Origin of the sequence: Planococcus sp. SSTMD024, from assembly GCF_041320495.1 — a bacterium.
Lineage (GTDB): Bacteria > Bacillota > Bacilli > Bacillales_A > Planococcaceae > Planococcus.
This window is the reverse complement of record NZ_JBGGNS010000022.1, coordinates 344708-574188: the sequence shown is the minus strand read 5'-3', so window position 1 is coordinate 574188 and position 229481 is coordinate 344708. Positions and strand designations below refer to the sequence as shown.

Sequence of the window (229481 nt, the reverse complement as noted above, 5' to 3'; positions counted from 1 at the left end):
TCCAATAAACGTCCAATTTCCGTGCGTTCATTTCGCCCACTACTTCCTTGAGCACCGTTTCATCGCGCCCGGTAATGAGCACTTTCGCACCGGCATGGGCGAGCCCGGCTGCAATCGCCAGTCCGATGCCTTTGCTGCCTCCGGTAACGAGTGCTTTTTTCCCTGTCAGGTCGAAGCTTGGATAAGTAAATTCCTCCACTCTTATCTCCCTCTCTCCATTTATAAAAATATTCCGTTAATTAAACGGACAGCTATTCCATTTCAAAGCTTCCGACGAGCTTTCCTGTGCCGGAAGCATCTTTGATCTGCAGCTCACCGGAAGTATCTGTCGTCAATATCCCTTCAATGACGAATGCTTCACCTGCATGTGCCATGCTGACGAAGCGTACGGTGAATTTCCTCAGCTTCTTCTCCGGAAACCACTCCTCGATGGCCTCTGCAGCCCATCCCATCAATAACATGCCGTGGGCGATCGGTTCCTTGAACCCTTTGCTGCGAGCGACTTTCGGTACCGTATGGATTTCATTAAAATCGCCTGAAGCACCTGAATAGCGCACCATATCAATCGGTGTGAGTGTCCGTTTTTGGATGTCCGGCAATTTCTGCGCCATGCTGTTCCCGCCTTTCGATTAAAGTTGCCCGCCCAATGCGGACCACTTCATTTTCTTGATTGCGGTACGTCGTTTCAATCTGGTAAAAACGTTTGTCTTTTTTATCGAATCGGTCGGTCAGCACGGCCGTCGCTGAAATAACATCCCCGCTGATGATGTCTTTTTCGAATTCGAAACTTTGCTCACCGTGCAGAATATCGTTCGGGTCTAGTCCCCAAACCGAAAACAATTGATAGAAATCCCGTTCATTCCAAAAATCGATGACGGTCGTATATGTAGGTGGAGCCGGAATATCCCTGTATCCCGCATCCCATGCTGCTTCTTTGTTGAAATAAACCGGATTCCTTAAACCGAGGGCCAATGCGAACTCCCGGATCTTGCCTGCTTCTACGCGAAACGGCGCGTAGTGAAATTCCTGTTCCATTCCTGTTCCCCCTTATTTATTCCGGCTAGCTCGCTTCACTTCAACTAGCGAGAGCAAGCGCACAATTGCTTGTTATAATACTTCGCCCCTGCGCGTCCGGTTCGCCATATCGATCAGATTCGCGACCGCTTTATTCAAATGGCGGAAACGTTCATCTTCAATCTCCCCGTTTTTCCAGCGGTAATAGATTTGCTGCAAAATCCCGGCTAATTTATAAAACCCAAACGCCAGGTAATAGTTGATATTCGATACATCGCGACCGCTCTGTCTTGCATACTCTTCTACGAATTCCTTGCGGCTGTAAAAACCGGGCTGGCTCGAAATGATATTGATGCCGATATCTGCATCTTCCGTTTGCCCCCAGTACGCTAAAGTCGAGCCGACATCGCTGAGCGGGTCGCCGATTGTCGACAATTCCCAATCAAGAACACCCGTCGCAAGCCCCGGATTTTCTTCGTCAATCACCATATTGTTCAATTTGAAATCATTATGGACGATTGTCGTTTCTTCATTGACGGGAATATTCGCCGTTAGCCAGTGCTCCAACTCTTCAAGTCCTTCGATGTCATCGGTTTTGGAGTGATGATAGCGTTTAATCCAGCCTTTCACTTGGCGTTCCATGAATCCTTCCGGTTTGCCCATCTCGTCGAGCCCGGCTTCTTTGTAATCGATCGCCTGCAGCTGGACCAAAGTCGAAACGACATTTTTCGAAATGACCGGCCCTGCTTGTTCCGGGTTCCCGTACACTTCCGGAAGTTGTTCATCGATGACAAGCCCCCGTTTTTTCTCCATCACGTAAAAATGCTTGTCCATCACTTCGGGATCTTCGCAATATACATAGGGTTCGGGTGCAAGCGGAAACACCGGATGCACTTTTTCGAGCATCTTGAATTCACGTTCCATATCATGCGCTTTGGGCGGGGTCTCGCCAAAAGGCGGGCGTCTCAGTACGCCTTCCCAATCCCCGATCTGCAGCAAGTACGTGAGATTGGAATAACCTTCGGAAAATTGGCGGACGGTCATCTCGCCTTCCGGCAAATCCGGAAGCGCATTTCTCAGGAAGCGTTCGACTTTCTCCCAATCGACTTCCTGTGTTTTTTTCGTATTCGGTGTTGCCTTGCTCATATTGATGCCCTCCATGTCATTCGTATTTGAAGAATCCTTCTCCCGACTTTCTGCCGAGCTTGCCCGCACGCACGTATTGTTTCATCAAAGGCGCCGGCCTGTATTTCGAGTCTTTCGTTTCTTCGTAAAGTGTTTCGGCCACAAACAGCATCGTATCGAGACCGATCAAATCAGCCAAAGCGAGCGGGCCGATCGGATGGTTGGCACCTAACTCCATGCCTTTATCGATATCTTCAGCTGAAGCGATCCCTTCCATCAACACGAAGACCGCTTCGTTGATCATCGGCGTCAAGATCCGGTTTACCGCAAATAAAGGCGCTTCCTTGACGGAAATCGCGGTCTTGTTGAAGCGCTGCGCGATTTCATGCGCCCGCTCAAACGTTTCATCGCTCGTCTGTTCGGCCCGGATGATTTCCACCAGCTTCATGATCGGCACCGGGTTGAAGAAATGCATCCCGACGACTTGTGCGCTGCGGCCCGAGCTTTCGGCCATCTCCGTAATGCTCAAGCCCGAGGTGTTCGTCGCAAAGACTGTCTCCGCTCGGCAAATATCATTTAGCTGTGCGAATAATTTCTTTTTCGGCTCGAGTTTTTCGATGATCGCTTCGATGACGATATCCATCTCTTTTAAATCATCGATCTCCGTGCTGGGGCGAATCCGTTCCCATATGGTTTTTCGCTGTTCTTCGCTCATGCGCCCTTTTTCGACGTTGCGGCGCAGCGTTTTGTCGATGCGCTGCATTCCGCGTTCCAGTCCTGCCGGATCAAGATCATACAGTATGACTTTCATGCCGCCCTCTGCGCCCACTTGTGCAATCCCGTTCCCCATCGTGCCTGCGCCGATTACTGCCAATCGCTCCATCTGTTCATCCCCCTCATCATTTCCCACTAAAATTCGGTTGGCGCTTTTCATTGAAAGCTTGAACGCCTTCCTCCATATCTTCTGTGCCAACCAGCTTCGCGAACATCCGCGTTTCCAAAAACTGCGCTTCGGATAGAGGCAAATCGAAGCCTTCATCAATCGCTTCTTTGGCAAAGGCAACTGCAAGCGGCCCTTTCCCGGCGATTTGTTCTGCCAGGGCATATGCTTGTTCAAACGCTTGCCCTTCCGGCACTACCCGCTCGACGAGTTTCGCTTCGTAGGCTTCCTGACCGTTGAGCCAGATTCCTGAGAGAACGAGCTCCTTGGCTTTTCCAGGTCCGACCAGACGGGAAAGCCGCTGTGTTCCGCCATATCCTGGCAATATGCCAAGACCTGTTTCAGGCAACCCCAATTTCGCGTTTTGTTCGGCGATGCGTATGTCGCAGGCGAGTGCCAGTTCCAGCCCCGCACCGAGCGCTAAGCCATGGACTGCGCAGATGACAGGGGCTTTCCCTTCCGTCAGCTTGTCGAAAATCCGTTTTCCTTTTTCCACCAATTCGATGCTGCTCATTTTCGTCAGTTCCGGAAATTGGCGGATGTCTGCGCCGGCAGCAAATGCCTTGGCGCTTGCCGAGCGCAGCACGACCGCCCGCACCTCTGCTTCCTGCAATGCATCAATCACGCGGTCCAACTGCTCCAAAACCGCATCGCTAAGTACATTAAGCGGCTGGTGGTCGAGTGTCACCACACCGATGGAATCATTTATTTCCAGATGCACTGCATCCCGCTGCTTCGTCATAAGCTTCCTCCTTTATTCAGTATTTCTCACTTGATTGCGTTCGTTGACGATCATGCCGTCTTCATAGACCGGCACCACATCCAGCTTTTCATGATGGCGGATGACGAACTCCGCCGCTTCAGGAAAATTAAAGCGCTTAAGCAAATCCGCTGTCTCACTGTCCAGCATTTCGTTAAATCCTTCCGCACGGGAACTGCGGTACACTTTCCGGGCAAGCTTCGCAGCGTCCGATAGCTCATAGCCGCCCCAGTTGCCGAGATGTTCGACCAGCTGGCCGGCACCGATAAAGTCTTCCATCGAGAAACGATCGTCATTTCCCGAACAAACGAGCACAATCGATGAGCCGTCCTGCTCTTGATGGATACGTTCCGCTACACGATGCCCGTTCACCAATGAAGAGATGTATAACCGCTTCGCATTTTTCGCTTTTTCGATGGCAATCGTGCCGTTCGTCGAACAAATGATCGCTGCCTGCCGCTCCGTACTGTATTCCAATGCGCATGGATCAGGATAATCAAAGCCTTCGAGCCCTTCGCCTTTCGACTCACCGAGCAAAAGATGATCGGCCTCCTGCAGTCGCGACAATTCGAGCGCCTGCTCGCTTCCGCGCACCGCATGCACCGGTTCGTAATTGCGGTCCAACAAGAAGATAATCGTCGATGTCGCCAGGAACACATCGATCACTGCGGCTGTGCATCCCGCAAGCCGCTCTTCCCTCACCGCTTCCTTCTGGGTAATGACATGTATTTTTCTCATTCCATCAATTCCTTCAATCAGGATGTTTTCCTCAGCATTTTCATTAACAGATCGGCGTAGATCTCTTCCACGTCTTCAGGCGAATACTTGCCATCCGGCGAATACCACACCTGTATCCAGTTGGTCGCCCCCAAAATGATCATGCGGGCCATTTTTTTCTCCGGCACTTCAAATTCCCCCCGCTCGACGCCTTCGTCGATGATCCGGTCGAACAGCCCGGCGTATTCATCGCGCTTTTCGATGATTTCCGGGATATTGTCTTCAGAAAAGGTCGTTTCGGGTTTGACGATCAAGTTGAAGACTTCTTTTTCGCGGATCGCCACTTCAATGTGATGACGCAACGCCATGCGCATCTTTTCAGCAGACGGGATGTCCCTTTGCACAATCTCTTCCATCTTTTCTTTCGCTTCCGTCAAGATCAAGTCGTGGCAGCGGTACAATAATTCTTCCTTGTTCTTGAAGTAATAATAGAGGGCCCCTTTTGTCATCAATAATTCCGCGGCAATGTCTTCCATCGTTGCATTACGGTAACCCTGCCGTGAAATGACCAAACTGGCTGAACGAAGGATGTCCTCCCGTTTCTTCGCTGCTTTTCGTTCCCGTAGATTCATTCCACTCCCTCATTTGCTGTTTGATTAGAGATCCTCCACTGGCCCTTTCGGTTCTTCCATCAATAGGCTCGGTTTCTTCTCCAGTATGTTTCGAATCAGGATAAACAGGTTTTCGATGACAATCATCCCAAAAGCAATCGGGATCAAGAAGAAAAATGGATACAACGGATACAATGTTCCGGCCGCCGGGAACGCAATTTCCCTCTCAAGCCCGTCCATTGCGTAAGCCCAGCTGAACTGGACAATCAGCACCAGGACGAAAAGCTCCAGCAAAATCATCAGCAGGATGATTGCTTTTTGCACGCCGGCCCCGAAACGGTCCAGAAGTAAATCCATCTTCGGCAAGACGCCGGAAGAATAGACATAAGCGAGGCCGGGGAAAACCACCAGCGGCATCATATAATTCTGGATGATCTCAAACCCTCCGCGGATCGAACTCGAGAACATTGTCCGCATCATCACGTCGTAGACGATCAAAAGCATCATTGCCATGACGGCAATGCCGCTGATCCAAATGCCGATAAGCTTCAAATAGTGAAAAAGCCGATACGCTTTCCAGACACCTTTCATCATGCTTCCCTCCTTTTCCTACATTGAATTCGGCAGCCAAGTGGCAAGCCCCGGAAATGCGATCATCAATCCTGTCACGACTATCATCGCTACCAAAGCAAAAACCGTCGTCAGGCGGAAAATCGAACCGGAGTTGATACCGCTGACACCGGCGACTGCATAGACGCTTAGCCCGACCGGAGGCGTGATCAACCCGATTGTACAGATGACTGAGACAAATACACCGAACCATAATATATCGACTTGCAGCTCCTGAATGATCGGCAGGACAACCGGAATCGACATCAAAATGACCGCTGCGCCTTCGATGAACATGAACATAATGAACAAGACGATGGAAATGACGATCAGCACCAGAACCGGCGTGTCCATGATCGGTTCGATCAACTCAATTAAACGCCTTGGCAGCAATGACAAGGAAACAAAGCGCCCGAAAATCTGCGCGCCGATCATGATGATCATGACCATCCCTGTCAGCTTCACCGTTTCAATCAAAGAGGTTTTGAAGAACGCCAGATTGACTTTGCCTAATAGAAAGGCTGCAATCAAACCGACAAATGCCCCGACCGCACCCGCTTCGGTCGGCGTGAAGACGCCTGTGTAAATGCCCCCGAAAATGATGAACACAATCGCAACGGCAATGACGCTGGCGATGATCAAGCGAATGACCGGCACCTTTTCTGCCGTCACCGTCTCCTCGAGCGATTCTTCCTGTGCTGCCTGTTGCTTCTTTTTGCCCAATTGGAAATAGACGAGCATGACAGCGATAAACACCACCATCGTCAAAATCCCCGGGATGAAGGCGCCGACGAATAGACTTCCGACCGGCGTTTCAGTTGCGACCCCGTAAAGAATCAAGATGATACTCGGCGGGATGATTCCCGAGAGCGACCCGCCGGATGCCGCAACGGCCCCAGCGAGCGGCGCGCTATAGCCGTGCTTGCGAAGTTCCGGGATGGCGACTTGCCCAAGCGATGCGGAAGTGGCTGTGCCGGATCCCGACACGGCTCCCAATAATCCACCGATAATCAAGGTCAGCACGCCAAGTAAACTATTCTTTCCTTTCGATACTTTATGAACCATGTAAAAAATGTCCTGGACGAGCCCCGATTGCAAGATGAATTGTGCCATCAACACAAACAACGGGATGGTCGTCAAAGTATAACTGGCCACGCGGTTGAACGGTTCATTGCCGAGAAGACCGGGCAGAATGCCGAATCCTTCCAAAAGAATCAGCCCGATGATGCCGCTGGCCAGCAATACGGAGTGGATATACAGCCCCGCCAGCAACAAAATGATCATCATGGCCAAAATGATTCCAATAACCAGTAAATTGTCCATTCTCTGGCCTCCTTGCCCCCATTATGGAAAAAGAGGATAAGCGACACCTCAATGCGCTATCCTCTTCTTGCTTGCTTATTCCAAATTCATGACCGCTTCCGGCACTTCCCCGCCTTCTTCGATCAAGAGATCTCTCCACATTTTGACCACTTCATTACCCGGCAATCCATTATCTTCCAGAAGTTTCGCGTAATCTGTCCATGTATCTTCAATTCCAGTGTTAAAGTGGTCCTGCACTTCCTGGTCCAATTCACTGAATTCAACGAACTTCCCACCGTTTTCTTCATTTTCCGGGATGATCGCTTCTGCACGGTCCATCCATTCCTGGGCCCCGGCTTCGAAAATGTCTTCATTGGCTTGAGTCATCGCTTCCTGGACATTTTCCGGAAGTTCATCCCATCTGCTTTGGCTCATGCCGATAAACGCATTGAAATGGCCGAAGTTGATGCCGGTGACCGTATAGCGGAACAAATCCTGGAAGCCGTATCCGGTCCAGTCGGCGATGCTGTAGAATGCGCCTTCAAACGTGCCGCGGCTGAGGGCATCGTAGATTTCGACAGCTGGCATCGTCACGCTATTGATGCCGGTTTTTGCCGCATACATTTCATGGATGCGGGAAGGCGTACGAAGGGACGTGCCTTCGACATCGCTGACCGAATTGAATTCATGCCCTGTTGTGGAAATCGAATATTCCTGTGTCGTCGATACCGGGAATACTTTAAAATCGCCGAATTGCATCTCGGTGTAAGTTTGCCCGTCCGCCAGCTCTTCCTCGCTCTCCAACAGCTTTTTCCAGGCGTTTGAAGCGATCAAAGTATCGGAATGGTTGAGCGGCAGCATTGTTACTTCGGCCATCGGAAATTGGTCCGGCTGATAGATCGGCAACACCAAAGCGACGTCGACCGTCCCGCTTTGAAGGGCGTCGCCTTCATCCGGCACCGACACCAATTCTCCGCCAGTGAAAGTTTCAAATTGCACTTGCCCATCCGTCAATTCCTCCACCCGTTCCATCCAGGGAACCATCGAAGCTTCCCACCATGCGTGCTGCGCGCTTAAGCCCGTGGCTGCGCGAAGTGTGATTGTTTCCCCTTCCGAACCGCCGCCCTCAGAACCGCCGCCTCCTCCGCATCCTGCGAGTAAAAGCGTCATTGCTGCACCTGTTGCTAAAAAACGAGAACCGTGTTTTTTCATAGAAACTACCTCCATCCGGTTTGTGTGCCGTGGCCGCATCTAATGGTAACGCTTACATTATTCCCCTTTGAATTCAGGTTTGCGTTTCTCAAAGAAAGCCGCGACGCCTTCTTTATGGTCTTCTGTCTGGAGAAGCAGCGTCTGGATGAGATTTTCTTGCATGAATGCCGCTTCCTGCGGCAATTCGTCCAAATGGTTGACCAGGTATTTGACGTATTTATTGCTGATGGCTGGACCGACAGCGAGAAATTCCGCAAATTCCGTCGCAGCCTGGCCGATATCCCCGCTCGAGATGCGGTTGATTAAGCCATGATCTTGCGCTTCTTGTGCGCTGACCACTTTAGCGGAGGCGATCCATTCCTTGGCGAGCGGCGGGCTGATTCGTTTGCGGAGCGCTTTGATGAGCCCGAGGTCGGGAATGAGACCAATATTCGAGAAGCTCAAGGCGAATTTTGCGTCTTTGTCTGCCACAATGAAATCTGCGGCCAGCGCCAGGCTGAAACCGGCTCCTGCGGCATAGCCATGTACCGCGGCGATCACGGGTGTATCGCTGTCCATCAAGGCTTTCGATAAGCTAGAGACAAAATCAATCCATTCAGCAACTTCGTGGGCGCCTCCGAGTGATTTCATCGAGGCAATGTCGCCCCCTGCCGAAAACGCTTTTCCTTCCCCTGACAGCACAATCGCTTTGACAGCCGGATCCCCTTGCAATCGCTCGAGTGCTGCGAGCATTTCTTCGACCATCTCCCGCGATAAGGCGTTAAGTTTATCCGGCCGGTTCATATGGAGCCTTGCGATGGCTCCGTTCACTTCCGTGTGGACAAGATTTCCCATAAGTTTCCTCCTTTATGGCATAACAACGAGTTTCCCATAAGTTTTTCGGCTGCCGAGCTGGTCGAGTGCGTCCACGACTTCATCAAATGCGAATTCGTTATAGATGAGCGGCTTGATGGCCCCTTTCTTGTACAGTGCCATCAGCTCATGATGGGCTTTCATCACCTGGTCCGGCATCAAATTGCGGAACAAGCCGAAATGGACGCCGACAATCGAGTAGTTTTTGATCAAGGCATGGTTGGTCGGCGCATCGGCGATTCGCCCTCCGGCAAAACCGATAACCAAGATCCGCCCTTCAAAGGCGATGCATTTCCTTGATCGGTCGAACGTATCGCCGCCGACCGGATCGAAAATAACGTCTGCCCCTTTGCCCCCGGTCGCTTCTTTTACTTTCGGGACGAAATCCTCTTCGCGGTAATTGATGACGATATCCGCTCCAAGTTCTTTGCATACCGCAAGCTTGTCTGCGCTTCCGGCGGTCGCGATGACGGTCGCGCCTGCTGCTTTTCCGAGCTGGACCGCGGCTGAGCCGACACCACCCGATGCGGCATGGACGAGCAATACTTCGCCTTTTTTCAAATGGCCTGAACGGTGCAAAGCGAAATAGGCCGTTTGATACGTAATGAATAGCGCTGCCGCTTCCGCATAGGAAAGCTCCTCCGGAATCGGGAAAATCCCTTCCTGTTTGACGACTGCCCATTCGGCAAGGCCGCCACTTGGCAGCATCGGCGTCGCGAGAACCCGCTGGCCGATTTCACCTTGTGTGCCTTCGCCGAGCGCTTCGATCGTTCCGGCAATCTCTGCCCCTGGCGTAAAGGGGAGTTCCGGGCGTTCCTGGTATTTTCCTTGGCATTGCAGGATATCGAAGAAATTGAGCGCTGCCGCTTCCACTTTGATGAGCGCTTCCCCTTTGCCAGGCGTCGGCTTCGGCAACTCAGCGACCGTCAATGCTTGCTCCGGGTCACCCAGCTCTGTCACTTGCCATGCTTTCACTGTCATCACTCCCATCCGCTTTATTTGCAAACTGTTATTGCCGTACTTCATTCGCCTTCAATTGCTCACGCAGTTCGAGGCGCCCGACATCACGCAAATGGACTTGGTCCGGCCCGTCGACAAGACGGAGCGTGCGTGCGTTTGCGTAATGTTCCGCAAGCGGAAAATCTTCTGTCAGTCCCGCTCCGCCGAATACCTGCATCGCACGGTCGATGACATTGATCGATACGCGCGGTGCGGCGATCTTGATCATCGCAATTTCTTTGCGTGCAGCTTTTGCTCCGTGTTCATCAATTTTGTGTGCGGCATTCAAGGTCAACAAACGCGCCTGTTCGATTTCGATGCGGCTTTCAGCGATGATTTCCTTGATGACGTCTTTTTCCGCCAATGTCGAACCGAAAGCGACGCGGCTTTCTGCCCGTCTGCACAACAATTCCAGCGCCCGTTCGGCAGCCCCGATTGCACGCATGCAGTGATGGATGCGCCCTGGCCCGAGACGGCCTTGTGCGATCTCAAATCCTCGGCCTTCGCCAAGAAGCATATTGCTCGCCGGGACGCGGACATTGTCGTAATGCACTTCCGCATGTCCTTGCGGCGCATCGTCATAGCCGAATACGGTGAGCGGGCGGACGATTTTGACGCCCGGCGTATCGAATGGCACAAGGATCATCGATTGCTGCTTATGCTTTTCGGCGTCCGGGTCGGTTTTCCCCATGACAATCGCGATGCTGCATCGCGGGTCCATGGCGCCTGTCGTCCACCATTTCTTGGCGTTGATGACGTATTCATCGCCGTCGCGGACGATGCTGCTTTGGATATTGGTGGCGTCGGACGAAGCGACATCCGGCTCCGTCATGGAGAAGCATGAGCGGATTTCGCCGTTCAATAAAGGCTCGAGCCATTGTTTTTTCTGCTCATCCGTTCCGTATTTCACGAATACTTCCATATTTCCGGTATCCGGAGCGTTGCAGTTGAAGATTTCCGGAGCGATGAGTGAACGGCCCATAATCTCACATAAATGGGAATACTCGTAATTTGATAATCCTGCCCCGTATTCCGGATGGTCGAGGAAGAGGTTCCACAAGCCTTGCGCTTTCGCTTTTTGCTTCAGCTCTTCGATGATCGGCGGGATGGTCCAGCGGTCACTTGCCGTTTCCTTGTATTCTTTCACTGTCTGTTCAGCCGGATAGACATAGTCATCCATGAATTTCAGTAGTTCCTGGCGTAATTGTTCCGCTTTTGGCGATAATTCCTTAAGCATTTGATCTGCCCCCTGTTTCTTTTAATGTATTTTTCAATATCTTTCCTGACGCATTGCGTGGCAGGCTTTCCAATAGCACGAACTGTTCCGGCACCTTGAATTTTGCAAGCGTCTTTTTGCAATGCGCTTGTAATTCCGTAAAGTCTTCGGAATCGAGTTTCGGCCCGACAACAAACGCTTTCACTTTTTCGCCGAACACCGGGTCGGGCTCTCCGATGACCGCTGCTTCGACGACGTCCGGATGGCTTTTCAGTGCATCTTCCACTTCGATCGAGAAAATCTTCTCGCCGCCACGGTTGATCATGTCTTTTTTGCGGTCGCGGATATAGACATATCCGTCCTCATCCATAATGCCCAAATCTCCTGAATGCCAGTAGCCGTCGGTGAAACTCGACTGATTGGCAGCCGGGTTGTTCCAGTATTCCTTGATGATCATTGGCCCTTTGATATACAATTCGCCGGATTCCCCGGTCGGCACGGCGCGTCCTTCTGGGTCGACAATTTTGATATCCGCGACTTCGACCGGCAAACCGACCGACGTCACTTTCGATTCCGGATAACTCACTGGCATCAACGTGGCCGGTGATGTTGTTTCCGTCGCCCCGTATGCGTTATGGAGCTGTGCATTCGGGAATGCTTGTTTCAGCATTCGGAAGGTCTGCTGGTAGATCGGGGAACCTCCGAACGCCACTTTCTTCACAAATCCGAACGAATGCTTCTGGAATTCTTCGCTCGTCGACATCATGATGAAAATGGTCGGCACATTGAACAGGAAATTGATTTCATGCTTCAAAATCAGCTGGATATAAGTTTCATTCTGGTAGCGCTTCATGCTGTAGACCGTACCGCCGACATAAAACATATGAAGCAGCTGCCCGACGAGCCCTGTTACATGGAACATCGGGACAGCGACCATCGTTTTCATCGAATCGTCGGTCTCAAAGCGGCGTTTGTAATTCATCACGCTGTGCACCGCGTTGATATGTGCCAGCACCGCGCCTTTAGGGCGGCCGGTCGTTCCCGACGTATAGAGGATGAACGCGCCGTCCTGTTCATCGACATCCACCTGTTTAAACGCAGCCGACTCATCCAGCAATTGGCCGTAGGAATTTCCGTCCCCGATGATATAGAGTTCGGGTTGTTCAGCATCCTCGAGCCCATTGTTTCGATTGGCTTCTTTCACTTTCTCCGCGTATTCCGCTTCCACAATCATTAGCTTCGGCTTGGAATGCCCGATGATGTATTGAAGTTCTTCGACTTGCAATTTGACATTGATCGGCACCATGATCGCCCCGGCTTTTGCACAAGCGAAGACGACTACTGGAAACTCAGCGCAATTTCCGATCACCGCACCCACCCGGTCGCCTGATTGGATGCCGCGCTGCTGGAGATTGGCGGCAAGCGTGGTCGATTGCCTATCAAGCTCCTGGTAGCTTAAGGTCTGTTGTTCCGTGACGACTGCTGGTTTTTCTGCGTAGCGCTTGGTAGTATCAGTAAGCAATTGGCCGATTGTCGAAGGGCGTTGCGCAAACACTTTCACTTCCGCCCGCCCAAAAAGTTCCATCGTTTCAATAGCTGTCAAACGAAAGCCTCCTTTTAAAGAAAATGTAAACCCTTACATACAGTTTGAAAAAAATAAACTTTCCGGTCATTTATTAAACGTTGATTCAAAAAAAGTATACGTTTTAACATTTTGAATTACAAGTTAATTTTTAAATTATTTTAAATATTCTTTTTATTAATTATCGTAAAAAAACTTCTGCCCCTTGTTGGACAGAAGTTGAATAGTTTATACAATTTTCTATGCCAAGTCGACGTTGTGGTAGACCTGCTGGACGTCTTCGAGGTCTTCGATGGCATCGACCATCTTTTCGAATTGCGCCTGGTCTTCTTCTGACAGCGGCAGTTCGTTCTGTGGAAGCATCGTCAATTCAGCGACCGTGAAGTCCGTTACACCGTCTGCTTTGAACGCTTCCTGCACGAGGTGAAATTGATCCGGTTCTGCATAGACGATAACGGTGCCTTCTTCTTCGAGAATGTCGCGCACGTCAATATCCGCTTCCATCAATAGTTCCAGCGCTTCGTCGGCCGTCTTGCCTTCTACACCGATGACCGCCGTATGGTCGAACATATACGCTACCGATCCGCTGACGCCCATATTGCCGCCGTTTTTGCCGAACGCTGCGCGCACGTCGGAAGCGGTGCGGTTGACGTTGTTGGTCAGCGTGTCGACAATGACCATCGAGCCGTTCGGGCCGAAGCCTTCGTAGCGCAGCTCGTCGTAGTTCTCTTCCGATCCGCCTTTTGCTTTTTCGACGGCGCGGTCGATGATGGCTCTCGGCACGTTATAAGTCTTCGCGCGCTCCAACACGACTTTCAATGCCTGGTTCGATTCCGGGTCCGGTTCGCCTTGCTTGGCGGCTACATATATTTCACGGCCGAATTTCGCATAGATCCGGCTTGTGTTGGCATCTTTGGAAGCTTTTTTCTCTTTAATATTATTCCATTTGCGTCCCATTGTTATTCCTTCTTTCTCAAATTTCTTTCGATGAAGAACATCATTTCATTCTATTATAATACAATACCTTCCGCTCTATCGACCTTCAGCCTTAAAAAAGCTTCTTCTACACGCTTATTTTCCTTCCCCAAACTAAAAATCGCCTGGACTCTCCCGGCTGTGGATAGCTCCAGCGGGACGGTCAAGGCGATCGGGTTTTCATTTTCCATAAGGGGCTTGCTGGTAAAAATAATTCGGTTTGACAATATCGTTTTTGTACGGTTTGTGGAAAATATGCGTTGTTGCAGGCGACATCGGCGGGATGAGCCATGCCCAATTCCCGGTGACTTTGCGCCCTTCCCGTTCTTCGATTTTCTCGAAATTCTTGAACTGCTTGGCGGCCGTATGGTGGTCGACGATGGTCACGCCCGCCGCTGCAAATGACTCAAGCACCGCCACATTCAATTCGACGAGCGCTTTATCTTTCCATAGCGTCCGCTGCGAACTCGTGTCAATCCCCATCATTTCCGCCATTGCCGGCAACAGGTCATAGCGTTCTTCGTCCGCCAAATTGCGGGCGCCGATTTCCGTTCCCATATACCAGCCGTTAAAAGGCGCCATGCCGTATTCAATGCCCCCGATTTCAAGTTTCATATCGGATATGAGCGGCACGGCATACCATTTCACCCCGAGCTCAGCCATTGCTGGCCAATCAGGATGCCCGATCGCCACTTCAGGCTTGGCGTCGGCTGGCAGCTCGAACCATTTCGGCTGCTTGCCGGCTTCGCCGATGACCACCGGCAACAAGTCGAAATCGCTGCCCTCACCTCTCCATCCCAGCGCCTCGCATTGTTTGGTAAATGCAAGAGACGAGGAGTCGCCGGCGATCCGGCCGTCCCGCTCGTATCCTGCATAGCGCAATAATTGATGGTTCCAGATGCGCATCCGGCTTTGATCCGACTGTTTGAAAATCGTAATGGACGGGCGGATTTGCCCTCCGTTGAATGCAAAGCGCAAATGGCGGACGATGGCCGAAAATACTTGTTCTTCCGTTTCCGCTTCACGTTCATCAAAAATTTCCAAGGTCTGCCAAAATAAACGGCCGATACAGCGGTTGTTATTGCGCCAAGCCATGCGCGCCCCATGCTGTAATTCTTCTATTGTATGCATATAGCTTCCCGTAGACTCGATTTCCTGTTCAATCTCCGCTACACGGCTAAGGATTTCCTGTTCGCCTTTTCCCAGTTCTAAATAGCAAGTTTCAATGAAATGAGCTGCCTCTTCCAATAACAGAGGGCGTTGTGCAAGCTTTTCCATAGTTTCACTCCTTTCCGTACATCGTACCACCCGAACTGGCCGGCGGTCGCCAGATTTGTGACAACTCTTTGATTTTCAGCCGTGCTTTAGTACACTATAAAAAGCGAATTAAGTATTTTGAAAATTAAAAGAGAGCGATGCAGTCGCTTCAGGCGGACGCTTTCGGGCCCACAGGATGTGGGTCATGCAGCTGGCGCGACAGGACGTCGCGCTGCCAGCTGCCAGGGCATAGACTCCACCGCCTTCCACTCTTTTATAAGATCCATCTAATTGAGACATAATAAAATAGCAAGGGAGCGGTGCGATATGGTGAAAGCGATTTTCTTTGATTTGGACGATACTTTATTATGGGATCAGCAAAGCGTGAAAGAAGCTTTCCGCGAAACATGCGAATGGGCAGCGAAACAGGCAGGCGCTGATTGCGGCGGTTTGGAACAGGCGGTGCGGGAAGAAGCCCGCAAGCTGTATGCAGGCTATTCGACACATCCTTTTACGCAAATGATCGGCATCAACCCGTTCGAAGGACTGTGGGGGCGTTTCGATGATCCGTCTGATGATTTCCAACAACTGAAAGAAATCGCCCCAGGCTATCAGCAAGAGGCTTGGACGCTCGGGCTGAAACGCCTCGGCATCGACGATCCTGCCTTAGGGAAACAACTCGCCGAGTATTTCCCGGAAGCACGAAAGCGCAACCCCATTCTTTACGAAGACAGCTTGGAAGTGCTCGATCAATTGAAAGGCCGTTTCGATTTATTGCTGTTGACCAATGGTTCGCCAAGCCTGCAGCAGATCAAGCTCGATATCACACCCGAAATTGCGCCGTATTTCGACCACATCGTCATCTCCGGCGCATTCGGGCGCGGCAAGCCAGACGCCTCAATCTTTAAACACGCCTTGTCGAAGTTCGGCTATCGCCCGGAAGAGGTATTGATGGTCGGCGACAATCCGTTGACCGATATTCTCGGCGCTGAGCGTGCCGGCATCGCGTCCGTCTGGTTGAATCGCGAAAACAAGACGCCTCATGAAACGGTAGTTGCCACTCACGAAATTAAGGATCTGCGAGAGCTATTGCCCTTGCTCGAGCAGTTGTCAACTACATCTGCATAAGAAAAGCGCCCGCCCCGAATGTCTCTAAAGACATTCGGGGCGGGCGTTTTATTTCTATAGATCGATTGCCGTGACACTTTCGATTTCTTCGAGTTTCTTCAATTCTTCCAAGTCTTCCGGATCGGCGTGCTTATCGATCGAGAGCATCATGATCGCATCGCCGCCAATATTCGAACGTCCCACTTGCATCGTTGCAATATTGATATCTTCTGCGCCGAGCAATGTGCCGACGCGGCCGATGACTCCCGGACGGTCATTATGGCGGATGAACAACAGGTGGCCGTTCGGCAGGAAGTCGACGATGTAATCATCCACTTTAACGATGCGCGCGCCCTGGCCGTTCAATAGCGTGCCGGATGCTTTCCGCGTGCCGCTCTGTGTTTTCACTTCAACGGTGATGAGGTTGGTAAAGCCGCGGGATTCGGTCGATTTGTGTTCGTTGACATGAATGCCTTTTTGGTTGGCGATATACATCGCGTTGACGTCATTGACGTGCTTGCCGAGATGGCGTTTGAGCATCCCTTTGAGCATATTGCGCGTCAAGGGGCCAACTTCCAGGTTAGCGAGTTCGCCTGAATAATAGACATTCACTTCATCAGCCGTTTCACCTGTCAAATCAGTGAGGAACGTACCGATGCGTTCTGCCAAATCGAAATACGGCTCGATGCGTTTCATGATTTCTTTCGGCACAGACGGCAAGTTCACCGAATTGCGGACCGTGCCATATTTGACGAAGCTGACAACATCTTGGCTGACATCGACTGCGACGCTTTCCTGCGCTTCGAACGTGCTCGCCCCGAGGTGAGGCGTGGCGATGATTTCCGGCAATTCAAGCAAACGGAAATCGACCATCGGCTCTTGTTCGAAGACATCAAGTGCAGCACCGGCCACTTTGCCGGACTTCACCGCGTCGTACAAGGCGCTTTCGTCGATGATGCCGCCGCGTGCGCAATTAATGATCTGCACGCCGTCCTTCATCACTTTAAAAGCTTCCGCATTGATCAAATGCTTGGTTTCCTTGAGTAGCGGCGTGTGGACGGTAACAAAGTCAGCCGCTTTCAAGACATCTTCCACCGTTCCGAAATCGACGCCGAGTTTTTCCGCTTTTTCAGCGGTCAAAAATGGGTCGTAGGCAATGATGTTCATGCGCTGGCCCTTGGCGCGCGCCGCCACTTCCTGTCCGATGCGGCCGAATCCGACGACGCCGAGCGTTTTGTTTTTCAGTTCGACGCCGACATAGGATTTGCGGTCCCATTTGCCTTGTTTCAGGGAATTATAGGCTTGAGGGATTTTGCGCGCCATGCCCATGAGCATCGCCATCGTATGTTCTGCTGCTGAGTTGGTATTGCCGTCCGGTGCATTGACGACGATAATGCCGTGTTCGGTTGCTGCTTCCAAGTCGATGTTATCGACCCCGACGCCTGCACGCCCGATGATTTTCAAGTTGGAAGCTTTTTCGATGAGTTCACGCGTCACCTGTGTCTGGCTCCGGACAAGCAGCGCATCGAATCCGTCGATGCGTTCGGCAAGTTCAGCTTCAGATAAATTCGTCTCCATGACGATGTTGATGCCGTCGGTGTGGCGCAATGGATATACGCCTTCTTCTGATAGCGGGTCGCTGATCAACACATGAAATGTCATTAGTTATCCTTCCCTTCCAAAAAGACTTGCTGGGCGGCTGCGATGCCTGCGCCGAGCGTGATGTCCTGCCCAAGCTTTTTCAAGACGACCTCCGATGCAGCGAGCGCCTGCAACACTTCCGCCGGTGAGCAGTAGCCCATATGCCCGATGCGGAAGATGGTCTTCGCCAGGTGCTGCTGACCGCCGGCGAACTCAATGGCAAATTCCTCTTTCAGCACTTTGCGGAATTGTTCTGCGTCAAAATCTTCCGGATACACAGCGGTAACGGTCGGGGACGCATCCTCGTCGCTTGTCAGCAACCGGACGTTCAGCGCTTTGAATGCAGCGCGTGTCATGTCGCGCATCAAGCGGTGGCGGCGGTAAACGTTCTCCAGCCCTTCCTCTTCCAATAAATTCAGCACTTGCTGCAAGCCGTACAGAATGGAGATGGCTGGCGTGAACGGCGTCGTGTCTTTTTCGATATTGTCACGGTGCTTCACTAAGTCCAAATAGAAACGCGGCTGCGGATTCGCTTCGATTTTCTTCCAGGCCCGCTTGCTCGCAGCGATGAATGCGAGACCCGCCGGCAGCATAAATGCTTTTTGGGAACCGGTCACGACCACATCGACGCCCCATTTGTCCATTTCCGTCTCCGTTCCCGCTACACACGATACCCCGTCAACGACGATTAGCGCATCCGATACTTGTTTGACCGTTTCGGCAAGTTCTTTGACCGGGTTCAAGACGCCGGTCGAAGTTTCACAGAACGTGGAGAAAATGACGCGGATATCCGGATGCTCGCCGAGGAAATTTTTCACGGCTTCCGGATCCACTGCCTGCCCCCATTCGACATTGAAGACATGTGTCGTGATTCCATAGGCTTGGCAGATTTTAGCGAAACGTTCGCCGAAGGCACCGGTGACCAGCACCAGCACTTCGTCTCCTGGCGCCACCGTATTGACCACTGCGCTTTCCAGCGCGGAAGTTCCGCTGCCTGTCAAAATCATCACTTCTTCTTTTGTGCCAAATACTTTTTTCAATTTCGGGCGGATATCTCTGATCAATGAATACGTGCTTTCCCCTCGGTGCCCAATCATCGGTTGTGCCATGGCACGCCCTACGCTCGGCGGAATCGGTGTCGGTCCTGGAATTCGCAAAATTTGTTGGTCTGTCAGCATGATAATGTCCCCTTTCGATTTGAAAAAATTCAATCTGGAAATTTGTATACAAAAAAAGACTCCACGCCCCGCATCCAAGATGCAAGGGGCGAAGAGTCTTCCGTCGCGGTACCACCCTAATTCACTGCCCCATTTGCAGGCAGCCTCATTAATATCATGCGTAACGGGCATGAAGCGGATGGGCCTACTGCAGTTTCAGCACATCTATTCGGGAGTGCTGCCGGATGCAGGAACCGCTGATTCGCACCACCCATCAGCTCTCTTTGGATTCCTCTGCACACGGCCTATCTCCGTCGCAATAGTTAATCGATATAAGTGAATTGAGTCCATCATATATACGAAAAAAACCATTGTCAATATATAAAAAATATTAAGATTTCTTTGCAAGCGTTTCCAACGCTGCTGCCACTATAGGCATTGCAGCAAAAAAATATTTTTTCTCTACGCTTGTCCTTTCAGAGAATTCCGCATTCTGAGATAATTCAGCTGTGATGGCCCGCACATGCCAGTAAGCTCTATTTTGCGTATAATGAATAGAGCTTCCCTTTTCACTTATTGCATTTTCCAGGAATAATGTCCTGAAAAATGGGTAAATGGATTTTTGGGGAAGATTTTGAATGCCCATTGAAAGGAGAACACAATCATGAAGCTGATCTCTATTATTGTGCCGGCTTTCAACGAAGAAGCGAACATTGCTTCGATGTACAAGACTTTGGTGCAAGAACTTGAGCCGCTTCCTTATCTGTATGAAATCATGTTTATCAATGACGGCAGCAGTGACGGAACTTTAGATGAAATACTCAAACTCGCCAACGAACACGAAACCGTAAAATACATTTCCCTGACCCGCAATTTCGGGAAGGAATCCGCCATGTTCGCAGGGATGAAACGCATCAAAGGAGACGCCGCCATCCTGATGGACAGCGATATGCAGCACCCTCCCACACTCATCTGCGAAATGGTCCAAGGCTATGAAGACGGTTTTCACCAAGTCGTCGCCAAACGTTCTCGCAAGGGAGATTCGAAATTGCGCAGCGCCTTGTCTTCCCTGTACTATAAAGTGGTCAATTCCGTGACCGATGTCAGCTTCGAAGACGGCGAAGGCGATTTCCGCCTCCTGAGCCGCAAAGCGATCAATTCCATCCTGTCGCTGAGTGAAAGCAACCGCTTTTCCAAAGGCATTTACTCGTGGATCGGGCTCAGCAAAAAAACCATCAGCTACGAAAACGTCGTGCGCGCAGAAGGCGATTCGAAATGGTCTTTCGGCAGTCTCGTCAATTACGGCATCGACGGGATCATTTCATTCAATATGAAACCGCTGCGCATCTGTTTTTATACGGGATTCCTTGTGTTGTTCCTGTCCTTGCTTTATATCGCTTTTACGTTTTATCAAATCATGGTGCGGGGCGTCATCGCGCCGGGCTATTTCACGACCATCACCGCGATCTTGCTGCTCGGCGGCATCCAATTGATCAGCCTTGGCGTCATCGGCGAATATGTCGGGCGTATCTATAACGAGACGAAACAGCGGCCGCATTTCCTGGTTGAGATGAGCAATGTGGATGAATACGATGAGCCTTAAGCGCTTGAATACGGAGTTCACCCGCTTTGTTTTTGTTGGGGTCGTCAACACGCTCAGCTATTACTCCATTTACCTGTTTTTGCATAATGTGCTTGACTGGGCCTATATGCTGTCCCATATCATCGGCTTCTTGATCAGCTTGAATATCTCGTTTTTCTTGAACACTTACGTAACGTATCGTGTAAAACCGACCTTGAAGAAATATTTGTATTTTCCGTTGACGCAAGTCGTCAATATGTCGGTTTCCACATTCCTGATTTTCGTCTTCGTCGAATTTCTCCACATCAACAGCAATATCGCGCCGTTTGCCGCAGTGATTTTCACCATTCCCGTGACCTTTATCGTTTCCGGAAAAATCCTCAAAGCGCCGGCGCAATCCAAATAATCATAAAGACGGTGGCATTATGCGCTCTTTTCGTCCCTATCTTCTACTGACAGTTGCATTTCTAGCCATGGCCATTATCGGCCATGGCGTCTTTCTGTTTCAATGGACTCAAAACCAATTCATGGCCGGGCCTAACGACGGCCTCGCCCAAATGATGCCGTTCAAGCAATTGCTTTATGATCACTACACGCGGGGCGAGTTCTTCTATTCTTTCGATTTCGGGCTTGGTGCTGGCATATTCAGCGAACTGTCGTATTATTTTTCTACGTCTTTCGTTTATATCTCGACACTCGTGATCGTCTATTTGCTCGATTCCCTTCAATTGATCGGTGATCCGGATGTCCTGTTTTGGGCCAATGCGTCCGTGTTCATCAGCGTCGCCAGGTTGACGATTGTACTCATCGTCACCTACACCTTGTTCCGCTATATGCGCATCTCGCGCTTATCGGCAGTTGTCGGGGCAAGCATCTACGGAATTTCAGGGATGTACTTCCGGCATGCGGCTTTTTGGGAATTTTTTGCGGATGCATTCATCTGGCTGCCCCTGCTGATTTTTGGTGCCGAAAAGATCTTCCGCGAACAAAAACCCGGCTGGTTTATGTTCGCTATCGCAATTTCGATGATCGACAATTTCTATTTCGCCTATATCAACTTTCTGCTGGCGGGCATTTATATTTTGTTCCGCTTGTTCATTCCGCTTGAAAAAAAGGAAACAAACTGGAAGCAGTCCATTGTATTGTTCTTGATGGCCGGATTGATCGGCGCCGGCATCTCCATGGTGTCGTTTATTCCTTCTGTGTATGCCTTCTTGAATAACCACCGCCCTGCGTTCCAGCAGGATATTCTCTGGTTCGAAGAGACGGAGAACCTCCTTTTCATGAGCCGCTATATCCTGTTGCCGGCGATGTTTATACTGTTTTTATTCATCCCATCGCTGTACAAGCTTTCCCGTTTCCGTCTTTTTGCATTGATCGGCATGCTGACGATCGTTCTGTATCATAGCCCGATGGTGGGCAGTATTTTCAACGGCTTTTCAGCACCCCAGCACCGCTGGGAATATTTCATCTCGTTTGTGGCTGCAGGCGCCATTGCCAGTGGCTTGGATCATTTCCATAAATTGCGCTTGAAGGAAGTTGTTCCAGCGGCGATTTTGACCGCCCTCCTTTATGGATGGTTCGCTTGGCGAGATGAAGCGCTCGAATTCACTACGCTTTATCCCCGCCTCGCACTCACAGGCCTCGTTTTGACCTTGGCAGCCGCGTTGGCAGCTCCGGCCATTCGGCAGCGATTGCAAAAACCGCTGTTGGCTGCTGTGCTGCTCGCTTTGGTATTGGCAACTGCCAATGTCTACCAAAGCGAAAAATTACTGGACGATGCGAATATTGCGGACGTCGATGAAGCTTTGATTACCGGCGAAGATTACGATAACGCGGAAGTACGCACTTTGATCGACCAAATCCAAGAACGCGAAACCAGCGAGATCTACCGCATTGACTGGATGGAAGGCGTCCGCAACAATACGCCGATCGTCCAGGACTTCCAGGGGCTCAGCGCTTATTCCAGCATCTTGAACAAAAACTTGTTGTACTTCTATTTATACGATTTAGAGATCGATATGGGGCGGGAAAGCGTCAGCCGCTACGCAACACTCGGCAACCGCAGCAATCTACACAGTCTTTTGCAAGGAAATTACGCGATACGTGAACAGGACGATCCGAATGTGCCTTATGGCTTCCGCAAATTTGCCGCTACCGATAATTTCATCGCTTACCAAAACCGCTACCCGCTGCCTTTCGCGCGGCCGGCTTTCCAGGTGTATCAAGAGTCCCAGCTAGCGGATGAGCCGCCTTTGCTGCGCGAACACGCCATGCTCAGCGGCATCGTCTTGGATGAAACGGCTGAAACCGAACCGCTTCCCGACCGCTTCCCGGGAGAGGCAGATTATGAAATCGAAGAAATGTCTGCGAATTATGATGGGGGCGTGCTCGATATTTCCGGAGAAACCGGCGGAATCGATTTGCTGCTCGACGAAGTTCCGGAAGAAGGCGATTTGTATATCTCTTTCCATTTGGAGAATACAGCCGCAGACCAGGGCTTCCCACTGGAAATTAATGAATACCGGACGACCCGCAAGTCCAATCAGTCGATCTACAAGACCTTCGTTGACGACTTGACGATCCGCATCGAGGCTGCGGATCGAATCAAAATCCGCATGCCTGAAGGCACCTACAAATTGAGCGATATCGAAATCGTGAAAGAACCTTATGCGTTATTAAGAGAACAAAATGCTTTGGCAGACCGCACGAGCAATTTGAAAATCGACGGCAGCCAGGTTGACGTGACTTACGATAATCAAGATGGCGCTCCTTACCTCAATTTATCGATTCCGTATGAGAGAGGCTGGCAAGCATCCATCAACGATGAGCCAGTCGAGGTATTGAAAGCCAATTACGCATTTTTGGCCGTCCCGCTTGAAGACGGCATGAACGAGATTAAGCTGCACTACCGCCCGCCTTTCTTTTTGCCATCCCTGCTCATCAGTTTAACGGCGCTCGCCCTTGGCTTGTTCTGGCTGCGCCGCCGCAAAGGAAAAGCCCTTCGCAGGCATGAGCCAAAAGACACCATGACGAATTAATGGGTTTAACTGTCCTCTTACATGTGTAAGGAAAGGTAATAACATTTTTTAGGAGGAAGGAGAAAATGCGATGAAATCTTGGTTGATGACAATGCTTTTGGGCCTTTTACTGCTGCTGGCGGCATGTGGAAACGACACCTCGGAACCTCCGACGGAAACAGACGGAGCCGAACCGCAAGAAGAGGAAGTGGAAGAACAGGAAGGCGAGCCACAGGAGGGCTCAGAAGCCGATTCAGAAGAAGAGAGTGAAGTCCAATTATTGACGGTTGAATTCCTGAATGCAGACGGGGACGCGACCGGCACTGCCGAATTGACGGAAGAGGATAACGGAGTGATGGTCAAATTGGATGTCGAAGGGCTGGAACCTGGAATGCACGGAATCCATTTCCATGAAGAAGGAATGTGCGAAGCACCTGATTTCGAATCGGCAGGCGGGCATTTCAACCCGACCGGTGCGAGCCACGGACACGATAATCCGGACGGCCCTCATGCAGGCGACCTCCAGAATATTGAAGTGGCCGATGATGGCACTTCGACGGACGAACTGACCGCAGAAAACGTCACTTTGAAAATTGGCGAAGATAATTCCCTATTGAAAGAAGGCGGTACAGCGCTTGTGATCCACGCTTCGGAAGATGACGGGCAAACCGACCCTTCCGGCGATTCCGGTGAACGTGTTGCTTGTGGCGTTGTAACAGCTGAATAGACTCTCTAACAACAGCCTGGAAATATGTTCAGGCTGTTTTTTTATTACATCGTTTATCTTTGAGCCTTGGCTTAACATTCGGTTTGCGTTTAGCAGGAAATGGAACGGGAATAACTACCATATATTCAAATCGAGGAGGACGTTTAGATGTCAAAAGATAAATACGAAAAAATCCATGACCAAATCGACCCGCAGGAGCAAGACCACCAGCCGGGAATAGAAAGCGAAATGGCCCCGGAACCGATATATGATGACGAGAATTATAAAGGTGCGGGCAAGCTGGAAGGAAAAGTCGCCTTGATTACAGGCGGCGACAGCGGAATCGGCCGGGCCGTTGCGATTGCTTATGCGAAAGAAGGCGCAACTATCGCCATCGCTTACTTGGATGAACATGGAGATGCGGATAAAACCATCGAAGCCGTGAAAGCCTATGGTGCAGAAGCCCAGAAATTTACAACGGACGTGAGCCAAGTAGAAAACTGCCATCAATTAGTTGTTGATGTCATCGCCGAATTCGGCCAATTGAACATTCTCGTCAATAATGCAGGCAAGCAATTCCCGACAGAAGATTTCCTGGATATCAGCCCCGGACAATTGCACGAAACTTTCGAGACGAATATTTACAGCATGTTTTATTTGTCCCAAGCCGCGTTGCCGCATCTTTCTAAAGGCGATACCATCATCAATACATCGTCCGTGACGGCCTATCGCGGATCGCCGGCACTCATTGATTATTCATCCACAAAAGGCGCCATCACCAGCTTCACTCGCTCATTGGCTGCCAATGTCAGCGAGCAGGGCATCCGTGTCAATTCAGTCGCGCCGGGCCCGATTTGGACGCCGTTGATTCCTGCCACATTCGATGCTGAAAAATCCGGCAAGCAAGGGGAAGGCACACCGCTAGAACGGCGCGGGCAACCGGCCGAACTTGCTCCCGCATACGTTTACCTTGCCTCCACCGATTCCACCTACGTGACCGGCCAGGCAATCCATGTAAACGGTGGAGACTTTATCACTTCATAAGATTGCGGGTACTTCCTCAACAAAATAACTGATGTCTTGAAAATACCTTGCCTATTGAAACCTAGTCATTAAGGAGGGCGTAACAATGAAACATATCGAAGCGGTTTTGATGAAATTTGCAATGAGCTTTGCTGTGGTCTTCTTGATCTTGGGGCTAATTTATGGCGTTGCTGTATTTGATATTTTCGTGATCAGTTTAGCGATTACTGCAATTGGATATGTTGGCGATATGATGATATTCCCGCGTACATCCAATAAGGTCGCCACTGGTGGAGACTTGGTGCTCGCGTTCTTGGTTGTTTGGCTATTGGGAGAGTTCTTAATCGACAACCCAGATTTCTCCATACTTGCGGCATCAATTTACACAGCGATTTTGATTGCTGCCGGTGAGTGGTTTTACCATATTTATCTGAAGAAGCGTCTATGGGAACAAAAAGAAACTTCCCATACATTGAAACAGGAGCCGAACCGAAAATAACCACAACACGTAAAAGCCGATCATTAAATGATCGGCTTTTACGTATGCTCTTTAACAGGAGGATAAAACCGCGTTTTCTGCTCCGCAGAGAAATGGGCTAGCGGCTCTTCCATATTCCACCCACTAGGAAGAAAGCCAGCAAGCGAATTCTCGGCTATTTCTGTATGGACCTTCTGCAAGCGCCACGGCGCATGGTCAATCTCTACGCGGTAGAGGGCTGCTTTTGGCTTTGTCCATAAACAATAACGTTCCGTCAGCCATTTTTCCAATTCGGACGTCTTCAATATGTTATCCCCTGGCGTGAAGCCCACCCGGAAGTTCTCTCCACTTCCCGGTTTAGCGAGATGGCTCGCAAATGCATAACGCCTCCCTTTTTTCACTATTTTCATGCGGGCATACCGGTAAGGAAGAAAGCCCCCCGCACTCGCCGCTTTTACAGCTAATTGGCTATCGGCGTCCAGGCTGAAGAAGTAAACTCCAGACCGTCCTTTATATCTTACATATGTTCTTACATTCAACTCGCGATATGTCCCGGCAATGGGAAATGGCAACGAAAAGCGCATTCGCGTGTGAGCGGCAACGAACGGAACAACGCCGACCCATGCCTGGCCGTCGAATAAATCGATTTCCAGCTCTGCCGGTACAAATGGCCGCAATGCATCGGGTGCAATCGGCCAATGCAAAAACACCAAATCCCGCCATGTCTGCGCCATGATCCATGGCTTTTTCATCTAGACACCCCGCTTCAAAAATATCCGTAACGAAACGGGACGAAGAAAAATTCTCCGTCCCGTTTGCTGCTTCTATCTTTTTAACTTTTCTTCAGGCAATGTGTCGTGCGACTCGAGCGGCCCCGGTTTCAAGGTCGGCTTTTGGCCGAACGCTTGAGCCTGCTCGTATTTGAACGGATGGCCATCTGGTGCATTGCCATTCATCCATGGCAATGATGCGCTGTCTTCGCCTTCCGAGAAGTTATAGAGCGTATGGGAATACTCGGTCGCTTCCCATTCCGGCGGCACGGTAGAAGGAGCGATGATGCCGCCTTCTTTTTCTTCCAAATCACGTATTGCAGCTATCCACTGGTTTTGATGCATCGTATCACGCGCCAGCAGGAAGGACAGCAAATCTTTTACGCCTTTATCATCGGTCAGGCTGTACAGACGCGCCACTTGCAAGCGGCCTTGCGATTCTGCATTGACGTTGGCGCGGAAGTCGGCGAGCAAATTGCCGCTTGCGATGATATACCCTGCGCTCCACGGCACCCCGGCGCTGTTCTCTGGTGTTGCGCCGAGGCCTGAGACGATCGCGTGATGGGGGTTCATGCCGCCCATGATCGCCCCGATTACCGGGTCGCTCGCCGCTTTTTCCTGCTCGTACACTGGTGCCCCCTCCAGCAATTGGGCGACCATGGTAGCGAGCATTTCAATATGGCCGAGTTCTTCTGTTCCCGTATCCATCAGCAGGTCTTTGTACTTTTCATTTCCTCTTGTATTCCACCCTTGGAATAAATATTGCATGGCCACAGACATTTCGCCAAATTGACCGCCAATGACTTCTTGCAGCTGCTTGGCAAATATCGGATCCGGCTTGTCCGGCTTCGCTTCGAATTGCAGTTCTTTTCTATTGAAAAACATTTAATTTCCTCCTCTTAATTTTTTATCATTTATCGTCATCTATCCGTCCTTCGCTATCTTTCTTGGTGTCTTGAGGATGTCCGCCGTCATAGTCGGAATCGTTCCCTCCTGCATTGAACTCTTTCCTTTGCCGCTTTTCATCCTCCATCCCTTGGCGTTCATCCACTCTTCCTTCGCTTCCTGGAAAGCCGTCTTGGGGCTGGCCGCCGTCATAATCCGAGCTATTGCCCCCTGCATTGAATCTCTTCTGGTCCGTGTCTGAATTCACTTGATTCTCAGGTCCTTCACGCTGGTTCTGTTCTTTTCCCATCGTTACGCCTCCTTGGAAAATCTGGAATCTCCATTCCCTAGTTATGTACCCCGGAGTAATGAATTGAAACAAAATAGACTGTTTTTTCAATTAATTGACCACATAGTAGCAGAATCGTTCATCCTATAGTGCGTAAAGAATCAAATGAAAACTTTGTGGGGGATTTTTTGCAACAAAAAACCTCATTCCCACAGAATGAGGCCAAAATAAGATCTTATTCGTTTATATCAGCTAATGCCTTTTCGATGCTCGCATAGGTTTTCAGCATATTGTCCCGGTCGAGGTCGCGCACCAATTCAGTGGCTGCTTGGGGAGTGACACCGGTGATGTACAGGCGGCTCCCCATGATGCGGAGCGCTTCGAAAATTTGTGTGAACCAATGGAGCGGAGATTCCTCGTTCCATGTCAATCCTGTTATGTCGAGAAGTGCATGCTCAATCCGGTGCTCGCTGACGTATTCGCATAATTTCACTTTCAATGCTTCAAAACGCTGCAGGTTCATCGTCCCCACAAGCGCGACTGTCGCCACATTCGGCTGGATCGACAAAATCGGCAACATCAATTTCTCTATTTCGCTTTCATTTTTGTCAATCGCTTCCTGCTGCATTTTTTCAACTGTAATGTCCGTCTGGGTGCCGATGAAATAGAGCTTTTCTTCGACTGTTACCGGGGCGACGGCCAGCCGGTTCCAAAACGGTGTTCCGTCTTTTCGGTAATTGCGCAAAACCACGGTTGTTTTTTCTTGATCCTTAATGGCTTGCCGAATTTGGTCAACTGCATCAAGAGCGGTTTCCCGCCCTTGCAGGAAACGGCAGTTCCGTCCCAGCAGTTCTTCTTTGCCATAGCCGGTCATTTCCGTAAATGTGCGATTAGCATAAATGATCGGATTGTCTTCTTTTGCAGGATCCGTGACAATGGTGCCGACTTTGCTGCCGTCTAACATGGCTTCAAGCAGCTGAATCTGTGTATCCACTTCCATTTTTTCCATATAAATTAGTTCACCTCAAATTTTTACTCATATTATTTTAGCACAGCTTGGCATATAGCCAAAACCGGGAACTTCCGGAAGTTTCAGGAATCCGTCAAAGGGTAAATGTAGAAACAAGAGCTTTCTAAAGAAATGGAGAGGATACCCAAATGGCGAAAGTATTGGCAGTATTATCAAGCGGCTATTCGAATGAAGAACATAATTACGTCACCGGCTGGTGGGCAGAAGAATTATTCGAGCCTTTATCGGAACTTGAGAAAGCAGGCCATTCAGTAGGCCTCGCTTCCATTGACGGCGGCAAACCGGTCGTCGATCCCTTAAGTCTCGATAAAGCTTATGACCCTGAAGGCAAATACAAGAAATTATACGACTCCGGAATCGCAGATAAGACAACACCGGTCGTCGATGTCCGAGCCAGTGAGTACGATGCCATCATGATTGTCGGCGGCCACGGGGCGATGTTTGACTTGGCACATGACGAAAATCTTCATGCCATCATCAATATCGTCCACGAAACGGGCGGTATCGTTTCTGCTGTCTGCCACGGCCCCGCCCCGCTTGTCTTTACGAAAACAAAAAACGGCAAGCCTTTATTGCAAGGATTGAAAGTGACCGGCTATCCGAACGATATGGAACCGGAAGAAGTCGATGGGCTATTGCCGTTCAGCCTAGAAGATGAAATGGCGAAAGTGGCACAATACGACAAAGGCGAAGGGCAAGATGAATACATCGTTTGGGGCAGTGACCGCCTGCTGACTGGCCGTGACCCTGGCTCCTCACAAGCATTCGGCCGTGAGCTGGCGAAGAAGCTGTCCGAACTGGAAAAGCATCAACTCGACAAACATTTGGAGTGACGAATCGGTCGAAGCAGCCAGCCTGAAAAAAGCAAACATTAAAAGGAGGAGATCGAATGGATAACAAAAATAACCACAATGATAAAGACAGGGAACAGGAATATATGAAAACGAGTGAGCAGGAACTGGACCGCAAGCCACCGGCAGAAAAGGAAGGGCTTGAAGAGCCGAAGAAAACAGGCTATCCGCCGTTACAGCTTGGATTGATCATTTTTGCTATCGCCGTTTTGGTGATTGTCGGATTCGCCATCGGTTTTGACTGGTTTGGCCTATTCGGAAATTAAGGGCGTTCCCGACGCCATACAAAAAACGGCAGACAGGAAATCCTGTCTGCCGTTTTTTTGCATGTCCCTAAATTTGTTCGCTCAACTGTACTTCAAATGTTTTCAATTCGCCGTTGCGGTAGGCTTTGACCGTCACAGTCCCTTGTTCTTTCACTTCCGTGTAGAGATATTGGCGAAGTTCCAAAACAGAAGACACGGCTTGGCCATTCAATTCGACGATGGTGTCTTTCGCTTCGATTCCTGCTTTATCAGCGCCGGATCCTTCCTGTACCGATTGGACCACAATGCCGTCTTCTACTTTCCCTGGAAGGTTCAATTCCGCATTTCTGATTTCTGCAGGTATCTGTTCCAATTCAAGCAATGCGACACCTAGTGACGGGCGGGAGACTTTCCCTTCTCCTTCAAGTTCCGAGATGATCGGGATCGCGGAATTGATTGGGATGGCGAGCCCGATGCCTTCCACTGCATCCTGGGCGATTTTCATCGAGTTGATGCCAATGACTTGGCCTTGTGCATTCAATAATGCACCGCCACTGTTACCAGGATTGATCGCGGCATCGGTTTGAAGCACTTCCGACTGCCAGTCTTCCTGGCCGTCTTTATTGATGTCGATCGGGACAGCGCGTTCCGTACCCGAAATGACGCCTGTCGTCACCGACCCGGAAAATTGGAGGCCGAGCGGGTTGCCGATTGCAATGACCGGCTCTCCTGATTTCAATACCGATGAATCGCCGAACTCTGCGACCGTGTCAATCTGTGCCCCTGGGACTTTCAGGACAGCAAGGTCGGTCCAGACATCCGAACCGAGCACTTCCGCTGCGAGTTCTTCGCCGTTCGCCAAGGTCACGACCACTTCTTCAGCGCCTTCCACTACGTGATGGTTCGTGACCACGAATGCATCGTCCCCTTGTTTTTTATAGATGACGCCGGATCCTGCCCCTGCTTCTTGTGTAGACGTTTGGGCAAACGGGTTATTGCCAGCTTGCAGGTTGGAGACCCCGACCACTGCATCTGCCGTTGCTTCAACGGTTTCTGTGACATCTGTCGTGACGATTGCCGACTCACTCTGCAATTCGCTTGTTTGAACACCCGCTGTGGCGGATTCCGTTTCGCCCAGATCCGTTCCGGTAATCATTGTGCCCACCAGCAAGGCACCTGCCAATACGCCCCCGAAACTGGAAGCCATATAGCGTTTCCACGGATTTTTCTGATTATCTTGCCGTGTTGTATTGTAGTAGCCCATTAGTTTTCCATCCCCTTTAATGATTGGTTGTCGTTTGCCCTGTGGCTTTCGATACTCTTATCATACAAAGCAGATATGAAAAAATTATGACCAAACATGCAACAGAAATGTAAAGTTTTCAAAGTCATTAGACGCCAAAAAGCCTGCCGGGACAACCGGCAGGCTTTCAATAGTCCAGTTAATTATTTGTTTGTTTATGCGGCAGGCGGATTGTGAATTTTGTTCCTTTTCCTTTTTCGCTTTCCACCGAGATTTCCCCGTCGTGCAAATTGACCAATTGGCGGACAATGGAAAGGCCCAATCCGAACTGGCCGCTTCCGCGCGACATATCCGCTTTATAGAAACGGCGCCAAATGAGCTCCAGTTCATTGACTTCAATGCCGTGCCCGGTATCTTCCACCTCAAGCACCGTTGCGCCGGATTCCGCGCGGGCGCGCAGGAAAATGTCTCCGTTATCGGTAAATTGAATGCTGTTTTTGACGATGTTTACCAGGATTTGAATCAACCGGTCCATATCCCCATAAATCATCTTACCCGGCTCGGCTTCGATCAACAAGCGGTCGCCTTTTTCGGCTGCCTGCAATTGCAGCTGCTCTTGGATGATTTCCAACAGCTCGGACGCTTCGATCTCTTCTTTCATGAGCGTCACTTGATTCGACCGGATTTTCTCATAATCCAGGTTTTCATTGACGAGGCGCATGAGCCGCTTCGTCTCATCGCTCACCAGGCGAATGCCTTTTTCCCGTTGCTGTTCCTCGATCATGCCGCTCTTCAAACCTTCGATAATGCCGGCGATGGTCGTAAGCGGCGTCCTCATCTCATGTGAGACATCCGCCATGAAACGCCTCCTGCGGTTTTCGAGCTGTTCGATTTCTTCGTTGGAGCGCCGCAATTTATCCGCCATGACATTGAAGTCATGCGCCAAGTCGCCGAATTCGTCAAAATTCGATTCCGGCAAATTGACTTGGTAATGCCCTTCGCTGATCATCGACGTCGCTTTTCTCATGCGCTGCAGCCGCGTCACGTGAATTTTGGCCAGCAACAGGCTCAAAAGCAATGCGAACGGCAAGGAAATGGCGATCACTGCGACCAGCGTCCGGTTCAATTCCGTCACCATTTCCCGGATGCCGCTCACAGGCGAAGCCAATAACACCCCTCCTGCAAGCGTGCTGCCTTCGACATACGGCAGGGCGACGAACGTCATCGACCGCTCAAAGCGTTCGACATCCCGGTAAACGACCAAGGTTTCGCCGCGTTCGATGACATTCCACTCTTCTGGCGTCAGCTCGACCGACGGAAAATTGCCGTTGATCGGATAAAGGATCCGGCTTTGCTGGTCAAAGACGATGAAATTGATGTTCTGCGCTTCAAGCACCGTCACATAGGATTGCAGATCCGTCCCTGGGCGTGCTTGTTCAAGCTCCTGAAGGATTTGCTCGCCGTAGCGTTCCAATTCCTCTGCCTTGTCGGAATATGCCACCCGCTCGCCGTAAAAAATGAACAGCGTGCTTAAAATGGCCACCGCAAACACAAGGACGCCCATATGGCTGGCGATCAATTGATAGAAATACTTAACCCGCAAGTTCTTCAAATTTATAACCTACTCCCCACACCGTATGGAAGAGCTGGTCCCCTTCCGGAATTTTCTTGCGCAGCCGCTTGATGTGGACGTCTACCGTCCGTTCATCGCCATAGAACTGATAGCCCCATACTTGTTCGAGCAATTGCTCCCGGCTGAACACTTGCTTCGGATGCTGTAGGAAGAAAACCAGCAGATCAAATTCCTTCGGCGTTAGATTATCGATCGCTTGGCCGTCTTTGACGACTTCACGCGTTTCTTTTTTGACATGGAAATGGGATGTGCGGATGCCATCCTCGGCCGCTTCCCCTTTTCGCACCCTTCTGGTCACTGCTTTGATGCGCGCCATCAAGGTCAAGGGGCTGAACGGTTTGGTCACATAATCATCTGCCCCCATTTCAAATCCGATCACCTGGTCGGATTCGCTGTCTTTCGCCGTTAACATGATGATGGGCACTTCGCTTCCCGTCTCCCGGATTTTCCGGCATAAAGCGATGCCGTCCATTCCCGGAAGCATCCAATCCAGGATCAGCAGGTCAAAATCCCCTTCCTGGAATTTGCGGAAGCCTTCCAGTCCGTCTCCCGCAAATTCACCGTCGAGCCCTTCTTTTGAAAAAAACAATTCCAGCATCGAGCTGACGCTTGGATTGTCTTCCACTACCAAAATTTTCATCATTCCCACCTCCAGGTTTCCGGTTCAATGTCTGTGTCAAACCCAAAAAGCCGCCCAGAGAACGGGGACGGCCACATGGTTCAAGCATTTTTTTCTCGCTTTTTCAGCTTTTCATAAAGGCTGCCGATCATGTCATAATCAATGGCGATATTGTTTTCGTACGCATACTTCACGCCGTAACCGAGCGCAAGTGTCATGGAGCTCGCCACTGTCCCGCCGATAATCGAACCTGCCCCCGGGACAAACTTCAACGCCTGGCGGTACAGGGTATGGCCAATCGTCTGCGTGGCAGTGATGACGATCATGTCTTTCGCCGCTTTTTTCGTCAAAGGCTTATCGTACAGATTCGACAGTTTGACGATGAGTCCGACCTGCAGCGTCGTCAGCGGCAATACGTCCGATCCTGGAATCGGTGATGCGCCGATGATTCCCGCTGAGACCCCGGCCCCCACGATCCAACGCGTGGCAGCAGACGATTTCTCTTTCATGCTTTTGGCGAAGAGCAGGTCTTTCCCCTTCTTTTCCAGCAACAGCAAAATTTCCTTTTTCAGCAGATCCAAGTTCTCTCCCGTTTTTGAAGACACCGGGATCACTTTGTATTTATTGTTTGTGTGCCCTTTGATAAATCTGATGATCGACGGGATATCTTCGGCCGCATCGATTTTATTCAGGACGATGAGGATGTCTTTATTATGTTTTTCGATCTCGGCGAATTTTTGTTTTTCGCTATCTGAAAAGACCGTCCCGGCAGCGTTCAGGAAAAACAGCACGACATCCGATTGCTGGACGAACTCCAATGTTTTTTTGGGGTTTTCATCATTCGGGTCATTGAGCCCGGGCGTATCCATGAACTTGATGTTCTCCAAGCCGCGAATATTATAAGGATCCACGCTGACCGTTTCGCCAGGCATCGGGTTGGTGCTGGCAATGTCTTCACCGATGATTTTATTCACCGTTGTCGATTTCCCGGCATTGACCTCGCCGATCAATGAAATCAGCAAATCCTGCTCGAGCGTATCGCTCACTTTCTTCATCTCGTCTTCAAACACTTTGTCCATCGCACGCATGACTTCATCTTCGAATTCCTTAACCATTGGCCCGTCTCCTCCTTCAAGGTACTTATCCCTATTATAAAGGCTTCCGGCGTTCGCGACCATTTTCAGCTATCCCCTGCACTCGCCACCAGCTTCATTCCATAGTAGCATAGAAGAAATATGCCAATTCATAAGGAGTGTCTGTCCATGTGTGAACGCCCCCGTGTCCTCGGGCTCGATGTCGACCCCCAAACCCGCTGCCGCCATTACCATTCGGAAACCGATCGGATCGCCATCCGCTTTCATTGCTGCGGAGATTATTTCCCTTGCTACGAATGCCATGAAGCAGTCGGTTGCAACGACACATCCGTCTGGCCGAAAGAATGTTTCCACGAAAAAGCGATTTTATGCGGCGCATGCGGGACAGAGCTATCCATTCGCGACTATCTCGATTGTGCTTCTACCTGCCCGCATTGCGCAGCTGCCTTTAACCCTGGCTGCAGCCTCCACAAGCATCTTTATTTTGAAGTTTGAATTAATGGAAGAACATTAAAAAAAACCGCCCGAAAAGCTGGATTCCTTCAGCGTTTCGGGCGGTTTTGACATACTTATTTCACTTTCAGGCACATCGCGAATTGCTCGCCTTTTTTCCCCATTACTCTTCGGCCCGTATCTTCAAAGCCAGCTTTTTTATAGAGGTTCTGCGCAGCGATATTGCGCGCATTAACGCCGAGCACAATCTCATCAAAGCCCTCGAATTCTTTTTTCAGAAAAGCGGGCAAAGCTTCAAGAGAGCCGGTCGCAATTCCGCGCCCTTGATATTTCGGATTGACGGAATAGCCGCGCAGCAGCAAGGCTTTCGGGTTATCGGAATAGCGTTTCCGGTCCTCTGATTCATCCAGCTCGAAAAAACCGGCCACTTCGCCGCGCGCGCGGATGACGATCAGATGCTTCTCTGGATTCCCCGCGTCCCGCTTGATAAGCTCCTGTGGCATCATGGTGAATTCTTGCTGATCCGCCGGGAGATCATAGGAGACATCGGTTCTTTTGGTATAACAATGCAACGTCACTTCACTTTTTCTGATCACGAAAATCGGTCCCCCTACACTAATTATTCATTCCCTAACGTTACGACGACGACTTCGGGCAAATTGAAAACACGCAGCGGGAACCCGCTATTCCCAAGGCCCCGGCTCAAGACAAGCTGCGTCTCCCCTGATTCGAAGACACCTTCTGTCATGCCAGGGAACCAACCTTGCCCTGGGGCGATCAAGCCGCCAAGCCCTGGAATGCGGATCTGGCCGCCGTGTGCATGGCCGGCAAAGACAACATCGATGCCTTCGCTTGCGTAAGTCGCCAATTGTTCGGGCCGATGGGCAAGCAGCAAGGTAAACGCGTCATTAAGCCCGGCTTCCGCGATGCTGTTGCGCGTGAATTCCTCTTCGTGAAGGTATATGTCCATCAACGGATCGTCGATACCCGCAATTTGTATAGCTTCCCCGTCCTGTTCCCACATGACCGAGCGATTGCGCAGCACTTGAACACCGCGTTGTTCCAAAGCGGGAATGATTTCATCATCCAGCCGGTTCGACGACACTTCGTGGTTGCCGATCACGTAATACACTTCGCTCATCTCCACCAATCCGTCGACAGCCGCCAAACTTCTCTCCAGGTCGTAGCGGTCGCTGTCGATCAAATCTCCGGTAATGAAAATAACATCGGGATTTGCCGCTTCGACTTTATCCAATAGGGATTGCTGTTGGTCTCCAAATTCAGCGTTGTGAAGGTCCGATACTTGGACGATGCGCTTGCCGGCAAATGCATCCGGCACTTTTTCCGATTGGACCGAATATTCGGTCGTGACAATCCAGTTATTATTGATCCAGGCAAACCCCAGCAGGAGCAATGCCACAAAAACCAATGCAATCAGTTTCTTCATATTCCATTCCTCAATTCATTAGTATGGCCCGTGCGTCCATAGTATTGGCTACTGTGCACGAGTCCTGGTTTGGCGTGCATATTCTCCGCTGCAGCATGAAAGCTCTCCAGCGCTGCGCCAAATCCTGTTCTTATTCTACCAGCATTCGCCCAAAAGAAAAGCAATCAGCTACTCGCTGATTGCTTCTATACTTTCGTTTTTGCCCGGTTTCTTTTCGAGAACCAAATGCCCAGTGCCGCCAGTCCTATCAGGCACATAATGGAGATGGCAAGCGTCCAGATCAGCGCTGTAGCATCCGGTCCGATATCCAGGAAGGACGCCGCGTAATTCGGAAGCTTCAGCGGCGACCATTCCCAGCGGCTGCCGAACAGGCTGTCGATAAGCTGTAACACCAGCAATGAAGCAAGCGTCAATCCAGCCGCCAATCCGGCATTCGGCATAGCCGCACTTGCAAATAACACCAAGGTAACGACCAGCACCATCCATAAGCTATACGTTGCCGCAAATACCAGGAACTCCCCGAACGGCACCGCTGAAAACAGCACCGCCGTGTAATAATAACCCGCCAAAAAACCGGCCCATACGCTGATCAACGCCACGATAGAAGCCATCAGCCATTTGCTTAGAAAATAGGATACATACGATAAAGGCCGTACATATAAAAGAGTAGCCGTCCCGTTTCTGCGCTCGCCCGCAATGCTGCCCATATAGGCGAGAACGAGGACGAGCATGCCGATCAGCTGGAATTGGCCCATGACCGCGACCAGCAGTTGTTCGGGTTCAGGGTCCGGCAGTTCAATGACGGCACCATCTGGCAAACCGCCTGTTGCATCGAGAATCTGAGGAAGGTAATAATTCGATAAAGGTTCCGTGACGCCCAATAGAATAAAGACGACGGGAATCCAGAAAATCTTATAATTGCGCAAATTCTCACGCCATTCCTTCAACAGCAGTGTCGAAAATTGCTTCATTTCCCTGCCACCACCTTCAGGAAAATATCTTCCAGGCTAGCGGTCTCTTGCTCGACCCCGACCACTTGCAGGCTCTTGACCGACAAGAAACGGAACACATCCTGCATGATCGGCCCTTCCGCTTTTACAGCAATGATGGCTGCTGTGCCCTGAACAGCAGCTGGCCAAGGCGATTCGCGCACAAACCGTTCCGCAGCGTTAGTGTTCTCAAAACGGATCCGAATTTGCGGATCTGCATAGCGGCTGCGCACCTGACTGAGGGAACCGTGTTCCACCATGCGCCCATTCTGCAAAAACAATAGCTGGTCCGTCATTTCTTCGGCATCGTTCAAAATATGGGTGGAGTAAAGAATCGTCGTTTGCCCGAGCAGCGATTTCAATAGCTCCATCACTTCCCTTCGCCCGGTCGGGTCCAAGGAAGAAATCGGTTCGTCCAACAGCAGCAAGCTTGGCTGATGCACCATTGCCTGCGCAAGCCCGAGCCGCTGCTTCATGCCCCCTGAAAAACCGCCGATTTTCTTATTGGCTACTTGACCAAGTCCGACAAACCCCAATGTCCGCTCGGCCTGCTGGCGGGCTTTTCTCGGATCGACGCCGCTTAGCTTGGCGGCCATTTCCGTAAATTCCAAAGCGCTCAACCAAGGAAAAAACCGCGGATATTGCGGCAAAAAGCCAATCGACAAATTTTTCTTGCGCTGGATTTCTCCTCCACTCGCTTCCAAGAGCCCCGCAAGCATCGACAGCGTTGTCGTCTTTCCGGCCCCGTTTGGCCCAATCAATGCCGTCGCACTGCCTTCTGCAAGCTCAAAGCCCAATCCGTCCACTGCTTTTTCCGTGCCAAAGCGCTTTGTTAATGACCTAACTTCCAATACGTTCAATAATTCCGCCTCCCTATGACAAAGTAGAGAATCGGCCCGATAATGTTCAGCAAAACAATAATCGCTGCCCACATCCACTTCGGGCCGTTCGGATTCGGGTTTCTGATCAAATCCACCAATGCGAATATCATCAATGCGATCTGCAAAATTAAAATGGGCAGCACCAATAGAATTGTGCGTTCATCCAGCATGTCCACGTTCCCCCCTGCATCTTTTTTCCTCTATTGTTATTTCGCTACAGTTGCCCGCTCTCCCTGCATCTGCACAAAAAAAGGGCCGCCATCAGCGGTCTTTCCAGCATTTATCAAATCACCATTTCAAGTTGAGCAGTACTTGCCGAAGAACTTCCCGATGCTCTTTGGAAATTGGCCATTCGTTGATTTCTTCCAGCAATTGCTGCCGGCTGCCGAAACCTTTGACAAATCCGTTCAGCCGGGCAGCAAAAGTCGACTGCGTCAGCAGCTCCGCATCGGGATAAAGTACCGCCAATTGCTCCAGTGCTTTTGGATAGCGCTTCAAATAATATTTCTGATGTCGCTCCTCCGCTTCCGTAAAGCCATCTAATGGCCGAATTTCCGTTTCGACCGGCTCGTTCAGTTCCTGCTCTTTTTCCATCTTCAGTTTTTCAATGACGTCTTTTTGCTCTTCGGACTGCCAGAAGAGCAAGGAAATATACTGGCGCCCTTTATAAGCGTCACGGTTCGGGTAATGGCTGCGCCAAAATTCTCTCACAATGTCCTCGAAACGTATCTGCCCAGGATCGAACTCCACTTGAATGGTTTCTGTATGGTCCCCCATCTGCCGATATGTCGGATTAGCCGCAGTTCCGCCTGCATAACCGGTCCGTGTCCGGATTATGCCAGGCAACGAACCGAATTGTGCATCCGGCCCCCAAAAGCAGCCCATCCCGAATGTTGCGGTTTCGAGCTTCCTTGTACCGGGTAAGTTTTGTTCAAGCGCCAAGATCGTCGTGTTCTCCATATTCAGTTCCTCTCCTTAAGAGCCGCCCTTTGTGCTTCAGGCCATTTTTCCTTATGATAGTATCAAGGAGTCTATAAGACAAATCGAATGAAAGCAGGTGTATTTGCATGACGGCACGCAAACAGGACATCACCGCTTATTTCCGCTCCCTCGACCGCCGTTCATTCATGGATCGCCATCAGCAAGACGCAGAGCTCGATGAAGCGCTGCCGATTGGCTACGGCCAGACGATTTCGCAGCCTTCACTTGTTTTGGAAATGACGATTGCCCTTGGTCTCGAAGAACACCACAAAGTATTGGAGATCGGCACGGGATCCGGTTTCCAGACTGCGCTTCTTGCCGCCTTTTCAAAAGACGTCTATACTGTCGAAAAAATTCCTGAACTTTATAAGAGCGCCAAAAATCGGCTTGAAATGAAAGGATTTGAAAATATCCATTTCCTATTGGGCGATGGCAGCCTTGGATGGCCTGAACACGCTCCCTATGACCGGATTATCGTCACTGCTGCCGCTTCGGATATTCCGAAAGAATTGGTGGACCAATTGGCAAAGGGCGGCCGTATGATCATTCCGATCGGCCATCGGTACAGCCAGGACCTTCTTGCCATCGATAAATCCAACGATGGAAAATTGGAAAAGACAGCGCTCGAAGCTGTCCGGTTTGTCCCGTTAAAAGGAAAGTATGAATATTAAGGTGTGGTAAAATGAAGGGATTAATCGCCATCCTTTGAGGCGTTGCGCAAGACCGACCAGCCGAGCAAAAATAAAAAGGCCGCTATTCCAAGCCAAAGTGATTCGTAGAAAACAGGGTTGCCCGTGCCTCTGACGGTGTGGAGATTCAGCAGGAAACGGAACACCAGGCTGTCGAATAGCAGCAGCACGCCCCCTCCGATCAACGCGCTTCCCGAAAAGCGCGCTGGCCAAAAGGCTTTTCGCCTGGCCAAATCGGCAGCGATCCAGAGCGACAAAACCGTCAATGCCCAGCCAATGACCTGGTAAATCCCTTCCCCTATCAAAATTGCTTGCGGGCCATTGCCTTCGTAGAAATGATGCCATTGCAAGAAGAAATGGAAAATGCTTTGTTCGAGCACGGAAAACATCCCGGCTCCGAACCATAAGCCCGCCCAAAAATTCCGGGACGTGTGGACGCGCCGGTTCCTTGCTGTCGTAAGATCTGTCTTGCGTTCTGCCGAAACCATTCGCTCCACCCCTTTTGAATTCCGTCCATATCCATTTTCTATTTATACCCGCTCCACCAGTTGCTTAAGCGCGGCGAGACATTCGGTCCCTCGGGCGTGTACTCAACTAATCATTCATTCAGTACATCCAATATATTCAACAAGGAGGCGAACCAGTTGCAGAATTCCAAAACCATGCAAAGTGAAATCGGCGGATATATTTCAACCATCATCCGTGAACACTTTGGGAAAGGCCCAACATCTGTATTCGTTATTGTGAAACCGCCCTTTGTCGTCGTCCATCTCAGGGGATTCCTGAGCCCGACAGAAAAGATTCTGCTGCAGAAAAACGAGTTTAGGCGCGTGATTGAGATCCGCCACTTGCTGATCGACGAACTGAAGCCAGATATTTGCGAGGCCTTCTCCCGTGCTTCAGGGGAAAAAGTCGAATCGATCTATTCCGACTGGCATCTGGAAAACCAGACCGGTATACTCATCGGGGTCATGGAGAACCGGGATGCTGCAGCTGAATTTGACTGGCAGTCTGACGCGACGCAAGAAGCCCTGCACGAGTCGGTCGTGGAGGCCAGCCGGAAAGCCGAAAAGAAACCCGAAAGCACCGAGCTGTTCTGGTTGAACGACCGGACCTTATTAATCGAACGGACCGGCTTTTTGGTTGAAATCGAACGTGAACTGATCCGCAACGGCTTGGCAGAAGAATTAAAACAAGTAAAACGGCCTCTTGAAAAACGTTTGCTGCTGACGGAAACCCGTTTTCCGGAATTGCTCAACCGGGATATCCGCGAAATATTCCTCGACTGGGAATTGTCGAAAGATATCAGTTATATCCTGGTACTGCTTGAAGCAATGAAATCTTCCTGAAATGAAAAAGCCGCCAAGCAGGCGGCTTTTTTCAGGCTGTCGAGAAAGGTAAGAAGTCGTATTTTCCGAAGCTTATCGCACGACTCCGTGGGGCGGGAATCGAGCCTCCTCAGCCGCTATCGAAAACCCTTGTGCTCCTACATCTGCTCAACCCTCACGATGTTCGGGCATCACAAAAAAGATTTGCAGGCAGATGCGTCGCAAATGAATGTGCTCAGCATAGCTTCGCTCATTCATTGCCTGCGGGGTCTCTCAAACCCGTCGCTTCGCTGCTCCCACAGGAAAGATAAGGTCGAACTACGTGAGGCCTTATCTTTGCGAAGTAATGCGCAGCATTATTGAGCAGAAGGGTTTACGAGCAAATGCTTCTCCAAATACTAAGCTAGATTTTTGATTTTTAACTGTCAAAACGCAGTCACTTTTTTAAAAGTTTAGTAGATTTTAGACTTATTCAACACTCTGGAAAAAGCCGCCAAGCAGGCGGCTTTTTTTCAATTATTCAATTTAACCGACAGTGGACTGTGCAGTCTGGCAATGCGGGCAATATTCATATTCCGTTTCTGCCAAACCTTCCACATACTCCATTTTGTCTGTAAACTCCCTCTGTTCAATGGGTGTTTGCAAAAAGCCACAGCTATCCCCTGCAAACTGGCTATGATGGATTTTCTTCGTGCGATGATCTACAAAATAACCCATTACTGCTCCCCCCTATAAAAAAAGCCGAAAAGAATCTCCCATGTTGAGAGAAATCTTTTCGGCTTTGCCTTCGGCGCTATTGTCCGCGACATTTGACCTGTTATATACGGTTATTGCTTTATGATAATTCCCATTGTACATGAACACTCACCCTAGGGCAAGGAATCACTCGATGTGGAACCCCGCACTTTCAATCAGCCCGATGACATGGCTTTCCTTGATCTTTGTTTCATCCAGTTCCAGCTTGACTTCGCCATCTTCAACATCGACCAATGCCCGTTCGATTCCTGGTTCTTTCAACAGTAAATCCTCCAGTTCATGAATTGGCCGTTCCGATTTCGCGTCCGCTACATAAATCGTCATTTTTCTCATCGTCCGCACTCCTTCTTGTATATTTCCCGGGACATACTAAAACTTCATTGCCAATTTGCCCTCTTCCAATACAAGACTGGCATTGAATTTTTTACCGTTCTTTGACACGAAACCTTTAATGACCGGCGTTTTGCCTTTTGTGCATAAGTATTCGATGTGTTTTGCGGTTAACCGTTTTTTCAAAAATACCGATGGGAAAGATTGCTTGCAGCCATTGGCGTGTTCTGTGCAGCCGTAAGAGCCCCTGCGGGAGACAATCGAGCCTTTTCGGCAGCGCGGGCATATCGCAATTTCCGTTCCTTGCAAGGCAGGCATCTGTTCTGGCATGCCGTTGCTGCGCAATTGCTCGGGTACATCCTGCAGCAGCTTCTCGATGAATTTGCCGATGGTTGCAAGAAATACTTCCGACGACCCTTCGCCTTTGCCGATTTTCTTCAAATAACTTTCCCATTTTGCGGTCATTGACGGGCTCGACAGCAAATTGCCTTCAATCGCCTGGCACAGCATACGCCCTTTTTCAGTGACTGACACAATGTTTCTCTTTACCTCGATATAATTATGGCGCTTGATTGTTTCAATGATGCCACTGCGTGTCGCTTCCGTCCCAAGCCCTTCCACTTCCTTGAGGATTTCGCTATCGGCTACATCTTCCGCGAACTTTCCGCAAGTTTTCATCATGGCAATCAATTGCCCTTCCGTATACGGCTTTGGCGCGGTGGTCATTCCCTCAACGATGGCAATTGCGGCCGCCACTTGCTCATGTGCTGCCAGTTCAGGGAGCGGCGGCTCCTGTTTCGCTTCTTTGGAAGTCGGAAACAGCGACTTCCAGCCTTTATCGAGCTCTGTCCGGCCAGTTGTGTGAAACTCCAATCCATTTACATTGGTGACGACTTTCGTTTCGGCATAGCGGTAATCCCGGTGGAACATGCCGAGCGTCGTGCGCATCACTTCTTCGTATAAATTCCGTTCGTCCTGCGGCAAAGCTTCTATCCTTTTTGCAGTCGGCAAGCTTTTCGTCGGGATGATCGCATAGTGTTCCTGGACTTTCGAATTATCGACAAATCGCTTTTTCGGCGTTTTCGAAGCAATTGGAAACGGGGCATCGATGAGCTTTTGGTAACTTTCCACTTGGGCTGACAGATAGCCAAATTCCGCCGAGGTGATATGGCGCGAATCGGTCCGCGGATAGCTGACGAGTTTTTTCTCGTAGAGCTTCTGCATTGCAGACAGCACTTTTTGCGGGCTGTATTTCCATTTCCGGTTGGCAGCCGCCTGCAGGCTGGATAAGGAATGCAAGGGCTGCGGCGGGATATGTTTTTCCGCCGTCTTCAATTCTTTGATTTGGCCTTGCGCTTTGCCGTCCGTCAATTCATGGGCGGCCAGGAGCTCTTCCGCTTTTTTGCGCTCTTTCGCCTTCAGTTTCGCTTTTCCTTTATAGCTGCCTTTCGCGGCTTTGAACTTTCCTTCGATTTCATAGAACGGCTCCGGTTTGAACGCCTCGATTTCCTTTTGGCGCTGATAGATCAAAAATACGGTCGGCGTCTGAACGCGTCCAATCGCGAACACTTCGTGGATGCCGCGCTCTTGAAGCAGCAGCGAATAAAGCCTTGAGCCGTTCATGCCGACCAGCCAGTCACTGATTTGGCGTGCCCGCGCTTCTTCATAAAGGCGCAGGTCTTCCTTGTTGTCGCGTAAATTGCGGAAGCCTTCGCGCACTTCATCGACTTCGAGTGAGTTGATCCACAACCGCTTGATTTGTTTGCCGCGAACACCGGTCTGCCGATAGATGCTGTAGAAAATATTCGAGCCTTCGCGGTCCACATCGCAGGCGTTGATGACGGTATCGGTTTCTTTCAGGAGTTTCTTGATGATATTGAATTGCTTCGATTTGCCGCGCGCTACTTGGAATTGATATTCGACCGGCAGAATCGGCAAGGAAGCGAGCGACCATTTGCCCCATTTCGGGTCATAGGCTTTCGGCTCTTTCAGTTCGACGAGATGGCCAATGCCCCAGGTAATGAACGCACCTTCCGGAAAGATCGGATTTGGCGCCACTTCCATATAGCCTTCCCGCTTCACCGTCTTGAACGCATCGCCATACGCTTTCGCCTGGCTCGGCTTTTCGGCTACGATTACTGGTTTCATGCTGTTCTTCCTTTCCCATGTTCTTTGTTTCATTGTACTCTTTCCACTGAAAAATCCAAATGAAAGCCGATTTGTATTTCTGCAATTAACTGTTTTGTCGGGCGGGTTTTAAATGAAGCTGGCGAGGGGTTGATTGTGGAAGTGTTGTTGAAGTTGGTTCGGGCTTCATCTTGGGATTCGCCGCCCGGCTTTGGGTTGGCCTCCTGCCATAAGCCAAGAAGAACGCTTGTCTTATGGCGTCGGCTCACCCCGGGCGCTGGGCGGCTTGAAGACTTCATTGAATGGAGGTTGTTTAAGGAGGTCTGTTTCTGTATTCAGTTGCCGGCTAGTGGGGGAATTGCTTCTCGGGTCTAGCATATAACTTGGAAATGAAAGTTGATTGCGGCAATGTTTCGGGTGTTGGTTCGAGCTTCACCTTCGTAGTCGCCGCCCCGCTTTGGGTTGGCCTCCTGCCATAAGCCAAGAAGAACGCTTGTCTTATGGCACCGGCTCACCCTGGGCGCTGGGCGGCTTGAAGATTTCATTGGTTGGAGCTTGTTCAGGAGATCTGCTTCTGTATTCAGTTGCCGGCTAGGGGGGGGAATCACTTCTAGGGTCTAGTGTGAAACTGGAGAATTCGAGTTTTCCTGCGAATGCGTTTCTGGGGGTGAGCCGGGCTTCATCGTGGGATTCGCTTCCTGCAAAGCCTGAACAAAACCGCGTATGCTTAATTTCAAAGTGAAAAAAAACTTCCGGCAGCTGCCGGAAGCTTATCGTTCTTATAGGATATCGAGCCAGATTTTGATGGCTGTGCCTAGAATCAACAGCGACAAGATCCATTGCAATACTTTGGTGTTGGCTTTTTGGCCGACTTTCGCGCCGATTGGGGCGGCGATGATGCTCGCGACGATCATGACGGCTGCGGGCCCGTATAGGATTTGATCAGTGACGATCTTACCGACCGTTGAACCGATCGACGAGATGAATGTAATCGCCAGTGAAGTCGCGATTGTCATGCGTGTTGGAATCCGCAAGACGACCAGCATGATCGGCACCAGGATGAAGGCGCCTGCTGCACCGACAATCCCAGCCGCAATTCCGACGATGAACGCAAGGCTCGCGGCAATCCATTTATTGAAAGTCACTTGATCAGCCGGAATATCATCCAAGCCTTTTTTCGGGATAAACATCATGACGACTGCGATTGTCGCCAGGATGGCATAGACAATGTTGATGGCGGACTCAGACAAGAGTGTCGAACCGTAACCGCCGATAAAGCTCCCGACTAGAATGGCGCCGCCCATGTAGGCAATGAGGGATTTATTCAAATAACCGCTGCCCCGGTATGCCCATACCCCCGCGATCGTCGCGAAGAATACTTGGATGGCGCTGATACCTGATACTTCATGTGCCGAAAATGCCGTATACCCCAGCATGACCGGGATGTATAACAGCATCGGATACTTGATGATGGATCCGCCGATTCCGACCATTCCTGAGATGAAGGAACCGACAAAGCCAATCAAGAAAATAACAATCATAAAATCAATACTCATGAAAACTCACCTTTCTGAAAAAGCTTTTTGCTTTTTCCTGCCTCTATTTAATGTCACTTCCCATTATACCCCATGGGGTAAATTTGCGAAGTGATTTTGCTTAAAAAATGGAAACTTTACATTTCTGCAATCATTTTGGAATCCACCTGAAATATGAAAAAGTGCTTGAAATATAAGAAATCAGCTATCTTCTTTAGTAGAAAACCTGCTGATTTCTTATATTCCAAAAACTATTGGGGATAGATCTGTTCCAGTTTGCCGGTTTCCACATGAAAAATGCACCCTGAAATCTCAACGCCTTTCCCGTATTGCCGATAGACCGGATGCTTCTGTAATCGCTCCACTTGGATAAGTACGTTCAGTTTCGACAGCTCGTCAAGCGTGGGCTGATCGTCGCTAGTTTTCTCTGGCAAGCCCTTCCTGATATGCGTCAGCCATTTTTGCAGTTCAGGTTCTTCATTGCCTTCCCAAGCAGCTTTTACGCCGCCACAGCCTGTATGTCCTTTGATGACAAGTTTTTTGACGTTCAAATGGCGAATGGCATAGTACAAACTGGCAGAAAAACTTTTGTCTTCTTCCACAACTTGATTGGCAATGTTGCGGTGGACAAACATATGCCCAAGCGGCATCTGCATGATAATGGAAGGGCTGACGCGAGAATCACTGCAGGACAGCAAGAAGTATTCAGGCGTCTGCCCTTTTTTCAGCTCGTCGAAATACGAAGGGTTCTGAGCTTTGATTTTTTGGATGAACTCTTCGTTCTGCTTTTTCAGATTTGCACCTTTCACTGTCGCTCCCCCTTGCCTTTAATGGAAGATAAAGCATCTTCAATGCTCATATAATGGATGCTGTCGCCATATTTATGTTCCCAATCCGCACGTTTCAGAACATCCAATACCGTATTCTTGATGCCTGCAAAGACCATTTCCACTTTGCCGGACTGGCATTGCTCCATCAGGTCTTCTAGAGCATGCACTGCGACGGCGTCAATGGAGTTGACGCTGGAGAAATCGAAGACAACCCATTTTGTCTCGGGCTTTTCTGCGAGCCTCTTGCAAAGCTGCTCTTCCAAAAACGTCATATTGGCGAAATACAAGGATGCGTCCACGCGGAAAATCAATATGTCCGGATCCGTTTCGGCATCTGGATAACGGCTTGTATTGCGGTAGACTTTTTCTTTAGGCAGGTAACCAAGTTCGGCCACGTGCGGGTAAGCGCTGCGCCGGATAAAGACGAGCAAGGAAAACACCGCCCCTGCAATGATGCCCTGCTCGATGCCAATCAATAATGTCGCAAGGAATGTCAACAGCCATGTCAGGCCGTCTACCTTATTCACTTTGAACAGGTATTTCAGCTCTTTTGCATCGATCAAGCTGTAGACAGCGACCATGATGATCGCAGCCAGTACCGCATTCGGCAAATAATAGAACAAGCCTGTAAAGAACAGCAAGGTCAGGATAATCAGCATGGCCGTGATGATGGAAGCAAGCGGTGTGCGTGCCCCTGCCTGATAGTTGACAGCAGATCTTGAGAACCCTCCCGTTACGGGATAGCCGGCGAAAAATGAGCCCCCGACGTTGGCCAAGCCAAGCCCGACCAGTTCACGGTCGGGGTCGATCTTGTATTTTTCTTTTGCCGCAATCGCCTTAGCCATCGCAATCGATTCCATGTATCCGATAAATGAAATCGTCAAGGCAATCGGCATTAGCGCTATCAACGCATCCACCTGAAATGCAGGCAATGATAAGGACGGCAAGCCGGCCGGCACTTCCCCGACGATTTTGACTCCCAGCCCATTCAAATTGAAGAAGTAGACAGCCAAGATGCTCAATACAACGGCCACCAACGGGCCTGGTATTTTCTTGACGTATTTTTTCATAAGAATCAGCAAAGCGATGCTGCCCAAGCCAATGGCCAGTGTCGCAGGGTTGATTTCACCGGCACGCCGGACCGTCTCACCGATAATCAGGAAAATATTTTTATCGGCTTCCAGGCTGACGCCGATCAAATGCTTCAATTGGCTGAGCCCGATAATGATGGCCGCGGCGGACGTAAACCCACTGATGACCGCATGGGATAGGAAGTTGACGATGAACCCGAGCTTAAAGACGCCCAATAGCAACTGAATTACCCCAATCATCAGCATCAACAACAGGACCAAGGAGATGTATTTGTCTGTGCCCGGCTCCGCTAATAGCGAGACCCCCGATAGCACAAGCAAAGACACCATCGCCACAGGCCCTACAGCTAGCTGCCTCGAGGTCCCGAACAAAGCGTAGATGATGAGCGGGACCGTCGAGGCGTAAAGCCCGATCACCGGCGGCAATCCCGCGAGCATCGCATAAGCCATCCCCTGCGGAATGAGCATGATGGCGACGATCAAGCCGGCATTCACATCTCCGCTCAAATCTGATTTTTTGTAGCTGCCTAGCCACTCAAGAGCCGGAATCCATTTTTTCAACACAACTTTCCCCTCCTATCGAATAAGCAACGCTTGTAAAGCACGCCTATGCAATGGAATATAATTGCCCATTGCAAAAGCCTATTCTGCAGGAGGGACACATCCGCATCAGCTCCCGCCATTTCGGTCTTTTTTTATTTTGTGGACCTTTTCAGCTGAAAAACGGTAAAAAGAAAAGGACATCATTCGATGCCCTTCACTCTTCAGCCCTTTTTGATCCAGAACTTCAGCACGTCGCCATCGACTTGCTGTTCCAAGAGTTCGTGGCCGCCTGATTTAGCCCATGCAGTCAAATCCGCTGCAGCGCCTTTATCTGTTGCTTGGATTTCCAAGACTTGTCCGGAATCCAGGTCTTTCATTTCTTTTCTTGTTTTTACGATCGGCATTGGGCAAGCCAAGCCTTTTGCATCTAGTACTTTATCTGCGTTCATCAAAATCTCTCCTTTGGAATGTTTTGTTATAGTTCCTTGCTTTTGATCCAACTTAACGTACGGCACAGCGGTTCGGGCCGATTTCCATTTCACGCTGCATTTCTTCTTCAGGCGTGATTTTGCCCATATTGGTCTTGCGGATATCCTGGTAAGCATTCGGCTGTGGTGGCAAGTTCTTCGTCACCATGTCGCGGAACTCCTGCTCATCTTCGATATTCAAGCCGTGGTTTTCCTTGAACAAGTCGCCCAATTTCTTCGCGACGCTGCCGTCTTCGTTCAATTCTTCCATGATCATGAAGTGAGCCGGAAGAACGACCAATTCGTTTGCAAGCGCCTGGTAGCGGTTGTATAGGGATTCGCGCAAATCGCCAACCCAGTCTTCCGCCAGCCCTGCAAGGTCGGGGCGTCCGATGGAATCGATGAACAGGATATCACCTGTCATCAAGTATTGGTCATCGACAATGAATGAAGTCGAACCGATTGTGTGTCCTGGCGAATAGAGCGCTTCGACTTTCGAGCTGCCGAATGTCGCTTCAAAGCCGCCTTCAAGCGGTGTATAATCGAAGATTACTTCTTCAGCATCAGCTGGCGGCAAATAATACGTTGCGCCTGTCGTTTGTGCAATTTTGCGGCCTCCTGAGATGTGGTCCGCGTGAAGATGCGAGTCGAATACGTGCTTGATCGCTGCGCCTTTTTCCTGCGCGAAGTTCAAGAAGACATCCGTCATGCGAGTCGCGTCAATGATTGCCGCTTCCCCGCCGGAAATAGCCATGTAAGACAAGCAGCCTTTGCCGATGCGGACGAATTGGTAAAGTTCTCCGCCATCTTTCAAATCGCCGACTTTTACCGGCTCCAAGTGCTCGCTCCATGCTTTCATGCCGCCTGATAGATAAGCCGTTTCCACGCCTTCCTCTGCAAGCATATCTGCCACCATGATGGAAGATCCTTCTTTGGCGCAGACGACCAAAATATCACGGTCTTTCGGCAATTGATCGATGACTTCTTCAACGCCGTCCAATAAATCGAAATACGGAATGTTCAAGTACTGGATGTTGCCGCCTTCGATTTTCCAATCGGCGAATGCGTCGCCGTTGCGGACATCAAGGATGAACAATGGTTCGTTATCAATTACTTTGCGGGCTACTTGCGCCGCTGTCATTGCTTTTGCTGACATATATTAATTACCTCCCGGGGTATATTTTGCCTCAAAAAAAATTAAGGTGTCTATTTTTCATGATTGTTGAATAGAAACTTCCGGCTTGGAGCCTGGACTGGCCCGATTACTCGGTTTTGCCAGTCCAATCACGCATGCCCGGTACAACATTGTATAAGTTTTTAAAGCCTTTTTTCGCCATCATGTCGCCAGCAACTCCGCTTCTGCGGCCTGAATAGCAGATGATATAGATTTCTTGGTCTTGAGCCAACTCGTTCATGCGGTTCTCCACTTCACCGAGTGGAATGTGCTTGACGCCAGGGATGTGCGCTTCATCGTATTCTTCTTGCTCGCGGACATCCAAAATGTTCAATGAATCACCGTTTTCAACGCGTGCTTGGAAATCGGCAAGCGATACTTCAGGGATTTCAATCGACTCTTCCACTTCAGTTGCGCCGTCTTTGCGCAAGTAGTGAAGCAATACGTCCCCTTCTGTTTCCGTGCCGAGGTATTCATGGCCTGAGCTCTTCGCCCATGCCTGCAAATCGGCTGTTGACCCTTTATCGGTTGCCTGGACTTCCAGCACTTCACCGGAAGCCAAGTCTTTCATTGCTTTTTTCGTCTTTACGATCGGCATTGGGCATGCAAGCCCTTTAGCGTCCAATACTTTATCTGTTTGAACCATTGATCATTCTCCTCCTTTTATGAATCCGTGCCTGGGGCCCCTGTTACTCAGTGTCGCCTTCCCAGTTCATCATGCCGCCGTCCATATTGATGACATTGTAGCCGCGGTCTTCAAGAAAGCGGGTTGCCTGTCCACTGCGGTTGCCCGAACGGCAAATCATGATATGTTCTTTCGATTTGTCGATATCCTGCAAACGGAATTCCAACAAGCCTAACGGAATGTGCTCAGCCCCAGGGATTTTTCCGGTCGCGACTTCTTCCGTTTCGCGCACGTCGATCAGCGATGCCTCGGGGTTGTTCTTGATATATTCTTGAACTTCTTGTGTAGTCATGCTTTTCATGGTAAATTCCTCCTCTAATTATCCGCGGTAACTGCTCATTCCGCCTCTGATATTCACTACATTGGTAAAGCCGTTTTTCTTCAATAATTGGCTGGCTCTGCTGCTGCGCATGCCGCTTTGGCAAATGACCAGCGTTTCTTTGTCTTTCGACAATTCATTTACACGCTTCGGCAAATCATTCAATGGAATGTTCTTGAAGCCCTTAATGTGGTTTGCTTTGAACTCTGCAGGTGTACGGACGTCGATATACTGCTTATCCTTCTTGCCGAGTGCGGGTTTCAGTTCGTCAGTGGACATCGTCTTGATTCCTTTAGTTGGTGCAGTAAAACGGGAGATCGCGAAATAGGCAATGATCCCGACTGCAATCCAGAGCAACCATTCCATCTATACTTCATCCTTTCCACTTTTGGGAGTTAGATAAACAAGTTGACGTTGCCGTCTTCTGCGTCGCCAAGATAAGCAGCTACGCCGGCGTATTCAATTTCATCCAAGAGCTCTTCTTTTTGCAAGCCGAGAAGATCCATTGTCATCGTGCAGGCAACCAATTTAATGTCTTGCTCTTGCGCCATCTCGATCAGGTCCGGCAACGGCATTGCGTTGTGCTTTTTCATGACTTGCTTGATCAGTTTCGGGCCCATGCCCCCGAATTGCATATTGGAAAGCCCAAGTTTGTCGGCTCCGCGCGGCATCATTTTTGAGAACATCGCCTCAAGGCGCCCTTTTTTGATTGCTGGCGGATTTTCTTTGCGAAGTGCGTTCAATCCCCAGAATGTATGGAAAATGGTAACTTCGTGATCGTAAGCCGCCGCCCCGTTTGCAATGATGTAAGCGGCCATGGCTTTGTCATAGTCTCCGCTGAAAAGTACGATTGTTGTCTTCTTTTGTTCTGCCATTCTGTAAATTCCTCCATTAATTACCCCTGAGGGTATATTTTATTCCAAAAAAAAGAACGTTTTATAGTGGCGTCGCACTCTTTCCAATACCCTATAGGGTATACTAAAGCATCTATTCTACTATGTCAACAGGAAACTTCTTTTTTTTATTTTGTTCCGTTTTAACGGCTTTTTACGAGAAGTTCGACCGCTTCTTTCACGACATCTTCCGTATTTTCGCCTTTTTGTAAACTATCGCGTACACAAGATTGCAGATTTTCACTGACAATGACACCGATCGTACGGTCCACTGCGCTTCTCACTGCCGACAGCTGGGTCACCACATCACGGCATTCACCGTCTGCTTCGACCATTTTGATAACACCGCGCAATTGGCCTTCGATTCGCTTGAGGCGGTTTTCAATCTTTTTATCGTATTCCATCAGACAAGCCTCCTGTTCAATATATTGAAGTTGTTATATTCAATATATACCCCTTAGGGTATAAAGTCAAACGAAAAACTTACTCGCTATTTTTCGCTTTGCCTGAAGGTATTTTAACATGGAAAGCCCCCGCCAATACAGCGGGGACCCTTATACTGCCGGCGCTGCTTAGACTGCGCAGTTGTTCGGGCCGGTTTCCATTTCTTTTTGTTCATCTTCGGACGGGGTGATTTTCCCCATATTCGTTTTGCGGATATCTTCATATGCGTTCGGTTGCTCTTTCAAGTTTTCCGTCACGCGTTTGATGAAACGCTCTTCATCATCGATATTGAGCCCTTCGTTTTGCTTGTACAGCTCGCTGAGTTTTTTATGGACGCTGCCATCTTCGTTCATCTCTTTGATGTCTGCATAATGGGCAGGCAAAACAATCAAGTCTTTCGACAAGTCGTCGTAGCGCTCATAAAGCGTTTCGTGCAGGTCTTCTGCCCAATCCGTCGCTTTCCCGGCAAGGTCCGGGCGGCCGATTGATTCGATGAATAAAATATCGCCTGTCAGCAAATATTCATCGTCGACGATGAATGATGTGCTGCCGATCGTGTGGCCTGGCGAGTAGAACGCCTTGATCTTGGCTTTTCCGACTTCGACTGTTGTTCCGTCTTCGACCGCCTCATAGCCGAATACCACTTCGTCTGCATCTTCCGGCGGCAAGTGATACTGTGCGCCGAACTGCTCGGCCAGCTTCCGGCCGCCTGAGATGTGGTCGGCATGGAGATGGGTGTCGAGCACATGGGTGATCTTCGCTGAATGTTCTTTGGCAAAACTTTCATACGGCTCAATCATCCGTGCTGCATCGATCACCGCTGCTTCACCGTCCGACTCGACCAAGTAAGACAAGCAGCCTTTGCCAACACGGACAAATTGATAAATCGCGCCGCCAGTCTTCAAGTCGCCAATCTTCACAGGTTCCAATTGTTCGCTCCAGGCAGCCATGCCGCCTTCAATCGAAATAACGTTTTCAAATCCTTGATTCTGCAGGTACTCCGCTGCTTTTTTCGAAGTGTTGCCTTTCGCACACATCGTGTAAAGCGGTTTTTCCTTCGGCAGCTTGCTGATCTCTCCGCTGCTTTCTTTTATCTTATTGAACGGAATATTATGCAGTTCTACATGGCTGCCTTCTACATGCCAATTCTCCACATCTTCTTTACTGCGGACATCGAGAATGGCAACAGATTCGTTGTTCATCACTTTTTCTGCAATTTCTTCAGCAGATGTAAATTTGACTGTCATGAGAAATTCCCTCCATAATAATAGTTTTTGAAATTTAGGCGGTCCGGTCAATGCAGCCGATCAATCGGTTTTCGATATCCGCAGCCACTTCAGTCAATTTGCCGCCGTCTTCTGCCATGCCGATTAACGATGTCGGCTTCGGCATGCCGATTTTCGTTTCTTCGCCTTCTTTATATACGACAATTTTGCATGGCAGGAAATAGCCGACCATCAAGTTTTCAGAGAGTACCGTATTCGCTTCTTTTGGATTGCATACTTCCAAGATCTTGTATGGGGTATCGAAATCCTGTCCTTTTTCCTGGAGCTTTGCCGTCAGATCAAAATTCCATAAGACGCCGAACTGCTCTTCTTTCAAGTTTTCCTCGAGTGATGCAACTGCTTCCTCTACAGATTTGCTGGTTGTCACGGTATAATCGAACATTTTTTCTGCCTCCTCTTAGTTAAATCGCTTCTAGAATTACCCTACCCCCTATTTTTCCAGGTAAACATTAGCTTTATACACACCTAGCCATATACACATATAAAAAAAGCAAAAAGCCAGACCCTTAGATAGGTTTGGCTTTTTTTCTCCTACTATAAAAATGTACGCCGTTTCACCAAATGAAAATGGCAAAGACAATGGCAACAGAGGTAAGCACCATCCCCGAAAAGCCGCCAACCAGTAATTGTTCCCTTTGCGTGAATGCGCCTTTTTGGAATGCCAAAAAAGTTGTCGGTGAATGAATTGGCAAAATCGTCACTCCCCCCACGATCATGATCAATAGAAACGCCATTGCCAGAACCGGTAAATCAAGTTGCCCTGCAAAGCTCATGATGATCGGGAAAATCACAATCATGGAAGTGGAAGGAACTACAAACAAAAACCTTAACAGGAAAATGAGAATGGCCACAAAAATGATGTTGCCGGCATCTCCCATTCCAGCCGGCAAGAGACGGATCAATTGGCCGGCAAGGACACCCGCTGTCCCATTTTCTTCTATTAAATAACCGAGCGAAAATGACGCACCCAATAACAGGAAAGTTTCCCAGTCATACTCCCGGACCAGCTTGTCATCGACGAGCCCATTGATCGGCAATGCATAATAAGCCAGCAGAAGGAAGGGCGCAACGATAAGCGGGATCTGTTCCTGATCGATGACAATCCAACTGATGATCATTGCGATAAACGGCACGATCACCCACCAAAATCGCTCAGGCAGCCCTGCTTCAGGAGGAAACTCCATCTCCTCCATGTGCCGGACTTCCCCATTTTGCCGCTTGAAAAAGAACCAGACGCCGAAACTGACAATTGCCAGCGCTATCCATAGGGGCGGCGCAATGCGTAAAAACCAGCCGAGCCAGGAAATTTGCACGTCTCCGAAATCTCTGAGCAATTGGGCAGCGAGTATCGGGAAGCCGCCGCCGGTAAAGACAATCATCGTCGAGTTTTGATTCATCATCCCGATGACGTATAAGCTGAACTGCCGGAAAACGCTTCTTTCGCCCAGTTCGAAGCGGCTGTTCACTTGTTCGATAATCGGTTCAAGAATACGGAACCTCGCTACAGCGGAAGGCAGTAGAATCGGCAAAAAGGCGATCAGGAAAGGCAAACCGACGAGCAACCGCTGAACTTTGCCTTTGCTCAGCTTCAATAACATGCCGACAAACACTTGATCGGCTTTAGCTTTCACCAAGACTTTCGATACCAAGGTCAGCGCCAGGATAAAATAAAGGGCATCCGACAAAAAACCGGCAAAAGCCTGCTCCGGCTCTTCCGTCAAACGGAAAAGCAGCAGCAGGCCAAGCACCAGCAGGCTCGATGCGGCAAGCGGCATGACACTGACCGTCCATAGGCCGATGGCGATACCGAGCAGCAGCAAAGTCATTTTCTGGTCATCTGTATAGGCATCCAAAGCACCCGATATCCATAATAGAATAAAGCCTGCGAGCAGCAATGAAGTAAGAACACGCAGCATCAGCTTTGAGTTTCCCACGTTTCCACCCCTTACCGTTGTTTACGTGCAATCCTATTGCTTCTCCATTTCAAGAAAGCCGGAACCAAGAGGGACAGCAAAGAAATCAAGAGCAATGACAGCGGCAACGGGCTATTGACGAAGATGCCCAAGCTGCCATTGGAGATGGTCATGGACTGGCGGAATGCCTGTTCCATCATGCCCCCGAGGATAAACGCCAGAATGAATGGCGGCGCAGGAAACGAAAAGATCCGCATGGCAAATCCAAGCGCCCCGAAAAGCAATAGCATGTACAGGTCAAAAATGTTAAAACTGATGGAATAGACTCCGATTAAGCTGAACATGATTACGAGTGAAATGAGCAAAGGGCGGGGGATGCTCAAGATCTTCGCCAAATAAGGAATCAGCGGCAAGTTCAGGATCAACAGGAATACATTCCCTAAATACATGGAAGCGATGATACCCCAGAAGATTTCCGGGCGGTCCGACATGAGCAGCGGGCCCGGCTGTACGCCAAGGACCAAGAATGCGCCGAGCATGACAGCCGTCGTTCCGGAACCTGGGATGCCAAGGCTCAAGAGTGGCACGAATGCACCGCTCGTCGCCGCATTATTGGAACTTTCCGGTGCTGCAATCCCTTTGATGGACCCTTTCCCGAATTCTTCAGGATTTTTCGCTATGCGCTTTTCAAAGATATAGCTGATGAACGACGCGATGGTCGCGCCTGCCCCAGGCAGTACGCCGAGCAGGAAGCCGACAAAGGACTGCCTGCTGACAGGCCCGCTCATTTCCTTCAGGTCCCCTTTGGACAGCTTTAAGCTGCCGAGTTTCTGGTCATCGCTCAAGCTCCGGTTTTTCCGGTTCAATACGAGTATGCATACTTCCGCAACGGCAAAGAGGCCGAGGGCGATGATCAGAAAGTCGAAACCGTCGAACAGGTTGACGTTCCCGAACGTGAAACGCTGTGTACCGGTTTGCGGGTCGATGCCGATCGTTACCACCATAAAGCCGGCAACAGCAGAAATCATCGCTTTGATCGTCGAACCTTCCGATAAACTGGAGATGGCCGTTAAGCCCATGAACATCAAGGCAAAGTATGCCGGCGGGCCGAATGAAATCGCGACACTTGATAATGCCGGCGCCAACAGCATCAGCAAGACAACCGAAACGGTCCCCCCGACGAAGGAAGCGATCGCTGCGATAGCGAGCGCTTTGCCGGCTTGGCCATTTTGTGCCATTGGGTAACCGTCGAAAGACGTGGCGACTGTGCCGGAAATCCCTGGGGCGTTCAACAGGATCGAGGAAGTCGATCCACCAAAGACCGCCCCGTAATAAACCCCGGCCATCATGACGAGCGCGGGCGCCGGATCCATCCCATATGTAATCGGGATCATGATTGCAATGGCACTGATTGGGCCGAGCCCTGGCATCATGCCGATCAATGTGCCGACAATGACGCCGATCAGCACAAACATGATTCCTTCCAAACTTAAAGCAACTTGAAAACCGGTCAATAAACCTTGAAATGCATCCATAATGAAACTCCCTCCTTAAATCGGCAAGATGCCGCGCGGCAATACGATCCCCAGCGCGAAAACGAAGATGACATACATTACAATCGGGAACAGAAGGGAGACCAAAATGTTCGTCTTCCATGCTCTATAACCTAAAAACCATGAACAGAAGAAGATGAATAACGCCGTCATGATGATAAAGCCGATCGTTTCAAACAAAAAGATGTAAACAAAAATCATGGCGAAGACGGCACCAAGAACACCAAACTCTTTTTTGGGAATATCCCGCTTTTTCTTTTCCGCTTCCGTTTCTACCGCCCGGGAGAAAAACAACAGGACGGCCAGTATCAATAAAAGTATCCCGAGCCCTTTTGGGATGACATCCGCATCGACAGGGGCATATTGATAGTTGGGCAATTGGAAACTCAAATACAAGTAAACGGCTGCGATGACAAAAATAAGCAAGCCTAATCTACGGTTTATAGTTGCGAGCAAACGAAACCCCTCCTTTTAACTGAAAAGAGAGAAACCGAATGCCTAAGATCCGGTTTCACTTCTGTGAGTATTTTCCTGTTAGACTGCTTCGGCAATCGTAAATTCTTTATTGACCTAAGCCGATCTCCTCGAGCAATGCGGCAATTTCCTCTTTTTCTGTCGCAAGGAATTCGCTGTATTCTTCACTGCCCATGTACATTTCGTTCCAGCCGTATTTCTCGCGGACTTCCGCGAACTCTTCGGATTCACTCAATTCCTGGAATTTGGCTTCGTAGTAGTCGACCGCTGCTTGATCCATGCCCGGTGGCCCGAAGAATCCGCGCCAGTTGACGAAGCTCTCATCGATGCCCTGCTCGATCGCTGTCGGGAATTCAGAAAGCACGTCCCCTTCCATGCGCTCTTCCGCCGTCACACCCAGAACTTTGATATTGCCGGCACGCACTTGCTCGATCGTTTCGCCGACACCGGTGGAGAATACATCTACCGACCCGTTCAGAACCGCTGTCAATGCCCCGCCTTCTTGGTCAGAAACGTATTTGATCTTTGTCGGATCCACGCCTGCCGCTTTGGCGATGCGGACAAATTGCATATGGTCCATGCTTCCTGGGGCAGATGTTCCGATAACCGTGACGCTTGCCGGATCATCTTTCATCTGGTCGAACAGGTCGTTCAAATCTTCGAATTCGCTATCTTCACGCACAGCGAACGCGCCGTAGTCGGCAATCATATTGGCAAGCGGCGTAAAGTCTTCATGGCCATGTTCCGATTGGCCGTTGAGCGGCACGAACATGAGTGGCGGTGAAGCGACGAACATGCTGTGCGGATCGCCTTCTTTTGCATGGACATATGCCCAGCCGATTGCCCCGCCTCCGCCTTCTCGGTTGATGACGGTCATATTTTCATCGATGATTTCCGTTTCCCCGAAGACACGGGCCACTTCACGGGCCGTCGTATCCCAGCCGCCGCCTGACCCGGCCGGTGCCACCATTTCAATCGTCTTCGACGGTTCGAAGCTTCCGCCTTCTCCCCCTGTATTGGCCGCGTCGTCGGATCCGCATCCGGCGAACGCTAAAGCGCTTACAGTCAAGACACTGGCAAAAATCGTTTTCTTCATTTTATTTCCCCCTCAGTTTAAGTAGTTTTCTTATGTGTTGAAGTATAACTGCGAATTTTCAGAATGTAACCGTTTGCAAAATAAGCTGTATAAAGGATTTTGTGAACATTTTGTTCATAAAGTTTACGGGGAAGTTGCTATTTTACTGATATTTCATTTATAGGAAACAGAAGGGAATTGTGCTAGGGTATAGATAGAAGCGAATGGATATTAAGGAGGCCGAAAATGAAACGTATCTCAGCCATTACTCCGGGCATGGCGGCCATTGCGCTTGGCGTTGCATTATTTCTTGCCATCGGTACCGCCATCGCCGCTCAAAGCTATTTCAGCTATGTAGAAGTAACCGAAGCGGCTGATCGCTGTTACGAGTTGGGCGGATTTCCTGAAATCGAGAAAAGCGGTTGGCAAATGACCTACTTCGAATGCCACACCGATTGATTGCCGTAAATGAAACGGCAACTCAAAAAAGCAACTCCCCCGGTTTTGGGAAGTTGCTTTTTCATTTTTGAGAAACTCTGGAAAAGTTTGTCTCCCAGAGCGCACCCTTGGCTTTCATTTCATTTCACAAAGTATTTCCGTTCGGGCCTGCCGACAATGCCGTAGCCGAGCTCGGCGTAGCAATCGCCTGTTGACACCAAATATTCCAGGTAGCGCCTGGCGGTCGTGCGCGAAGCGCCCATTTCTTCGCCCATTTTTTCAGCCGTGATGCCCTCTTCGTACTGTTCCAATAACTTCTGGACTTTCTGCATCGTCAGCGGGTCGATGCCTTTGACCGCTGGCGCCTCTTTTTTGACTGCCTTGACCCCGAACAGTTCATCCAAATACTGCTGATCGATGGTTTCTTGGCTCGACAAGCTTTCCTTGTCTTGCCGGTATTTCTCGATGGTGGCCGTGAACTGGCCAAGTTCAGCAGGTTTTAAGATGATGCCTTTTACGCCTTTTCGCAGTGCCGTTTCGATATACTCCCGCTCGTTTGCCGCCGAGACGAGGATGATGTCGGTCTCCGGGCTTTCTTTCCTTAACTCATCAATCAACTCGATGCCGAGCCCATCCGGCATGTAATTGTCCAATAGCACCAAATCCGGCCGCTCTTGCTTGACCGCCGCCAGCGTTTCTGCGCAGTCTTTCGCTTTCGCCGCCAGTTCCACTTGTTTAATCTTTGCTAAAAACTTCTCGTGCACTTGTGCAACACGAAAATCATCTTCTGCAATCACTACCCGCAGCATTACGCCACCTCCATCGTTTTTTTCGGGATAAAGACGCTAAATACCGTCCCGCGCTGCGGCGTCGAATCCACTTCGATCCAGCCATTCAAGTCTTCAACCGCTTGTTTGACGATCGCCAAGCCGTAGCCCCTATCCGCTTTTTCCAGTTTCGTGGAGAATCCTTGCGTGAAAAATCGGTCGAGGTTTCCGGTTTCGATTCCGCGCCCGCTGTCCTGGACTTCGATGACCAAGTCATTGCCGATATCGGTAATGAAGAAAGACACTTCTTTGCGGTCGCATGCCTCGACTTCTTCAATGGCGTTGTCGATCAGATTCCCGACAATGTGAATGACTTTGGATATATCGACATGGGCAGGCAATTTGGCGAGCGAACTGTTTTCATCCACCAATAGCTCGACTTTCGCTTCGGATGCTTTTCCCATTTTGCCGAGCAGGATCGCCTGAACTTTTTTATCTTCGATATGATTCAGTGTATGCTTTGTCTGCTTTTCATGATGATTCGTTTCTTGCTGGATCAGCCGGACCGCTTCCTCAGTCTCCTCCAACTGGAGAAGCCCGGATATGGCATACAGTTTATTGGCGTATTCATGTGTTTGCGCCCGCAGGCTTTCTGAGTATTGACGGATTTCCGACAAAGTTTCCAGTACTTCCTGCACTTCCGTTTTTTCACGGAATGTTGAAACGGCGCCGGCCACTTCCCCTTCTGCCCAAATCGGCTTTTGGTTGACGATAAAAACGGTCCCGCCAATCAGGATTTCTTTGTTCTTCCATGAATTCCCTGTCGTTAAGGTTTCACCCATCCTCAGTTCCGGCAAGATATCATCGGATGGGGTGTGGAGAAAGCTTTGGTCCATGGCGAGCATCTTTTCTGCCGAACTGTTCAACTCGGTGATGCGGCCTTCCTTATCGATGGCGATGACCCCTTCGATAATTGATGACAGCAAAGCTTCCCGGTCCTGATACAAGCGGGCGATTTCCCTGGGTTCAAGACCGAGCGTATCTTTCCGGATATTCCTCGCGAGCAGGACACTGCCCAGGACGCCGATAACGAGCGTCAATAAAGCCAGCCCCATCACGTCCATAACATTGCCGAAAATGATTGCTTCAATATCTTCGATCATATAACCGACCGAAATGACACCGATGACGCGCCCGTCGCCGTCATAGATTGGCGCTTTGCCGCGCAGGCTTCTGCCGAGCGAGCCGAATGCTTCAGACACATAGACTTTGCCTTCTTGAAGGGCGCGTTCGTTATCGCCGCCGACCATTTTTTTGCCGATTTTGTCGGGATCCGGATGTGAATAACGGATGCTCTCCCTATTGCCGATAACGATAAACTCAGCGCCTACTTGCTTGCGCAGATACTCAGCGATCGGCTGGATTTGCAGCGCCGGTTCCTCGTCATCCATCGCTTCGACAATCGTCGGCATGGCCGAAATGCCGATCGCCGTTTCTTGCGCCCGCTGGCCGATGTTCTCTTTGATTTCCGCAATTTCCTGATAGCTCAAAATCCCGCCGAACACCGCCGTCGTCAACAGCACGAGCGATGTCGTCAACAGGATGATTTTGGTTTGCAGCGATAATTTTTTCATGACACCCGTCCCCTGTATAGACCGTTTTTCATTAAATGTAGTCTACCACATCCCGAAACGGCTGGAACAAAAAATTCTTAATCGTCTAAAAACATTATTGCTCAATAAAAAGCCCTGATTTCCCGCAAGCGGTCAACCAGGGATTTACTTTATGCTTTTATAATATCGGCTTCCAGTTCGACTGCGACATTTCCTTGAATGGCGCGCGTGATCATGCAGGAAGATTCCGCTTTTTCCGCAAGTTTGTGCGCCAGCTTGAATTCCTTTTCTTCTGCATCCGCCGACAAGACAACTTTCGGGCGGTGAATGATCTTTTTATAAGTTATGACGCCATTTTCGACTTCCACGATTCCTTCCGACTCCATCGTCAGCGACTCTTTCGGCAGTTTGCTGCGCTCCATCATCGCCGCAAGCGTGATGATATAGCAGGTCGCTGCCGCACCGAGCAGCATTTCGTCGGGATTCGTGCCGACCCCTGGGCCGTCCATTTCCGGGGGAATCGAGATTTGCGTCTTCAAATTCCCCGATTCGATTGTCCCGACATCGTTTCGGTTGCCGGGCCAGTCTGCTGTTAAATGAAAACTATGCAAAGCCATTGCTGTTTCCTCCTCTTCTATTCCCACTCTTCCATATCTTCGCTTCGCGGCATCGCTGTGATGGCTCCCGCCCGTGTTGCACAAAGAGCCCCCAGCTTATTGCCGAAGTCTGCGCAAGCAACCAGTTGTTGCTGATCTTCCGGCATGCCGTTGAAATGGACATGGCGGATGATGCCTGCCATGAACGCATCCCCGGCACCCGTCGTATCTACCGGCTTGACCGGCTCGACCGGCACATGGGTCGTCTCGTCTTTATATACCGCGTGCGTGCCATGCTCACCGTCCGTGACAAAAACGACAGGAAGCCCGTAAGCCTTCAGGCGCTCGATGCCCGCTTCCATTGAATCGGCTTCCATGAGGAACAATAATTCGTCAACCGTCAATTTCAAAATATCCACCTGCGGCAAAAAGCGCAGGACGGTCTGGCGGCACAGCTCCTCGCTTTCCCAGCGCAGCGGCCGGATATTGACATCGCATGAACAAATCACTTCTTGAGACTTGGCCAACTCCAATGCCTGGGTCGTTGTTTTACGCGCTTCCGGATGGAAAAGCGTTCCTGAGCAAAAATGGAACAGGCTCGCGGATTCGAACGCTTCGTCCGCCAGTTCGTCTGCTTTTACTTGCAAATCAGGCGTCTCATTGTCGTAAGAAGCGAAGACGCGATCGTTCGTTTCCGTTAAATGAATATAGACGCCGCTGATGCGTTTTTCTGGACGTTTAATTGAATGTGTCAAATCGACCCCTTCTGCTCGTAGCGCCTGGCAGAAAAAGTCCGAGATCTCATCATCGCCGGTGATTGTGATGAATGCTGAAGGAACCCCGAGGCGGCTAACGCCGGCAGAGACGTTGACGGTGGCGCCTCCGAGATACAGATCGAATAAATCATTGTTTTTGGTGGTTGCGATATAATCGACAAACGCGTCGCCGTAAGTCAGGACGTGCCTGTTAGCTTCCATAATCCTCTCCCTTTCTCCAAAGAACCCTCGTCCGATGCAGATACTGCCTGCATCGGCCTATTGAAATTCACTTTCCCTATTATTTCAACAGAAAACAAGCAGGGCAAGGAAAAAGCCTGTAAAGCGCGTCGCAATGGTATTTCACATAAAAAACAGCCGGAGAAAAAAACTCTCCGGCTGGCTTATGTCGTTATTCAGCCATCCACTCCGGTTTCCCGAAGCCTTCGAATTGCTCGTCGATGACTGCTTCAAATTCTTCCGACTCGACGATCTCGACCAAATCCGCCGCCAGTTCACTGTCTTCATTTTCCGCCGAAACAGCGACGACATTGCGGTACTGGTCCGGCATGTTCTCAAGCGCCAATGCATCAAGCAAATCCATGTCCGCCGCGAGTGCGAAGTTGCCTGGAACGGCAGCAAGGTCTGTGCCTTCAACCGCGCGCGGCAATTGCCCTGCTTCAATCGGCTGGAACACAAGGTTCTTCGGATTTTCCGTGACATCGCGCTCAGACGCCTGGAGCACTTCCGCTTCCGGGTCAAGTTCGACCAAACCTTCGTCCTGCAGCATCAATAATGCACGCGCGCCGTTGACTGGATCGTTCGGAATCGCGATGGTCGCCCCGTCGGATACCGCATTCAAGGAATCGAACTCATTGGAGTAGATGCCCATCGGCGCGGTCGGGACCGTAATCAAGGCACTCAAATCCATATCGTTTTCTGTTTCGAAATTCTCCAGGTAAACGGTGTGCTGGAACAAGTTGGCGTCGATCTCGCCGTTGTTCAACGCATTGTTCGGCTGGATATAATCGCTGAATTCGATTGTTTCCACTGTATAGCCTTTTTCTTCAAGCGCCGGCACGATCGCTGCGTTCAGCATATCGCTATAAGGGCCCGCTGTTGCGCCGAGCTTGATGTCTTTCGACGCTTCGCCGCCTTCTGTCGTTCCTGTGTCTGCTTCTTCTCCGCCGCATGCAGCCAGTGCGAGCGCGCTCGCTGCCAATATCCATGTGAGTTTCTTCATGTCATTCTCCCCTTATCGTTTATCCAGTTTTTTGGCGGTAAAGTCGCCGGCCTGTTGAATCAATTGGACGAGCACGATCAAAATGACGACCGTCACGATCATGATCGTATTATCATAGCGGTAATAACCGAAGCGGATCGCCAAATCACCGATGCCGCCGCCACCGACCACGCCTGCCATCGCGGAATAGGCGATGAGGCTGATGACCGTCAGCGTGATGCCTTGGATGAGGCTCGCTTTCGCTTCCGGCAAGAGCACATCTTTGATGATCATCCACGGCGTGGCGCCGACTGCGATGGCCGCTTCGATGACGCCTTTATCGATGTCACGGAGCGCCGTTTCCACGATGCGCGCAAAAAACGGAATCGCTGCCACCGACAAGGAAACGCTCGCTGCGACCGGCCCGATGGTCGTGCCGGTAATCAATTGCGTCAGCGGGATGAGTGCTACGAGCAAAATGATGAACGGAATCGACCGGACGATGTTGACGATAAATCCGATGACGGAATTGACCGGGCGATTTTCCCAGAACAAGCCGCGGTCTGTGATGAACAATAAAATGCCGAGCGGCAAGCCGATAACAAGCGCCACGCCAAGCGAGATGCCGATCATGATTAAAGTCTGGTAAAAGGCCACTTGGATTTCCGGCCATAATTCAATGATTCTTTCCCATTCAATTCCCATGATCCATCACCTCCACAATCGCTTCACGCTGCTCTAGGTAGTGAATCGCCTGACTCACATCTGCTTGAGCGCCTTTCAGTTCCATAACGAAAATGCCGAGTGGCAACTCCTGGATGTATTCAATCGCCCCGTGCAGGAAATTCCCTTTGACCGGATAGCTTTGCAGCATATCGGAAATAATGCCATCGCCGGCGACTTCGCCTTTGAACAAGACTTTGACGATCGTGCCGTCGCATTTTTTCAGGATTTCTTCCGGCACGTTGAACGATACGACGCTCGAGATGAATTCCTTTGTCAACGCGGTCTTTGGATCGGCGAAAATATCGTAGACACGGCCTTCTTCGATGACGCGTCCGCTTTGCATGACCGCCATGCGGTCGCAAATTTCCTTGACGACGTTCATCTCGTGCGTAATCAACACAATCGTGATATTGAGCTTGCGGTTGATGTCTTTCAATAAGCGCAGAATCGATAAAGTCGTATTCGGGTCGAGCGCGGATGTCGCTTCGTCGCATAACAGCACGGCCGGGTCATTGGCGAGTGCGCGGGCGATGCCGACGCGCTGCTTCTGTCCGCCGCTCAGCTGTGCCGGGTAGACCCCCCGCTTGTCAGACAAGCCGACCATTTCGAGCAGTTCATCGACGCGCGGTCCGATTTTCTTGCTCGGCGTTCCGGCTGCGCGAAGGGCGAACGAAATATTCTCAGCGACCGTCTTTTGGCTGATCAAGTAGAAATGCTGGAAGATCATGCCGATTTTGAGCCGTGCTTTCCGCAAGCCGTCGCCACGCAGCTTCGTTAAATCCTGGCCGCCGACTTTCACGGTGCCTGACGTTGGCCGTTCAAGCAAGTTGATGCAGCGGATGAGGGAACTTTTTCCGGCGCCGGAATAGCCGACGATGCCGAAGATTTCACCGGTCTTCACTTCCAAAGTGACATCATCGACGCCTTTGACCGTGCCGTGTTTCGTTTGATAAGTTTTGCTCAGTTGTTCGATTTGAATCATGCTGTCCACTCCCCCAGGCAAATAAAAAATGCCTCTTTTATCAAAAAGAGACATCGAAAATTAACATTTCGACTTATCTTTCAGAATGAAGTTCATTCTGCAGGACTTGGCACCTTCCCATGCTGGGGGTTGCCGGACGTCATAGGGCCTTACCCTCGGTCTCTCTTGATAAGCATGCGTATTTGGTTGTTTTCAATATTACCTGCACGGGCAACAGCTTGTCAATGCGATTTTTCAAACTTTTTGTACAATGGCACACGGCGGTCGTCGAATACCGGGATGCGGCCCCGCACTTCGTCGACTTCGGAAAGGTCGATATCGGTATAGCCGATGCCTTCCTCCTGGTCCATATCCATCCGCACTTCGCCCCAAGGCGCGATGACCATCGAATGGCCGCCGAACTCATTTTTCGGGTCGCTGCCGACCCGGTTTGCGGCGATGATAAAGCATTGGTTCTCAATCGCGCGCGCCTGCAGCAGGATGCGCCAATGATCGATGCGCGCTGCCGGCCATTCCGCAGGCACGAAAATCGCCTTCGCGCCGTTCAGCGCTTGTGCGCGCAGCCATTCCGGAAAGCGGATGTCGTAACAGATGACGCCGCCATAGGTCTCCCCGTCCAGCTCGAATGTGCCGAGCGACTGGCCTTCTTCAAGGTGGATATGCTCATCCATCAAGCCGAAGCGGTGCGCTTTGTCGTACTCTGAAACGAGTGCGCCCGTGCTGTCGACCACATACATCGTATTGTAGAAACCGTCCTCTTTCTTCGTGGAGACCGAGCCCCCGACGATATGAACCTTGTGCTCTTTGGCGAATCGCTTCAAGAAATCCGCAGTTCGGCCATTGCCGTCCGCAAGTTCATCAAGTTCGGTCAAGGCATAGCCGGTATTCCACATTTCAGGCAGGACGATAAGCTGTGCGCCGTTTTCTGCCGCTTTTTCCAAATAACCTTTCACGCGCTGAAAATTCGTTTCGGGGTCGCCGAAAGCGATATTCATCTGCACACAAGCGATCTTCATATACTCTCCCCCTGTAGACAGTTTAGATTAAACTCTATAAGATTTGAGGTAGATGTGCAATTATTTAGAAAACAAGGAGGATTCCATGGACTTTTCAAATCGCTTAAAAAATCTTCCGGATCAATTTTTCGCCACGCTTGTCGCGAAAGTTTCCAAAGCGGCCGACGAGGGGCGCGATGTCATCAATCTGGGTCAAGGCAATCCCGACCAGCCGACACCGCCGCACATTGTCAAGGCGTTGCAAGAAGCAGTAGCCGATCCGAAAACGCACCGCTACTCACCGTTTCGCGGGCTTGGCACTTTGCGCCAGGCCGCCGCAGATTTCTATAAACGGGAATACGGCGTCGACATCGACCCCGACCTTGAAGTCGCCATCATGTCCGGCACGAAAATTGGCTTTGTCGAATTGCCGGTTGCCTTGCTTAACCCCGGGGATTCGCTTTTATTGCCAGACCCGGGCTATCCGGATTATTTATCGGGCGCACCGCTCGCCGACATCGAACTCGATTTGATGAAGCTCGAGCAGGCAAATGGCTATTTGCCGAACTATGACGCAGTGTCAGAGTCGATTCGCAAACGCGCCAAACTCATGTATTTGAATTACCCAAACAACCCGACCGGCGCTACAGCCAACCAGCCTTTCTTTGACGAGACCGTGCAGTTCGCCAAAGACAACGATCTTGCGGTAGTGCATGATTTCGCTTACGGGGGCATCGGATTCGACGGCCAAAAACCGGTCAGCTTCCTGCAGTCCGAAGGGGCGAAAGATGTCGGCATTGAAATGTATACTTTATCGAAAACTTATAATATGGCCGGCTGGCGAATCGGTTTTGCAGTCGGCAACTCGAAGATGATCGAAGCCCTCAATTTAATCCAGGATCATTTGTTTGCGGGCATTTTCCCGGCCGTGCAGCTTGCTGCTGCTGAGGCACTTACTGCAAGCCAAGCATGCGTGGATGACTTGGTCGAACTGTACGAAAAAAGGCGCCAAGTGCTGGTTGACGAATGCCGCCGGATCGGCTGGGGCGTGGAAGCGCCGAAAGGCTCATTCTTTGCCTGGCTGCCGGTTCCAGAAGGCTTCACGAGCGTCGAGTTCTCGGATTATTTGCTAGAGAAAGCAGATATCGCCGTTGCAGCAGGCAGTGGATTCGGCTCCGCGGGCGAAGGCTTCGTGCGTGTCGGGCTATTGGTCGATGAACAACGCATCAGAGAAGCGATCCAGCGAATCGAGAAATTGGGCATTTTCACTAAATAGGCAAAAAAAAAAAAAAAAAAAAAAAGAAGGCATCGCGCCTTCTTTTTTTATTTTTTATTAACCACCATTTCCATGTCCCAATACAGGTCGGAACTGAAGCGATCGTCTTGATGCACCTGGGCAGCCAGCACATTTTCGCCGTCTTTCATCTGGGCAAGGGCCTCTTCGTCCAAGTAGATGCGCTCGATTCGGTCTTCTCTGCCGAAGTCTTCATCGCTCACCGCTTCCTGGTAGTCCTCAAAACCGAACTCGCCTGTCTCGGGCATATTGAAGCGCATGATTTCTTCTCCATTTAAATAGAGGATGACGGCATCATCGACACCGAATTCCACATAACCGAGATTGCCGATTTCTTCAGCATCTTCCACTTCAAATGCCGTCCTGAAATAAGTCAAGGCGTTTTTGTCGGTCTCGTCCCCGCCGTAACCGACGAGCGTTTCCACAGGACCGAATTCCGGCCGTTCCTCATCTTCCGGAAAGCCTAGAGGGCCAGTGCCTTGCGCCCAATCGCTGTCATCGAAACCAGCTTCAATCCAGTCTTTTTTCTGGTCGCTGCCATCATCGAGGTAGCGCCACTCACTTCCTCCTTCGAGCAGTTTGGTTTCTTCATGTTCCACCAATTCGAATTCAATCGCATTGCTTTCCCATATTTCGCCGCCAGCTTCCACTTCCGCATATACTTCCACTTTTCCAGGCTCCGCATCTTCTGCCGCCTGGACTTTTCCGTCTTTTATTTGGACATCATCCCGGCTCGTACGGTATGTGACCGATTCAGGCGAAATATCGTATTGGCCGCCTTCGACATTTTCTCCTGTCAGCTTCAATTCCGCTTCGGGATAGAAGGAATTCTCCTCGGTTGCCAGCACGGCGCTATTTGCTTCAAGTTCGACTTTTTCGAGCGCCGGCACGACCGTTTCGATGGACGGATCCTTGATGATCTCGTATTCATCGACCAGTTCTTCCGTATCCGTGCGGTAGGTCTCAAAGCGCAAACGCGTCGGTTCAACTTGGATAGTCATGTAAGTCGGCACGCCCCATTGTTCACGAACCGCTGAATACGGTTCGCGTTCGCTCTGCATGCCGTAGAACTTGCTGCCGCTCGCGGTACTGCCGGTAATATAGACGGTGCCTTCCGGATTGACCGGTGTATCGCCTTGCATCATGTGATTCTTCAACGGCTGGAAATTTTCCATTTGGTAGGTCCGGACATAGGAATGGTCATGCCCCATCAGCACCGCATCAAAATCAAGTTCGTCTATTGTCGGCACAAGCTGTTCGCGCAGCTCCAGCACTTTTTCGCTTTGCGAATGTGCAGCGGCGCTATAGATCGAATGATGGAAAACGAGTACCTTCCATTTCCACTCGCGCCCTGAAGTCGCTTCAGCTGTCTCCTTCATGAACTGGATGTGTTCTTCCGGATTTCGACTATTGGAATTCAAGTTCATGAACAAAGTATCTCCGTAAGAGAAATAATAATTGCCCCCGGAGTTGTCGTAATTGCCGAGTTCCCAATTTTCGTTCGGGACATTGAAGTGGTAGGCATAATGATAGGTGTCGTCGTGGTTGCCGATGGTGGTCGCTGTCGGATAATGGCGCAGCGGATCAGGCGCGAAATAAGCGGCATATTCTTTTTCGGAATAGCGGGCATCCACCTGATCGCCTGCCGACAGGATGAAACTTGCGTCGGGATTCTGGCCAATTGCTTGCCGCAAAGTCTTTTCCCAGCCTCTTTGGTCTTCAGCAATATTGCCTGATGCCCCGATTTGCGGATCGGCGATCATCACAAATTCATATGAAGACGGATCTTGTGTCTTGAAATGGAAAGCTTGCGTCCAATTGCCCCGGCCGTCTCCCAAACGGTACATATAATCCGTTTCATTTTCGAGTTGGGTGATCACCGCTTCGTGGGCAGAATAGCCGTACGTGGCATTTTTCAATGATGCATCGATGGTCAATGCGGCGTTTTCCGGAAAATCTTCAGAACCGGGAGAGACTTTCGCATATTGGACTTGGCCCGCACGTGAGGTGCTAGGTGAATACCAGGAAAAGTTCATCTGCGATTCATCGCTCCCCGGCGCGAATGCAATATGGGATGCAGGGTATGCACCGTCTTCCTCGCCATCCATAAAGGCCCTGTCCATGAACAGCAGCGAACTGGCAAGGTGCGATTGAAACGCCTGGCGTTGCCCTTCCATTAAATGCGCCGCCCCGATTTCAAGCACGCCTTCTGCCGCCGCCGTTTGCTCCCCGCCCAGTTGAAGAACCGCGCCGCCCGCAATAAACGCTATCAAAATATATCGTCCAGCATCCTGCCAAATTGTCTTCATTTCCCCACCCCTTCATAAACAATACGATCTATTATTTTTCAAATATTCAGTAATTAAATCTTATCATAATTCAATTGAACTAAAAAGAAATAAAATGTGAATATTTAGAACTATTTAAAGTGATTTGAAATTCTTTTTGTATATCCCTGGGTATTCCTTAAGCAATGCTTGGTTCCCATATACACCAAAAATAAAATCGCAGCCATACAAAAAGCCTTTTCCGAAGAGTACATGCTCAACGGCAAAAGCTTTTGCTAAAACTCATTATTCATTCCACGAATCCAAAATCCCTCAAAGGCGCAAAGCGGAATTTCACTTCACCAATCACATCTTGCTCCTGGATAAATCCCAGCACGCGTGAATCCGTGCTATTACCGCGGTTGTCTCCCAGAACATAATAGCAGTCTGGCGGAACGGAAAACTCACTGGTTATACCAGCCGGTGCGGTGATGCCAGTATTTCCGCCCTCATCCAAGTATGGTTCTTCCAGCGGCTGCCCGTTCAGTAGAATTTCCCCTCCTGCTATCTGGAGATGGTCTCCGGGAACGCCGATCACCCGTTTGATGAAGCGGCTGCCGTCCGGGGCGAAAAATACGATTGTATCGAAGTTGCCGATTGTTGTCGCTTTGCTCAACACTAATTTATCATTCTCGTGAAAGCTTGGCTGCATCGATCCGCCTTCGACGATAACCGGCTCGAACAGGAACTGGCGGACACCAAGGATGATGAATGCCGTCAAAAGCAGCATCTTCATCCACACGAGCATTTCTTTGACCGGATCTTCATACACAGCGTCTCCCCCGCCCCACTTTTTTTCTCTAGTTTACTATAGCGCTTCACGCCTTGCACTTGAAGATTCCATGCTCGATAATGGTAGTGTATGAGTTGAAAGAATTATCAGAATCAAAAAGATTTTCCATTTTAATTCAAAAGGAGTGAGGTTTATGAAAACATTGCCTGCACAAGATGTCATTTATGCTTTTTCCAAAACACACGAACCGAGCCTTCGCGCAGCAGCGGGGGATACGGTGACAATCGAGACTTTCGATTGCTTTAAAAACCAGATTCAGTCAAGCGACCAAGAAGTTGCCGCCATCGATTGGGACCAAGTGAATCCTGCGACAGGGCCGATCTTCATCGAAGGGGCCGAAATCGGGGACGTCTTGAAAGTAGAAATCAAAGACCTTGAAATCGGCGAGCAAGGCGTTATGGTCACGGGGCCGGACCTCGGGGTGATGGGCCACCGGATGGAATCGATGGAAGCGAAAATCATTCCCATTCAAAACGGCAAAGCCGTCTTCAATGAACGGCTGCAGCTCCCGCTGAATCCGATGATCGGCGTTATCGGCGTTGCACCGGAAGGCGAGCCCGTTTCATGCGGGACACCGGGCGCGCACGGCGGAAATATGGATACGAAACTGATCACAAAAGGCGCAACGCTTTATTTCCCTGTGGCAGTTGAAGGGGCGCTGTTCGCACTCGGTGACTTCCATGCGGCGATGGGGGACGGCGAAGTCAGCGTTTCCGGCATTGAAGTGCCTGGCAGCGCCACTGTCCGATTCGATGTCATCAAAGGCAGTCATTTAAAGCATCCTTTGCTCGAAAATGAAGACGGTTTGGCGTATCTCGTCTCCGCGATGACCTTAGACGAAGCCGTTTCCACTGCGGTTGAGGAGATGATCGATCTGTTGCTTCCGCAATCCGGCTTATCCGTCAGCGAAATGACCATGCTCATGAGTGCAGCCGGCGAAACGCAGATCAGCCAAGTCGTTGACCCTCTCGTGACGGCCAGGTTCTTCGTCCCACGCCACGTGCTGCAAGGGTTAGGCTTCCGTTTATTTTCTTGATATGGGAATTACAAGGAGATATAGGGCTATTTAACCGTCTGAATCGTCAGACTTTTGAGCGCCGAAAGATTTTATGTTACACTCAAGAAAAAATGTAGGTGATTAGAATGGTAGGAAGAAATGATCCGTGTCCATGTGGCAGCGGAAAGAAATATAAGAAATGTCACGGGAAACAACAGACCGTTTCCATCAATGATTTGGTGAATGAAGAGCTGTTCCAAGTCAGACAGCAATTCTTCTCGGAAAACCCAAACCGTGACCAACTAGCGGATTTCCGCGCGCTCCAGCAGGATTGGCAGCCGCGCTTGATGAAATCGATGGCAGAAAACGATGCACAGGCTTTCGTTATCGAAAATTTCCTGTTCATGCAAAAACCGGAACTATGGCAAAACTTCCTGTCTAAGCAAATCGAACAGACGCAACGCCCAACAACGAAAGAAGTGTTGGAGCAATGGCCAAACTTCCGCGTATTCCTCGGCCAATTGGTCACAGGGGATACAGAAAAAGCGGAATTGAAAGATGCCTTCACCGGTGAAACTTACGTCATGGCAGACCAGCCACCGACGGATATGGAAGAAAACCAAGGGCTTCTTGCGATTCTTCTGCCAGATGCGCGTGCAGGCGAACAAGGCATCCTGTTCCTGAACGGCTATTTGACAATCGTCGGCAAGTTCGACCCATTCTTTGAGCAGCTGCAAACACGCATCGAAGAAAAAGGCGCATCAGCGAACGAAGATTACCTTCGCGAGCATTATCTTGAAGTGGTCGAGCATATCGTCCAATACTCGACAGGCGCTGTCGAGGAAAGCATCGAGCTTTCCCCGGAACATCAATCGGTCATGGATGAATTGAAAAAACACATCGACGAAGCGGATTTCGATGAAGAAACCGTAACGAATGTGACAAGCATCCTCAACAGCTATCTGGTCAGCCAGCAGCCGACCGTCCAGAAACCGGAAGCACTCGTTGCCGGCTACTGGCGTTTCCTGCAGGACCATGAACTGATTCAAGGGCCCATGCTTTCTGCAAAAGACTTGAGTGAAAAATTCGGCGTTTCATCAAGCACAATCCTGAAACGCTCTAAAGAATTCGGCTCTTATTTTGAAGAATTGCTAGCTAAAAAATAACTGACGAAAGCACCGGAATTTTCCGGTGCTTTTTTTAATCGTCTTTTTTTCTTCTGAAGGTGATCAGGATATACAGCAAGATTCCAGATACCGCGAAGAACAAATAAACACGCCAAAACAGGCCGTTTAGCCAATCCATTGAGGTAAAATCAAGCCAATTATTCAGTAATGTGACAAAAAACAGGACGATGCTCAGAATAAATACAGCCATGCCTGTAAAACGGAAAAAATGACGGACACCTTCCATCTTTTCACCTCTCCTCGCTTCTCTTACTCCCCTATTCCCGAATTAAGATGGCTTGAACAGGTAAATTGCATGAATTCCTAGTTAAGACTCCGCCTCTTATCTTTTCTCTTGAAACTATCCACAAAATTCCGTTTCACGTCCAGATTTCTAGGGAAAGCCCATATTAAGCGCGAAAAAACGGCAGTTATGCACAATAATTAACAAAATTCCGTGGGTTATGTGGGTAAATGTCGAAATTCACAGTCGATTTCCATTGATAATGGACTTATCCACATGTTAATAAGCCTGTCTTATCTTTTCGCATTCTAAAAGGAGGAAGAGCCGAATGTTCGAAATAAGCTTGGACAGTTTCATCCGAATCGTCACAGTGGGCGTTCTGGCGTATATCGGCTTATTGGTGTTTCTGAGAACCTCAGGAAAGCGGACCTTAACGAAGCTGAACGCCTTCGACCTCGTCGTGACCGTAGCTTTAGGTTCCACTTTGGCAACGATCCTGCTCGACAGCAACATCAGTTTATGGGAGGGCCTTACAGCATTTGCCGTCTTGATCGTCCTGCAGTATTTGATTACCTTCACGGCAGTGCACTCAAAAAGCTTCAATAAACTGATCAAATCAGAGCCGCGGCTGCTGTTTTCGGAAGGTGAATTCCTGGAACAGGCCATGCGCGACGAACGCGTCAAAGATATTGAAATCATGCAAGCGGTACGCAATTCAGGCGAAGGCGACCTGAAGAACATTAAAGCTGTCATCCTCGAGACGGATGGCAGCATGTCGGTCATCACCAATCAAACGGGCAGCGCCCTCGCCAATGTGAAAGAGAACGCAAAAAAGGATCCCTTGTAGGATCCTTTTTTATCTTGGCGTCTTCGCGCGCTGTTTCCTGTGTTCCCGGCGTGCAGGCGCTGATTCGAAAAACAGCTTCTCGCCTTCTGTCTCAGGATAGACCGGTGGTACCGGTGTCGGCTTTCCGTTCTCGCCGATCGCGACCAACGTCAAAAACGATTCGGTCGTCAAGCGTTCTTCCCCGGTTTCCAAATTCTTTGATTTGACGCGCACATACACTTCCATCGAAGTTCTGCCGGTTGATGTGACATTTGCTTCCAATTCCAATACGTCCCCCACCTTTGCAGATGACAAGAAATCCACCGAATCGATCGAGGCCGTGACGACAATGTGGCGGCTCGCATGTTTCATCGCCGAGATGCCGGCAATTTCATCGATATAGGCGAGCACTTTCCCGCCGAAGATCGATTCCATGTGATTGGTGTCAGGCGGAAGCACCAGCTTGGTCTGGATGGTCCGTGATTCGCGCATAGGTTTCGCTTCCATCTATTCCCCTCCTCTTTCTTCCCTAAAGTTATTCCCGCTGCTGAAAATTTTCAATCCCCCACGGGTCCGTTCCACTCGAAAAATAAAAACCAAAATTCCTCCTTATGGTAAAGTGGAAAAAAAGGGGGAACCAAGTCCATGTCTGATCTTTTACAAATTCTGAACACACCCGATTTTCAATCCAAGGATTCGCTGAAGCGGCAACTGCAGGAACTCGGAGTTGCTGCGGGCGATCACTTGATGGTTCATTCCTCGCTGAAGTCGATGGGCTGGATTGCCGGAGGCGCGCAGGCAGTCGTTGAAGCTTTGATGGAAGTCATCACTCCTGAAGGCACTCTCGTCATGCCTTCACAGTCTGCCGATAATTCCGATCCCGTCTACTGGATGGCTCCACCGATCCCTGAGAATTGGCATCAGCCGACACGCGACCAGATGCCGGCGTACGACCCCGACCTGACGAATATGCGCGGCATGGGAAAAATACCGGAATGTCTCCACCGACATCCGGCCACGATCCGCAGCCCCCATCCGACCCATTCATTCATCGCCTGGGGACAGTTTGCCGCTGAGTGGATGGCGGAACAGCCGCTGGAAGATTCGTTCGGCCCGGCGTCGCCTCTTGGAAAAATGATGGCACATCAAGTGAAGATCCTGCTTGTTGGCACCGGGTTCGATTCGTGCACCGCACTCCATTATGCAGAATTCCTGCAGCCGGAGCGTACGACTTCCCCGCAAGGTGCAGCGATGTACGTCAAAGGAGAGCGTCAATGGGCCACCTACGATTGTGTCGACATGGATTCAGACCGCTTCCCGGAAATCGCCAAAGACTTCCCTGGAATTATCACTGAAGGAGTTCTCGGCCAAGCGGAAACCAAGCTCACGGAAATGCGCCCGCTCGTGGAGTTCGCAATTGATTGGCTCCTCAAAAATCCAGCGCCTCAGGAACAGCCCGAACAAAAAAACAAATAAAATAGGCTGAAGCGGTGGATTGCCTGCCGCTTCAGCCTATTTTTCTGTCGAGATGCGCCCGGTTGGCACATTCAACTGATGATTTCTCCCAATAAAGCTTCCAGGCGCTCATTGTCTTTGTTAAAAGAGTCCACAAACGCATTGATGATATGGGCAGGCTCTTCAATCATCGCCCAATCCAGCCGGTAGCCAGCATTCAATGCAAGCTGGCGGGCAAATTCACGTACTGCCCTGCCATTGCCTTCACGGAAAGGATGGAGCGCATTCAATTCCGCCAGATAATGGGCGAGGCGCTGGATAAAAACGTCTTTGCTTAAGCCCTTCAAATAATCCTCTTCAGCCAATTCATCGAAAAGCTGCTTCAGCTGGCCGGCTAAATGTTTCGGGTGGGCGAATGTCGAACTTCCCTTGGACGTCATTTCCTCGCGCAGCTTTCCCGCAAACGGGTAGACATCCTGCAGCAAGCAACGGTGGATATCGAGAAACACCTTGAGATCGGATGGGTCTTTTGGCTTTTTCAATTGCAGTTCCGACAAGCGGTAAAGCGCGTAGACCGTCTCCAATTCCTTCAACTTGTCTTCGTCGCGGATATCGAATGCATTCACCAACACATCAGTTCCAGGGTAACAGTACATCGACGTGTGCTGGTATTTAGACATCGAAACGCGCTTTGATGGCCTGGTGGAATTGAGCTTCCGTCCGTTCTCCGGTCAGGACAGAGCGGACAAAATTCCGGTCTTCATGGGTCACATCAAACCCTTCCGTTACGAGAGAGTGTGCGGCGCAGGAAATCGCGTGATTTGCTTGTTCATGGGATACCCGGTTAGCTAAATTCGTCACATGGATGACCACCTTTCATTCTGCTATTATAGCATTTTGGCGCCTTTTTTTCCACGATTCCCCCTCCTCAAAAACGGCTAAAATGGCTCCACAAAAGCTTTTTTTGCGCCTTTTATTCTTCCGGCTTTTACATACTTACAGAAAAATTCCCGAATGCCGAGCATCCGGGAATTTCTCTTATTATTGATTTTGCAGTTCTTCGTTTTCTTCTGCCGTGAAGACGCGCGAACGGGTAAGGAATCGTTTCCCTTCTGCGCCTTCCAGTGAAAACATCCCACCGCGCCCAGGCACGGCATCAATGATTAATTGCGTATGGCTCCAATAGTCAAACTGGCTTTTATGCATGTAAAACTCGCTGTCGCCAATGACTCCCATCAATACATCCTGATCGCCAACCATCAAGTCACCTTTTGGATAGCACATCGGCGAACTGCCGTCGCAGCAGCCTCCCGATTGATGAAACATCAATGGGCCGTGCTTTTCCTTCAAGGTGTTGATCAGCTCCAAGGCGGCGTCTGTGGCGATTACCCGTTCTGTCATGGCTAGCCCTTCTTTCTGATTAGAAGAACCCAAGCTTGTCTTCGCTGTAGCTGACGAGCATGTTCTTCGTGTTTTGGTAATGGCTGAGCATCATCAAATGGTTCTCACGACCGAATCCGGACATTTTGTAGCCGCCGAATGCTGCGTGCGCAGGATACTGGTGGTAGCAGTTTGTCCATACACGGCCTGCCTGGATGCCGCGGCCGAAACGGTAAGCCGTGTTCGTGTCGCGCGTCCAGATGCCGGCGCCCAAGCCGTATAGCGTATCGTTGGCGATTTCCATTGCTTCCTCTTTGGTCTTGAACGTAGCGACCGCAAGTACAGGCCCGAAAATCTCTTCCTGGAAAATGCGCATTTTGTTATCGCCTTTAAAGACAGTCGGCTGGATGTAGAAGCCTTCTGAAAGATCGCCTTCCAAACGGTTGCGGTCTCCACCTGCCAACACTTCTGCGCCTTCCTGCTTGCCGATCTCGAGATAGGATTGGATTTTCTCCAATTGCTCCGTGGATGCCTGGGCTCCCATCATTGTCGCCGGATCCAGCGGGTTGCCGGTCTTGATTTCTTCGACGCGCTTGATGGCGCGCTTCATGAATTCCTCGTAAATATCTTCCTGGATCAAGGCACGGGATGGGCATGTACACACCTCGCCTTGGTTCAAGGCAAACATGACAAACCCTTCCACCGCTTTATCAAGGAATGCATCGTCCTGGTCCATGACATCCTTGAAGAAGATGTTCGGCGATTTCCCGCCCAGTTCGAGCGTTACCGGAATCAGGTTTTGCGACGCATACTGCATGATCATGCGGCCTGTCGTCGTTTCGCCGGTGAAAGCGATTTTGCTGATGCGCGGGCTGGATGCAAGCGGCTTGCCTGTTTCGATCCCGAATCCGTTGACGATATTGAGGACGCCTGGAGGCAGCAAATCGCCGACCAACTCAGCCCAGACGAGTATGCTCACGGGCGTTTGTTCAGCCGGCTTCAAGACGACGCAGTTTCCTGCCGCTAGCGCTGGAGCGAGCTTCCAGACCGCCATGAGAAGCGGGAAGTTCCAAGGGATGATCTGGCCAACCACGCCAAGAGGCTCATGGAAGTGATAAGCGACCGTATCGTTGTCAATTTGGCTGATGCCGCCTTCTTGTGCGCGAATTGCGCCGGCAAAATAACGGAAATGGTCGATTGCGAGCGGCAAATCGGCGTTCAAGGTTTCACGGACCGCTTTGCCGTTGTCCCAAGTTTCAGCAACCGCCAGCATCTCCAAGTTCTCTTCCATGCGGTCAGCGATCTTCAAGAGGATGTTGCCGCGTTCTGTCGTGGACGTTTTCGCCCACGCTTCTTTCGCTGCATGCGCAGCATCCAGCGCCGATTCAACATCTTCTGCGCTTGAACGCGCCACTTTCGTGAACACTTTGCCATTTACCGGCGATAAGTTCTCAAAATACTGGCCGTTTTTCGGCGCCTGCCACCCGCCGTTTATATAATTATCGTATTGCTCTTTGAAATTCACTTTGGAACCGTCTGTGTTCGGAACTGCATATACCATTGCTACATCTCCCCTTTGCTTGTTTTAGCCCGATTATGTATACGCTTTCAAATCTCGTATGGCGCATCATTAATTTCGGGGCTCGCCTCTATATATTGTCAAATAAATCGGAAAATTGCAACTGTTAGCCTACAAATTTTTTTCTTATAAGGGCCATCTGGAGTATAATGGGACCAGACAGTGGAAATATACAAGCGAAAGGATTTTTTTATGCGAATCAATAAATTCCTCAGTGAAACAGGCATCACTTCCCGACGCGGGGCGGATAAATTCATCGAAGCCGGCCGCGTTGAGATTAACGGCCAAAAAGCGGAGCTCGGCAGCAAAGTCGAGCACGAAGACGAAGTGCGGGTCGATGGCAAATTGATTCAGCAGCCGAAACGCGCTTACGTTTACCTGGCGCTCAATAAACCGGTCGGCATCACCAGCACAACCGAGCGCCATATCGAAGGCAATATCGTCGATTTCGTCAACCATCCGGAACGCATCTTCCATGTAGGGCGGCTCGATAAAGATTCAGAAGGGCTCATCCTCATGACCAATGACGGCGACATCGTCAACGAAATCCTGCGGGCCGAGCACGAACACGAAAAGGAATACATCGTGACGGTCGATAAACCAGTCACCGATGAATTCTTGGAGAAGATGGAGAGCGGCGTCGAGATCCTCGATACGGTGACACTTCCCGCGAAAGCCGAACGGATCGCCAAGCACGTCTTCAAACTGACCTTGCAGCAAGGACTCAACCGGCAGATCCGCCGCATGTGTACAGCGCTCGGCTACGAAGTAAAACGCCTGCAGCGCATCCGCATCATGAACATCCGCCTCGGCAATTTAAAAGCCGGCGAATGGCGCGACCTGACGGAAGAAGAAAAACAGGAATTGTTCCGCCAGCTCGATTACCAACCGAAACGCTAAGGAGGCATCTTATGCTAAGCATGAAAACGACGCCGAATCATACCGGCGTCAAGATCAGCGGAGATTATTTCGATTTGGACGAACTGAACCAAGCCATCTACAAAGTCATCGGCAAAGAAGGCGAATACCACGGCTATGAAGGATCGCGTTTGCGGATACTCGGCGTTTCCTATGAAATCCGCCACGCCGCACAAGGCGACCGCAATGTCGATTTCGTGTTCAACGGCTTGCACGAGCACACGAAAAAACAGCACGGCTTCATCGCACCCGACAAGAATATCTATTTCTCGGTAGAAGTGCTCTGGCCAGAGCTTTTATATGCAATATATGCACTCCGCGATTTCGTCCGGCTTTACGAAGACAAACGCGGCGACTTGCTGGCTGATGTTTACGCGCCGGTGATTGCGAAATTCCAGGCACTCGTCCTTGAATGCCTGCAAGGCCATGTGCCGACTGAAGAATATGCAGCGATTTTGGAAGCATTCCGCAAATCGCCTTCGGTCAACGATTACGCCATCCAGTACGTCGACCTGTTGAACTTAAAATACATCGGCATGGACAGACAGCAGCGCGAAAAAAGCTTATCTGCCATCGCCATGAAACTCACGCTTCAGGATTCCGAGTACCAAGCATTCCGTAAACAAGTCATCAACGCGGCAGTTCCTGGAAAACAGCCGATCCACGAAATCGGCATCCAGGCAGAATACCCTGAACAAGTAGAATGGTAAAAAATCTCTCGAGCTCATGCTCGAGAGGTTTTTTACGCTTTGATCTGAAAGACCAGCAAGTCGCTGTCTTCTTCTGCCAAAAGCCGGTGATGTTCCATCGGGGCAAGATGGAGGACGTTTTTCGGTGTCGCTTCGGCCGTTTCGCCTTGCGATGTGAACTGCACACGCCCTTTCCGTACCACGATGACCACTTCCGCATCCACATTATGCTCCGGGATGGCTTCGCCTTTGCGCAATTGAATGTTGATCACTTTGGCATTGGTGGTCTGCAGCACAGCTGCGCTTTTCTTCGCCTTTTCTTCCAATACATTGGGAGTTTCTTTCGTCTCCATTTCGCATCTCCTTTTCTATTTCCCTTGGCTCATCGCCGCGGCTTGGCTGGTTCTGAAACTTTTTCAAGCGCTGTTTCCGCTTCACGCGGTGTTTTGCCCCTAACCGCGATATCGCCAAGCGAGACAATGCCGATGACTTGTTCTTGGCGCACGATTGGCAAACGCCGGATTTGATGCCTCGCCATCAAAGAAGCCGCTTCCTCGACCAGCATCTCTTCCGTTCCAGTAATCAAAGTTTCCGAAAAGATTTCCGAAATGGGCGCATCCGCCTCCAGCTCTTCCGCGATGCCCCTCAGGACGATATCGCGGTCCGTGACGATGCCGACAATCCGCCCTTCTTCACAAATCGGAATCGACCCGACATTGATTTCGCGCATCTTGGCGGCGATGTCTTGGATAGTTACAGTCGGCGGGCAAGTCTCTACGTCCGTTGTCATTATTTCCGCTATTTTCATGCCGTCTCCTCCTTGAATTCTCTCTATTAATAGTCTTTATCCTTTTTTGAAAGCTGAAAACGTCATTAGTAAAAAGAATAGGTATTTCTGGCTTATTGATTCACATCATCTCAAGCTCTTGAGGGTTTTCGCTTCCCACCGAATTCCGGGCTATGTTACACTACCGGACATTATGCGTTGGAAGGAGAATGACAATGATTAAAAAATGGTTTTTAGGCCTATCCCTTGGTACATCACTCATCGTCTTGTCAGCATGCGGCGGTGCCGATGAATCTGCAGAAAACGAAAACGCGCAACCTGAAACTGAAGAACAAGCCCCTAGCGGCGAGGAAAGTGCCGGGCAACCGGAAATGCCCGAGCCTGATTTGGAGGGCGTCCCTGACGTCGTGGCAGAAGTGAACGGCGAAGAAGTGAGCAAAGAGGAATTTGAAACAGCCTATGCAGGGCAATTCCAGCAAGCGGCCATGCAAGCACAAATGTCCGGCCAGGAAATCGACCAAAATCAATTGAAAGATCAATTGGCAGAAAGCATGGTCGGCCAGAAATTGCTCGTCCAGGAAGCCGAAAATCAAGAATTGACTGCTTCCAATGAAGAAGTGGACCAGACTTTGGAGCAATTGGCGCAGCAAAATGGGCTCGAATCGAAAGACGAATTCCTGTCGGCCTTGAACGATCAAGGCATGGCGGAAGATGAAGTCATGTCCCAAATCGAAACACAAGTGAAAGTGGATCAGCTGATCGCTGAGTCTGCCGGAGATACTGACCCTAGCAACGAAGAATTGGAAGCAGCCTATGAGCAAGTCAAAGCCCAGCAAGAACAAATGGGCAGCGAAGAAGAACTCCCTGCTTTTGAAGAACTGAAACCGGAACTTGAAGAACAAGTGAAAATGCAAAAGGAAAACGAAGCCACTCAAACGCTTGTAGCGGAGCTTCGCGAAAAAGCAGACGTTACCATTAACCTTTAATACAAAAAACCAGATCCGGTTCGGATCTGGTTTTTTTATTAACTATAAGAGAAGAACGATTTGCCGGCCGCCCAAATGCTCATTCAACCAATTGAATGAATTGGCGCGTCCGTTCATGCTGCGGATTTTCGAAGAAATTCTTCGGATCCGCCGACTCGATGATCTTCCCTTGGTCGATCATGATGATGCGGTCCGCCACTTCTTTGGCGAATTTCATCTCGTGTGTCACGACAACCATTGTCATGCCTTCTTCAGCGAGCTGCTTCATGACCTGCAGCACTTCACCGACAAGCTCCGGGTCGAGCGCCGAGGTCGGCTCATCGAAGAGCATCACTTTCGGTTCCATCGCAAGTGATCGGGCAATCGCGACGCGCTGCTTCTGCCCACCCGATAATTTGCTCGGGTAGACGTCCGCCTTGTCGCTTAAGCCGACTTTCTCCAATAGCTCAAGGCCAAGCTTTTTCGCTTTTTCCTTATTCATTTTCTTGACCGTAATAGGCGCTTCGATAACATTCTCGAGCACCGTCTTATGCGGGAAAAGGTTGAAATGCTGGAAGACCATGCCGACTTCGGCACGGATCTTCGTCAAATTGTCTTTTTTCGGATCGACTTTCTTGCCGTCGATTGTAATGGTTCCTTCGTTGATCATCTCTAGGAAGTTAAAGCATCTGAGCAGCGTACTTTTGCCGGATCCGCTGACCCCGACCAGAACAACCACCTCTTGGGGCTGGACGTGGAGATCCACGCCCTTCAACACCTCGAGATCACCAAAGGATTTGTGTATATTCTCTCCAATAATCATAATTGCTCCTCCTTAGGTTTTGTCCACATCAAGCCGGTTTTCGTACCAGCGCAGCAAGTACGTGAAGATCATGACGAGCACTAGGTAATAAAGGGCGACGACAATGAACGATTCAAAGGGCTGGAATGATTGTGCCGCTTCCCGGTTGGCGAGGGAGAAAATTTCCGCGACACCGATGATATAGACAAGCGACGAATCTTTCAGCGTGATGATGAACTGGTTGCCGAGCGGCGGGATGGAGCGGCGCAGCGCCTGCGGGAAAACGATCCGCTGCATCGTCTGCTTGCGGTTCATCCCAAGCGACATACTCGCTTCGCGCTGGCCTGGGTCCACTCCCTGGATCGCCCCGCGGAAAATCTCCGCGATGTACGCGCCGTTATGGACACCAAGTGCGATGGCCCCCGCCCAGAAGTTCGACATCGTATAAAGCTCCACGATACCGAAATACAAGAACATGATCTGTACGATCAACGGCGTGCCGCGGATGATCGTGATGTATACATTGGCGATGCCTTGCAGGATTTTGGATCCCGAAATCTTCATCAAGGCGAACACCAGGCCAATCAGCGTCCCTAAGATGACGCCGACCGCTGTTAATTGAAGCGTTACGACTGTAGCTCGTAAAAAACCGGGATATGTCCGCATGAACACTTCATAAACCGTTCCCAATAATTCAAACATAGACGAATCCCCCTTCTATCTCCAGTTCGTTTTAATTGAGAATTTCGATGCCTTCAAGATCGACATCGAGGAGATCGCGCCCAAACCATTTTTCCGAAATCTCTGTGTACGTTCCATCTTCGATGATTGTCGCCAACGCTTCATTGATTGCGGCGAGCAATTCCTCGTCTTCAGGGCGTACCGCTACAGCTGCCTGCTCAATCCATAGTGGATCACCGACCATTTCAATCTCAAGCCCTGCATTCTGAGCTTCAAAACCGACTACGTCTGCCGTGATGACGGCATCCAAGCGGCCTTCAACCGTCAAATCTTGTAAAGCGACAACGTCACTGTTGTAATATTGGATATCGTCCGTATACTTCTGTGCCGCTGTATCGTACGTACTTTGCCCGACTACGCCGATTGTGGCGCCTTCAAGGTCTTCTTCGGACTGGATTTCCGTATTGCCTTCACGGACGAAAATTACGCCGCCAGAGTAGTAATACGGGTCCGAAAAGGCGACTTGCTCCTCACGCTCTTCTGTAATTGCCATCGAGCCCAAGATCGCGTCGAAGCGGTTGGTCGTCAATCCTTGGATGATCGTTTCCCACGGTGTCGTGATTGGGTTTGGTTCAAGTCCCATCTCTTCTGCGATGGCGTTGCCGATTTCAATATCGAAGCCAGTCAGATTGCCGCCTTCCTCGTAGTTGAACGGTTTGTATAAACCGCTTGATGCAGTCGTGAACTTGCCTTCTTCCACAAGATTCAAATCACTGCCTGTCGCTTCTTCGCTTGATCCTTCCGATCCGGTGGTTGAGTCATCCGATCCACAGGCTGCCAAAAGCATGCCTGCCGTTAAAATTACGCCTGCTGTTGTAAATTTTTTATTCATCTTGCTCTCCCCTTTTCGTTTATGTTTGACCAAAACGCCGAAGCGATTCGGGACGTGCCTGCAATGGGTGGATGTTATATGAAGATGTCCTGGTCGGTGTAAGCCGCTTCGAGCTGCGCGAGCTTTTCTTTCACTTTTGCATGTTCTTTAACGTAGACAAAGCGCATGACAGAAGTCAATAAGGCATGGACCGCCGTATAGGAATCGATGTTCAAGTTCGCATTGACGGAAACCGTAAGCACAATATCGGCACTCTTCGCGGCCGGTGAATCTTCACTATCGGTCAAGACGATCACTTCCGCGCCTTTGCGCTTCGCTTGCTCCAAGGTGTCCATCAAGGTGCGCGTATAGCGCGGGAATGCGAACGCAATAATCGTATCGTGCGGCCCGAGTTCCGCCATCTGCCCATAGTAAACGGCAGTTCCGGGCTGCATCATCGCTGTATTTCCGAGCGCACTGCCAAGCCAGCCCCCGAACCATTCAGCTAAGCCGAAATCGAAGAAATTGCCTGTGACGTAGCGCTGTCCAGACTTGCTGATGCGGTCGACCACTTGCAATAGATTTTCTTCATTGATCGTTTGCTTGAGTTTCAGGATGCTGGTGATGTCTGCATCGAGCAAGTTTTCAAGAAACGACTGGTCCGCAGCAACAGGCCGTTCCTGTTGCGCATTGGCGAGCCGTTCTTCCGCCAGCTTGCGCTGGAGCGTATGCTGAAACTCTGTATAACCCTTGTAACCGAGCTTCTGCGTCCATCTGATGACGGTCGACTCGCTGACCTGCACTCGCCTCCCCACTTCCAACGCAGATGAAAAAGCGATAAAAATCGGTTCACGGAAAAAGAGGTCTGCTATCTTTTTTTGCCCAGAACTGAATTCTTTATAAGAAGCTGACACATTTCGCATTAAATCCTGCATATTCATTCCCCCATTGCAAGAACACGCTTAGTTGCTTGTCACTTAGTATATACTTTTGCAGGATTCCCTGCAATATTTTACTGAAAATTCTGCTAGCGTTTATGACATTTTCCTCATAAATATACCGTCAAATCAAGCTTTACAGCAAAAATACACAAAGCATAAATCTTTCGCCGCCTTGCATACAGAGCGCCTGCCCTTTTCTTTCGCCTTTTCGAGCTATTGTTGTACACTATTTGTATAACTAATTTAGATGGGGTGCTGCGCGTGAAATGGGAAGATCGGATTTTCAAATTATTCATTTTTTGGTATATCTGCGGTGTTATCTTATTGAGTTTTGATTTATTGCCGCCTTGGCTGGAATGGGCCAACGCCTTCTTCCTCATTCTTGCCGGAACGCTCGGCTTCCTCTATTTATGGCGGCGCTTCGGCCCTGCAATCGGCGGGGCAATCGGCGTGCTCATTTTCTTCTCGACCTTCATCGTCGAATGGGCCGGCGCCGACAGCGGCTTCTTGTTCGGATCTTATGACTATACCGACCGCTTCGCCCCGAATGTCTTCGGCGTGCCGATTGCAATCGGCTTTGCCTGGCTGATGGTCATGGCGACAAGCCACGTCATCGCGCGCTGGATCGTGCCAGGCGGCGGCCTTCTTTATGCGGCCACGGGGGGCATTGCCGCGGTCATCATCGATTTGATCATCGACCCGGTCGCCTATAAAGTGAAAGGCTATTGGTTATGGGAAGATACAGGCTTTTATTATGATATCCCGTGGACCAATTTCACTGGCTGGTTTATCGTAGCGTTCACGCTCCACCTCATACTCGATGCCGCCTTCAAAAAGCAGAAGCTCGAAGTGTCAGCTGACCAGGCCGAAAAACGCATGGCCCTGTTATACGTGCTGATGATCGCCTTGTTCGTGCTGCTCGGGTTGATCGGCGGATTGTGGCTCGCCGCTGGATTGACTTCCGTCCTGACGGCAGCGATTGTCGCATTGGCATGGAAGAGGCGCCCGCAATGATCCAGGCGAAAAAATCAGCGCTTTTTGAACGCGCATTCGCCCTGTATTTGATGCCGTCGATTCATCGGTCATTTTCACATCTGTACGGCCGGAACATTCGGCCGCCTGAAGGGCCGGCATTAATCATTTCCAATCACAGTTCCTGGTGGGACGGGCTGCTGTTCTTCTTCCTGAACCGCCGCGTGTGGAACTTGGATGTCCACATCATGATGCACGAACGCGGGCTGAAAGAATTTCCTTTTTTCCGGCGGCTCGGCGCTTTTTCAATCGACCGGAGCAACCCGAAAGATATTTTGGCTTCGCTGCGCTATGCCGAGAGTTTATTGAAACAAGGCAAAACGGTCATCCTGTTTCCCCAAGGCGATGAGTATCATTTGGAGACGCGCCCGTTGGAATTTCATACAGGTGTCTTATATTTAATGGAGAAATGCCCGGAGGTTCCCCTTGTTCCGGTGCGCTTTTATTATTCAATGCGCCGAGAGAGATACCCTGAAGTGTGGATCGACCAGGGGGAAAGCTTGTCACTGGATGAGATCCCGGCAGGTTCGAGGCACGACAGGACCTTTTGGCTGCAGGAGCGGGAAACCGCTGCGCTGGATCAGTTGAAGCAGGAAGTGCTCGCAGAGAATTACGAGGAATTCAAGGAGATGCTGAAAAGGAGGCGCTCATCATGATCACGGCTTTGATCGTCATCCATATCGCCTTTTTCTTGTGGATTGTCTTCAATCGCCTGTTCTTGCCGGCGCTGCCGAAACGGCCACTAGTCGAAGCTGAGCCTTTCGTATCGATTCTCGTGCCGATGCGCAACGAAGAACGCAACGTGGCGACGATTGTCCGTTCATTAAAAGAGACCGATTGGGAAAAGTCTGAATTCATCCTCTTGAATGACCAGTCGACAGATGGCACCCGAGCGGCACTCGAGCGGGAAATCGCGGGCGACAAGCGTTTCACCGTCTTGCAAGGCGTCGAACTGCCTGCCGGGTGGGTCGGCAAAGTCCACGCCTGCCATCAGCTTCAGAAACACGCTTCCGGCGATTACTTATTCTTCGTAGATGCCGATGTGCGCTTCCGCAAGCAGGCGGTGCGCCAGACACTGGGCTTGATGGAGAAACGGCGCGCTGCCCTGTTGTCGGGATTCCCGGCTTTTGAAGTACCGGTGTTCTTGAGTAAATTGCTCGTGCCGATGCTTCATTTCGTCATTTTATTCCACTTGCCATTGGCGCTGGCGAATTATGCGAAGTTCCCGGCGGCCACCGCGGCAAACGGCATGTGGATGGCTTTTGAACGAAAAGCCTATGATTCGATCGGCGGGCACGGAGCCGTGCGCACGTCACTCGTCGAAGATGTACATATCGCCCGCACTTTAAAGCAAGCAGGCCATAAAGTACTGCTCGCCAATATCACCGCTTCGGTCAAATGCCGTATGTACGAAACGCCAGCCGAGGTGTGGGAAGGCTTCCTGAAGAACAGCTACACCGGCATCGGGCGTTCGCCGCTCATTGCCATCCTTCTGACCTTGTTTTACAGCGCCTTTTATATCTTCCCGTTGTTTCTCGCGGCAGCCGGCCTTCTAACAGCCAACTGGCTCTGGCTCGCGCCATATGCGTTGACTGTTTTGCAGCGCTGGTATGTCGACATGGTGACCAATCAGCGCTGGTATTTGGCGTTTCTCATTCCGCTCCAAGCGGCCGCCATGCTTGCGGTCATGCTCACGGCCATGAAAAAATCCTTGAAAAATGAGTCCTATACATGGAAAGGCAGGCATTATTCATGAACCGACCACATATCGCCATCGTCGGCGGCGGGCTCGGCGGCTTGGCTGCTGCGGTCACGCTCGCGAACGCGGGCATGCGCGTCAGCCTATTTGAAAAGAACAGCCATTTCGGCGGCAAGTTGATGCCGGTTGAACTTGGCAGCTACCATTTCGATTTCGGCCCGAATACCATCACGATGCCGCACATCTTCCGCGAAGTCATCGAGCAGACCGGACGCGATCCTGATCAATATTTCCAACTTGAAAAACTCGCCGTCCATACGCGCAACCATTTCGTAGACGGCAGCCATATCGATTTCACGGCAGACCGCGTGCACATGATTCGCCAGCTCGAAACGCTGGATCCTTTTGCCGCCGGTAAATACGAAGCGTTCTTGGCGGAAGTCGCCCGCTTGTATCAGTCATCCGAACAGTATTTCTTCCCGCTGAGCTTCCAGTCGTTCCGGGATTATCTGTCCCCCTCACTCGGGGTGGCCATGCTGAAGGTGCGTCCGCTTGAATCGATGGATCATTTTTTCAGCCGCTACTTCAAGCACGAAGGCCTGCTTCAGGCAGTCGGGCGCTACGCTACTTATATCGGCTCATCGCCTTATAAAGCCCCTGCCACCTTCGCGATGATCGCCCACCTTGAACTCGCGCAAGGCGTCTTTTACGCAAAAGGCGGAAACGTCTCGATTGCCCAAGGTTTTGCACAAGTTGCAGCGGAATGCGGCGTCGAGATGTACCCTGAAACAGCGGTCACCCGCATCTTGACGGAACAAGGCGAAGCATGCGGCGTGGAACTTGCAGACGGCGAACAGATTGCCGCTGATGCCGTCATCTTGAATGGGGATTTATTGTCGGCATTTCCAGAACTGGTGAATGAAACAGAGCGCCCGTCTTTCAAAGATGCGAAGCGCGACCGGTTCGAGCCGTCGATCTCGGCTTTTGTCATCACGGCAGGGCTTGACACACGCCTGCCTGAACTGAAGCATCATAACGTCTTCTTTTCGGCCGATTATCCACGCGAGTTCCGTGAATTGTTTGCCGATAAACAATACAGCGGGGAGCCGACCATCTACATCAGCAACTCGTCCCACTCAGACCCGTCCGTGTCGCCGGCCGGAGACAATTTGTTCATTCTCGTCAACGCTCCTGCACTGACAGCGCAAGGCGAGCTGCAGATTGATCCGCAACAATATAAAGAACGGATTTACGACTTGCTGGAATATTACGGAATCGAAATACGCACTCACCTGCAACAAGAACGAATCTTCACGCCTGAATTCATCCGCGATACATTCGGGTCTCACCGCGGCGCTTTATACGGGCCGTCTTCCAATCACCCGAAAGACGCCTTTTTGCGGCCATCGAATGCCAGCCGCGACATTCAAGGATTGTTCTTTGTCGGCGGAAGCGTCCACCCTGGCGGCGGCTCTCCGATGGTCACCTTGAGCGGCTTGAATGTGGCACGGCGCTTGATCGACCGTTATTCATCTTAAAATGAACAAAAAAGCTGTATCCATCCGCCACAACTAGCGGATGGATACAGCTTTTCTCTATCATTATAAGCATTGCAGGATGGACTGCTTGGAATCGTCCGTTACATAATGCTTTTCGTGAAACACCGTATATTCTTTCGAGCGAATCGTTGACAGGATTTCCTTGTAGACGAGCGCTGCTCCTTTGACCGGCACGCGGGAAGATAAAGGATAATCGTTGATCGTTTCAAACGCGCGGCCGTAATGGTACTCAGCGATGCCGGCGAGTTCTTCCCAGACCTGGATGAACGATTCCGACACCGTGCCGCTTCCAAGCGCTTCCTCGGCCAAGCCGTGTTTGCGCATAATGTCCTGAGGCAAATAAATGCGGCCCATGGACAAATCTTCACCAATATCGCGGAGGATATTGGTGATTTGCATGGCGTAGCCAAGCGAAATCGCGCCGTCTTTCAACAGGGCGGTGCGACCAGGCGCGAGTATCGGCAGCAGCATGAGCCCGACCGTACTCGCGACATGGTAGCTATAGTCCAATAACTCATCCAGCGTACGGTAGCGGTTGATTGTCAAATCCATTTCCTGCCCTTTGATCAATCCATAAAACGCGCTGGCGTCCATATCGTAGCTTTCGAATACATCTTCGAGCGCCAGCCACATCGGATCATTCCATTGAATCGAACCCGCCAGGAACTCATCGAATTCTTTTCGGAAGGCTTTCAGCTCAGGTTCAGGATGGCTGCCTTCATCGACGATGTCGTCGACCTTCCGGCAGAAGGCGTATACTGCCCATACGGCTTTGCGCTTTTCTTTCGGCAATAGGGAAAATGCTTTATAAAAGCTCTTTGAATTATCGGCGATAATGCGTTCGCAATAGCTATAGGCTTGCTTCAATTCCATCATGAACCGCCCCTTTCTTTCAAATCGCTGTGGATTCTGTCGGCCAGCAATTTCGCTCCTTGCATGACGATCGGGATGCCGCCGCCCGGGTGGACAGAAGCCCCGACCGCATACAAATTCTCCGTGTCATCCGGCTTGACCTGCGGGCGGAAAACTCCGGATTGCTTTAACGTCGGACCGATTCCGAAGCTGCCTCCCTTGAACAAGCCAAACGCTTCCGCATCTTTCGGCGTGCGCACGTCCATCCATTCAATCGATTCCCGGAGACCTGGGAATGAGAGTTCATCCATTCGGTCCAAAATACGACCGATCCATTCTTCATCGTTCTTCCAGTCGATTTCTGTGCCGGAAGGAACCGGCACGAGTACATAAAGCACCGATTTGCCTTCAGGGGCAAGGGAATCGTCAATGATAGAAGGATGGAATGTGTAGAACGCCGGGTTTTTCGTTTTATGCCCTCTGACAAACACATCTTCCATATGTTCTTTATAATCATCACCGATAAAGAACTGGTGGACATTTACGTCTTCATACACCTTGTCCAATCCAAAATACAACAATACACAGCCGGAAGAAGGCGTGTATTCCTTCTGTTTCTTCATCGGCGCCACCTGGTTGATTCCGGGGAAATCGCCGTTGTAGACGATGGCATCATATGGCTCGACACCCGCTTCAGTTTCAACCGCTGTCGCACGGCCGTCTTTTTTCACAACGCGCTTCACAGGCGTCTCCAATCGGATTTCGGTTCCGCGGCTGCGCAATTCCCGTTCCATGACAGGAATGATGCTCGCATAGCCGCCTTTTACGTAATAGACCCCGTGCTCATGCTCGCTGAACGGCACGAGTGAATACATGGCCGGCGCGCGGTAAGGATCCCCGCCGATATACAGCGCCTGAAGCGAATAAGCGAGTTGCAATCGTTCGTCCCTGAAGTAGTTCTCCATCAATTTATGGACAGATTGCTGTGGTTTCAGTTTCATTAAATTGCGGATATTGCGGAAGGTCCAAAAATCCGCTTTTCGGACAAAATCATGTTCGAGAAAAGCGGGTTTGCCGATGTCGAAGCGCTTTTGCCCTTCATCCATAAAGCGGATAAATCCATCTTTATCTTCCGGAAACTGCTCTTCGACTTCCTGCAATTGACGCTCACGCCCAGGATATTTCGTATACACTTTCCCATCTGTAAAGCGGATGGTGTAAAGCGGGTCGCATAGTAACAATTCGATGCTTTCAGGATCGATTCCTGCTTGCGCAAATAAATCGCGGAACATTTCCGGCAGCAAAACGATGGTCGGGCCTTCATCGATGCGGAAGCCGTCCCGTTCCACAAACGCCATCCTGCCGCCGAGTTTATCTTCTTTTTCGTAAATCGTGACTTCATAGCCGAGCTTTGTTAAATACAGCGCGCCCATCAAGCCACCGACTCCGCCTCCAATTATGGCTATTTTCATGCATATCCCTCCGCTTTCGGAAGCGGGCCAATCGGAATTCCGGATTTGCCATCTTCTTTTAAGATGCCGTTCGCCGTGATGCGGGCGGATTCCAAAATGGTCGGCAAGCCGCTGCCAGGATGCGTTCCACCCCCAACCAACCAACAATTATCGAGCTCTTCGAATTTATTGTGCGGGCGGAACACCATCATTTGCGATAATTGGTGCCCCAAATTGAAAGTGGCGCCGCGGTATACAGAGTAATCCGATTCCCAACCGAACGGCGTCAGCATCTTCTCGACTTCGATATGGTCGCGCAGGTTCTTGAAATCGGTTTTTTCTTCAATAATATCCAGCACCAACTCGCGGAAGGCTTCCTGTTCGTGTTCCCAGCCGATATCGCTGAAATTATTCGGCACCGGCGCCAATATATACAGCGCCGACTTGCCTTCCGGAGCCAAAGTCGGGTCCGTCACGCTGGCATTTTGGATATAGATCGACGGGTCCGCTGACAAGATGCGGGATTTTGTCATTTCCTCGACATTCTTTTGATAGTCTTTCGAAAAAACGATTGTGTGATGCGACAAATCGTATTTCTTGTCGAGCCCTAAATACAGCATGAACGTGGAACATGAATATTTTTTCTTGTCGAGCTTTTTAGGGGTGTACTTTTTCAGGATGCCGGGTTCCACGAGGTGGGTCATCACGTGTGCAAAGTCACCGTTGATGACCACTTCGTCCGCTGCTTCGCGGCTGCCGTCATATAGGTCGACACCTTTCACCGTACGCCCTTCTATCCATAGTTTTTGGACGCCTTTTCCAAGATGGATGCGGCCGCCCATTTCTTTAACGGCCTTCGCCATGGCCGCAGACAATTGGTTGACGCCGCCGATCGGATGGTAGATGCCATATGCGTGTTCCATATAGGACAGGATCGTAAACGCCCCCGGGCATTCCCAAGGCGACATGCCGAGGTACTTCGACTGGAACGCAAACGCCATCTTCAAGCGTTCATCTTTGAAGTAACGGGACAAGACATCGTAAAGCGTCTTGCCTGCTTCCAGTTCCGGCAGCGCTTTGATCACTTTCGGCTGCATAAGATCCGTCATGCGGTCCATTTTCGTCTGCAACAGCGGCGACAAGGCTTCGAGCTTCTTGCCGGTGTCTTTCATGAAACGCGCGTAGCCTTCCCCGTCGCCTTTGAAGTTGTCATCGATTTGTTTGCGCATCGCTTCAGGATCGCGCGTCATGACCAAGTTCTGGTTTTCAAAGCGCAGTTCGTACATCGGGTCCAGCTCGACCGCTTCCATATAATCGTGGACATTGCGCCCGGTCGTTTCGAATAATTCCTCCACCAGATGAAGCATGCTCAAAAACGTCGGTCCTGTGTCAAACGTGAAGTCGCCTAATGTCAATGCAGCATTGCGCCCGCCGATGCGGTCATTTTTTTCATAAATATCAACTTGGTATCCTTTGCTCGCCAACAGCATTCCCGCTGCCAAGCCTCCTGGCCCCGCGCCTATAATAATCATCCGTTTTGCCATTGCGTAAGCCCCCGTTTCGCCTCTCAAAAGTTATACAATATCTATACAAACAGTATATACGTCTCTTCCCTAAAAGACTAATTATTTAACCTCTTTATAGTGCTTGTTTTTTTATTTTCAGAATGCAGCGAATTGCTTCGGTGGTTTCGGGGGAATCGCTTCCAGAACTGTATAGCAAAAAGGATAGCGAGGGTTTGATTGTGGAGTTATTTCGGTGTTTGCAATGAACCTTCTTGTGGCTATTCGCCGCCCTGCTTTGGGTTGGCCTTTAGCCATAAGCCAGGAAAAGCACCTGTCTTATGGCGTCGGCTCACCCTGGGCGCTGGGCGGCTGGGAGATTGCTTTGTGTGTAGATTGTTTAAGTTGTCCTGCTTCTTAACAGAGTTGCCGGCTAGTGGGGGAATCGCTTCCTGGGTCTGGCATTTGTGAAGAGAATGAGGGTTTGTTTGTGGAGTTATTTCGGTGTTTGCAATGAATCTTCTTGTGGCTATTCGCCGCCCTGCTTTGAGTTGGCCTTTAGCCATAAGCCAGGAAAAGCACCTGTCTTATGGCGTCGGCTCACCCTGGGCGCTGGGCGGCTGGGAGATTGCTTTGTGTGTAGATTGTTTAAGTTGTCCTGCTTCTTAACAGAGTTGCCGGCTAGTGGGGGAATCGCGTCTTGGAGAATGGTGTACCGCAATAAAATGTTTCAAGCGAAAGCACGTTGAATGGTGAATGCCTTGAAATACGGAATACTCCACTTCTCATATACATCTCTCATGAAAAATGCCATACAAAAAACCCGGCTGACGGATCAGCCGGGTTTTGCTTATTTTAGGATTTTAACTTTTACGTTTTTGCGTCCCCATTTAAGCGCTTGGCTTTGAGTTGGGATGAAGACGTCGATTTTATTGCCTTTGATTGCGCCGCCTGTGTCTCCAGCGATTGCGTTGCCATAGCCTTCCACCCATACTTTAGAACCGAGCGGGATGACTTTCGGGTCGACTGCAATCACTTTAGCTCCAGGATTCTTCTTCAAGTTGATACCGGTTCTTGTAATGCCTGAGCATCCTTTGCAAGAAGCCGTGTACGCTGTTGCGGATACAGTAAATTCTTTAACTACCGTACCGGAAGAGACAGGCTTAGAAGCTGCTACTGGCTTAGCCGATGATTTGGTCAGCTTCAATTTTTGTTTCGGGTAAATCAGATTGGATTTCAAACCGTTATATGATTTCAAATTGGTTACAGATACTTTTGTCTGTTGGGAAATCTTATAAAGCGTATCGCCGCTTTTAACTGTATAAACATTCGATGCTGCAGAAGTCGTAAGTGAAGTGCCGAGCAATAAAAGCATTGCCATTCCTAAAGCCGCCAATAATTTTTTCAAGTTCCTATCCCCTTTGCGTATCGGATGATTGTGTCTTGCGTAAATCGTTTGAAAGCTTGTCAGTAAAAATAAAATAGCACGGCAAGGTTACAATCATGTGACAGCATTAGGCATATTTGATTACAATTGCGCTTTTTTTCGTGACAAAAGAACCCAATCCATTAAAATCTTATATCCGGCAATAGAAAAAAGGCCTTTTCCAAAGCTTTCACAGCTTGGAAAAGGCCTGAGGTCATTTTTTCGCTTTGTGAACTTTCAAGGTTTTGCCTTTAACGGTCTTCTCTTTCATCGCCTTCAAGACGTGCAGCCCTTTGCCGTTCAAAATATCGATGTATGTGACTGTGTCCTGGATTTTGATGATGCCGATATCTTCCGCCGTGATGCCCGGTATGCTGGTCAGCGTCCCGACAAAATCGACAGCGCGGAGCTTTTTCTTTTTGCCCCCATTGAAATAGAGCTTCATGATGTCTTGGTTGAGCGCCGCCTCTTTGTGTTTCTTCGGCTTCTGGCGGCTCTCGATTTTGTCTTCAAATGCCGGTTTCGCCAAGGCGACCTGCTCTCTCGACGGCCGTTCGACGCGCTGGATTTCAAATCCTAAATAATCTTCCGTTTCTTTCAGGAATTTGTCTTCGAACGGCGTGACGAATGAAATCGCCTTGCCGCTCTTGCCGGCGCGCCCCGTTCGCCCCGCCCGGTGGACATAGCTTTCTTTCTCGAGCGGAAAATCGTAATTGATGACATGGGTGATGCCGTCAATATCGATGCCTCGCGCCGCTACATCGGTTGCGACCAAATAACGGAATTCGCCGCGGCGGAAATCATCCATGACGCCGAAACGGTCTTCCTGTGTCATGCCGCCGTGCAATTGATCGCTCGTGTAGAACAGGCGTTCAAGCCCTTCCGACACGGCATCAACCTGGTCTTTCGTCCGGCAGAAAATGATGCAGCTGTCCGGATTTTCGACCACGGTGACGTCGCGCAGCAACTGGAATTTATCCTGTTCTTTCACGATGATGAGTGAATGCTCGATTCGCTCTTCCAATGTATCGGCTGCCTGGATTCCGATATAGCGCGGCGAACGCATGAAATCACGCTGCAGTTTTTCCAGGTGCCCTGGGAATGTCGCCGAAAACAGCATCGTCGTCCGGTCTTCCGGAAGCTTTTTGATGATCGATTCAACTTGTTCGATAAAGCCCATATTGAGCATTTCGTCTGCTTCGTCCAGCACCAAATACTCGATTTTCTCAAGCTTCAGCGTGCCTTTTTCGATATGGTCGAGCACACGTCCAGGCGTTCCGACAACGATATGGCATTTTTGCTTCAGCTCTTCCTTCTGATACGCAAACGGGTGCTTGCCGTAGATTGCCGAAGCTTTGATGCGCTTGAAGCGGCCGATATGGGTGATGTCTTCTTTCACTTGGTCGGCAAGTTCACGTGTTGGGGTCAAGACCAGCGCCTGGGGCTTGTTTTCATCCCAATCGACGAGTTCGCACAGCGGAATGCCGAATGCCGCTGTTTTGCCGCTGCCGGTTTGCGATTTGACGGTCAGGTCGTGTTTTTCGAGAGCAGCCGGGATGACTTGCTGCTGCACTTCCGTCGGTTGTTGGTAGCCAAGGCCTTCCAGCGCTTTTACGATCGGCTCGCTGAGGCCATAAGCTTTAAATTGGTTCGTGTTCATAAGTTCTCCTTCTCCGTTCATCTGTCTTATCTCTTCATTATGGCACGGATCGGGCAGTTTTGCCGTTGAGCGATTATTGGCATTATTGGTCGAGCAGGCTGACGGAGACTTTCACATCGAGCGATTGGCTGCCGCCTCTGTAGACGCCTTGAACCGGGCTGACATCGTTGTAATCACGTCCCGTACCAACGCGGATGTGGTTTTCCAGCGCTTCGACGTTATTCGTTGGATCGAGCCCGACCCAGCCGATGCCCGGCACCATGAATTCCACCCATGCATGGCTTGCTGCATCACCGACAAGCGCCGAATCTTCGCCGACGTATAAATAGCCGCTGACGTAACGCGCCGGGATATGCTTGTTGCGCAAGATGCCGAGCATGACATGTGTAATGTCCTGGCAAACGCCTTTTTTCAAATCGAACGACTCACTCGCTTTCGTCGTAACCGTCGTCGACTCGCCGTCGTAGGTAAAGTGGTCGAATACATATTCAGTCACGTCAATGGCGTATTGTACTGGATTGGTCATAGCCCCGAGCTCCCTGTCGACCAATTCCATCTGTTCAGGGGTGATGTACGTATAAGCAGTATTGCTCAAATACGCCGTGTAATGCTCCTTAAACAATTGGGAGTGAAAAATGATGTTCATTTCCGGCGAATAATCGATGCGATGGATAAACGGGCTTTTCTGGATGCTGACAATGGACGTCGTTTTCACTTCAAGGTGCTGATGGTGTTCAGCGATAAAGAAAGTTTCGACATTATTGCCGAAAATGTCCACATGGTTTGTCGTCAATGTTGCCGGCGTGATATCCGCACGGTAAGACAGGAGGCGCTGGCATTCATCCGTTCTCGGTTTCAGGCGGATGGTATTCATGCTTTGGTCAACGATTGTTTCGTAATCAAAAATATTGGTGTGCTCGATTTTGTATTTCATAGAAGTTATTCCTTTCATGTCCATCCCTTGGGATTGAAACGCCACCGCTGTCTCGGCTTCGGGATCTGTTAAGTAATAAGTGCTGGAGAAAATCTGGCTGATTTCGTTGCAGCCATCCTGAAAGCGGTTCAGGAAATGCATCAATTCATCCGAATCCAATGATTCGATGTCCGTTTCGCTGAAGGAAGTCCGCACTTCATCGAGTTTGGCGTATAACTCCCAGGAATAATGGGACACTTTGCCTTCTTCAAGTTCTTCGACTGCGTCCCGTACGTGATCGAGGCAATAGCGGATCGATCTCGGGAAGCTTTTATTCGAGATCAAAAAAGCCAACACGTTCTTCGGCTCCATGCGCGGCGGATTGCTCTTCAGGTAGGCATTATACCCATTGGTCATCCTGAGCGCCGCCAGCCAGAAATAATAATCATCCGTCTGCTCTTTCCTGACACGCTCCCGCGTCCGCTCGCAGACGACATTCAAAATGCGCGCCGTCTTTTCAGCCCGCTCGAGCCATTTGGCGATTTTTATCATTTGGTACGCCACACCCCGGGACATTGAGGACTCGACAATTCCCTGGGAAATAAGCGAAGTCGTTTTGATGTTTTCCAGGAATTTTCTCATTTCACGTACCGAGCTATTCTTCAGGTCCATGTCCGTAAGCGCCAAATACGCACGGTTCCACGTTTCCCAATAATCATCGGGGATATGGTCTCGGCTGATGCGCGCATTTTCACGGACGACCATCGCGCAGCTCGCGACTGAATTGGCATTTTCCTGCGCCATCGCCAAATACTGCACCAGCTCCGATTCTTCATAGGTCGGATTGGCTTTGATCCGGCGCATCGTTTCAGTCGAATCGCAAATCTCAAAAATCAACCGCCAATCCGAATCGCGAACAAGTTCTTCATCGGCCGCTTCGATCATCTGAAGCAATTGCACGTCGAGGATGCGCGCATTGTTCTCCGCCCGCTCGACATTCCGGGACATCCAATACAATGAATTTGCAACACGGCTTAACATTTACGCATCCTCCCCTTCTTCTTTCTTTTTGAACACCCACGTGTCTTTTCCGCCGCCGCCTTGTGAAGAATTGACGACAAGCGACCCTTCCTTCAACGCAACACGGGATAATCCACCAGGCAAGACATGGGTCGTCTCGCCCCTCATGACGAACACCCTCAAATCCACGTGGCAAGGGTAGAACTTGTCTCCTTGATAAGCAGGTGCGCGGGACAGTTTGATCGTTGGCTGCGCTATATACTGATGAGGCGTTTCGATAATTTTCTCCCTAAATTTTTCGATCAGCTCCTTCGAGGCATGTGGGCCGACGAGCATGTCGTACCCGCCGGATGCCCCTACATTTTTGACGACGAGCTCTTCGAGATGCTCGAGTACCCATTCCCGATCTTCGGGCTTATCAAGCAAATACGTTTTCACATTGTCGATGATCGGCTCTTCGCCCAAATAATAACGGATCATCTCCGGCACATACGCATAGATCGCCTTGTCATCCGCGACGCCGTTTCCGACCGCATTCAAAATCGCGACATTGCCTTTTTGATAAGCTTCCATCACACCGCGTACCCCGAGCGCCGAGTCTTCACGGAAGGATTCGGGATCCAAGAAATCATCGTCGATGCGGCGGTAGATGATGTCGACACGCTTCAGCCCCCGAATCGATTTCATGTAGACGATATTATTGCGGACGACGAGATCGCGGCCTTCAACTAAATCCATGCCCATCTGCTGGGCCAAAAAGACGTGATCGTAATAAGCCGAGTTGTACATGCCTGGCGTCAATAGCACCGCAAACGGTTTGTCTTTCCTCCCTTTTGGAGCATGGTCCAGAATCGAATCATGCAGGAAGCTCATTTGATGCTCGAGCGTCCTCACCGAGTGATTGACGAAAAACTCGGGATACACTTGCCGCATGACGTAACGGTTCTGGTACACATAAGACAATCCGGACGGGTTGCGCAAATTGTCTTCAAGCACATGGTATTTGCCGTTTTCATCCCGTATCAAGTCGATCCCCGCCAGGAAGATATGGTTGTTGAGCGGGATATCGACGCCTTTCATCTGCTTATCGTAATAATAGGGATTGTCTTCGACGAGATGCCTTGGCACGATGCCCGCTTCGATGATCTTTTGGTCGTGGTAGACATCGTCCAAAAAACGGTTCAGCGCTTCTGCACGCTGCGTCATTCCTCTTTCGACGACTTCCCACTCTTCTGGCGGGATGATGATCGGCACAAAGTCGAACGGCATCGTCCGTTCGGTCCCGACATTATTATGGTAGACGGTGAAAGTGATACCTTGGCGGAGAAACGATAACTGTGCCGTTTCATGCTTTTCCCTTAGCTCATCTTCTGAAAATCGCTTGATCACTTCATGAAAAGTCTCGTAATGGGCTTTCGGTTTTCCATCTGGCGTAAACATCTCATCAAAGAATGGACTGGTTTTATACTCTTTAAACACGTGGCCGAACCCCCTCTGTTAGAATACCGCCAGTAACCCCTGATGACTTCGGAAAGATGTGAATTTTCTGTCTACTGGAGGGAAAGAAAAAGCCATGCCACGCCCGGCATAGCTGTTCTTTGTTCTATTATAACCGAAGTTATTTTCTCGTTGTGCCGTCATTTGAAGAATTGCCAGAAGATGAATCGGTTTCCGGATTCTTTTTCAGGGATTCTCCGTAGGAAGTGCTGCCGCCGAATGCTCCCCCGCTCGGTTTATCGGATTCCGAGGAGGAACCGGTAGACGAGAACGAGTCTTTATTCGCCGAAGACGCCGTTTTACCCGATGAAGAATCCGGGCCTTTGGTCTCGCCGACTTCATCTTGGACAGTTTTGTTCGCTTGGTCGAGCGCATCTTTTTCCTTGTCCATCATTTGCTGCTGCTTTTCGATCGTCGTCTTGACCGTATCGACTGCTTTGTTGATATGAGGCTTCACTTTGTCGACCATGCCGCCTGATTGCTCATTGAAGCGGTCCAAATTCTTCTTGATGTTTTCTTTCATGTCGGCTGTGTTCATTGAAGAACTTCCGGTATTTTGCGTGCTGCCGGTTTCCGACTTTTTCTGTGTCATCGCTGCCCCGATTGCCGCGCCTACCCCAAGCAACACGAGCTTACTGAAAAATCCACCTGATTTTCTTGCCATATTCTGATCTCCTCCTTAATATGATAAAGCTTAGTGTAGTAAGTATAGACGGAATTGCCTATTTTCAAACATTGCCTACCTAAAAAAGAAAAAGACACTCTTGTGGAAGAGCGTCCTTTACGGTGCAACTATTATTTTGCCTTCTTCTATTAATACTTGCTTGAATGCTTTAACGACTTCTTCCTCATACTGGATGCCGATCAGCCGCTCGATTTCGTCCATCGCATATTGTGCTGTGAACGCAGATCGGTAGGCACGGTCTTCCGTCATCGCATCGAAAGTATCGCATACCCCGATGATTTTCGCTTCAAGCAGGATCTCGTCGCCTTTCAAGCCGAATGGGTATCCGCGCCCGTTCACCCGCTCATGGTGCTGCTCGACGATGTCGGCGATATCTTTATAAGGGGTGTCCCGGATCATATCAGCGCCGTCTCCTGGATGTTTTTTCACCAGGTCGAATTCCGCATCCGTCAACTTGGAAGGCTTTTTCAATACTTCTTCAGGAATATTGATTTTGCCGATATCGTGAAGGATGGATGCCAAGAATAGTGACTCTGTTCGTTCTCTCGTCATCTTCATTTTGGATGCTGTCTTGATCGCATAGCCAGCCACACGAGAGCTATGATTGAATGTATAACGATCTTTATGTTCAACTTTTTCACCGATTTTCCGCAACTCCGCAATCATCTTGCTGGCGTATTGGAAAACCGGGAAATTTGAAACGGATAATAAAACAACTGTTTTTACAACTGTGAAATTCACGGGCGATTCCAATTCTTTGCATGAAAAGAAATCATCTTTGCCTAGATGAATTTGCTTGCCTTCGATTTCCGCTTGAATCTCTCCATCTAATATATAATAGAACTCATGTGCCTCAGCGGCTTCGCTTGGAATCAAAATAAAAGTTTTATCTTTTAAAATAGTTTGCTTCATCAGTTCCAAACCACTACCTCTGCCCAGCAAAGAAAGAGTGGTAGCATCGTTTTCAACTTTTTCCAGATATTTTCCTTTTAATATATCCAAGCCTTTCACAAATTCACATCCCCTAAAATATAAAAAAATGAGAGTAAAGTTTCCTCTACCCCCATACTACTCTTTTTATAAGATATCTACAATATGCTTACCAAGCAACTACAATAATAGGGTCGATCAAAGCAGTTCTGTCGCCGAATTTGATATCTACATAGACCATGTCGACAATGAGTCCTGCAGCTGTTGCTTTATCCATCCCTTTAACCGTCATATCTTCAGCTTTTTCCTGAAGCTTAGTGATCAGCTTTGTGATTTGCTCTTCGTATTTAGCTGTTAACTTTTCCTGTTTGTTAACATCCGTTTCTTTCGCTAATTTTTCAGTATATTGAGCGTATAACTTGTCGGCTTTTTCTTGGTTCTTGGCAATTTCCGCTTCGATTTTCGCATTCACTTTGTTGACATCGGCAATGGCTTCTTTTTGTTCTTCTGTCATAGTGTCATCAATATTCTGGAACGGCACATCGTCTACAACTGAGATTTCCGATGCGAAGGCCCCTGTTCCCATTGATAAAATCATTATGAATGAGAAAATGACGGCTGTGATACTTTTCTTGAACATGCGTATTCCTCCTGAGTTAACTTAATTTTTTTGAAGAATTTTCCGGAACGCTTCTCAATTTGCTTTGCATTAACCGAAATAAGCGACCGATAGTCCTACAATCCCTAGTATATACACACTAGGACTTTTGCACAACAACTCCTGAAAAAATTTACAATAAATAAATTATTTAATTATTTAAATTTATTAAAATAATCAATTTATTAACCTTTCCCTTTTTTCTCGATTTATAATCCCAAAAAGAAAAAGCCTGCAATGAAAAATCGCAGGCTTTTTTCGTACAGTCACACTTATTAAGGCAATACGGTGCTGCCCATCAAATAACGGTCGCATTCCCGTGCAGCTTCACGGCCTTCGTTGATCGCCCAGACGATCAAGCTCTGGCCTCTGCGCATATCGCCAGCCGCAAAGATGCCTTCGACATTCGTGCGGTAATCGCCGTATTCGGCTTTGACGCGTGAATTGGCGTGCGTCTCCACATTCAACTGGTCAATCAGCAGCTGTTCAGGGCCGCTAAAGCCGATAGCAATCAAGATCAGGTCCGCTTTCCAGACTTTTTCCGTTCCCGGGATTTCTTCGCGGATGCGGTTGCCTTGTTCGTCGATTTTCAGCTTGACGTTGACGGTATGAACTTCTTTCACGTGCCCGTTTTCGTCGCCGACAAATTTCTTCGTCATGACCGCATATGCACGCGGGTCGTCACCAAACGTTGCGGCCGCTTCTTTGTGGCCGTATTCCACGCGGTGAATTTTCGGGTATTGCGGCCATGGGTTGCCTTTTTCGTCACGGATAGCGCCTTTTTGATCATACACATCGAATTGCACGAGGCTCTTGCATCCATGGCGGACGGAAGTTGCGAGACAGTCCGTCCCGGTGTCGCCGCCGCCGATGACGATGACGTCTTTTCCTTTTGCCGAGATGTAGTTGCCGTCTTGCAAATCGGAATCGAGCAAGCTTTTCGTGCTGGCATGCAGGAAGTCCATTGCGAAATGCACGCCTTCCAAGTCGCGCCCTTCGACGTCGATGTTGCGGTGGACGGTCGCACCGGTCGCCATGATGACCGAATCGAAATCATCGCGCAATTTCGTTGCAGGATAATTTTTGCCGACTTCGACATTCGTCACGAACGTGATGCCTTCCTGTTCAAGGATCTTGACGCGGCGCATGACCATATCGTATGGCAATTTCATTTCAGGAATGCCGTACGTCAGTAAGCCGCCGATGCGGTCGCTTTTTTCGAACACCGTAACGGTATGGCCCGCTTTGTTCAATTGCGCTGCCGCCGCGAGCCCGGCAGGACCCGAACCGACGACAGCCACTTTTTTGCCGGTGCGGTGTTTCGGTGGTTCCGGAACCACCCAGCCTTCCGCAAATCCGCGTTCGATGATCGAGCGCTCGACCGTGCGGATGGCGACAGGCGGTTCGTTGATGCCGAGAACACAAGCCCCTTCGCACGGAGCTGGGCAAGCGACGCCGGTGAATTCAGGGAAATTATTCTTCAAATGTTCACGGTGAAGCGCTTCTTTCCATTGGCCGCGATAGACAAGATCATTCCACTCCGGAATCAAGTGATTGACGGGGCAGCCGGTCGTGCCGTTGTCGAGATCCATGCCAGTCTGGCACGTCGGGACGCCGCAATCCATGCAGCGCGCCCCTTGCTTTTGTACTTCCTGTTCAGATAGCGGAATCGTATAATCTTTCCAGTCTTTCGTCCGCTGTGCCGGGTCGCGTTCTTTTACAGTCTGACGGTCATATTCCATAAATCCGGTTATCTTCCCCATCGTTTCCCTCCAGTTCGCATATTTTTCAAGCTTTTCTCTATGAAAGGCAGCTAGTGCCGGCGTTATTACTTGCCAGCCGAAGCCATTTTGCTTTCTTCGAATGCGGCCATTTCAGCATCGAATTTCGCCATGCCGCTGTTTTGCAGCTTGCTGATGCGTTCGTTGATCTTCAAATAGGCTTTCGGAATAACGCGGACGAATTTGGCAGACAGAATCTCCCAATGATCCAACACGCGTTTGCCGTTCAGGCTTCCTGTGTAGCGGACATGGTTTTCGACCATCTCTTTCAGTTCCGCGATTTCAAGAGGGTCTGCGAGCGGCTGCATATGCACCATTTCAGGATTGCAGCATGCGCTGAATGTCTCATCTTCATCCAGGACATAGGCGACACCGCCTGACATGCCGGCTGCGAAGTTCTTGCCGGTATCTCCAAGAATGACGACGCGCCCGCCTGTCATGTATTCACAGCCATGGTCGCCGACGCCTTCGACGACGATTTTCGCGCCAGAGTTGCGGACAGCGAAACGCTCGCCGGCCATGCCGTGGATATATGCTTCGCCAGCTGAAGCACCGTAGAACGACACGTTGCCGATGATGATGTTCTTCTCGGGAAGGAATGTGGAATCCACTGCCGGCTTAACGATGATCTTGCCGCCGGATAAGCCTTTTCCAACAAAGTCGTTGGAGTCTCCGATCAAATTGAGCGTCATGCCTTTTGGAACGAACGCACCGAAGCTTTGCCCGGCTGAGCCTTGGAAGTTCAATGTAATGGTATCTTCCGGCAAGCCCTCCGCTCCGTATTTGCGGGAGATGGCACTGCCGATGATCGTCCCGGTCGCGCGGTGAATATTACGTATGGCGGTCGATACTTCAACCCGTTCGCCAGTTTCGATCGCATTGCGGCAGCGCGGGAGAAGCTCCTGTACATCGAGCGTATGCTTCAAACCGTGGTCTTGCTTGATCGTTGCATAGCGGCCGACTTTTTCCGGCAGGTCCGGTTGATAAAGAAGCTGCGTCAAATCCAGCCCTTCCGCTTTCCAGTGCTTGATCGCTTTATTCGTTTCGAGCACATCGGTGCGCCCGATCATTTCGTTGATTGTGCGGAACCCAAGCTCCGCCATCAATTCGCGTGCTTCCATAGCGATAAAGCGCATGAAGTTTGCCACGTGATCTGCTTCGCCCGTATATTTTTTGCGCAGTTCCGGGTTTTGCGTCGCAATCCCGACTGGGCATGTATCCAAATGGCAGACGCGCATCATAACGCATCCGAGGACAACGAGCGGCGCTGTCGAGAAGCCATATTCTTCGGCACCCAAGAGCGCTGCCGTAACGACGTCGCGGCCCGTCATCATCTTGCCGTCTGTTTCGACGACGATGCGGTCGCGCAGGCCGTTCAACAGAAGCGTCTGATGCGTTTCCGCAAGCCCGATTTCCCATGGCAAGCCGGTATGCTTCAAGCTCGTTTTCGGCGCAGCGCCTGTGCCGCCGTCATAGCCGCTGATCAAGACAAGATCCGCACGGCCTTTGGCAACGCCTGCTGCGATCGTGCCGACACCGACGGCCGATACCAATTTCACGCTGATGCGCGCACGCGGGTTGGCGTTTTTCAAGTTGAAAATCAGCTCGGCTAAATCTTCGATCGAATAGATGTCGTGGTGCGGGGGCGGTGAAATCAATTCAACGCCCGTTGTCGAACCGCGCACTTCCGCAATCCACGGATACACTTTCTTGCCTGGCAAATGCCCGCCTTCTCCAGGTTTCGCCCCTTGTGCGACTTTGATCTGGATTTCGTCGGCATTGACCAGGTAATGGCTTGTAACGCCGAAGCGGCCGGATGCGACTTGCTTGATTGCGCTTCTGCGGCTGTCGCCGTTGTCATCCGGGATAAAGCGTGAAACTTCTTCGCCGCCTTCTCCCGAGTTGCTGCGGCCGCCGATTTTATTCATGGCGATTGCCAATGCTTCGTGGGCTTCTTTACTGATCGACCCATAAGACATGGCGCCGGTCTTGAAGCGTGCACAAATCTCTTCGACCGTTTCGACTTCTTCGATCGGGACCGGCGTGCGGTCTTTGAATTTCAATAAGCCGCGCAATGATTGGAGATTGGCTTTTTCATCGGTCAACAGCTTCGAATACTTGCGGAATGTGTCGTAATTGTTTGTCCGGCACGCTTGCTGAAGCGTATGGATCGTCATTGGATTGTATTGATGGTCTTCGCCGTTTTCCCGGTACTGGTACTCATCGCCCGACTCCAGTGCCTGGTTTGCCCCTTCGCGTTCAGGATAGGCAGACGCGTGGCGAAGCAGGACTTCCTTGGCGATGATATCGAGGCCGATGCCGCCGAGGCGCGAAGATGTACGCGTGAAATATTTGTCGATGACGTCCATATGGATGCCGATCGCTTCGAAAATCTGGGCGCCACGGTAACTTTGAATGGTTGAAATGCCCATTTTAGACAATATTTTAATGATTCCGTCCGTTACGGCTTGTACATAGCTTGTTTCGGCCTGTTCAATATTCATGCCGTGGATATCGTCTTTCGCCACCAGGTCTTCAATCGATTCGAATGCCAGGTAGGGATTGATTCCTTCCGCACCGTACCCGATCAGCATCGCGAAATGATGGACTTCGCGCGGTTCTGCAGATTCGAGGAGGATGCTCATGCGCGTCCGTGTGCCTTGCCGGATTAAATGGTGATGAAGCCCGGATACGGCAAGCAATGCAGGAATCGCCGCATGCGCGCTGTCGACGCCGCGGTCGGACAAGATGACAAGCGTCGCACCTTGTTTGATGGCCTCGTCCGCTTCTGCGAATAAGGCTTCCAAACGCGCTTCCATCGCCTCTGCACCTCCATCCGCCTTAAACAGGATCGGCAAAGTGACTGCCTTGAACTCAGGCAAGTTCTGCTGGCGCAGCCTTTCAAGTTCTGCATTCAATAAGACCGGTGTTTCAAGACGGATATGGCGTGCGCTTTCCGGTTTCGGATCCACCAGATTGCCCTCAGCCCCGATCGTCGTCCGGGCTGCCGTGATGATTTGCTCACGGATGGCGTCAATTGGCGGGTTGGTAACTTGTGCAAACAATTGCTTAAAGTAGTTGTACAAAAGCTGGGGTTTTTTCGACAATACCGCAAGCGGCGAGTCGTAGCCCATTGAGCCGACCGGATCTTTCCCGTCTGACGCCAGCGGTTTGATGATTTTCTGGACTTCTTCCTGCGTATAGCCGAAAGCAAGCTGCTGCTTCAATAGCCCTTCCCCGTTTGGATGCACGACTTCTTTCGGTTCCGGCAAATCGCCCAAATCGAACAAATTGTTTTCGACCCAATCTTTATAAGGGAGTTCGGAAGCGATCTGCGTTTTGATTTCGTCATCCGGGATAATCTTGCCGGCTTCGAGGTCGACCAGCAGCATTTTCCCTGGGCGCAGGCGGTCTTTATAGATGATGTCATCCGAAAAGATGTCGAGCGCCCCGACTTCCGAGCCGAGTACGATCATGCCGCTTTTCGTAATATAATAGCGCGCCGGGCGCAAGCCGTTGCGGTCGAGGCAGGCTGCAATCTGGCGTCCGTCTGTAAAGACCAGTGCCGCCGGGCCGTCCCACGGTTCCATAAGCGTGCTGTGGTATTCGTAGAAATCGCGCTTTTTCTTGTCGATCGATTGATCGTTGACCCATGGCTCCGGGACCATCATCATCGCCGTATGCGCAAGCGAACGGCCTGATAGATGGAGGAATTCGAAACAATTGTCGAACATCGACGAATCGCTTCCTGTCTCATCAATGACCGGCAGGACTTTTTGCAAATCCTGGTCATTGAAATAAGGGGAGTTGCAGGCGAGCTGGCGGGCTCTCATCCAGTTGACGTTTCCGCGAAGCGTATTGAATTCGCCGTTATGGATGGAGTAGCGGTTCGGGTGGGAACGCTGCCAGCTCGGGAAGGTATTCGTACTGAACCGTGAGTGGACGAGTGCCAACGCCGATTTGAATTCGGGATGGTTGAGGTCGATATAGAATGAATCCAATTGTTCCGGGATGAGCATGCCTTTATAGACAATCGTGCCGGCAGACAAGCTGCTGAAATAGACGTCTTTGAATTCTTCTACGCCGCCCATTTCCTGCTCGATGCGTTTGCGGATAATATACAAACGGCGCTCCAAGTCCATCCGCGTCTCAAGCTCCGCTGATGCGCCGATGAAGATTTGGCGGATGACCGGCTTGGTTTTCGCCGCGACATTCCCGACAAATGAATCGTTGACCGGCACAGGGCGCCAGCCGAGTGCTTCCTGGCCTTCCTCTTTGACGATGCGCTGGATAATGTCTTTTGCTTTCATGCGAAGATCATAATCCTGTGGCATGAAGATCATGCCGATGCCGTATTTCCCTTCTTCCGGCAGGACGATTCCTTCTTTTTCACATTGCTTCAGGAAAAAGCGGTGCGGAATCTGTGTCAAAATACCGGCGCCGTCCCCTGTGCTCGTATCGGATGATTGGCCGCCGCGGTGCTCCAAGTTACACAGGATGTTCACTGCGTTCTGGACAATGTTGTGCGATTTTCTGCCGTCTATATTAGCGATCATCCCAATGCCGCAAGCTTCATGTTCCTGGTCGGGATGATACAGTCCTTGTGCGATCGGATACTCTTTCTTACTCAATAAAACCGCCTCCTTTTACACGCTAATTTGTCATAATATTATGATAGTATATCATATAACTGAATATATATACAATTGCATTTTGTGAAAAATTTATCAAGTGCTTGACGGTTCATTACAAATTCTAGGATTTTAAGTGAAACCGCTTTCAAATAAGGCGTATAGCGTTTCTTCTTTATTCGTTATTTGTGTATATTGATACAGTATTTTTTTCGACACCTTTTTCCGGCAGCCGCTTTTTCCCAGTAATTATACAATTCGGATGAGGACCTTTTGATGGATCACTCGGAAAAAGCTTGCGTCCCGAACTGGTTTTCCGCTCGCGCCCGCTTAGAATTTTCTATATAAAAAGAGCGCGGAAAATGAATCATTTTTCCGCGCTCTTTTACACTAGCTATAAAATTTTCTTGATTTACCCAATTTTTCATACTGACGCATAAGGCAAACGACTCTGTTCAGGCAACCGAATCGCTACGAATTATTCACAGTTTCATACATCCGGATCGCTTCAAGAAAGTATTCCCCGTACTTCTCCAATTTGTTTGCGCCGACGCCGTTGACTTCAAGGAACGCCTCCTCATCTTTCGGTTTGCGCGCCACCATGTCCTGCAAGCTCTTATCCGAAAAGATGACAAATGGCGGAACTCCCGCCTCATCCGCCAGTTTCTTGCGGACCGTGCGCAATTCCTCGAATAGCGGATCGTTGGTGGCGATCCGCTTCGTCACGACAGCGCCTTTTCTCATGACGCGGCGTTTTCCAAGCAAAACATCGCGCCCGCCGTCCGGGACGAAAATCGTCGGAAAGCTGCCTTGTTCGACTGCCAGCAATTCCTGCGAAATCATGAATTCGATGAGGTTCGACACTTCTTTTGAATTCATATGCTTCAACACGCCGTAGGTCGACAATTGATCGAAGCGGAAATCGAGCACTTTCTTATTGCGTGAGCCGGTCAATACTTGGGCCGTCATCGTCTTGCCGAATTTCTGTCCCATGCGGATGACGCACGACAGGACTTTCTGGACATCTTCCGTGACATCCTGGCCTTCCCGTTCGTCGACACAATTTCCGCAATGGCCGCACGGGGCCGCACTCCCATCGCCGAAATAATGGACGATGAATTGCTGGAGGCAGTTTTCCGTGTGGCAATAATCGACCATGCCCTGGAGCTTTTTCAATTCACCCGGGATGCGCGAAGGGTCTTGCGCCTGGTCGATCAAAAAACGCTGCGTCTGGACATCCTGCGAAGCGTAAAGGACGATACACTCACTCGGCAAGCCGTCCCTTCCCGCACGCCCTGCTTCCTGATAATAGCTTTCCATGTTTTTCGGCAGCTGGTAATGGATGACGTAGCGGATATTCGATTTGTCGATGCCCATTCCAAACGCATTGGTCGCCACCATCACCGTCACTTCATCGTTCAAGAAGCGTTCTTGGCCGAGGCGGCGTTCGTCGTCCGGCATGCCGGCATGGTATTTCGCCGCTTTGACGCCGCGTTTGACGAGCGATTCATAGACCGAATCCACCGTTTTGCGCGTCGCTGCGTAAATGATGCCCGCTTCGTTATCATTTTTTTGGACATAATCCCGGATAAAGCGTTCGCGGTCCTGGCCTTGAATGACCGAAAAGCTTAAGTTCGCCCGTTCAAAACCGGTGATGACCGTATTTTGTTCTTCGATATCCAGGATGCGGCAAATATCTTCCCGCACTTGAGGCGTCGCCGTTGCCGTCAGTGCAAGCACAGTCGGATTGTCCGGGAAAATTTCCAGCATGCGGCTGATCAGGCGGTAGCTCGGCCGGAAATCATGGCCCCATTGCGAGATGCAATGCGCTTCATCGACTGCGATAAGCGGAACCTTGACGCCTTGCAGGCCATCCAAAAATATTTCCGAGTCGAGGCGCTCTGGGGCGATATACAATAATTTGATGATGCCCATCTGCACTTCATGAAGAATTTCACGGACTTCATGGAAATCGAGCGAACTATTAATAGAAGCAGCTGGAATTCCGGCTGCCTGCAATGAGTCGACTTGATCTTTCATCAGGGAGATCAGCGGCGAGACGACAATCGTCGTCCCTTCCATGGCAAGGGCAGGAATCTGGTAGCACATCGATTTCCCGCCGCCTGTCGGCATGACGCAAATCGTATTTTGGCCATCGAAAACTTGTGTGATGGCCTGCTCCTGGCCGGTCCGGAAGCTATCATACCCGAAATGCGACTGCAGTAGTTTTCTTGCTTGTTCCAACACCTTTGAACACTCCCCATACTGTTTTGCTATGAACGTAGCTTACCATATTTGAAGGGCTATTTCTTTTTTTGCATACGAAAAGCCACCCAAGGAAATCGATTATTTTCCGGGGTGGCTGAAAAGGCCTTTTCATTTGAATCGCAGCAGTGAAAATGATCTCAATCGTATACTCTGGCCAACAGGAAAAAATAAGGTTGCTTCATGCCTTTCCAATCCATCATGCCGAGCAGCACGTCCTTATTCACTTTCCGGAAATGGTCCTGGATCGGCAATTGATCGTATATCATCACTGCACTCATTTTTCCGCGCCATTCCATCTTGCGGAGCCGCGCTGCACCTCTCGCGCCGCTCAACAGATTGGCGATCAGGCCGGGCGGGAACGGATGCAGCGGGAACGGTTTTCCAAAAGGGGCCTTGAACAGCAACGGGTCGACGTGCTCCGTGCTGTGGAAAGCTTTGCCATACCAGCCCGTTTCTTCAAGCCAGCCGTCCAGAGGGTGTCCTGTAGGCAATTCATGCCCTTTCCACGTGCCGAACATTTCGTGCGGGTCGACGGGCTCAAGCGCGTCGAACAAGCGGCAAGCTTCGCCGGCATTCTCCACGCCCTGCTCCATAATCCCCCAAACCAGTCGTTCCGGATTCATGGCCATCGCCCTTTCCGCTTAGATCTCTAGCTCCCAATGCTTCGCTTCTTCGTCTTTCATCTGCTGTTCGGTTTCTTGCGGGTAAGCCGTGCGGAATTTATGCGAATCCTGCGGGATGATCTCCACCATTTTATCGATCATGTCTTGTGGATCGAATTGGTCTTCCAAGCCTTTCTCCGCTTCTTTCATGTCCTCGGGGCGCGTGAAGTGAATTTTCTCATCAAACCATTTCCACTTCGCTTCGGCACTGCGGTCATTGAAGCCTGTGTCGAATGCGCCCGGGTTGATCGTAGCCACTTGCACGCCGAATTCCGCCATTTCCTTGCGCAGCGTTTTCGCAATCGCTTCGATGGCGTGTTTTGTCGCTGTATACGGGCCGACATAAGGCGTCGACATGATGCCTGCCATCGAAGACAGGAAGATGATTTTGCCTTGGCCTTTTTCGACAAATTTACGGGCAGCGATTTGCGCCGTTTCAAGCGTTTGGAAGACGTTCACTTCAAATAGTTCACGGAAGTTTGCCATTGGCACTTCCCCGAGTGGGCCGCCTTCGTTGATGGCCGCATTCGCCACGAAGATATCAAAATCGTATTCGAGCATCTGTGCCAAGTCCTGCGGGTTTTTGATGTCCATCTTGAATGTCGTCAATTCGACCCCAGCATCCGATGCCGCTTCACGGAGCGATGTCACTTGAGGGGCTGTTTCGACTGGCGCAATCACTCTATGCCCTTTTGCGGCAAGCCCCAATGCCGCGCCTTTCCCTAGCCCGCTGCCGGCGCCTGTAATGAAAATCGTTTTGCTCATTGTTTTCTCCTCCTGATTCCATAAGTTGCTATAGTTTGTCTTCCCCATAGCAAATAGAATAAACAGGTTTAATTGAGCCACCATTCTTTGCGGTCCATCTCTTCCGCAAAATGGGCGTATTCAGCAAGCGTTTCCTCAAGTACTTTTTCACTTCGGGCAAGCATGCGCTCCCGGGCCTTTTTTCTTTTGAATCGCCGCCCGTACACCGCCTGCAATTCATCGTAGGATTCTTTCAGTTCACGGAAACTTGTCGCGATTTCACTGTCATCATCAGCGAGCAGCGAAGCCAGCATCCCGATTTTCCCGTATAGCTCATCCACTTTATACCGCCCGCGGTCCTTGTACAAGATGCCGGCGACAATCGATGCGGGCAGCTCTTCGTCGACACCTCTCGCCAAATCCGTCAGCAATTCAATCATGATGCGGCGGTTGCTCGCCAGCGACAGGACATAAAAAATATGGGGAATCTGCTGAACTGGCGTTTCTTCAATATATTCATCGATTTGCCTGATCAAGTCCTCCGCTTTTAGATGGTCGATGAGAATCCCCAGCCGGTATGTTTCGTACATTATGTATCTTCTCAAACCCTCACCGCCATTCCCTTAAGTCTCTTTTTATTTTGACAGATAATTCCGTCAAAAACAATTTATCGATTGCTTTTGCCACACGAAAAAACCCGCCCTCCTCGTTACAGGAGAACAGGCTCATGGTTTCACGCACACATTCATCAAGTCGCCAAGCCGTAGCTGCCCATGCGGCGTTTCACTTGGATAAAGGAAGCCGCCTCGGCGAGTTCTGCTTCATTCAATGGCTGGTCATCGAGCATCACTGTATATTCGTTCAAGAAATTCGTATTTTGAAGATCCACATTGATCGTGCGGTCGTTGCGGTCCAAAAAACTATCCACAGAAATTTCAAAGAAATCGGCAAGGCGTTCCAGGTGAACAACTGATACTTGTTTCTTCCCGCTTTCATATGCCCATACCGTGCTTTTCGCAAAGCCCAAACGGTCAGCAAGCTCTTCAGGGGAAAGGCCTCTCGCTTCTCTCAAATCTTTTATTTTTTTGCTTAGCTGCTTCATAGTTGATTCCTGCTCCTTTTAGTAAATTTCTAATTATTTTAAATATACTGCAATCGAAGTGAATGAGCAATCATTTTATGGATAATTTTTTAAAATAAAATGAATATTTAGTGAACAGTAACTATTTATTATAATTATTGGAAATCAACCAGGACATAAAGCATAAAAAAATTAAAAAAATCTTATTTCACGATGATTAATCCCAGTTTTCGGGCAAACAGCAAAGCTTGATCCGTAGATACTTTGCACCCTGCCAGCAATTCCGTTGTCAATTGCAGTTCCTCGAAGCGGCTCGAGCTAAAGTCAGCGCCTTTAAGGGACGTTCCAGTAAAATTGGCTTCGTTTAAATCGCTGCAAAAGAATTGTGCATTGTCCAGATTCACTTCATAGAAATCCGCCTGCCGCAGAACACTCTGGTTGAAAGACACGTCGCGTATATGGGAAAACCCGAAAACTGCATAATCAAGCCGGCAGTCTTCAAAGTGTGTATAGCGGATTGTGCTTTCTGTAAAATCCGTTCCGAGCAATCGGCAATCCTTGAACCTCACCCGATGGAACACCGCACGGCCCATGCCGGCGTTTGACAGATCACAATTGATGAACACAGCGTCCGCAAACTCACTGCGTTCCCATTCCCCTTCCAAAAACCTGACATTCTCGAACAGCACCCGGTCAAAATGAATTTTTCCTGCCGGTAATTCTTCAGAAACAATCCGGCAATCATGGACATATCCATCATCTAATGCTTCAATAAAAGAAATTGTTTCTAGTTCCGGGGGAAGCATCGGTTCAGTTTTCTTGTTCTTCTTCATCTTCATTCCTCCTGTTCGTGCATGTTCTTTCTTTCCCCTGACGATTGCTGAGTTCCTTGTCCTATCCGCCGCGCGATATGCAATACCCAAATCCGCTGTAAAGGAGATGCTGCATGGAAAATGTCAAAAGCACGTTTAAAGAAGTCGCCTCTGCCATTCTTCCTGTCACGATTGTTGTTATTTTGCTTCAAGTCCTGATTATCCGCCTTCCGCTCGAAGCGCTGCTGCAGTTTTTAATCGGGGTCATTTTCGTCGGCACCGGCTTTTTCCTGTTCCTGCTCGGCGTCAATGCAGGGCTGCTGCCGATCGGTGAATTGATCGGCAAGAAGCTGCCCTTGACCCGCAAACCATGGCTGATCATCGGGACAGGTCTCGTGCTGGGGCTCGCTGTCACGATCGCAGAGCCCGATGTCCGCGTTTTGGCCAATCAAATCGACGAGGTTTCGGGAGGGGGCATTTCACGGAACATCCTCATCTTGTCGGTATCGATCGGCTTAGCGATTTTCGTCGCCTTGGCGATGGTCCGGACACTCTTCAGCATCCCTATCCATTACATGCTGATCGGCGGCTATTCCGTCGTCTTCCTTCTCTCGTTCTTCGTGCCCGAAGCGTTCATCCCGATTTCATTCGATGCTGGGGGCGTTACGACCGGTCCGATGGCAGTCCCGTTCATTTTGGCGCTGGGCATTGGCGTTGCTTCTGTCTTGCGCTCCGATAAGCCGAGCAGCGGTGAAGGCTTCGGCTTGATTGGGCTGGCTTCAATCGGCCCCATTATCGCTGTCATGCTCCTGGGGGTGCTGTACCGGTGAACTTGCATATTTTCCAGGGTTTCGGGGAAGTGCTGATTGAAGTCACCATGGCCCTCCTCCCGCTTGTCGTATTTTTCAGCGTATTTCAATTGTTCATGCTCAAATTGCCGAAAGAACGCGTTTTGCAAACCGGCCTCGGATTCGTTTTGACATTTTTCGGATTGGCCTTCTTCCTGCAAGGCGTCCATATCGGTTTCATGCCCTTCGGTGAATTAATGGGCGCGGAACTTGGCGATTGGCAGTATCGCTGGGCGATTATCCCGATTGGCTTTGTGCTCGGATTTGTGGCGACATTCGCTGAACCTGCTGTCCGCATCATGAACGAAGAGGTCGACCGCGAAACGGGCGGTTACATTTCCTCGCAAGTCATGCTCTACACCTTATCGACGGGGGTCGGCTTATCCATCGCTTTGTCGATGCTGCGGATTTTGACGGGCTGGTCGATCTGGTATTTCATCCTGCCAGGTTATCTTATCGCACTGATCCTGATTTTTTTCTCCACACGCACATTCATCGCGATCGCCTTTGACTCAGGCGGCGTCGCGACCGGTCCGATGACTGTCACATTTATCGTCTCCGTAGCAGTCGGCATCGCTTCTGTAACAGAAGGACGGGATCCGCTTGTCGATGGCTTCGGGATGATTGCGCTTGTGGCACTGACGCCGATTATCGCCGTTCTCGTTGTCGGCTTACTCTTTAACCGAAAGGCAGGGAATCAAAACCATGAATCTGAATCATAGACTGATGATTGCCATTGTAAAACGCGGCGCTTCGAGAGATGTCATCGCAGCGGCGAAAGAAGCCGGTGCAGACGGAGCGACGGTGCTGTATGCGGAAGGAATCGGGAGAAACGAAAAGCCCACTTTTCTCGGGCTTCCCGCTACACACGAAAAAGATGTCGTCTTTATCGCTGTCGACGGTGAAATCGAACTGGCCGTCGCCGAAGCGATCAGCCATGCCGGAAAATTAGGCAAATCCGGTTACGGTCTCGGTTTTACTATCCACCTGAGCCAATTGTTGGGGGTCCCCCATCTCACTGACCGCGAAGACGACCGAAAAAAGAAGCGAGGAGTGGAAAAAATGCCAGAACCGAAAGATTTTCAATTGATTGTGACTATCGTCAATTCCGGGGATTCGGGGCAAGTCGTCAAAGCTGCCGCTGAAGCCGGTGCTGAAGGCGGGACCATTCTGGAAGGGCGCGGCACAGGGGTCAACGAACAGAAGAAATTCATGAACTTTACGATCGACCCGGAAAAAGATGTCGTCCTGACATTGGTACCTTCTGCATTTGCGGAAAAAGTGGTCGCGAGCATCGAACAAGCAGTCGATCTTGACGCTCCGGGAAAAGGCATCGCCTTCTTGATCGATGTGGAAAACGTCTTCGGGGTCAATCATTCCTCTTTGAATCCATAACAAAAACCGGTGAGTTTTGAACTCACCGGTTTTTCTATTTAATAACGTTCTGCCCCGTGCCCTTTAGAGCTGGCGGCTTGAGCTACTTTGCTCGCTGCCGGCTTGCCGTAGAGCTTCGGTTCGGCGTCTTCACTGTCTTTCATTTCGTTCATTTCCTTCACTTTCATATCGATGTTCTCACGGACGCGGCGGCCGTAGTCTTCATCGGCTTGCGTGAAGTGATGCACCATTTCCTCTTGGATGCGCGGATCGCATGCGGACAAGGCATCGCCAAGATTGTTGATCAATTCTTCGCGTTCCCAGTCCTCGAAGCTACGGTACGTTTCACCGGCCTGGCCGTAATTATTCGTCCGGTCGATTGGTGCCTTCGTCAATTTGCCCTGGTATTCTGGCTCATGATCCGGCGTATCCGGGCGGTCTGCTTCCTTGAATCCGCCAAGTACGGACGGTTCATAGTTGATATGCGGATTCTTCGCATTCTCACCGCGCGGCACGTCCATTGCCCCGCCGTATTGGTTGGTCGCTACACGCTTTCTCGGTGCGTTGACCGGCAGTTTCAAATAATTCGCCCCAACACGGTAGCGCTGTGTGTCGGAATACGAGAACGTACGGCCAATTAGCATTTTATCATCCGAGAAATCCATGCCGTCGACAAGGACGCCGGTACCGAATGCTGCCTGCTCGATTTCCGCATGGTAATTCTCCGGATTGCGGTTCAAGACCATTTTGCCGACTGGCAAGAACGGGAATTTATCCATCGGCCATAATTTCGTATCATCCAGCGGGTCGAAGTCGAGTTCGGCGTGCTCATCGTCGCTCATGATCTGCACGAACAGCTCCCATTCCGGATAGTCACCGTTTTCGATTGAATCGTAAAGGTCTTCCGTTGCATGCCCGACGTTTTTCGCCTGGATTTCATCGGCTTCTGCCTGCGTCAAGTTGCGGATGCCTTGTTTCGGCTCCCAATGGTATTTGACAAGGACCGCTTCGCCTTTATCATTGACCCATTTATAGGTGTTGACGCCAGAGCCTTGCATATGGCGGTAGGTTGCTGGAATGCCCCAAGGGGAGAACAGGAACGTGATCATATGCGTCGCTTCCGGGGAACGGGCGACAAAGTCGAACATCCGCTCCGGATCCGGCACGTTGGAAACCGGGTCGTTTTTAAAAGCGTGGATCATATCCGGAAATTTCATCGCATCGCGGATAAAGAAAATCTTCAAGTTGTTCCCGACCAGGTCCCAGTTGCCATCTTCCGTATACATTTTCACGGCAAAGCCGCGCGGGTCGCGTGCCGTTTCAGGAGAGTGGCGCGATCCTGCCACCGTCGAAAAGCGCACAAGCAATGGCGTCTGTTTGCCTTTGCCTGAAAACACTTTGGCGCGCGTGTATTTTTCAACCGGCTCATCGCCGACAGTTCCATAAGTCTCGAAATAACCGAATGCCCCTGCACCGCGTGCGTGGACAATGCGCTCCGGTATTTCTTCACGGTCAAAATGAGAGATCTTTTCGATGAAGTTATAGTTTTCAAGAGTCGCCGGCCCTCGATTTCCGATAGTCCGCAAATTCTGGTTGTCTTTTACCGGATGCCCTTGGCGATTGGTCAAGGTTTCTTGATTTTCGCCTTCAGACATTTTGTTTTTAAGCTCTTTGTTATCGTCCTTCATGAGAATCCTCCTTCGTTTTAATGCCATCATTTCCTTCTTCCCATACTCGCAACCAAATAAACCTATTTTCTGCCAACTCCTCCCTTCGATGCAGGCCCGTTCTCTATAGTAGGCTCTTTTGCCATCTAAAAAACATCCCCGCTTCCCTTGGAATAGACAAATCCCGCTGGATATGGAAAACTAGAATGGAATCGACTAACAGAAAGCAGGGCTGGAAATGAGCGTTACCTTGAAAGAGAAAGGGAGATGGGACCCTTTGAAAGTTTTTTTGAAAGTATCAGCGGCCTATATTCTCTCCCGGTTTTACCGAAATGCAAAAGGCCCTAAAATCGCCCTGGTAGGAGGAAACCTCGGAGAAAAATACGAAGACAACGCTGCCGTTTTCCATAAATATTTGGTGAATAACCATGCAGAACAAGTCACGGCTTATTGGATGTATGACTCAAAGACCGACTACGCGAATGACGGCCGTATACCGAATGCCGTGCGGCTTGGCAGCTTCCGCAATTACTTGCTGTTTTTCCGAGCGGATTACACATTCCATGGGCATTCCTTGCTTTATGATATTGTGCCATCCGCCGATAAATTCTTGAATTTGAACCGCCGGACGATCATTACGCACGTTAGCCACGGCATCGAAGGCTTCAAGAAAATCCTCATCCAAAAAGAAGATATTCCACTCCTCAAGCGGACAAATTATTTCAACTGTGCCTCGCGTTATGAATACGAGCTGAAACGCGACAAATGGAAAATCCCTGAAGAAAAACTCATCGTCACCGGATTTCCCCGCTTTGACCGCTACTTGCCAAATCAGCCGCCAAAAGAAATGAAGCGTATCCTGATGATGATGACTTGGCGCGAATGGCTATTCGACCTTTCGCGGGAAGAGTTTCTCGAAAGCAATTACTTCCGCAGCACAATTGGCTTGTTGGAGCACGATGGGATACGTGAACTCCTGAAGTCCAACGGCATCCATCTCCAAATTGCCCTGCACCCGTTCATGAAGCGATTTGAGGAACATTTCTTTCCGCTTGCCGACCAGGATTACGGCATCGAATTCCTGGATTTCAACCACGCATCCATTGAGCGTTCGATTGAAGAAAACGATATGCTTCTGACCGATATCACAAGTGTTTCCTGGGATTTCCTGTATTTGAACAAACCGATCATTTTCTTCATGTTCGACCAACAGGAATATACGGAAAAACGCGGTTCCTATCTCGACCTCGATAAAGACCTATACGGTTATAAATCGTCGACAGTGGAAGATGTCTATAACACACTCACCTATATGGTTGATAACAATATTACGCACAACGAATGGTATGGGAAAGCCGAAGAGTACATCGACTATTTTGACCAGGACAATTGCAAACGCCTGGCACAGCGAGTCATGAACGTTTAAATGTTTCACGTGGAACTCTATTATGAGACAAAAACCGGCAAGCCAGATTTTTCTCCAGGCTTGCCGGTTTTTGGTTTTTATGATGAATAATATGAATAACCCTTACGCCGGCGAATCGCTCAATTGCAGCTCCACCGGGCAATGATCCGAACCGTGGACATCAGTATGGATCGCCGCACTCTTCATTCGCCCGATGAGACGGTTGGAAGCGATGAAATAATCAATTCGCCAGCCGACATTCTTCTCCCGGCAATTCGAACGATAGGACCACCATGAATAATGGCCGCCTTCATCCGGATGGAAATGGCGGAACGTATCCACAAAACCGCTGCCGAGGAAATTATTGATCTTCCCGCGTTCTTCCGGCGTGAAGCCCGAATTCTTTTTATTGGCTTTCGGGTTTTTCAAATCGATTTCCTGATGCGCCACATTCAAGTCCCCGCACAGAATGACAGGCTTTTCGAGGTCCAAATGCTGGATATACGAAAGCAGCTTGTCTTCCCATAATAGACGGTACGCAAGACGCAGCAATCCATGCTGGGAATTCGGCGTATAGCTATTGACCAAATAAAATTCAGGAAACTCCAATGTGATCAGCCGGCCTTCCGTGTCGTGCTCCTCGAGACCGACCCCGTAACGGACATTCAATGGGCGCTGTTTGGTGAAGACAGCAGTTCCTGAATAGCCTTTCTTCTGCGCATAATTCCAATATGCATGATAACCCGGAAGCTCCAAATCAATCTGGCCTTCCTGCAATTTAATTTCCTGGACACACAAGATATCGGCGTCAACTGTCTCAAAGAAATCCATAAACCCTTTTTTCATTACGGCCCGCAGGCCATTTACATTCCACGATACCAACTTCATTCCATTCACTCGCTTTCTTTCATCAGTGTAGCGGATTAAGGGCTTTGCCTCAAATACAGGGGGTTGGTTTCCTTTTGCTTTATATTGTAAAATTTCAGCAAATATTCAGTCGAAAACACCCTTTTTTAGATTCTCTCTTGTACAATAGACTTATCAAAAAAAGGGGGCCTTCGGCTATGGCGAAGTTCACGAAACCGGAAAAAAGCTGGGCGTTTTACGATTGGGGCAGCTCCGCCTATTCCATCATCATCACGACCGCTGTGTTTCCGCTCTTCTATAAAGCAGCCGCAACAGACGCCGGAGTGGAACTTGCGGATTCAACCGCTTATTTAAGCTACACCATCGCGATTTTCACCTTCATCTTGGCGATGCTCGGCCCGCTTCTTGGCACCATTGCCGATTATGAAGGCATGAAAAAGAAATTTTTCACGGTGTTCTTCCTGCTCGGCACGGTTTCGACGGCGATGCTTGCGTTCGTTCCAGAAGGCCAGTGGCTATGGCTCTTGATTTGTTATGTATTTGCCGCACTTGGAGCGACCGGTGCCAATTTGTTCTACGACGCCTTCATTGTCGATGTCACAACCGAAAAGCGCATGAACAGCGTTTCCGCATTCGGCTATGGGCTCGGCTATATCGGTTCGACCATTCCATTTGCGCTCGCCATCCTGATCATCCTGCTTGCCCAAAATGAAATCCTGCCGCTGTCTGTCACGAACGCCAGCCGGCTTGCCTTTTTAATCACCGCCGCTTGGTGGATCTCGTTCTCGATTCCTTTGTTCCGCCATGTAAAACAAAAGCATTTCATCAAACGCGAAGCGAGCCCTGTCGTCCAAAGTTTTCGCCGGCTCAATAAAACCATCCGGGAAATCCGGCAGTATCGCGCCTTGTTCCTGTTCCTCATTGCGTATTTTTTCTATATCGATGGTGTCGGCACGATTATCTCCTTATCCACTGCCTACGGGACCGATCTCGGATTGAGTGCCACCAGCCTATTGATCGTCTTGTTCGCCACGCAAGTCGTGGCCGCGCCTTTTGCGATTCTCTACGGCAAGCTAGCCGACCGCTTTACCGGAAAGAAAATGTTGTATGTCGGCATTTTCGTCTATATTATCGTCTGCGTCTATGCGGTCTTCATTGAAACCATTATGGATTTCTGGATTCTTGCGATGCTGGTCGCCACCAGCCAAGGCGGCATCCAAGCTCTGAGCCGCTCGTATTTCGGTAAATTGGTGCCGAAGCAAAACGCCAATGAGTTTTTCGGCTTCTATAATATCTTTGGCAAATTCGCCGCGATTACCGGGCCTTTGCTTGTCGGGGTCACTTCACAACTCACGGGCAATTCCAGTTTAGGCGTTTTGAGTTTGGTCGTACTCTTTATTATCGGCCTGGTTGTCCTCATCTTCGTCCCAGAGCCTGCGCCGCACGATCCGGTCGATGAAGTCGCCGCTGAATAATTCAACATATAAAAAGCCTCCCGCAGCTGCGGGAGGCCTTTTATGATTAATTATTCTTTTTAGCGTCAGTTGGCTCGACTTTAATCTCGCCGTCTGAATTTTTGCCGAGTGATGATTCGCCAAATTCCACGACATCTACGCCGCCGGCATCTTTCTCAGCTTTTTTGATTTCTTTCTCTACTTTCTTTTCAGCTTTGTCGTGCTCTTTTTGGGCTTTTTCTTCTTTTTTCTCTTCTTTTTCTTCAGCTTTTTCTTGCTGCTTTGCTTCTTTTTCAATCGCTTTTTCTTGTTTCTTCAATTCTTTTTCTTCTTTCTTTTCATCGCGCTTCGCTTTCAGCTCATCAGCTTTCACTTTCGCCTGTTCGATGGAAGTGTTTACTTTTTCACTGGAATCCGAAGTTTTCGCTTTCACTTGTTCCTGTAATTCCTTGCCGCTCTTAGGCGCAAGCAAAAGGCCTGCTGCAGCGCCGATCAAAGCACCTGTTACTGCTCCGGCAACAAAGCTTCCGCCGCCTCCGCCTGACTCAGAACCGTATTCCGGTGCCATTGGTGCAGGCGACTGGATTTTGCCTTGGCGCACGAGGCGCTCTTCGACTTCCTCTACGATTTCAAACAATGTGCGTCCTCTTGCTTCAACTAATGAAACGCTCATGTGGAAATCCGTCAAATCTTCCTGGTCACGGACAACCACTACGTCGTAATCGGGTGCATCTGTTTTCTTTTCAAGCATTTCTGCACGGTACCCTTTTTGTACCAATGCATCGCGTACGGATGTAAATGGATGTTCAACTGCAATTTTTACCATTCTGTGTCCACTCCTTTGTTTTGAAAACTCTATGTTAAGATGTTTTCCCCTAATCTACCGCTCTAAACTTATCCTTTGTGAACTCCTCCATTTTTTTCAAATTTTCACGCTTTGAATAGCTAAGTGAATATGGTTATTCATAATGAAAAGGTCTAGGGTCGGTTTTAACATTAAATGGAAAGTTGCTGCCCTGCTCCTGGACAGATGGCGAGGACTTTCAAATGGCATCGATTTAAATTGTCCCGATCGTTATTCATTCTCGTGCTTATCGGTTACATATAAAAACCCCGACCGGCTTGTGATCCGGTCGGGGTTGATGGATTTTATACAGTTACTTCCGCACGTTCTACGGCCTTGATGCGTGTTCCTGTTTCCGTATCGAAGAAATGGACATGCGCCATGTCGAATGCGAGTGTTGCTTGGTGCCCCGCTTCAATCGAAGTTGCCGCATCGACACGGGCGATGAAGTCCTGGTCTTCATAGACCGCATGGAGAATCGTCTCGGCGCCCGTCAATTCGGAGACGGTGATCGTTGCATCGAATTCGCTTGCCGGTATCCCCGACAGGTCTTCGTTGTTGACGTGGATATGCTCTGGGCGGATGCCGAGCGTGATTGGCTTGTTGTCGTAGCCTTCTCCTTTCAGGACATCCAATAGCTTTGAAGGGATTGCCATCTTTTTAGTGCCTACAGCGAAAGCGCCATCGACCAGCTGCCCTTCAAAAAAATTCATTGCGGGTGAACCGATAAAGCCCCCGACAAAGCGGTTTTCCGGAAAATCGTAGACTTCTTTGGGCGTGCCCACTTGCTGGATCAAACCGTCCTTCATAACGACGATGCGGGAAGCCATCGTCATTGCTTCCGTTTGGTCATGGGTGACGTAAATCGTCGTCGTTTTCAGGCGGTTATGCAATTTGGAGATTTCAGCGCGCATCTGCACCCGTAATTTGGCATCCAAGTTCGACAAGGGCTCATCCATCAGGAAAACTTTTGCATCGCGGACAATGGCGCGTCCGAGTGCCACACGCTGGCGCTGGCCTCCTGAGAGCGCTTTCGGTTTTCTGTTCAAGTATTCTTCCAATCCGAGAATCGCAGCAGCTTCATCTACACGGCGCTTGATTTCGGGCTTCTTGAATTTTCTCAGCTTCAGCCCGAATGCCATGTTTTCATACACCGTCATATGCGGATACAATGCATAGTTTTGGAACACCATCGCGATGTCGCGCGCTTTAGGCTCTACATCGTTCATGCGTTTTCCGTCAATGAAGAATTCACCTTCCGAGATTTCTTCCAGTCCCGCGATCATCCGCAGCGTGGTCGATTTCCCGCATCCCGAAGGACCGACAAACACGATAAACTCCTCGTCTTTTATATGTAAATTGAAATCGCTGACCGCCAGCGCCCCTTTGTCATACCTTTTGCCTAAGTGATCAATCTTAATTTCTGCCATGTCCCAGTCTCCTCTGATTCTTTTTCTTCTATTATAGAGAATAAGCAGTAAATTACAAATATATATTTGGCAACACCGCTTCTCTACGGTATACTCATTGCTAATGAAGCTGGAATATTCTGTACTACTCGAGACATGAATAGCAAGCTCCTTAACATCTCATCGGCCATTACTTCGAAAGGCAAAAAATATGGCAACCGAAGATATTCATGAAAAGGGAAAAGGAGAGAGAATATGAAGAAAATGTACACCGTCCCCGCAGCTTTTTTGGCCTCCACCCTGCTTCTCACAGGATGTGCAGGATTCCAGATCGGCAATGGCAACGACAGCTCCACGGAAAACGAGGAAGGAAAAGTCGTTCTCGATTTCTGGACCTTCTGGGGCTCTGAAATTCGCCGCCCGGTCATCGAAGAAATCATCAGCGACTTCAATGCATCCCAAGATGAAATCGAAGTCCAGCATACCTATCTGCCTTGGGGAGACATTTGGACGAAAGAACTTGCAGCGATTGCAGCCGGCGACCCGCCGGATGTGGTTATTAATGATATCAATACGACCGCTCTTCGCGGGGAACAGAACCAGGCGATGAACCTGGCTGAATTTATGTCAGAAGATGATATCTCCGGCCAGTTCTATCCCGAATTATGGGAAGCAACCCTTCATGAAGGGGATTCTTACGGCGTGCCATTTAATACCGATACACGCGTGCTGTTCTACAATAAAGATGCATTTGAAGAAGCGGGCCTTGATCCTGAACAGCCTCCGACTACCTGGGCGGAGCTTGAGGAATATGCCGCGAAGCTTGATGTGAAAAACGGCGATGATTACGAGCGCATCGGGTTTTATCCATTATGGGGCATCAATTACGACGTGTGGATGCTAAATGCCAATGGCCACAACTTCATCAATGAAGAAAATGAAGTGTTGATTGACACCGAAACCAACCTTGAGACGCTGGAGTGGCTGACAGGATGGAAAGATAAGTACGGAGACAATGTCATCAACTCCTATAAAGCCCAAATTGACAGCCAGCAAGGCAACCCGTTCTTCAACGGCAGCCTCGGCATGTACGTCAGCGCACCGACTTTTTACACTCAAATTCGCGATTATGCAGATGACTTGAACTTTGGTGTTGCGAAACTGCCCGAGATGGAACCAGGAAACGGACATACAAGCTGGGGCGGTGGATTCGTTGCTGAAATTCCAGCTGGCGCTTCCAATCCTGAAGCTTCTTATGAATTCATCAAGTATTTGACAGGTGCCGAAGCACAGGAATATTGGGCGGTCCAGAACTTTGACAGCGTCGCCAATATCGAAGCCGCTGAGAACGCTGCACAATCCGACGAATTTACTGAAGACGGCACCATGGTTTATAGCATGGCAACCGAATACATGAACGATACTCTTCTTACGCCGGTACCGGTAGCTGCGCCTGACTTCATGGGCAGCGTCAATCCGAAAATCGATGAAGTGTTGCTTGGTTCGAAAACGCCAAAACAGGCGCTTGAAGAAGCACAGGCAGATGTCGAATCATTGATTGAAAAAAACACACGCGAATAAGGAGGGCTTCGCTTGGCTAAAACAAAGTCGGCTATGCGGCGGAAAGAGACGATGTATGGCTATATTTTTGTGATGCCGTGGATCATCGGGTTTCTTGCTTTCACGGCGGGGCCCCTGCTCTTTTCACTCTTCGCCAGTTTTACCGATTACAATATTACATCCCAAATGGACTTTGTTGGAGCCGAGAACTATCAAGGGCTCTTTACAGAAGACGGATTGTTTTGGACATCCCTTTGGAACACTTTGTATTATGTGCTGTTTTCGGTCCCTCTGACCACGATCGGCGCAATCTTGCTATCGGCTCTGTTGAATCAGGACGTGCCAGGCATACGGGTTTTCCGTACGTTGTACTATTTGCCGGCAGTGTTGTCTGGAGTCGGAGTGTACTTATTATGGATGCAATTGCTCGATCCAGGCACCGGGATGATCAATTTGATACTCGGCTGGGTCGGCATCGATGGCCCCAATTGGCTGTTTGACCCCCAATGGACAAAACCGTCGCTTATCTTTATGAAATTATGGAGTGTCGGCGGCGCTATGCTTCTATATCTCGCCAGTATGCAGGGGGTGTCCAAAACACTTTACGAAGCAGCGGAAATCGACGGCGCCAATACATTCCGCAAGTTTTTCCACATCACTTTGCCGATGATCACGCCGGTCATCTTTTTCGATGTGGTGACCAGCCTGATCGGCGGCTTCCAGATTTTCCAGGAAGCTTATGTTATGTCGAGCGATGGCGAAGGCGGCCCGGCAAACTCTTTGTTGTTCTATAATTTATACATGTGGCGCCAAGCCTTTGAGAACTTCAATATGGGCTATGCGATGGCCATGTCCTGGATCCTGTTCATCATCGTATTCGTCCTGACGATGATCAACTTGAAGCTGGCGCCGCGCTGGGTGCATTATGAGGGAGGCGATAACCGATGACCTCTCAGCAAGAAAGCACCCGCTATGTGGAAGAAGCGGGGAAGCCTCGCGACCTTCAAAACCCAAGCTATTTCAATCATCACGGCAACCGCAAGAACCTGTTAAAACTCATTAATTTCGTTTTGCTTGCGGCAGGGAGTTTGATGATCCTGTCGCCTCTCTGGTGGATGTTCTCCACTTCCTTGAAGACGATGACAGAAGTCATGTCCTTCCCGCCTTCCTTCTTTCCCGAAGTTTGGAATTGGTCCAACTATATTCGCACCTGGGAAGCGGCGCCATTTACCCGCTACACCGTCAACACGCTGGTCATCACCACATTGGTCGTAATCGGCAATGTCCTGTCGAACTCATTCATTGCTTACGGCTTTGCTAAAATCCCGTTCCGGGGGCGCAATGTGCTGTTCGCCATTGTCCTGGCGACTATGATGATTCCGGGATTCGTCACCCTGATTCCGCAATACGTTTTGTTCGCCAAACTGGGCTGGGTCAATACCTACTACCCCTTGATCGTGCCTGCCTTTTTCGGCAGCGCGTTCAACATCTTCTTGCTTCGGCAGTTCTATATGACGATTCCGAATGAATTGATTGAAGCGGCGAAGATGGAAGGTGCCAGCCATTTCTACATTTGGCGCAAGATCGGCTTGCCGCTCACCAAACCGGCGATTGCGACTGTCGCCATCTTCTCATTCAACGGCGCCTGGAATGATTTCCTGGGCCCGCTGCTGTATTTAAACGACGAGAACCTGTATACCCTCCAGATCGGCTTGCAGGTCTTTAAAGGGCAGCTGAATACGCAATGGAACTACCTGATGGCCGGCTCATTGCTTGTATTGCTGCCGGTGATCATCATTTTCTTCTTTTTCCAGAAGTATTTTATCCAAGGCATCAATTTGCAGTCTGGCGGAAAATAACCATAAAAGCTTGCAGCCTCAGTGGCTGCAAGCTTTTTTATCGTTGCGCCTAAAACAAAAAGCCCCCGAAAATCCGGGAGCTTCCTGCCTGTCACGCGATTAGACCGTTGCCGGTTTTTTCTCTTTTTTGATTTGCTTGCTGCGCAGCTGTCCGCAGGCAGCGTCGATGTCTGCGCCTTGTTCGTGGCGGACGCCGCAATTGATGCCTTTTTTCTTCAATGCATCGTAAAAAGCGCTGATCGCTTCAGGCGTACTTTGCTGGTATTGGTCATGCTCATCGACCGAGTTGTAAGGAATCAAGTTGACGTAAGACAAGTGGCGCTTGTCTTCAAGCAATTTCGCCAGCTTGTTCGCTTCCTCGACATGGTCGTTGACGTCGCGCAGCATGATGTATTCGAACGTGATGCGGCGGTTTGATTTCTCCAAATAATAATCGATCGCAGCCATGAGCTTCTCGACCGGATATGCTTTGTTGATCTTCATGATGCGTGAACGCAATTCGTTCGTCGGCGCATGGATGGAGATCGCCAAGTTGACTTGCAAGCCTTCATCCGCATAATCGTAGATCTTCGGCACGATGCCGCTCGTTGAAACCGTGATGTGGCGCGCTCCGATTGCCAATCCTTTTTGGGAGTTGACGACATGGAGGAAATCCATCAAGTTTGTGTAGTTATCGAACGGTTCGCCGATGCCCATGACCACGATATGGCTGACGCGCTCTTCTTTTTGCTCCGCATCGAAATGCGCCTGCACTTGCATGATCTGCTCGACGATTTCGCCAGCGTTCAAGTCGCGGCTCTTCTTCAATAGGCCGCTGGCGCAGAAACTGCAGCCGATGTTGCAGCCGACTTGTGTCGTCACACAGACCGAGTTGCCGTATTTAAAGCGCATGAGAACCGTTTCGATCAAGTTGCCGTCCTGCAGGCGGAAAAGGAATTTGATCGTGCCATCGGACGACTCCTGCTTGACTGCCTGGTCCAATGTACGGATCGCAAAATTGCTTTCCAAAAGCTCGATGCAATCCTTCGATAAGTTCTTCATCTCCGAGAATTCCGTGACACGTTTAATGTAAAGCCAATCCCACACTTGCTCCGCGCGGTATTTCTTTTGGCCATTTTCTACAAACCAATCTTTTAATTGTTCTATCGTCAATCCATAGATGGAATTTTTCATATTAGGACCCTCATTTCAGAATTTCACAATTGCTTATTATAATACTAAAAATCCAGTCTGGCAACAACTATTTTCGACTAAATCCTTCGGGACATGCGGTTTTTTTGCATATTCCCGCCTACAGAAGGGTACAGAATCAGTACAGTGAAAAGGAGGAGAATCATCAATGGCAGCAATTACGCATGTGGGGCTTGCGGTCCCTGATTTAGATAAGGCAGTCGCATGGTACCGGAAAGTGTTTGATTTCCACATTTTGGCGGGTCCATTCGATTTTGATGCTGAAACAGAAGGCCCGGGATCCATGACAAACGATTTGCAGGGGCCCGAAATCCGCAAGATGCGCAACGTCCACCTCATGTCCTCCGACGGCTTCGGCATCGAATTATTTGAATTCCAGGAACCTTCTTTTTCTGAAGAACCGCCGCGGCATGCAGGATTTTTCCATATCGCCTTGGTTGTCGATGACATCGTCGAGACGATTGAACGGATCGTTCAGCACGGCGGGCGCCAGCGCAGCAAAATGTGGAACATCAATAAAGGCAAACCGCATTATCTCGTCTATACCGAAGACCCGTTTGGCAATATCATCGAATTGTATTCCCGCAACACTTCTGAAATGTACGGCAATCGTTGAACAGAAGAAACCGGACAGCCTATGTGGCTGTCCGGTTTTATTTGTTTAGACCAATTGCTCTTTTTTCACGAGCATCGTGCCGTTTTTGGCTAACGATTCGTGCCATGAGAAAGCTTTTTCGAGAACATGCGGCGTCTGGCCTCCGCGTGTCAGCGCTTCTTCGTAATACTCGCGCATTTGCGGGCGATAGTCCGGATGGACACAGTTTTCGATGATGGCTTCCACGCGCTGGCGCGGCGCCAGTCCGCGGAGGTCGGCATAGCCTTGCTCGGTGACGACTACATCAACATCGTGTTCGGTATGGTCGACATGCGATGCAAATGGCACCACGCTCGAAATCTTGCCGTCTTTCGCGGTTGATTTCGTTACGAAGATGGCAAGGCGCGCATTGCGGGCGAAGTCACCCGAACCGCCGATGCCGTTCATCATTTTCGTGCCGGAGACGTGCGTCGAGTTGACGTTTCCGTACATATCGAATTCAAGTGCCGTGTTGATCGAGATCAGGCCGAGTCGGCGCACGACTTCCGGATGGTTCGAGATTTCCTGTGGGCGCATGATGATCTTATCGCGGTATTGGTCGAATTCGCTGAATACCTGCTTCATCTTCGGCTCGGACAACGTGATCGAACAGCACGAAGCGAAATCGACTTTGCCGGCATCGATCAAATCGAAGACAGCGTCTTGAAGCACTTCTGAATAGACTTCCAGGTTCTTGAATTCCGAGTCGATCATGCCGTGAAGGACTGCGTTTGCGACAGATCCGATTCCGGATTGAAGCGGGGCCAGTTTTTCCGTCAGGCGGCCTGCTTCAATTTCACTGCGGAAAAAGTTCAGCAAATGGTCAGCCATGATTTTGGTGTCTTCATCCGGCGCTACGATGTTCGACGGGGAATCTTCCTGATGCGTAAAGACGATGCCGCGCACGCGCTCCATGTCGACCGGGATGCCTTTCGTTCCGATGCGCTGGTCCACAGACGTTAACGGAATCGGGTCGCGTTCGCCTTGTTTGCCGGTATCGTAAATATCGTGGATGCCTTCAAACAGTTCAGGCTGTGCCGCATTGATTTCCACGATGATGTTTTTCGCGTGTTTGACGAAGACCGATGAGTTGCCGACAGACGTCGTCGGGATGATCATGCCGTCTTCAGTGATTGACAAAGCTTCGACAATCGCGAAATCGATCGGCTCAATGACCCCTGAACGGATCCATTCCGCTGTATGGGACAAGTGATGGTCAACGAAATACATGTCGCCGGCGTTGATCGCTTTGCGCATGGCCGGTTCTGCTTGGAACGGCAAACGCTTGTTGACGATGCCCGCTTCCGCAAACAGGCGGTCAATATCGGATCCGAGTGATGCCCCTGTGAAGACGTTGACTTTGAAGCTCTCCGTTTCAGCGCGCTCAACCAGCGCATAAGGAACCGCTTTCACATCCCCCGCTCTTGTAAATCCGCTAAGCCCGAGTGTCATGCCATCTTCAATCCACGCAGCCGCTTCCTGCGCTGTGACCACACGATCCTGCAATTCTTCCGCTTTGATACGCTCAAGTTTCTTTTCCATTCTATCCACGCTCTCTTTCTGTATGTTTTTGTCTAATATATGTCGTTTGTTGAAGCGTTTTCATCTTGACGATGGATTGTACTTTTCTTCCATTAAAAAAGACAGGATGCAAAACACCCAATCTATTTGTCTGATTATTAGATAATATTAACTTGTGGTAAAGCGTAAAAGGGGATATCCGAATGGAAGAGTACATATCCTGGGTAAAACAGAAAATCGGCTGTCCGAGACAGCATTTTCATGCGTTCTCAGAAGCCGAGTAGTTTCCGGAAATAACTGGAATACGATTGGCTGACCGGCAGGCGGTCTCCGTTATCCATGGCCAGCACGAATGTGGAATGGGTATCGGGATGAATTTCTTCTATATGATGAACGTTGACGATAAACGACCGGTGGCAGCGGATGAACGAATCCCTCGGCAGTAAATATTCGAATTCCTGCAGCGAGTTTTTATTCGTGCCGGAAAAATCCGCAGCGTGGACATGTGTTTTTCTGTCTTTCACTTCGAGGTAACGGACGTCGGTGAACGGGATCGGCTTCCAGCCATCCGGGCTTTTCACCGTCACGACCGACTTCCCTTCGGTGTAAGCCGGATAGATCGCCATGACACAGCCTGCGAGCACGCCGTCTTCTTCGAACGGCACCGCCATGCCGTGATAAGGCACGCCAAACACTTCACGGTTGATGAATTCCGACGCTTTTTGCCCCGTCGTCAGCGCTTTATGGGCGATTGTGCCTTCACGCACTTTATCCCCTGCCTTGATTTTCAAATCGATCCGTTTGCTCGGGCGATAATAAGTATATTCTTCCATATCAGATACCGCTATCGAGACTTCATCGGAGAATAATTCCCCCATCACATCCAATAGCGGGCCGGGTGTAATTTTTTCCATCGCGCATGGGCCTCCAGTAAAATTCTAGTGGTATCAGTATACATGACTTTGCATGAACAGAAAAGAAGGCTCGCAGCTGCCGCGTCAGTTTTCCGCCAATTATGGCGATTTCATTAACATCGTGCCTTCGCGTACATACTTCGCATGCCAGGATAAAGCTTCATCCAGGACATGCGGTGTATGTCCCCCTTGAGCCATCGCCCTGTTGAAGTACCCCTGCAGCTGAGGGCGGTAATCGGGATGGACGCAATTCGCGATGATCCGCTCCGCCCGTTCACGCGGCGCCAGATTGCGGATATCGGCAAAACCATGCTCCGTAACCAACACGTCCACATCGTGCTCGGTGTGATCGATGTGGGAAGCGAACGGCACGATACAGGAAATGCGCCCAAGCTTGGCAGTGGATTTTGTAACGAAAATGGCGAGCTGGGCATTGCGCCCGAAATCACCCGACCCGCCGATGCCATTCATCATTTTCGTCCCAGTTACATGAGTCGAATTGACATTGCCGTATAAATCGAATTCCAGGGCCGTATTGATGGAAATAAGCCCGAGGCGCCGGATGATTTCGGGATGATTGGAAATTTCCTGCGGCCGCAGCACCAAACGATCCCGGTAGCGTCCGAAATCTTGATAGATTCTTTCCATATAAGGCTTCGATAAGGTGATTGCCGACCCGGAAGCGAATAGCGCCTTGCCTGAATCGAGCAAATCGAACACAGCATCCTGCAGCACTTCGGAATACAGCTGCAGCCCTTTAAATTCCGAATCGATCAAACCATGCAACACCGCATTTGCGACGGATCCGACACCCGATTGAAGCGGTGGCAAGTTTTCGCTCAAACGCCCTGCCCGCACTTCACCGCGCAGAAAATCAAGCAAATGCCCAGCCATGATCTCCGTTTCCTCATCAGGCGGCTCGATCGGTGAGGGCGAATCCGCTTGGTCGGTCCAGACGATGCCTTTTACTTTCGACGGGTCGATCGGGATGCCTGCCGTGCCGATGCGGTCCCGCGGCGAAACGAGCGGAATCGGCTGGCGTGAGCCGATCGCTTGCGGTTCGTAGCAATCGTGTAGCCCTTTTAGTTCCATAGGCTGTGCCGCATTGATCTCAATGATGATCTGTTCCGCATGATGGGCGAATACCACCGAGTTGCCGACGGAAGTAGTGGGAATCAACAAGCCGTCCTCGGTGATGCCAAGCGCTTCGATAACGGCAAAATCCATAGGGCCCGTAACGCCTCCACGAATCCATTCGGTAGTTTGGGATAAATGGTGATCCACAAACTGCACGCCCCCGGAATTGATCGAAGCACGCATTAAGGGATCCGATTGATACGGTGCACGTTTCCGGACAATGCCCGCCCGCGCGAAGCCCCCCTCGATTTCGGAGCCGAGCGAAGCGCCGGTATAGACATCAATTCGAAACGCCTCCTCCTTCCCGCGCTTCGCCAAGGCGATCGGCACTGCCTTGGCATCGCCTGCGCGTGTAAATCCACTGAGCCCAACCGACATTCCATCCGTGATCCAGGAGGCTGCCTGCTCCGCGGTCACAATCCGTTCATGCAAAGCCGCGAGTTTGATTCGTTCCAGTCGTTGATCCATCGCCATCCCCTTCCCCTTATCGGTCTTGGATATTACCTTATACCCTTGAATAAGGGCGGCTCAACCCGTTTCGGTTCTTAGTTGCGGAAAAGCTTTAGGCTTCCTAGAAAAGAAAGTTCGTTTGCTGTTGCAAAGTGATTGACAAGCTTTGGAAGTATCCATAATATGGGGAAGTCAATATAACTGTCATGTGTACATATATATAAGAAAGAAGGCACTCCAATGTCCAAAGACCAACGCAAAAAAATCCTGATCTTGATGATCAATATGTTCATCGCCATCGCCAGTTTCGGCATCATCATCCCGATCCTGCCGTCGTATCTCGTTTCCATCGATCAAGGCGGCATGGCAGCCGGCTTGATGATCGCCATCTTCGCCGCTGCCCAGTTCCTCTTCTCGCCGATTGCCGGGAAATGGGCGGATCAATACGGCCGCCGCATCATGATCATCTGGGGCCTTGCCGGGCTGACTTTATCGATGTTCATTTTCTATGCTTCCGATTTTATTTGGGTGCTGTATTTCTCCCGCGTCGTCGGGGGAATCGGCGCCGCCATGCTCGTGCCGGCGATTTTTGCCTATATCGCCGACATCACGACGTTCGACCAGCGCGCTAAAGGCACGAGCCTTGTGTCTGCCGCGATGTCACTCGGCATCGTAATCGGCCCCGGGATCGGCGGCTTTCTGGCCGATTTCAGTTTGAAGCTGCCGTTTCTTGTGTCAGCGCTCGTGTCACTCGCTGCGGTCTTGTTTTCCGTCTTCGTCCTGAAAGACAGCGACGCCGAAAAAGCGGATCCAGATCTCGCTTTGACGATGACGCAATCCGAATCGATGTTCAAAAAGATTGCGCGCTCGACTTCGGTTCCTTACTTTTTGCCGCTGGTCATCACGCTGGTCATGAGTTTCGGCTTGCTTGCCTACGAATCCGTCCTGGGGCTTTATCTCGACAATCAATTCAATTCCACCGCAAAAGATATCGCCTTCATGATCACCGCCACCGGCACGGTCAGTGTCATCGTCCAGTTATTCATCGTCGACCGGATCGTCTCGCGCTTCGGCGAAATCGGCGTATTGATCACGTTCCTTGGCGTTGCAGCAGGCGGCTTTCTCGCATCACTGTTTGCAAGCAGTTACGTCATGTTCTTCGGGGTCTCGCTGATCATCTTCCTGGCGACATCGATTTTGCGCCCTGTCTTGAACACATTGATTTCCAAACTCGCAGAAGGCGAAGTCGGGTTTGCGATGGGCATGAACAACGCCTATATGAGCATCGGCAATGTCATGGGCCCACTGCTCGCCGGCATTTTGTTCGACATTAACATCATTTTCCCGTTCATTCTCGGGCTCCTGCTGCTGTTGGCGACACTTGTCATCACCACCGGCTGGCAGCGTTCCAGATCCGCCAAGCAGGCGCGGGCCGTTGAACAATGATTCGAAACTGCTATTAAATGCTCACCATTCGATAAGTATGTATCACTTTTATATTCGAAAAAAGACAGTACAGCCGATAAACTGTACTGTCTTTTTTCCATTTAAAGGATCTACTGTAAGACCTTACACTTTCCGAACCCAAGCTTTCTCTATAGATTTGTGTTTTCTTGCCTTTTTCTGCTATTCGCGAAAGCCAATAGCTTTACGCTGGGGATAGTTGGTTGTATAATCTTTGTATAACAAAAAACTACGGAATGAAGGTCATGCTATGTACAATATCAAAGCTGCTGCCAAAATACTCGACATGCCCAAAGTGACCATCCGTTCCTGGGAGACGCGCTACAACGCCATTACGCCCGCGCGCACAGAATCGGGTCATCGCCTGTATTCCGACCAAAACTTGGAAGACTTGAAATGGCTGAAAATCCAAGTCCAGGAAAACGGCATGAAAATCAGTGAAGCTGTTAAGCAATTGCACACTTCCAGAAAACAGTTCTACCACCCTGAAGTCGCCGATTCCGCTGAACCTATTGAGTATGCCAAGCAAATTGAAGAACTGTACCAGGCCGCTGTAGAGATTGACATTGACCGGTTCAATTACCTGCTCGATTTAAAGTTTTCGCTATTCCACCACCAGACCGTCTTCTTCCATATCATCGCGCCGCTCATGGTGCGGATCGGGGCAGAATGGGAAAATGGCCAAATCAGCGTCGCACATGAACACATGATCACCAACATCATCCAGCAGCGCTTCAATCAGTTTTTCCGGATTTTCCCGGTAGCGCCCCATTTGCCAAAAGTGCTGGCACTTAGCCCGAGCGGCGAGCAACATCAGCTCGGCTTATTACTGTTCTCGTTATTCCTGCGTGAAAACGGCTTCCATGTCGTCTATACGGGGCCGGACACGCCGCTTGAAGGCCTGGCAGAAATGGTAGCCAAGCAGGACTTCAAATTGGTTTGCATGTCTGTGATGACGCCAAAAAGCCGCCCAGTTGCAGAACAGTACATCAAAGAACTTTCTGAAGCCACCCCTGGCCTTCATTTTCTGCTCGGCGGCCAAGGCATCGATTGCGATGATGAAAAAATCAACCGGTACTGCATCGGCACCACACTTGAATCCTGGCAGCAATGGCTCGACGGATTCAAGACAGCCCATACATCATAATTCCATGAGAAAAGCCATGCGCGAAGGATTCCTTCGCGCATGGCTTTTCTTTATTGCTTGTCGAGTTCCTGGTATTGTTTCATGAATGGCCCGCTGTCCGCCACTTCAGAATGGTAAAGTGCCTTCAACGCAAAGCTTTTCTCGAGCTCCATTTCCTTCATCAAGACCTTGAGCCGTTTTTTCAGTTCCGGCTCCTGGTTGACCAGTTTCTCCATATTCGATTTAAAATAGCGCATCGTGATCCGCTCCTTTTATTTTATTATAACATGCCAAAGCAAAGAAACAGCGCACCCATCAACCGGATGCGCTGTTTGTCATGTCTGGGATTCTTGAATCGTGTTTTCCGAAACTTAAACCGCCCGCTTTCCGCAGGCTCGCGTCCAAGCCTCCTCGGTCGTCTCGCTGATCCACCGAAGTCGGGCGGACGCTTCTACAAACACTTAGCAAGTTTATAGACTCTTAGTTAAAAGTAGTTACTTTCTAATTTTAGCGACTCGTTCAAAACGTCTAAAAATATGAGCTTTTTCAGCCGACCACGTGAAATACGTAATTGACGAAAAACAGACAAGCAATCACATAAAGAGCCGGGGAAACTTCACGCCATTTGCCGATCGCCACTTTCAGCACCGGGTACAGGATAAACCCGATCGCAATGCCGTCCGCAATGCTGTACGTAAACGGAATCAGCGCGATGATCAACAAGGCCGGAAAGGTTTCGCTCATGTCCTTCATGTCGAGATTCTTGATATTCTGCAGCATCAACCCGCCGATGATGATCAAAATCGGCGCAATCGCGCTGTCGGGAATGATCTTGATCAGCGGAATGAAGAACGCTGCCCCCATAAACAAAAAGCCGGCCGTCAGCGAAGTCAAACCGGTGCGGCCGCCAGCAGCCATCGCTGCCGCGCTTTCCACACTGGCCACAGTCGGGCTCGTGCCGAGAAATCCCGAAGCCATTGTCGAGACCGACGTTGCCTGAAACGCACGCGAATATTTTTCCGGACGATTGATGAAATTCACTTGGCCGTGGACAAGGCCGATGTTTTCAAACACCAAAACCATGGTTAGGGAAAACACGGCCACCCAGAACGTCGTCGACAAGAAATTGCCGAACGACATCGCGCCGAACACGGCGAACGCTTCCGCCGTATTGACGCCCGGTTCACTCAATTGGCCAAGATCGATCATGCCGAAGAAATAGGCAATGACCGTTCCCAGGACAATGGTGATCAGAAAATTCCCCGGCACATTGCGGATGAATAAAATGATCGCGAGCAAAAACGTCACGACTGTCGACAGCACGAGCGGATCCGACAGCGAACCGAGCGAAAGAATCGCCCCGTCGCCTGGCCCGACAAGGCCGCCTTTCTCAAGGCCTAACAACATCAGAAACAGCCCAAGCCCAACCGTGATCGCTTCTTTCAGCGAATTCGGCACGGCCTCGCTGAGCATTTTCGAAAAGCGCGTAAACGCAACAAAGACGAAAATGACACCCGAGACAAAGACGACCGCAAGCGCTTCCTGCCAGCTCAGCCCCATCGACTGGACGAGCGTATAGGAGAACAATGCATTGATCCCCATGCCCGGAATGAGCAAAATGGGCGCATTGCCCCAAAAGCCCATCAACAACGCACCGATGACGGACGCGGCGATGGTACCGATAATCGCATACTCGATTGGCATGCCGGACTCCGATAAAATGAGCGAATTGACGGCGATGATGTACACAACGGTGAAAAAGCCAATCAAGCCGGCTGTCATTTCCCGCTTGATGGTCGTCCCGTTTTCGTTAAGACCGAAAAACCGGTCCATCCAATTTGCCATAAGACATACCTTCTATGAAATTAGCCCTCTCCCTACCCGCTCTGCCTAAAAATCAGGTGAGCCAAGATAGAAGTGTAATCCTAAAAAAACCCGCTGTCAAGGCATTTCTCTTGAAAGGCAACAGCTCAAAAAAGCGGCTGCACTGAAGCACCTCCTTTAATTTCAAGATGACCGACTAAGCCTTGGAGAGAAAAAAACCGCCTGCTCCCCGACCATCACAATGGATGAAAAGGAGAGCAGGCGATTTTTGATTGCCCATCAATTAAGCTATTTCTTAAACAAACATCCCTGCAATTGCCGCACTCAAAAGCGACGCAAGCATACCTGCTGCAATGGCACGCATGCCGAGGCGCGCGATTTCCGGGCGGCGGCTTGGCGCCATCGCACCGAGCCCGCCGAGAAGGATGGCGAGTGAGCTGAAGTTGGCGAATCCACAAAGCGCGAAACTCACGATGATGACCGTTTTCGGGGACAAGTTCGCAATTTCCGGCGCAAAGGCCGTATAGGCGACAAACTCGTTCAAGACGAGCTTCTGCCCGATATAGCTTCCGGCTTGAACCGCTTCTTCCCACGGCACACCGATGGCGAATGCAAGCGGCGCGAAGATAAAGCCAAGGATGCCTTGGATGGTGATGTTCTCAGCACCGAACCAGCCGCCGATGCCGCCGAGGACACCGTTCAATAGCGCGATAAGCGCGATAAACGCCAGGAGCATCGCCCCGACATTCAATGCCAGCTGAAGGCCGTCAGAAGCCCCGCGTGCAGCTGCATCGACGACGTTGACCGAACGATCGTCTTTTTCCATGACAAACTCTTTTTCTTCAATTTCTTCCTGTTCCGGAATCATGATTTTCGCCATGATCAAGCCGGCTGGAGCCGCCATGAAGCTGGCAGCAAGCAAGTATTCAAGTGGAACACCGAGAAGCGCATAGCCTGCAAGCGTAGAACCCGCAACCGATGCAAGCCCCCCCGTCATGACCGCGAACAATTCGGACTTGCTCATGTTCGGGAGGAACGGGCGGACAACGAGCGGCGCTTCCGTCTGGCCGACGAAGATATTGGCCGATGCCGAAATCGATTCCGCTTTACTCGTGCCGAGCAGTTTCGACAAGGCCCCGCCGAGCAAACGGATGATCCATTGCATGATGTTCAGGTAATAAAGTACAGATATTAAAGACGAGAAGAAAATGATGATCGTCAGCACTTGGAAAGCGAAGACGAAACCGAATCCTTCGGTGTCAGCTGCAGGACCGAACACGAACGCGATCCCTTCACCGGCATAGTTGATGATGTTCTGGACGCCTTGCGACAAGCCGAGCAATGCTTGTCTGCCAAGTTCCCATTCCAACACCATGAACGCAAATGTAATTTGTATGGCCAATCCGCCGAGAATCGTCCGCGGCTTGATGGATTTTTTCCCATCGGAGAACAAGAAAGCGATTCCAAGAACGACGATGATGCCGAAGATGCCCCACAATAAATTCACAACTTCACCTCATTAAAAGTAGTTTTATCAGAAAATTGAACAAGTTTTTATCATTCATTGTCTGTCGTCAGACATCTTACCAAATCTAAAAGGATAAGTAAATGCACATATTGTGACATCTTCCACTCATCCCTCGCCTTGCTCCTGGGCCTTTGGATTTTTCATAAAGAACGCCAATACGATACCTATGGCACTTAATGCCCCTGTTACCATGAACGAAATATTCACCCCGCGGATTAACCCTTCCACGCCGTAGCGGCCCGGGTCGAGTGCAGCGCTCGTCATGATCGTCACCAGCAGCGCCGTGCCGATGGAACCCGATACTTGGCGCATCGTATTGCTCATCGCCGTCCCGTGCGGAATGAGGTGGTCCGGCAATTGATTGAGCCCCGCTGTCGTAACGGGCATCATGACGAGTGCGACACCGAACATGCGGATGGCGTGCATGACGGTCAGATAAACGAAAGCCGTCTCGGCTGTCAGCACCGTAAACTGGAAGGTCGAACCGGTAACAATCGACAGCCCGGCAACCGCCAGCCATTTGCCGCCGACTTTATCGAAAATCCGCCCCGCGACCGGGTTCATGAGCCCCATGATAATCGCCCCCGGCAGCAGCATGAGCCCGGACTCAAGAGCCGTGAATCCGTGCATGTCCTGCATATAGATCGGCAAGATCGTGGCGCTGCCAATCATCGTGACGAAGACGATGACACTGAGAATCGTTGACAATGTGAATAAGCCGTATTGAAAGACGCGGAATTCCAGAATCGGCTGCTTGAGCTTGCCTTGGCGATTGATGAAGAACCATAAAGCGACGGCCCCGACACCGATCGATGCGATGACCGACGTACTGCCCCAGCCCGCGGCTCCGGCACTCGAAAATCCATAAAGCAAACCACCGAACCCCAAAGTCGAAAGCATAATCGACAAGATGTCGATCTTTGGAAACGTCCGTTCCGTCACATTGCGCAGGAAAAAGTACGCCAGCGCCAAATCAATGAGCGCAATCGGAATGACGATATAGAATAAAGATCGCCACGGGTATTGACCAACCAAATAACCGGATAAAGTTGGGCCGATTGCCGGAGCGAAGGAAATGATCAAGCCAAACATCCCCATAGCCTGGCCGCGTTTTTCAACCGGAAAGACGACGAACAACACGGTTTGGGCAAGCGGCATCATGATGCCGGCGCCCGATGCCTGGACGATGCGCCCGACCATCAGAGTCGCAAAGCCCGGTGCAAGCGCACAGATGATTGTTCCGGCCGCGAACAAGCCCATCGCGGCAAAAAACAAATGGCGGGTCGTGTATTTATTGATCAAAAAAGCCGTGATCGGGATCATGACGCCGTTGACGAGCATGAAGACCGTCGTCAGCCACTGTGCGGTATTGGCGGTGATATCGAGATCTTCCATGATATGCGGCAAAGCGGTGGCGAGCAGCGTCTGGTTGAGTATCGCCACAAACACACCGGCCATCAAGACCGCGAGCAGCGGTTTCCTATGCCGCGCTTCTAATTCCAATGTCCCCAAGCGCATCGCCCCCTTCGTTCAAAAATTGCCCTTTCTCTCCTGCTTACCCCATCAGCCAAGCTTTACTCTGCTCTCCCTAAAAACAAAAAGCTGCAAAGTCCGAAGACCTTGCAGCTTTCCATCAGGCAGCTTGTTTCTTGCTCTTGCGATTGAACAAGTAATACAAGGCTGGAATCATGACGAGCGTGAAGATTCCCGAGAACATGAGACCTGCAATGATCGTTACAGCCAGCGGTTCAAACAACGGATCGCCGGAAAACGCGACCGGCAAGAGCGCTACAATCGAAGTCAAGGACGTCAGCACGATCGGTTTGATGCGTGCATATCCGGATTCGATGATCGCCTCTTCGATGTTGAAATCTCCTGTCAGGCGGCGCGCTTCGACAAAGTCAATGAGCACGACCGCATTCCGGACGACGATCCCCGTTAAGGAGACGATTCCCATAACGCCCAGGAAGCTGAGCGGCGTCTGCGTCAAGAACAATCCGAGAATCGCGCCCGAGATGCCGAGATAGACGGCGATCAATACAAGGAACGGCAAGCCGAACGACTTGAACTGGAATGCGATGACCAGGTAAACGAGCAATAGCACGACTAGGAACAAAATACCGATTTCAGCAAAGAATGCTTCCTGGTCGGAATTCTCGCCGCCAGTCGACAATTCATAGCCGGCCGGCAAGTCCGCGCGAGCGTTATCGACGACTTCGAGCATCTGTGCTTCGAAATCATCCGCTTCGCCAAACGCACGGAGCGTAATAGCACGGTCCCCTGATTTATGAGGCACTTGTGCAAGCGCCGTCGTTTCCTGTGCCGTCAATAATTCGTCCAGCCCGATCAATTCAGGCGGTCCTGGCTGTGCGGCAGCAGGCGGCCCTGCTTCACCGCCGGTTTCTGCTTCTTCACCGGAACTGGAGGCCGGCAAACTGAAGTCAGCAAGGTCGATCGGTTCGCCTTCTGTGATGCCCGCTTGTTTCAAGACGACTTCATAAGGGGTTTGTCCTTCATACAGCGTATAAAGCGGGACGCCTTGCGTCAGAAGCTGCAATTGATTGGTGACCGTCGACAAGGCAATGCCATTGTCCTCAAGCACGCCCTGCTCCGGCACATATTCAATCGCCGGAACCGCAGCGCCGAGGTTATCGGTCACGACGGTCGCGCCGTTTGCGAGCATCTCTTCTTCGAGCGTGTCGCGCAGCGCTGCGAGTTCATTGATATCTGTACCTGTCGCCGTCACGGTCACCGGTGCGCCGACTGGCGGCCCTTGGACGATCGTGTCGAGGAAGATTTCTGCATCGGGGTAGCGTTCGCGAAGCTCCGGCTCCCATTTATCGATGAACGCAGAAGCGGAAGTCGCTTCACGGTCGATGCGGAACGCCACTTGGCCCGTATTGGCGCCTGTGTTGTCCATGGATGAAGCAAACAAATTCGGCAAGCCTTCACCGGTGAAGACAGCTGTTTCATTCACATCGCCGTCTTCCTGTGCCACTTCCTGCGTCACTTCACGGATGAACGCATCGGTTTCTTCAATTGTTGTGCCTTCCGCGAGCCGCACGTTCATCGTCACTTCCTCACGGTCCGCTTCCGGGAAGAATTCGAACGGCGTGAACAAAGCGAGCGATAGAAGCGCGGTCGCAATAACCAACCCGCCGATCCCTGTCAGCCAAGGGCGTTTCAAGACGCCTTTCAGCACTTTTCCGGAATACACTTGCGCAAGCTTTTCAAGCGGCTTGCCAAGGAAGCCCGGCGTATCGGAAATTTTGCGTTTTTTGCGTTTCGTGCGCAAATATTGCATCATCGGCACGAGCGTAATCGACAGTACCGTCGAAGCCAAGATGGTCGTAATCAAAATACTCGGCAGCGCTTTAATGAATGCGCCGTTTCCGCCGGATAACAATAACAGCGGAGAAAACGTGACGACGATTGCCAGACTGGACGACACGATCGACGGGTAGACTTCCCGAACACCGTTGATGGCCCCGGCCATTGCGTTGTCGCCGAGCTTATAGCGGCGCTGGATATTATCGTTGACGACGATGCTGTCATCGACCAAGATCCCGATCGCGATGATCAAGCCAATGACGGAAATCTGGTTTAAATCGACCCCGAGCGATGGAATCGGGATGAGCCCGATCAGCACCGAGGCGAGCACCGTCAGCGCGACGGCAAACGCACCGTACAGCGTCAGTCCCGCAGTTGTGACGACCAAGACCGCGAGCACCGCGATCAACAGCGAAACATAAAGCGAGTTGAAAATCTCGTTGACGTTCTCAGCCTGGGATACATAGCGTTCAGCCGAGATGCCAGCCGGCAAGTCTTCAGTGAAGCTGTCGATCACTTCGCTTGCGCGGTCATCGACAGACGGCACATCTTGCCCCGCCTGCAAAAACACTGTATAGGAAACCGCCGGCTCGCCTTCGAACGTGACGATGTCTTCCGCCGGAACTTCGGCCAATTCGACCGACGCCACATCAGCGAGCGGGACGGCGGCTTGCCCGACTTGCAGCTCACGCAATTTTTCGATGCCTTGGCTTTGCTGCACGGTCAAGACGAATTGCTGCTCGCCGTCGCTATGGGTCCCAAGGGACAGCGGCTGATTTGCTTGCTGCAGGCTTTCAAGCACTTCGAATGGCTGCAATTGATTTTCTGCCAGCGCATCGCCGTCAAGTTCAATCAGCACTTGCTGGCTGTTCAGCCCTTTGATTTGCGTACCGGCGACACCGGATACCGCTTCTACTTCATCCGATAAGTCCGCGAGCGGCCCCTCAAGTTCAGCCAGTTCCGCTTCGTCTCCGTAAAACATATAGGACACCAGCGGGAACGTCAGGTCGAGCTTTTCGACGCTGACATCCTGCGCTTGTTCCGGGAAACTGCCGGCTGCGCGCTGTGCTTGCTGCTGGATCGTGTTGATCAAGCCATCAGGTTCCACCCCATCTTCGATTTCCAGCGTAATGATGGAAGCCGAATTCGCTGAAATGGAATCCATCGAAGCGATGCCGTCGATGCTTTGCAATTCTCTTTCAATCGGGTTTGTGATGCTCGTTTCCACTTCTTCCGGCTGCGCGCCAGGCAAGATTGTAGAGACCAGCACAAGCCCTGGAGGCGTTTCAGGAATTTCACGCTGTGGCAGTGTAAGAAATGTATAAACACCCACGAGCATAAGGATCAAAATCAAAAAAATGAATAGTTTACTGCGTTCGAGTATGTACTGCATAAGGATTTGCTCCCTCCGATTGTTGTATAACTATTGTATAACCAGGAATCGGAAAGTACCACTTTAAACACTCGAAAACCGGCCGATTTTTTTCGGCCGGTTTTCGGTCAAACTTTTTGAGGGCGTTGCTGCTTCAGGTAATAGGCTCCGATAAACAGCAAGAGCGGCGGCACGATGCTCAATTTGAATACCCAGCTGTCATCTCCCATGAAAATCAGGCCCATCGGCAAAAGTGATGCAAGCCCTCCCCAAAACAACGCTTTCCACGATCGTTTCCAAACTCCGTACAACGCGAGCAGTAATGCGGCAATCACCAGCGACCACAATAAGATCCCCATCAACAGCAGATCCATCTCCATGCGCCTCCGTTCGGTTTTATACTTTAGTTATACTCCTTTTTTTAATAAAAATCATTCATTCTTGATGCTTTTTGTTCATTTTTATTATATGGAATTACTAATAAAAAACCTATCCCAAAAGAAAAGCTGATGTCCATTGCGACGGACGCTTTCCGCGGGCACGGCTTCAGCCGCTTCCCTCGCTGCGCTCAGTCCAGGGTCTTCAGCTCGCGTCGCTCCTCCGCTTTGCTCCGTCACTGCTCCCGCAGGAGTCACCGTCTCCATTTCCATCAGCTCTTGTGAATCCAGAAAGTGCTGAAAAGTTAGTTCGAAATTAGAAAAGCCGGAGAAAAAGAGGCTCTTTTTCTCCGGCTTTTCTAATTTCTGATATCTTTGTACCAGTTTCTACATGAACCCGTTTATAGGTTTTCGAAAAACAGCCGCAACACGTCCGCGCCGCCGATGAATGTGCCGAGCGAACTGCCCAGGTTGGTCAAGACGATGACCAATAAGACCCTTGTCACTTTATTGTCCCAAAAGCCTTTGACCGTGAAGACGTCTTTTGACAAGGTATCGAAATCCCCGACATTCGGGCGGCGGACAAAAGCTTGCGTGAGCCCCGAAAACCAGCCCGCCGCAACGAGCGGATTGAGCGAGGAAATCGGTGCAGCGACAAAGGCTGTGAGAATCGCCAGCGGATGGCCGAATGCGACCGCTGCCCCGATTGCGGCAAGCGTGCCGTTCCAAAGAATCCAGCTGATGGTTTGGTCTAAGCCAGCCGCCGGGTTCGCATAGAATGTATAAGCGATAATGGACAAAATAATCACAGGAATGGCCCAGCCGATAATCTTCGGCCATTTCGATTTTTTCGGCACTTCATTGAGCGCCTTTAAATCCTGCTCGCGATGGATTTCCCGCGTGATGCCCGGTACATGTGCGGCACCAAGCACCGCAACGATTTTCTTGCCGGGTGCTTCTTTGATCTTTTGCGCCAAATACTGATCACGTTCGTCGATGAGCGGCTTTTTGATGCGCGGGAATGCTTTAGTGAAATCATCCATCACCGCATTCAAAGTATCCTGCTGCTTCATCTTCTCGAGTTCCTCTTCCGAAATCGATTCCTTGCTGAAAATGCTGAAAAATACGGAAGAAATGAGCTGGACCTTGCCCATCAAGCCGATATTGCCCCAAATGCGCGAAAACGTCACTTGGATATTGCGGTCGGCAAGGACCAGTTCCGCTCCCGTTTCTTCCGCCGAACGGATGCCCTGGATCATTTCAGATCCCGGCTTGATGCCGAACTGGTCGGCCAGACGGTTCTGGAACGACGAGATGGCCAAGTTCATCAACAGCAGGCTCGCTTTCTTGTCCTTGATGATCTTGAAAATATCGGTTTCCTTCCATTTCTTATCCTGCGTGACCGACTCGTAACGCTGGGCGTCGAGTTCGATGCACACCGAATCCGGACGTTCGCGTTCGACGACTTCCTTTACTTGCTCTGCGCTCAGTTTGGAGACGTGCGCGGTACCGATCAAAATCAATTGTTTGCCGTCCACTTCGAGACGGGTGATATTGTCTTCCGTCATTATTTCTTCTGTCATGAGTGTACTTCCTTCATAGAATAAGATTTCTTCTTCATATCGGTTGCCGATGAAAAAGACTGTCTATTCATTATAATGAATCACCCAGCGCAAAATATCAATCTTTTCGAAAGCCTATAATCCAGGCGCGTTGAACGTATTGCCCTCATTCAAATCACCAGCGCGGAAGCCTTTATAGAACCATTCCTTGCGCTGTTCGGATGTGCCATGCGTAAAGCTTTCCGGAACGGCGTAGCCTCGCGTCCGCTTCTGGATCGCATCGTCCCCGACCGCACTGGCCGCAGCCAAGGCTTCTTCCAGGTCGCCTTCCTCTAAATAGCCCATGCCTTGCGCATGATGCGCCCATACCCCGGACAAATAATCCGCCTGGAGTTCCAGGCGCACTTGCAATCGATTGTATTCGGTCTCGCTCAGCTGATTGCGCGCCTGCTGGACATCCCCGAGCACGCCGAGCAAGTTCTGCACGTGATGGCCGACTTCGTGCGCGACGACATACGCCATCGCGAAATCACCCGGTGCGTTGAACTGGCGCTCGAGTTCATCGTAAAAGCTCAAGTCGATATACAGCTTGGAATCCGCCGGGCAGTAAAACGGCCCTGTCGCAGAGCCGGCCATGCCGCACGCTGACTGGACGCTTCCCGAAAACAGCACCAAAGTGGGCTCAACGTACTCCATCCCTTCTTCGGCGAACACTTCGGCCCACACCTCTTCCGTATCCGCAAGGACAACCGATACGAAATCGGCCAGTTCTTCTTCCCGCTCACTCGCCACGTATGGCTCCGAACTGGAAGCCCCGCCGCCATCGCCAAGTATCGCTCCGGGATCGCCCCCGAGAAACGTGATCAGCAAGACAATCAGCAAGCCGCCGATCCCGCCGCCGGCCAGAACCGGGCCGCCGACACTGCGCCCTCTCCTGTCTTCTACATTCCTGCTGCCCGCTCGCCCTTTCCATTTCATAACCGAAACCCTCTTTCCGCATCCATTTTTATAAAGCTATACCCGTTCCAGCGGAAACTTTAATCCCATCTCGGCAAACGATAGACCACAAATCGTTCGCGCGCGTCTTCCATATCGGCCGGAAGCGCAATGTCGCTGATTAATTCAAAAGCAGTGCGCCGCTCAAGGAAATCGGTATACTCGATGGCCGGATAGAATAAAATCACTTCGACTTCGCGCGGATAGTCGGCCACCGATGCCAAAATCCTGTTCATCACAGTCATGAAAACAGGATCGGAAAACGGATTGAAAAAATAAAACCAGCGGTCCTGTGGCTGGATTTCATAATCCTGCGCATAGCCGTTGATGAACTCGATGTCCGCTTTGCCTTTAAAGCGCTGCAAATTCCGGAGCGAGGCCTCATGCAGCGATGGGTCGACTTCCACTCCTGCCGACGGCGTCCCAAACACATGATGCGCGAAAAAGTTCAGGCGGCCCTTGCCGCTTCCGAAATCGACCAGCCTGTCTTGTCCTTTCAGCGGATGTGCCTTGAACAATCTGTCGAGCCACGCATAGGGCGTCACTTCGAAACGGTGTTCATGCATCGACGCATTAAAGCCCATCTGCTCGCCCCCCGTATGAATGTTCAGTTGCCGGTCCATTTGATGATCGTCCATCTGAATGCCTCCTTGTCTCTGCTGCACTAAATTCGTGAACTGTCTTCTTCTCCCACATATTTCAAAATAAAAAATGCTTTTTCTCTTGCCATTCCCATTTCTTTCTGTTATATTACAGCTAATTCAATAATTTCTTGCTTCCTTAGCGGAGCGAGGATAGAGGCGCAAAAACCATCAGTACGCAATCCGAGGAGTATGAGCTCTTGGGACGATTGCCGAAAGGGGGATTTGCCGAAGCGGCAGGATGCTCATATTCCTGTGCGCTGGTTCTGCACTGAATAAGTGCAGGACTGTCATATAGGAAACTATATGGAGGGCTATCTGACGAACAGGAACGATTGGTAAACATTGTTTCTAACGGCAGCAACGGGCCCCCGTTGCTGCCTTTTTGTTTACTCCGGACCGGCCCCCACCTCTAAATTTTGAAAAAAACTTAGAAAAGGGTGTGTTCTCTATGAAATTCGGTCAAGTGATCACTGCGATGGCGACGCCATTCGACTCAGACGGTGAAATCGATTTTCAGGCAACAACAAATCTCGTGGAATATCTAATCAATAACGGTTCGGACGGCATCGTCGTCGCCGGGACAACCGGCGAATCGCCGACTTTGTCGACAGATGAAAAAGTGGCGCTGTTCGTCCACGTCGTCACCGTGGCAGACGGGCGCGCGAAAATCATCGCAGGCACCGGCTCGAACAACACGCGTGCATCGGTCGCCTTGACCCAGCAAGCAGAGCAAGCAGGCGTCGACGGCATCATGCTCGTCACTCCTTACTATAACAAACCGTCACAAGAAGGCATGTACCGCCATTTTGAAGCGATCGCAAACGCGACGACGCTTCCGGTCATGCTCTATAACATTCCGGGCCGCAGCGTCGTCAATCTATCGGTCGATACAATTGTCCGCCTGTCGCTTATTGACAATATCACTTGCGTAAAAGAAGCAAGCGGAGATCTGGATGCCGCTTCTGAAATCATCGAACGCACAAGCAGCGACTTCGCTGTCTACAGCGGCGATGACAGCCTGACCTTGCCGATGCTTTCTGTCGGCGGAACGGGCATCGTCTCGGTTGCTGCGCATATCATCGGCAACGAAATGCAAGAGATGATCAAATTGTTCCGGATGGGCGATACAGCCGGCGCCGCGGCGCTTCACCGCAAATTATTGCCGACCATGAAAGCCTTGTTCGCGGCACCGAGCCCGAGCCCGGTCAAAGCCGCACTCAACCTATCGGGCGTACCGGTCGGCGGCGTACGCTTGCCGATGCTCGCTTTAACGGAAGAAGAAATCGCCACATTGCAGCAATTCCTGCCGTCCGCTAAACAGGACGTGGTCACCAATTAAAAAAAACTTCGCAGACCCGTTTCAGGGTCCGCGAAGTTTTTTTAATTATAGACGTTTTCCAAGGCGCGCTTCAAGCTGCCCCCGATGTTCAAGGTCCGCACATCCACGCCGAGCGCAGTCAAGGATTGCGCCGTCTCCGGCCGGATTCCCGTCAACACCGCTTCGACGCCGATCAGCCCGAGCGACTGGATGATTTTGATGACTTGTTCCGCCACCATCGTATCCACACGGATGACCCCTGATAAATCGACAATCAATGTGCTGATCTCCAATTCACTGGCCGACAAGAGCGTGCGCTCCAAAATATAACGCGCCCGGTCGATTTCGATGCTGCCGACAAGCGGCAAAATGGCGACTGAATCACTGATTGGAACGACAGGCGCCGACAGTTCCAGAAACTCCTGGCGTGCTGTTGAGAGTTTGCGCTGATAGGAAGTCGTATACGCATGTGTATAGGAATATGTCGCATGGTCCAGAAGCGCATGCAATAATTCCGCCGCATCATAAGTTATTTCCGGGGAAATAGCCGAACGCCGGCCTTCACTTTTAATTAAGGTCGCAATGTGCTTCCGGTACAGCGCCGTTTCAGCAAGCGCCACATCCAAGGTCATGCCATGCTCCAAGAAAAAATTCCCGGTGGCGGTTCCCCACTCAGCCATGTCTGCCATGATTTCTTCTTCGCGGCAGCTATTCTGCAAGGATTTTCCAAGCAGTTCAATAAAGCGAACGCGCTCTTGCAACACCAGCTCCGAAAATTTGCGGTTTTCTTCCACAACTTTCTCCGGTAAAGCGGCCAGGCGTTCTTCCTGGATTAATTGGGCAATCATATATTTTTCTTCTTCCACTCGTTTCCCGAATAACGCCATTTCTTTTTCCATTGGTACCTCCGTCAATTGCTGCTCACTTTATTTCTTGCAACGGATTCATTATACCTAATCTTCTATACAAGAAATAGCCTTTTGCTTTTAATGAGAGAAAATGCCCGCCAGATGGCAGGCATTTTTCAGGTATTATTTTGCGAACAATTTTTTCAATGTGTCAGATGAAACGGCTTTTTCACCGCCAAGAATGTTGTAGAAAGTATCCGGTGTCGAATAATCCTGAATCTGTTGTTTAGACGCTGCTGTAGGAGTTGGGGCAGTCAATACAAGCGGATCTGGATAAAGCGAAGCGAGTGCGCTTCCCGATAATGCATCCGGGAAATTCGTACCCGTCGCGATATAGATTTCAGCTGTTTCATCATACAACTCATTTTCATACATGAAATCATTGATTGCCTGGTTTGTGTCATAACGGCTGACACCTGCAAGGCGCAACGGTTCTTCAGTGAACAAATCTTCCACTGACGAAGCGACCGCTTTTTCACCGCCGATGATAAATGGCCATTCCGGCTGGTTGGCTTTAATATAATCCGCCACTACCGTTGGAACTTTGCCTGAAGCGGGTACCAACAAAATCGGTTCTTCAATATAACCCGCCGCTGGGGAAATCGACAAAGAATCGGCAAAGTTTGCGCCAGTCGTAACGAACAACGAGTCGTCCATCCCTAGTTCTTCAGCAATTTTCACTGCAGTTTCGTAGCGGCTCTTCCCGCTGATGCGATCCACTGTAATGCCGAGCTTCGCGATTTCATTTTTGACTTTTTCAGAAACCGCTCCAGTTCCGCCGATTAAAATAACGTTTTTCGCGCCCAAGCGCTTCAGCTCCTCCGCAAATCCTGCAGGCAAAGAATCTTTTTTCGTCAAAAGAAGTGGAGCTAGATGAGAAGATGCAAGCGGTGTTGCAGCCAAAGCATCCGGGAAATCAGCGCCTGTTGCAACGACAACCGTTTCCGCCTCCCCATCACCCCAGCCATACCAAGAAACTTCCAAGCTTGTCTGATAGCGGTCGCTGCCAAAAACGCGGTAGGAGTTGTCCTCAGTAAGTGCAGCCGCAGAAGCTGCGCCAGCCGGTAAAACTGCTCCAAGAGCCAAAGCTGCAGTCAATGCTGCAGTCGTCAAAACTTTGCCGTAAATCATCGTTAATCGTTTCCCCATTCTGTAATGTATTCATTTCTTTTCCAATTATATGATATTTTACGAACATTACAATAGGGTTACAAAAATATTTTTTAGTGAGCATAAATTCCCTCGCCCACTAGGATTCTGAAGTAGTAATTTCTTAACTTCATATATTCTTATTTCATCCCAAAGTTTTTCTCCTTCACTTTCATTCGATCCCGCCAAACCCTGCCTAAGGTTTATGACTCCCGGCTTTCCGGGTACATAAGCCATAACGCAGACACGGCAAAACATTGACCTTACAGGAGGATGCTATTATGCAAAAACACGGCCATAAATTGATCGGCACATTCGATGTGCAGGCGGAAGTGATTCATGAAATCGGTGAATTAAAAGCGCAAGGCTATAAAGAAGAGGATATGTACGTCGTCGCTTTGAACGGCCAACAGCTGCAGATGGTGCAAGGGCAGACGGATGTCCACCTGAACACCGATAAAGGCGATTTCATGGACAAGTTCAAATCGTTCATTTCCGGGGAAGACCCGACTAAAGATGCACTCAAACAAATGGGCCTCTCCGATTCGGAAGCGGCTGAGTATTATAAACAAATCCAAAGTGGCAAGCTCGTGTTGTATGTCGACAGCGAATACGGCATGAATTACGAGAACTTCGACGCGGCCGCCGCAGAGCTGTCTGGTGATACCGGACCTACACAGGAAAATCGCCATACATCTGAGACACCCGATTTAAGCGATGAACAGAAGATGAAACTTCACGAAGAGCGCCTGGCGGTCGATAAGGAATGGGTCGAATCCGGAAGCGTCGACATCCATAAGAACACGGTCGAAGAACAGCAGACACTTGATGTTCCGTATGAACGGGAAGAAGTCGAAGTTGAACGCCGCCCTGTCAATCAGGCATTGTCGGAATATGAAGCGAGCGGCCACTCCGCCGAAACTTATGAAAAAGATGGCCTCTGGCACATTCCCGTCATCGAAGAACGCCTGGAAGTGCGCAAAGTGAAATACGTCAGCGAGGAAATCATCGTCCATAAACGCAAAGTACAGGAAACGAAGCATATCAGCGAAACAGTGCAGCGTGAGACGGTCGACATCGATGAAAATAATGTCCAACGCTACGAAAAGCCCTAAACACAAAAAGGCGATTCCATTTCCGGAATCGCCTTTTTTCAATGGGTTAATGCTTGGCAGGGTTCGGCTTGTCGCCTTTTCCTTTTTGCAGCACTTTCAATCCTTGCCCCATATCGGATGCAAGCACATAGTTGCGGTCGACGAACACGCCCCATACATCCGCCTGCTCCGGCACATATTGGCCGATCTGCTCAGGATTGCTCGGGTCCGTGATGTCCACCATGTAGACGCCGCCTGCATAATGGCTCAAGTACAGCGTATTGCCGTGAACTTTCGGATCATGTACGGTATTGGCGAATGTCGGGCCATCTTCCACTTTTTCCGTCAAATCCGTTTTGAACTCGCTCAGCAGTTTCGGATTCGATTTGTCTTTGATATCGAAGATGCGCGTATAGCCATAGGATTCTTCATAACCTGCCCTTACCGGCGTCGATACTTCGCGCGTTTCGATCAAGACATTTCCGCCTTTCGCAAGAGCGGCGGAATGAGCGGCTCCTTGCTGTTCTGAAGAATAATCAGTACGGCCGATATACACCGGGGTCTCCGGATCCCGGATATCGAAAATCACAGTGCCGAGGTCCCACATCGAGACGTAAGCATATTGCGCGTTATGGTCAGTGATGACACTGTGGTTGAAGACAGCGCGTGTTTTGCCGTCCGGCGCGTTCCAGTTATAGCCGTTGAACGAGTCAGGCACTTCCGGAAGGCTGCGCGGGTCGAACTGCCACAGCGTTTCCGGATTCGCCGGATCGGAAACATCGACGATTTGGAAATCGTGTTCTTCGCCGCCGCTGTAGATATCAGCATATGGATTCGAAGCAAAGACCAGGGCACGGTCGCCTTGCATCGTCAAATACAATTCATGCGTGCCGCGTGTATCCGCATAGGTTTCCCAATAGCCTAACTTTTTCGGCGCGTGCGGATCTGTCACGTCATACAGCAGGAAACCTCCCGCCGTATCCGCATGGCGGTCTCTTTGCTGCACGCTGACCACTGCCAGATCGCCTTTGAAATCAGCGGTGTTCACGCTTTTGACGATGACTTTCTCCTGCCAAGTGCCGGCTACGTCGTCATGGCCGAACACCGACACTTCTTTCGGATTGGACGGATCTTTCAAGTCGAAGACACGGACTCCGCCGTTGCCGCCATTTGCCGTGTGTGTTCCGAGATACGCAAACCCTTTATGTGCATAGACGTCGGCCGTGTTATTTTGGATACCTGCCAATTCCTTGATCTGCACAGCAGCCGACTCGGTCAAATTCGAGACATTTTTCGATCCTGACATGCTGGCGTCGCTCAAATTCAACATTTCTTCATTGGAAAAAACGGCACGCTCCCCTTTTGACAAATCACTGCCATCCAGCGCATCATGCGCCATGCTAGTCGGTGCAAATGAGAAGACGAGAGCAGAAGCCAAAGCAACATTCAAAAACGGTTTATGAATTTTCAATAGAATCCCTCCAAGGTTTAGTTCGCTTGTCGAATAAAGTATAGAGGGCATGGAGCAGCGGCACAATAGGATACGGCAAAATTTTCTAAATATTACAAAAGATAAACAAATTGTCACATTATCTCTCGTGTTCCTGTACCTAGCTTTTTTCACTCTTCTTTAACAATGAACAGCTCGATAAGCCATTTGCTTTAGTTTTTTTGAAAATCCAAAGCCTTTCTTCAATGGGTCCCGCAAAGCAAAAAAGAGCCGGCGCTTCTGTGCGCCTGCTCTTTTGGCTAGTTAATATTAATGTTTAAAATGCAGCAAACAGGAACATCGTCAATAGCGTAATGATGACAACCGCGAGCAGCACGGACGGGATCACGATTACGAAAAACCCTTTCCACGCTGAAAATCGCTGCGCTTCTCCCACGGCTTTGCACTGGATCACGAAAGTCCAGATGCCGACGATAATCACGACAGCCAACAGCAACAAGCCGATTACCAAGCCGAGCCCCGTGTCAGGTTCTGCCGCACCCGGTTCGACTTCCGTATAGAAAGTTGAAGGCGATGTGAGCAGCCAGATCAGCCACATTGGCAATAGCCAAATTTGCGGAATGCTCGATGTGACGACCGCACGGAACATTTCCGTATACGTCCCGACACCCCCGAACAATTTGCCCAATAACTTATAAATGCCGGAGATGATGGCGATTCCGACCACTGCAGAAAGCGGCCCGAGCAGCAAGGCACCGAGAATCACCCCTACGGCCGGAAACATCTCTTCGCCGCCGGAAGCTCCGGAAAGCGCGCCTGCAAATCCGACCAATACCAACAGCAAGACGATAAAGCTGGTGGTTTTTTCTTCGATGACGTAGCGTACCGTCTCGCGCGGGCGCGTCCAGATGGCTGTAAATGGATTCAATTGAGCATACGCAGTTGGCTCATTCATGCAGCAGCCCGCCTCGTTTCCCTTTTTCTGTATACATCATGAATTATTCCCCCTTTTATTTCCATCTAATCACACTCTTCTTTACTTGTAAATGACTGGAAGGAGGGAAACCGGCTGCCGGCCCATAAAAAAAGCCTAAGCAGATGCCGCTTAAGCTTTCGGGTTTTCGCCTTCGGATTCTGCCGCCGCCTTTTCAGGTTCATGGAGCGTTCCGCTATGCGGCGCTTCAGGCGGTGTTTTCTCTAAATTCATCTTGATGAATTTTGCCGAGCGCTTCTCGAGCATCTTCGGCGCGATCCGCGTCAGCAGGCGCACGGTCTTCATCTTCCGCCCGACTTCGACGACTTCCTTCGGTTCATCGATCAAATCGATGATGACCTTGACCGCCTGCATCGGGTCGTCCATCGGCTTCATGTCGACCACATGGCCCGAGTAGTTTCCGGCGTGTTCGAACCACGGCGTGTCGGTCGCCCACGGAAGCACGGAACAGACATGGATGTCGTGATACCCCTCGAGCTTCATCTCTTCATTGAGTGCCGAACTGAAACCGAGGACGGCGTGCTTGCTCGCGCTGTAGCCGGTGAAATAAGGAAATGCAACATCGCTCGCCACCGATCCGATATTGATCAAAATGCCGCTGCCGATTTCCTTGAAATGACGAAGCGCAAAATGGCTGCCGTTGACTGTGCCTTTGACGTTCACTTCCACCATGCGCGCAAGGTCTTCAAGCGGTATTTCCGTAAACGGGCCGATTACACCGACGCCCGCATTATTGATCCAGACATCGATTTTGCCGAAACTGGTCAACGCTTCTTCGAACAGCCACGCGACATCCGCTTCCCGGCTGACGTCCATCGTAACTGCAATGGCGTTCGGGCCGAGTTCGCTCGCAAGCGCTTCGATCAAGCCAGTGCGCCGCGCCGCCAGCACCAGATTGGCGCCCTCCTTGGATAATTGGCGGGCCACTTCTTTGCCGAGTCCGCTGGAGGCGCCGGTGATGACGATCGTTTTGCCGCGCCGTGATGTTTCCTGTGCCATGCCGCCTCCCCCTTTCTTCATTGTTCTTCTTGTTGTTCAAAGCGTTCCCGCAAATCCCCTGTAACTGCATGCCCTTCTTCAACCGGCTCGTGCAAGCTGCCGGAAGTCAGTTCCGCTGCCGGTGCCGATTCGATCATCTCTTTGAGTTCCTGGCCGCTGAGCCCTTTTGCAAATGCCGGGATAAACTGCCCCAACATGGCGGCCGCTTTACCCTTGCTGCCGACTTCCAAAGTCTTTTTCGGTTCCTCGATCAAACCGAGAATGGCATCGATCACTTTGGCCGGATCATCCGGCGGCCCGACCAGGATTTCATGTCCTGAATAATTGGCCGCATGCTCTGTCCACGGAGTGTCGGTGACCCAAGGATCGACTGAACAGATGTGGATATCCGGATAATTTTCCAGCCGCAGTTCTTCGTACAAGCCGTTCGATAATCCGCTGACGCCGAATTTGCTGCCGGTATAGGCAGCACCGTAAGGCATCGGGATCTTGCTCGCAAATGAGGAGACATTGATCAAGATGCCTTGCTGCTGCTCTTTGAAGCGGCGCAGCGCAAAATGGCTGCCATAAATGGTGCCAAGCAGATTCACTTCCACCGTCCGGTTCAAATCGCGCAGCGGCGTATCGATAAATGGGCCGTAGACACCGATTCCTGCGTTGTTGATCCACACATCGATGCGCCCGAAATTATTCACCGCAGCCCTGTGCAAACTTTCCACGTCCTTCACCCTGCTGACATCGGCCGTCACCGGAATAACCATTGGCCCAAGCGAGTCCGCGAGCTCCTCAATCAGCCGCGTCCTGCGGGCAGCAATGACCAATTTCGCTTGTTCACTGGCCAAACGTTCCGCCAGCCCACGGCCGATCCCGCTTGATGCTCCTGTAATGACCACAACTTTTCCCTGATTCGAATGCTTTGCCCCCACAGTGCTCGCCTCCTTCTTAAAAAAGTGCAGAGTTTTGTATTTAAATACCCCTTTCAAACGCTTAAAAAACGCTTCATGGCGGGAGTTGAAAAGAACAGTGCTAAGGGTTTAATAAATTCTGCACGACATCCACCCAAACACCTACCATAGGTTAGGGTTTTTCCTTAACTTCCTCATAATAAAAGAGCGGCACTTGTATAAGTGCCGCTCAAAGACGCTTTGATGCTTGAAAAATCTGTTATGCCTCCGGATCGATCGCCGCGCTAAGGACGATTTCGCCCTGTGGTGCCGTGTTTCCACGGTTCGGCTCCAGCGTGACTGCGATGGTGTCCCAGCCTTCCGTATCCTCTTCCAGGCTGAAGAACACTGCCCCTTCGTTTTCCTGGCTCGGCGTGAAGGCCCCTGTCGGAATCGGCTGCCCATCTTTCAGCAGCCAGACTTGATAGACTTGGTCTCCGCTCGTCGGTTCCAGCTGATTTGCCTGAACCAAGAGATTCAATGCCCCTTCTTCATGGACCAAGGCAGCTGTTCCTGTTCCTTCAAATGCTTCGCTAGCCTGTAAATCCACTGTTTCAAAAGCGACTTCAGGTGCTGCTGGAGCGTCGGGCTGATCGCTTAGCTCGTAAAACGCGTAGGCGTTTCCGAGCAGCGAGACGAGCAGTGCCGCCGCGACGAGCGGTGTCCACTTTGATGTTCTGAATCCGCGCTTTGCCATGGCGGCAGGAGGCGCCGGTTTATCGCGTTTTATCGGCTCTTCTGCCAAAGGCGCTGGCTGTTCTTCCTCGTCGAAGACCGCATCCAAAATCCGCGCCTTCATGCCGGGATTCGGCGCTGCCGGATCTGCAAGATAAGGGAGTTCCCCTGTCGCATCCACAATCTCGCGACATTCCGGACACTCCGCTAAATGTGCTTCAAACTGCTTTTGCTCTTCTTCATTCAACGTGCCATTCAAATAATCGATCAATTGATCACAATTCGCGTTTGTCATCCAGAACTCCCCCTTCCTGCACCATTTGCAAGGATGTCTTTAATTTCTTTAATGCCAAGCGGATCCTGCTCTTTACGGTACCGAGCGGAATGCCGCATTTTTCTGCGATGGTTTCATGCGTGTAGCCCTTGAAATAAAATAGATGGACCATTTTTTGCTGTTCCTCCGATAAATGCCGGACGGCTTGATGGATCTGTTCGCTCTTCTCTTGCCATTCGGCCGTTTCTTCCACCGAAGAGTCGGTGCTTTCCACTTCCGCGATCTCATCCAACGGAACGGAAGGTTTTTTCTGTTTGCGGATTAAATCCACAGCCGCATTGCGCGACATCGTCACCAGCCAGGCAACGAACTTTCCTTTGCTTTCGTCATAGCTGCCGACTCCGCGCCACACTTTGACGAATACTTCCTGCAATGCTTCCTCTGCCAAATCACGGTCTCCCGTCATTTTGCATAAATAGGAAAATAGCATTTTTTCGTAGCGGTCGTACAATTCCTCGAGCGCGGCCTTATCTTTACCCCTGACGCGCTCGTATAACAATGCGTCTGAAATTTTTTCCATGCCGTTTCCCCTTTGTTACAGATTTCGTATACCTAGCTTACTATAATCCGCGGCATTTAGGTTGTTTGACTCTAATTCGTTATTACTTACCCAACGCAGCATAGACGGATATAGTTCACTTTTACTTTACTATATCTTCCCTTCTTGCCTCTAATTGTGTCTAAAAAAGGGCAACTTGCCGATTCTTCATTTTCCCCAAAAAAATTCCCTTTCAAGTGATCTAAATTACTAATTTTTTCGTTATTACTATATATGAACTACAATAATCGAATCTATGCTTTAAGAATTCAGCAGCAACTCAAGCTTTTTTATCCGCATGCATGCCATTACTTATGAATGAAGCAATCAATTATCGGACCACGAAAGGTGGATGTGCAGATGAGACAATATTTAATCATGGGGTTGGCCACAGCGCTTTGCATCACCTTATTTTTCATTTTAGATCCACTGAATGGAAATAACCCGGAAAAACCCGAAACCAAACAGACAGATACGGCGCAGACTGCGGCCAAACCATCCGAACAGAAAACGCCGAGCGAGCGGCTCGATACGCAATACAAGGACAAGATCGCCGAATTCCCGGTGCGCCCGGCACAGCAGGAAAAACTGTCTGAACTGCGCCAAGAGCGGCTGGACAACCTTCAAGGCATGAAGCCCGCACGCATTGCGATTCCTTCCATAGGCGTCGACGCGGCAATTGAAGAAACCGGCGTCTTGGATAACGGCGAGATGGGCGTGCCAGAAGACGTCGACCAAGTCGGCTGGTTTGAACCAGGCTTTAAAGCCGGCGCAGAAGGAAATGCCGTACTGGCAGGACACGTCGACAGCCTCACCGGCCCCGCGGTCTTCTATGAATTGGACCAGCTGGAAAAAGGCGATCAATTCACGCTGACGGATGCAGACGGGCGCGAAATGGCGTTCGAAGTCCGCGGCACTTCGAGTTACATCACAGACGAAGCGCCAGTCGAAGAAATCTTCGGCCGCTCGGACCAGCGCATGGTCAACTTGATCACCTGTACCGGCGACTTTAACCGCGACATCGGCTCACATGAAGAACGCCTCGTCGTCTCGGCTGAACTCATCTCCGATTCCGCGATGAAAGAACAGGCACCCGATGCGCCGGACAATTTGAAACTTACGGCCTCTGCCTTGTCATGGCATGCCGTACGCGACGATGCAGTCATCGGCTACCGCGTCTACGAAGAAGACCTCGAGAGCGGCGAATCCGAACAGCTGGCGACAGTCTCGCTATTCGAACGCAAAAGCATCCCGCTTGAAGCCGACGAATCGAAGCGCTATTACGTCGTGGCCGTCAACGTCGACTTGAAAGAATCCGAAAAAGCCTATATTCCTGAAGAATAGCGAATCCCCTGTCCGGCAACGCCGGACAGGGGATTTTTTATGTAAGACAGAAGTTGTGAAATGAAAAAGAAGTGATTGGAAAGCTTCCGCTTTTCGACTGCGTTGCAGGGGGCTGCCTGGTGCTCGCAGGATGCGAGTCATGCAGCTGATGTGACAAGAACCATTAGTTAGAAAGAAGAGATCTGAAAAGCTTCCGCTTTTCGACTGCGTTGCAGGGGGCTGCTTGCCGTGGGGCGGGTGTTGAGCCAACGTGCCAAAGAGCGCGGCACGTTTGTCTCGCCAGCCCGCGCGATCCCACAGGCGTCAGCCCCCTTCCACTCCGTCTCTAGTCTTAGAGTGTAAGATCGTTTCTTCAGCTCGTTTAAAATGAAATATGGAAATGTATCTTATTCAATAGCTTTTTCAAACAAGCCGAAGAATGAAGTGTCACATGTCTCAATCCACCAAACAAGCCCAAAAATTTAACCTGCTCAATCAGCGGCTTGTCAGATGCACCATCTCCGGTAGCGATTCCCCCGTTAGCCGACAACTAGTTACAGGAGCAGAACCAACTAATCACACCTCTTTCAATGAAATCTCTCAGCCGTCGAGCGTAAAAGGGTGAGCCGATGCCGTAAGACAGGCGCTCTTCCTGGCTTGCGGCAAGAGGCCAACCCAAAGCCAGGCGGCGACTACTGATATGAAAAGTAGTTAGAAGCTCGGAACACGTCCACTCAAAAACCCTCGCTATCCTCACATTCACTCAACTCAGGAAGCGATTCCCCCGCTAGCCGGCAACTGCATATGAAAGCAGATCTGATTAAACGCACACGAATCAATGAACTCTCTCAGCTGCCACCCCAAAGCACGGCGGCGGCTAGTAAATTGAAGAACATGGGAGATCAACACGATTCCACACCCAATCTCTCGCAATCTTCCCTTAACCTTCAACTCCCTTTCTTAAAGCTCAGCGTCGTAACCGTCAGCAGAATAATAACCATGCCGATTATTTGCACAATAGCCAGCTCGTCGCCGAGCAAAACGAGACCAAATAACGAAGCGGTCACCGGTTCTACCATCGCAATGATGGAAGCAGTAGAGGGCGCGGTCCGTTCGATGCCGATCGTATAGAGCGCAAAAGATAGGCCAGCACCCACAATCCCTATCGCAATGAACCAGCCCACATCGCTAGAACTAAACACAGAAGCCGCTTCTTGGACATCTACGAAAAAAACCAATGCGATACAAAAAGCGACAAAAGCAAGGGTCAACACCATTTGCGGCTTCCCGTTTTCAGAGGCATTTTTGAACCCGAAAATGAATAGCGCATAGGAGAGACCCGCTCCGAGACCGGTAAGGACACCAACGAGATTGACCGCGGAAGATCCTGTATCATAGGCTTCAGTCAATAGCACGATGCCGCCAAGAACACTGAAGATGCATCCCCATTTGAACCAAGTCGATTTTTCCAATCGGAACAAAAAGGAAATAAGCAGCACAAACAATGGCGCGGTATACATCAAGGTCGCTGCAATTGGGACACTGGTCGACTCGATGCTCAAAAAATAAAAGGTAAAATTACCAGCTACCCCAATGCCCGCTACAATTGACCACAAAATTAAACGAGGTGAAAAATCTCTTTTCTCTGTTCTGCTTAAAAGAAACCACCCAATAAAACAAACCAACCCGACAGCGCCGCGATAGAAGGAAATAACCAGTGGATCCCAGCCTTTGTTCAACAATATATCCGCCAGTCCACCAGTGATGCCCCAAAAAATCGCGGCCAGAATGATCATCGCGCTTCCCGAAAACTTCATAAACAGACTCCTATCTATTCCCATTATTATCGGCATCCACTTATTCAGCCGTGTGCTGCCCATTTCCCCTACTATAGCCAGCAAAAGAAGCTCCCAAACTTTTCCCAGTAAGTTACGTGAAAGAGAATCCAAAAGGTTTTCCGCTCTATTTTTCACGGCAAAAAAACCGGAGAGGTTCAACCCTCTCCGGCTCTACAAAATCATCTCGCTATTATTGTTTTCTTGTGCGTACAGCGACTGTCGTGATCAATGCTGCAAGCAATAGTCCAGCCAATACGTACAGGTAAGGAGCTGTTGAGTTGGCGCTCATGCCGCCCATTCCTGTTGAAGGCATTTCAGATGGCATTGCTGCTTCACCGAATTCTTCAGGGAACTGGTCAGTGATCGCTGCGGACAAGCCAGCAGCCGGCATCGTCATATGCGCGTAAGCTTCACGGATCGAAGCGTAAGCTGCCTCGTAATCCCCAGCTACATAGCTGTCGAATGCCATCAGCAATTGATCGACGTGAGCCGTCAAGCCTTCTTCCAGTGCATCAGCCGGTACGCGGCCTTCTGTTGCTGCGTCCAGAAGTGCTGCTTGCTCGACGATGTACTCGTCAAGATCCGCTTTCGCTTGTTCTTGGCCTTCTGTATTTTCTTCTGCAGTGGCCGTTACGTAATCAACGAAGTAGCCGATGTGAGAGCCCCAGATTTCAGAGAACTGCTGTCCGGCTTCTTCGCCATAAACAGAACCGACGGCTGCAGAAAGGTCATCTGCGTTCGCGAGGAGCGCCGCTGCTGCCTGGTCGAAGCTTTCTGCCCCGTCAACACCGTCTTGCATGGCCATTGCCGCAAGCCCTGCATGTTCTGTGAACGTCATGTTCAAGCCTGCACGCAGGTCAACTGCCGGCGTGTCCGGGTTTGTGTTATCGAACTCTTCAGGGAACTGGTCCGTGATGGCGATCGACAAAGTTTCCGCGAACATGCTCATATGGTGGATTGATTCGCGTTCTGAAGCGTAAGCTGTTTCAAAATCGCCTTCCGCATAAGCATCGAACGCTGTGATCAATTGATCAACGTGCGCATCCAAGCCTTCTGTGACAGCGGCTTCCGTCAAGCGCCCTTCTGTCGCAGTATCAAAGAATTTCGCTTGCTCGGTTTTGTACTCGTCCAAGTCGGCCAAAGCTTTTTCACGGCCTTCTTCGTTGCCTTCTGCAGTAGCTGTTACGTAATCAACGAAATAGCCGATATGCGACTGCCAGATGGCGTCGAATTGTTCGCCGCCTTCTTCACCGTAAACGGAAGCAACTGCTGCTTTCAAATCTTCCGCGTTTGCCAATAACGCGCCAGATGCCTGGTCAAAATCTTCCGCTCCGTCGATTCCTTTTTGCATCGCTTCGACTGCAAGGAATGCGTGCTCGGTCAATACCGTATCAAGTGCGATGCGAAGTTCCGCTGCTTTCGTTGCTGTCGGCGCTTCCATCTGCTGGGTGGATTCACCGTGCCCTCCTCCGTGGCTGTCTGCAAGTGCTGCTGTCGGTACTAGTAGGGATAAGCTTAGTGGAAGTGCCACCATTAATTTGTTCATTTTCATCATCCATCACTCCTCAGTTGTTTTTAGTGTTCTACTAGCTCAACGGAAGGAAGATCAGTTTAGATCACTTTTTTCAAAAAACTTTTTTAATTGCCGGAATCCATTGATTTCCCCGAAGCCATCAATGCTATGCTAGATGAAAATGAACGGACAGGGGCGACAACTATGCAAGCTTACTGTAAGCAAGTACTTCATCAACTGGAACTGATCGTCATATCCACCAGCGAATTGATCTCTTCTATAGAAGAAAGCGATTGGGAGGTGCGGCCGACTGCCGGAAAATTTTCGGTCGGCGAACTCATCGGCCATATCGCGCTGATCTGCGTGGCCGACCTGCGCATTGCAAACGGGGCATCCCAAGCTGAAATGAGTGCATTTTACAGTTCCAAGACACCCATTTCCAAAGAACAAGCGCTTGTCGAATTGGCACACAGCTTCGAACTGCTCAAAAACAGTTACCTTCCATTAGATGAAAGCCAGCTTCAAAAAATCCACACCGCCTATTGGGGCGTCAGTTACAGCCGCTTCGAATGGCTGCTCGAAACGCTCGTCCACCTCACCCATCACCGCGGCCAATTGCACTCAATGACTATTCATAGCCTTGGCAAAGATCCAGCAATAGCTCTGTTCGAATAAAAAACGGAAACCCGCAGTGCTTCGCTTATATTATCCCGGTTTCGGGTATGGACAAAGACCTATTCAAAATCATACGGAAAGCCAGGTGTTGTTAAATGTCTACAATAAATCAGCCGGACCTGTCGCGCATCAAAGAAGTAAACCCCGATACGCTCGGCGAAGAGTATCCAGTTCGCCGCCCAGTCGTCGAAACGACGCTGTATTCGGCTTATTTTGTCCCGACACAAGGAGCGGAAGGCCCGCCCTACGACATCCTTGTCATCGAACATCCTCCCGCCACCCCCGTCTCAGCTTTTATCTGGTGCCGGCGTATCCAAGGAACCGGGACGAAAATGGAAGTCGTCAAGGAAATCACCAATGCCATCGATTATATGAGAGATCGCCGCGGCAGCTGATTTTCAGTACGAGAAAGCGTCCGGGCAGTATTTTATTTTTCGTTTAGTATTGCCATAAATTTCTTTTAAATATAGGCTATATGGGTATTTTTTCTGTACTTTCAAACTGCTTCCCTGAGATATAATAGTCCCCATAACATGATCACGAAAGGATTGTTCCCCATGCCCCTCGAATTTGCGCGCCTCGTCTTCATGGCATTTTCCGTCTTGACGGCCATCGCCGCTTCCTATATCGCCCTCCTGTTGATCGGCCGTATCGCCGACCGGAGCCGGAACCATCCGCTATGGTGGGTCGGCGGCAGCTCGATCGTATTCGGCACTGGCATCTTTTCCATGCATTTCATCGGCATCTTGACCCACCATTCAGCAGCCCCTGTGCAATACGATCCGATTCTGCTGGGCATTTCGCTCTTCGGGGCAATTGGTGCCGCGTTCCCAGCTTTTTATGTGCTGCGCACCTCTAGCCCCCCTGCCAGCCATTTATACTTGAGTGGATTTTCCATCGGCTTCGGTGTCTTGTTCATGCATTTCATCGGCAATGCCGCCGCCCAAGTCCCCGGCACTGCCCAATTCAACGTGGCGCCGTTTGCATTATCCGTAGCAATTGCGTTCGTTTTCTCAATTGCCGCTTTGCGCGTTTTCTCCCGCAACCGCAAGCGCCCCGATTCACCCGGCAGAAAACTCACAAGCGCCGTAGTTCTCGGAGGGATGATCTCTGCGGTTCATTACACCGGCATGCAGGCAACCAGTTACCCAACAGCCGCCTCAGGGCCGGCATCTTTCACCAATATGGGCCTGGCGTTTGTCGTATCGGCACTGATTCTGCTGTTGCTCGCCATTGCCGGTTATTTGGCTTATCTCGACCGCAAGCAGCTGAGCAATGAACAGCGCTACTTACGGAAGATTCGCGAAAGCGAACGGCGTTTCCGCAGGCTTGCAGAAATGTCGCCGGAAGCCATCGCCATCCATAGCGGCGGCAAGCTTCTGTACGTCAACAATGCCTGCTTGCGCATGTTCGGTGAATCGGACGCCGGGCAATTGATCGGGACCAATGTGCTCAATTACGTCCACCCCGACTATCATGACACGGCCAAAGCGCGTATTGACTCAATGAACCGCGGCCTCAGCACCCCACCCGCCGAACAATTGTGGATCACGCCGAAAGGTTCCGTGCATGAAGTCGAGCTGACGGGCATGAGCATTGAATTCGAGGGCAATTCCGCTGTCCAGCTGTTGATCCGCGACATCACCGAGCAGAAGAAAATCGCCCGTGAACTCGAGTTGAACCGGCAGCGCTACGAATCGTTGTTCCAGAACAATCCCGACGGCATCTTTTCCATGGATGCTTCCGGCCGCCTGAATGACGTCAACCACGCTCTTGTCCGCTTGCTCGGTTATACCCGTGAAGAACTGACGGAAAAGACGTTCCATACGATTGTCGAAAGCTGTCAATTGGACGCAACCGAAGTAAAATTCCGCCTGGCGCTCGAGGGCATGACCCAGAACTACGAGACGGCCGCCATTCACAAAGCAGGCCATCAAGTCGCCTTGCGCATCACCAATATGCCGATTCTGACCGATGGCGCCGTGACGGGAGTCTATGGCATCGCCAAAGACATCTCCGCGGAGAAACGCGCACTCGCCATGCTTGCGGAAAGCGAGGAAAAATACCGCTCGCTATTTGATTACAACCTCGACGCCGTCTTTGAAATGGATAGCGAAGGGCGTTTCGTCAACGCCAACGCGATGACGGAAGAAGTAAGCGACTACACACGCGAGGAATTGATCGGCCTTGATTTCACGCCGCTTATCGCCGAAAACCTCGAACGCGTGCAAGGCTTTTTCGCTTCAACGCTCTCGGGCGAGGCGGTCAATTTCGAACAGCGCATCATACGGAAAGATGGCAACCTCATCGAAGTCGACATCAACGCCGTCCCGAAACGCCGGAACGGTGAAATCGACGGCGTCTTCGCCATTGTCCGTGACATTACCGAGAAAAAAGTGACCGAACAGAAAATCAATAACCTGGCTTTCACCGACCAGCTGACGGGACTGCCGAACCGCCACTGGTTTTACCAGAACATCCGGGAAGTGCTTTCCAGAACGGAAGAGCGCCAGCAAAAAATCGCCGTCTTGCTCGTCGATTTCGATGATTTCAAAAGCGTCAACGACTTGCTCGGGCATTTCGGCGGCGACCAATTCCTGAAAATCGTCGCCAACCGCATCCATTCCTGCCTCGGTCCGGATGATGCAATCTCCCGTTTCGGCGGGGACGAATTCATCATCGTGTCGGAAAATACGACCGAAGACGAGGCCCATGCACTGGCCCAAACGATTCTCCAGGTGATGCGCGAACCGGTGCAATTGCTCGGCCAGGAATTCTCGGTGACCTTAAGCATCGGCATCGCCGTCCAGACGGGCTGTGAAAGCGACGGCGAAGAACTGATCAAAGAGGCCGATTTTGCGATGTATTCCGCAAAAGAAAACGGCAAAAACAATGTTCAAGTGTTTACCTCTGAACTGGACAGCCAAATGACGCGCAAAAGCCAAATGGAACAGGCGCTGAAAAAAGCGCTCGATGAACGGCAATTCGCGCTTCATTACCAGCCACAAATCCATTTGGCGAGCGGCGAAGTAATCGGTTACGAAGCGCTTTTGCGCTGGCAATCGCCGTATGGCAATGTGCCGCCGTCGGAATTCATTCCGATCGCAGAGGAAACCGGCTTGATCGTGCCGATCGGCGAATGGGCGCTCCGCCAGGCTTGCCGCGACGCCAAGGAGTTCTGTGCGCTCGGCCACGTCGCGGAAAACATTTCCGTCAATGTCTCGGCACGGCAATTCAAGGATCCGGACTTCAGTGAAAAAGTGCGCTCCATCTTCGAAGAAGAACAAGTCGATCCGCGGTGTTTCGAGATTGAAATCACGGAAAGCGTCATGCTCGATATCGAACAATCCGCACGCATCATCCGTGAGTTGAAAGCGCTCGGGCTGCGCATTGCCATCGACGATTTCGGTGCCGGCTATTCTTCGCTGAACGTCGTGAAAAACGTCGAAATCGATACGCTGAAAATCGACAAATCGCTGATCGATGAAGTGCTCATCAACCGGCGCAACTTATTCATCCTTGCCGCGATCATTGAAGTCGGGAAAAACCTGAATGCCCGCATCGTCATCGAAGGCATCGAACTCGACGAACAGGCGAAATTACTGCAGCCCTTCGGCATCGTCGGGCAAGGCTATCTGTTCAGCCGCCCATTGCCGCCCGGAAGCCTCGATGCGTTTCTCAGCAAATCAAGCCGCAGCACGGCTAAACTACTCGAATAAAAAAAGGCGCGCAGCTTACACGGCTGCGCGCCTTCTTTGTGTTCAAGTCAATTTTTGCGCGTGTACTTGCGCACGGCCGGCAAGATTTCTGCCGCCAACAATTCCAGATTGCGCTCCAGGCGCTCCATCGGCACACCGCCGAAATCCATTTGCGCGATGTAGCGCTGATGGCCGTAAAGTTCATGCTGGTACAGAATCTTCTCGATGATTTGCTGGGGGCTGCCGATGTTCATGACGCTCTCTTTCGCCGCGCCGTGCTGGAACGCTTCCTGTGGATAACCGCGGCCGTTCGTTTTGACCATCCCTTTATCCACATGTGGATAATATTCTGCAAGCGCCTGCTGCGTCGTTTCGGCGGCGTTGAAGAACCCAGCGGTGGCGACCGGCAATTGAGAAGCATCATGTCCTGCGGAGGCTGCGGCATTGCGGTAAGCATCGATCGTCATTTTGAAGGTGTCGGCCGGGCCGCCGAGCGTGGCGAGCATCATCGGCACACCGGCCTGCCCCGCCTTGACAGCGCTTGACGGATGCCCGCCGACCGCACGCCAAATCGGCAGCCGGCCGTGTTCCGGGCGCGGCAAGATCTGCGCGTCTTTTAGCGACGCGCGGAAGCGGCCGTTCCAATTGACGGTTTCCTGCTCGTTGATCTCAAGCAATAGCTTGAATTTCTCTTCATACAATTCCTCGTAGTAACGGATGTCGTAGCCGAGCAAATCGAACAGCCCGACACGCGACGCCCGCCCGGCGATGATTTCCGCGCGCCCTTCCGAGATCAAATCGATCGTCGCGAAATCCTCGAAGACGCGCACCGGGTCGGAGGTGGAGATGATTGTTGAAGAACTTGAGATTTTGATTTTTTCAGTTGCCTGTGCAATCGCCGATAGGACGACCGAATGCGCCTGTGTGGCGAAATATTCCTGATGGCTTTCGCCGACGCTGAAAAAGTCGACGCCTGCCTGTTCAGCAAGCTGCGCGAAGCGGATGATCTCGCGGATCCGCTCCCCTTCCGTTTGCCGTTTTCCTGTATGCGGGTCCGGCAGATGATCGCCGAGTGTATAGATGCCGAACTCGAGGCCGTTGTTCGGATTGATGCGGTATTGTTCCATGTTCTCCGTCCTTTCGCCTTGCGTTTTCCCAATCCTTTTCAGTATAACGGCTTGCATGACGGTGTGGAAATCATCCATTCGGCTGAAAAAGGAAGGAGAAGACCGCTCTTCTGCTGAACTAGTTATAGAAGAAAGTGACAGCATTAGGAGGCCAACAGATGAAAAAATGGACAGCCGCCGCATTGGCGCTTGCAGGAATCCTGCTTGCTGCCGGATGTTCCGGCGATGACAACGAAGACACAGCAGAAAGCGAAACGGCTTCGAAAATCGACGGATTTTGGCAAGGCGCGATTGAAGTCCCAGGACAGCCGATTCCGTTTTCGATTGAGTTTACTGAAGGCGAAGGCACCTTGAGCATTCCGCTGCAAGGCGTCGAAAACTATCCCTTGTCGACCATCAAGTTCGATGACCCGGAAGTGGCTTTTGACGCTACCTTGCAAGGCGAGCGTTTGGTGTTCGAAGGCCAACTGGATTCGGAAAAAATCACCGGCGAGATGACGCAGCAAAACCAAAAGTTCCCGTTTGACCTCGAGCGCGGCGAGAAAGAACAAGCCGCCGATCCCGAGAAAATCATCGAAACGGAAGTCGAGGGCGGCATGATGCAAGCGCTCGAAGAAATCCCTGATACGGAGGGGCCGCATCCGGTCGCGATTTTGATTGCCGGGTCCGGACCGACCGATAAAGACGGCAACTCGCTGACGCTCCCCGGCAAAAACAATAGCTTGAAGATGCTCGCTGAAGAATTAAAAGCCGAGGGCATCGCCGTGATCCGCTACGACAAGCGGGGCGTCGGTGACAATGCCGCACTCGGAAAAAATGAGGCCGAGCTGCGCTTTGACGATTATGCACAAGATGCCGCTGCCTGGGTCCGCTTCGCGAAAGATGACGCGCGCTTTACGGATGTCGCGGTTATCGGCCACAGCGAAGGCGCACTCGTCGGGCTCGTCGCCGCCAATCAAGAAGGCATCGACTCCTATGTATCGCTGACCGGCGTCGGTCGCCCAGCGGATGAGATACTGACAGAACAGCTCAGCACCTTGCCCGCCGCCCAATTCGAAGAAGCACAAGCGATTCTCGAACAACTCGCACAGGGCGAAACAGTGGACGACGTGAGCCCGGAACTGCAGCAAATCTTCCGGCCATCCGTTCAGCCGTACCTGCAGTCGTGGATGGCGTATGACCCGATTGATCAAGTCGAAAAACTCGACGCAGAGGCCTTATTTGTCGGCGGCACGCGCGATTTGCAAGTGCCGGCGCAGGACGCTGAACTGCTTCACGAAGCGAAATCCGGTTCCGAACTGTTAATTGTCGACGGCATGAACCACGTGCTGAAACCCGTTCCGGATGACCAAGAAGCGAATATGGCGGCATACGCCGACCCGGAATTGCCGCTCGCAGACGGTTTGGTGGATCGGATTGCGGAGTTTTTAAAAAACTGATCACATCCAACAAACTTCTTTAAAACGACCATAAAAAATCCGGCTGAACTTTTCGGTTCAGCCGGATTTTTTTATTGGTCCATCAAACGTTTTTTGTAGAGAATAAACGAAACAATGGTCAAGACCACTGTCCATACCGAGATGATGACAAGCGGTCTCGCGACTTCCCCGGCAGCCGCCCCGACTTCCATCGCCACAAGCAACTCGCTCAATTGGCTGCTCGGCAAATAGCGCAGCACTTCCAAAAACGGATACTGTTCTTCAAACGCCAACGCAAATGGCCCGGCCGTGAAGATGATCAGCACTGGAAAAACCGATAGCGAGGCTTCCAGCAAAGTCTTCGAATACAAGCCGCAAATCGTCCCGATCGCCGTATAAAGCAAGATGGAGATCCCGAGCGCCGCCGTCAGCAACATCACGTTCGACGTTTCGTAACCGAATAGGTATGTGCTGAACGCCAGTACAGCCGCTGAAATCAAGAAAACGAGCGCGCTTTTTCCGATCAATACGTCAAGCATCGAGGCCGGGGTCATCATGAGCGACCGCAGCGTATTGCGCTCCTTCTCCTCTGCGATCAAACACGCCTGGACGAAACTGGTGAGCATTGCCAGCGAAAAGTTCATGATGAATGCGTATATCGCCGCCTGATCGCCGGCTTCCGTCCGGTACAGCAGTGCAAAGACGATTGGAAACACAATCATGATCGATACCGCATAGTTTCTCGAGAACTCTTTATAATCTTTGATGAAAATGGCTTGGATACGCTTTAATGACACGTTCATACCAATTCACTCCCCGTCAGTTTAATGAAAATATCGCCCAGGCTCAGCTCATTCGTGTATATGCGGTCGATTTGCCCGCGGCTCATCCACCCGGCGATCGCCGCTGCCGAATCTTCGTTCATCGACAAGCGCTCTTTTTCTCCCGACGTCAATTCCACCGTCAGCGTGCCGTCGCGGTGCACCTTTTTCAATTCTTCAGGCGCCCCGATCGCACGAATCTCCCCTTTATGCAAAATCGCCACGCGTTCACACAGCGTTTCTGCTTCAGTCATATCATGCGTCGTCAAAAAGATCGTCGTTCCCCGTTCATTTAAATAGCGCAAGCCTTTATGGATATGCGCGGTATTGACCGGGTCAAGTGCAGACGTGGGCTCATCCAAAAACAGCAGTTCCGGTTCGTGGATGATGGCGCACGCCAAGGTGACGCGCTGGCGCATCCCTTTCGACAGCACATTGACGCGCTTTTTGCGGTCGGCGTTCAAATTGACGAAATGAAGCACTTGATCAATGGACGATTTCGGCAGACCATATAAGCGCCGGAACACATCCAAGTTTTCTTCAATGGATAACCGTTCATACAAGCCGCTATTGTCGGTCAAGATGCCAAAACGCCGTTTCTGCGCTGTTTTTTGCATCATTCCAGACGGCATCTCCATCACGGCAGCATGCCCGCCCGTCGCTTCCAATTGGGCCGTCAAAATCTTCAATAAGGTGGTCTTCCCCGAACCGCTCGGCCCCAGAAAGCCGAAAATCTCTCCCTTCGGAATTTCGAAGGATACATCTTTCAAAGCCACATTGCCGCCAAATGCTTTTCGGATATTCTGTACGGAAATTGCATTCATTTGCGCCACTCCTTTTCGTTGATACCATCATCATAGTAAGAAAAAAGAGCAGACGCTTTGAGATTCCGCTAGCATGTACCATTTCCCGGCCGAACTGTACCGGGAAATCCGTGATTTGACGATTATTTCCCGGGAAATTAGATGTTCAACAGCTCTTTTAATTCGGCTAATTTCGTCCTCGACAGCGGCACAACGGAATCTTTTCCGGTCGTCAAGCGCAGGCTATAGCTGTTTTTCGTCCACGTGATCAATTCCCGCACTTTTTGCAGATTGACGATATATGAGCGGTGGCAACGGAAAAACCCGTAATGCTGGAGCCTTTCTTCCAATTCCGCTAAAGTCAGTGCGCACGCATAGGTCTCCCCTGCCACATGCACCACCGCCGAACTATTGATGCTTTCGATGTAATCAATTTCCGGCGGATTGAACAAAATGGTTTTGTCGTTCTTTTTCGTCGGGATTTTTTGAATCTTGAACTCCGTTTCGCCCAGCTCATCCGGACCTTCCGTATCATCGTCAGCATCCGTAATATCCAATAGATGCAATCCCGCTTCGTCCAAACGGTAGACTGTATCGCAACTGATCAGCGCATCTTCCAGATTGGCGGTGAGGATCAGGATCTGTTTTTCTTCCGACAATTCTTCCAATAGCCGCCTGAATGCCAATTGATCGGGTTCTTCGAGCTGGAAATACGGCTCTTCCAGAACGATTGCGGGCTGCTGCGCGTAATAAATCCGCAGCAAGGACAAATAGATTTTTTTCGACGCCGGCAAATCGGCAATTTTCACTTTCCGGTATTCACCGAGCTGAAACAGCTGAAGCATCGAACGGACCGGTTGGCTGTGGCCGCTGAGCGACTTCATGAAGCGCAGCAATTCCTCGACGGTCAACCGCGTATATTCGCCTTGTTCCGCGAACGACAAATAAGCATCGTCCCGCTCCGCCAATTGGGCCAGGAGGATTTTTTTGCGCTGGACATTCGTTTGGATGCCCAGTATGGTGCCTTTTTCCATGTTCAATTCCAGCGGCGGGATGATTCGTTGTCCGTTCACGCTCATTTCTCGAATGTTCATAGGCTCCTCCTAGTTCACGAAAAGATTCTTACAATTATTGTAACCTTTCTTTTGCCGCTAGAGACAGTTTCATTTTGGAAATTATGTTTTTTATACCATCCAAAAGACGGCACCCCATTGGATGCCGCCTCATCGTTTATTTACCGAGTTCACGCACCACAGTGTGCGCGTACCGGTCATGAGGCATTTGTGCGCCCATGTCCTGCCCGCGTTGTTTGAACCATTGGAGCGTCATAATCGAATCGCGGTGTGCCACGCGTTTGAGGATCTGTTCACCCGTCAGTTCGCCGCCGTCTGCGTTTTCGATCTTGATGCCGGCGATTTTGTGGCCGACCGTCTGTCCGCACATCTTCAACTGGGCGTATTCAAGTCCCCAAAACACCACAGTCGGCGTAACGAGCGCATGCACCCATTCCTTTTTAACCTTTTTCCGCAGCAGCGGCTCCACTGCCGCGGTCACTATGGCAGAGGCCATCACGTCGATCGCAAACGCTTTGCCGCGTTTTTTCGTCAATGCATCCATTTCCATTCCTCCCTGATTTTCCGTCTCTTTCCATTATACCGTTCGGGCTCTGCAAAGACAGCTGGAGCTGTATGCGTTATGATAAGGAAAAATCAAGGAAAAACGGGGTGACATGCATGGCATTTCTAGTGATTTGGCTGATGATGATTGCATACGCTGTCTTTTTCGCGCCATCGGGTTCCGGCGGATATGAATTCGGCCCGCTGCTGATGGGCGAATGGGAAGGGATCGATCCGCTCATCCTCGCAGTCTTTAACTCGCTCGGCATCTTCCCGCTCGTCTTTTTGACGCTTCTCTTGCCGAATGACCGCTTCCGCTGGCCGGCGTGGCCGTTCGCGTTTGCTTCATTCGGTGTCGGGGCGTTCTCGCTATTGCCGTATTTCGCGTTCGGCGACAAGCCGCCGGAGAAAAAGCGCCGCGGGCCGAATTGGCTGCACCGAATCCTGCGCTCAAAAGCGTGGCTGATCTTTGTCGCCGCCATCAGCACCATCAATTTCCTCACCGTCTTCCGCGGCTTCTCGCCACAAGCCTACGCGGAAGCGTTCCAGACCTCGAGTTTGGTATCGGTCATGACCATCGACTGGTTCGTCCTATGGGGCTTGTCGATCTATGCCACGTACCGCTTCTTGCCGGAAGCGAACTTCAAGCAATTGGCTCTGTTGCCGGTGGTCGGGCCGATATTGGTATTATTGTTCAACCGCAATTCAAAAAAAGAACAATAGAAAACGTTCCTGGCACAGTGCCAGGAACGTTTTTTTCGTCAGTAAATCCACTTATTCATTGCAGGATGCCGGCCACGTTTCTCTGCTTGTCTGCCGCCCACTCATAAGAACCTTCATGTAAGGTTAGGGTTTGGTCTTCAATCCACGCGATTTTCGTGAACAGCTTCTGAAGGAAATAGCGGTCGTGGCTGATCGCGATGATTGTGCCGTTGAATTCCTTCAAGGTTTCCTCGAGCACTTCGCGCGATTCGATGTCGAGGTGGTTGGTCGGTTCATCCAACACAAGCACATTGCAGTCTTCCTGCATGAGCTGCGCGAGGCGCAAGCGCATCTTTTCACCCCCGCTGAGATCCTTGACGCGCTTGAAGACGTCGTGGCCGTAGAACAGGAATTGCGCGAGCAAATGGCGGGCGTCGCCTTCTGTCACCGATAAATTATCGCGGAACGCCTCAATGACGCGCGCTTCTCCGTCGAACGCTTCAAACTGCTGGGCCAGATAGCCGATTTTGACATTGCTGCCGCGGCGCACTTCCCCGCCGATCGGTTCGATCTCGCCGAGCAAGATCTTCAGCAAAGTCGATTTGCCGGTGCCGTTGTCGCCGACGATTGCCAAGCGGTCCTGCCAGTAGACAGACAGCTCGACATCGGCAAACAGCACCTCATCGCCGAAGCCGTGGAACACATCCTGCAGCTCGAAGACCCGTTTGCCGCTGCGGTCATTGGCTTGCAGCTTCAGCTTCATCGCCTTTTCCACCGTCGGCCGTTTCACTTTCTCCATGCGCTCGAGCATTTTCTCCATCATTTTTGCTTTGCGGAACAAGTCCGGATTCGGCGGTGAGGCTTCGTTCGCCCATTGGCGCAAGCGGCGTATGGATTCCTTGATCTTCTGGATCTTCTTCTGTTGTTCTTTATATGCCGCAAATTGCTGCTCCATCTTCACCTGCTTGTTGCGAAGGTAAGCGTCGTAATCGCCTTTACTTTCCCAGATCTCGCCGTCTTCGATTTCATAGACTTTGTGCACGACGTTATTGAGGAACTGCCGGTCATGCGAAATGACGATGACGGTGCCGCTGTAGTATTCCAGGTAATGTTCGAGCCATTCGATCGCCGACAGATCCAAATGATTCGTCGGCTCATCAAGCAGCAGGACAGACGGCTTGCGCAAAATGAGCTGCGCGAGCATCACTTTCGTCTTCTCGCCGCCGCTCAGCGAATCAAACCGCTGGCCCGTCAGATGCGCCACGCCAAGGCCGTTCGCCACGGCTGCGATTTTGGACTCCGTTTCATAACCGCCGGCTTCCATAAACTGCTCCTGCAGCTCGCCGTATTGCCGCAGCACCCGCTCGTCCGCACCGTTTGCCAGCTGGATTTCCAGTTCGCTGAGCCGCTTCTCGATTCCGTGCAATTCGCTGAAGCTTTCATTCAATACTTCGTACACGCTGTATCCCGGGTAGTCCGGGATTTGGTGCAGATAGCCGATTTGGGTATTCTTCGTCCGGATAATCGTGCCGGCATCCGGCTCTTCCAGTCCTGCCAGCAGCTGAAACAAAGTGGTCTTGCCCGAGCCGTTGCGGCCGACAACGGCGATCCGTTCTTTCTCGTTGATTTCGATGGATAAATTGGTGAAGATTTCGTTGCCGCCAATGGATTTCGTTAGTTGTTGTGCTGTGATTTGCATAGTTTACGCCTCCAGGGCGCAGCTGAAAATCGGTACAAAAAAAGACCGCCACGTATCGGGCAGTCTTCTCTAGTGGTGAAAAGAATGTCAGATATCAGCTGCGCGTAATTTTGAAATTGACTAAAAAAGGGCAGACTTCTCCCGTCGGCGTCAAATCAAACGTAATGACACGTGTGAAATACAAAGCTTCCTCCATTTTCACACCCATCACCGCAGCACATTTCTCCATTCTTTTCACCTCCGTTTCGTTTAATTGTCTTAATATTATCACATCTATTCATGGAAGGGAATATCCAAATGCGCTCTTTCTGTCAAATCGTTGATTATCCCCTGACCTGCGCTTGTTTCAACACAGCTGTAAGTTCCATCAAGCCATCAATCACAAGGTCTGCTTCTTTCAGTTCCTGTTCCTGCGCAAAATCAAAGCGGCAGCCGACCGCCAATAGGCCGTTTGCTTTCGCCGCACGGATATCGGACAGGCGGTCGCCGACTACCGCCCCTTCTGTCACGCCGTATTTCTCTTTGATCATGCGCACGAGTTCCCCTTTATCGGGCGTGTCGACTTGTTCGATGCTGAACGTTTCCGTCACCCACTCATCCAATCCGAAATGCTCGACAATTGCCGCCAAATAACGCACCAGCCCGTTGCTCGCAATGAAGATCCGGTAGCCTTCTGCACTTAATTTCGCGAACACTGTCGTAACGTCAGGATACAACACCCCTTTGCCTTCGGTGATATTTGCGATCAATCGCTCAAGAAAATACGCATCCATCTCGCGCTTCGTTTCATCAGATTTCCCGGGCAATAGCGCTTCCCACACCGCAGGCAGCGGCACCCCCATGATGTTCCGGTACGCTTCGATCGGCGCTGCGCCTTGCCAGTCGCCTCGCTCGCGCAGAACCGCGAACGCTTCTTCCAGGGATTGCTCTAAAATTGTGCCGGTCTGGAACAAGGTGCCGTCCATATCAAAAATAATTGCTTTCATCTGCCTACCTCCTGTTCTTTCTATAAAGATCGCAAACCCCATCAAAAGTTCCCGGATTTTGCAAAAGAATTTCCCATTGAAAAACCGGCACGCAATGGCGCACCGGCTGAATGTAGAAAATTATTTAATCCCCATGGAATCTTTATAGCCTTTCAAGTAGCCGATCTCGGATGGGCTCGCCATCTCTGGCGCGCTCATCGCACGGTGCCAGTTCGGGTAGATCGGCACCGGGCGCGCCGCTTTTTCGATCAGGCTGTGTTCGTCTTGCTTCAGCTTGATTTTATAGGACGCGATATTTTCCTGCAGTTGCGCTTCGTTGCGCGCGGCAATGACGATCGGGCCGACGTTTGGGCGGTCGCGCACCCATGCATAAGCGATTTGCGGAACGCTTGCGTTATGGTTCGCTGCCACTTCCTCGAGCGCATCAATTACTTGGTAGAGACGCTCTTCGTCCTGCACCCAAGGCTCCGGCCAGCCGCCGCCTTGGCGCGTATCTTTCGGCGCTTCTTTGCCGCGGCCGATCTTGCCATTCAACAAGCCTTCGCCGAGCGGGCTCCAGATCATCGAGCTGACGCCAAGCTCTGCACCGGCTGGAAGCAATTCGTATTCCGCTTCGCGCGCTTCCGGCGTGTAGTAGATCTGCTGGGTCGCAGGCGGGATCTTGCCGTTCTGTTCAGCGAATGTGTGCGTCTTCGCAAGCGCCCATCCGCTGTAGTTCGACACGCCCCAATGGCGGATCTTGCCGGCTTTGATCAAGTCGTTCATCGTCTCGACCGTCTCTTCGACCGGCGTCTGGCCGTCCCATAAATGGACGAAATACAGATCCAGGTAATCGGTGCCGAGGCGCAACAGCGATTCATCGATCGATTTCAACAAATTCATGCGCGAGGCGCCGCGTGAATTTTGGTGGTCGTCAAACGGAAACCCGGTCTTCGACGTCAACAATACTTTGTCACGCTTGCCGCGGATCGCCGCGCCGAGCACTTTTTCGGCATTGCCTTGCGAATACAAATTCGCGGTATCGAACATATTGATGCCCGCATCAAGCGACATGTCGACCATGCGGCTTGCTTCGTTTTCCTGGATATTGCCCGCCGCTTCAAAGCCGTTCGTGCCGCTGAACGGGACGGTGCCGAGAATGTATTTCGGGACGCGCAGCCCCGATTTGCCTAGATTAATATAATCCATTATGAAGGTCCTCCTAGTAACGAACTGTTTTTTATGTCAGTCATTCTCTACCCGCTTAGACCCCCTCGACAAACAAAAATCACTTAGCTCAGCGGTTTGTCAGGATCCGCGCCATCCGTCAATCCCGCCGCAAAGAACGGACCTTTGATGGTCATCGTCGAGATGATGCGCGCGATTTCTTCCGGCGGTTCCCCGGTGTCACCGTTCAGCCACTGCTGGATGACGCCGATATGGGCCGAGGCGATATAGGCAGCCAAGTAACGCGGAGGCACAAGTGAGTTACCAGAACCGAGCAAGATGTCTTTATTGCGCTCAAACAATGCTTTGCTGAGGAATTCCTTCATCTTGACCTGGAAGCCGGCATCGCCTTTTGGCCCGAGCAACACCTTCATCAGGCTTTTATTGTCATGGAGAAATTCAAAGAGCGGCACTGGCACCGCGAAATCCTGGATTTGTTTCATGCCTTCGATAAGCTGCGGGATATTGCGGATGATTTTGATTTCCATTTCCTCGATCAATTGCTGCTGGCATTTGTCCATCAAATCGTATTTGTCCTCGTAATGGCTGTAAAACGTGCCGCGGTTGATGTTAGCGCGTTCGGCAATATCCTTGACGCTCATCGCCTCAAAACCCTTTTCTTCAATCAATGAAATCAACGCAGACCGGATCGCCTGCTGCGTCCGGACGACGCGCAAATCGGCTGGTTTGCCGCTCATTTTCATTCCTCCCTCATTTTTTCCGACACTTTTCCCCATACTGTCGCTTAAGCAACACTTTGCCTGTTTTTGATTATTGTTCCGCCATTGCCAAGGAATTATACTGAAGCCAAGAACTAAAACGACAGCTTGTTTATTATCTTAGCCACAAATGACCCCAAAGAACAGCGCATTCCATCACCAGGCGACAGCAAATGGAGGAGGAAACCATATGGACATCCAACTTTCGCACGTCCACAAAAGTTTCAGCGATACGGCTGTTATCAACGATGTGAGCTTCACCGTTGCAGCGGGGGAAATTTGCTGCCTGCTCGGCCCGTCCGGATCCGGCAAGACGACCTTGATCCGCTTGATGATCGGTGCGTTGCCGGCAGACAGCGGCACGATCCAATTCGGCGACACCGACATGCCGAACATGGCGATTCTCAAGCGGCTCGGCTTCATGCCACAAAACGACGCTTTGTATGAAGATTTGTCCGCACAAGGCAACTTGGCGTTTTTCGGCGGATTGTACCATCTTCCAAAACGCACACGTGAAGCGCGCATCGCCGAAGTGCTCGACACGGTCGAACTGACCGGCCACAAACGCAAACTCGTGAAGAATTTTTCGGGCGGCATGAAAAAACGCTTGTCGCTCGCCATCGCGATTTTGCACGAGCCGGACATCCTGTTTCTCGACGAGCCGACCGCAGGCATCGACCCGGTTCTGCGCCGCAAGATCTGGGCGCAGTTCCAAGCGCTCAAAGCACAGGGCACGACCATCATCGTCTCGACCCATGTCATGGACGAAGTGGTCGAATGCGACAAAGGGGCGCTGTTGTATAACGGCAAACTCATCGAATACGACAGGGTCGACCGATTGCTCGACAAAACCGCAAGCGGCCGCATCGAAGACTTGTTCTTCGCCGCGTCAGAAAGCGAGGCGCGCCCATGATCCAGCTAGCGAAACGCGTCATCCGCCAGACCATCAACGACAAACGCAGTGTCATGCTCATCCTCGTCGCCCCGCTGTTGATTTTGACCTTGGTCTACTTCCTGCTCGGCGATTCGGATTATGTCGCAACGGTCGCCATCGATCCCGATGCTGTCCCTGCTCCAGTCATCAATGCGCTGGAACAGCAGGAACTGCAACTGGTCGACATCACCGCCGACGAAGCCGATCAAGCACTCGATTATTTGCAGCAGCACGAAGACGTCGACGCCGTCCTGCGCTTCCTTGAAAATTCCGGCATGGACATCACGCTGTACGAGCCGTCGACAAAAGGAGCCACGGCGATAGGCGAGATTCAAGAAGCGATGGCGGATATCAACCCGTCTGCCGAAGCTGAGATCAGTTATGTTTACGGCACGCAGGACCAGACTTTATTCGATTCGCTCGGCTACGTCTTTCTCGCCTTGTTCTCGTTCTTTTTCGTCTTCATCATCTCCGCGATGGCACTCGTGCGGGAGCGCAGCCGCGTTACGCTCGAACGCTTGATGATGACACCGATCCGGCGCGCCGAAGTCATTGCCGGCTACACACTCGGCTACAGCGTCTTCGCCGTCGTGCAAGCAATTATTATCGTCTTGTATGCGGTGTTCGTTTTGCAGCTGAGCAATGAAGGCAATATCGGCTGGGTGCTGCTGACGATGGTGCTGCTCGCCGTCACCGCCGTGTCGTTCGGCGCCACCATTTCCATTTTCGCAAGCTCCGAACTGCAAGTCGTCCAACTGATTCCGTTCACCATCATTCCGCAAGTGTTCTTCTCAGGGCTCATCCCGCTGGATTTGATCCCGTACCATCTCGGCAACTTATCGTACATCATGCCGATTTATTACGGCGCCGCCGCCATCAAAGGCGTCATGGTATACGGCGACGGGTTCACAGACATTTGGGGCTATCTCGCCGGGCTGACGATTTATGCGCTCGTGCTGTATATCATCAATACGCAAGCCTTGAAGAAATTCCGGAAACTATAGAAAAAAGCGGACGAAGCCTATGCCTCGTCCGCTTTTTCACGTATCTAAACTATTAATCTGCCCACAAAATCTGATACGATCCGCTCGGTTCCTGCTCCAAACGGCAATTATCGGACAGGATCGGCCGCAACGCTTCCACTTGCGCTTCGTCCATGGAAATGCCCGACAGTCCGTGTTCGGTCTCTGTGTAATCCAGGTCCGCTTCCTGCTCAAATTTGATGCGCAATAAATTCTTCGCGCCGTTGATCGTCAGAAATTTCACCTGGTAGCCGTCGCGGAACACGGCTTCGAGTTCTGAGCCGAGCGAGGCGAAATCATCGTTTTTCAGAAGGTCGCCGATTTCTACGCCTTCCCGGCGAACTTTTTCGATGCGGATCGCGTCCGGCATGGAAATTTTGGTCAATGTCATGTCATCCCTCTTTCCGGATTTCTTGGTATTTCCCTATTTTAGAAGACTGGCGCACTAATCTCAAATCTTGGAAACCGGATAAAGCGGAATAAGTACAGTTATTGCTGTTCCCACCAGCGCGCCGACGTGTAAGAATCAAGCCCATCCAAAGAAAGCGTCTCGCCGATTTTTGGCGTCAACAACTCCACGCCCAGACGTTGCGCTTCTTTTGATGCGCGCTCCACCGGGTCTGTCCAGCCGTGAAACGCCAAAGTGAACGCCGCCCAGTGGACGAGCATCATCTTGCTTCCCCGGACGTCGAGTGCCGCCTGCACCGATTGCTCCGGTGCCATATGCGAAGTTGCCCAGCGCGGGTCGTACTGGCCGCCTTCCATCAGCACGAGGTCGAACGGGCCGTAGCGCTCGCCGATTTCTTTGAAATGGCTGCCATAGCCGCCGTCGCCGCTCGTGTAGAAACGGGTCTCGCTGCCAAGCACGACCCAGCCGCCCCACAGCGTCGAATTGCGGTTGAACAAGCCGCGCCCCGAGAAATGCTGCGACGGCGTCAGCACGAGCGTCAAGCCGTCAAACGCCGCTTCGTCCCACCAATCGAGTTCGGTGATGCGCGACTCTTCCACTCCCCAGCGCTCGAGATGCGCACCGACGCCAAGCGGCACGAAGAAATGCCCGACTTTACTTTTTAGCGCACGGATCGATCCGTAATCGAGATGGTCGTAATGGTCATGCGTCAGCAGCACAGCATCAATTTCCGGCAGCCGTTCGACAATCTCAAGCCAATCCGCACTGTAGCGCGCACTTCCCGCAAACGCCAAAGGAGACGCCCGTTTTCCAAGCATCGGGTCGACGAATAGTTTCTTCCCGTCGATGCTCAACAGAAAAGTCGAATGGCCGAACCAAGTCACACTGTCTTCGCCGCTTTCGATGAGCGCCCAGTCGATGTCGACCACCGGCAACTCGGCAGACGGCGCTCGTTCCGCGTCGCTTGAAAAGAAAGTTTCCCTTAGCATCGACAACCCTTCCGATGCGCGGATCGTCATGTCCGCTTGTTCCAGATTGGCGAATTTTCCGTCCTGATAATGGCCGCACTTTCCAAACGACGCCTGCTGCAGTTTAGTCGGCATCGATCCGAGCGGCGCGTGCGCTTTCAAAAATACAGTCGATACGACAGATGCGGCCGCAACGCCCGCAAGAGAATACAAGGCAAATTTTTTCATGGCTCCTCCAAAATGGAAATGTAATTGATCCGTTTCCTGGCTTTCAGTATAGACGGAATGGCCGCCGTTTTGCACATGTGAAAACTGTGCACACACAAAAAGCCTGGCTCCCCGTTTTTTCGACAGAGGGCCAGGCTTTTCCTGTTCGCTAAGTTATAACGATAGCTCGCCCGGCAAAAACTTAGCGATCGATCGCTTACTATTATTGAGCAGGATCTGTTTATGTGAATTGCGCCGTGGATTGTCGCAGACATCCTGGAATAAATAATGCTCGGACGAATCGATGTGAAAAAAAGAATAGATGCGCTGGACACCTGCCGCATTGACGAAAGTAACCTATGAATAATTTATGAAGTGCTATTCTAGCTTACAAAATTATGCACATAGCTATATTAGTTATTACAAATAATGGATTATTACTGTATACTGGGGAGAAAAGAGGAGTTGAAACATGCGCAGTAAATTTAGTCTTCATAATTTGAAGGAAATTCCAGAAGATAAGAAGTTACTCTTTTTAGCTATATCTTTAATTCTAACTTTTATTTTAAACAATATTGCCAATAGAGGATTCAGTAACCTGATGAATTTTGTCAATCAACCCGTTTATCCATCTACTTATTCAATCGGTATTTTCGGAATACTGCTCATCATACCTGCCGCATTGTTTAGCGCATGGATTGTAAACAGCCTTGATGGTTTACAACACAGACTTTTAAACTCGCGATTTGCCGATACACTTCGCCCCGTGAGCTTTTGGATGAAAAAGAACATGGGCTATAAAGCCAAGCGAAAGAAATCCAGCGCTAAAAGATCAAGAAGCTCAAATACTCGACAAACCACCCAACAGTCGGCACTTAAAAGCCAAGAACAGACGACTCACTTAATGAATGAGAAAGAACTGCAAACTAATCGACAGTGGCAGGCTTACATAAGGCAAGAAGAGCAACACCGTCAAGCCGACATGCAGCGGCAAGATCAAATCAGAAAAAAAGAAGCGGAATTAGCAAATCAGCAAAGACTAGAGGCCGAGGCTCAACGACGAGCACAAAAACTACAGCAAGAAGCGGACTATGCCAATAAACAGAAACTAGAAGCTGAAGCAAGATGGCAAGCTCGAAAAAAGCAAGAAGAAGCGGACTTCGCTAAGAGGCGCGCAATTGAACAAGCACAATATAAAAGCAAACTTATCCTTCAAGAAAAAATCAACAAAGCAAATGCAATGCAGCGAGAGGCCGATAAAGCACAGGACAGAGTAAAGAAATTTTAATTGTCCGATCGTTTAAGAAACATAGCATCATAAGCATCGACTAAAACTTGTTTAGGGGTTCTAGAATGAAAAAACAAATGAACTACTGGATCATTTTATTGTTAGCTGTCTTCATGGCCGGCTGCACCGAAACAGAAACAGCCGCAACACCTGAAACCGAGGTGCAACAAGAAGCTGCCGCCGAAACGGAAGCACCGGAAGAAACGAAAGCTGAAGCGCCAGAAGGAGACACGGCGGAAGAAACGGCCGCAAGCGAAACGGAACAGGCAGCGGCAGATGAAGCCGAAGAAGAAACAGCCGCAGAACCTGCGGAAGACCAGTTCGAAGGATACGAACTCGTTGAAGTGGACGGCGGCGACCTGTCCGGGCACCGCGAAGCGAACACCGTCGTCTCCGTCGGCTACGGCGACCGCGAATACTGGGCGTTCACGAATGAACACGGCCAATTGGAACGCGTCACGGCGGACGAAATTGTGCTGCAGGATGACACAACCGAACCGGTCCTCGACTCCGGCCGCTATTATTCGGACGAAGCCAAAGTGCCGGGCGTTGAAAGCGACATTCTGGACGAAGGGCACGTCATCGCCGATTCGCTCGGCGGCGTATCGAACGCCTATAACATCACCCCGCAAGAAAGCACGCTGAACCGCCACGGCGACCAGGCGTATATGGAAAAAGTCATTCGCGATGCAGGGGGCGCTACGGATTTCGAAGCCATCATCACCTATCCCGATACCGAAACGCAAGTGCCTTCCAGCTACCAATACAGCTACACCGTCAGAGGAAACGAAGTGGTCGACACATTCGATAACGTCAACCCGGATGAAGTCAACGCCTCCCTCGGCTTGACGGACAGCGAACCCGCGGAAGCGGAAGCAAGCCCACCGGAAGCGAGCAGTCCAGACACAAGCGGTGACGTCTCTAGCGTGGACGCCAACGGCAACGGCCAAGTGACGATCCAGGAAGCGAAAGACGCCGGCTTCACCATGCCCATCATGAGCGACCATTGGCTTTATCCGCATATGCGCGATAACGATAATGACGGGATGGTCGGGGAATAATATTAAGTAGAACGAGTTCAATTGAAATTCCAAACGAGAAAACACTGAGATTTAATCAGTGTTTTTTCTTTTTTGAAAAACACCAAAAGGGCTGGCCCCAAAAAGTCACCAAATGCGACAGTTTGGGCCAGCCCCATCTAAGGTTCAGTCACAGCTTCACTGGCTGAACCTTAGATGCCATTGCTTTACCGGGCTAGATTTTTCAGGATGCTTTGCCAACCTTGGCGTTGAGTATGCAAACTGTTTTGCTGTTCTGCCTCAAAACGTTCTTCAATCAAGCAACCATAAGGCTTCTCAAAGATATCGATGCGCACACGGCGTCCATCCCCCAACACAAAATACAATTTTTCGGCAGCTTCAATTTCTGTATAGGTGCCCCAAAAATCAAAAGACGCACTGCCGTCCTTAGCAGCCATTTCGTAGTGGAATTCGCCTCCAATCTCGAGATTGTTTCTGGCGCTTGGGCAATGCCAATCGTCGCTGGCATAATTCCAAGACTTCACTTGTTCAGGCGTGACAAGTTTTTCCCAAATCACTTGGGGGTCATTGCGCGACTTTTCCCGAAGGGTGATTACTTTCCCCACGTCTGCACTGGTTTCGAGTCGCATCGCCATACGGTCAAAAGCCTTTTCCCAGCTGCCCTTGAACTCTTCGGCTTGTTCCTCTGGCACATCTTGCTCAACTTCAAAGATGCACATGCCCTCTTCCTTTGGGATAAATCTATAATTCTCGAAGGCTGGCGACCATTGCCGAGCGACAGGGGAATCATAGTCTTCAATGCCATTCATCACCAAGCCCACGTGCTTGATTGAAATAAACTCCGGCCATCGACTTTCTGCAATTTCTGATAACATGCCGCTTTCTCTGCCATGTTCATCTGCCGCCACAAAACGGATCTTGCTCCCCTTAGCCCAATCCCCATCAAAGTCTGAGCCTTCAGAGAAAGCTGCTGTCCAAAAACGATAATGATCCGGATCAACCACAAGTTCCCAAAGAAGTTCTGGACCGACATGAAAAGCCCTTTCAAGGTGAATTCTAATCATGATTTTCTCCCTTCCTTTCCGTAATGATTGCATCTCTGGATTCCCACGATAATTCCTCACTGGCTTCTGATGAAATGTCGAATGGCCATCTTCAATTTTTTTCGAAACAATTTTCCGCGGATTGCTTAGGCGAATTCACGGCGCCTGCAAATAGTGCCGTCCGGTCTCGCTTTAAAAATGGCAGTTATGTATTTAGTGGATGGAGCAACTTCACAGGCAGCCTTATCCTTATAGAGAGCTGGAATATCGTAAAAACCCGCTCCATCTACTAACGCTCATTGACCCTCTTTATCCCCGCTTCTTTGAGGTTCCGTGTAACCAGAAGCAGTTGGTGTAGCAATCGATTATATTCCGTTAGTGGGATTATACAATAATCTTATAAAAACATCATTAAGTTGTTATAATATTATGAATTTATAACTCATCTTGCTAAGGATCCAGTAAGATGCTTAGTTCACTTTATAATTCGCCCTCCTCCTTATTGTATTCAGTATTTTTTGAAGCACAAAAAAGCATCGCTCAAGGCGATGCTTTTGCCGTCTCGTCTTTAATTATCCGCTGGGAATCAACTTCACATGTTCCGATACTTAAATCTTCTTCCAATCATGCGCTCCTTTCGCCCAGCCGCCGATCGCGACACCCATCGCAATCAAAGGCGATGCGAATTCCACATCCTCCATCACCAAATACTGGTGGCCGAGCGGCATCAATTTCCCAGACAGCAATAGCTCTTCCCGCAGCTTCAAATAACGCTTCGGGCATTTTGGCGTGGTCGAGCCCGCAAACTTCGAGCCGCGCTGCACGACAAACCGCTCCCCTTGGTAAAACCCGCTCGCATCCGCCCCGCGTTTTGACGTGATGAAGAACAATTCCGGCGGCGTCTCGTGATAAAGCTTCACCATCCCGCTATCGAACGGATCGATCGCTTGCTCCTCCCCCGTCGTCGGATCCACCTCAAAAAAGCGGTACACTTCCCCAAATTCCGGATGATCGATCGCCGCAACAAAAAACTCCTTTTCCATCAGCCTTCCTCCTATTCTAAGAAAATTGCCTTTCATCTCTTAGATAGATGGAAACTGCGAAAAAGGAGACATTAATAAATATTTTGTTCAGATGATTTTATTCAAAACATAAGAATTTAAAAATCATCTTTTATAGTATTTATAAATTATTACGCACTTTTTTAATGACATAAATCAAGTTATATAAAGCTTTAATAAAAAATATCAATCCTCCAAATAAAAAAATTTGCTCGAAGAGATATATGTAAATATTTGTAGTAAAGTCTTTGAAAAATACTGCAATGATACCGAATGTTGCTGAACCAATGAAAAAGAGAAGTCCAACATAGATTGTATAATAGTATTCATCCATATAGCCCGCTCTATCCATGTTAGAAACTTTATTATTACCTAAAAAGCCAACCATCACACCTAATGTTGTATATAGAAACCCAATAAAAATAGTATTGATAGTCAAGATTTCAACATGATGGGACCTCAGCACTTCTTCATAAGCTAGGTAATCATTTACTAAGATAAAATAAATAAAAATACCGTAAGCAATTAATAAAAAAATATTAGGTATATTTCGTCTCAAGAATTTATTCATTCATGATTTACTCCTTACTAACCTCTATACTTTGCAATATTTTAAAACTTCTTTTTTATTTTGATAATAGACTCTTTTCATCTGATCTTTAATATTCAATTGGAGTTCTTTAGAATCTTGTAAATCTTGGTTAAAATCAAAGCTCACCCTTTTAGTTAATGGATTATTTTCCAATAAATGTTCCTGTGTTAATTCGCCTTCATTTTTTGCTGCTATTTTTACTTTTTTGCCAACTAGTGCTACCTTATTTATTACTTTTGTAAACAAACCTTTATCAGGGAATATATCTTTATTTCTTTCTGCAACCAATTTAACGGTGATCTCAACATTTTTTAGATTGACGATACTGTCATAAGTTTCTCGATCCAGCCCAGTAATATTTTCATCCCATAGACGAGAATCAGAAGGTGGTAAAGTAGTTTTATATGTTACATTTCCAATTACGTCCTTATTCCCTATAAATGGAATGGCATCTTCGACACTAACGGATGATACTTCGCCAAATAACTCATCTTTTTTGTATTTATTCGAAATTAACTCACCCAGTTTTAAAATTGAAGGTGCAGAGGATTCTTGTAAATAAGAAACGATAAACGTGCTTCTATCAATTAGAAGGTACGTAAACACTTCAAATATTTGATCTTCCTTCTTGAAAATCTGCTCGGCCTTATATGTTTCTTTTTCTCTAAGATGAAAAGCCCGCATATCTCTTTCTTTTCCCATTCTTCCGAAAATAAAATCGTTAGTCCAATCTAGTATCTCTAGTGTTGTATGATCTGGATCAAAATCTTTTTGGATTTTTAAACAACCATTAATTAAATGATTATCAATTATTTCTTGAAATCTCAAATTGATTTGCTCGATATCTTTATAATCCTTTACTTGCTGATCTGCTTGCTTTTTATCCGAGATAAATTTTCTTTCGTACATAGTGAACTGGTGAAAATGTAACGATTTATAAGTTCTTACCATAATATTAATTCTCCTTTTGTAAATAGTAAAAAATTTTTAAAAATAAAGAGTAAAAGGTTATTCATATAGAATAGCCTCCTACTCTTTCCGTTTATAATTCCAGCGTAATAATCATATTTTCAAGGTCTCTTTCTGGTCAATCCTGGTAATATATACAAAGACTTATAAAAAATAACTGAGTCGAACTCTTCAAACAAATTAACTGCATCTTTAGAAGATGTGTAAGTAACATTGTTCAAAAATTTAGTATTTCCATAGTAATCATAATCTACTACAAATATGTTAGTAGCTCTTCTTTTTTTCAATTTGTATACCATGACATTGGTATCAATATTATTGCCCAAAATCACATTCGCTTCCATGAGTTTCAACCTCTTTTTAGGTTTTTTTTTTACTCAACTTTGAAGAGTACTAGGTATTTAACGTTTCAATATTGAAAAACTATCTACTTTCATCAAATTATTCATAAGCCTTCCCATTTTTATAAATAACTTTTTTAAAAATTAGGTAATGTGAGATTTTTAAAAGATACTGTTGTTTATTTCGAAAATTACATAACGGTAGTGCTAGCCTACACGTAATCCGCGATTAAGAGTCCAAAGGCTAGATCCTGAATTATCTCATTAACCTGCAAAAACCTTTGTTTAAATAAATTTGCGTTTATTTTTTGGTGTGCCGCATGTGAAGTCTCAATAAATTTTCCTGATTAAACTATTTCTACAGTACATTATTACTTTTTTTCAAGTTACACTCTACACATAAAGATTGACCGTTATCAATAGTTGTTTTTCCCCCTTTGCTATGAGCCACTATATGATCTGCATGCATTTCATCAATTGTAATTACTTTATTGCATTTCTCATTTTCACATCTCATATCAGCGTTTCGCCAAATAATTAATCGTTCATCAGAGTTATATCTTCTTTTGGGGTCTTTGGGTAATAAATCGTCAAATGAAGAGAGAAATCTATTTTTATAAACTTGATGTCTCACTTCAATATTTTTCTTGTTAGCTCCTTCCTTTTGAAAAGCCGAGATATAATTAAATAGGTCTATTTGGTCTGCAGAAGGATGTCCAGAAATCAAATCAACCGGATCGCTAACCTCTCTTCTTTCTTTTTCAAAGCCTACATAAAAGTCATGGAAATCTTTATGTCTTGATGAAATATCATAGTCATCTATTAAGACAGATACTAGTAAATACAAATCTACAAATCCCCACTTTATATTTATTTCAGGTGGTTTATCGTTTAATACAGTTACCATGTAATTCAATACTTTTTTTACCTTTTTTGCCGTTTTTCCATTAGATTCAAACGACGTATTATTTTCATACATTTTTTTTAAATCAATTGCCTTAATATTAGTTGGTCCTCCAGCTAATTCTAAACACGTTACATGAGCGGCCCAATCATCATATTCGAAGCGCTTATTCTCGATGTTAGTTTTCAAGAAAACTTTATTTTCTGCTATTGACGCTATAAAGTCTCTCATTTTCCCGACCATTGCATTTCTTTTTTCAGCAGGATTTAAAGAAATTCCCTCTTGTAACCTTAAGAATAATTCTCGAACTTCATTCTCAGTCGCCTTGTCAATCTCTGTAATCGATAAGGTAAAAGATAAAAGCCTATCTTGTTCATCTCCCGTTAAGTCTTTGTAATATTTACCAGATAAATCTCCGACTTCAGGTAAATCTGTAGAATAATCTCCTACCGGGAATTTATTTTCATAGAACTCCCAAATAGCTCTAAGTCTTTGTTGTCCATCTGTCACTTCATGCTCGTACTTACCTTTAGTGGTTCTCAGATAAAATTTCGGAATATCATATCCTCTAAGAATTGTATCGATAAGCTGTTGTTTTTTCTCCGTATTCCAAACTGGTCCCCTTTGATATTGTGGTTTCGGGTTAATCTTCGCCTTTCTATTTAAAATACTCGAAATCGGCTTTACCATTGGTATAGTTCTCAATTCGACACCCCTTTTTTAAAATATTCTTTATATTAAACGTATTATAACAAAAAATTTACTTTTTTTTCTATATTTTAAATAAAATAAAAGACTTATTATCAAATGAACGATAATTGCATTGACCTAAAAGTACGAGACAAATAAAAAACACCTTTCACTGAAAAACGGGTATGAAAATACCAGTAAATCAACGTGGAGGTGTTTTTCTATGAGGACAAGAGTCAGTTATCCAGTGGAAGTCAAGATGAAAGCAATTGAAATGAAGTTAGCAGGGATACCCGTCAAAACCGTCCTAGAGGAATTGAATATCAAAAACTATTCCCAGCTAAAAACCTGAATGAGGTGGCACCGGGAAGGTGCGCTTCATCGCTTTCACCAGCCGGTAGGCAAACAGTATGCCTACGGCAAAGGACCTGAATATGAATCGGAAACCGATCGACTCCAGGTCGAGAACCGCTACTTGAAACAACAGATTGACGTGTTAAAAAAGTACAAGGAATTGGAGAGGAAGTGTTTGGAGGAGCATTTGTAGAACTGGTCAAAGATTAAAGGGAGCAATGTCCATCCAACTCATTTGCGAGCATCTAGGAGTCCCGCGTTCTACGTATTATCGCTGGAAAACCGAGCGAAACAATAACGGCCAGAAAAAGACGAACGAGTCCAAGCCATCGGTCAGCTGTGCGCAGCTCATAAATTACGGTATGGCTATCGAAAGATCACTGCTTTATTTCCGGATGTCTGTGAAAAGACCGTTCAACGCGTCATGCAAAAATAAAAACGGTCGTGCCGAGTGAAAGTAAAAAAACGGACCGGACAACCGGCGCATGTGGCCGAAAATCAGTTGAACCACATTTTTTCGAGCAAAAGCTCCATCTCAGAAGCTTGCCACAAATATCACGTATTTGTCCTTCGGTCAGTCGGTCTTGTATCTTTCAAGTATCATAGATCTCTGCAACGTTGAAATCATTGCCTATACGATTGGCCCAACCCAAGATACCGCCTTTTTGTTGGATACACTTCGCTAACTTGAAGTGCTGGAAGGAGCTCTCTTGCATAGTGATCAAGGATCCGTTTATACATCATATGAGAACCAGAAAGTCGTCAAAGAAAAAGGAATCATCATGAGCATGTCCCACAAAGGCACGCCTGCTGATAACTCCCCTATCGAAACGTTGCACTTCTTGCTAAAGTCTGAAACGTTTTACCTGGATGGCATTCACAGCACAACCAACCTATGCTTCATTCATACCGTCGAAGAATATTTAGATTATTGTAACCATATGCGAATTCAGATGAAATTAAACAACCAGTCACCGGTAAATTACCGACAACTGGCTGTCTTATAAAAAGTGTTTTCTTACTGTCTCAAATACGGCACGCAGTGCCAATAAGTCTTAGTAAGGTTTTTATGAAAACGAACAAACACAAGGAACAGTTTCATCTGGAATTTTAAGAAACTTTTCTACACCCTCAATATCCATACGTTCTCTGTACTCTCTTAATGTATAAGGTCCTCCGTCCTTTTTAAGTATAGAAACATTTTTTTCAAAATCTTTGCGGAAATTTTCTTCCATTTCTTCTTGCAAAGCATATCTTTCTGGCCAAACTTTATATAATTGAGCGTAATGCTGAAACCCTCCCCTAACACAGCGACCTCCGCAGTTGGCATGAGAGAAGCCCATAGCATACATTCTTGGAAGTTTGATACCCCACTCGTCTTCGATAATTGATTTGACATCAATGTCTTCTCTAAATGTTTCAATCATTGGAAATCTAGTCTCAATTGGCTCTAAAGGGCGGTGTGAATAAAACTCTCTTAAATTATCAGATCTATGAGTTTCATGAGGGCCGATTCCAAAGTAAAGAATCGGTTCTAAATTATGAACATCTCTTAATTCTTCTAAGAAAACAATCGTTTGCTGAACTTTCAGCTCCTCTGAGCACTTAGCTAGTCTAGAATTACCTAAAAATCGATAATCATAAAAAACTTCTTCTGGTGTTCTTCCATCAACACGTTCTGTAATTTCTACACCAATATAATCAGATACTTCATACATGAATCTATAATTATCTTCATCTTCCCAAAGAGTGTTTGTAAAGAACAGAATACAATTTTCTTTGCCATGTGCTTGTACCATTTGATAAGCAACATAAGCACTAGAAGCTCCACCACTATACATTGCTACGTGTACTTTTTTTCTTTCCAACTTAAGCCCTCCTGCCTTTAATCTATATATTCATTTAATAATTTAAATACTAAAAACTCTATTTCTTCTCTTGGGACACTTCTTCCGGCATTGTTAATTATGCGATTAACATTCTCATAAACTGTATTTGCTTTATTAGAAAGTTCAACTTTCTTAATAGATTTCTGTGAATCACCAAATTCTAACAAAATCACATCGTTGTCTTCGGAAGATACTTCCATATCTTTATAGTCATTCTGCATCTGTCTATCGAATAAATCAAATGTTGTGTCTGACCAATTTTCTAATTCAACACCTGTATAATTAAAAGCAAATCTTTCAATAAAATCTTTTGCTGTAAAATCCATAGACTTTAGGAGACGATTACGTTTAGCTGTCTCGATAGAATACGAATTATGTCGCTTTTCTAATAACTCAATTGAAGTCACATTGAATGTTTTATAGAGCTTTTTCAAAACGGCCTCTTTGAAATATTCGTGATGAACCTCGAGGGATTCTTTCAGCTGAAGCAAGGCATTTATATCGCTAAAGTTTATCTGTAATCGTTCTAGACTCTCTACAGGATTCACTTCAATTTTGCGAACTATATTTTTAAACTCCAACAACTTGTTTTCCATTTCCTCAGTGGTTTGAGTATGTCGTGGAAGTTGCCGTAGCCAGTTAAGAATACCGCTACTAGCCCTAATTACTATAGTTTGTTCCTGAACGTACTCACTTTCGTATTCTTTAAATACTCTTTCCAGACTTTTTACAAATTTAGAAAATTCCGGAGTATAATCGTTGAAAACGAATTCATATTCTTCCGCTTCACCAAAAATCCCAAATAGCTTTTCAGCATCAATTGCGGTAATATACATCCCATTGCGATAAAACATTAATTGTTCCCAAACGTCTCTTAGTAAACCAGCAAACAACAAAGGAATTAATGGTTTTCTAATTCCAAAGGGAGGCGAAGAAAAAATTAACTCTATGTCTCTTACACTCCCCTTTTTAACCGATACAATATGCGATAGTAATTCTTTCCTCAGCATGCGATAAGGAGCGTATTCAATTTGTGATAGCTGAGTAATATCTAAATTATTATTCTTGAAAATTGTTGCATAAATTAAATAATCAGGTCCTTGTCCTTCAATACCAAACCTCTCATAATTCGGAGTTTTTATTACACTGTTTAATACGTTAAACATTGCCTTAGTTTGCATACCATTTAAATTCCGTCTATTTATCGAATCATTGCGGATCTCTGGGGTACTTGGGTATAGTTCATACATAATTTCACTAAATTTGTTTTCCAACTGAACTTGATGTGTTACCTCTAATAACTCCCCATTATAAAACCACTTCACGTGTTCTCTAAAATTTTCAAAGTCTTTCAGAAAATCGCTTATTTCAAACTGAATTTCAGCAATCAATACACTTATTTCCTCATCTAGCCGATTATGATCAGCCAATAATTTTTTATTAGAATGGATTGAATATAAGCTCGCTAATTTATCTAGACCTTGTTGAATAGTTTTAAATTCTTTATCAGAAATTGCGAACAACTTTACTTTATTTTTTATTTCAGAAATAAGTTTTTTGGATTTAATATAGTCCGCCTTATTAATAGGAATTACAAAGTATAAGAACCCATCCGCATCATTATGATCTTGTTGAATAAAAGTTCTATCTATTATTTGTTCTGAAGTTATTAACTTAACCTCTAAAAATCTAGTAATATTCTTTTCATCGTTATAATCAGTAGCTAAATAAAATTTATTTTCTAGTAAGTTTTGTAAAATTCCCAACCTACTAAAATTTGTAATGCTTAAATTTTCCCTTTCTCTATCAATTAATTCGTCTACTAGAACTGAGCTACCTTCATTCAACTCCCATTGATCAAGAATTCGATTATAGCGCAACATTTTTTGTTGAACTAAGTCATTTAGGTTTTGATCCAACTCTTTAATGGTCTGACCAGTTCCATATTTCAGTAATTCTTTATTTAGTTTCACTACATTCGTTGAAGTAGATAGCTCCCATAATGTTATTAACTTTAATAAATCAATTTGACCTCTATTTTCTTTTGTCTTCTTCATTTTTTTAGTGACTTTATAGAAAGTCTTTAGGGATTGGAATGAATCATCACTAAGGAATTCAGTAGACTCGTTACGGAAAAAGTAATCGAATAACACATGGGGATAATATATACTATCCTTATTCTTTTCTATGAAGTTTCTTAAACCACCAGTTTCATCACTCTCAAGAAAAGTAAAGAGAGTTCTCTCGTTTTGTCCAAAGACAGTTGATAACCTAGGTATTAAAAATAGAGCCAAAGGGTGTAGTGGATAACAGCCTTCTACAATTAATTTTTCTGTCTCTTGATGATTCAACTCGCTAAAAAGATTATACTTCTTCAAAATCCATTTTGAATCAACTGCCTCATGGTTAAGCAACAATAGTTCTTCCTGTATTCCTTTAGTAAATTCCTGGGCAATTCTATAAAAAGTAGCCTTGTCACTTTCTACAAAATACGTTTTGAAACGCTTTTCGATTCTTTGAAACTCCGCTTTAAATTCTTCGTTGTAGCCCATCATATACTGAGACATATTCTTGTGAGAGATTAGCAATAACTGGAGAACGTTTCCACTTCTATTCGCAATTTCAGCTAAATCTTGAAGATCTTGCATAGTTTTATAAATCTGGGACGTTTCTAACGATTGCAGAAATCTACCAAATTCATCATAAGCAACAAACACTTTTATGTTTAGTGTATTTAGCTGAGAAACGATATGAGTTATTTTATCAATAAAGTTGAAATCATAGTCTAATTGAAATTTTGCTCCAGCACTCAAAGAAGAGTATTCTTCTTTGAACCAAGCTATTTCTTTTTCGTTATTGTTAAATAATTCTTTTTTCCAACGAGATAATATATAGTTGCGGTCTTTCAAAGATTTTTTAAATAAAGAGAAAGTTCGTGGATATTCACTCTCCCAATAGTCGATAGTTTTTTGTATTTCGTCAACTTCTCCTGGAACCTTAAGCTCATAGCCTTCTTTTTTCACAGATCTTACAATCGAATTAATAATAGCTTTACTAAAAGGGCCTTCATTTCCTGACAGTGCTACAGGAATGAATAAGTTTTCAGATTCTTTTGCTGCACTCATTTTTTCAAAGATTTCTTGATCGACATCTTTAAACTTATTAATTAGTCTTATAAAGTCTTTTTCAGCAATATTTCGAGAAAAAATGTCTGCTACAATTGTAGCTGCCAATGATTTACCGCTGCCATATGGGCCAATCATTATATGGGCATTCTTATTATCTTCTGCTAGAAAGCCACCAATTATTCCCTTCAAAAATTCAGCATGAGAAGGAGTTGGTAAATATCTCTGAATGAACTCTTTATTACCAATATCAAACTTTAAGTTAACACTAGTACTAAATGATCCTTTACCTTTAAATGTCATAAGCTTTTTCAGCCTTTCGTTGGTGTTCATATTGAATAAAGTCCTCTGCAGATACTTCAGGAAGCCGTAGTGTATCGAGATTATTCGTACGGGTAAAATAAGCAGGATATTTTTCATGCTCAGTCCAAACACTTATCAGAGTAACTATAGATGATCTCTTCATGTTAAAAAGCTTGCCCAACAAACTATCTTTGTGAACAATATCATCTAAACTAATTGTGCTAGTTTTTTTTAGCTCTCCATACTTGAGTAAGGTATATCCTATCAATAAAAGATTATCTTCATTAAATTTTGCTTCCTTCTTATAGATAACCCCATTTTTTTCTTCCATTAACTGAAGTTTATACAAAGGACTCAGAATAACTTCTTCCGGATCCGCACTACTACCTCCAGTAGTATAAAGTTTAATTAGACAGTCTATATCTCTTTTTAAGGATTTATCAGCAACAACACGAGTTTCTCGAGTTTGCACCCATTTAGTAAGCTCGTTTAAAACTTCCTCCCGAGTAAATACTGTCTCGCTATAAACATTGAAAAACCAATACCATGTAGTACTTACATCTTCATTTGTTGCCAATGAATGATGAAGTAAACCCGCAGTATTTGTGTACTTAATCGCTCTATCTTTTTCATTTATATAGTTTCCTAAACGGGTAATCTGATGGTACTTAATATTCCCTTCTTTTTCTTCTTCATAAAGCTTCGTGGCTACTATCCAATATTTCAAAGATTGAACCATATTTTTTCCAAGTCCAACTTTTTCGAATGCATCTTTTTCGAAGAAAAAGGAGTTATTCAATTCTATATTCTTTAAAGCCTTACTCAGCCATCTATCTCTTAGATAAAAACTTTGATGTTGACTATAACCCATAAAAAAAACGACCTTCTTTCATTGGAGATGCTCTCCAGTAAAAATTCATTAAATAAACATGCACACTTTTTAAGTGTGCATGTTTATTATATCAAATATTTTAAGAAACCCTAATTATTTCTCCTCAATCTTTGAGAGTATTTAGGCCGATCTATTGAAAATTCTGGAATTTCGTAATATTCAATCCAATTCAGTATATTGGTTAAATATATCTTTACTTGTTCCCGCTTAATATTAGGAGCGGTAATTAATAAATTATCATGAAGTTCTTCAGTTAAAGAACCATAATACATTTCTTTATTTTCTTCCATAAGATAGTAAATCCACTCGAAGACTTTAGATGTCAAGAACTGCTCTAATATTTGGTTAGTTATATCTCCACGCAAATTTTGCGGATCAATTTTCAGCATTTCTAAGTCTTTCTTGTTGAGCCTTATCGGACTTGCGCTTTGTAAGAGATCCGAAATTTCTAAAATTATTTTAGACTTCGTTATTTTATATTTATCGAAATCGACGTTCCATTTGAAATGAGTACTTTTTTCAGGAAGTTCTATTGATTCCACTTGATCTTTCATTTCTTCATAAAGTTTTTCGCATAATCTAGTTGATTCATATACAATTTTTTTAATTTCAAAGTATTCATCAAAGGAAAGGTAGCCATAAACCATAGTTTCAATATTCGAATTTCCTTTTAAACCTAGACCACTATTTGTTAAATTAGCACTTCCTATAAGGTAGTTCTTTCTATCGAAACAATATATCTTCGAGTGTACTTTATCATTAATATACATTTCCCATCCGTTATTAATACAATACTCAAACATCTCTAAATCAGTCACACCCGCAAGGATATCTTCTGCTCTAAATCTAACTAAACAAACTTTTTTGATATTCAATTTCGAGTGTGAATCAATCCACTTGAGAGTTTCTATTTTAGCAAATGCCGATACTATAAGTATTTCGGTATTTACTGATAAAATTTCAGTCCTGATTCTTTCTTTGATTTCCAAACTGTGAATTATCATTTTATTCATCTATAGAATGCAAGAATTTCTTTGCTATTCTGCCCCAATCTTTTCTTGCATCTTCAGCTCTTCCTTTTTGAGGAGCTGGCAATTCATCTTCATACCTAGCCCATGCCATTAATAAAAGTTTTAATCCATTTGATGCTTCAATTAACCGTTCTTTCAAATCTGTCTCACTTTGATTCTCATAATCTGTTTCTAACACTTCTACTAGATGGGTATAAGCATCATGCCCAGTGTTGAGTACAATATTTATTCCTCCACCTTTAGCTCTTACGCTAAAGAATGCATCACTCTCGAAAGTTGTATTGGCAAAAGTATACTTTAAATTATTAGAGACTGTTCTTATAGCAAGTGCCTCTGCTTGAGTTTCTTCTACCCCAGTATTAACTAAATCTTCTTTGATTGCTTCCTTTTTTTCGTCTACAGATAGTCCACTGTCTTTATCACTTTCACCCACATGACCATCTTTAGTTCTTTCAGCTGTCAAATCTGTGGCTTTTTTCTCAGGGCTATTTTCAACGTCTTCATGTCTTTTTTTAGCAGTATTATTTTGCCCCTTATTTTGTGCTTCTATAAGTTTACGCATTGAACTCAATTGCAACTGAATACGATTGGCTATATCTAAAAGTGGTTCTCGCGGATCTCCATCATTTTGCATCTCTTCTTTTAATGCATGATATGTTTTCTCTGACTTATTTGTAATTTCATTTATATCTTTTATAAATTGTAAAACGCCTGAAAAATTACTGGCTGATTGTTTGTTATTTGATACTCCCATTACCTCATCCAATGAAGGTGGAAACTCGATTTCAACCCCCCACCATCTCTCTCTCGGGTCATGTTGAATTACCAATGTTTGATCTAATTCTAGTTCTCTTCCTGCACGTACTATTGAAATACCAACATTTTTTTGAGCATGCTTTCCGTGAGGTAAGCTACCTGCATTATATGCTTTTCGAGCTTCTGCTTTAGCGTAGGAGAATCTAGTTGTAATGTCATGCTTTTGACCATTGAATTCAACCGTGAATACTATATCATCGCACAGTTTTTCAAACATCGGAATCTCATCATACGGTTCTGGACAACTAGTTTTTTCCATTAAATACATCGGATCATTGGGCTTAGCTATTCCCTCAAGATTGAAGTGATCTAGATCGTTTCTGTCGAAGGAAAGCATCCTAATAGTTAATTCCTCATTTTCAAGGAATTTTCTATACATCCTGCCAATTAACAACTCTGAGTTTTCAATTACAGTTTTTCCTTTTCGCCACATTAGTTTATCAAGATCACTCCAGACTACTAAAGTACCACTATCACCTAACCCTTTACTTACTTTCTTCCACATAGCTGGAATTACGTCACTCTTTGGTGTAGGCATAGCACCATCTTTTCCTTCTTTGACCTCATCCACATCTAAATATATGTGTTTAGCGTTTTCTTCGCCTCCTTGCCAACTCCAAATATCTACACGTTTGCATTGAGATATAGAGGAAGCAGGTAATCCCATTCCGAATCTTCCCATCCCTGTTCTTTTTTCTTTAGAGAGCCTAGTCCCATTGCCAAATTGTAATGCCATTTGTAATATATCTTCATCCATCCCCTCACCATTATCTAAAATGGCTATTTGCGAAACGTTTTTCACTCGACGTGATCCAATATTTACTTCTTGTTCTGCACATAATAATTCAACATTTTTAGCACCTGCTTGAATTGAATTATCTATCAGCTCTGCAATAGCATATGCCGTATTTTTATAACCATTATCTCTCATTGCTTGAATTGCTAAACTAGGTGGAACATAACTGTTGTTTGCTTGTGTTTTAACCATTTAAATTTCCCCTTTCATTCCCATACGTCTTCCCAGTTTTCAAATGCTTCAGCTACACTTTTAAAACCTGGTAAATTTTGATCGATAATCGTTACTATTTCCGCTTCTTTATTGCCACCTGCTCTTTTACCCCTAATTGCTCTCCCCACCATCTGACTATACAAAACTAACGAGATTGTGGGTCTAGCAATAATTGCAGCACTAGTTTTTGGAGCATCAAACCCAGTAGTTAGTACACCATAGTTTACTAAAATCATCGGAGATTCTTCATCTGATAGAAAGTTTTCAATTTGATTTCTTCTGTCCGCTAAATCAGTTTTTCCTGTGATTGAATATGAGATGATACCTAAGCTTTGAAGAACGAAAGAAATTAAGTCCGAACTTTCTACTGATGGTGCAAAGATTATTATTCTCTGATGCCTTTCGACTAAGTTTTTTGCAGCATTTATAATTTGGTAGTTTCTGTCTAAGTCTTCTCCTAATTTCTTTAATATATTGTTCGAAATCTCATTTTCGGATTTCTCTAATTCTTTCGTGAAATCATCTCGGGAAAAATATTTTAGTTCTTTATAGGTAGTATTCGCCAAATACTCTTGATCTACTAAGTAATTAACAGGGTTATCATAACCGTCGATCTCTAAAGTAACTTTTTTTCTCGAAAAAAAATCGGCAAGCTTCGAATCTTCCTCCACATCATTCCAGGTACGGCCTGGTGTAGCACTTAATCCTATCAGTTTTTTTTCTTTACCATGTCCAATATTAAATAATGCCTCAATAATCATCTCATATGAAGGTGCGATTGCTTGGTGGGCTTCATCCATGATTATTAATTCAGCTTTATTCGCTAGGGAAGATATGAATCTAATTCCGTTGTCTTTTTTCACTGCACTCACAATTTTCGGTAATCCCGCAATAACAATACCATCAACGACTTCTTCAGGATTAATGTTATACTCGCCCCAAAATCTATAAATCTCTAACTCGCGATTGCCTGTATACATCCATGCCTTCGAGAATTCATCTGCTGCTTGTTTACAGAGCTCTTCAGTCGACGCCAACCAGAAGACTATAGCAGGTTCTTTTTGCCTTAAGCTTGAACAAACAATATTCATAGATGTTCTAGTTTTTCCAGAGCCTGTTGGCATATGCAAAATAACTCTGTTATCGCCTTCTTTAAAATTGTTCTCTAACTTTTTTATTGCTTTTCTCTGGTGTTCGAACAAAGGATAATAACTTTGAACTTTGTTAACTGATTCTTTTAATTCTCCTATTTCTTCTTTAACAGGAATCTCTGTTCCTAAAAAAGAAAATAGTACTTTCTCGTTTTTTGAATTTTTATTAAAAGATTGATTATTCAGATTCTCAAAGTTGTTGGCTGAATCCGGAACTCCCAATTGCTTCAATAGATCTTTCACTTCATTCTCTCTCAACAGATCAAGAAGGATGTTTCTATGAGTCTTATTCCGCAAAACACTACCTGGTGAAAAATTCTCAAGAATAATTTTTTTCATATTATCAGAACTAATATTTGCATTAAACTGATTAATTAACTTTACGGTATCGCTTCCAAGTATTTCTTCGATACTTATTTCATCGATCCTCAAAATTAAGTTTTCGTAAAGCGACATAAAATCCCCCTTTTAACGCATTTTCGACAAAATACTATTTTATTTAAATGCAAAGTTAAATAATTGTTCTTTTCTCACATTTAATAATATCACTTTACCTTTAATTTTTATACATTCGTTTATTATTTTTTACATTTTTTGTATTAGTTTTGTGTTTTAGATATCATAGACTTATACACTACTTTAATTGATATAAATGGATAAAAACCAATCGTTTTATATGACAACAATAGACCTTCTAATGATTTACGATTATAGAATTATACGTTTTATGCAGAAGCATTCCAAAAGGAGGTACGGCTTTGTTAGAAACATTTCATACATATATTTCTTCATTCAAACAAGAAAGATTAATCCGAGTATATCTGCCAAAAAGTTATTCGACAGAAAAGAAAAGCTACCCCGTGTTGTATATACACGATGGGCAGAATGTGTTTCAAGATTTGGAGGCAATCGGCGGGAAATCTTTGGATCTTGAAAATTATTTGGATGCACATGAATTAGATCTTATCGTGGTTGCGATCGATCAAAATCCACTGGCAAGAATTGATGAGTATTGTCCTTGGGTAAGCGGTGAATACAGCAAAAGCATATTAGGCAAAGAGAGCACAAAAGGCGGAAAGGGAATGCACTACGTGGATTTTATCGTCAGCGAACTAAAGCCGCTGATAGACAGCAAATATCGCACAATCCGAGATCAGACCGCGATGGCCGGCATTTCTTTAGGCGGCCTTATCTCTTTTTACGCTATGTGCCGCTACCCTCACATTTTTAAACACATAGCCGCCCTGTCTTCTGCCTTTTACCGCAATCAAGAAGAAATCATGAAGCTGGTTCGGGAGACGGATCTGTCGTTAGTTGAAAGTGTATATATGGATTGCGGATCCAAGGAAGCAGGAGCTAATACGAAAGTGAGCGAGACGTTTCTAGATTCCAATCAATTGGTCTATGAACTACTAAAAGAAAAAATCCTTAATACACAATTCGCAATCATAGATGAGGCGGAACATAATTATTCTTATTTTAAAGAAAGAGTCCCGAGTGTATTTAGGTTTTTGACATCAAAAGATTTTTCAGGGAACTAGAACTCAGTTACTTGAGAGAATTACTTATACATATAAAATAGTTCTGTCCTTTATCCAATTGAAAAATATTCAGTAGACGCACTTAAAAATCCACTTAATTAATTTATTCGCAAGCGATTGAGTGGCCCGTCTTTACAACGTGCAAAGTGCCCACCTCCCGTAATATTCCAATCTCTCCTCTGTTATACTAGAAGAAAGAGGGTTTTATTGACGATACTTGGTGGGAAATTATTTTGTGGGTGGGATGGCGCGATCATCGAAAGCAAATGGAGCAAGACGAACAAGGGCTGGAGTGAATATTTCTTCATATAGACGATACAAAAGTTTGATACCTGAATGGAAAGGATGATTCGTTGCTATGCTATGGATACTTACACAAAACAAACAAAACCTGATGAATGTTAAAAACATCTCTGTCAAAGGAAAGTACGTCGAAGGGTTTGTAGAGAACAGCCTATTGGATCAGTGGAACAAAGTTATGGGCAAGTACGAATCAAATGAAAGAGCATTAAAGGTTCTTACAGAGATCTTTTCGAAGATTGATGAAAGCGATGGGGCTGCCGTGACGTTCACTATGCCTCAAAAGTAGAAGCCAGTGGTTGAAGTTCAAACTAAAAATCTCCGAAAGAGCACATACGCTCTTCCGGAGATTTTTCAGTTTATTTTTCTACAGCCCTTCTTCCACAACCACTTGCCCGTTGGAATCCAGCAGCGGCGTAATCCCGCTTCCGCTGCCGACCCAGGTCTGGAGATAGTTGACGCCGGTCTCCCGGTCGACTAAGACGATGATCCGGCCGAGCGTCGGGACGTCTTCGGATGATTTGATATAGAAGCGCTGATCTTGTTCGTTTTTCTTTCCAAACATATACATTCCTCCTAGACTTGTTTGTTTCTGCTACGGGCTTTGGCTATGCTTCGCTCATTCTGATATTGCTTGGCTCGCATTTCGAGACGACAACTAAAAATTCGTCACCTGGCTCTAGTTGCAGCCTACCAGTTTCTAACCGGATATCCAAAAATCTTCTTGTTATTCCCTTCAGGTTCCGCTCCATAGCGTGAAATCGAATGTATCCTCATTTTATAGGCAGACGTTTATGGCTTTTGCGGAATGTGCGCTATATAGTGAAGCTAAGAGAAATGGAACGTTCTTGCATTGCGAGAATTGGCGGAAATGAGCCAGACCGTCGAACCCAAGGAGGAGACTTTTATGAAGAACATCGTCTTTTTTTCACTTCCTGCCCATGGCCATACGAACCCGACCCTTCCGGTGGTCAAGGAACTGACGAAACGGGGCCATCGGGTGTGGTATTTTTCGTTCGATGAATTCCGGGAAAAGATCGAAGGGGCCGGTGCCACGTTTATCGGCTGCGACCGCTTCCTGCCGAAGTTTTCCGAACAGGAGCTGGAGAAGAAAGTCGGCAGGGATTTTGCGGCGTTGATCGAAATGGTCGCCGACACGACGATCGCCATGGAACCCTATGCGGCGGAGCAACTCGCAGACATCGAGCCGGACTGCATCGTCTCCGACTCCATCGCCGCTTGGGGCAAACTGTTCGCCCAAAAACTCGCCATCCCCTATGTCTGTTCGACGACGACGTTTGCTTTTAATCAACATACCGCGAAATCGCTCAAACCTGGTGCCAAAGAAGTTTGGCTTATGTTGCGCGGCATGCGGCGCATCCGCAAAAAGATCAAGCTATTGAACGAGCACGGCTTTGCGGTAAAAAATTTCGTTTCCTTGATTCAAAATGACAACGATACCAACACCGTCTTCTACACGTCGAAAGAATTCCAGCCGATGTCAGAGACGTCTTCCGAACGCTACGCCTTTGTCGGGGCTTCGATTCCGGAGCATATGGCGCAGCCTAAGGGCGACCGGCGTAAACGGATCTACATTTCGCTTGGCACGATTCTCAACCGCAACCCGGCGTTTTACCGCAATTGCTTCCAAGCATTTGCGCACGAGGAGTATGCAGTCACCTTATCCACCGGCGGAAAAACGGATTTGTCGCTATTGCCGGACATTCCGAGCAATTTCACCGTCCAGCAGTCGGTCGACCAAATCGCCGTTTTGCAGAATACCGACGTGTTCCTCACCCATTGCGGCATGAACAGCGTCAGCGAAAGTTTGTATTTCGGGGTGCCGATGGTGCTGTTTCCGCAGCACAGCGAACAAAAAATGATCGCCGACCGGGTGGCGGAACTCGGCGCCGGCGTCTTGCTTAAAGGCACGACGCCCAAAGAGCTGGAAACGGCAGCAGCGCAAGTGCTGTCTGACCTTTCTTATCGGCACGAAGCGCAGCAATTATCGCTCGGCTTTCAAGAAGCCGGCGGTGCCGCCGAAGCTGCGCGTGTCATCTTGTCGATCTGCGGAGAGAACAATTAGCGAATGGCCGAAGTTCTCGGCTTCTCTTGCGTACAAATATAAAATTTAATGTATTAAGACCATTAAATTGCATGCAAATTTGATGGTCTTATTTCGTTGCTGCCGGCACAAGTATATTTCTAATAAATTGCATATTTACTATTTTAAGGATTTTTAATAAAAATATTCTGACTATATATGTTAAAATGTTTTATAGAGTATGACCCATTTCCTACCACTAAAAAGAAGTTGCGGTGTTTTAGATTTTCAAAACAGAAAGGCAGGATGTAATGGAAGCAACGCAACAGGAACTAATAGAAATAATAAAGTTAAAGAAGAAGCAATTGCTCTGGGGCAATCTCTTCATGCTGGTGATTTTCTTGTTGTTTGGTTATTTATTGGGGAACGGAAAAATTTTATTCGTAACCTGGATACTCATCGTATTTCTCTTAATAATGACCGTGCTCAGCTTATATACCTTGATAACAGGAACGATTATCGGAACAAAAACGATGCGGCGCATTCAAACATTCGATCGAAAGCGCTGGGGGAAGAAGAAATGGAAGCGCACCAAAATAATCGAAATTGTCCTATTTACTGGTTTGGGTATCGGCATGTCCGTTTTCGTCTTTAACACGGAATTCGACTCCTCCAATCGGAACTTGTCCAGCTTTTCCTTCCCGTTTCTTGGAGCTTGGATCGGCTACAACTTAGGCGAAATCATAAGAATAGCGGGCTTGAAAGAGCAGTCAGCAAATGGCTAGCCGCTCTTGTGTCACCCAGTAGACATTTCTTCCAATCAATCAGTTGAACTACATACTCGAAAAAGATCTCAGTTCCGGAGACTGGGATTTTTTTTGCGCCATCATAATCCGCAGTATCCTCTTCTTCCCCCGGCAACCTCCCCTCACCCCTAGCGTCCATTTTAAAAACCCACCTTCTGGGAGGCGCTGCGTGATGAAAACGTTTTGGCTGTTCGGCTACCGGCAAGCGCTGTGCTGCATTTTTCCCGTCATCATTTTTGCGGCACTCGCTGTGTCGAAATATATCGAGATTCCGTTTGTGCCTCGTTATGATTTTATTTTGCGTGTGCATACTCGCACAAGTGTTTATGCTCACATCGAAACTGGAGACATGGGATGAGTTCAAAGTCATTTTGGTGTTCCACGCAATCGGGCTCGGGCTGGAATTGTACAAGGTCCATATGGGCTCGTGGGCGTATCCCGAACAAGCCTACAGCAAGTTTTTCGGCGTGCCGCTCTATAGCGGATTCATGTACGCCAGTGTCGCGAGCTATATTTGCCAGGCGTGGCGGCGTTTCGATTTGCACATGTATGGCTGGCCGAAACCGTTCTACAGCATCGCCATCAGCGTTCTCATCTACGCGAACTTTTTCACGCATCATTTCACCTACGACATCCGCTGGGGGCTGAAATTGGTGCTGGTGCTGATTTTCTTCCGCACCGTCGTGACGTTCCGCATCGATAAGAAAACCTTCAAGATGCCGCTGATCTTGTCGTTCCTGTTGATCGGGTTCTTTATCTGGATTGCGGAAAACATCACGACCTTCCTCGACGCTTGGCAATACCCGAACCAGGAAGCGGCTTGGTCGCTCGTCCATATCGGCAAAATCAGCTCGTGGTTTTTGCTCGTCATCATCTCGGTGATCATCGTCGCCCAGCTGAAGCGGGTGAAAAGTTCATTGCAACAACCCGAACGAACCAGCGTGATGGCACGAAAAGAAAGCTGATGGAAAGTTTTGTGCTCCAGGCAAAGAACTTTTGACATTCCCCAATAAATGGAGTAAATTATCATATGGACGAACGATTTTATTCGTCCCACGTTAAAATATTCGTGTTTAGGGGTGTAATTAATGGAAAATGTATTTGATTACGAAGACATACAGCTCGTTCCTGCAAAAGCAGTGGTAAATAGTCGTTCAGAATGTGACACATCCATAGAGTTTGGCGGGCGTACGTTCAAGTTGCCAGTCGTGCCGGCCAATATGCAGACAATCGTCGATGAAAAGATCGCCAAATTCCTGGCAGAAAATAATTATTTCTACATCATGCACCGCTTCGAGCCGGAAAAACGCTTGGCGTTCGCAAAAGACATGCAAGAGCAAGGGCTTTATGCGTCGATTAGCGTCGGGGTCAAACCGGAAGAGTACGAGTTCGTTCAAGCATTGGTGGACGCTGGCGTGACGCCGGAATACATCACCATCGATGTGGCGCATGGCCATTCAAATTCCGTGATCGACATGATCCAGCACATCAAAAAATCGCTTCCAAAAAGCTTCGTCATTGCCGGCAACGTCGGGACGCCGGAAGCGGTGCGCGAGCTGGAAAATGCAGGCGCAGATGCGACGAAAGTGGGCATTGGGCCTGGCAAAGTGTGCATCACGAAGATCAAGACCGGCTTCGGCACAGGCGGCTGGCAATTGGCTGCACTGCGCCTATGCGCGAAAGCCGCGAGCAAGCCGATTATCGCAGACGGCGGCATCCGCACGCACGGCGATATCGCCAAATCGGTGCGTTTCGGCGCGTCGATGGTCATGATCGGCTCGTTGTTCGCCGGGCACGAAGAATCCCCGGGGCAAACCGTCGAACAGGACGGCAAGCTCCTGAAGGAATACTTCGGGTCAGCGTCCGAGTTCCAAAAAGGCGAAAAGAAAAACGTCGAAGGCAAGAAAATGTTTGTGGAATTCAAAGGCTCGATGAAAGACACGTTGGTCGAGATGGAACAAGATCTGCAGTCGGCAATTTCCTATGCGGGCGGCGACCATTTGCTGTCGATTCGCCAAGTGGATTACGTCATCGTCAAGAACTCGATTTTTAACGGGGATAAAGTGTATTAATCAGTTGAAGCAGAACAATAAAAAAGCCGGTTGCGGGAAATTCCCCGCAACCGGCTTTTCGTTTAGCCTGCAAAATGACACGCGGCAAAATGATTTTCCCGGTGTTCGATAAACTCAGGCTTATCAACTTTGCACACGTCCTGTGCGATCGGGCAGCGTGTATGGAACGGGCAGCCTGTCGGTGGATTTGCCGGATTGGGCATCTCCCCGACCAAACGGACGCGTTCTTTCTTCGCTTTAACAGTCGGCCTTGGAATCGCAGACAGCAAGGCTTGCGTGTACGGGTGCAACGGGTTTTTAAAGATGTCTGAGACATTGCCCATTTCCACCGTATTCCCTAAGTACATGACCAGGACGCGGTCGCAGAAATAACGGACCACCCCAAGGTCGTGCGAGATGAACAGATAGGACAAATTGTATTTATCCTGCAGCGTTTTCAATAGCTTCAGCACTTGTGCCTGCACCGAGACGTCCAACGCCGATACCGCTTCATCGCAGATGATGAACTGCGGATTGAGCGCGATGGCTCTCGCGATGCCGATACGCTGGCGCTGCCCGCCGCTGAATTCGTGCGGGTAGCGGTCGTAATGCTCGGCTTTCAAGCCCACTTCCGTCAGCAAGTCCATGACGGCGGTTTTGCGTTCCTGCGCCGACATATCGGTATGCATACGGAACACTTCGTCCAACGCGTGTCCGACGCGCTGGCGCGGATTTAAGGAAGCGTAAGGATCCTGGAAGATCATCTGCATTTCCTTGACGAACTTCTTTTTTTCTTTCTTTTTCAGGTCCTGGATTTCCTGCTGGTCGAACTGGATTTTGCCGTCAGTCAAATCTTCCAGGCCGAGAATCGTGCGCCCGAGGGTGGACTTTCCGCAGCCGGACTCCCCGACGACGCCGAGGCTTTCGCCTTTATACAATTTCAGCGACACCGATTCCACCGCTTTGACGTTCCCGGTGACGCGTTTCAATACGCCGCTTTTGATCGGGAAGTATTTCTTCACATTATGCAGTTCCAACAGGATTTCAGGTTTTGGCGGCAAGGTCTCTGCTGTGTTCATCGGTTTCCACCCCCTTTTTCTCGGCATACCAGCAACTGGCATAGTGGCCTTCCGATACCGTAATTTCAGGCGGCGTTTCCGCTTTGCATTTATCCGTCGCGAACGGGCAGCGCGGATGGAAGCGGCAGCCTGAAATCTGTTCATCCAATCCTGGCATATTGCCAGGGATCGGCTCGAGTTCGAAATCCGGGTCGTCCACGTTCGGCACCGAATTCAACAAGCCGCGCGTATACGGATGCTGCGGATTCTCGAAAATCTCTTCGACCGGCCCTTCTTCGATTTTCTTCCCGGCGTACATGACCATGACGCGGTCGGCGACTTCGGCGACGACCCCCATGTCATGGGTGATCATCATGACGCCCATATCGAAATCTTTTTTCAAGTCATTGATCAAATCCAAGATCTGCGCCTGTATCGTGACGTCAAGCGCTGTCGTCGGCTCATCGGCAATCAATAAGCTCGGGTTGCAGGCGAGTGACATTGCGATCATGACGCGTTGTCTCATGCCACCGCTCAATTCATGCGGGTATTGATTCAAGCGTTTTTCAGGATTCGGAATCCCGACTTGCCGCAATAATTCGATGCCCTGCTGCGAAGCATCTTTTTTCGAAATGCCCTTATGCAGCATCAACGGTTCACGCAACTGATAGCCGATGGTGAGTACCGGGTTCAATGCGGTCATCGGCTCCTGGAAGATCATCGACATCCGGTTGCCGCGAAGTTTGCGCATTTGGTCTGTGGACAGCTGTTGAAGCGGTTTGTTGTCCAACAGGATTTCGCCGCTTTCGATTTCGCCATTGGAAGGAAGCAAGCGCATGACGGATAAAGACGTGATGCTTTTCCCGCATCCCGATTCGCCGACGATGCACAGCGTCTCTCCTTTATGGACATGAAATGAAACGTCTTTAACGGCTTGCACGGTTCCGCCGGACGTGCGGAACGATGTCACCAAGTTTTTCACTTCAAGCAATGCATGTGTCATAGTTCCCCCTACTCTCTCGTTACGTTATACAAGCTCCACTGCCCGTTCGGGTCCATTTCCAAGCCTTGGATCGATTGATCGGTAGCTGATGTCACGACACCGTGGTACATGACGATCGCTGCATCTTCCGCCAGCATCAACTGGTTCGCTTCGTTAAGGATTTCACGGCGTTCTTCCTGATCGATGCTTGTGCGTGAGGCTTCGACCAATTCGTCGAATTCAGGGTTGCTGTACTGCGCACGGTTGGATGCGCCGATATTGTCTGAATGGAAGTTCGGGTAGAACATTTCAGATCCGTCGCCTGTCACGTTCGACCAGCTCAGGAAGGTCATGTCGTATTCACCGCTGCGCGCTGTATCCAGGAATGTTGCCCATTCCATCGTTTCGATTTCGACAGTGAATCCGGCTTCCGTCAATTGGGATTGGACGATTTCGGCCATCAAGATGAAGTTGTCGCGGTTGGCGGACAGCAATTTGATCGGCTCGTCGCCGTAGCCGTTTTCTTCCACCAATTGCTTGGCTGCTTCAGGATCATACGCTGTTCCTGCATCATCCGCTGATTCATCGTAGCCGAATACTTGCGGCCCGAGGATGCTGTCGCTTCTGACGCCCAAATCGTTCAAGTTCGCAACGAACGCATCACGGTCGATGGCACTCGCTACGGCTTTGCGGAAATCCGGGTCTTGGTTGCGCTCTCTCGAGTGGTTGAACGTCAAGTAGTACACCGGCGTGCCGTCTTGTTTGGTCACTTCGACATTGTCGATTGATTCAATGCGTGAAATCTGTTCTGTCGGCAGCGCATCCAGGAAGTTGACTTCGCCTGTCTGCAGCATCGAGATCGCCGTGGACGTTTCAGGGACTACTTTGAAAACAACGCGGTCGAGTTCCGGTGCACCGCCCCAATAATCTTCGTTTTTCTCAAGCACGACTTGGTCGCCAGTCGCCCAGCTTTCGAATTTGAACGGGCCAGTGCCGACCGGTTCTTGCATCAAATCTTGTTCCTGGTCGGCAGTCGGGCTGACGATTGCTGCGTTCGAATGGGACAAAGCCGCCAATAGCGGGCCGTACGGATATTTCGTTTTGATCTCGACGGTATTTTCGTCGACTGCTGTAATTTCATCGACCGGCTCCAATAGGGACGCACGCGGCGCCGCCGTTTCCGGGTCGATCAGTTTCTCGAACGTGTATTTCACGGCTTCCGCATTGAACGGCGTGCCGTCTTGGAACTCAATGCCTTCTTTCAAGGTAATGACCCATGTCAGATCGTCTGGTGTTTCGTAGGACTCTGCGAGCATCGGCTCGATTTCCATCGTTTCGGGATTTCTGACGAACAGTTTTTCATAGACTTGTTCTGTGACGCTGGAAGAGACCGAGTCGTTGGTCATAATCGGCGACAGGCCGACCGCGTCCGTCGTTGAGGCGTAGATGATTTCTTGGTCGACATCACTCGATCCCGACGAATCGCCGCCTGTTCCTTCCGCGTCTTCGGGAATGGTGCTTTCTGAACAAGCGCTTAAAACCAGGATGCCGAAGAACGCCAGTAGTACGAGCCAGTATTTTTTCATCAATGATTCCCCCTGTTTTTTATTGTTGTAGATCCATGTTCGGATCGAGCGCATCGCGCAATCCGTCACCGAGTACATTAAAAGCAAAAACCGTCAGCATAATCGCAATGCCGGGCACGATGGTCAAATGAGGCGCTGACCACATAAAATCCTGCCCCTGCGAAATCATGGCGCCCCATTCCGGTGTCGGAGGCTGTGCGCCGAGCCCTAAATAACTGAGCGCTGCGGTGGAAAGAATGGCCGTGGCCATGCGCATCGTTGCAAAGACGATGATCGGCGCTGAGGCATTCGGCAAGATGTGGCGAATCATGATGCGCAGATCCGATGCCCCCATCGAGCGCATCGCCATGATGTATTCTTTCTCTTTAATGGAAAGAACCGAGCCCCGGACGATCCGTGCGCAAGTCGGGATCGACCAGATGCTGATGGCAATGGCGACATTTACTAGGCTTGTGCCAAGAATCGCGATGATCAGCATCGCCAGCAAAATTCCCGGGAATGAAAACAACAAGTCAACGAATCGCATGATGATCGCATCCAGTTTCCGGTAATAACCTGCCAACAGCCCGAGGATCGTTCCGCCGATCAACCCGAGCGATACGGCGGTGATGCCGACTACGAGCGAGATCCTGGCGCCGAAGACGATCCGGCTCCACACGTCGCGGCCGTAATTATCCGTTCCGAGCCAATGCCCTTCACTGAAAACCGGAAGTTCGCGGTTCGCCAAGTTCTGGGCTGCCGGGTCATGCGCTGTCATAAACGGCGCAAATAGCGCCAGGATGATCTGCAAGATGACGATGACCAGGCCGACAATCGCCAATTTATTTTTAAACAAGCGCCGCATCGTCGTGACAATGTATTTCTCGCGCTTCTTTTCTTTCGTTTTTACGGACTCGACAGTAGCCATAAGCCTCCTCCTTTCTTAATCATATTTAATTCTCGGGTCGATATAGGTGTAGATGATATCGACGAGCAAATTGACAAGGACGAACAACGTCGCAACCAAGAGCACCGAGCCTTGGACCATCGGGAAGTCGCGGGCTGCAATGGCGTCGATCATCAGCCGCCCGACGCCGTTGATGGCGAATACTTTTTCGGTGATGATGGTTCCGCCGAGCAAGAAGCCAAAGTTCAATCCGATGATCGTGATGATCGGGATCATCGCGTTTTTCAATGTGTGGATCCAAATGACGTTCTTTTCTTTGACGCCTTTGGCACGAGCGGTTCTGACGTAATCAGCGCGGATGACTTCAAGCATCGAAGATCTCGCCATGCGCGCGATCATTGCGGCCGACCCGGTCCCCAAGGTAATCGCCGGAAGGATCAACTCCTTGATGCCGTCCATCGTGTACCAGGGGTTCGACATGCCCCCTACTGGCAGCCATTGGAGATTGACGGCAAACACGAGGATCAACAGCGCCCCGAGCCAGAAGTTCGGGATGGAGATGCCGGCGAGCGCAAACGTGGTTGCCGAAACGTCCAGCCAGGAATTTTGCCTCAAGGCTGAGATGAGGCCTGTAATGATGCCGATGATCACCGCGACAATCATGCTCGCGACCGCCAACTTCAATGTATTGGGAAAGCGCACCAAGATCGCGTCAGCCACCGGCTGCGTCGTCTGATAGGAATAACCGAAATCACCTTGGACTGCATTCCCCACATAACGGGCGTACTGCGTCAGGAACGGATCGTTCAAGCCGAGATTTTCTTCGATCGCCTCTATATCGGAAGCAGTCGCTGTCGGTCCGCCGATGACAGCAGCCGGATTCCCGGGCGCTATATGCATGGACGAAAAAACAAGAAACGATATGCCGAACAATAAGAACACCAATTGCAATGTCCGCTGTATAATTAGTGAAACCAAACCCCCACCTCCTAGACATTAGTAAAGCATTTATCCTTTTTTGATTAACAAAAGAATAAATATTGATGTTCTACAGTATAAAGTAATCGAATATTAAATTCTATATGAATTTTCAATTAATACATAAAAAATCGGAATTTTGGTTCTTTAAGCACAAGAAACTCTATTTTTATTTACTTTTTGTCTGAAATACATCATCTTATCCATCTTTTTGGAACAAAACGGAATTTGCATACACTTTTATTGCGATATACGAAATAAAATGATTGCAAAAAAATAAACTGCATCACGCTCGCCGGTTAAACCTTTTGCGAGTGTGTTGCAGAATAAATGGAGGGCTGGCTTATCAGATGGTGCAAGCGAGTCAGAGTTTTAGCCCGTTTCTGCTTTTGAACCTTCTCAGCAGGATATGGCTCTCGACTCGCGTAATGCCTTCGAGTGCGTATAATTCTTCATTGATGAATTTTTCCAGATCGATGAAGTCATCCACCAAAACATGCATGTGCAAGGTGGAAGGCCCAGTCATCTGATAGCAGCTGGCGACTTGCGGGTTGTCTGCCAGGGCCTGCGCCACTTCGACGAGCGATCCCGGTTCACAATCCACTTCAAAGAATCCGGAAACTTTCTTGCCTACCTTTTCGCTGTTAATGACGACTGTAAATTTTTCGATGACGCCTTCTTCAATCAAGTTTTGAACCCGCTCCCGCACGGCCACGCGGGACAGATTCAGTTCTTTTCCGATATCCACATATGAAGTGCGTCCATTCACCGTCAACAATTCCAGAATTTTTTTATCCGTATTATCCAACTTCATGTTTTACACCTCAAATTCGATAGAATGACTTCATTATAGCCATTCTCCTCCAGTTTTAAAATGCGCATTTTTTCAAGGCCCGCATTTCAAAAGCCTTTCCCGCTCTGTCCCAAGGCTCGCCACTTTCCAAATCCGATGCACAGAAGGCTTTGACTTTCAGGCTGCTGCACAGATTTTCCTTATCATACCATATGCCTGATCGTTGCCATGGCCAGCAGGCGATTCCAGAATTTCCGTTGCATCGTTCACGTATCCAAGCTCTTCTCCAACACAATCTTCAACTGCCCGCGCTGATCGATTTCGGTTGCCACAACATCGAATCCTGTTTGAATGTTCAGCAGCAGCATCCCGCGCCATTTGTTCATCGTTTTCGTGCGGACGGCTTCAAAGCCCATAATTTTCAAGTCTGCGTGCTGCCTTCGCATCAGTTCGGAGGCTATACCGAGCTTCCGGAAATCCGGGCGCACGCCGCCGAGCCAGCTGTAGAAGGTTTGGCCGTCCAGGCCGTAGCCGATCTTATAGCCCGCGACTTGACCGTTTACTAAAGCCACGTAGACCAACACGTGCTCTTGGCTGTTCAGCTTCTCCAGCCAATGGCCTGGCCCGCCGAAAATTTCCCGGTGCAGCGCCGTGATCTCTTCCACTATGTTTTTAGGCGGCTCGGAAATGAATTTTTGATAGCTGATGTTCATAAGTGCGCCTCTTTCTGTGTGAAATCATTGTATAATCTCCACTGCTGTATTCTCAAGAACTAAAAACATTGACTCCTCAGCTCAATTTGGCGTTTTCCCTCTAACGGTCTTTAAAACTTCAGCAACTCCCATCGCTATTAAGCCATTTAGCGTTGCAAATACCGAATATAAAAGGGCTTGCCCGCTTTCACCATCTGATGCAATGGAGGTGATGATGGTCAGAACTCCCGCGAGCATTATCAATAAACCGAATATGTACAGCATTAAAACCAGCTTCATATAATCCCCTTTCTTCTCTACTTTAAAATATAAAGAGTTTATGTCCTACCGGTTGCCGTCACTCGTTTCAACGATTCAAATATCTGCGAGTACAACACCAGTATATGTTCCTCCGTGAGCATCAGATTTAAGTTAAAAAGTTGAAGACATCGAAATAGATCACAAAGGTAACTGCCGAGATCCAGACCGCCATCTCGCTCAGTGTCAAAACGGCCTGTTTCGGCTGTTCGGAGTGCTTCCATTGGAAATAGGCCCTGACGAAGGCGTCTGTTGCTATCCAAGCAATAAATAACAATAAGTAAAGAGTCACAGGAAGTTCGCGATACAATACCAAATAAATAAGGAGAATGCTCACTAACATCCAGCTCCACCTCACCCATCGTTCGACCTTCCGGTGCTGCTCGTTAATGTAATCATAGGAAAAGAAATCCTTTTTTTCTTTTTCAACCTTCAATAACTTCCTCAGGATAAACTTTACTATGGAGACGAGTACAACAATCCCTAGAATAACCGATCCGATTTCCAGCCACATAGGCGCACCTCCTTCATTGAATTCTTTATGCTTTACAACGATGGTAACATTTATTGGAAAAAATGTTATCCATAATTTCTAAAAATCTTCATACAAAAACCCCGCTGTCCGTCAGCGGGGTTCGTTTATATGTATTAAAAGCGCTTCATCTTCTTCTGGGACATCGCGGCTTTCATTCGCGGGTAGTTGGCGATCGTGCCGCCGTCGATGCGCAGGTCAATGCCGGTGATATAGGAAGCCGAGTCGCTCAACAAGAACTCGATCGCGGAGGCGATTTCTTCCGGCTCCGCTGTCCTGCGCAGCGGGGTGTGGTCGAGCATGGCCTGAATGTCTTCGTACGCATCGGGCACATTCATCATGCCGGGTGATACCGAGTTGAGCCGTGCGCCTTTTTCGCCCCACGCCCAGGCCTGGTCTTCGACGATCAATTGGACGGCGAGTTTTGACATGCCGTTGGCCGCGCCCGCATCCCCTTGCGTGAACTGCTCGAGTGTTTCAACCAGATTGGCGGCGAGCTGTTGTTTCAAGACGTCCATATACTGGCCGTTTTGCGGTACCATATAGGCGGTCATCGATGACACCATGACGGCGGACGTCGTTTCATTCGCAAGCGGCAAAAATGCCTCGAGCATGTGGCTCATGCCGATGACGTGATCGGCCATCATGCGTTTTGAATCCTTCACGTTCGATAAGCCGGCCGCATGGACCAACCCCCTGAAATGGCCCAGATTGGCCACCTTCCCTGCTAAGTGTTCAACCGCTCGTTTTGATGTCAGGTCAATCGTTTCGCAGTGAATATCGGTGATGCCTGCTTGCCTGAGCTGTCGCTTCGCCAGCTGGAGGCATTTTTCGCACGGGTCCGCCAACAGCAGCGTGCCTTTTGGGCCGATGTGCTGGGCCAAGGCGATGGCCAGCTCTTCCGAACCGCCTGTGATCACATAAACATCCTTCGTCATGAGCAATTCCCCCTGTTATCTACTATAATTAGCATAAGCGTAATTTCCGTAAATAATACGAGACATTTTCTGTGATTTTGTCCAACGAGGTGACATAAATGATAACAGCGAAACAAACCATTACCGAAACTTTCATCCACTTGCTCTCGGAACAGGATTTCGAGGCCGTATCGGTCAAGGACATCGTCGCCTATGCCGGCATTTCCCGCTCCACGTTCTACCTGCATTTTACCGATAAATACGAATTGATGGACGCGGTCCGCAGCCAGTTGAACGGGCGGCTCTTGCAGATTTACGCTGAGCCGTCGGATGCCGAGACAATCAACTTGAAGATCTGCCGACACGTGTTCCGCTACCGGTCGTTCTACCACCAGGAATTTTCCGATGCCGGGCGCATCCACGAACTCACCAGCCGCTTCGCCGGCCAGCTTGAGCATGTTTTCGGCGATGAGGACCTCGCCGTCTTCGCGGGCTGGGGCACGATCGGCTATTTGGCATCCTGGGTCAAAGGCGGCTTTGCGATTGCGCCGCAGGAAGCGTCGGATAAATTAATGAAAATCATCTTCGCCGATTGGACGGCGAATTTGGCGGAGGCCCGGGAACGGAGCAGTTGAACTATTTTTCGCGGCGAAGAACAGCTTGAAAGCTAACCCGCAAAACGAAAGGACTGGTGTGATGACTTTGTATCGAATCTTAATTTTCGGGACTTTGGCGGCTCTCACGCTTTGGCTCATCACTGATTTCTTTCCAAGCACATTGGATGCGCTCGGTATTTCCACTTGGCTCATCCTGGCTGCTCTCGCTTGCCTCGTCATCGCCATATTCATCACGCCGAATCGTGACGGCCAACCGCCAGAAAGAGGAAAGCATTCCAAATTGACCTTTACCGCTGTCGGATTGGGTTACCCAATTTTGCTGATGGCGCTGCTCACCTTGCTTGGCGGTGAATCGAGCACGGGTTACTCGCTCGCAAGCCCCCCTGTGTGGATAGCGGTGGCCGTCTTTTTGTGGCTCAGCTATTCCGATGACAAAAAAAGCATACAAGAAAAAAATGCAAGAATCCAGAGAATAGGACGAACCCCTCCAGAGGCGGAAGGGGTTTTTTGCGTCACGAAATCTTCACAGCAAAAAAGCGATTCAGCTCAATCGCTTTTATCTCGAGCTATCTTTGTTAGACTGAGGGGAAGGCGAATATATGCCAGCTAGGAGAGGATTTTTAAAATGAAAACCTATTGGCTTATTATTGCTGTATTGTTGCTGAACTTGTCTCTGCTATTGATCAACGATTATTTCCCGGGCACACTCGTCGAACTTGGCATTCCGCCGTGGATCTTGTTTGTGGTCATCGTGTTGATGGCCATCTTCAGCTGGGCCACGGTCAAGCCACGCCGCGAGAAGAAGCGTTACATGATCATCTTTCCCGCATTGATGGTTGGCGTGCCGCTTTTGGTGATCGCTGTTTTGACAGCGCTCGGCGGCGAATCCCAGAACAGCATTTCGCTGACGAGCCCGGTCTTATGGATCGTCGCCGCTGCGGCGTTGTGGATTTCCTGGATTGAGTACATGCGGGCATCGGAGAAAAAAGCAGAGAACGCGTAAAGTTTGCATGAAAAAAGGCTCTTCCATTCGGGAGAGCTTTTTTTCATGCGCGATCAGTTTTTAAACGCCAATTCCGCTTGCGCCAAATGCTGTTTTAAAACCGGCAAAGACGCAGGGCCGACGCCGTGAAGCGCCAGAATGTCCTTTTCGGTATAAGTAGATAGCTTCTCCAGCGTATCGATTTGTTCCTGCAGCAATGCATTTCTCGCCGGTGCACTGAGCTCTCGGAGAAATTCCCTGTGCGGCTTTCGTTCTTCGTTGCATACCGGGCATGTCGGACAGTCGCTGCTTTTGTAATAGCGGTGGCCGTGATCGCAAATACGCAATGTCTTTTCTGCAGCCATGTTCATCGCTCCCATCGTTTTCTCCATTATAAAACACCGGACATGATTTTTGGCGTTCGCCGCAAATGAAAGATGCCTGCCGAAGCGGCGGATGTTTTGTTACACTAGGAGGACTTATTCCTGCATCACAGAAAGGATTTTTAGCATGAAAACCTATTGGCTCATCTCGGTTGTCCTCCTGCTCAATCTATCGTTGCTTTTGATCAACGATTATTTCCCGGGCACACTCGATGCAATCGGCATCCCGGTGTGGCTGTTGTTTGCGATCATGGCGGCCATGATCGTCTTGACCGCGCTGCGCTTGAAACCCGACAAAGAAAAGCATTTCCTCATCTTCTTTCCGGTCGTTTCGGTCATCTATCCGCTCCTGTTGCTGTTCGTCCTGACGGCTCTTGGCGGCGAATCCGCGAGCGGCTTGTCGCTCACGAGCCCAATTCTTTGGATCGGTGTCATCGTGACGCTCGCCGTGTTCCGCAGAACGTACCGAAAAGCGCAGGAAGAGGAAGCGCAACAGGCATAAAAACGAAAAAAGGCTCTTCCATAGCGGAAGAGCTTTTTCTAATCAGCTTGTTGCGTGAACGTCAGTACAGCTTACTTTCGATAAACCCTCTCCGTTGCTCCAAAAACGGCGGCAGGTACAGCGGGATTGCATCGAAATCGGCCCCGCCGCCTTCAGGTTTTTGAAAGTCGGTTTGCTCGGTGGCGACTTCGATCAATAGATCGTTCGGTTCACGGTAATACAGCGAGCGGAAAAACTCGCGATTTTTGATGCCGGAATAAGGGAAGTTCTTCGACACGATGCGTTTTTCCACAGCCAAGAGCGCGTCGTCATCATGGGCGTTCAAGGCGATGTGATGGACCGCACCGGCGCCGTTTACTTCGAGATTCCGCGCACGGTCTTCCACCAGATGCAGCTCTTGGCCAAATAATACGCCGGGGCGTGTGAGGACGCTGACTGTTTGGCCATTGTCCGTGAACTCATCCGTCAGTTCCAGGCCGAATATTTCGCCGAACGAGCGTGCGGTCGCTTTCGCGTAGCGCACGCGGGCGTGGACGGCTTTGATCCCGAAGATGGCGTGCTCTTCCGGAACGTCCCCTGATGTATATGGATAACGGTCGGATGCGTCCCAGTCGACTGGCTGCAGTCCGAGCTGGACGCCGTCTTGATCTTCAAAACGCAGGATTTTCGTATCGTGATAGTTTTCAATTTCGCAATTAAAGACGCCCGCTTCCCGCAGCCGCTGTTCCCAAAAGCTTAGCGACGCTTCGCTTGGCACCGCGAAAACGGTGCGCTCGAGCGCATTCGTCCCGTAGGCCTTCGCTTGGCCTTGCTTTAACTCGAAGACACTGAATTCGGTGCCGGGCCGGCCGGTCGTGTCGCCGAAAAACAGATGGTACATTTCCATGTCTTCCTGGTTGACGGTTTTCAATAGGAAATCGAGCCCGAGTAGCTTATGATAGAACTCAAATGATTGCCTGCTGTCGCGGTTGATGACCGATACGTGGTGTATGAGCGCACTGTTCATAGGCACACATCCTTTTAAATTTTTTGGAGTGGGGGAAAAGTTCATGGATTATTTCAGCATCGACGGAACCGCCGATGAGCGTTTTGTGCTGTTTCACGGCACCGGCGGTAACGAGTACAGCCTGCTTCAAATTGCGGGAGACGTGAATCCGAACGCACATATTTTATCGTTTACGGGCCCAGTCGGCGAAGGGGCCGAACGGCGTTTTTTCCGCCCGCTTTCACATGGCCGCCTGGACCGCGTGGATTTTGAACAGCGCGTCGCAGATTTCCTCAACGAATGGCGGGCGCTTCCCGATTCAGACCTGCATACGACCTTCATCGGCTTCTCCAATGGTGCGAACTTCTTGCTCGGCGTGCTCGAACAAGCACCGGATATCGCAGACAAAATTGTCCTGATGCATCCGTCGAACCTCGGCTACCGCTTTCCACAAGGAAGCGATACGCATATCTTCATCACTGCCGGGGCGACAGATCCAATTTCGGTGCCCGGAGACGTGATGAAGCTTGCGAAACAGCTCGAGACGGCGTTTCCGAACACCCGCCTCCAGCTGCTCGACGGTGCCCATCAAGTGAGCGAACAGGAAATCGATTATTTAAAAGCTGCACTCGCCCGCTGAAGCTTTTCTTGTAGTATAAACAACATCAGCTGATTCGGCTCTCCCGCTTGTGGAGAGCTTTTTTCGTGCGCGTTTATTTACGCGCGACGAGCACATACAAGGATGGGGCAGGGAAGAATTTCTCCGTCACTTCAAATCCCGCTGCTGTGAGCTGCTGTTCCAAACCGTTAGATGTTAGGCGCGGCGCTTTGGGCCCGCCGGTTTTCGGTTCGAGTTCGATGGCGATCAATCGCCCGCCTGGCTTCAACAGGCTGTGCATATTGTCGAGCACCGGACCGAGCGGCGTGATTTCGTGCAGGACGAGTGACGCGAGGATAAGGTCGAGTGAGCCTTCCGCAAGCGCGGCGTCTGTTAACTCGCCGCTCCGGAGTGCGATGTTTTCGATAGCTGCCGCTTGTGCTTTATCGCCGATCAGAGCGAGCATCGATGGATCCGTGTCGAGCGCATGCACCGTTTCATCGACTCGCCGTGCGAGCGGCAAGGTGAAATAGCCGGTGCCTGCCCCGAAATCAAGGATGCGATCGCTTTTTTTGATGTGCAACCGATCGAGCAAAGCTTCCGCTGTCAGCCCGCCATTTCGCTGCGGGTTGTCCAAATAGGCGATTTTGTTATGGTGCTTGTGCATAAGCTCCCTGTTTTCTGCATGGTTCATTCGCCGAACCGCTCTTCCGTGAAGGCCGCGACCACACTGGTGGCAGCGAGGCTTCCTTGTCCGGCTGCGATGATCAATTGCGCCGACCCCATGGAAATATCGCCGCAGGCAAAGACGCCTTCGACATTGGTGCGCTGCATCGGGTCGGTCTCGACTCCGCCGCGTTCATTGATATAACAGCCCAAATCTTTCGCGATGGAGGTAGACTGGTGCCACTCGGCTGTGACAAATCCGCCGGAGCGCTCGATTGTCGTGCCGTCTTCGAACGTGATGGCGCGCAGCTTGCCGTTTTCGCCGTCCAATGAGCGAATCGGTTCTTCGTAGACGAGGACGCCGTGGTGCTCAAGCGTTTTCTGTTCACTCGGCGTGATGTGTTTTTTGCCGTTGGTCGCGATGATCAGATTGTTCGTCCAGTTGGAGACGACTTTTGCGAGATGCCCCGCTGCTTCATTTTCCGAAATGATGACCAATGGCTCGTTTCGCATTTCATAGCCGTCGCAGAACGGGCAGCTGAACAGGCTTGTGCCGTAGAATTCCTGCACGCGCGGAATGTCGGGCAAAGTTTCCGTGAATCCGGTCGCGAGAATCACTTTTTTTGCGTGAACGACTGCCCCGCCTTCGGTTTCGATGCGGAACGATTTCTCTTCTTTTGTCACTGTTGCCACGCGGCTCGTGTCGATCTGGATATCCGGATAATGCGTGAGTTCTTGTTGGGCCAATTGTTTTAGTTCCTGGGGATTGATCCCGTCGCGCGTCAAAAATCCATGCGATTCGTGCGTCACGCGGTTTCTCGGTTGGTTGTCATCGAACAGCACGGTCTTTTTCAATGAGCGGCCGAGCACGAGCGCCGCGTTGAGCCCCGCCGGCCCGCCGCCGATAATCGCACAATCGAGCACAGTTCCCTGATCAGTAAATGAATCGTTCATTTCCCATCGCCTCCTTGGTGTTGTCCTGCCTGTTCCGCAATGTCCACTAACAGCTGCTTCTGGAGTTCTTGTTTCATATTGGCTTCGGCGTCCCGCATGACTTTCTCGATCAGGCAGCCTTCGTGGCGATGGAGCGTGCAGTCGAATAAATGGCTCTCGCCTTCAATCGCCTGAATCACGTCGAAAAACGAGATGTCCCGCTCGAAGCGTGCCAACCGGTAGCCCCCTTTTGCGCCTGGCGTCGATTCGATCAAGCCGGCTTTCGTCAGCTTCGTCAAGATTTTCGACAAATAAGTCGGCGATAAATGCTGGGCTTTCGCCAGTTCCTGCACGCCGATCGACGCCTCCCGAGGCAAGCGGATCAACTGCACCATCGTATGCAAAGCATAGTTCGTGGCATTTGAATATTTCATCGGTCATCCTCCTCTAAATCTTTCACAGATATCAAAGACTCTTGTTGTCTGTAATTAAACCCAATTTACCATTGGCGATTGTTCCCGTCAACAAGAAACGCTCCGTTTTTATTTCCCGGGGAATGAAAAGCTTCGAAGAAAATGAAACCGGCTGACATTCATTCGAGTATAGTAATGACAAGAACTTTTAAAAGGAGTGTTGTGCGATGAATGAAACCAGATTGAACATGATAGACCTTTTAGTAACCGTTGTAGTTTACGGCATGCCGATCCTCATCATTCTGTTCATCATTTATGTGCTGCGCAAAAAGAAAGCGAATAAAAGCTGAGCCCGGCATGCACCCTGCTTTTTGGGGATCCGAGGTGAAACCATGAAACTCCCAACAGGCATTACCGGGTTTACGGACGCCGCGTCCAATGAACTTCCGAAAACCGATGGCAAGCCGTTTAAACAACTATGCTTCGCCCTCTCTCTTCGCCCATCGATCCAATTCATGTCGTTTACTGAACCTGGGCTCTCTTCCAATCATTACTGCGCAGAAATGAACGCAGGCGGAGATGCTGTCTTTATCCTTCTGAACGCTCATTTTCCTTATCTCGCTTTCGCGTCTTCCTGCCGCTCTGGAAGCTATGAATTTATCGGCTGCGCCGGCTGGGAGGAGGTTTTTTCGCCTTCTTATCATGTGCTCTCCACTGCTGAATTGAACGTGCCGCTTGATAGGGAACAGCTAAACGCGCTACAGTTAAACGAAGCCGAATGGAAACAAGCGGCTTATTGGGAACCGAAAACGACAGGCCAATTGATTTTCAACCATTGGGACTGACAAAACGACAAGGAGTTTGGATATTATGGCTGCTTCGCAAAACTACAATCCTGAAAAAAGCTTAAAAATTGTTATGACACTCTATGGCGCCGCCCTGTTCCTGGGGCTCGCGATTTCGATTTTTGCGCATCACCTCGAAGATGTCGGCGGATTCCTGAGCTTTCTCGTGCCGGCAGCGGCGCTGTATTTCTTCGTCTTGTTCGCTTATTTCAAGGGAGGCTCGTTCCAAAAGATCGCTTACGGCCTCATGGCAGTCATCGGACTTATCAGCCTGTTTATGATCTTCTACTTGGAACTTACCGGCGGCCATTAACGAATCCACTTCCCGGCATCAAACTCATCTAAGTGTGCTATAATTCGCTTAACGATTGAGCGAATATTCACACGAAAGGAATGAACAGCATGAACGAGAAAGTCCTTTTTGTGCTACTGGATGAGTATGCGGACTGGGAAGCGGGATCTCTGGCGGCGGCATTAAACGAAGAACCGGAAGGCGACGGCCGCAGGTTCGAGGTGAAGACGGTGTCGCTGACGAAAGATCCCGTCACGTCAATCGGCGGCTTCACCGTCTTGCCGGATTATAGTATCGATGACGCCCCGGCAGAATTTGCCGGATTGATCCTGATCGGCGGCAATTCCTGGCGCAAAGACGGCAGCGAACGCGTCATGGAACTGGTCGACAAAGCGGTCAGCCAGCACGCGGTGATCGGCGCCATTTGCGACGCCTCGGTGTTTCTCGGAAAAAACGGCTTATTGAACGATGTGCCGCACACGAGCAATCATTTGGAAGATTTGCAGGAAACGGCTGGCGACAGCTACACGAACGAGTCCCGTTATCTCCAGCAGCAAGCCGTCCGCAGCGGCCAGCTCATCACCGCAAACGGCTCCGCATTCCTCGAATTCGGCAAAGAAGTGCTCGAAGCGCTGAACGCTGCACCGCAAGCGGAAATCGATGAATGGTACGGCTTTTTCAAGCAAGGCTATTACGATTACTTGAAGTCGCAGCAATAGTACGTAAAAACCCCTTGGTTCCGACTCGGAACCAAGGGGTTTTTTGCTTATTTGTGATTGAGTGAGTAGATCAAGTGGTCGACCCACTCGCCGCCTTCATAAAGAAAAGCTTCCCGCACGCATTCAAATTTCATGCCCGCCCTTTCGGCCAGCCGGACGGAAGCTTTGTTATCGAGGTTGATATGCGCTTCGATCCGGTGGAAACCGAGCTGGGTGAAGGCGATGTTCAGCGCTTCTGTGACCGCTTCTTTTCCATACCCTTGTTGCCAATATTGATTGTGGATGGTGTAGCCGATGCGTCCCCACTGGAATTCCTGCCGCGCCAATGTCGAAAAATCGACCATACCCACATGGCGCCCGTCTTCTTTTTGGAAGACGCCAAATACATGGGCGATATCGCCTTTTGCGAGTTGCTGGTGTTTTTCGACAAGCTCTGAGAACCACGGCTCCGTGCACTCCTCCATATCCAGCCGGCCCGGGTCGTAAGCGTGTTTGGATGGAGAACGGCCGTTGAAGCCTTTCAGCCACTCAGCGTAATCCCCGATTTGTAGCGGCCGGACAATCAATCTTTCTGTTTCGGATCTTGCTTCGAATTTTTCATTTGCCACTGTTTTCTCTCCTTGAATGCTTCATCGGCAGTTTCGTTGTTATTTGGACAAGCTCAGCGTGATTTCGCCTGCAAGCGCTGGATCACTTGCTGTACCGTCGAAAACGTCAGCAAGTTTTGGCCGTCATCTTTGATGCTGACGATTTCTATCGCCGTTTTGGGACTGATGCCGGAAATATACAATTTGCTCCCCATTAACCTCAGCACATCTTGGATCATCAAGAGATTGGTATAGAGGAAATTCTTCTCCCAAAGCACACCCGTTACATCGATGATGATGTGCTTGGTGCTAGTATCGCGGACGAAATGGCTTAATTTGGCTGTGAGGGCATCGAACCGGAGATTGTTCATTTTTCCGACCAATGCGACGGCACCGATATTGTCATCAATCGGCAGAATCGGCAGCAATTGCTCGTTGATTTCCTGCTCTTTTTCGTTCAGCTCCACTTGCTGTTCCACTTCCTGGGTGATGTCCGTTTGGGTGCCGATGAAATACAAATGGCCGTCCATGATGACGGGTTCGATGTTCAACCGGTTCCAAAACGTCGTGCCGTCTTTCCTGTAGTTTTCCAAGGTGACGGTAACTTTCTCGCGCTCCTCAATCGCCCTCCTTATTTTCCCAATGGTGAAACGATCGGTATTGTCGCCTTGTAAAAAGCGGCAGTTTCGCCCGATGATCTCGTGTTCTGCGTACCCTGTCAGTTGTGCGAAGGTTTCATTATAGTAGATGATCGGGTTGTCTTGTTGTTCGGGGTCTGTAACGACGGCCGCTACCTGGCTGCCGTTCAGCATCGCTTCCAATAAATCACTTTTGATTTCTGTTTGTAAGTGGTTCATGTTCATTCTCTCCGATCTATATGGGTTGGTTTGTTCACTGGCGGTGCACCCTTTCTCGCGTGGGATCGGAGATAGGTCATGGTTCGATTTCTCTTAGCGCCGCGGCCAGCCGCAGCGCAAAATTCATTGGCGGCTCTAAGGATTCCATCGCCACTTCAATGACATTCTGGTTCATGTAGACACATTGGCGAAACGCAATCGGCAGCGGAATCGGGAATGTGCGCAAACTGCCTTCAAACGCCAAAATCTCTTCGGGCAAAATGTACACCGTGGCTTTGTTGACGGCTGCCCCGTCTTGCTGGAAATGTTCGAAGCTGACGTCCATGTCCAGCTTAAAGATGAACAGGCTCGGCCCGAGGAAAATCTCCAATTTCTTGGTTTTCGTGAAGCGGTATTTCCCGTTTCGGTATTCACAGCGCGCTTTCAAAACCTTTTGCACTTTTTCTGCAATCATTAACTCTTCGTTCACTCATACCGCCCTTTCCTCTTGCTCCACGATTCCCACATTTCCTGATGATGTTCTATACCCGAAAATATGGCTTTCGTCCCGTTCATTGAAAATTTTTATGAGTCCTTTGCACAAATCAAACTGTAATTTAAAACCACATTGCACGATCTCTTTACTTGACCGCTCCGGTTGCGGGCCTGCGGTTAATGATGGTGGCCGGAATTTCCCGCATCCAGTGCTGGCCCTTGTTTTAAGCTGTCGAGTTCACTTTCGGACAGTTCCCCGACGATGAATTGGTAATGCGGATTGCTGATGGCGTCCCCGCTTCCTGCGTGCACTTCCAGGAAATACAGCCCGTCGCTTCTGAAGTTGGCTTGCATTTCGTAGACGCCGCCTCCTGCTGCTTGCGCTTCTTTCATCGGATAAGGAATTGAACCATCCTGCTTGCGCACTTCAAAATGAACAAAACTCGCTTCGTTCACCGGTTCGCCGTTTTGTTTCAATTCCAGTTGAAAACGCACAGTTTCACCGGGAGCGACGTCTTCCGGCATTTCCGCCGTGATGTGCAGCGGCGCTTCTTGCTTGTACAAATCCGCCGCATCGCTGCGCACAGAACAAGCACTCACTAGTAATACGGCGACAGCCGCTGCAAGCGGCCCATAGATTTTCTTCATTCCCGATCCCCCTTTCATGCATTCAACCATTTTTTCACGGCCGGCAGGCGCTGGATCAACAGCTTATCGAACAGCCAGACGATGACCATCGACAGCCCCGCAAGCGGGAACAGTAAGCCGAGCACGATCATCAATAGCAAAAATGATTTTGTTTTGAACAGCGGCGGCGCTTTCGGTGCGCCCATGCCTTTTTTCGGCTTGCGCTTCCACCAGAGATACACGCCGCTGACGGCTACAAACACAATGCCGAGGCAGATGAACAGGCTGATCAATTGATTGAGCAGGCCAAACTGTGAGCCTTTATGCAGCGTGATGCCCCAGGCGACGACTTTGCCGATGACGCCGTAATTATCGTAGCGGTAATCGGCCAGCACCGCCCCTGAATATTGGTCGATGTGCATCGTTGCCTCGTCCTGTGCTTTTGGCGGAAACACGGATAAGGTATAGACGCCCTCGGGTTCTTGCGGGATGAACACCGAGTAGGACGGATGAATGCCTTCCTGATCGGCAATCTCCACCACTTTATCGAGCGGCAGCGGGACCAGCCCCTGTACCGATGACAGCGGCACGTCAAAAGTCTCTGCTGCCCATGGCACTTCTGCGATGTCCTGCGTTTCAACGTCCGATTTCGGCGCGTCTCCAATCCAGACAGACGGCGGATAACCTTCTCCCGTGTTGGTCACCATCGCCTGGAAATTGGTTCCCCAAAAGCCCGACCACGGAAGTCCCGTCATGATCAAAAATAATAATCCGGCAGACAGCCAAAATGCCGGCACTGCGTGGAGGTCTCTTCTGCGAATTTTCGGCCCTTGACGGAGGCGCGGAACCAATACACCGCCCGCTCCGTTCATCTTTTTCGGGAACCACAAGAACAAACCGGTGACGATGAGCACCACTGCCCAGCTCGCCGCCAGCTCAACAATGCGGTCGCCAAGCGTCCCGGCCATCAGCTCGCCGTGGATTTCTTCGATTTTGTCCATGATGCGGTCGTTGTTGTTCATTTCGCCAAGTGATTCTCCGGTATATGGATCGATAAATACCGTCATCGACATGCCGTCCGCTTCGACCGTCACTTCACTCGAACGCGACTCATCTTCACCGGGGCGGTAGGCCGTAACGATGCCTTCCGGATACAGCCGGTTTACTTCCGACAACTGTTCTGATACCGACACCCGCTCTTCTTGCGCTTGGACTTCGTAATAATCCGCATACAGCACATTTTCAATTTCTGCTTTGAACAAATATACTGACCCGGTGATTGCGAGCAGCACCAAGAGCGGCGCAAACAAGACACCTGCGTACAAGTGCCAGCGCCAGACGGATTTATAGAACTGCCCGTCTTTTGCCTGTTTCGTTTTTTCAGCTCCTGGCTTCTCGCGTTTTTCATTCGCCATCTGCTTCCGCCTCTTTCTGTTGCATTTTTCTATGTACTTGTTTGCTTCTATACAGTAAACGTGAAAACGCCGGATTTAGATTAAATCGAAAAGCTGGCTCTTTACATTCAGCTAAAAAAAAGAGGGATGCGCCATCCTTCAGCGCATCCCTCTTCTTCAGTGCTTCCTCCATTCAGCACAGGCTTTAAACGACAGGCCAATTATTCTGCTTTGACCTTATTATATACCGAATCGCTGCCAATTTTCCTTGCCCAGCATTTCAGGAGTCCAGGTTTTCTTTCTGCCCGTTTCGCCCAATCCAGTAAATCACGCCCAGCAGCAAAACGAAATTGGACACCGCGACAGCCAATCTAGCTGCCGGATCCGGCAAAACACTTCTCAAGTCAAAGAAGACATGGCCCCACGTGACAAGGGTTGACAGGATAATCGCGACTAAAAATCCGCGCTTCATTCAATTCCTCCTTTAGTAATTTCTGCGATTCCCAAAACTTAAGTGAGTCCATCGATGTACTCTTTGTATATTTGGAGGAATTGTGTCCTTTCTTCGAGAAACGGATAGTGATTACTATTTTCGAAGATAGCCAGCTGCGCTCCCGGAATCAGTTCAGCCATCTCTTGTGAATACATGAGCGGGCACTGCACATCGTGGCGGCCGCACATAATCAGTGTCGGCGTAGTGATCAACTGCAGTTTGCGGGTGATATCGAATAGCTGCAGTTCCCGGCTGAAGAAGTCCATGCGGATCGCCGACATCTTTTTGGTTATGGGGCTTGAAAAATAACTTTCGTAGTTGTCCGGGTTGGCTAAAGACAACTTGGTTCTTTCGATTTTCCATTACTCTTTTTGCCGTTCCGTCGCTTCTGTACTTTTCAAATGTTCAATCAGCTCCTGCATCCGCAAAAACCGGGGATGCTTAGGGTTATAAATGCAGTCGTTCGAAAACGTCATATACTCTCTTGCTGCCGCACCGGCAATAATCAGGTAACGAAGATACGGCGAAAAATAGATGCCGTAAACGACACCGAGCATGCCGCCGGTTGAATGCCCCGCAAATCCCCATTGCTCAAAACCCAAAGCTGTGCGTATCGCTTCAAGGTCAAAGACACTCTCCAGCATGCTCAATTCATACGGATGCTGTGCTTTTTCGGAGTTTCCGGCTTCCCGCAGATTAACGAGGTAGACACGATTTGTTTCGGTGAACATTTCGGCAAAGTAATCTCCCGTCTCATTGAACTCCGAATAAAGATGCGTCACGCATATCGGGTCTCCGCTGCCTTTGGCGAACACTTCAAACTCACCGCGCGAAGTGGCAACCATCATTTGCTTCCAAGTCATTCCCATTCCCCTCTCACCGAGACATCTTAAGCTGACCTTTCTCTTTTTCTTTTCTTCAGATAGATATAAATGCCATGGATACCAATCGCTACCATAATGCTTGCCGCTGCTGTATGATAACCAGATTTAATTGTTTGGCTAAGAGACGAGGCGCTTACTGCCGACGAACACAGTATGCTAGCTAGGACGATAACAAGAATGATTCGCTCTTTCATACCAACCCTTCTTTTTCCTTTTATAGGGAATTATAATTTAACGATACCACTAAATCTTGAGCCAATAAATAGAAAAACCATTTGCCAGAGCAGGCAAACAGTTTTTATGGTTCGACTAATAGATCCCTTAT

General features: G+C 49.4%; 229 protein-coding genes, 4 pseudogenes and 2 riboswitches (2 of these 235 running past the window's edge). Of the genes and pseudogenes, 63 read left to right on the top strand and 170 right to left on the bottom strand.

The features are described from left to right. The 17 genes from AB9R92_RS11685 to AB9R92_RS11605 all read right to left on the bottom strand — a co-directional run. Positions 1-199: the start of an SDR family NAD(P)-dependent oxidoreductase gene (locus AB9R92_RS11685; protein ID WP_370669616.1), read on the bottom strand. It extends 575 nt beyond the left edge of the window; 199 of the gene's 774 nt are visible here — the first part of the coding sequence; its start codon is at positions 197-199; its stop codon lies beyond the left edge, outside the window. Positions 200-251: 52 nt separating this feature from the next. Beyond that, complete coding sequence (locus AB9R92_RS11680) at positions 252-611, bottom strand: MaoC/PaaZ C-terminal domain-containing protein (protein ID WP_370669615.1); 360 nt, start codon at positions 609-611, stop codon at positions 252-254. Then, complete coding sequence (locus tag AB9R92_RS11675; RefSeq protein WP_370669614.1) at positions 562-1035, bottom strand: FAS1-like dehydratase domain-containing protein; 474 nt, start codon at positions 1033-1035, stop codon at positions 562-564. The genes AB9R92_RS11680 and AB9R92_RS11675 overlap by 50 nt, the downstream gene beginning before the upstream one ends. A 72-nt stretch (positions 1036-1107) precedes the next feature. After that, a complete protein-coding gene (locus AB9R92_RS11670; RefSeq protein WP_370669613.1) occupies positions 1108-2160 on the bottom strand; it encodes a phosphotransferase family protein in 1053 nt (350 codons plus the stop codon). A 16-nt stretch (positions 2161-2176) separates the two neighbouring features. Then, on the bottom strand, positions 2177-3022 hold the full coding sequence (locus tag AB9R92_RS11665; protein WP_370669612.1) for a 3-hydroxybutyryl-CoA dehydrogenase: 846 nt from the start codon (positions 3020-3022) through the stop codon (positions 2177-2179). Between the two features lie 16 nt (positions 3023-3038). After that, complete coding sequence (locus AB9R92_RS11660) at positions 3039-3821, bottom strand: enoyl-CoA hydratase/isomerase family protein (RefSeq protein ID WP_370669611.1); 783 nt, start codon at positions 3819-3821, stop codon at positions 3039-3041. Positions 3822-3833: 12 nt separating this feature from the next. Beyond that, positions 3834-4577: a 2-phosphosulfolactate phosphatase gene (locus AB9R92_RS11655; protein WP_370669610.1), complete on the bottom strand. Its 744-nt coding sequence runs from the start codon at positions 4575-4577 to the stop codon at positions 3834-3836. A 17-nt stretch (positions 4578-4594) separates the two neighbouring features. Further along, positions 4595-5188 carry a TetR-type transcription factor C-terminal domain-containing protein gene (locus AB9R92_RS11650; protein WP_370669609.1) on the bottom strand — a complete coding sequence of 198 codons (594 nt, stop codon included), beginning with the start codon at positions 5186-5188 and terminating at the stop codon, positions 4595-4597. A gap of 24 nt (positions 5189-5212) precedes the next feature. Beyond that, positions 5213-5761: a TRAP transporter small permease gene (locus AB9R92_RS11645; RefSeq protein ID WP_370669608.1), complete on the bottom strand. Its 549-nt coding sequence runs from the start codon at positions 5759-5761 to the stop codon at positions 5213-5215. 15 nt (positions 5762-5776) lie between these two features. Then, entirely contained in the window at positions 5777-7099 is a 1323-nt protein-coding gene (locus AB9R92_RS11640; RefSeq protein ID WP_370669607.1) for a TRAP transporter large permease, read from the bottom strand. A 75-nt stretch (positions 7100-7174) separates the two neighbouring features. Further along, complete coding sequence (gene dctP, locus AB9R92_RS11635; protein ID WP_370669606.1) at positions 7175-8290, bottom strand: TRAP transporter substrate-binding protein DctP; 1116 nt, start codon at positions 8288-8290, stop codon at positions 7175-7177. Positions 8291-8347: 57 nt separating this feature from the next. Further along, a complete protein-coding gene (locus AB9R92_RS11630; protein ID WP_370669605.1) occupies positions 8348-9124 on the bottom strand; it encodes an enoyl-CoA hydratase/isomerase family protein in 777 nt (258 codons plus the stop codon). 12 nt (positions 9125-9136) lie between these two features. Further along, positions 9137-10123 (bottom strand): NADPH:quinone oxidoreductase family protein, encoded by a 987-nt coding sequence (locus AB9R92_RS11625; protein ID WP_370669604.1) that lies wholly within the window; start codon positions 10121-10123, stop codon positions 9137-9139. Between the two features lie 28 nt (positions 10124-10151). Further along, positions 10152-11378 (bottom strand): acyl-CoA dehydrogenase family protein, encoded by a 1227-nt coding sequence (locus AB9R92_RS11620; RefSeq protein WP_370669603.1) that lies wholly within the window; start codon positions 11376-11378, stop codon positions 10152-10154. After that, a complete protein-coding gene (locus AB9R92_RS11615; RefSeq protein ID WP_370669602.1) occupies positions 11371-12960 on the bottom strand; it encodes a class I adenylate-forming enzyme family protein in 1590 nt (529 codons plus the stop codon). The genes AB9R92_RS11620 and AB9R92_RS11615 overlap by 8 nt, the downstream gene beginning before the upstream one ends. A 219-nt stretch (positions 12961-13179) precedes the next feature. After that, positions 13180-13896, bottom strand: a complete 717-nt coding sequence (locus tag AB9R92_RS11610; protein WP_370669601.1) for a YebC/PmpR family DNA-binding transcriptional regulator — start codon at positions 13894-13896, stop codon at positions 13180-13182. Between the two features lie 198 nt (positions 13897-14094). Further along, entirely contained in the window at positions 14095-15192 is a 1098-nt protein-coding gene (locus AB9R92_RS11605) for a nitric oxide synthase oxygenase (RefSeq protein WP_370669600.1), read from the bottom strand. A gap of 306 nt (positions 15193-15498) precedes the next feature. On the opposite strand from AB9R92_RS11605, the gene AB9R92_RS11600 reads away from it, so the two are divergent. Then, positions 15499-16299, top strand: coding sequence for an HAD family hydrolase (locus AB9R92_RS11600; protein ID WP_370669599.1), 801 nt, complete (start codon positions 15499-15501; stop codon positions 16297-16299). A 54-nt stretch (positions 16300-16353) separates the two neighbouring features. Here the strand turns inward: AB9R92_RS11600 and serA are convergent, their stop codons facing one another. From serA to AB9R92_RS11585, 3 genes are all read right to left on the bottom strand, one after another. Next, on the bottom strand, positions 16354-17940 hold the full coding sequence (gene serA, locus AB9R92_RS11595; protein WP_370669598.1) for a phosphoglycerate dehydrogenase: 1587 nt from the start codon (positions 17938-17940) through the stop codon (positions 16354-16356). Continuing rightward, positions 17940-19097, bottom strand: a complete 1158-nt coding sequence (locus AB9R92_RS11590) for a pyridoxal-phosphate-dependent aminotransferase family protein (RefSeq protein WP_370669597.1) — start codon at positions 19095-19097, stop codon at positions 17940-17942. Before AB9R92_RS11590 ends, serA begins: the two co-directional genes overlap by 1 nt. Positions 19098-19467: 370 nt before the next feature. After that, positions 19468-19722: a hypothetical protein gene (locus tag AB9R92_RS11585; protein ID WP_370669596.1), complete on the bottom strand. Its 255-nt coding sequence runs from the start codon at positions 19720-19722 to the stop codon at positions 19468-19470. A gap of 18 nt (positions 19723-19740) precedes the next feature. On the opposite strand from AB9R92_RS11585, the gene AB9R92_RS11580 reads away from it, so the two are divergent. The 6 genes from AB9R92_RS11580 to AB9R92_RS11555 all read left to right on the top strand — a co-directional run bounded on the left by AB9R92_RS11580 (position 19741) and on the right by AB9R92_RS11555 (position 25906). Then, positions 19741-20679 (top strand): glycosyltransferase family 2 protein, encoded by a 939-nt coding sequence (locus AB9R92_RS11580; protein ID WP_370669595.1) that lies wholly within the window; start codon positions 19741-19743, stop codon positions 20677-20679. Next, positions 20669-21064, top strand: coding sequence for a GtrA family protein (locus tag AB9R92_RS11575; RefSeq protein ID WP_370670103.1), 396 nt, complete (start codon positions 20669-20671; stop codon positions 21062-21064). The genes AB9R92_RS11580 and AB9R92_RS11575 overlap by 11 nt, the downstream gene beginning before the upstream one ends. A 19-nt stretch (positions 21065-21083) precedes the next feature. Further along, a complete protein-coding gene (locus tag AB9R92_RS11570) occupies positions 21084-23699 on the top strand; it encodes a YfhO family protein (RefSeq protein WP_370669594.1) in 2616 nt (871 codons plus the stop codon). A 70-nt stretch (positions 23700-23769) separates the two neighbouring features. Next, complete coding sequence (locus tag AB9R92_RS11565; protein ID WP_370669593.1) at positions 23770-24405, top strand: superoxide dismutase family protein; 636 nt, start codon at positions 23770-23772, stop codon at positions 24403-24405. Between the two features lie 147 nt (positions 24406-24552). Continuing rightward, a complete protein-coding gene (locus AB9R92_RS11560) occupies positions 24553-25428 on the top strand; it encodes an SDR family oxidoreductase (protein ID WP_370669592.1) in 876 nt (291 codons plus the stop codon). A gap of 85 nt (positions 25429-25513) precedes the next feature. Then, positions 25514-25906: a YndM family protein gene (locus AB9R92_RS11555; protein WP_370669591.1), complete on the top strand. Its 393-nt coding sequence runs from the start codon at positions 25514-25516 to the stop codon at positions 25904-25906. A 38-nt stretch (positions 25907-25944) separates the two neighbouring features. Here AB9R92_RS11555 and AB9R92_RS11550 read toward each other — a convergent pair whose 3' ends face one another. The 4 genes from AB9R92_RS11550 to ytvA (AB9R92_RS11535) form a co-directional block, all read right to left on the bottom strand. Continuing rightward, positions 25945-26637 carry a YqjF family protein gene (locus AB9R92_RS11550; protein WP_370669590.1) on the bottom strand — a complete coding sequence of 231 codons (693 nt, stop codon included), beginning with the start codon at positions 26635-26637 and terminating at the stop codon, positions 25945-25947. 72 nt (positions 26638-26709) lie between these two features. Continuing rightward, positions 26710-27540: a manganese catalase gene (locus AB9R92_RS11545; RefSeq protein WP_370669589.1), complete on the bottom strand. Its 831-nt coding sequence runs from the start codon at positions 27538-27540 to the stop codon at positions 26710-26712. A 25-nt stretch (positions 27541-27565) separates the two neighbouring features. After that, the gene (locus AB9R92_RS11540) at positions 27566-27850 is read right to left on the bottom strand and encodes a hypothetical protein (RefSeq protein ID WP_370669588.1); all 285 of its coding nucleotides are present in this window, start codon (positions 27848-27850) and stop codon (positions 27566-27568) included. Between the two features lie 214 nt (positions 27851-28064). After that, entirely contained in the window at positions 28065-28838 is a 774-nt protein-coding gene (gene ytvA, locus AB9R92_RS11535) for a YtvA family blue-light photoreceptor (protein ID WP_370669587.1), read from the bottom strand. 149 nt (positions 28839-28987) lie between these two features. On the opposite strand from ytvA (AB9R92_RS11535), the gene AB9R92_RS11530 reads away from it, so the two are divergent. Together AB9R92_RS11530 and AB9R92_RS11525 are read left to right on the top strand one after the other, a co-directional pair. Then, positions 28988-29692, top strand: coding sequence for a type 1 glutamine amidotransferase domain-containing protein (locus AB9R92_RS11530; RefSeq protein ID WP_370669586.1), 705 nt, complete (start codon positions 28988-28990; stop codon positions 29690-29692). 56 nt (positions 29693-29748) lie between these two features. Further along, complete coding sequence (locus AB9R92_RS11525) at positions 29749-29976, top strand: hypothetical protein (protein ID WP_370669585.1); 228 nt, start codon at positions 29749-29751, stop codon at positions 29974-29976. Positions 29977-30043: 67 nt separating this feature from the next. Here the strand turns inward: AB9R92_RS11525 and AB9R92_RS11520 are convergent, their stop codons facing one another. The 4 genes from AB9R92_RS11520 to AB9R92_RS11505 form a co-directional block, all read right to left on the bottom strand. After that, positions 30044-31219, bottom strand: coding sequence for a S1C family serine protease (locus tag AB9R92_RS11520; RefSeq protein ID WP_370669584.1), 1176 nt, complete (start codon positions 31217-31219; stop codon positions 30044-30046). A 178-nt stretch (positions 31220-31397) separates the two neighbouring features. After that, positions 31398-32801: an ATP-binding protein gene (locus AB9R92_RS11515; protein WP_370670102.1), complete on the bottom strand. Its 1404-nt coding sequence runs from the start codon at positions 32799-32801 to the stop codon at positions 31398-31400. After that, positions 32791-33471: a response regulator transcription factor gene (locus AB9R92_RS11510; protein WP_370670101.1), complete on the bottom strand. Its 681-nt coding sequence runs from the start codon at positions 33469-33471 to the stop codon at positions 32791-32793. The genes AB9R92_RS11515 and AB9R92_RS11510 overlap by 11 nt, the downstream gene beginning before the upstream one ends. Before the next feature lie 80 nt (positions 33472-33551). Then, positions 33552-34565 (bottom strand): GTPase, encoded by a 1014-nt coding sequence (locus AB9R92_RS11505; RefSeq protein ID WP_370669583.1) that lies wholly within the window; start codon positions 34563-34565, stop codon positions 33552-33554. Between the two features lie 147 nt (positions 34566-34712). On the opposite strand from AB9R92_RS11505, the gene AB9R92_RS11500 reads away from it, so the two are divergent. After that, on the top strand, positions 34713-35039 hold the full coding sequence (locus AB9R92_RS11500) for a CHY zinc finger protein (protein ID WP_370669582.1): 327 nt from the start codon (positions 34713-34715) through the stop codon (positions 35037-35039). A gap of 74 nt (positions 35040-35113) precedes the next feature. On the opposite strand, the gene AB9R92_RS11495 is transcribed toward AB9R92_RS11500, so the two are convergent. The 6 genes from AB9R92_RS11495 to msrA form a co-directional block, all read right to left on the bottom strand. Next, entirely contained in the window at positions 35114-35593 is a 480-nt protein-coding gene (locus tag AB9R92_RS11495; protein WP_370669581.1) for a GNAT family N-acetyltransferase, read from the bottom strand. A 23-nt stretch (positions 35594-35616) separates the two neighbouring features. Then, on the bottom strand, positions 35617-36444 hold the full coding sequence (locus AB9R92_RS11490) for a metallophosphoesterase (protein ID WP_370669580.1): 828 nt from the start codon (positions 36442-36444) through the stop codon (positions 35617-35619). Positions 36445-36629: 185 nt separating this feature from the next. Beyond that, positions 36630-37415 (bottom strand): ABC transporter permease, encoded by a 786-nt coding sequence (locus tag AB9R92_RS11485; protein ID WP_370669579.1) that lies wholly within the window; start codon positions 37413-37415, stop codon positions 36630-36632. Beyond that, on the bottom strand, positions 37412-38293 hold the full coding sequence (locus tag AB9R92_RS11480; RefSeq protein ID WP_370669578.1) for an ABC transporter ATP-binding protein: 882 nt from the start codon (positions 38291-38293) through the stop codon (positions 37412-37414). The genes AB9R92_RS11485 and AB9R92_RS11480 overlap by 4 nt, the downstream gene beginning before the upstream one ends. Further along, positions 38290-38484 (bottom strand): PLD nuclease N-terminal domain-containing protein, encoded by a 195-nt coding sequence (locus AB9R92_RS11475; protein ID WP_370669577.1) that lies wholly within the window; start codon positions 38482-38484, stop codon positions 38290-38292. Before AB9R92_RS11475 ends, AB9R92_RS11480 begins: the two co-directional genes overlap by 4 nt. Positions 38485-38602: 118 nt before the next feature. Then, the gene (msrA, locus tag AB9R92_RS11470; protein WP_370669576.1) at positions 38603-39274 is read right to left on the bottom strand and encodes a peptide-methionine (S)-S-oxide reductase MsrA; all 672 of its coding nucleotides are present in this window, start codon (positions 39272-39274) and stop codon (positions 38603-38605) included. A gap of 107 nt (positions 39275-39381) precedes the next feature. On the opposite strand from msrA, the gene AB9R92_RS11465 reads away from it, so the two are divergent. After that, on the top strand, positions 39382-39966 hold the full coding sequence (locus tag AB9R92_RS11465; RefSeq protein WP_370669575.1) for a protein-L-isoaspartate(D-aspartate) O-methyltransferase: 585 nt from the start codon (positions 39382-39384) through the stop codon (positions 39964-39966). A gap of 20 nt (positions 39967-39986) precedes the next feature. Here AB9R92_RS11465 and AB9R92_RS11460 read toward each other — a convergent pair whose 3' ends face one another. Then, the gene (locus AB9R92_RS11460; RefSeq protein WP_370669574.1) at positions 39987-40472 is read right to left on the bottom strand and encodes a DUF2243 domain-containing protein; all 486 of its coding nucleotides are present in this window, start codon (positions 40470-40472) and stop codon (positions 39987-39989) included. Between the two features lie 156 nt (positions 40473-40628). Here AB9R92_RS11460 and AB9R92_RS11455 point away from each other — a divergent pair, with 156 nt between their 5' ends. Then, on the top strand, positions 40629-41333 hold the full coding sequence (locus tag AB9R92_RS11455; RefSeq protein WP_370669573.1) for a Na-translocating system protein MpsC family protein: 705 nt from the start codon (positions 40629-40631) through the stop codon (positions 41331-41333). Between the two features lie 504 nt (positions 41334-41837). On the opposite strand, the gene AB9R92_RS11450 is transcribed toward AB9R92_RS11455, so the two are convergent. From AB9R92_RS11450 to AB9R92_RS11360, 19 genes are all read right to left on the bottom strand, one after another. Next, positions 41838-42029 carry a hypothetical protein gene (locus AB9R92_RS11450; RefSeq protein ID WP_370669572.1) on the bottom strand — a complete coding sequence of 64 codons (192 nt, stop codon included), beginning with the start codon at positions 42027-42029 and terminating at the stop codon, positions 41838-41840. Between the two features lie 165 nt (positions 42030-42194). Beyond that, on the bottom strand, positions 42195-42401 hold the full coding sequence (locus AB9R92_RS11445; protein ID WP_370669571.1) for a hypothetical protein: 207 nt from the start codon (positions 42399-42401) through the stop codon (positions 42195-42197). 36 nt (positions 42402-42437) lie between these two features. Next, positions 42438-44546 (bottom strand): type IA DNA topoisomerase, encoded by a 2109-nt coding sequence (locus AB9R92_RS11440; protein WP_370669570.1) that lies wholly within the window; start codon positions 44544-44546, stop codon positions 42438-42440. A gap of 758 nt (positions 44547-45304) precedes the next feature. Further along, a complete protein-coding gene (locus AB9R92_RS11435) occupies positions 45305-46081 on the bottom strand; it encodes a sulfite exporter TauE/SafE family protein (protein WP_112230106.1) in 777 nt (258 codons plus the stop codon). A gap of 230 nt (positions 46082-46311) precedes the next feature. Further along, a complete protein-coding gene (locus AB9R92_RS11430) occupies positions 46312-46869 on the bottom strand; it encodes a carbonic anhydrase (RefSeq protein ID WP_370669569.1) in 558 nt (185 codons plus the stop codon). After that, complete coding sequence (locus AB9R92_RS11425) at positions 46866-48545, bottom strand: SulP family inorganic anion transporter (RefSeq protein WP_370669568.1); 1680 nt, start codon at positions 48543-48545, stop codon at positions 46866-46868. The genes AB9R92_RS11430 and AB9R92_RS11425 overlap by 4 nt, the downstream gene beginning before the upstream one ends. Before the next feature lie 200 nt (positions 48546-48745). Continuing rightward, the gene (locus AB9R92_RS11420; protein ID WP_370669567.1) at positions 48746-48973 is read right to left on the bottom strand and encodes a sulfurtransferase TusA family protein; all 228 of its coding nucleotides are present in this window, start codon (positions 48971-48973) and stop codon (positions 48746-48748) included. 52 nt (positions 48974-49025) lie between these two features. Then, on the bottom strand, positions 49026-50147 hold the full coding sequence (locus AB9R92_RS11415) for an MBL fold metallo-hydrolase (protein ID WP_370669566.1): 1122 nt from the start codon (positions 50145-50147) through the stop codon (positions 49026-49028). Positions 50148-50253: 106 nt separating this feature from the next. Then, positions 50254-50811, bottom strand: a complete 558-nt coding sequence (locus AB9R92_RS11410) for a sulfurtransferase TusA family protein (RefSeq protein ID WP_370669565.1) — start codon at positions 50809-50811, stop codon at positions 50254-50256. A gap of 43 nt (positions 50812-50854) precedes the next feature. Next, entirely contained in the window at positions 50855-51151 is a 297-nt protein-coding gene (locus AB9R92_RS11405; protein ID WP_370669564.1) for a rhodanese-like domain-containing protein, read from the bottom strand. Positions 51152-51169: 18 nt separating this feature from the next. After that, positions 51170-51535, bottom strand: coding sequence for a rhodanese-like domain-containing protein (locus AB9R92_RS11400; RefSeq protein ID WP_370669563.1), 366 nt, complete (start codon positions 51533-51535; stop codon positions 51170-51172). Between the two features lie 29 nt (positions 51536-51564). Further along, positions 51565-52044 carry a DsrE/DsrF/DrsH-like family protein gene (locus AB9R92_RS11395; protein ID WP_068870428.1) on the bottom strand — a complete coding sequence of 160 codons (480 nt, stop codon included), beginning with the start codon at positions 52042-52044 and terminating at the stop codon, positions 51565-51567. Between the two features lie 161 nt (positions 52045-52205). Then, a complete protein-coding gene (locus AB9R92_RS11390; protein ID WP_068870429.1) occupies positions 52206-52466 on the bottom strand; it encodes a metal-sensitive transcriptional regulator in 261 nt (86 codons plus the stop codon). A gap of 168 nt (positions 52467-52634) precedes the next feature. After that, complete coding sequence (locus tag AB9R92_RS11385) at positions 52635-53753, bottom strand: MBL fold metallo-hydrolase (RefSeq protein ID WP_370669562.1); 1119 nt, start codon at positions 53751-53753, stop codon at positions 52635-52637. Between the two features lie 34 nt (positions 53754-53787). Continuing rightward, positions 53788-54174 carry a DUF302 domain-containing protein gene (locus tag AB9R92_RS11380; RefSeq protein ID WP_370669561.1) on the bottom strand — a complete coding sequence of 129 codons (387 nt, stop codon included), beginning with the start codon at positions 54172-54174 and terminating at the stop codon, positions 53788-53790. A 172-nt stretch (positions 54175-54346) separates the two neighbouring features. Continuing rightward, complete coding sequence (locus AB9R92_RS11375; protein WP_370669560.1) at positions 54347-55726, bottom strand: SLC13 family permease; 1380 nt, start codon at positions 55724-55726, stop codon at positions 54347-54349. Positions 55727-55737: 11 nt separating this feature from the next. Beyond that, positions 55738-57240, bottom strand: a complete 1503-nt coding sequence (locus tag AB9R92_RS11370; RefSeq protein WP_370669559.1) for a tripartite tricarboxylate transporter permease — start codon at positions 57238-57240, stop codon at positions 55738-55740. 15 nt (positions 57241-57255) lie between these two features. Beyond that, on the bottom strand, positions 57256-57714 hold the full coding sequence (locus AB9R92_RS11365; protein ID WP_370669558.1) for a tripartite tricarboxylate transporter TctB family protein: 459 nt from the start codon (positions 57712-57714) through the stop codon (positions 57256-57258). A 106-nt stretch (positions 57715-57820) separates the two neighbouring features. Next, a complete protein-coding gene (locus AB9R92_RS11360) occupies positions 57821-58828 on the bottom strand; it encodes a tripartite tricarboxylate transporter substrate binding protein (RefSeq protein WP_370669557.1) in 1008 nt (335 codons plus the stop codon). 225 nt (positions 58829-59053) lie between these two features. Between AB9R92_RS11360 and AB9R92_RS11355 the strand changes: the two genes are divergently transcribed. Further along, a complete protein-coding gene (locus tag AB9R92_RS11355; RefSeq protein ID WP_370669556.1) occupies positions 59054-59266 on the top strand; it encodes a hypothetical protein in 213 nt (70 codons plus the stop codon). Positions 59267-59385: 119 nt separating this feature from the next. Here AB9R92_RS11355 and AB9R92_RS11350 read toward each other — a convergent pair whose 3' ends face one another. From AB9R92_RS11350 to AB9R92_RS11315, 8 genes are all read right to left on the bottom strand, one after another. Next, entirely contained in the window at positions 59386-60054 is a 669-nt protein-coding gene (locus AB9R92_RS11350; RefSeq protein ID WP_370669555.1) for a response regulator, read from the bottom strand. Next, the gene (locus AB9R92_RS11345) at positions 60054-61646 is read right to left on the bottom strand and encodes an ATP-binding protein (RefSeq protein ID WP_370669554.1); all 1593 of its coding nucleotides are present in this window, start codon (positions 61644-61646) and stop codon (positions 60054-60056) included. Before AB9R92_RS11345 ends, AB9R92_RS11350 begins: the two co-directional genes overlap by 1 nt. 149 nt (positions 61647-61795) lie before the next feature. Beyond that, the gene (locus AB9R92_RS11340; protein WP_370669553.1) at positions 61796-62242 is read right to left on the bottom strand and encodes an OsmC family protein; all 447 of its coding nucleotides are present in this window, start codon (positions 62240-62242) and stop codon (positions 61796-61798) included. A gap of 17 nt (positions 62243-62259) precedes the next feature. After that, positions 62260-63198, bottom strand: coding sequence for a carbohydrate kinase family protein (locus AB9R92_RS11335; protein ID WP_370669552.1), 939 nt, complete (start codon positions 63196-63198; stop codon positions 62260-62262). A 190-nt stretch (positions 63199-63388) separates the two neighbouring features. After that, the gene (locus AB9R92_RS11330; protein WP_370669551.1) at positions 63389-64219 is read right to left on the bottom strand and encodes a MetQ/NlpA family ABC transporter substrate-binding protein; all 831 of its coding nucleotides are present in this window, start codon (positions 64217-64219) and stop codon (positions 63389-63391) included. A gap of 12 nt (positions 64220-64231) precedes the next feature. Further along, a complete protein-coding gene (locus AB9R92_RS11325) occupies positions 64232-64903 on the bottom strand; it encodes a methionine ABC transporter permease (RefSeq protein WP_370669550.1) in 672 nt (223 codons plus the stop codon). After that, positions 64893-65906 carry a methionine ABC transporter ATP-binding protein gene (locus AB9R92_RS11320; protein ID WP_370669549.1) on the bottom strand — a complete coding sequence of 338 codons (1014 nt, stop codon included), beginning with the start codon at positions 65904-65906 and terminating at the stop codon, positions 64893-64895. The genes AB9R92_RS11325 and AB9R92_RS11320 overlap by 11 nt, the downstream gene beginning before the upstream one ends. Positions 65907-65976: 70 nt before the next feature. After that, positions 65977-66081: riboswitch (SAM riboswitch) on the bottom strand. Positions 66082-66127: 46 nt separating this feature from the next. Further along, positions 66128-66922 carry a carbon-nitrogen family hydrolase gene (locus tag AB9R92_RS11315; RefSeq protein WP_370669548.1) on the bottom strand — a complete coding sequence of 265 codons (795 nt, stop codon included), beginning with the start codon at positions 66920-66922 and terminating at the stop codon, positions 66128-66130. An 85-nt stretch (positions 66923-67007) separates the two neighbouring features. Between AB9R92_RS11315 and AB9R92_RS11310 the strand changes: the two genes are divergently transcribed. Further along, positions 67008-68177, top strand: a complete 1170-nt coding sequence (locus tag AB9R92_RS11310) for a pyridoxal phosphate-dependent aminotransferase (protein WP_370669547.1) — start codon at positions 67008-67010, stop codon at positions 68175-68177. Between the two features lie 47 nt (positions 68178-68224). Here the strand turns inward: AB9R92_RS11310 and AB9R92_RS11305 are convergent, their stop codons facing one another. Beyond that, positions 68225-70504 (bottom strand): purple acid phosphatase family protein, encoded by a 2280-nt coding sequence (locus AB9R92_RS11305; RefSeq protein ID WP_370669546.1) that lies wholly within the window; start codon positions 70502-70504, stop codon positions 68225-68227. A gap of 268 nt (positions 70505-70772) precedes the next feature. Beyond that, entirely contained in the window at positions 70773-71294 is a 522-nt protein-coding gene (gene lepB, locus AB9R92_RS11300; RefSeq protein WP_370669545.1) for a signal peptidase I, read from the bottom strand. Between the two features lie 154 nt (positions 71295-71448). Here lepB and AB9R92_RS11295 point away from each other — a divergent pair, with 154 nt between their 5' ends. Next, complete coding sequence (locus AB9R92_RS11295) at positions 71449-72351, top strand: acetamidase/formamidase family protein (protein WP_370669544.1); 903 nt, start codon at positions 71449-71451, stop codon at positions 72349-72351. A gap of 107 nt (positions 72352-72458) precedes the next feature. After that, a complete protein-coding gene (locus AB9R92_RS11290) occupies positions 72459-73478 on the top strand; it encodes an SEC-C metal-binding domain-containing protein (RefSeq protein WP_370669543.1) in 1020 nt (339 codons plus the stop codon). Positions 73479-73512: 34 nt separating this feature from the next. On the opposite strand, the gene AB9R92_RS11285 is transcribed toward AB9R92_RS11290, so the two are convergent. Continuing rightward, on the bottom strand, positions 73513-73725 hold the full coding sequence (locus AB9R92_RS11285; RefSeq protein WP_370669542.1) for a hypothetical protein: 213 nt from the start codon (positions 73723-73725) through the stop codon (positions 73513-73515). 325 nt (positions 73726-74050) lie between these two features. Here AB9R92_RS11285 and AB9R92_RS11280 point away from each other — a divergent pair, with 325 nt between their 5' ends. Next, positions 74051-74569, top strand: coding sequence for a DUF421 domain-containing protein (locus AB9R92_RS11280; RefSeq protein ID WP_370669541.1), 519 nt, complete (start codon positions 74051-74053; stop codon positions 74567-74569). A 9-nt stretch (positions 74570-74578) separates the two neighbouring features. Here AB9R92_RS11280 and AB9R92_RS11275 read toward each other — a convergent pair whose 3' ends face one another. After that, entirely contained in the window at positions 74579-75055 is a 477-nt protein-coding gene (locus AB9R92_RS11275) for an acyl-CoA thioesterase (RefSeq protein ID WP_121298742.1), read from the bottom strand. A 138-nt stretch (positions 75056-75193) separates the two neighbouring features. Here AB9R92_RS11275 and AB9R92_RS11270 point away from each other — a divergent pair, with 138 nt between their 5' ends. Beyond that, entirely contained in the window at positions 75194-76024 is an 831-nt protein-coding gene (locus AB9R92_RS11270) for an AAC(3) family N-acetyltransferase (protein WP_370669540.1), read from the top strand. A 71-nt stretch (positions 76025-76095) separates the two neighbouring features. Here the strand turns inward: AB9R92_RS11270 and AB9R92_RS11265 are convergent, their stop codons facing one another. The 4 genes from AB9R92_RS11265 to adh form a co-directional block, all read right to left on the bottom strand. Next, positions 76096-76683: a Fic/DOC family protein gene (locus tag AB9R92_RS11265; RefSeq protein ID WP_370669539.1), complete on the bottom strand. Its 588-nt coding sequence runs from the start codon at positions 76681-76683 to the stop codon at positions 76096-76098. Next, positions 76676-76864 (bottom strand): hypothetical protein, encoded by a 189-nt coding sequence (locus AB9R92_RS11260; protein WP_058382723.1) that lies wholly within the window; start codon positions 76862-76864, stop codon positions 76676-76678. Before AB9R92_RS11260 ends, AB9R92_RS11265 begins: the two co-directional genes overlap by 8 nt. Before the next feature lie 180 nt (positions 76865-77044). Next, positions 77045-77404, bottom strand: a complete 360-nt coding sequence (locus AB9R92_RS11255) for a DUF779 domain-containing protein (protein WP_370669538.1) — start codon at positions 77402-77404, stop codon at positions 77045-77047. A gap of 19 nt (positions 77405-77423) precedes the next feature. Then, positions 77424-78944: an aldehyde dehydrogenase gene (gene adh, locus AB9R92_RS11250; protein ID WP_370669537.1), complete on the bottom strand. Its 1521-nt coding sequence runs from the start codon at positions 78942-78944 to the stop codon at positions 77424-77426. 210 nt (positions 78945-79154) lie between these two features. On the opposite strand from adh, the gene rluF reads away from it, so the two are divergent. Both rluF and AB9R92_RS11240 read left to right on the top strand, forming a co-directional pair. Next, complete coding sequence (gene rluF / locus AB9R92_RS11245) at positions 79155-79862, top strand: 23S rRNA pseudouridine(2604) synthase RluF (RefSeq protein WP_370669536.1); 708 nt, start codon at positions 79155-79157, stop codon at positions 79860-79862. Positions 79863-79873: 11 nt separating this feature from the next. Then, positions 79874-80590 (top strand): DUF6904 family protein, encoded by a 717-nt coding sequence (locus AB9R92_RS11240; protein ID WP_370669535.1) that lies wholly within the window; start codon positions 79874-79876, stop codon positions 80588-80590. 32 nt (positions 80591-80622) lie between these two features. On the opposite strand, the gene AB9R92_RS11235 is transcribed toward AB9R92_RS11240, so the two are convergent. Together AB9R92_RS11235 and AB9R92_RS11230 are read right to left on the bottom strand one after the other, a co-directional pair. Beyond that, positions 80623-80922 carry an AraC family ligand binding domain-containing protein gene (locus AB9R92_RS11235; RefSeq protein WP_370669534.1) on the bottom strand — a complete coding sequence of 100 codons (300 nt, stop codon included), beginning with the start codon at positions 80920-80922 and terminating at the stop codon, positions 80623-80625. A gap of 29 nt (positions 80923-80951) precedes the next feature. Then, complete coding sequence (locus AB9R92_RS11230; RefSeq protein WP_370669533.1) at positions 80952-81377, bottom strand: CBS domain-containing protein; 426 nt, start codon at positions 81375-81377, stop codon at positions 80952-80954. A 194-nt stretch (positions 81378-81571) separates the two neighbouring features. On the opposite strand from AB9R92_RS11230, the gene AB9R92_RS11225 reads away from it, so the two are divergent. Then, positions 81572-82342, top strand: a complete 771-nt coding sequence (locus tag AB9R92_RS11225) for a SurA N-terminal domain-containing protein (RefSeq protein WP_370669532.1) — start codon at positions 81572-81574, stop codon at positions 82340-82342. A gap of 79 nt (positions 82343-82421) precedes the next feature. On the opposite strand, the gene AB9R92_RS11220 is transcribed toward AB9R92_RS11225, so the two are convergent. The 4 genes from AB9R92_RS11220 to AB9R92_RS11205 form a co-directional block, all read right to left on the bottom strand. Then, positions 82422-83144: an amino acid ABC transporter ATP-binding protein gene (locus AB9R92_RS11220; protein ID WP_370669531.1), complete on the bottom strand. Its 723-nt coding sequence runs from the start codon at positions 83142-83144 to the stop codon at positions 82422-82424. 12 nt (positions 83145-83156) lie between these two features. Next, positions 83157-83825 (bottom strand): amino acid ABC transporter permease, encoded by a 669-nt coding sequence (locus AB9R92_RS11215; protein ID WP_370669530.1) that lies wholly within the window; start codon positions 83823-83825, stop codon positions 83157-83159. Positions 83826-83856: 31 nt separating this feature from the next. After that, positions 83857-84696: a transporter substrate-binding domain-containing protein gene (locus AB9R92_RS11210; RefSeq protein WP_370669529.1), complete on the bottom strand. Its 840-nt coding sequence runs from the start codon at positions 84694-84696 to the stop codon at positions 83857-83859. A gap of 74 nt (positions 84697-84770) precedes the next feature. After that, the gene (locus AB9R92_RS11205) at positions 84771-85610 is read right to left on the bottom strand and encodes a MurR/RpiR family transcriptional regulator (protein ID WP_370669528.1); all 840 of its coding nucleotides are present in this window, start codon (positions 85608-85610) and stop codon (positions 84771-84773) included. Between the two features lie 267 nt (positions 85611-85877). Between AB9R92_RS11205 and AB9R92_RS11200 the strand changes: the two genes are divergently transcribed. The 4 genes from AB9R92_RS11200 to AB9R92_RS11185 are packed head-to-tail and all read left to right on the top strand — an operon-like array spanning position 85878 to position 89885. Continuing rightward, positions 85878-86630: a carotenoid biosynthesis protein gene (locus AB9R92_RS11200; RefSeq protein WP_370669527.1), complete on the top strand. Its 753-nt coding sequence runs from the start codon at positions 85878-85880 to the stop codon at positions 86628-86630. Further along, positions 86627-87304 (top strand): lysophospholipid acyltransferase family protein, encoded by a 678-nt coding sequence (locus AB9R92_RS11195; protein ID WP_370669526.1) that lies wholly within the window; start codon positions 86627-86629, stop codon positions 87302-87304. Before AB9R92_RS11200 ends, AB9R92_RS11195 begins: the two co-directional genes overlap by 4 nt. Then, complete coding sequence (locus tag AB9R92_RS11190) at positions 87301-88404, top strand: glycosyltransferase family 2 protein (RefSeq protein ID WP_370669525.1); 1104 nt, start codon at positions 87301-87303, stop codon at positions 88402-88404. Before AB9R92_RS11195 ends, AB9R92_RS11190 begins: the two co-directional genes overlap by 4 nt. Next, positions 88401-89885 carry a phytoene desaturase family protein gene (locus tag AB9R92_RS11185; RefSeq protein ID WP_370669524.1) on the top strand — a complete coding sequence of 495 codons (1485 nt, stop codon included), beginning with the start codon at positions 88401-88403 and terminating at the stop codon, positions 89883-89885. Before AB9R92_RS11190 ends, AB9R92_RS11185 begins: the two co-directional genes overlap by 4 nt. Before the next feature lie 63 nt (positions 89886-89948). Here the strand turns inward: AB9R92_RS11185 and AB9R92_RS11180 are convergent, their stop codons facing one another. From AB9R92_RS11180 to AB9R92_RS11090, 19 genes and pseudogenes are all read right to left on the bottom strand, one after another. Then, positions 89949-90782, bottom strand: a complete 834-nt coding sequence (locus AB9R92_RS11180; RefSeq protein WP_370669523.1) for a phytoene/squalene synthase family protein — start codon at positions 90780-90782, stop codon at positions 89949-89951. Beyond that, a complete protein-coding gene (locus tag AB9R92_RS11175) occupies positions 90779-92230 on the bottom strand; it encodes a phytoene desaturase family protein (RefSeq protein WP_370669522.1) in 1452 nt (483 codons plus the stop codon). Before AB9R92_RS11175 ends, AB9R92_RS11180 begins: the two co-directional genes overlap by 4 nt. Further along, positions 92227-93753 carry a phytoene desaturase family protein gene (locus AB9R92_RS11170; RefSeq protein WP_370669521.1) on the bottom strand — a complete coding sequence of 509 codons (1527 nt, stop codon included), beginning with the start codon at positions 93751-93753 and terminating at the stop codon, positions 92227-92229. The genes AB9R92_RS11175 and AB9R92_RS11170 overlap by 4 nt, the downstream gene beginning before the upstream one ends. A gap of 808 nt (positions 93754-94561) precedes the next feature. Beyond that, positions 94562-95119, bottom strand: a complete 558-nt coding sequence (locus tag AB9R92_RS11165; protein WP_370669520.1) for a 3D domain-containing protein — start codon at positions 95117-95119, stop codon at positions 94562-94564. 232 nt (positions 95120-95351) lie between these two features. Beyond that, positions 95352-96797, bottom strand: coding sequence for a DEAD/DEAH box helicase (locus AB9R92_RS11160; RefSeq protein ID WP_370669519.1), 1446 nt, complete (start codon positions 96795-96797; stop codon positions 95352-95354). An 82-nt stretch (positions 96798-96879) separates the two neighbouring features. Then, positions 96880-97731 (bottom strand): transglutaminase family protein, encoded by an 852-nt coding sequence (locus tag AB9R92_RS11155; protein WP_370670100.1) that lies wholly within the window; start codon positions 97729-97731, stop codon positions 96880-96882. 87 nt (positions 97732-97818) lie between these two features. Then, a pseudogene (locus tag AB9R92_RS11150) lies at positions 97819-98751 on the bottom strand (alpha-E domain-containing protein); the annotation flags it as partial. Beyond that, entirely contained in the window at positions 98752-100209 is a 1458-nt protein-coding gene (locus AB9R92_RS11145; RefSeq protein ID WP_370669518.1) for a circularly permuted type 2 ATP-grasp protein, read from the bottom strand. It abuts the pseudogene before it with no gap. A 139-nt stretch (positions 100210-100348) separates the two neighbouring features. Further along, a complete protein-coding gene (locus AB9R92_RS11140; protein WP_370669517.1) occupies positions 100349-100891 on the bottom strand; it encodes a hypothetical protein in 543 nt (180 codons plus the stop codon). A gap of 117 nt (positions 100892-101008) precedes the next feature. Next, positions 101009-101824: an HD domain-containing phosphohydrolase gene (locus tag AB9R92_RS11135; RefSeq protein ID WP_370669516.1), complete on the bottom strand. Its 816-nt coding sequence runs from the start codon at positions 101822-101824 to the stop codon at positions 101009-101011. A 187-nt stretch (positions 101825-102011) separates the two neighbouring features. Then, on the bottom strand, positions 102012-102482 hold the full coding sequence (locus tag AB9R92_RS11130) for a DUF3450 domain-containing protein (protein ID WP_370669515.1): 471 nt from the start codon (positions 102480-102482) through the stop codon (positions 102012-102014). Between the two features lie 293 nt (positions 102483-102775). Then, the gene (locus AB9R92_RS11125; protein ID WP_370669514.1) at positions 102776-104263 is read right to left on the bottom strand and encodes a glutamate synthase subunit beta; all 1488 of its coding nucleotides are present in this window, start codon (positions 104261-104263) and stop codon (positions 102776-102778) included. A gap of 65 nt (positions 104264-104328) precedes the next feature. Then, complete coding sequence (gene gltB, locus AB9R92_RS11120) at positions 104329-108912, bottom strand: glutamate synthase large subunit (RefSeq protein ID WP_370669513.1); 4584 nt, start codon at positions 108910-108912, stop codon at positions 104329-104331. 471 nt (positions 108913-109383) lie between these two features. Next, entirely contained in the window at positions 109384-111159 is a 1776-nt protein-coding gene (gene recQ, locus AB9R92_RS11115) for a DNA helicase RecQ (RefSeq protein ID WP_370669512.1), read from the bottom strand. Positions 111160-111317: 158 nt separating this feature from the next. Then, a complete protein-coding gene (locus tag AB9R92_RS11110) occupies positions 111318-111803 on the bottom strand; it encodes a DUF4334 domain-containing protein (RefSeq protein WP_370669511.1) in 486 nt (161 codons plus the stop codon). A gap of 18 nt (positions 111804-111821) precedes the next feature. After that, on the bottom strand, positions 111822-112607 hold the full coding sequence (locus AB9R92_RS11105) for an SDR family oxidoreductase (RefSeq protein ID WP_370669510.1): 786 nt from the start codon (positions 112605-112607) through the stop codon (positions 111822-111824). 68 nt (positions 112608-112675) lie between these two features. Next, entirely contained in the window at positions 112676-113176 is a 501-nt protein-coding gene (locus AB9R92_RS11100; protein ID WP_370669509.1) for a hypothetical protein, read from the bottom strand. A gap of 158 nt (positions 113177-113334) precedes the next feature. Next, positions 113335-113688 (bottom strand): helix-turn-helix domain-containing protein, encoded by a 354-nt coding sequence (locus AB9R92_RS11095; protein WP_370669508.1) that lies wholly within the window; start codon positions 113686-113688, stop codon positions 113335-113337. 182 nt (positions 113689-113870) lie between these two features. Beyond that, positions 113871-114500, bottom strand: coding sequence for a pentapeptide repeat-containing protein (locus AB9R92_RS11090; protein ID WP_370669507.1), 630 nt, complete (start codon positions 114498-114500; stop codon positions 113871-113873). Positions 114501-114613: 113 nt separating this feature from the next. On the opposite strand from AB9R92_RS11090, the gene AB9R92_RS11085 reads away from it, so the two are divergent. The 3 genes from AB9R92_RS11085 to AB9R92_RS11075 are packed head-to-tail and all read left to right on the top strand — an operon-like array spanning position 114614 to position 116722. Next, positions 114614-115309, top strand: a complete 696-nt coding sequence (locus tag AB9R92_RS11085; RefSeq protein WP_370669506.1) for a DUF1538 domain-containing protein — start codon at positions 114614-114616, stop codon at positions 115307-115309. Continuing rightward, positions 115306-116049: a DUF1538 domain-containing protein gene (locus AB9R92_RS11080; RefSeq protein ID WP_370669505.1), complete on the top strand. Its 744-nt coding sequence runs from the start codon at positions 115306-115308 to the stop codon at positions 116047-116049. Before AB9R92_RS11085 ends, AB9R92_RS11080 begins: the two co-directional genes overlap by 4 nt. Beyond that, positions 116033-116722: a P-II family nitrogen regulator gene (locus AB9R92_RS11075; protein WP_370669504.1), complete on the top strand. Its 690-nt coding sequence runs from the start codon at positions 116033-116035 to the stop codon at positions 116720-116722. The genes AB9R92_RS11080 and AB9R92_RS11075 overlap by 17 nt, the downstream gene beginning before the upstream one ends. Positions 116723-116760: 38 nt before the next feature. Here AB9R92_RS11075 and AB9R92_RS11070 read toward each other — a convergent pair whose 3' ends face one another. Next, positions 116761-118389, bottom strand: a complete 1629-nt coding sequence (locus AB9R92_RS11070; RefSeq protein ID WP_370669503.1) for a catalase — start codon at positions 118387-118389, stop codon at positions 116761-116763. A gap of 256 nt (positions 118390-118645) precedes the next feature. Between AB9R92_RS11070 and AB9R92_RS11065 the strand changes: the two genes are divergently transcribed. Beyond that, a complete protein-coding gene (locus AB9R92_RS11065; protein ID WP_370669502.1) occupies positions 118646-119794 on the top strand; it encodes a CDP-glycerol glycerophosphotransferase family protein in 1149 nt (382 codons plus the stop codon). A gap of 102 nt (positions 119795-119896) precedes the next feature. Here the strand turns inward: AB9R92_RS11065 and AB9R92_RS11060 are convergent, their stop codons facing one another. Then, the gene (locus AB9R92_RS11060; RefSeq protein ID WP_370669501.1) at positions 119897-120661 is read right to left on the bottom strand and encodes an exodeoxyribonuclease III; all 765 of its coding nucleotides are present in this window, start codon (positions 120659-120661) and stop codon (positions 119897-119899) included. A gap of 176 nt (positions 120662-120837) precedes the next feature. Between AB9R92_RS11060 and AB9R92_RS11055 the strand changes: the two genes are divergently transcribed. Beyond that, positions 120838-122115 carry an MFS transporter gene (locus AB9R92_RS11055; protein ID WP_370669500.1) on the top strand — a complete coding sequence of 426 codons (1278 nt, stop codon included), beginning with the start codon at positions 120838-120840 and terminating at the stop codon, positions 122113-122115. A gap of 46 nt (positions 122116-122161) precedes the next feature. On the opposite strand, the gene AB9R92_RS11050 is transcribed toward AB9R92_RS11055, so the two are convergent. Beyond that, positions 122162-122920 carry a YkuS family protein gene (locus AB9R92_RS11050; protein ID WP_370669499.1) on the bottom strand — a complete coding sequence of 253 codons (759 nt, stop codon included), beginning with the start codon at positions 122918-122920 and terminating at the stop codon, positions 122162-122164. Between the two features lie 323 nt (positions 122921-123243). Further along, positions 123244-124368 (bottom strand): ABC transporter ATP-binding protein, encoded by a 1125-nt coding sequence (locus tag AB9R92_RS11045; protein WP_370669498.1) that lies wholly within the window; start codon positions 124366-124368, stop codon positions 123244-123246. Between the two features lie 234 nt (positions 124369-124602). Between AB9R92_RS11045 and AB9R92_RS11040 the strand changes: the two genes are divergently transcribed. Genes AB9R92_RS11040 through AB9R92_RS11030 form a run of 3 tightly spaced genes read left to right on the top strand, consistent with a single transcriptional unit; the run spans position 124603 to position 127766 of the window. Then, on the top strand, positions 124603-125928 hold the full coding sequence (locus AB9R92_RS11040; protein ID WP_370669497.1) for an ABC transporter substrate-binding protein: 1326 nt from the start codon (positions 124603-124605) through the stop codon (positions 125926-125928). Between the two features lie 12 nt (positions 125929-125940). Further along, positions 125941-126855 carry a carbohydrate ABC transporter permease gene (locus AB9R92_RS11035; RefSeq protein WP_370669496.1) on the top strand — a complete coding sequence of 305 codons (915 nt, stop codon included), beginning with the start codon at positions 125941-125943 and terminating at the stop codon, positions 126853-126855. Further along, the gene (locus AB9R92_RS11030; protein WP_370669495.1) at positions 126852-127766 is read left to right on the top strand and encodes a carbohydrate ABC transporter permease; all 915 of its coding nucleotides are present in this window, start codon (positions 126852-126854) and stop codon (positions 127764-127766) included. The genes AB9R92_RS11035 and AB9R92_RS11030 overlap by 4 nt, the downstream gene beginning before the upstream one ends. 99 nt (positions 127767-127865) lie before the next feature. Here the strand turns inward: AB9R92_RS11030 and rlmN are convergent, their stop codons facing one another. Further along, complete coding sequence (rlmN, locus tag AB9R92_RS11025; RefSeq protein ID WP_370669494.1) at positions 127866-128939, bottom strand: dual-specificity RNA methyltransferase RlmN; 1074 nt, start codon at positions 128937-128939, stop codon at positions 127866-127868. 166 nt (positions 128940-129105) lie between these two features. On the opposite strand from rlmN, the gene AB9R92_RS11020 reads away from it, so the two are divergent. Further along, on the top strand, positions 129106-129573 hold the full coding sequence (locus AB9R92_RS11020) for a VOC family protein (protein ID WP_370669493.1): 468 nt from the start codon (positions 129106-129108) through the stop codon (positions 129571-129573). A gap of 45 nt (positions 129574-129618) precedes the next feature. Here AB9R92_RS11020 and AB9R92_RS11015 read toward each other — a convergent pair whose 3' ends face one another. The 3 genes from AB9R92_RS11015 to AB9R92_RS11005 form a co-directional block, all read right to left on the bottom strand. Then, complete coding sequence (locus tag AB9R92_RS11015) at positions 129619-131133, bottom strand: succinyl-CoA:acetate CoA-transferase ScpC (RefSeq protein ID WP_370669492.1); 1515 nt, start codon at positions 131131-131133, stop codon at positions 129619-129621. 248 nt (positions 131134-131381) lie between these two features. Beyond that, positions 131382-132026: a LytTR family DNA-binding domain-containing protein gene (locus AB9R92_RS11010; protein ID WP_370669491.1), complete on the bottom strand. Its 645-nt coding sequence runs from the start codon at positions 132024-132026 to the stop codon at positions 131382-131384. A 99-nt stretch (positions 132027-132125) separates the two neighbouring features. Beyond that, positions 132126-133631: a succinyl-CoA:acetate CoA-transferase ScpC gene (locus AB9R92_RS11005; RefSeq protein ID WP_370669490.1), complete on the bottom strand. Its 1506-nt coding sequence runs from the start codon at positions 133629-133631 to the stop codon at positions 132126-132128. Positions 133632-133853: 222 nt separating this feature from the next. On the opposite strand from AB9R92_RS11005, the gene AB9R92_RS11000 reads away from it, so the two are divergent. Together AB9R92_RS11000 and AB9R92_RS10995 are read left to right on the top strand one after the other, a co-directional pair. Beyond that, positions 133854-135059: an MFS transporter gene (locus AB9R92_RS11000; protein ID WP_370669489.1), complete on the top strand. Its 1206-nt coding sequence runs from the start codon at positions 133854-133856 to the stop codon at positions 135057-135059. 268 nt (positions 135060-135327) lie between these two features. Beyond that, on the top strand, positions 135328-136224 hold the full coding sequence (locus tag AB9R92_RS10995; RefSeq protein ID WP_370669488.1) for a MerR family transcriptional regulator: 897 nt from the start codon (positions 135328-135330) through the stop codon (positions 136222-136224). A gap of 50 nt (positions 136225-136274) precedes the next feature. Here AB9R92_RS10995 and AB9R92_RS10990 read toward each other — a convergent pair whose 3' ends face one another. The 9 genes from AB9R92_RS10990 to AB9R92_RS10950 form a co-directional block, all read right to left on the bottom strand. After that, a complete protein-coding gene (locus AB9R92_RS10990; RefSeq protein ID WP_370669487.1) occupies positions 136275-136460 on the bottom strand; it encodes a hypothetical protein in 186 nt (61 codons plus the stop codon). Positions 136461-136749: 289 nt separating this feature from the next. Then, positions 136750-138048, bottom strand: a complete 1299-nt coding sequence (locus AB9R92_RS10985) for an NCS2 family permease (protein WP_370669486.1) — start codon at positions 138046-138048, stop codon at positions 136750-136752. 274 nt (positions 138049-138322) lie between these two features. After that, positions 138323-139534, bottom strand: a complete 1212-nt coding sequence (locus AB9R92_RS10980; RefSeq protein ID WP_121298837.1) for a NupC/NupG family nucleoside CNT transporter — start codon at positions 139532-139534, stop codon at positions 138323-138325. Between the two features lie 126 nt (positions 139535-139660). Next, a complete protein-coding gene (locus AB9R92_RS10975; protein WP_370670099.1) occupies positions 139661-141013 on the bottom strand; it encodes a DHA2 family efflux MFS transporter permease subunit in 1353 nt (450 codons plus the stop codon). Positions 141014-141188: 175 nt separating this feature from the next. Next, positions 141189-144278: an efflux RND transporter permease subunit gene (locus tag AB9R92_RS10970; protein WP_370669485.1), complete on the bottom strand. Its 3090-nt coding sequence runs from the start codon at positions 144276-144278 to the stop codon at positions 141189-141191. Between the two features lie 107 nt (positions 144279-144385). Next, on the bottom strand, positions 144386-144631 hold the full coding sequence (locus AB9R92_RS10965; RefSeq protein WP_370669484.1) for a hypothetical protein: 246 nt from the start codon (positions 144629-144631) through the stop codon (positions 144386-144388). A gap of 404 nt (positions 144632-145035) precedes the next feature. Then, positions 145036-146202: a TraB/GumN family protein gene (locus AB9R92_RS10960; protein ID WP_370670098.1), complete on the bottom strand. Its 1167-nt coding sequence runs from the start codon at positions 146200-146202 to the stop codon at positions 145036-145038. Between the two features lie 129 nt (positions 146203-146331). Continuing rightward, complete coding sequence (gene ypfJ, locus AB9R92_RS10955) at positions 146332-147174, bottom strand: KPN_02809 family neutral zinc metallopeptidase (protein ID WP_370669483.1); 843 nt, start codon at positions 147172-147174, stop codon at positions 146332-146334. Between the two features lie 59 nt (positions 147175-147233). Next, entirely contained in the window at positions 147234-147830 is a 597-nt protein-coding gene (locus tag AB9R92_RS10950) for a class I SAM-dependent methyltransferase (RefSeq protein ID WP_370669482.1), read from the bottom strand. Between the two features lie 149 nt (positions 147831-147979). Continuing rightward, a riboswitch (Lysine riboswitch) is annotated at positions 147980-148158 on the top strand. A gap of 126 nt (positions 148159-148284) precedes the next feature. Between AB9R92_RS10950 and dapA the strand changes: the two genes are divergently transcribed. Beyond that, positions 148285-149175, top strand: a complete 891-nt coding sequence (dapA, locus tag AB9R92_RS10945; RefSeq protein ID WP_370669481.1) for a 4-hydroxy-tetrahydrodipicolinate synthase — start codon at positions 148285-148287, stop codon at positions 149173-149175. Positions 149176-149216: 41 nt separating this feature from the next. Here dapA and AB9R92_RS10940 read toward each other — a convergent pair whose 3' ends face one another. Next, positions 149217-150053 (bottom strand): STAS domain-containing protein, encoded by an 837-nt coding sequence (locus AB9R92_RS10940; RefSeq protein ID WP_370669480.1) that lies wholly within the window; start codon positions 150051-150053, stop codon positions 149217-149219. 132 nt (positions 150054-150185) lie between these two features. Beyond that, entirely contained in the window at positions 150186-151211 is a 1026-nt protein-coding gene (locus tag AB9R92_RS10935) for a cell wall-binding repeat-containing protein (protein WP_370669479.1), read from the bottom strand. Between the two features lie 281 nt (positions 151212-151492). On the opposite strand from AB9R92_RS10935, the gene AB9R92_RS10930 reads away from it, so the two are divergent. Then, on the top strand, positions 151493-152326 hold the full coding sequence (locus AB9R92_RS10930) for a DUF2382 domain-containing protein (protein ID WP_370669478.1): 834 nt from the start codon (positions 151493-151495) through the stop codon (positions 152324-152326). Positions 152327-152372: 46 nt separating this feature from the next. On the opposite strand, the gene AB9R92_RS10925 is transcribed toward AB9R92_RS10930, so the two are convergent. The 6 genes from AB9R92_RS10925 to AB9R92_RS10900 all read right to left on the bottom strand — a co-directional run bounded on the left by AB9R92_RS10925 (position 152373) and on the right by AB9R92_RS10900 (position 158221). Then, positions 152373-153776 carry an LVIVD repeat-containing protein gene (locus AB9R92_RS10925; protein WP_370669477.1) on the bottom strand — a complete coding sequence of 468 codons (1404 nt, stop codon included), beginning with the start codon at positions 153774-153776 and terminating at the stop codon, positions 152373-152375. 295 nt (positions 153777-154071) lie between these two features. Further along, on the bottom strand, positions 154072-154710 hold the full coding sequence (locus tag AB9R92_RS10920; RefSeq protein ID WP_370669476.1) for a Yip1 family protein: 639 nt from the start codon (positions 154708-154710) through the stop codon (positions 154072-154074). A 150-nt stretch (positions 154711-154860) separates the two neighbouring features. Then, positions 154861-155748, bottom strand: a complete 888-nt coding sequence (locus tag AB9R92_RS10915) for an SDR family NAD(P)-dependent oxidoreductase (RefSeq protein ID WP_370669475.1) — start codon at positions 155746-155748, stop codon at positions 154861-154863. A gap of 17 nt (positions 155749-155765) precedes the next feature. After that, the gene (locus AB9R92_RS10910; protein ID WP_370669474.1) at positions 155766-156674 is read right to left on the bottom strand and encodes an SDR family NAD(P)-dependent oxidoreductase; all 909 of its coding nucleotides are present in this window, start codon (positions 156672-156674) and stop codon (positions 155766-155768) included. Between the two features lie 238 nt (positions 156675-156912). After that, positions 156913-157662, bottom strand: a complete 750-nt coding sequence (locus AB9R92_RS10905) for an anti-sigma factor (protein ID WP_370669473.1) — start codon at positions 157660-157662, stop codon at positions 156913-156915. Then, positions 157643-158221, bottom strand: a complete 579-nt coding sequence (locus tag AB9R92_RS10900; RefSeq protein ID WP_058382661.1) for an RNA polymerase sigma factor — start codon at positions 158219-158221, stop codon at positions 157643-157645. Before AB9R92_RS10900 ends, AB9R92_RS10905 begins: the two co-directional genes overlap by 20 nt. Positions 158222-158599: 378 nt before the next feature. Between AB9R92_RS10900 and AB9R92_RS10895 the strand changes: the two genes are divergently transcribed. After that, positions 158600-159583 (top strand): class F sortase, encoded by a 984-nt coding sequence (locus AB9R92_RS10895; protein ID WP_370669472.1) that lies wholly within the window; start codon positions 158600-158602, stop codon positions 159581-159583. Positions 159584-160509: 926 nt separating this feature from the next. Here AB9R92_RS10895 and AB9R92_RS10890 read toward each other — a convergent pair. Further along, positions 160510-161379 carry a DMT family transporter gene (locus tag AB9R92_RS10890; RefSeq protein WP_370669471.1) on the bottom strand — a complete coding sequence of 290 codons (870 nt, stop codon included), beginning with the start codon at positions 161377-161379 and terminating at the stop codon, positions 160510-160512. A 211-nt stretch (positions 161380-161590) separates the two neighbouring features. Beyond that, complete coding sequence (locus AB9R92_RS10885; RefSeq protein WP_370670097.1) at positions 161591-162952, bottom strand: copper amine oxidase; 1362 nt, start codon at positions 162950-162952, stop codon at positions 161591-161593. 165 nt (positions 162953-163117) lie between these two features. Here AB9R92_RS10885 and AB9R92_RS10880 point away from each other — a divergent pair, with 165 nt between their 5' ends. The 3 genes from AB9R92_RS10880 to AB9R92_RS10870 all read left to right on the top strand — a co-directional run bounded on the left by AB9R92_RS10880 (position 163118) and on the right by AB9R92_RS10870 (position 167307). Beyond that, a complete protein-coding gene (locus tag AB9R92_RS10880; RefSeq protein ID WP_370669470.1) occupies positions 163118-163588 on the top strand; it encodes a DinB family protein in 471 nt (156 codons plus the stop codon). Between the two features lie 95 nt (positions 163589-163683). Then, positions 163684-163983 (top strand): hypothetical protein, encoded by a 300-nt coding sequence (locus AB9R92_RS10875; RefSeq protein WP_370669469.1) that lies wholly within the window; start codon positions 163684-163686, stop codon positions 163981-163983. Positions 163984-164145: 162 nt separating this feature from the next. After that, positions 164146-167307, top strand: a complete 3162-nt coding sequence (locus AB9R92_RS10870) for a bifunctional diguanylate cyclase/phosphodiesterase (protein WP_370669468.1) — start codon at positions 164146-164148, stop codon at positions 167305-167307. A gap of 47 nt (positions 167308-167354) precedes the next feature. Here AB9R92_RS10870 and AB9R92_RS10865 read toward each other — a convergent pair whose 3' ends face one another. Further along, entirely contained in the window at positions 167355-168413 is a 1059-nt protein-coding gene (locus tag AB9R92_RS10865) for an LLM class flavin-dependent oxidoreductase (RefSeq protein ID WP_370669467.1), read from the bottom strand. A 158-nt stretch (positions 168414-168571) separates the two neighbouring features. Between AB9R92_RS10865 and AB9R92_RS10860 the strand changes: the two genes are divergently transcribed. Continuing rightward, on the top strand, positions 168572-169852 hold the full coding sequence (locus AB9R92_RS10860) for an alpha/beta hydrolase (RefSeq protein WP_370669466.1): 1281 nt from the start codon (positions 168572-168574) through the stop codon (positions 169850-169852). 71 nt (positions 169853-169923) lie between these two features. On the opposite strand, the gene AB9R92_RS10855 is transcribed toward AB9R92_RS10860, so the two are convergent. The 4 genes from AB9R92_RS10855 to AB9R92_RS10840 all read right to left on the bottom strand — a co-directional run bounded on the left by AB9R92_RS10855 (position 169924) and on the right by AB9R92_RS10840 (position 173072). Next, positions 169924-170634, bottom strand: a complete 711-nt coding sequence (locus AB9R92_RS10855; protein WP_370669465.1) for an ABC transporter permease — start codon at positions 170632-170634, stop codon at positions 169924-169926. Then, on the bottom strand, positions 170631-171476 hold the full coding sequence (locus AB9R92_RS10850; RefSeq protein ID WP_370669464.1) for an ABC transporter ATP-binding protein: 846 nt from the start codon (positions 171474-171476) through the stop codon (positions 170631-170633). Before AB9R92_RS10850 ends, AB9R92_RS10855 begins: the two co-directional genes overlap by 4 nt. Positions 171477-171613: 137 nt before the next feature. Beyond that, the gene (locus tag AB9R92_RS10845; RefSeq protein ID WP_370669463.1) at positions 171614-172549 is read right to left on the bottom strand and encodes a LytTR family transcriptional regulator DNA-binding domain-containing protein; all 936 of its coding nucleotides are present in this window, start codon (positions 172547-172549) and stop codon (positions 171614-171616) included. A 136-nt stretch (positions 172550-172685) separates the two neighbouring features. Further along, positions 172686-173072, bottom strand: coding sequence for an RDD family protein (locus AB9R92_RS10840; protein WP_370669462.1), 387 nt, complete (start codon positions 173070-173072; stop codon positions 172686-172688). 116 nt (positions 173073-173188) lie between these two features. Here AB9R92_RS10840 and AB9R92_RS10835 point away from each other — a divergent pair, with 116 nt between their 5' ends. Further along, positions 173189-173794 carry a hypothetical protein gene (locus AB9R92_RS10835; protein WP_370669460.1) on the top strand — a complete coding sequence of 202 codons (606 nt, stop codon included), beginning with the start codon at positions 173189-173191 and terminating at the stop codon, positions 173792-173794. 55 nt (positions 173795-173849) lie between these two features. Here the strand turns inward: AB9R92_RS10835 and abc-f are convergent, their stop codons facing one another. From abc-f to AB9R92_RS10810, 5 genes are all read right to left on the bottom strand, one after another. Then, positions 173850-175472 carry a ribosomal protection-like ABC-F family protein gene (gene abc-f, locus AB9R92_RS10830; RefSeq protein WP_370669459.1) on the bottom strand — a complete coding sequence of 541 codons (1623 nt, stop codon included), beginning with the start codon at positions 175470-175472 and terminating at the stop codon, positions 173850-173852. Between the two features lie 94 nt (positions 175473-175566). After that, on the bottom strand, positions 175567-175701 hold the full coding sequence (locus AB9R92_RS10825) for a hypothetical protein (RefSeq protein WP_257721097.1): 135 nt from the start codon (positions 175699-175701) through the stop codon (positions 175567-175569). 94 nt (positions 175702-175795) lie between these two features. Next, positions 175796-176458, bottom strand: coding sequence for an HAD family hydrolase (locus AB9R92_RS10820; RefSeq protein ID WP_370669458.1), 663 nt, complete (start codon positions 176456-176458; stop codon positions 175796-175798). Between the two features lie 120 nt (positions 176459-176578). Then, complete coding sequence (locus tag AB9R92_RS10815; protein WP_370669457.1) at positions 176579-177646, bottom strand: aldo/keto reductase; 1068 nt, start codon at positions 177644-177646, stop codon at positions 176579-176581. A gap of 83 nt (positions 177647-177729) precedes the next feature. After that, positions 177730-178362 carry a TetR/AcrR family transcriptional regulator gene (locus AB9R92_RS10810; RefSeq protein ID WP_370669456.1) on the bottom strand — a complete coding sequence of 211 codons (633 nt, stop codon included), beginning with the start codon at positions 178360-178362 and terminating at the stop codon, positions 177730-177732. Positions 178363-178573: 211 nt separating this feature from the next. On the opposite strand from AB9R92_RS10810, the gene AB9R92_RS10805 reads away from it, so the two are divergent. Both AB9R92_RS10805 and AB9R92_RS10800 read left to right on the top strand, forming a co-directional pair. Beyond that, on the top strand, positions 178574-179296 hold the full coding sequence (locus AB9R92_RS10805; RefSeq protein ID WP_370669455.1) for an ABC transporter ATP-binding protein: 723 nt from the start codon (positions 178574-178576) through the stop codon (positions 179294-179296). Then, positions 179293-180321, top strand: coding sequence for an ABC transporter permease (locus tag AB9R92_RS10800; RefSeq protein WP_370669454.1), 1029 nt, complete (start codon positions 179293-179295; stop codon positions 180319-180321). The genes AB9R92_RS10805 and AB9R92_RS10800 overlap by 4 nt, the downstream gene beginning before the upstream one ends. A gap of 52 nt (positions 180322-180373) precedes the next feature. On the opposite strand, the gene AB9R92_RS10795 is transcribed toward AB9R92_RS10800, so the two are convergent. Beyond that, positions 180374-180730, bottom strand: a complete 357-nt coding sequence (locus AB9R92_RS10795) for a hypothetical protein (RefSeq protein WP_370669453.1) — start codon at positions 180728-180730, stop codon at positions 180374-180376. A 98-nt stretch (positions 180731-180828) separates the two neighbouring features. Further along, entirely contained in the window at positions 180829-181944 is a 1116-nt protein-coding gene (locus AB9R92_RS10790) for an MBL fold metallo-hydrolase (RefSeq protein WP_370669452.1), read from the bottom strand. A gap of 451 nt (positions 181945-182395) precedes the next feature. Between AB9R92_RS10790 and AB9R92_RS10785 the strand changes: the two genes are divergently transcribed. Beyond that, entirely contained in the window at positions 182396-183211 is an 816-nt protein-coding gene (locus tag AB9R92_RS10785; RefSeq protein ID WP_370669451.1) for a hypothetical protein, read from the top strand. Between the two features lie 65 nt (positions 183212-183276). Beyond that, on the top strand, positions 183277-184272 hold the full coding sequence (locus AB9R92_RS10780; RefSeq protein ID WP_370669450.1) for a DNA/RNA non-specific endonuclease: 996 nt from the start codon (positions 183277-183279) through the stop codon (positions 184270-184272). A gap of 185 nt (positions 184273-184457) precedes the next feature. Here the strand turns inward: AB9R92_RS10780 and AB9R92_RS10775 are convergent, their stop codons facing one another. The 6 genes from AB9R92_RS10775 to AB9R92_RS10750 all read right to left on the bottom strand — a co-directional run bounded on the left by AB9R92_RS10775 (position 184458) and on the right by AB9R92_RS10750 (position 189866). Continuing rightward, positions 184458-185315, bottom strand: coding sequence for an SRPBCC family protein (locus AB9R92_RS10775; protein WP_370669449.1), 858 nt, complete (start codon positions 185313-185315; stop codon positions 184458-184460). A gap of 587 nt (positions 185316-185902) precedes the next feature. Further along, a complete protein-coding gene (locus AB9R92_RS10770) occupies positions 185903-186337 on the bottom strand; it encodes a DUF4357 domain-containing protein (protein ID WP_370669448.1) in 435 nt (144 codons plus the stop codon). 139 nt (positions 186338-186476) lie between these two features. After that, positions 186477-186926 (bottom strand): hypothetical protein, encoded by a 450-nt coding sequence (locus AB9R92_RS10765; protein WP_370669447.1) that lies wholly within the window; start codon positions 186924-186926, stop codon positions 186477-186479. Positions 186927-186950: 24 nt separating this feature from the next. Next, positions 186951-187898, bottom strand: a complete 948-nt coding sequence (locus AB9R92_RS10760; protein ID WP_370669446.1) for a hypothetical protein — start codon at positions 187896-187898, stop codon at positions 186951-186953. Positions 187899-188017: 119 nt separating this feature from the next. Further along, positions 188018-188260, bottom strand: coding sequence for a hypothetical protein (locus AB9R92_RS10755; RefSeq protein WP_370669445.1), 243 nt, complete (start codon positions 188258-188260; stop codon positions 188018-188020). Positions 188261-188615: 355 nt separating this feature from the next. Beyond that, positions 188616-189866 (bottom strand): HNH endonuclease family protein, encoded by a 1251-nt coding sequence (locus AB9R92_RS10750; protein ID WP_370669444.1) that lies wholly within the window; start codon positions 189864-189866, stop codon positions 188616-188618. Between the two features lie 208 nt (positions 189867-190074). On the opposite strand from AB9R92_RS10750, the pseudogene AB9R92_RS10745 reads away from it, so the two are divergent. Further along, positions 190075-191212, top strand: a pseudogene (locus AB9R92_RS10745) (IS3 family transposase). A gap of 60 nt (positions 191213-191272) precedes the next feature. Here the strand turns inward: AB9R92_RS10745 and AB9R92_RS10740 are convergent. From AB9R92_RS10740 to AB9R92_RS10715, 6 genes are all read right to left on the bottom strand, one after another. Further along, the gene (locus AB9R92_RS10740) at positions 191273-192073 is read right to left on the bottom strand and encodes a hypothetical protein (RefSeq protein ID WP_370669443.1); all 801 of its coding nucleotides are present in this window, start codon (positions 192071-192073) and stop codon (positions 191273-191275) included. Between the two features lie 17 nt (positions 192074-192090). Then, complete coding sequence (locus AB9R92_RS10735; protein ID WP_370669442.1) at positions 192091-195552, bottom strand: hypothetical protein; 3462 nt, start codon at positions 195550-195552, stop codon at positions 192091-192093. Beyond that, positions 195512-196393, bottom strand: a complete 882-nt coding sequence (locus AB9R92_RS10730; RefSeq protein WP_370669441.1) for a DUF4007 family protein — start codon at positions 196391-196393, stop codon at positions 195512-195514. The genes AB9R92_RS10735 and AB9R92_RS10730 overlap by 41 nt, the downstream gene beginning before the upstream one ends. A 110-nt stretch (positions 196394-196503) precedes the next feature. Beyond that, positions 196504-197403, bottom strand: a complete 900-nt coding sequence (locus tag AB9R92_RS10725; protein WP_370669440.1) for a phospholipase D family protein — start codon at positions 197401-197403, stop codon at positions 196504-196506. Between the two features lie 16 nt (positions 197404-197419). Then, the gene (locus tag AB9R92_RS10720) at positions 197420-199249 is read right to left on the bottom strand and encodes an ATP-binding protein (protein ID WP_370669439.1); all 1830 of its coding nucleotides are present in this window, start codon (positions 199247-199249) and stop codon (positions 197420-197422) included. A gap of 14 nt (positions 199250-199263) precedes the next feature. Further along, positions 199264-200877 (bottom strand): DEAD/DEAH box helicase, encoded by a 1614-nt coding sequence (locus AB9R92_RS10715; protein WP_370669438.1) that lies wholly within the window; start codon positions 200875-200877, stop codon positions 199264-199266. 302 nt (positions 200878-201179) lie between these two features. On the opposite strand from AB9R92_RS10715, the gene AB9R92_RS10710 reads away from it, so the two are divergent. Next, positions 201180-201962, top strand: a complete 783-nt coding sequence (locus AB9R92_RS10710; RefSeq protein WP_370669437.1) for an alpha/beta hydrolase — start codon at positions 201180-201182, stop codon at positions 201960-201962. Positions 201963-202629: 667 nt separating this feature from the next. On the opposite strand, the gene AB9R92_RS10705 is transcribed toward AB9R92_RS10710, so the two are convergent. After that, on the bottom strand, positions 202630-202827 hold the full coding sequence (locus AB9R92_RS10705; protein WP_370669436.1) for a DUF6440 family protein: 198 nt from the start codon (positions 202825-202827) through the stop codon (positions 202630-202632). Positions 202828-203169: 342 nt separating this feature from the next. On the opposite strand from AB9R92_RS10705, the gene AB9R92_RS10700 reads away from it, so the two are divergent. The 4 genes and pseudogenes from AB9R92_RS10700 to guaC all read left to right on the top strand — a co-directional run bounded on the left by AB9R92_RS10700 (position 203170) and on the right by guaC (position 207184). Next, positions 203170-204348: a macrolide family glycosyltransferase gene (locus tag AB9R92_RS10700; protein ID WP_370669435.1), complete on the top strand. Its 1179-nt coding sequence runs from the start codon at positions 203170-203172 to the stop codon at positions 204346-204348. 269 nt (positions 204349-204617) lie between these two features. Continuing rightward, positions 204618-205091, top strand: coding sequence for a hypothetical protein (locus AB9R92_RS10695; protein ID WP_370669434.1), 474 nt, complete (start codon positions 204618-204620; stop codon positions 205089-205091). Between the two features lie 193 nt (positions 205092-205284). Further along, positions 205285-206077: pseudogene (locus tag AB9R92_RS10690) on the top strand (DUF817 domain-containing protein). A gap of 123 nt (positions 206078-206200) precedes the next feature. Continuing rightward, positions 206201-207184: a GMP reductase gene (guaC, locus tag AB9R92_RS10685; protein ID WP_370669433.1), complete on the top strand. Its 984-nt coding sequence runs from the start codon at positions 206201-206203 to the stop codon at positions 207182-207184. A gap of 62 nt (positions 207185-207246) precedes the next feature. Here the strand turns inward: guaC and AB9R92_RS10680 are convergent, their stop codons facing one another. From AB9R92_RS10680 to AB9R92_RS10635, 10 genes are all read right to left on the bottom strand, one after another. Then, a complete protein-coding gene (locus AB9R92_RS10680) occupies positions 207247-208242 on the bottom strand; it encodes an ABC transporter ATP-binding protein (protein WP_370669432.1) in 996 nt (331 codons plus the stop codon). After that, positions 208208-209224: an ABC transporter ATP-binding protein gene (locus AB9R92_RS10675; RefSeq protein ID WP_370669431.1), complete on the bottom strand. Its 1017-nt coding sequence runs from the start codon at positions 209222-209224 to the stop codon at positions 208208-208210. Before AB9R92_RS10675 ends, AB9R92_RS10680 begins: the two co-directional genes overlap by 35 nt. Positions 209225-209232: 8 nt before the next feature. Further along, complete coding sequence (locus AB9R92_RS10670) at positions 209233-210789, bottom strand: glutathione ABC transporter substrate-binding protein (protein ID WP_370669430.1); 1557 nt, start codon at positions 210787-210789, stop codon at positions 209233-209235. Between the two features lie 19 nt (positions 210790-210808). Next, positions 210809-211696 (bottom strand): ABC transporter permease, encoded by an 888-nt coding sequence (locus AB9R92_RS10665; RefSeq protein ID WP_370669429.1) that lies wholly within the window; start codon positions 211694-211696, stop codon positions 210809-210811. A gap of 15 nt (positions 211697-211711) precedes the next feature. Continuing rightward, positions 211712-212653, bottom strand: a complete 942-nt coding sequence (nikB, locus tag AB9R92_RS10660) for a nickel ABC transporter permease (RefSeq protein WP_370669428.1) — start codon at positions 212651-212653, stop codon at positions 211712-211714. Positions 212654-213017: 364 nt separating this feature from the next. After that, on the bottom strand, positions 213018-213467 hold the full coding sequence (locus AB9R92_RS10655; protein WP_211655340.1) for an Lrp/AsnC family transcriptional regulator: 450 nt from the start codon (positions 213465-213467) through the stop codon (positions 213018-213020). 245 nt (positions 213468-213712) lie between these two features. Next, on the bottom strand, positions 213713-214159 hold the full coding sequence (locus AB9R92_RS10650; protein ID WP_370669427.1) for a GNAT family N-acetyltransferase: 447 nt from the start codon (positions 214157-214159) through the stop codon (positions 213713-213715). An 81-nt stretch (positions 214160-214240) separates the two neighbouring features. Then, positions 214241-214438: a hypothetical protein gene (locus AB9R92_RS10645; RefSeq protein WP_370669426.1), complete on the bottom strand. Its 198-nt coding sequence runs from the start codon at positions 214436-214438 to the stop codon at positions 214241-214243. 127 nt (positions 214439-214565) lie between these two features. Continuing rightward, the gene (locus AB9R92_RS10640) at positions 214566-214970 is read right to left on the bottom strand and encodes a DUF4181 domain-containing protein (RefSeq protein WP_370669425.1); all 405 of its coding nucleotides are present in this window, start codon (positions 214968-214970) and stop codon (positions 214566-214568) included. A 134-nt stretch (positions 214971-215104) separates the two neighbouring features. Continuing rightward, positions 215105-215926 carry an SDR family oxidoreductase gene (locus tag AB9R92_RS10635; RefSeq protein ID WP_370669424.1) on the bottom strand — a complete coding sequence of 274 codons (822 nt, stop codon included), beginning with the start codon at positions 215924-215926 and terminating at the stop codon, positions 215105-215107. A gap of 98 nt (positions 215927-216024) precedes the next feature. Here AB9R92_RS10635 and AB9R92_RS10630 point away from each other — a divergent pair, with 98 nt between their 5' ends. The 3 genes from AB9R92_RS10630 (at position 216025) to AB9R92_RS10620 (ending at position 217525) form a co-directional block, all read left to right on the top strand. Beyond that, complete coding sequence (locus AB9R92_RS10630) at positions 216025-216540, top strand: TetR/AcrR family transcriptional regulator (protein ID WP_370669423.1); 516 nt, start codon at positions 216025-216027, stop codon at positions 216538-216540. A gap of 61 nt (positions 216541-216601) precedes the next feature. Continuing rightward, positions 216602-217132 (top strand): hypothetical protein, encoded by a 531-nt coding sequence (locus tag AB9R92_RS10625; protein WP_370669422.1) that lies wholly within the window; start codon positions 216602-216604, stop codon positions 217130-217132. A 15-nt stretch (positions 217133-217147) separates the two neighbouring features. Next, entirely contained in the window at positions 217148-217525 is a 378-nt protein-coding gene (locus tag AB9R92_RS10620) for a hypothetical protein (RefSeq protein ID WP_370669421.1), read from the top strand. Positions 217526-217578: 53 nt separating this feature from the next. Here the strand turns inward: AB9R92_RS10620 and AB9R92_RS10615 are convergent, their stop codons facing one another. Then, a complete protein-coding gene (locus AB9R92_RS10615; RefSeq protein WP_370670096.1) occupies positions 217579-217869 on the bottom strand; it encodes an RNA polymerase alpha subunit C-terminal domain-containing protein in 291 nt (96 codons plus the stop codon). A 145-nt stretch (positions 217870-218014) separates the two neighbouring features. On the opposite strand from AB9R92_RS10615, the gene AB9R92_RS10610 reads away from it, so the two are divergent. Then, a complete protein-coding gene (locus AB9R92_RS10610) occupies positions 218015-218389 on the top strand; it encodes a hypothetical protein (protein WP_370669420.1) in 375 nt (124 codons plus the stop codon). 61 nt (positions 218390-218450) lie between these two features. Here the strand turns inward: AB9R92_RS10610 and AB9R92_RS10605 are convergent, their stop codons facing one another. Next, positions 218451-219395 (bottom strand): VOC family protein, encoded by a 945-nt coding sequence (locus tag AB9R92_RS10605; RefSeq protein ID WP_370669419.1) that lies wholly within the window; start codon positions 219393-219395, stop codon positions 218451-218453. A gap of 43 nt (positions 219396-219438) precedes the next feature. Between AB9R92_RS10605 and AB9R92_RS10600 the strand changes: the two genes are divergently transcribed. Beyond that, positions 219439-220014: an alpha/beta hydrolase gene (locus tag AB9R92_RS10600; protein ID WP_370669418.1), complete on the top strand. Its 576-nt coding sequence runs from the start codon at positions 219439-219441 to the stop codon at positions 220012-220014. A 73-nt stretch (positions 220015-220087) separates the two neighbouring features. On the opposite strand, the gene AB9R92_RS10595 is transcribed toward AB9R92_RS10600, so the two are convergent. The 3 genes from AB9R92_RS10595 to AB9R92_RS10585 are packed head-to-tail and all read right to left on the bottom strand — an operon-like array spanning position 220088 to position 222005. Next, complete coding sequence (locus tag AB9R92_RS10595) at positions 220088-220666, bottom strand: class I SAM-dependent methyltransferase (protein ID WP_370669417.1); 579 nt, start codon at positions 220664-220666, stop codon at positions 220088-220090. Then, positions 220663-221592 carry an NAD(P)/FAD-dependent oxidoreductase gene (locus AB9R92_RS10590; RefSeq protein WP_370669416.1) on the bottom strand — a complete coding sequence of 310 codons (930 nt, stop codon included), beginning with the start codon at positions 221590-221592 and terminating at the stop codon, positions 220663-220665. Before AB9R92_RS10590 ends, AB9R92_RS10595 begins: the two co-directional genes overlap by 4 nt. Further along, positions 221589-222005 carry an Rrf2 family transcriptional regulator gene (locus tag AB9R92_RS10585; RefSeq protein ID WP_370669415.1) on the bottom strand — a complete coding sequence of 139 codons (417 nt, stop codon included), beginning with the start codon at positions 222003-222005 and terminating at the stop codon, positions 221589-221591. The genes AB9R92_RS10590 and AB9R92_RS10585 overlap by 4 nt, the downstream gene beginning before the upstream one ends. Before the next feature lie 206 nt (positions 222006-222211). On the opposite strand from AB9R92_RS10585, the gene AB9R92_RS10580 reads away from it, so the two are divergent. From AB9R92_RS10580 to AB9R92_RS10565, 4 genes are all read left to right on the top strand, one after another. Further along, positions 222212-222334 (top strand): hypothetical protein, encoded by a 123-nt coding sequence (locus tag AB9R92_RS10580; protein ID WP_370669414.1) that lies wholly within the window; start codon positions 222212-222214, stop codon positions 222332-222334. 42 nt (positions 222335-222376) lie between these two features. Beyond that, on the top strand, positions 222377-222829 hold the full coding sequence (locus AB9R92_RS10575; RefSeq protein WP_370669413.1) for a hypothetical protein: 453 nt from the start codon (positions 222377-222379) through the stop codon (positions 222827-222829). Between the two features lie 25 nt (positions 222830-222854). Then, positions 222855-223142 (top strand): hypothetical protein, encoded by a 288-nt coding sequence (locus tag AB9R92_RS10570; protein ID WP_370669412.1) that lies wholly within the window; start codon positions 222855-222857, stop codon positions 223140-223142. Positions 223143-223231: 89 nt separating this feature from the next. Beyond that, positions 223232-223840 (top strand): type 1 glutamine amidotransferase family protein, encoded by a 609-nt coding sequence (locus tag AB9R92_RS10565; protein WP_370669411.1) that lies wholly within the window; start codon positions 223232-223234, stop codon positions 223838-223840. 47 nt (positions 223841-223887) lie between these two features. Here the strand turns inward: AB9R92_RS10565 and AB9R92_RS10560 are convergent, their stop codons facing one another. From AB9R92_RS10560 to AB9R92_RS10525, 8 genes and pseudogenes are all read right to left on the bottom strand, one after another. Continuing rightward, a complete protein-coding gene (locus AB9R92_RS10560) occupies positions 223888-224448 on the bottom strand; it encodes a GNAT family N-acetyltransferase (RefSeq protein ID WP_370669410.1) in 561 nt (186 codons plus the stop codon). A 53-nt stretch (positions 224449-224501) separates the two neighbouring features. Then, complete coding sequence (ytvA, locus tag AB9R92_RS10555) at positions 224502-225284, bottom strand: YtvA family blue-light photoreceptor (RefSeq protein WP_370669409.1); 783 nt, start codon at positions 225282-225284, stop codon at positions 224502-224504. A gap of 76 nt (positions 225285-225360) precedes the next feature. After that, positions 225361-225753, bottom strand: coding sequence for a hypothetical protein (locus tag AB9R92_RS10550; protein WP_370669408.1), 393 nt, complete (start codon positions 225751-225753; stop codon positions 225361-225363). 182 nt (positions 225754-225935) lie between these two features. Continuing rightward, positions 225936-226406, bottom strand: coding sequence for a FixH family protein (locus tag AB9R92_RS10545; protein ID WP_370669407.1), 471 nt, complete (start codon positions 226404-226406; stop codon positions 225936-225938). A 14-nt stretch (positions 226407-226420) separates the two neighbouring features. Beyond that, the gene (locus AB9R92_RS10540) at positions 226421-227800 is read right to left on the bottom strand and encodes a PepSY-associated TM helix domain-containing protein (protein WP_370669406.1); all 1380 of its coding nucleotides are present in this window, start codon (positions 227798-227800) and stop codon (positions 226421-226423) included. 259 nt (positions 227801-228059) lie between these two features. Then, entirely contained in the window at positions 228060-228251 is a 192-nt protein-coding gene (locus tag AB9R92_RS10535; protein ID WP_370669405.1) for a hypothetical protein, read from the bottom strand. A gap of 38 nt (positions 228252-228289) precedes the next feature. After that, positions 228290-229135 (bottom strand): annotated as a pseudogene (locus AB9R92_RS10530) (alpha/beta fold hydrolase). A gap of 342 nt (positions 229136-229477) precedes the next feature. Continuing rightward, positions 229478-229481 carry the 3' portion of a hypothetical protein gene (locus tag AB9R92_RS10525; protein WP_370669404.1) on the bottom strand. The gene runs 377 nt beyond the window's last position, so 4 of the gene's 381 nt are visible here — the last part of the coding sequence; its start codon lies off the right edge, out of view — the gene reads right to left on this strand; the stop codon is at positions 229478-229480.

Excerpts from the sequence above, each read along its gene's own strand:
- AB9R92_RS11680 (WP_370669615.1), bottom strand. The coding sequence starts at position 611 with ATGGCGCAGAAATTGCCGGACATCCAAAAACGGACACTCACACCGATT.
- AB9R92_RS11675 (WP_370669614.1), bottom strand. The coding sequence starts at position 1,035 with ATGGAACAGGAATTTCACTACGCGCCGTTTCGCGTAGAAGCAGGCAAG.
- AB9R92_RS11670 (WP_370669613.1), bottom strand. The coding sequence starts at position 2,160 with ATGAGCAAGGCAACACCGAATACGAAAAAAACACAGGAAGTCGATTGG.
- AB9R92_RS11665 (WP_370669612.1), bottom strand. The coding sequence starts at position 3,022 with ATGGAGCGATTGGCAGTAATCGGCGCAGGCACGATGGGGAACGGGATT.
- AB9R92_RS11660 (WP_370669611.1), bottom strand. The coding sequence starts at position 3,821 with ATGACGAAGCAGCGGGATGCAGTGCATCTGGAAATAAATGATTCCATC.
- AB9R92_RS11655 (WP_370669610.1), bottom strand. The coding sequence starts at position 4,577 with ATGAGAAAAATACATGTCATTACCCAGAAGGAAGCGGTGAGGGAAGAG.
- AB9R92_RS11650 (WP_370669609.1), bottom strand. The coding sequence starts at position 5,188 with ATGAATCTACGGGAACGAAAAGCAGCGAAGAAACGGGAGGACATCCTT.
- AB9R92_RS11645 (WP_370669608.1), bottom strand. The coding sequence starts at position 5,761 with ATGATGAAAGGTGTCTGGAAAGCGTATCGGCTTTTTCACTATTTGAAG.
- AB9R92_RS11640 (WP_370669607.1), bottom strand. The coding sequence starts at position 7,099 with ATGGACAATTTACTGGTTATTGGAATCATTTTGGCCATGATGATCATT.
- dctP (WP_370669606.1), bottom strand. The coding sequence starts at position 8,290 with ATGAAAAAACACGGTTCTCGTTTTTTAGCAACAGGTGCAGCAATGACG.
- AB9R92_RS11630 (WP_370669605.1), bottom strand. The coding sequence starts at position 9,124 with ATGGGAAATCTTGTCCACACGGAAGTGAACGGAGCCATCGCAAGGCTC.
- AB9R92_RS11625 (WP_370669604.1), bottom strand. The coding sequence starts at position 10,123 with ATGACAGTGAAAGCATGGCAAGTGACAGAGCTGGGTGACCCGGAGCAA.
- AB9R92_RS11620 (WP_370669603.1), bottom strand. The coding sequence starts at position 11,378 with ATGCTTAAGGAATTATCGCCAAAAGCGGAACAATTACGCCAGGAACTA.
- AB9R92_RS11610 (WP_370669601.1), bottom strand. The coding sequence starts at position 13,896 with ATGGGACGCAAATGGAATAATATTAAAGAGAAAAAAGCTTCCAAAGAT.
- AB9R92_RS11605 (WP_370669600.1), bottom strand. The coding sequence starts at position 15,192 with ATGGAAAAGCTTGCACAACGCCCTCTGTTATTGGAAGAGGCAGCTCAT.
- AB9R92_RS11600 (WP_370669599.1), top strand. The coding sequence starts at position 15,499 with ATGGTGAAAGCGATTTTCTTTGATTTGGACGATACTTTATTATGGGAT.
- serA (WP_370669598.1), bottom strand. The coding sequence starts at position 17,940 with ATGACATTTCATGTGTTGATCAGCGACCCGCTATCAGAAGAAGGCGTA.
- AB9R92_RS11590 (WP_370669597.1), bottom strand. The coding sequence starts at position 19,097 with ATGCTGACAGACCAACAAATTTTGCGAATTCCAGGACCGACACCGATT.
- AB9R92_RS11585 (WP_370669596.1), bottom strand. The coding sequence starts at position 19,722 with ATGGGCATTCAAAATCTTCCCCAAAAATCCATTTACCCATTTTTCAGG.
- AB9R92_RS11580 (WP_370669595.1), top strand. The coding sequence starts at position 19,741 with ATGAAGCTGATCTCTATTATTGTGCCGGCTTTCAACGAAGAAGCGAAC.
- AB9R92_RS11575 (WP_370670103.1), top strand. The coding sequence starts at position 20,669 with ATGAGCCTTAAGCGCTTGAATACGGAGTTCACCCGCTTTGTTTTTGTT.
- AB9R92_RS11570 (WP_370669594.1), top strand. The coding sequence starts at position 21,084 with ATGCGCTCTTTTCGTCCCTATCTTCTACTGACAGTTGCATTTCTAGCC.
- AB9R92_RS11565 (WP_370669593.1), top strand. The coding sequence starts at position 23,770 with ATGAAATCTTGGTTGATGACAATGCTTTTGGGCCTTTTACTGCTGCTG.
- AB9R92_RS11560 (WP_370669592.1), top strand. The coding sequence starts at position 24,553 with ATGTCAAAAGATAAATACGAAAAAATCCATGACCAAATCGACCCGCAG.
- AB9R92_RS11555 (WP_370669591.1), top strand. The coding sequence starts at position 25,514 with ATGAAACATATCGAAGCGGTTTTGATGAAATTTGCAATGAGCTTTGCT.
- AB9R92_RS11550 (WP_370669590.1), bottom strand. The coding sequence starts at position 26,637 with ATGAAAAAGCCATGGATCATGGCGCAGACATGGCGGGATTTGGTGTTT.
- AB9R92_RS11545 (WP_370669589.1), bottom strand. The coding sequence starts at position 27,540 with ATGTTTTTCAATAGAAAAGAACTGCAATTCGAAGCGAAGCCGGACAAG.
- AB9R92_RS11540 (WP_370669588.1), bottom strand. The coding sequence starts at position 27,850 with ATGGGAAAAGAACAGAACCAGCGTGAAGGACCTGAGAATCAAGTGAAT.
- ytvA (WP_370669587.1), bottom strand. The coding sequence starts at position 28,838 with ATGGAAAAAATGGAAGTGGATACACAGATTCAGCTGCTTGAAGCCATG.
- AB9R92_RS11530 (WP_370669586.1), top strand. The coding sequence starts at position 28,988 with ATGGCGAAAGTATTGGCAGTATTATCAAGCGGCTATTCGAATGAAGAA.
- AB9R92_RS11525 (WP_370669585.1), top strand. The coding sequence starts at position 29,749 with ATGGATAACAAAAATAACCACAATGATAAAGACAGGGAACAGGAATAT.
- AB9R92_RS11520 (WP_370669584.1), bottom strand. The coding sequence starts at position 31,219 with ATGGGCTACTACAATACAACACGGCAAGATAATCAGAAAAATCCGTGG.
- AB9R92_RS11510 (WP_370670101.1), bottom strand. The coding sequence starts at position 33,471 with ATGAAAATTTTGGTAGTGGAAGACAATCCAAGCGTCAGCTCGATGCTG.
- AB9R92_RS11505 (WP_370669583.1), bottom strand. The coding sequence starts at position 34,565 with ATGGTTAAGGAATTCGAAGATGAAGTCATGCGTGCGATGGACAAAGTG.
- AB9R92_RS11500 (WP_370669582.1), top strand. The coding sequence starts at position 34,713 with ATGTGTGAACGCCCCCGTGTCCTCGGGCTCGATGTCGACCCCCAAACC.
- AB9R92_RS11490 (WP_370669580.1), bottom strand. The coding sequence starts at position 36,444 with ATGAAGAAACTGATTGCATTGGTTTTTGTGGCATTGCTCCTGCTGGGG.
- AB9R92_RS11485 (WP_370669579.1), bottom strand. The coding sequence starts at position 37,415 with ATGAAGCAATTTTCGACACTGCTGTTGAAGGAATGGCGTGAGAATTTG.
- AB9R92_RS11475 (WP_370669577.1), bottom strand. The coding sequence starts at position 38,484 with ATGCTGGATGAACGCACAATTCTATTGGTGCTGCCCATTTTAATTTTG.
- msrA (WP_370669576.1), bottom strand. The coding sequence starts at position 39,274 with ATGGAGAACACGACGATCTTGGCGCTTGAACAAAACTTACCCGGTACA.
- AB9R92_RS11465 (WP_370669575.1), top strand. The coding sequence starts at position 39,382 with ATGACGGCACGCAAACAGGACATCACCGCTTATTTCCGCTCCCTCGAC.
- AB9R92_RS11460 (WP_370669574.1), bottom strand. The coding sequence starts at position 40,472 with ATGGTTTCGGCAGAACGCAAGACAGATCTTACGACAGCAAGGAACCGG.
- AB9R92_RS11450 (WP_370669572.1), bottom strand. The coding sequence starts at position 42,029 with ATGGGTTATTTTGTAGATCATCGCACGAAGAAAATCCATCATAGCCAG.
- AB9R92_RS11445 (WP_370669571.1), bottom strand. The coding sequence starts at position 42,401 with ATGAGAAAAATGACGATTTATGTAGCGGACGCGAAATCGGAACGGCCA.
- AB9R92_RS11440 (WP_370669570.1), bottom strand. The coding sequence starts at position 44,546 with ATGAAACCAGTAATCGTAGCCGAAAAGCCGAGCCAGGCGAAAGCGTAT.
- AB9R92_RS11435 (WP_112230106.1), bottom strand. The coding sequence starts at position 46,081 with ATGAGTATTGATTTTATGATTGTTATTTTCTTGATTGGCTTTGTCGGT.
- AB9R92_RS11420 (WP_370669567.1), bottom strand. The coding sequence starts at position 48,973 with ATGAACGCAGATAAAGTACTAGATGCAAAAGGCTTGGCTTGCCCAATG.
- AB9R92_RS11415 (WP_370669566.1), bottom strand. The coding sequence starts at position 50,147 with ATGTCAGCAAAAGCAATGACAGCGGCGCAAGTAGCCCGCAAAGTAATT.
- AB9R92_RS11410 (WP_370669565.1), bottom strand. The coding sequence starts at position 50,811 with ATGGTTCAAACAGATAAAGTATTGGACGCTAAAGGGCTTGCATGCCCA.
- AB9R92_RS11405 (WP_370669564.1), bottom strand. The coding sequence starts at position 51,151 with ATGAAAAGCATGACTACACAAGAAGTTCAAGAATATATCAAGAACAAC.
- AB9R92_RS11400 (WP_370669563.1), bottom strand. The coding sequence starts at position 51,535 with ATGGAATGGTTGCTCTGGATTGCAGTCGGGATCATTGCCTATTTCGCG.
- AB9R92_RS11395 (WP_068870428.1), bottom strand. The coding sequence starts at position 52,044 with ATGGCAGAACAAAAGAAGACAACAATCGTACTTTTCAGCGGAGACTAT.
- AB9R92_RS11390 (WP_068870429.1), bottom strand. The coding sequence starts at position 52,466 with ATGGAATACGATAAAAAGATTGAAAACCGCCTCAAGCGAATCGAAGGC.
- AB9R92_RS11385 (WP_370669562.1), bottom strand. The coding sequence starts at position 53,753 with ATGACAGTCAAATTTACATCTGCTGAAGAAATTGCAGAAAAAGTGATG.
- AB9R92_RS11380 (WP_370669561.1), bottom strand. The coding sequence starts at position 54,174 with ATGTTCGATTATACCGTGACAACCAGCAAATCTGTAGAGGAAGCAGTT.
- AB9R92_RS11370 (WP_370669559.1), bottom strand. The coding sequence starts at position 57,240 with ATGGATGCATTTCAAGGTTTATTGACCGGTTTTCAAGTTGCTTTAAGT.
- AB9R92_RS11360 (WP_370669557.1), bottom strand. The coding sequence starts at position 58,828 with ATGAAGAAAACGATTTTTGCCAGTGTCTTGACTGTAAGCGCTTTAGCG.
- AB9R92_RS11355 (WP_370669556.1), top strand. The coding sequence starts at position 59,054 with ATGAAACGTATCTCAGCCATTACTCCGGGCATGGCGGCCATTGCGCTT.
- AB9R92_RS11350 (WP_370669555.1), bottom strand. The coding sequence starts at position 60,054 with ATGCTGCGGGTAGTGATTGCAGAAGATGATTTTCGTGTTGCACAAGTG.
- AB9R92_RS11345 (WP_370669554.1), bottom strand. The coding sequence starts at position 61,646 with ATGAAAAAATTATCGCTGCAAACCAAAATCATCCTGTTGACGACATCG.
- AB9R92_RS11340 (WP_370669553.1), bottom strand. The coding sequence starts at position 62,242 with ATGGCTTTGCATAGTTTTCATTTAACAGCAGACTGGCCCGGCAACCGA.
- AB9R92_RS11335 (WP_370669552.1), bottom strand. The coding sequence starts at position 63,198 with ATGGAAGCTAACAGGCACGTCCTGACTTACGGCGACGCGTTTGTCGAT.
- AB9R92_RS11330 (WP_370669551.1), bottom strand. The coding sequence starts at position 64,219 with ATGAAGAAACTCACATGGATATTGGCAGCGAGCGCGCTCGCACTGGCT.
- AB9R92_RS11325 (WP_370669550.1), bottom strand. The coding sequence starts at position 64,903 with ATGGGAATTGAATGGGAAAGAATCATTGAATTATGGCCGGAAATCCAA.
- AB9R92_RS11320 (WP_370669549.1), bottom strand. The coding sequence starts at position 65,906 with ATGATTCAAATCGAACAACTGAGCAAAACTTATCAAACGAAACACGGC.
- AB9R92_RS11315 (WP_370669548.1), bottom strand. The coding sequence starts at position 66,922 with ATGAAGATCGCTTGTGTGCAGATGAATATCGCTTTCGGCGACCCCGAA.
- AB9R92_RS11310 (WP_370669547.1), top strand. The coding sequence starts at position 67,008 with ATGGACTTTTCAAATCGCTTAAAAAATCTTCCGGATCAATTTTTCGCC.
- AB9R92_RS11305 (WP_370669546.1), bottom strand. The coding sequence starts at position 70,504 with ATGAAGACAATTTGGCAGGATGCTGGACGATATATTTTGATAGCGTTT.
- AB9R92_RS11295 (WP_370669544.1), top strand. The coding sequence starts at position 71,449 with ATGAAAACATTGCCTGCACAAGATGTCATTTATGCTTTTTCCAAAACA.
- AB9R92_RS11290 (WP_370669543.1), top strand. The coding sequence starts at position 72,459 with ATGGTAGGAAGAAATGATCCGTGTCCATGTGGCAGCGGAAAGAAATAT.
- AB9R92_RS11285 (WP_370669542.1), bottom strand. The coding sequence starts at position 73,725 with ATGGAAGGTGTCCGTCATTTTTTCCGTTTTACAGGCATGGCTGTATTT.
- AB9R92_RS11280 (WP_370669541.1), top strand. The coding sequence starts at position 74,051 with ATGTTCGAAATAAGCTTGGACAGTTTCATCCGAATCGTCACAGTGGGC.
- AB9R92_RS11275 (WP_121298742.1), bottom strand. The coding sequence starts at position 75,055 with ATGGAAGCGAAACCTATGCGCGAATCACGGACCATCCAGACCAAGCTG.
- AB9R92_RS11270 (WP_370669540.1), top strand. The coding sequence starts at position 75,194 with ATGTCTGATCTTTTACAAATTCTGAACACACCCGATTTTCAATCCAAG.
- AB9R92_RS11265 (WP_370669539.1), bottom strand. The coding sequence starts at position 76,683 with ATGTCTAAATACCAGCACACGTCGATGTACTGTTACCCTGGAACTGAT.
- AB9R92_RS11255 (WP_370669538.1), bottom strand. The coding sequence starts at position 77,404 with ATGACAGAACGGGTAATCGCCACAGACGCCGCCTTGGAGCTGATCAAC.
- adh (WP_370669537.1), bottom strand. The coding sequence starts at position 78,944 with ATGGTATATGCAGTTCCGAACACAGACGGTTCCAAAGTGAATTTCAAA.
- rluF (WP_370669536.1), top strand. The coding sequence starts at position 79,155 with ATGCGAATCAATAAATTCCTCAGTGAAACAGGCATCACTTCCCGACGC.
- AB9R92_RS11240 (WP_370669535.1), top strand. The coding sequence starts at position 79,874 with ATGCTAAGCATGAAAACGACGCCGAATCATACCGGCGTCAAGATCAGC.
- AB9R92_RS11235 (WP_370669534.1), bottom strand. The coding sequence starts at position 80,922 with ATGGAGACGAAAGAAACTCCCAATGTATTGGAAGAAAAGGCGAAGAAA.
- AB9R92_RS11230 (WP_370669533.1), bottom strand. The coding sequence starts at position 81,377 with ATGAAAATAGCGGAAATAATGACAACGGACGTAGAGACTTGCCCGCCG.
- AB9R92_RS11225 (WP_370669532.1), top strand. The coding sequence starts at position 81,572 with ATGATTAAAAAATGGTTTTTAGGCCTATCCCTTGGTACATCACTCATC.
- AB9R92_RS11220 (WP_370669531.1), bottom strand. The coding sequence starts at position 83,144 with ATGATTATTGGAGAGAATATACACAAATCCTTTGGTGATCTCGAGGTG.
- AB9R92_RS11215 (WP_370669530.1), bottom strand. The coding sequence starts at position 83,825 with ATGTTTGAATTATTGGGAACGGTTTATGAAGTGTTCATGCGGACATAT.
- AB9R92_RS11210 (WP_370669529.1), bottom strand. The coding sequence starts at position 84,696 with ATGAATAAAAAATTTACAACAGCAGGCGTAATTTTAACGGCAGGCATG.
- AB9R92_RS11205 (WP_370669528.1), bottom strand. The coding sequence starts at position 85,610 with ATGCAGGATTTAATGCGAAATGTGTCAGCTTCTTATAAAGAATTCAGT.
- AB9R92_RS11195 (WP_370669526.1), top strand. The coding sequence starts at position 86,627 with ATGATCCAGGCGAAAAAATCAGCGCTTTTTGAACGCGCATTCGCCCTG.
- AB9R92_RS11190 (WP_370669525.1), top strand. The coding sequence starts at position 87,301 with ATGATCACGGCTTTGATCGTCATCCATATCGCCTTTTTCTTGTGGATT.
- AB9R92_RS11185 (WP_370669524.1), top strand. The coding sequence starts at position 88,401 with ATGAACCGACCACATATCGCCATCGTCGGCGGCGGGCTCGGCGGCTTG.
- AB9R92_RS11180 (WP_370669523.1), bottom strand. The coding sequence starts at position 90,782 with ATGATGGAATTGAAGCAAGCCTATAGCTATTGCGAACGCATTATCGCC.
- AB9R92_RS11175 (WP_370669522.1), bottom strand. The coding sequence starts at position 92,230 with ATGAAAATAGCCATAATTGGAGGCGGAGTCGGTGGCTTGATGGGCGCG.
- AB9R92_RS11170 (WP_370669521.1), bottom strand. The coding sequence starts at position 93,753 with ATGGCAAAACGGATGATTATTATAGGCGCGGGGCCAGGAGGCTTGGCA.
- AB9R92_RS11160 (WP_370669519.1), bottom strand. The coding sequence starts at position 96,797 with ATGAACACGAACCAATTTAAAGCTTATGGCCTCAGCGAGCCGATCGTA.
- AB9R92_RS11155 (WP_370670100.1), bottom strand. The coding sequence starts at position 97,731 with ATGAAATACAAAATCGAGCACACCAATATTTTTGATTACGAAACAATC.
- AB9R92_RS11140 (WP_370669517.1), bottom strand. The coding sequence starts at position 100,891 with ATGGCAAGAAAATCAGGTGGATTTTTCAGTAAGCTCGTGTTGCTTGGG.
- AB9R92_RS11135 (WP_370669516.1), bottom strand. The coding sequence starts at position 101,824 with ATGAAGCAAACTATTTTAAAAGATAAAACTTTTATTTTGATTCCAAGC.
- AB9R92_RS11130 (WP_370669515.1), bottom strand. The coding sequence starts at position 102,482 with ATGTTCAAGAAAAGTATCACAGCCGTCATTTTCTCATTCATAATGATT.
- AB9R92_RS11125 (WP_370669514.1), bottom strand. The coding sequence starts at position 104,263 with ATGGGGAAGATAACCGGATTTATGGAATATGACCGTCAGACTGTAAAA.
- AB9R92_RS11110 (WP_370669511.1), bottom strand. The coding sequence starts at position 111,803 with ATGAATCCGGAACGACTGGTTTGGGGGATTATGGAGCAGGGCGTGGAG.
- AB9R92_RS11105 (WP_370669510.1), bottom strand. The coding sequence starts at position 112,607 with ATGAGCAAAACGATTTTCATTACAGGCGCCGGCAGCGGGCTAGGGAAA.
- AB9R92_RS11100 (WP_370669509.1), bottom strand. The coding sequence starts at position 113,176 with ATGTACGAAACATACCGGCTGGGGATTCTCATCGACCATCTAAAAGCG.
- AB9R92_RS11095 (WP_370669508.1), bottom strand. The coding sequence starts at position 113,688 with ATGAAGCAGCTAAGCAAAAAAATAAAAGATTTGAGAGAAGCGAGAGGC.
- AB9R92_RS11090 (WP_370669507.1), bottom strand. The coding sequence starts at position 114,500 with ATGAAGAAGAACAAGAAAACTGAACCGATGCTTCCCCCGGAACTAGAA.
- AB9R92_RS11085 (WP_370669506.1), top strand. The coding sequence starts at position 114,614 with ATGGAAAATGTCAAAAGCACGTTTAAAGAAGTCGCCTCTGCCATTCTT.
- AB9R92_RS11075 (WP_370669504.1), top strand. The coding sequence starts at position 116,033 with ATGAATCTGAATCATAGACTGATGATTGCCATTGTAAAACGCGGCGCT.
- AB9R92_RS11070 (WP_370669503.1), bottom strand. The coding sequence starts at position 118,389 with ATGAAGGACGATAACAAAGAGCTTAAAAACAAAATGTCTGAAGGCGAA.
- AB9R92_RS11060 (WP_370669501.1), bottom strand. The coding sequence starts at position 120,661 with ATGAAGTTGGTATCGTGGAATGTAAATGGCCTGCGGGCCGTAATGAAA.
- AB9R92_RS11055 (WP_370669500.1), top strand. The coding sequence starts at position 120,838 with ATGGCGAAGTTCACGAAACCGGAAAAAAGCTGGGCGTTTTACGATTGG.
- AB9R92_RS11050 (WP_370669499.1), bottom strand. The coding sequence starts at position 122,920 with ATGGTAAAAATTGCAGTTGAACATCCATTTACATCCGTACGCGATGCA.
- AB9R92_RS11045 (WP_370669498.1), bottom strand. The coding sequence starts at position 124,368 with ATGGCAGAAATTAAGATTGATCACTTAGGCAAAAGGTATGACAAAGGG.
- AB9R92_RS11040 (WP_370669497.1), top strand. The coding sequence starts at position 124,603 with ATGAAGAAAATGTACACCGTCCCCGCAGCTTTTTTGGCCTCCACCCTG.
- AB9R92_RS11030 (WP_370669495.1), top strand. The coding sequence starts at position 126,852 with ATGACCTCTCAGCAAGAAAGCACCCGCTATGTGGAAGAAGCGGGGAAG.
- rlmN (WP_370669494.1), bottom strand. The coding sequence starts at position 128,939 with ATGAAAAATTCCATCTATGGATTGACGATAGAACAATTAAAAGATTGG.
- AB9R92_RS11020 (WP_370669493.1), top strand. The coding sequence starts at position 129,106 with ATGGCAGCAATTACGCATGTGGGGCTTGCGGTCCCTGATTTAGATAAG.
- AB9R92_RS11015 (WP_370669492.1), bottom strand. The coding sequence starts at position 131,133 with ATGGAAAAGAAACTTGAGCGTATCAAAGCGGAAGAATTGCAGGATCGT.
- AB9R92_RS11010 (WP_370669491.1), bottom strand. The coding sequence starts at position 132,026 with ATGGAAAAAATTACACCCGGCCCGCTATTGGATGTGATGGGGGAATTA.
- AB9R92_RS11005 (WP_370669490.1), bottom strand. The coding sequence starts at position 133,631 with ATGGATCAACGACTGGAACGAATCAAACTCGCGGCTTTGCATGAACGG.
- AB9R92_RS11000 (WP_370669489.1), top strand. The coding sequence starts at position 133,854 with ATGTCCAAAGACCAACGCAAAAAAATCCTGATCTTGATGATCAATATG.
- AB9R92_RS10995 (WP_370669488.1), top strand. The coding sequence starts at position 135,328 with ATGTACAATATCAAAGCTGCTGCCAAAATACTCGACATGCCCAAAGTG.
- AB9R92_RS10990 (WP_370669487.1), bottom strand. The coding sequence starts at position 136,460 with ATGCGCTATTTTAAATCGAATATGGAGAAACTGGTCAACCAGGAGCCG.
- AB9R92_RS10985 (WP_370669486.1), bottom strand. The coding sequence starts at position 138,048 with ATGGCAAATTGGATGGACCGGTTTTTCGGTCTTAACGAAAACGGGACG.
- AB9R92_RS10975 (WP_370670099.1), bottom strand. The coding sequence starts at position 141,013 with ATGGCCGGTGTGTTTGTGGCGATACTCAACCAGACGCTGCTCGCCACC.
- AB9R92_RS10970 (WP_370669485.1), bottom strand. The coding sequence starts at position 144,278 with ATGCAGTACATACTCGAACGCAGTAAACTATTCATTTTTTTGATTTTG.
- AB9R92_RS10965 (WP_370669484.1), bottom strand. The coding sequence starts at position 144,631 with ATGGATCTGCTGTTGATGGGGATCTTATTGTGGTCGCTGGTGATTGCC.
- AB9R92_RS10960 (WP_370670098.1), bottom strand. The coding sequence starts at position 146,202 with ATGACGGAAGACAATATCACCCGTCTCGAAGTGGACGGCAAACAATTG.
- ypfJ (WP_370669483.1), bottom strand. The coding sequence starts at position 147,174 with ATGAAATGGAAAGGGCGAGCGGGCAGCAGGAATGTAGAAGACAGGAGA.
- AB9R92_RS10950 (WP_370669482.1), bottom strand. The coding sequence starts at position 147,830 with ATGGACGATCATCAAATGGACCGGCAACTGAACATTCATACGGGGGGC.
- dapA (WP_370669481.1), top strand. The coding sequence starts at position 148,285 with ATGAAATTCGGTCAAGTGATCACTGCGATGGCGACGCCATTCGACTCA.
- AB9R92_RS10940 (WP_370669480.1), bottom strand. The coding sequence starts at position 150,053 with ATGGAAAAAGAAATGGCGTTATTCGGGAAACGAGTGGAAGAAGAAAAA.
- AB9R92_RS10935 (WP_370669479.1), bottom strand. The coding sequence starts at position 151,211 with ATGGGGAAACGATTAACGATGATTTACGGCAAAGTTTTGACGACTGCA.
- AB9R92_RS10930 (WP_370669478.1), top strand. The coding sequence starts at position 151,493 with ATGCAAAAACACGGCCATAAATTGATCGGCACATTCGATGTGCAGGCG.
- AB9R92_RS10920 (WP_370669476.1), bottom strand. The coding sequence starts at position 154,710 with ATGAATGAGCCAACTGCGTATGCTCAATTGAATCCATTTACAGCCATC.
- AB9R92_RS10915 (WP_370669475.1), bottom strand. The coding sequence starts at position 155,748 with ATGGCACAGGAAACATCACGGCGCGGCAAAACGATCGTCATCACCGGC.
- AB9R92_RS10905 (WP_370669473.1), bottom strand. The coding sequence starts at position 157,662 with ATGACAAACGCGAATTGTGATCAATTGATCGATTATTTGAATGGCACG.
- AB9R92_RS10900 (WP_058382661.1), bottom strand. The coding sequence starts at position 158,221 with ATGGAAAAAATTTCAGACGCATTGTTATACGAGCGCGTCAGGGGTAAA.
- AB9R92_RS10895 (WP_370669472.1), top strand. The coding sequence starts at position 158,600 with ATGAGACAATATTTAATCATGGGGTTGGCCACAGCGCTTTGCATCACC.
- AB9R92_RS10890 (WP_370669471.1), bottom strand. The coding sequence starts at position 161,379 with ATGAAGTTTTCGGGAAGCGCGATGATCATTCTGGCCGCGATTTTTTGG.
- AB9R92_RS10885 (WP_370670097.1), bottom strand. The coding sequence starts at position 162,952 with ATGAAAATGAACAAATTAATGGTGGCACTTCCACTAAGCTTATCCCTA.
- AB9R92_RS10880 (WP_370669470.1), top strand. The coding sequence starts at position 163,118 with ATGCAAGCTTACTGTAAGCAAGTACTTCATCAACTGGAACTGATCGTC.
- AB9R92_RS10875 (WP_370669469.1), top strand. The coding sequence starts at position 163,684 with ATGTCTACAATAAATCAGCCGGACCTGTCGCGCATCAAAGAAGTAAAC.
- AB9R92_RS10870 (WP_370669468.1), top strand. The coding sequence starts at position 164,146 with ATGCCCCTCGAATTTGCGCGCCTCGTCTTCATGGCATTTTCCGTCTTG.
- AB9R92_RS10865 (WP_370669467.1), bottom strand. The coding sequence starts at position 168,413 with ATGGAACAATACCGCATCAATCCGAACAACGGCCTCGAGTTCGGCATC.
- AB9R92_RS10860 (WP_370669466.1), top strand. The coding sequence starts at position 168,572 with ATGAAAAAATGGACAGCCGCCGCATTGGCGCTTGCAGGAATCCTGCTT.
- AB9R92_RS10855 (WP_370669465.1), bottom strand. The coding sequence starts at position 170,634 with ATGAACGTGTCATTAAAGCGTATCCAAGCCATTTTCATCAAAGATTAT.
- AB9R92_RS10850 (WP_370669464.1), bottom strand. The coding sequence starts at position 171,476 with ATGAATGCAATTTCCGTACAGAATATCCGAAAAGCATTTGGCGGCAAT.
- AB9R92_RS10845 (WP_370669463.1), bottom strand. The coding sequence starts at position 172,549 with ATGAACATTCGAGAAATGAGCGTGAACGGACAACGAATCATCCCGCCG.
- AB9R92_RS10840 (WP_370669462.1), bottom strand. The coding sequence starts at position 173,072 with ATGGATGCATTGACGAAAAAACGCGGCAAAGCGTTTGCGATCGACGTG.
- AB9R92_RS10835 (WP_370669460.1), top strand. The coding sequence starts at position 173,189 with ATGGCATTTCTAGTGATTTGGCTGATGATGATTGCATACGCTGTCTTT.
- abc-f (WP_370669459.1), bottom strand. The coding sequence starts at position 175,472 with ATGCAAATCACAGCACAACAACTAACGAAATCCATTGGCGGCAACGAA.
- AB9R92_RS10825 (WP_257721097.1), bottom strand. The coding sequence starts at position 175,701 with ATGGAGAAATGTGCTGCGGTGATGGGTGTGAAAATGGAGGAAGCTTTG.
- AB9R92_RS10820 (WP_370669458.1), bottom strand. The coding sequence starts at position 176,458 with ATGAAAGCAATTATTTTTGATATGGACGGCACCTTGTTCCAGACCGGC.
- AB9R92_RS10815 (WP_370669457.1), bottom strand. The coding sequence starts at position 177,646 with ATGGATTATATTAATCTAGGCAAATCGGGGCTGCGCGTCCCGAAATAC.
- AB9R92_RS10810 (WP_370669456.1), bottom strand. The coding sequence starts at position 178,362 with ATGAGCGGCAAACCAGCCGATTTGCGCGTCGTCCGGACGCAGCAGGCG.
- AB9R92_RS10805 (WP_370669455.1), top strand. The coding sequence starts at position 178,574 with ATGGACATCCAACTTTCGCACGTCCACAAAAGTTTCAGCGATACGGCT.
- AB9R92_RS10800 (WP_370669454.1), top strand. The coding sequence starts at position 179,293 with ATGATCCAGCTAGCGAAACGCGTCATCCGCCAGACCATCAACGACAAA.
- AB9R92_RS10795 (WP_370669453.1), bottom strand. The coding sequence starts at position 180,730 with ATGACATTGACCAAAATTTCCATGCCGGACGCGATCCGCATCGAAAAA.
- AB9R92_RS10790 (WP_370669452.1), bottom strand. The coding sequence starts at position 181,944 with ATGAAAAAATTTGCCTTGTATTCTCTTGCGGGCGTTGCGGCCGCATCT.
- AB9R92_RS10785 (WP_370669451.1), top strand. The coding sequence starts at position 182,396 with ATGCGCAGTAAATTTAGTCTTCATAATTTGAAGGAAATTCCAGAAGAT.
- AB9R92_RS10780 (WP_370669450.1), top strand. The coding sequence starts at position 183,277 with ATGAAAAAACAAATGAACTACTGGATCATTTTATTGTTAGCTGTCTTC.
- AB9R92_RS10775 (WP_370669449.1), bottom strand. The coding sequence starts at position 185,315 with ATGATTAGAATTCACCTTGAAAGGGCTTTTCATGTCGGTCCAGAACTT.
- AB9R92_RS10770 (WP_370669448.1), bottom strand. The coding sequence starts at position 186,337 with ATGGAAAAGGAGTTTTTTGTTGCGGCGATCGATCATCCGGAATTTGGG.
- AB9R92_RS10765 (WP_370669447.1), bottom strand. The coding sequence starts at position 186,926 with ATGAATAAATTCTTGAGACGAAATATACCTAATATTTTTTTATTAATT.
- AB9R92_RS10760 (WP_370669446.1), bottom strand. The coding sequence starts at position 187,898 with ATGGTAAGAACTTATAAATCGTTACATTTTCACCAGTTCACTATGTAC.
- AB9R92_RS10755 (WP_370669445.1), bottom strand. The coding sequence starts at position 188,260 with ATGGAAGCGAATGTGATTTTGGGCAATAATATTGATACCAATGTCATG.
- AB9R92_RS10735 (WP_370669442.1), bottom strand. The coding sequence starts at position 195,552 with ATGAACACCAACGAAAGGCTGAAAAAGCTTATGACATTTAAAGGTAAA.
- AB9R92_RS10730 (WP_370669441.1), bottom strand. The coding sequence starts at position 196,393 with ATGGGTTATAGTCAACATCAAAGTTTTTATCTAAGAGATAGATGGCTG.
- AB9R92_RS10720 (WP_370669439.1), bottom strand. The coding sequence starts at position 199,249 with ATGGTTAAAACACAAGCAAACAACAGTTATGTTCCACCTAGTTTAGCA.
- AB9R92_RS10715 (WP_370669438.1), bottom strand. The coding sequence starts at position 200,877 with ATGTCGCTTTACGAAAACTTAATTTTGAGGATCGATGAAATAAGTATC.
- AB9R92_RS10705 (WP_370669436.1), bottom strand. The coding sequence starts at position 202,827 with ATGTTTGGAAAGAAAAACGAACAAGATCAGCGCTTCTATATCAAATCA.
- AB9R92_RS10700 (WP_370669435.1), top strand. The coding sequence starts at position 203,170 with ATGAAGAACATCGTCTTTTTTTCACTTCCTGCCCATGGCCATACGAAC.
- AB9R92_RS10695 (WP_370669434.1), top strand. The coding sequence starts at position 204,618 with ATGGAAGCAACGCAACAGGAACTAATAGAAATAATAAAGTTAAAGAAG.
- guaC (WP_370669433.1), top strand. The coding sequence starts at position 206,201 with ATGGAAAATGTATTTGATTACGAAGACATACAGCTCGTTCCTGCAAAA.
- AB9R92_RS10680 (WP_370669432.1), bottom strand. The coding sequence starts at position 208,242 with ATGAACACAGCAGAGACCTTGCCGCCAAAACCTGAAATCCTGTTGGAA.
- AB9R92_RS10675 (WP_370669431.1), bottom strand. The coding sequence starts at position 209,224 with ATGACACATGCATTGCTTGAAGTGAAAAACTTGGTGACATCGTTCCGC.
- AB9R92_RS10670 (WP_370669430.1), bottom strand. The coding sequence starts at position 210,789 with ATGAAAAAATACTGGCTCGTACTACTGGCGTTCTTCGGCATCCTGGTT.
- AB9R92_RS10665 (WP_370669429.1), bottom strand. The coding sequence starts at position 211,696 with ATGGCTACTGTCGAGTCCGTAAAAACGAAAGAAAAGAAGCGCGAGAAA.
- AB9R92_RS10655 (WP_211655340.1), bottom strand. The coding sequence starts at position 213,467 with ATGAAGTTGGATAATACGGATAAAAAAATTCTGGAATTGTTGACGGTG.
- AB9R92_RS10650 (WP_370669427.1), bottom strand. The coding sequence starts at position 214,159 with ATGAACATCAGCTATCAAAAATTCATTTCCGAGCCGCCTAAAAACATA.
- AB9R92_RS10645 (WP_370669426.1), bottom strand. The coding sequence starts at position 214,438 with ATGAAGCTGGTTTTAATGCTGTACATATTCGGTTTATTGATAATGCTC.
- AB9R92_RS10640 (WP_370669425.1), bottom strand. The coding sequence starts at position 214,970 with ATGTGGCTGGAAATCGGATCGGTTATTCTAGGGATTGTTGTACTCGTC.
- AB9R92_RS10635 (WP_370669424.1), bottom strand. The coding sequence starts at position 215,926 with ATGACGAAGGATGTTTATGTGATCACAGGCGGTTCGGAAGAGCTGGCC.
- AB9R92_RS10630 (WP_370669423.1), top strand. The coding sequence starts at position 216,025 with ATGATAACAGCGAAACAAACCATTACCGAAACTTTCATCCACTTGCTC.
- AB9R92_RS10625 (WP_370669422.1), top strand. The coding sequence starts at position 216,602 with ATGACTTTGTATCGAATCTTAATTTTCGGGACTTTGGCGGCTCTCACG.
- AB9R92_RS10620 (WP_370669421.1), top strand. The coding sequence starts at position 217,148 with ATGAAAACCTATTGGCTTATTATTGCTGTATTGTTGCTGAACTTGTCT.
- AB9R92_RS10615 (WP_370670096.1), bottom strand. The coding sequence starts at position 217,869 with ATGGCTGCAGAAAAGACATTGCGTATTTGCGATCACGGCCACCGCTAT.
- AB9R92_RS10610 (WP_370669420.1), top strand. The coding sequence starts at position 218,015 with ATGAAAACCTATTGGCTCATCTCGGTTGTCCTCCTGCTCAATCTATCG.
- AB9R92_RS10605 (WP_370669419.1), bottom strand. The coding sequence starts at position 219,395 with ATGAACAGTGCGCTCATACACCACGTATCGGTCATCAACCGCGACAGC.
- AB9R92_RS10600 (WP_370669418.1), top strand. The coding sequence starts at position 219,439 with ATGGATTATTTCAGCATCGACGGAACCGCCGATGAGCGTTTTGTGCTG.
- AB9R92_RS10595 (WP_370669417.1), bottom strand. The coding sequence starts at position 220,666 with ATGAACCATGCAGAAAACAGGGAGCTTATGCACAAGCACCATAACAAA.
- AB9R92_RS10590 (WP_370669416.1), bottom strand. The coding sequence starts at position 221,592 with ATGAACGATTCATTTACTGATCAGGGAACTGTGCTCGATTGTGCGATT.
- AB9R92_RS10585 (WP_370669415.1), bottom strand. The coding sequence starts at position 222,005 with ATGAAATATTCAAATGCCACGAACTATGCTTTGCATACGATGGTGCAG.
- AB9R92_RS10580 (WP_370669414.1), top strand. The coding sequence starts at position 222,212 with ATGAATGAAACCAGATTGAACATGATAGACCTTTTAGTAACCGTTGTA.
- AB9R92_RS10575 (WP_370669413.1), top strand. The coding sequence starts at position 222,377 with ATGAAACTCCCAACAGGCATTACCGGGTTTACGGACGCCGCGTCCAAT.
- AB9R92_RS10570 (WP_370669412.1), top strand. The coding sequence starts at position 222,855 with ATGGCTGCTTCGCAAAACTACAATCCTGAAAAAAGCTTAAAAATTGTT.
- AB9R92_RS10565 (WP_370669411.1), top strand. The coding sequence starts at position 223,232 with ATGAACGAGAAAGTCCTTTTTGTGCTACTGGATGAGTATGCGGACTGG.
- ytvA (WP_370669409.1), bottom strand. The coding sequence starts at position 225,284 with ATGAACCACTTACAAACAGAAATCAAAAGTGATTTATTGGAAGCGATG.
- AB9R92_RS10545 (WP_370669407.1), bottom strand. The coding sequence starts at position 226,406 with ATGAAGAAAATCTATGGGCCGCTTGCAGCGGCTGTCGCCGTATTACTA.
- AB9R92_RS10540 (WP_370669406.1), bottom strand. The coding sequence starts at position 227,800 with ATGGCGAATGAAAAACGCGAGAAGCCAGGAGCTGAAAAAACGAAACAG.
- AB9R92_RS10535 (WP_370669405.1), bottom strand. The coding sequence starts at position 228,251 with ATGAAGCGCGGATTTTTAGTCGCGATTATCCTGTCAACCCTTGTCACG.